Below are 230,686 nucleotides of genomic sequence, written 5' to 3'. Positions count from 1 at the left end.
CGGCTTTAACGGTCAGGGACTCAACCCCAACCTGGCGCTGGCGCTGGGCGGCGTGATTGCCTGCGGCGCGCTCTATACGCTGATTGGCCTGATCGTGATGAAGGTCGGCACCGGCTGGATCGAGCGTCTGATGCCGCCGGTGGTCACGGGCGCGGTGGTGATGGCGATTGGTCTGAACCTGGCGCCAATTGCGGTGCATGGTGTGTCCGGCTCGATGTTTGACAGCTGGATGGCAGTGATGACGGTGCTGTGCATTGGTCTGGTGGCGGTATTCACGCGCGGGATGATCCAGCGCCTGCTGATTCTGGTCGGCCTGATTGTCGCGTGGGCCATCTATGCACTGCTAACCAACGTGATGGGCTTCGGCAAACCGGTGGATTTCAGCGGCCTTGCCAACGCACCGTGGTTTGGCCTGCCGCACACCACCGCACCGATCTTTGATATGCAGGCCATCGTGATGATCGCGCCTGTGGCGATCATTCTGGTGGCGGAAAACCTCGGGCACATTAAAGCCGTGGCGGGCATGACCGGGCGCAATCTCGATCCCTGGATGGGCCGCGCCTTTGTCGGTGACGGTCTGGCAACCATGCTGTCGGGCTCAATCGGCGGCAGCGGTGTCACCACCTACGCGGAAAATATCGGTGTGATGGCGGTGACCAAAGTCTATTCAACTCTGGCCTTTGTGGCCGCCGCGGCGATCGCTTTGGTGCTTGGCTTCTCACCGAAATTTGGCGCGCTAATCCACACCATTCCCGGTCCGGTGATTGGTGGCGCATCGATTGTAGTATTTGGTTTGATTGCGGTGGCAGGCGCACGCATTTGGGTGCAGAACCATGTGGATTTTAATCAGAATGGCAATTTGATCATGGTGGCGACCACGCTGGTGCTGGGCGCCGGTGATTTTGCGCTGAAGATTGGCAGCTTCACCCTTGGCGGCATCGGCACCGCCACCTTTGGTGCCATCATCCTGAACGCGATTTTACAACGTCGCGGCGCCGCGCTGGCGAACGAGGCGGCACGGCAACATCCTTAAGGCTCGAGCGGTGCCTGATCGGGCACCGCTTTCTTGCGGCGTATACGCAGTTCGCTGACGATCACCCCACAAACAATCAGTGCCGCGCCCAGCAGCGCAGCAGCAGGTAGACGCTCGCCCGCCAAACGCCCTACCACGCCCGCCCACACCGGTTCACCGGCGTAAATCACCGTGGCACGCGTCGGTGAAACGCTGCGTTGCGCCCAGTTCATCGTCACCTGAATTAAGGCGCTGGCCGCGCCCAGACCCAACGCGCTCAGCAGCAACGGCGTTGACATGGCAGGAACCAATTCGCCATTCGGGATCATCAGAACAAAGGCGCAGGCCGATGCCACCATCAGCTGAATCAGCGTGACGCGGCGCACATCGACCTGTCCGGCATAACGGCTGATCAGGATGATCTCCGCCGCGATTGCCAGCGTGCTCAGTAAGGTGGCGATTTCACCGGCATTCAGCGTCAAACTGCCATCCTGCGGACCCGCCACCAGCACTAAACCGGTAAACGCCAGCAAAATGCCCAGCCACGCCATCAATCCCGGCGGACGGCGCAGGAATAACCATTGCAGCAGCGGCACCACCGGCACGTAGAGCGCGGTGATAAACGCCGACTGACTGCTGGAAATGGTTTGCATGCCCCAGGTTTGCAGACCGTAGCCGCCGGCAATCGACAGGCCAATCAGCGCGCCGGCTTTGATTTCCAGCCAGGTAACTTGCTTGAGATAACGACGGAAGAAAAAGGCCAGCAGCAGCGATGCCGTAGCAAAACGTAATCCCACAAAAAAGAACGGACCGGAATGGGCCATCGCCCGGTGTACCACCAAAAAAGTGCCACCCCAAACCATGGTAATAAATATGAGCACCAACTCCTGACGCGAAATACGCAGGCTGAGACGAGAAGAAGAAGCGGACATAACGCACCAGAATAATCAGTTGGCGGTCAGTTTGCTCAGAGAGCGGGGAAATTGCAATGCCTGTCACCGCCGGGCGAACCCGGCGGCCGGGGATTAACGGTCAGTCGCGCTATTTCTTGCCGCGGCTGCGTCCCCCTTTTTCACCGGCTACAGACGCGCGCTGTGGGTCGTTTCTAAAATTACCCCCGCTGTTTTTGCCGCCTTTGCGACCCGCTTCTGCGGCCCTTTCACGGTCCTCTGCGAAATTGCCTGATCCTCCACGATGTTCGGCCATCATTTCCTCCACGGATTGAGCATCCAGATTAGGGGCTTATCACGATGCTGCCGTGAAAAGCCTGGCGGCGGATATTCCGCACACCTGATTAAATAATAGACAGCGCAGCGGTGAGATCGGCCTGATATTCACAATTTGAAACAGATAATTCACTCATTTCACTGCGAAAAAGCAAATTTACCGCCGCGTTACAAGCGGTTAGCCGACACTTATTGGCACCTGCTTAACCTCTGTACAGCAGCCTGCGCAGGCTCTTCTATACTTTTGATTACTCACCACCCCAGCAGGATGAAAACCATGGCAAAGATTTTGGTGCTCTATTATTCGATGTACGGACATATTGAAACCATGGCGCAAGCCGTGGCCGACGGTGCAAAGAGCGTGAGCGGCGCGGAAGTTACGATATTGCGCGTGCCGGAAAGCATGGATGCCGAGCGTTTCGCCCAGGTTGGCGGCAAAGTGAACCAAGCCGCGCCTGAAGCGAAACCGGAAGATTTGCCGCAGTACGATGCCATCATCGTTGGCACGCCCACGCGCTTCGGCAACATGGCGGGGCAGATGCGTAACTTCTGGGATCGCACTGGCGGCCTGTGGGCTTCGGGCGCGCTGTACGGCAAAATCGCCAGCGTCTTTGCTTCCACCGGTACCGGCGGCGGCCAGGAGCAGACCATCACTTCCGTCTGGACCACCCTCGCCCATCACGGCATGGTGATTGTTCCCATCGGTTATGGCACTAAAGAACTCTTCGACATCTCCCACGTACGCGGCGGAACGCCCTACGGCGCCACCACGCTGGCGGGCGGAGATGGATCACGTCAACCTTCGGCGGAAGAACTGGATATTGCCCGTTTTCAGGGCCAACACGTCGCCGGACTGGCGGTAAAGCTACAGGGATAAAATCCACAACAGGAGACCTTCATGACAACAGAACAGTCGAAAGAGCATCACGTAGGCGAATGGGCATCACTGCGCCACACTTCACGCGAAATCGCTGAAGCCATTTTTGAGGTAGCCAACTACGACGAACGTTTAGCCGAGCAGATCTGGAGCCAGCAAGGCAGCGATGAAGTGCTGATTCGCGCCTTCAAAAAGACCGACCAGGATGTTCTGACCTGGGACGATAAAACGGTCGAGCGCAAAAACGTTTAAATTGCAGGCGGGCATTGTCCCGCCTTTGTTACCTTTACATCACCAAGGAGCCTTGTATGTCAGCCTATCAAAGTATCAATCCAGCCAATAACCAACTGCTAAAAGCGTGGAACGAGCACGATGATGCCTATGCACAACAGGCGCTGGAAACCGCAGATGCGCTTTATCATTCCGCGTGGAGTAAAGGCGATATCCAACCGCGTCTGCAGGTGCTACACCGTTTAGCCGATTTGATTGACCAACGGGCCGAAGAGCTGGCGACCATCGCCAGTAAAGAGATGGGCAAACTGATTGGCCAGAGCCGTGGTGAAGTAAAAATCTGTTCGCAGATCGCCCGCTACTACGCTGAACATGCCGCGACATTTTTACAGCCGCAACCCTACGCCAGCGATGTGGGCGATGCCTGGCTTGAGTACCATCCGATTGGCGTGATCGTCGCGGTTGAGCCGTGGAACTTCCCTTACTATCAGCTGATGCGCGTGCTGGCGCCAAACCTGGCGCTCGGCAATCCGGTGCTGGCGAAACACGCCAATATCGTGCCGCACTGCGCCGATGTGTTTGAAAAGCTGGTAGAAGAAGCCGGTGCGCCAAAAGGCGCATGGACCAACCTGTTTATCTCCACCGATCAAGTCGCGGATTTGATTGCCGATCCGCGCGTGCAAGGCGTGGCGCTGACGGGTTCCGAACGCGCCGGTAGTGCCGTGGCGGAACAGGCCGGTAAACACTTGAAGAAATCGACGCTGGAGCTGGGCGGTAACGATGTGTTTGTGGTGCTGGACGATGCCGATATCGATGAAGCGGTACGTCAGGGTGCGCAAGCTCGCCTCAGTAACTGCGGCCAGGTCTGTACCGCCGCCAAGCGCTTTATTTTGCATGAGAAAATTGCCGATACGTTTATGGCCAAATTTAGCGCGGCTCTGCAATCGGCCACGCCGGGCGATCCGCTTGATGAGAAAACCACGCTTGGTCCGCTCTCTTCAAAAGATGCGCGCGATCGTTTAGTGAAGCAGGTTGAGGAAGCGGTGCAAAATGGCGCGCGCGTGGAGTTTGGTGGACGCGCCATTGATGGTGTCGGCTGCTATTACCAGCCAACGGTGCTCACCGGTCTGACGCCAGACAATCCTGCTTACTATCAGGAGTTCTTTGGCCCGGTAGCACAGGTGTATGTGGTGGCGGACGATCGTGCCGCTGTGGCACTGGCGAATGATTCAAATTACGGCCTGGGCGGTTCAGTCTGGACCAAAGACATTGCGCGCGGCCGTAAGATGGCATCGCAGATTGAAACCGGCATGGTGTTTATCAATTCGCAGAGCGATACCTCAGCAGAACTGCCGTTTGGTGGCGTGAAACGTTCCGGATACGGACGTGAGTTATCGGATCTGGGGATTAAAGAGTTCGCCAACCAAAAACTGGTGGTCGTCGCCGGTTAACAGGCACAAAAAACCCCGCCGCGGCGGGGTTTTCTTTGAGCAGCAAACTCAGTTACTGGTCGCTGCTTTGGCCGGTTCTTCTGATTTGGCCGGCGTTGCATCGGCTTGCGCTTTCTGCGCCGCTGCCGCATCAGCCTTGGCTTTGTCATCCGCTGCTTTCTGGGCAGTGGCTTTCTCCGCTTTGGCTTTTTCGTCTGCCGCTTTCTGCGCGGCCGCTTTATCCGCCTTCACTTTCTCTTCAGCCGCTTTCGCGTCTGCAGCCTTCTGTGCTGCGGCTTTATCCGCTGCTGCTTTGTCTGCGGCTGCTTTATCCGCAGCAGTCTGATCGGCTTTCTGCTTAGCGTCATCTGCGGCTGGTGCTGCGGCCGCAGGTGCTGGCTGTTCTGCCGCAGCAGGCTGCAGTGGCGTACCTTGCAGAGCGCCATTCAATGCGCCGATGAATTGATCCCAACTGCAGTAGCCGTTGGCATCCGTTTCACAGCCCGCCAGTTGCAGCGTGACGCGCTTCGGTGGATTTTTCAGGCTCAGCACATCGGCATCGCGCAGTTGATCGGCCGTTTGATAGACGTACTCAATTTTCAGCAGATCTTTGTTGTTCTTCACATCGTGCCAGCGTTCGAATACTACCTGGCCGCCAATCGGTGTTTTCTCGTCGTTGCCCGGCAGTTCATAAGGCTTAACCTGCAGTGCGCTGAGTAAGGAGGCGATGTTGGAATCATGACCAACCATCAGCGTCACTTTTGGCGCGTTGGCTTTATCCTGATCGACTAACTGGCTGCGGATGTAATCCACCAGCGGTGCGGCCACTTCGCGCGCCACTTCAGGAGAGGCGAACAGCGCATCCTGATAACCGTTTTTGATCGACGCCAGCTCTTTCCACTGTTCAGGCGTTTTGATCTGGCCCCAGGCAACCTGATCGGCCGGGAAACCTTCGTAATATTGCAGCGTAAACGCATCCACCAGCGAGTTGCCGATTTTCAGCGGACCGCTTACGTTCGGCTCTTTACCGTTATCCGCGCTGAAAGTGTTATCGCCGCTGCTCAAATCACACTGCTTTTTGCCGTTACAGGCCGGGGCAGATTTGTAATCGACGATTTTTTCCAGATGCTGGAAGGCAGGCTTCAGTGCCAGCTTTTCATTGGCGGCGGTCATAGCAGCCAAGGCTTTCTTGTTGAATTCATCGCTGCCGTCGGTGACGACCGGATTGAAGATCGGATCCATGGTGCCCATCGCATCCTGATGCGTGACCGCGATATCACAGCCAGGGAAGGCGCCAGTGATAAAGTACTGCGCGGTCGCCACGGTGCGCTGCAGGCTGTTGGCGTAGACAAAGATGTTGCTGCTGTCCGGGCAAGTCCCGTTCTGGACTAAGCCCTGCTGTGCCAGCCACTGACGGGTATAATTCCCCATGTAGACTTCCAGCACGCCACCTTTGGTGGTGAGCTCACCGCCCGCGACATCCCACTGCGGCCAGCTCTTCCTGGTGGATTGTTCCAGTACGCTGCCATTGTTGGCGAGCGGCGCACGCAGGTTATGACGGCTTAACATCAGCACCTGCTGGAGTTGCATATCTCCATCCGCAGCATAGGCGGACATGCCCATCGGGAGCGCAGCGATGACTGACAACGCGCAAAGACTCAGTTTCTTGATCATTGTGCCTATTCCATAATTCATCAGTGAAACACTCTGGCTTTCAAACGATTAGCCCGCCAAAGAGCGAATTACCGCACAGTGTAACTCAGCTTGCATCGGAAAATCGCCAGATGTTTGCAAAAAACCGTGCATGGAATATAGCAGTTAACGCGCGTGGCGTCGGGGAACGGCAGCAGATGGAAAAGCAACGCGATGTTTTTCGGAATTTATGAACGCAGAAAAGCAAAAAGCCCGCATTTCTGCGGGCTTCTTTAATATGGCGGAGGAACAGAGATTCGAACTCTGGGATGGTTTCCCATCGACGGTTTTCAAGACCGTTGCCTTAAGCCACTCGGCCATCCCTCCGGGGATTTTTTTGTTGCGTCACTCTGCAAGAGTGAATGGCGGAGGAGGAGAGATTCGAACTCTCGGATGGTTTCCCATCGACGGTTTTCAAGACCGTTGCCTTAAGCCACTCGGCCACCCCTCCGCAATGAGGCGCACTATAAACATCCCCCATAACGATGTAAAGCCTGCAATGAATCGTTCGGCTGAAAAACAGCCAAATTCTATTTTTTCGGCGTCAATTTCGCCATTCTGCTCAGCGAAACAGCAATTTATCGCGTAAAGATGGGTAAAACGCCTTTTCTGTCTTTCAGGCGCTGCGTATCCTCGAGCCATATTTGGTGTTTCTCTCTTTAAGGAGCGCATGATGGAAAGAATTTTTAGCTCGTCGCAGCAATCGTTAGTCAGCACCCACAAGGTGCTGCGCAATACTTATCTGTTACTCGGCTTTACGCTGGCCTTCTCGGCCGTCACAGCCACACTCAGCACCGTGTTTGCCTTGCCTTCACCGGGCCTGATTCTGATGCTGGTCGGCTTTTATGGCTTGATGTTCCTGACGCATAAACTGGCTAACAGCCCGGCAGGTATTCTGGCGGCCTTCGCTTTCACCGGCTTCCTCGGTTACTGCCTTGGTCCAATCCTGAGCTCGTTCCTCACTGCAGGCATGGGTGATGTGATCGCTATGGCGCTGGGCGGCACCGCGCTGGTGTTCTTCGGTTGCTCGGCCTACGTATTGACCACGCGCCGCGATATGTCATTCCTGAGTGGCATGATGATGGCCGGCTTTGTCGTGCTGCTGGTGGCGGTGGTTGCTAATATCTTCCTGCAACTGCCTGCGCTGCATCTGGCGATTAGCGCCCTGTTCATCCTTTTCTCTGCCGGTGCCATCCTGTGGGAAACCAGCAACATTATTCACGGTGGTGAAACCAACTACATTCGCGCTACCGTAAGCCTGTACGTTTCGCTGTATAACATTTTTGTTAGCCTGTTAAGCCTGCTGGGCTTCGCTAACCGCGATTAAGCTGCTGCAATAGTTATTACACCCCGCTTCGGCGGGGTTTTTGCTTTTTATGGCCGGGCGAATTTACAATGTGTCGATTAACGCCATGAGGAATGACTGTGAATTTTGCTGGTAAAGAGATTGCCACCGATGCGGAAGGCTATCTGAAAAATAGCGCGGACTGGAGCGAGCCGCTGGCTGCTGCCATCGCGGAGCAAGAAGCGATCGTGATGAGTGACGCGCACTGGGAAGTGGTGCACTTTGTGCGCAACTTTTACCAGGAATTTAATACCTCGCCGGCGGTGCGGTGCGCATGCTGGTGAAAGCCATGGCGCAAAAGTATGGCGAGGAGAAAGGCAACAGCCGCTATCTGTTCCGTCTGTTCCCGGAAGGCCCGGCAAAGCAGGCGACCAAAATTGCCGGATTGCCAAAACCGGCGAAATGCTTGTAATCAGCCGGTGGTGAATCGGGTCGGCATTTCCCTGGGCTGATGCGGCTCCACCAGCACTTTATCCACCCGCGCGCTGCGCGGCCCACCCGCTTTGAGCCAACTGATCAATGCATCGACCTGCTGCGCCTCACCGGACGCCAGCACTTCAACGCTGCCGTCCGCCAGATTGTGCGCATAACCGTTAAGATTCAATTCTCTGGCCTGCGCTTGGGTGTGGTAGCGAAACCCCACGCCCTGCACGATGCCGTGCACCCAAATTTTACAGCATGCGGTAGCCATTGCGTTCTCCCATCACCTTGCGTTGCAATTTGCCGCCATCCGCCGGAAAATGGCGCCTCATTTTTTCAGGTAAGCATAGCAAACTATGACCGTTCGATTGATTCTCACAAAGGGACGTGAAAAATCCCTGCTCCGCCGCCATCCGTGGGTGTTCTCTGGTGCCGTTGCACGTATGGAAGGTAAAGCCCAGTCTGGTGAAACCATTGATATCTGTGACAGCAATGGCAAATGGCTGGCTCGCGCCGCGTATTCTCCGCAATCACAAATTCGCGCACGCGTCTGGAGTTGGCAACAGGATGAGTCAATCGACATCACCTTCTTCGTGCGCCGCTTTAAGCAAGCCCAGCTGTGGCGTGACTGGCTGGCGAAACGTGATGGGCTGGACAGCTATCGTCTGATTGCCGGTGAGTCTGATGGCATGCCGGGCGTAACCATCGATCGCTTCGGCAACTTCCTGGTGATGCAGCTGTTATCTGCGGGTGCTGAGTATCAGCGTCCGGCCATCGTCTCCGCCTTACAGCAGTGTTTCCCGGATTGCGCTATTTACGATCGCTCAGACGTGGCGGTGCGTAAAAAAGAGGGACTGGAGCTGGCGCAAGGGCCGGTTTCGGGTGAACTGCCGCCACCGCTGCTGCCGATTACTGAACACGGCATGAAGCTGCTGGTGGATATTCAGGGCGGTCATAAAACCGGCTATTACCTTGATCAGCGTGACAGCCGTTTTGCCACGCGTGGCTACTCAGATAATGCACGCGTGCTGAACTGCTTCTCTTACACCGGTGGTTTTGCGGTTTCTGCCTTGATGGGCGGCTGTTGTGAAGTGATTAGCGTTGATACTTCGCAAGACGCACTCGACGTGGCGAAACAGAACGTTGAACTCAATGGTCTGGATGTGTCGCGTGCCCAGTTTGTGCGTGACGATGTGTTCAAACTGCTGCGTCGTTATCGCGACAGCGGCGAAAAGTTCGACCTGATCGTCATGGATCCACCGAAATTCGTTGAAAATAAAAATCAGTTGATGGGCGCGTGTCGCGGCTATAAAGATATCAATATGCTGGCCATTCAGCTGTTGAATCCCGGTGGCGTATTGCTGACCTTCTCCTGTTCTGGCCTGATGCCAACCGATTTGTTCCAGAAAATCATCGCTGATGCCGCCGTTGATGCCGGTCGTGATGTACAATTTATAGAGCAGTTCCGTCAGGCAGCCGACCATCCAGTGATCGCCAGCTATCCTGAAGGGCTTTATCTGAAAGGTTTTGCCTGCCGCGTGCTGTGACTTGAAAACGCTGTCCCTGCCTCCATATTGGTTACAGGGCAGTCTTTTGGGAGGTCACAATGATTACGACTAAATTTGGAATTGGACAGCAGGTCCGACATCGTCTCTCCGGGGTGCTCGGCGTTATCGTGGATGTCGATCCGGAGTTTTCGCTTGATGAGCCAGAAGTTGATGATGTCGCTGCCAGCGAAACGCTGCGCGCCGCGCCCTGGTATCATGTGGTGATGGAAGATGAAGAAGGCGATCAGGTGCATACCTATGTCGCTGAAGTTCAGCTGGCGGGGGAAACCTCCTTCGAACATCCCGAACAACCTTCAATGGATGAGCTGGCCGCGTCAATTCGGCAACAGCTGCAGGCACCCAGCCTGAGACATTAATCAAACGGCGACTCAGGTCGCCGTTTCTGTTTTAGTGCCTAATCCCCAGCCGAGGAATTTCAATTTTTGGACAGCGATCCATTATTACGGTCATACCCGCGTCTTGCGCCAGCACCGCCGCCTGCTCATTAATCACGCCCAGCTGTAACCACAGCGTATCCGCTCCAATGGCGATCGCTTCCTGCGCTACGCCCCATGCCGCTTCGGCATTGCGAAACACATCTACCATATCCACTTTTCCGGGTACATCCGCCAGCGTGGCATAGGCGGTTTGACCAAGAAGTTGCTGTCCCGCCAATTTAGGACTCACCGGAATCACCTCGTATCCCTGATCAAGTAAATATTTCATCACGCCATAGCTCGGGCGATCGGGGCGGTCGCTGGCGCCCACTAACGCGATACGTTTGGTTTTAGTCAGCACATCGCGAATCGTTTGATCATTCATCTTTTTTCTCCTGGTTCATTCGCTTAAGTGTAGATGGCATTGCGCATCAGGCTGCAACTGTCGGTCACCAGAACTTTGCGCAGCAGCACGAATAAATATGTAAAAATGTAAATTTACTGCCATAATGTAATACTTTGCTACACATAATCGATTTACCCCCTTCTGCCGGGAGTTGAAATGAAGCTGTCTTTAACTGCTACGGGTTTACTGCTGTTGCTCGTATCAGCCTCATGCCAGGCCATCACTCTCAAGCTCGATCCCGAGATCGAACTGCTGGTGCTGGACGGGCGTAAAATTTCTGGTTCGCTGTTGAAAGGCGCAGGCAGCCTTGAGCTGGATCGTGGGCAGCATCAGTTTCTGTTTCGTGTGGAAAAACCGGGCACTGACGCCGCGCACTTTCAATCCGTGCCGATGATTGTCACTTTCAGCGCTAATGCCCATTCGGTGGCAATTCGCTTGCCTGCGCTCACTAATCGTCGTGAACGTACCACCTTCGACAAAACCCTCAACTTTCAACTGATTGATGAACGCGGCATAGAAATCACCAGCCTGCGCGACCATTTGCCGAAGCCAGGTGATAACGATTTCGAAAAGGCGATGGTGAATTATAATCGTGATGCCCACGCCGCTTCGGTTCCGCGTTTTGCCTTACATTCGCTGAGCGCCAGCGAGGCGCAGTTGAATCTGGATTACGCCTGGCAAGACGTTAGCGATCTTCCCTCTTTACATGGCTGGTTCAAGCGTTTTGATGCCGCCACACGTCTGCGTTTTATTAGCTGGATGAAAACCTTACGCGCAAGTTGATAGTGATGAAACGCCAGGGGTAAACTCCTGCATTAACACATAATGCATGAGAAGAAACAGGAAGCCCTATGGAGCAGACCGTTCGTACCCTTCAGGTTCAGAAACATATCGCCCTCGTTGCACACGATCACTGTAAAGCCTCGCTGCTGGAGTGGGTGCAAACCAACCAAAGCACGCTGCAACAGCATGTGTTGTACGCTACCGGCACCACCGGCAATCTGATTAATCGTCATACCGGATTGGATGTTAACGCCATGCTAAGCGGCCCGATGGGCGGCGATCAGCAAGTGGGTGCGTTGATTTCGGAAGGTAAAATTGATGTGCTGATTTTCTTCTGGGATCCGCTGAATGCGGTGCCGCACGATCCAGATGTCAAAGCGCTGCTGCGCCTCGCCACGGTGTGGAATATCCCGGTGGCCAATAACCGCACCACCGCAGATTTTATTATCCAGTCACCGAAGTTTGCCCAACAGATTGAGATTCAGATTCCAGACTATCAGCGTTATCTCGCCGATCGCCTGAAACCTTAATCATCAGGCCTTACGGCTTTGTGGCACACCTAATTCGCGCAGGTGCTCGACAAATACCGAAGGCCGATCTTTATCGAACATCAGCCACACCTGCTGGCGCGCACGCGTCATCGCCACATACGCCAGCCGTCGCTCCTCCGCATCCGGGAAATCTTCCGGCTGCGGCAGCAAACCCTCTTCCATGATGGATTCCCGCGCTTGTGCCGGGAAACCGTCGCGTCCCTGATGCAGCCCCAATACAACAACAAAATCCGCCTGTTGTCCTTTGCTGGCATGAATCGTCATGAAATCCAGCTTTAACTTTGGCCAGCGCGTTTTAGCTTTATCGAGGATTGCCGGCCGCAAATGGTGGTAACGCGCTAGCAGCAGTACGCGCTCTTCGGGTTTGGCATAACCGCTCAGTTTATCGAACAGCGCTTCCAGTTGATCCTGCGGCAGCAAAGTCACCGATTTTTTATTACCTTTGCACAAGCTGTTCAACGGCTTGCGCAGCTGATGCGGGTTCTGTTGTACAAAGCGATTGGCTATCTCACCAATACGATCGTTAAAGCGATAGGTGGTATCCAGCACGCAGCGATCGCCATCGCCGAAATAGTGATGGAACGCGGTGGTCAAACTCATTTCGGCACCGCTAAAGCGATAGATTGCCTGCCAGTCATCGCCCACCGCGTACAGGCTGGTTCGCTTGTTTTGCTGACGCAGCGCCGTCAGCAGTGCGGCTCGCTGCGGTGAGATGTCCTGAAACTCATCGACCAGAATATGCTTCCACGGGCTGATAAAACGCCCTTTCTCCAGAATGGCAATCGCCTGGTGAATCAGCCCGGAGAAATCGACCGCGCCCTCCTCTTTCAGCGCGCTTTTCCATGCCTTTAACAGTGGCGCCATCAGTTTGACACGCTTGCTGAAATTATCGCGCTGCGCTTCTGCCACATCCGCGATCATTGCCGCCTGCGCGCCGCCGTGCATGCGCATCAAGCCCAGCCAGCGCTCCATGCGCGATGCGATGCGCTGCGCCAGTTTGTCATCTTGCCAAAAGGGACCTTCGGGAATCTCCCACTCCAGCTCATCCTGCAACCACTGACGCCAGCCGCTGGCCTGCGCTTTCTTGCTGTTGCACTGCTCACGCCAGGTCTCTATCAGCAACTGACGCCGCGCCTTGCTGTCGCTTTCCAGCTTGCTGATCACCGGTTGTTTGTTACTGCCTTCGCGGATGATATGCAGCGCCAATGCATGGAAGGTACGCGCCTGAATCGCGCTTTCACCAAGGCGCGTTTGAATACGGTCATTCATCTCTTCTGCCGCCTGACGACCAAACGCCAGCAACAGAATTTGATCCGCTTGCGCCAGCTTGCGTTTTAGTAGCCAACCGGCGCGCGCCACCAGCACCGAGGTTTTGCCACTGCCCGCGCCCGCCAGCACCAGCAGCGCGTCTTCGCCATTCACTACAGCTTCGCATTGCGATGGATTGAGCGGCGTGGTTTCAACGGTGGAGAAGAATTCGTGATAGTCGCTGAGGATCTTACTGGTCCATTGGCGATTGCGTTGGCGGATCGCCGCTTCACCCTGCTCCAGCCATTGCTGGCAGAATTCCCAGCGCTCACGACAGTTATCAAACTCGGCAATACGCGCGAGAGGCAACGGCAAGGCAGAAAACTGGCGTGTAATGCTCTCTTTTACCGCGCTCAGCTCACTGCGTTTCAACCAGCGATCCTGTTGGGTGAAGGCGAGGATTTCCTGCTCCAGCGCGACCAGCACCTCCGCGCTCACCTCGCTCATCTCCTGGCTCCACTGCTGCCAGGCGTGCTGCAAATAGTGGAAAAAGCGCTGCGTTTCCTGCCATTCGGTGCCATGAAGGCGCACCACTTTCTCGTCTGGCAGCAGAAACTCCAGTTCGCCCCATACCATGCCGCGTTTACAGGCAATGTTGAGCAACTGGTTAAACGGGATCAGATATTCATGGCGATCGCCACTGACTTCCACGCCGGCGGCCAGCAAGCGCACCCGATTATAGGGATGCTGTGCCAGACGTTTACCCATTGATGTTGCTTTCAGCTCCATGTCCGCACCGTCATGTGGAATTCGATATCGCGCAGTTTACCTGTCAGACTCTTGACGCTCCAGCCTTAAAACAAGCTAAACTTGGCGCCACATATTGCGGATTGCAAAAGGAAAAACACGTTTATGCGTACCGTACTTAACATTCTTAATTTCATTCTCGGCGGCTTTTTCACTACCCTCAGCTGGCTGTTTGCCACGCTGGTGAGCATCGTGCTGATTTTTACGCTGCCGTTGACGCGTTCCTGCTGGGAAATCACCAAACTGTCTCTGCTGCCCTTTGGCAACGAAGCGGTGCATGTCGATGTGCTGCGTCCCGACAGTAAAAGCCATGTGATGAATACCGGCGGCACCTTCCTTAACATTTTCTGGCTGATACTGTTTGGCTGGTGGTTGTGTCTGGCGCATATCTCGGCCGGTATCGTGCAGTGTCTGACCATCATCGGCATTCCTGTTGGCATCGCCAACTTCAAAATTGCCGCGATTGCGCTGTGGCCGGTTGGCCGTCGCGTGGTCTCCGTAGAAGAAGCGCAGGCCGCGCGTGAAGCCAATGCGCGTCGCCGCTACTGAGGCCGTTCAATGATTCATGACGCCTTGCCAGGCTGGCGACGTTATCTGTTCAACAGCAGCCTGCGCTATTTGCTGCGCATCTTCTTTGCTTTGACCGGATGCGCGGCGGTGCCGTGGTGGCTGCACCAAATCGAGTGGACCATTCCGCTGACGCTGGGCGTGGTCGCCGCGGCGCTGGCGGATCTCGACGATCGCTGGATTGGGCGCGTACGCAATCTGTTGATCACCCTGGTGTGTTTCTGTATTGCTTCGGTGTCGGTGGAACTGCTGTTCCCCCATCCGTGGGCGTTTGCTCTAGGTCTGGCGCTTTCCAGCTGGGGCTTTATTTTGCTCGGTGCGCTGGGACAGCGTTATGCCACCATCGCCTTTGGTGCGCTGCTGATTGCGGTTTATACCATGCTGGGCATCGGCTTGTTCCCGCAGTGGTGGATGCAGCCAGCGCTGCTGTTGATCGGTGCCCTTTGGTACAACTTGCTGACCTTTGTTGGTCATTTGATGTTTCCGGTGCGCCCGGTGCAGGAACAGCTGGCAGGCAGTTTTTCCCAGCTGGCGCGCTATCTTGAAGCCAAAGCAAACCTGTTTGATCCCGATGGCGGCGATCAGGATGACGCTACGCTGGTTGCCACGGCGATGGTCAACAGCCAGTTGGTGGCCCAGCTCAATCTCACTAAAAGCACCATTCAAAGTCGTTTGCGTGGCGACCGCGGTTCACGCAGCACGCGTCGCAGCCTGCACTACTATTTTGTCGCGCAGGATATCCATGAACGCGCCAGCTCCTCGCATCTGCAATATCATTTGCTGCGTGATAACTGGCGTTACAACGAAGTGCTGTTCCGTTTCCAGCGCCTGATGAACATGCAAGCGCGCGCGTGTCGGCAACTGGCGGAGACCATTTTGCTGCGTCAGCCGTGGCATCACGACAGCCATTTTGAACGCACCTTTGAACGGCTGGAAACCGCGCTGCAACGCCTTCAGCAGAACGAGCCGCAGGATCCACACATTCACGCACTGTTCTGGCTGCTGCGTAATCTGCGTGCCATTGATGCGCAACTGGCATCGATTGAGTCAGAGCAGATGCTGGCCGCACCGTCCCCGCAGAGCGATCACCATCTGTCACGGGAAGGGCTCAGCGGCTGGGCGGATATCCGCTTACGCCTGAGTCGCCATCTCAGCCCACAATCGGCCCTGTTCCGCCATGCAGTGCGTATGTCGCTAGTGCTGTGTGTTGGCTACGCCTTTATTCAAATCACCGGCGTCGATCGCGGTTACTGGATCTTGCTGACCAGCCTGTTCGTCTGCCAGCCCAATTACAACGCCACCCGACGACGCCTCGCCTTGCGTATTGGCGGTACCTTAGCCGGCATCGCCATCGGCCTGCCGGTCTTGTGGCTGGTGCCCTCGATTGAAGGTCAGCTGGTGCTGATCGTGCTGAGCGGCGTGCTGTTCTTCGCATTCCGCCAGGTTCAATATGCGCAAGCCACGTTGTTTATCACCTTGCTGGTTCTGCTGTGCTTCAATTTGCTCGGCGAAGGCTTTGAAGTGGCGCTACCGCGCGTGGTGGATACCTTGCTTGGCTGTGGCCTGGCATGGCTAGCCGTGGCATTTGTCTGGCCCGACTGGCGTTTTCGCAAAATCACCGCCGTTGCCGATCGAACGTTGGATGCCAACTGCCGCTATCTGGATGCGATTATGGAGCAATACCATCAAGGCAAGGACAATAGCCTGGCTTATCGCGTGGCACGTCGCGATGCGCATAACGCCGATGCTGAGCTAGCGTCAGTGGTGTCAAACATTAGTGGTGAACTTAAGCTACAACAACCGCTACGTGAGAATGCGTTTCGACTGCTGTGTCTGAACCACTCCTTCCTCAGCTATATCTCGGCGCTGGGAGCGCATCGCGAACAGCTGGCAGATAGTACCTTGCTGACCTTACTAGATGACGCGGTCTGCTTCATAGAAGATGTGCTGCAGATCGATCAGGTTACGGATGCGCAAGCCACAGAGATGCAGCAGGCGCTAATGCAGCGCATGAGCGAGATGAAAAACAGCCCGGATACACGCGCACCATTAGTGATTCAGCAATTAGGATTGTTGGTCGCGCTGCTGCCCGAAATTGCCCGTCTACGCCGCACCCTCGTCAACGATTAAGGCTGCTGATGCTCCGCCGCCGCATGCTGGCGGAGCATTTTTAGATACCAGGCGTAGAGCTCTTGCCTGATGGCGCTGGGTAACGCCGCCTCATGATGTCCTGATATTGCACCTTCCAGCGCCAACAGCGTTTTTAACCCAATGTGCTTATTGACCGCGCGTAGTTTCAGCCAGCTTTGTCGCGATCCTGTTTCACACAGTAACCGCACCGAACTGATCCCCACCTTATGCAGCATCAGCTCCAGTCGCAGGCTTAAATTCGGCAGATCTTTCAATCGCAGCGAGACAAGTCTGGTAGCCGCTTCCTCCTGTGCGGCGCGCAATGAGCTAGCCGATAACTGCAATAATTGTTCGGGGTTTTGCCATAACTGTGTATCTACTTTGAAGTAGCTTAAGGTCACCGGCACGCCACGCTTGCGGTAAATCAGCGGTTCGAGTGAACGCTGTGCGTTATAGACGTGAAGCGCCTCGCTGGCTCGGAGATAAAGCGCATCTTCATTGATATAAGCAAAAATCACCTTCTCAATAGTCAGCGCATACCCCCCAAATTGCGTACGCGATTCAATTTTACCTAATGCCGCCAACTGCGCTTTCGATTGCTCAACTACCGGGTTAAATCTCTTCATAACGCCCCCTTCAATGGATTCCATGCGCGGGAAATTTCCTATAAAAGCTCGCAGATTCATCTGGTTAGAAGATAAAAAAAACGATTTAGCTGTTCAATGAATAAAAGCAGGAGTGCGGGATCTTGTGCAGAAATTGCGAGGCGTTTTCAGAAATTGAGGTTGATCTTTATCCAGGAAGTCATTACTGTACATCCATACAGTTCATTACTGAGTGATTAAATTATGCGTACTCATTTCTCTGGCCCTGCTGATCGTTCACATCGTTTCGCTTCACCTGGCTTAGCGCAACCTTCGCTGGGTGGAATCACTGAACTGCGCTCCAGCGAACAACCTGAAATGATGCAACTTATGCTGCTTCCGGTACTAAAACAGTTGAGCGAGCAATCGCGCTGGCAGCTGTGGCTCACTCCGGCTCATAAGCTAAATCGTAGCTGGATGCAGCAGTCGGGATTGCCGTTAGAAAAGAGTATGCATATCACCGAATCTGAGCGTTTTAACACCGTTGAAAGTATGGTGAAGGCATTACGTACAGGTAACTACAGCGTCGTGCTTGCCTGGATTCCGTACGAATTGAGTGATGAAGAGCGTTTAGAATTGGAACAAGCAGCGGCGGAAGGTGAAGCACTCGGTCTGATTTTGCGTCCACAGGGACGTCAATATGCTCATTCCAGACAACCTAATGCGTCAAAAATTCCCTCAGATTTGTTTCATTAAGTAAATCCAGGAATTTTCTCAGCATTTTTTTTGCAAAAGTTGCATCTAAGCTACTGATTCTTTTCCCGCCAGCTATGACAATGGCTTAGACGCTTTTTTGTTTTCTAAGACCGAAGATTTAGCCATATGTTTTGTTAAAATGTGTGTATAAATCGCTGTTTTTTTGCTGCCCGGCGTCACATCATACTTGTAAGTTTCCAATCTCGTTGTAGACTTTAGCTCGCCAGGGTGCTCAATAACCTCCGTTTTTTCGGTAGAGTCAAAAGCGAGCGTTTAGACCCGGCGAAGGATTAACACAAAGAGCAACCTTTTTGCTCATTGCCTATTTGGATGATAACGAGGCGCAAAAATGAAAAAGACAGCTATCGCAATTGCAGTGGCACTGGCTGGCTTCGCTACCGTAGCGCAGGCCGCACCTAAAGATAACACCTGGTACACCGGTGCTAAACTGGGCTGGTCTCAGTATCACGATACTGGTTACTACGGTAACGGTTATGAGAACAACAACGGTCCAACTCATGAATCTCAGCTGGGTGCTGGTGCATTCCTGGGTTATCAGGCGAACCCGTACCTGGGCTTCGAGCTGGGCTACGACTGGTTGGGCCGTATGCCTAACAAAGGCACCGTGACCAATGGCGCATTCAAAGCACAAGGCGTTCAGCTGGCTGCTAAACTGAGCTACCCAATCACCGAAGACTTCGATGTCTACACCCGTCTGGGTGGAATGGTATGGCGTGCTGACTCTACTCAGACCAACCCAACTACTGGCCGCATCAGCGACCACGACACCGGCGTCTCTCCGCTGGCTGCTGTTGGTGTTGAATACGCACTGACCAAAAACTGGGCAACTCGCCTGGACTACCAGTGGGTTAACAACATCGGTGACGCAGGTACCGTTGGTGCACGTCCAGACAACAGCATGCTGAGCGTAGGCGTTTCTTACCGTTTCGGTCAGGATGAAGATGCAGCGCCAGTTGTAGCTCCGGCTCCAGCTCCAGCGCCAGTTGTTGAAACCAAGCGTTTCACCCTGAAGTCTGACGTTCTGTTCACCTTCAACAAATCTACTCTGAAGCCAGAAGGTCAGCAGGCTCTTGATCAGCTGTACAGCCAGCTGAGCTCAATGGATCCGAAAGACGGCTCTGTTGTAGTACTGGGCTTCACCGATCGCATCGGTTCAGAGCAGTACAACCAGAAACTGTCTGAGAAGCGCGCGCAATCTGTAGTTGATTACCTGGTATCTAAAGGTATCCCTTCTAACAAGATCTCTGCACGCGGTATGGGCGAATCCAACCCAGTTACTGGCAACACCTGTGACAGCGTGAAAGGCCGCAATGCCCTGATCGACTGCCTGGCGCCAGACCGTCGCGTTGAAATCGACGTGAAAGGTATCAAAGACGTTGTAACTCAGCCACAGGCTTAAGTTATCACGCAGTAAAAAACCCCGCTAAGGCGGGGTTTTTTTATGGCTGAATGTAATGAGAACGAAAAGGATTCTACTCTTTTTCCGAGCCACCATTTCCGAGGATCGCCTGCAGATCTTGCTTCAGCGTAGACATCTGGCTGGCGTACTTCTCTTTGCGTTCAGCATCTTCAATTAACTGAACTATGGTTTCTGACAGCGTATTACTGCGACGCTGCGCCAATCCTGCCAGACGCTGCCACACAAGATATTCCAGATCGATCGATTTCTTACGCGTGTGCTGATGCTCAGCATTAAAGTGACGTTTACGACGTGCACGTATCGTCTGCTTGAGACGATTCTCCAAATCTGGATGAATGTGCTGGGCGATCCACTCGTTAACCTCAACCGGGCTGTTTTCCATCGACAACAATGTATCGACCGCAGCTTGCGCCGCACTAAGCTCAAGATGACGGGTGATCAGTTCACCCTCCCGATGCTTTTTCACCAGGTATTTCCACTTCCATCCACTTTCAAGATTTTCGAGTTGCTGGTATTTCATCGGAATCTCATCGTGATCACGTAACAAACTAAGAATAACAGCTTTTTTCCTGGATGCAGCAAGGAAAAACATGTTGCAGCCGTCACAATCCGGGCCGGAACTCCGCCGTGATTAACCAGGTTGATTCCTGTATAATCGCGCTTTTCCTAAATCAGACTAATGCGAATATTTTGACCAGCACTCAAATTACGTGGCAAGCCCTGCAGCCGGATAGCGACCGCTACCAATCCATTTTCTCGAACGTCTCACTGGAAGATTGCGATAGTCTTGCCGCGGTTCAGCCGCGTCTGCTGAATGCGCTGGCGCATTTGCATCATCAAACCCTGGGTTTTCCGCTGCTGCTGTTACGCAGTCAGGAAAACAGCGATTACCTGGCCTGCATCGCCGATGCGGCGCAACGTTTCCAGCCGGATGAGATTTCTCTTTACGGTGGCGACTATCATGTGATGGGCGATACCGTCAGTCTTCTACCGCCAACCGATATCAATCGCCCCTTCACCAGCCAGGGCGGCGTGCATTTCGCCGACTGGATTGAAGCTGAACAGTTGTTCGGTTGCGTACGTCAATATAAAGACCGTGTGCAGCCTGAACCGGGCTTACTGCATCGCGCCAATGGCGGTACGTTGATTCTTGCGGTCAACACTTTACTGGCTCAGCCGCTGCTGTGGCTGCGTTTGCGTAAGTGTATTGAGCAAGGTCGCTTCGATTGGTATTCACAGGATGAGCGTCAACCATTGCCCGTCGCCATTCCCCCGCTACCGTTGCAACTGCGTCTGGTACTGTGTGGCGACCGTGATGCACTGGCCGCCTTCCAGGAAATGGACGTCGAAGTTCATGAGATGGCGCTGTATAGCGAATTCGAAGAGAGCTTACAAATTCTCGACGAAGATGACATGACGTCATGGTGCCAGTGGACGCTAACGCAAGCCGAACAAGCCGGATTAGCGCAGCCTGAAGCCGATTTCTGGCCATTATTGATCACCGAAGCAGCACGCATGACCGGTGATCAAGACACGTTGCCGCTTTGCCCGCGCTGGCTGCGTCGCCAGCTGCAAGAAGCGGCGCTGCATGGCGACTGCATCAATGGCGAAGCATTGAAAGAAGCGCTGGAAGCGCGCCAATGGCGTGAAGGCTTCCTCGCCGATCGCATGCGTGATGAAATCCTGCTTAATCAGATCATGATTGAAACCGAAGGCGAAGTGGTTGGGCAAATCAACGGCCTTTCGGTGGTTGAGTTCCCAGGCCATCCGCGTCCGTGGGGAGAACCTTCACGCATTACCTGTGTGGTACATCCGGGCGATGGCGAGTTCACCGATGTGGAGCGCAAAGCCGAATTAGGTGGCAACATCCATGCGAAAGGCATGATGATTATGCAAGCCTACCTGATTGCCGAGCTGGAGCTGGAGCAACAGCTGCCCTTCTCCGCTTCACTGGTGTTTGAACAATCCTATTCCGAAGTGGATGGCGACAGCGCCTCGCTGGCCGAGCTCTGTGCGTTAATCAGTGCGCTGGCTAATCAGCCGGTTAACCAGCAGATTGCGGTGACCGGCTCAGTTGATCAGTTTGGTAACGTGCAGCCCGTCGGCGGCCTGAACGAAAAAATTGAAGGCTTCTTCCAAATCTGTCATTCACGTGAATTGACCGGCAAGCAAGGTGTCATTTTCCCTGCCAGTAACGCGCGCCATCTCAGTCTGAATCAGGATGTTGTGGAAGCGGTTAAGGCCGGACAATTCCATCTTTGGGCCATTGAGAGCGTAGATGAAGCGTTGCCGCTGCTGACCGGCATTGCCTGGCAGAGTGAAAGCGGCGAATCTCTGCTTAGCACCATTCAGGAACGTATTACCCAGCTGAACCAGCAGGAAGCTCGCCTGCGTCCGTGGCCACTACGTTGGCTCAACTGGTTCAACCACAGCTGATAACATTGCTCAGCGTACAACTGTTCGCTAATATTCGGGCTTCACTAAAAGAAGGCATATTGAGAACATGGTAGATAAACGCGAATCCTATAGTAAAGAAGACCTGATTGCCTCGGGTCGCGGCGAACTGTTTGGCGAAAATGGACCGCCGCTTCCATCCAACAACATGTTGATGATGGACCGCGTGGTCAAAATGACCGAAGACGGCGGTAAATTCGATAAAGGTTTCGTCGAAGCCGAACTGGATATCCGCCCTGACCTGTGGTTCTTTGACTGCCACTTCATTGGCGATCCGGTAATGCCGGGTTGCCTCGGCCTCGATGCGATGTGGCAGCTGGTAGGTTTCTACCTCGGCTGGCTGGGCGCAGAAGGTAAAGGCCGCGCGTTGGGCGTGGGTGAAGTGAAGTTCACTGGACAAGTCCTGCCTACCGCCAAAAAAGTGACCTATAAAATTCACTTCAAACGTGTGATTAACCGTAAACTGGTGATGGGCGTGGCAGATGGCGAAGTCTTCGTTGACGGGAACCTGATTTACTCTGCGACCGATTTGAAAGTGGGTCTGTTCAAAGACACCTCAGCTTTCTAATCCTTCCAAATGAAAACCTCCGCACGCAGCGGAGGTTTCTTCCATAATGTTAGACATCCAGCAGTGCTAGGCCACCGCTGACCTGTCCTCCATGGCTTGACGCCAACCTCCCAACCAGTGAGACCGTGCATCGATCAATTGATAAGGGCATATCTCTTTCGAGCGGCCCGTAATACCGGCTTGGTAGCCTCGTGAATGTGCTCGTTCCAGGCGGTCTCTCTTCTGTCTCTTCATGCCTCGTTTCCCTCATTTCAGGTCTGGTGGAATCTGGGTGGAAAGAAAGAGTGGCGATATAATGTTCAACCACAGTAATGTTCTAACCCGATGCCGAAGAAAGGTCAATGCGCAAAATTCACGCCAATGTCATGTTTTTGACGTTAAAGTGCCATGTAGAATTGTCAGTTGATTGTCTATCTGGCTGATTAGGCAATAAAAAAAGCCCCTGATTTGACTGCGATCACACTACAGTAAATCAAGGACTTAGCATAAGCATCGAACAAATCTTAATTTAGCGAAACGACACTATTTGCGATTTGTTGTGCGGTTTGCTGCCAGCCGAGAGCCAGAGTACGTACCAGCGCATCATAGCCATCTTCGGTTTGCGGCAGCGTCAGATTAAAGCCATGTTTGATTAGGCGTCCTTGATGCTGCAGTAACCATTCGCCACTCACCACCACTTGTCCATCGTAGCGTCCCTGGAAACCGGTAACGTTTACCGACAGCGTATCGTGCGTATCGCCCAGCGGCGCACCGGCAACCAGGCGGCCAGGCAGCGCTTTACTGAGATTACTGATCAACGTTTGCTGCAACTGTTGATCGAGCGGACTGGCCCACAGGTTATTGGCTGCAATCACGTACTTCACATCGCTGGTCTGATAGACCAGGCCGTTGCCCGCCATGTAATCCGGTACCGTCACTTGCTCAACCCAAATCATCGGTTGGCCAGTGCCCGCGGCACTTTCAACGCGCGCCACATTGCTGCCCGCAGGCAGCTGATAATAGGTATTTTCAATGGTGCTGCTGCAGCCTGCCAGCAGCAACAGCGCCCCGATAATTAGCCCTTTTTTCACTGTTTCGCCCTCTTTGGCTGTGGATCCTGGCCCGGCTTGGCCTCAAACACCAGCGCGTTACTTTTGCTATTCAGCGTTTTCAGCACCGGCTGCAGTTCTCGCAGTACCTGATCAAGCCGCTGCATATCGCCCACCAGCTTGCTGTAAGCCGGTGAACCTGGCTGCAGCCCTTTCATGCTGCGGTTCAGTTCGCGCAGGGTTTGCTGCATGTCTGAAGGCAGGGTTTTCATCGCCGGATTCGCCGTGATCTGATTAAGGTTATCCAGCGTTTTCTGCAGCCGCTGCAGGGTGCGCTGGCTCTCTTTCAAGGTACCTGTGGCTTCATTCAGCACTGGATTAAGTGGCAAGCCGTTGATCTTATCCAGCGCCGCCATCAGTTTCTGCTGAATCTGCGCCAGGCCGCCGCTGACGGTTGGAATCACTTCCAGGCCAGCCACCTGATTCGGGCCTTGATACGCCGGTGCGTTATCGTAGAAATCGAGGTCGATAAAAAGCGCGCCAGACAGCAGGTTGCCGGTTTTCAGCGTCGCACGCAGACCGCGTTTTTTGCCATCCTGCAGATGCTGCTCAAGATTGAAATCTCCGCCCAGGCGATTAACAAACCGATCCGGCTCAATGCGAATCAGCACCGGCACACGATAATCCGTATTCAGCGCCTGATTCACGCCCGGAATCATATAAGGCACTTGTGACACCGTACCCAAACGAATGCCGCGGAACTCAACCGGTGCGCCAACCTGCAAGCCGCGAATTGAATCGGTGAAGAACAGCAGGAAATCGGTATGAGCACTGTAGAGCGAATCCTGGATGCTGCGCTGATCGTCGTACAGATGGTATTCCGCCTTGTTCTCCGCCGCCCGGCCCAGCTCAGCGCCGTCCGGCACATCAAAGCTGACGCCGCCGCTGAAGAGCGTAGTGAGCGATCCCATCTCTACGCGCATGCCTGATGCAGACATATCGACAGCAATACCGCTGTCTTTCCAGAAACGCACGTTGGTGGTGATCAGGCGATCGTAAGGCGCCGAGATAAACAGCTGATAAGTCATCATGCGTTTATCGGTATCAAAGTTGCTGGTTTCCACTGAACCTACGCGATAACCGCGGAACAGCACCGGATCGCCCGCATTAAGCTGACCGGCTTTTTTGCTGTCGAGTGTTATGCGAATGCCTTTGGCATCCGGCGGCGCCAGCGGCGGTGCATCCAGCAGTTGATAACGTTCCGGCTTATCGCCCTTCGCGCCCGGCTGCAGCTCGATATAGGCACCGGAAAGCAGTGTGCCCAATCCGGTAATGCCTTCGCGACCAATTTGCGGTTTCACCACCCAAAATGCGCTGTCGCCCTGTAGCAACTTTTCCATGCCCGAATTAAGACGCGCTTTAATTTCTACATGGTGCAAATCGTCGGTCAGAACCGCGCTTTCCACCACACCGACGTTGACGCTGCGGCTCTTAATGGTGGTTTTACCGGCTTCGATGCCTTCCGCATTTTCGGTAATCAGCGTCACTTCCGGGCCCTGATGGCTGAAGTGATAAAAAAGAATCCATCCGCCGATTAACAGCGTGACAATAGGTACAATCCAGACCGGCGACCAGCGTTTAATCTGGTCGACCTTAGCAGTCCCGTGATGGTTGTCCGTCAAGACGCGGCTCCTTACGTTCAGTTTCTCGTTGTCGATCCCACAGCAGGCGCGGATCAAAGGTCATTGCGGCAAACATGGTGAGGATGACCACCATGGCAAACAGCAGCGCGCCCGGCGCAGGATACACGCTCATCAGCCGACCCATCCGCACCAGCGCAGAGAGGACGGCGATTACAAACACATCAATCATTGACCAACGGCCAACGAATTCAACCACCTCATAAACCACGTGCATCTTTTCATCATCGCGCCCACCGCGTCCGCTGCCGTGCCAGCACAGCCAGGCAATCGCCAGCATTTTCAGCGAAGGCACCATGATACTGGCGATGAAGATCACCAGCGCCACCGGCCACGAACCGTCGCTCCATAGCAAAATTACCCCGGCCATAATGTTCGAAGGATATTGCGAACCGAGCGTTTCGGTCACCATGATCGGCATGATATTCGAGGGAATGTAGAGCATCACCGAGGTGATCAGCAGCGCCAGCGTCCATTGCAGACTGTGCTTGCGGCGCGCATGCGCCTTCACACCACAACGCGGGCACGCCAGTTGGTCAGCGGGCAGAATCGCGGTACAACACGGACAGCTACGCAAACCTTGCTTCAGGCCGCTAACACCGGCCAGCGGCGTTTTCGGCAGCGGCGGTAACGGATTGATGCGGTGCCACACCCAACGGCGATCAACACATTGAAAAGCGCGCAATTGCAACACGCAGAACAGACACCACGGCCAAAAACTGCTGCCGAGGCCAATCTCACCATACGCCATCAGCTTAACGAAACTGACCAGCACGCCGGCCATAAAAATTTCCGCCATGCCCCAGCTACGCAGCTGAAACAGCACGCGCGCCAACCCAAGCCGCAGGTTGTGCGGCATGCGGACGTTATTGACCAGCAGAATAATGGTGATCATGCAGAAGGCAGGAATGCCCTGCACAAACAGCAGAAACAGCGTTGCCAGGCTGCGGTAATCTTCGCGATCCATCACCTGGGGGATTTCGAGCAGCGATATCTGGCTGCTCAATCCCGCGACGTGCATATTGATGAAAGGAAACAGATTGGCCAGCACCAGCATGAACAGGGCCGAAAAGGCGTAGCCGGTCGGACGTCGACGCGGCTCCTGCCAGTTGGCTTGCAGCGTGGTGTGACAACGCGGGCAACGCGCACGGCTGCCAACCGGTACAGCGGGCAGCTTTACTGTTAAATCACACTGTGGACAAAGACTCCACTGATGCGCTTGATCCGCTGCACACATGCTGACTCCTTCCGATTACGCGCCGTTTTTCAGTGCTTCCAGCTCTTCCCAGCGTTCGAACGCCACTTCCAGCTCCTGCTCGGTTTGCGCTAACGCATCCAGAACCGGCTGGGTTTTATCGTGTGGCTGGCTGAAGAAATCTGGATGACTCATTTTAGCCTGCAACTCACCGATGCGGGTTTCCAGCTGCTCGAGTTTTTGTGGCAGCTGTTCCAGCTCACGTGCCAGGTTATAGCTTAGCTTGTTGGCCGGACGTTTGGCGGCGTCGCTTTTCTCAGCGGTTTTCACCGGTGTAGCCGGTTTAGCCTGCGAGGCTTTGCCCTGCTTATAGGCTGCGCGCTGCTGCTGAGCATCGTGATAGCCACCGACAAAGGTGCCGATTTCGCCGTTGCCTTCAAAGATCCAGCACTCGGTCACGGTGTTGTCGACGAATTGACGGTCGTGGCTCACCAGCATCACGGTGCCCTGATAACCATCCACCAGCTCTTCCAGCAATTCCAGCGTTTCGACGTCAAGGTCGTTGGTCGGTTCATCAAGAATCAGCAGGTTGCTTGGCTTGAGGAACAGACGCGCCAGCAGCAGGCGGTTACGCTCACCGCCGGACAAGGCGCGCACCGGCGTCATGGCGCGTTTCGGATGGAACAGGAAGTCCTGCAGGTAACCGAGCACGTGGCGCGGTTTGCCGTTAACCATCACTTCCTGTTTACCTTCAGCGAGGTTATCCATTACGGTACGATCCGGATCCAGCTCAGCGCGGTGCTGATCGAAGTAAGCGATTTCCAGCTTGGTACCGCAATGCACGCGGCCGCTGTCGGCTTTCAGCTGATCCAGCATCAAACGCAGCAAGGTGGTTTTACCGCAACCGTTCGGGCCAATCAGGGCGATTTTGTCGCCACGCTGCACCTGAGTAGAGAAGTCTTTCACCAGGGTTTTGCCACCCACGCTGTAATTGACATCTTCCATCTCAAACACGATTTTACCTGAACGTGCCGCTTCGCCGACTTGCATATTGGCTTTGCCCATCACTTCACGACGTGCAGAGCGCTCGTTACGCAGCGCTTTCAAGGCACGTACACGGCCTTCGTTACGCGTGCGGCGCGCTTTGATGCCCTGACGGATCCACACTTCTTCCTGCGCCAGCTTGCGGTCAAACTCGGCGTTCTGCATCTCTTCGACACGCAGCGCTTCTTCTTTGCCGGTCAGGAACAGATCGTAGTTGCCCGGCCAGGAAACCAGCTTGCCGCGATCAAGATCGACAATGCGCGTCGCCATGTTGCGAATAAACGAACGGTCATGCGAAATGAAGATGATGCTGCCAGTGAATGTCTTGAGGAACGTTTCCAGCCAATCAATGGTTTCGATATCAAGGTGGTTGGTCGGTTCGTCGAGCATCAATACGCGCGGGTTGCTCACCAGCGCGCGGCCCAACGCCGCTTTACGCAGCCAGCCGCCAGACAGCGAAGACAACTCGGTATCCGCATCCAGACCAATCTGCTGCAGCACGTCGTTGATGCGGCTATCCAGCTGCCACAGATTCTGATGGTCAAGGATGGTTTGCAAACGACCCATCTCGTTCAGGTTCTTCTCGCTCGGATCTTCCATCACCAGATGGGAAATCGCGTGATAAGCCTTGAGATGCTCCGCCTGCTCGGCCACGCCTTCGGCAACGAAGTCATAAACAGAACCGGTAATGTTGCGTGGCGGATCCTGTTGCAGACGCGCCACCACCAAATCCTGCTCATAAATGATGCGGCCGTCATCCAGCGGCTGTTCGCCGTTGATGATTTTCATCAGCGTCGATTTACCGGCGCCGTTACGGCCAACCAGACAGACGCGTTCGCCCTCTTCGATATGCAGTTCGGTGTTATCCAACAGCGGCGCATCGCTGAACGAGAGGTAAGCGCCATGGATACTGATCAGTGACATAAAACTTATTCCTTACCGGCGTGGCTAACCAGCCAGCAGTTGTGAATTTGACGGTTGCGCGCGAAATCCTGCGACAGCGTTTTTTGGGTAATTTCCTGCGCCTGCAGACCCAGACGTTCTAGGCCGTCGAGATCCATTTTGAAGCCGCGCTTGTTGTTGGAGAACATAATGGTGCCACCGCGACGCAGCAAACGTTTCAGGTTCTGCATCAGCATCATGTGATCGCGCTGCACGTCGAAATCGTCTTCCATGCGCTTAGAGTTAGAGAACGTCGGCGGATCGATAAAGATCAAATCAAACTGTTCGTCACTCTCACGCAACCAGCTCAGGCAATCGGCGTGCATCAGGCGATGATTACGGCCGGTTAAACCGTTAAGGCGCAGGTTGCGCTCGGCCCACTCCAGATAAGTACGCGACATATCCACGGTGGTGGTGGTTTTCGCGCCACCTAAACCGGCGTGTACGCTGGCGGTACCGGTATACGCAAACAGATTGAGGAAATCTTTGCCTGCGCTCATTTTGCCCAGCATCTGGCGCGCGATACGGTGATCGAGGAACAAACCAGTATCCAGATAATCGGTGAGATTCACCAGCAGACGCGCATCAAATTCCTGCACTTCGAAGAAATCGCCCTTCTCGCCCAGCTTTTGATACTGGCTTTTGCCTTTTTGGCGCTCGCGGGTCTTCATTACCAGACGATTGGCCGGGATCTCCAGCACGCTCAGCGTAGCGCTGATCACATCGAACAGACGCTGACGCGCTTTGTTGGCGTCCACGGTTTTCGGCGGCGCATACTCCTGAATCACCACCCAATCAGCGTAACGATCAACCGCTACGTTGTATTCAGGCAGATCGGCGTCATACAGACGATAGCAATCGATATTCGACTGACGCGCCCATTTCTCCAGCTTCTTCAGGTTCTTGCGCAGGCGGTTAGCAAAATCTTCGGCGATCTGCGCGCCGCCTTCTGCGCTGGTCGCAGCCAGCTGATAGTTTTTCTGCACGCACTCCAGCGGGCCATTTTTGGCTTTGAACTGGCGATCGGCACGCAGTTGCAAGCAGCTCAGCAGCTCTGGCGAAGCGCTGAACAGCGACAGATTCCAGCCGCCGAAGTGCTGCTTCATGATGCGGCCCAGCTGGCTGTGCAGCGCAATCAGCGCCGGTTCGCTTTCCAGACGCTCGCCGTACGGCGGATTGCTCAATACCGTGCCGGTAATCTCTTTGCCCGCCAGCGGATTTTTCAGCTTAATCACATCCTGCTGCGCAAAGGTGAACAGCTCGAACACGCCTGCACGACGGGCGTTGGCGCGCGCTGATTCCAGCACGCGGCTGTCATTATCGTAGCCAAAGAAACGGGCGGTCGCAGCGGCGGTGCCCACGCGCGCGCGCTCTTTCGCGGCAGCATGAACTTCCTGCCACGCAGCCTGATTGTGTTTCTTCCAGCGATTGAAGCCCCAATGGGTACGCAGCAGGCCAGGCGCGCGATCGCAGGCGATCAACGCCGCTTCCAGCAGCAGCGTACCGGAACCACACATCGGATCGACCAGCGGCGTGCTGCTCTGCCAGCCGGAACGCATCACGATGGCTGCCGCTAAGGTTTCTTTTAGCGGCGCTGCGCCGGTTTGCTGGCGATAGCCACGCTGATGCAGTGAATCACCGCTTAGATCCAGCGCGATGCTGACGCGATCTTTGTTGAGCCACGCATTGATGCGGATGCCCGGTTGTTCACGATCAACGTTCGGGCGCTCCAGATTCTGGCGGGTAAAACTATCGACGATGGCATCTTTAATGCGCAGCGCACCGAACTGGCTGTTGCGGATCACCTCGTTGGTGCCGCTAAAATGGATGGCAAAACTGGTGTTGCTGTCGAACATCTCGGTCCACGGGATACTTTGCGCACCCACGTAAAGATCGAGATCGCTCCAGACGCCAAATTCTCCCAGCGGCAGCAAAATGCGCGAAGCCAGACGGCTCCACAGCAGGCTTTGGTACATTACATGGTCGTCGGCCTGGAAGTGGACGCCGCCCTGCACCACCTGCAAATCCTGCGCACCCAGCGCGTCTAGCTCACTTTTCAACAGCTCTTCGAGCCCACGCGCCGTACTGGCAAACAGAGAATTCATATCGTCACTTTTTACTCTTGCTTAAATTGCTGCGCATTATAGCGAATCAGCGTGCTATGTCATAAAGTTAGCTTCTTTAAAACTTATGACCCCTTTTTTGGAGTGGTGATGATTACGCTTTCACGCCTTTACATCCATCCCGTTAAATCTATGCGCGGTCTGCAACTGTCACATGCGCAGGTGCTGGAAAGCGGTCTGGGCTTTGATCGCATCTTTATGGTGACCGAACGGGACGGCACGTTCGTGACCGCCCGCCAGTTTCCGGAAATGGTGCGCTTTACTCCGGCGCTGCTGCCGGACGGGCTGTTTCTGCAGGCAGCGGATGGTTCGCAGGCGCTGATCCGCTTCGCTGATTTCACTGCTGAGCAGTCACCCACCGAAGTCTGGGGCAACCATTTCACCGCGCATATTGCACCTGACGCGATCAACAGCTGGTTAAGCACCTTCTTCCCGCGTCCGGTGCAGCTGCGCTGGACCGGCGTGCAACCGACGCGCCGCGTGAAGCGTTTTGATCATGTGCCACTGAGTTTCGCCGACGGTTTTCCTTACCTGCTGGTGAATATGGCCTCGTTGCAGGATCTGCAACAGCGCTGTCCGGCCAGCGTGCGCGTTGAGCAGTTCCGTCCCAATCTGGTGGTGAGCGGCGCGGCCGCCTGGGAAGAAGATAGCTGGAAACGCCTGCAAATTGGCGAGATCACCTTTGAGATGCCGAAGCCGTGCAGCCGCTGCGTGTTTACTACCGTCGGTACCGAAAGCGGCCGTAAACATCCTGATGGCGAACCGCTCTCGACCTTGCAGGGTTTTCGCAGCGGGCAGGATGGCAGCGGCGATATCGATTTCGGCCTGAATTTGATCGCCCTTAATAGCGGCATTATTCGCGTCGGCGATGCGGTGACCATTATCGAGAAGCAAACCCCACGCGCTTACGGTGCGGGCGCCGTGGTCGAAACGCTGGCGCCAGCCGCCAGCAGCCACAGCGCGGTGAGCATCGATTATCAGGGTACGAGCTTTAGCGGCGATAATCAGCAAGTGCTGCTGGAACAGTTGGAAATGCAGGGTTTCCGCATTCCCTACTCGTGCCGCGCCGGGATTTGTGGCAGCTGCAAAGTGACGTTGGTGGCGGGTGAAGTGAAGGCACTGAAGAAAAGCGCGGTGCGCGCGGATGGTACCATCTTAAGCTGCAGCTGTATTCCGGCAGGCGATATCGAACTGGCGTAAGCCGATTACACCGCCCGCGCAAAGTGGGCGGTTTGTTCCTGCTGCTGCGGACGTAGACGATCGTTCATGATCTTAATCGCATCACCCAACTGCATACCTTTACCCGCCACGGTTAACGCGTTTTGCGCTAATAAGCACAGCGCGGCATTCTCACCGCTTTCAACCACAAACAGTTGTGCCTGTTCGCCGCTATCAGCCAGCGTCACCGCCACCATATCGCCCGCAGCGGGCTGCCAGCTGTGCGCGTGATTGGTGAAGTGCCAGCTTTTTGGCATCAGGGGTTTGAGAAAACGACTAGCCACCAGCGCGTTTAACACTAACTCCGCACGCTGATCGCCTTTTAATCCACTCTGACGGCAACGTTCTTCAAAGCTAAAATAGAGCGCGGCGTCATCAACACAAAAACCGCTGACATTAAAGGCATCAGGCGTCAGCATTTTGCGCGAGAAGCGCGAGCGAAATAACATGCCGTCGGCTAAATCCAGCATCATGCGGTCATGATCAGCGTCGAAATACCAACGCCAGTTGTCATCAGGTTTGATTTTCATGATCTGCCCTGTGGTTTATCGCTGCGCTAAACGGCGCTTAATTAAAAAATAAATCTGAGAAAAAGCTGAAAAAGGCATCAGCAGGACAAAATATAAACGAGCCGAAGGGATAAATAAACCCCTCGGCGCAGTAAAGTGGGAAATGTCTTAGAGGTGGGTCACGATATCTTTAATTAAGCCTGGGCCTTTATAAATAAATCCAGAGTATATCTGCACTAATGTTGCACCCGCGGTAATTTTCTCACGCGCAGAAACCAGCGAATCAATACCACCGACGCCGATAATAGGTAAGCGGCCCTGCAGCTCTTGCGCCAGGCGGCGAATCACTTCGGTGCTGCGTGACTGCACCGGACGACCACTTAATCCGCCCATTTCTTCGGCGTATTTAAGGCCGGTCACCAGCGAACGATCAAGCGTGGTATTGGTGGCAATCACACCATCAATATTGTGGCGCACCAAACTGTCGGCAACCTGGATCAATTCTTCTTCAGTCAGATCCGGCGCGATCTTTACCGCCACCGGCACATATTTAAGGTGCCTTTGTTGTAGTTCTTGCTGTTTTAATTTGATGGCAGAAAGAAGATCGTCCAGCGCTTCGCCATATTGCAGCGTGCGTAATCCTGGCGTGTTGGGTGACGAAATATTGATGGCGATATAACCGGCGTGGGCATATACCTTTTCCATGCAGATCAGATAATCGTCTTTGCCTTTCTCGACCGGCGTATCTTTATTTTTGCCAATATTGATGCCGAGAATGCCTTTAAAGCGCGACTTTTTAACGTTGGCAATCAGATGATCAACGCCGAGATTATTAAACCCCATGCGGTTAATAATCCCTTCGGCAGGCACTAAGCGGAACATACGCGGTTTATCATTTCCCGGTTGCGCCAGCGGCGTTACCGTTCCCACTTCGACAAAACCAAAGCCCATCGCGCCGAAGGCATCAATGCACTCGGCATTCTTATCGAGACCGGCCGCTAAGCCGAGCGCGTTCGGGAAGGTTAATCCCATGCAGGTTACCGGACGTGATGGCAGCGACTGGCGAATCAGCCCTTCCAGCGGGGTGCCGCTAATAAAACGCAGTTGTTGAAAGGTGAGTTCGTGCGCACGCTCAGGATCAAGCTTAAACAGCGCTGGCCGGACGATAGGATATAACATGCACTCTCCTCAATGACGGAAACCAGGGAAGTCGGGGTGCACGGGAAAATGTGCGCCAGAATGGTAAGGTGCGCTGGCGCAAAAGTAAATTGTTCTACTGCATCACAATTTGATCGTTATCAGCGTCGTGCAGAATAGCGGCCAAGCTGTTCGCGACACGCCTGCAAGCCACTGTAAATCGTCGGGCAATACCACATTAGCTTCAGACGCGCGCTATGCTGCAACACATTGCGCACCAGCTGATTCACCTGCGGTTGCCAATCCGTTGGGATCACCATGTGATTTTTGCGCATCTGCGCCAGGCAGCTGTGCATCACCGTTTGGTAATAGCTATCCAGCAACGCCGCATCCACCGGCAGTTGCCGATCGCGCAGGAACTGTTCGCTGCTTTCACGCGCAATAAAGTAATTTTTCACATAGGAAAAATCGCGCGTACTTTGCGACAGCGACGTCAGCATAAAGCGTTTGTAGTAGTAGCTTTGGCTGGTGCAATAAATGTTACGCGCCTGCAGATAGAGCGCAAACATGTAAGGCGCATCTTCATGGTTTTGAATCGGCAGAAACTGCAGCGCCAGTTGATCAATCAAGCGACGCGAAATGATGCTGCTCCACACGACGCGATGCGCCGACTGATGCTGCATCAGCGTACGTAAACTGGTGCTGCCGCCGGGCAGCAATCCACTGACATGACGCTGGTGAATGGTTTGATAGTGGCGCTGCGCGGCAGGCACATCAAAAAACATTTTCGCGCCAAAGCAGAACAGATCGATATCTTCATGGCGCGCCTGCACGCGACGGAAGTCGGCGAACAAGTCGGTGGAGACAAAATCATCGGCATCCATGAAGTAAACAAAATCACCGGTTGCGACAGAGAGCCCTTTCATACGCGCGGCGCTGACGCCGCCGCGCTCACCGCTTAGCAGGATTACCTGCGGATGCTGAGCCGCAAACGCCGTGAGCCAGGCTACGCTGCTGTCACTGGAACCATCGTCGATAACAATGATCTGTTCCGGCGGCGATGACTGACGCAGCAATGAACCCATCGCTTCTGGCAGCCAGGGCGCGCAATTCCAGTTCGGTATGATGACCGAAACCGTAGGGATACGGTGAGATGACATCATGCTCATCCTCTTTCCTCAACGTTAAACAACGGAATTCTGAGACGCTTCAACACCACACTGTGCAGCAGACAGCAGACGCCGAGATTGAACGCGCCAATCAAGCCAAGCCACAGCAGGTTGAGCCAGCGATTTTGGTTCCACTCGATCGGCAGCATGGTGCTCAGCCAGGCGACGACGGCAGAAACCGCCCAAATCAGCATCACGTCGCGGGTTAACCAGGTGAAATGAATGCCCGGCGCAAAGCGGCGATGCACCAGCCACGCCCAGCCCACCAGATAGAAGATGTTCTGGCCCAGCCACAGCCAACCGGTGCCCAGTGCGCCGTAGTGAATGGCGCACCAGATGTTGAGCGGCACCAGCAGCACGGCAAAGCAGGTGAAGCCTTTCATGTGCAGCTTGAGGTTGCCGTTGATGTATTGCAGGTGATAGAGCAAACCGCAGATAGCCTGAATGCCGCTGCCTAATGCGTACAGGCTAAGGACAAACGACATCTCATCAACAATCTGACTTTTCTGCGTCCACGCCCACAGCAGCGGGCCGGCGTAACAGGCGATGGTGATACTGAGCGGCGCCATAAAGATCGCCACCGCCTGCGTGGTGTAGCGGTAAAGTTTTAAGGACTCCGCATCGCCCTCTTTGCGGGTTTTCATGCCGGTCATGCGTGGCACGATGGCCTGCATGATCGGGCTACTCAGCAGCAGAATACCGGTCGCGGCGGTCGCCACCACGGTAAATGAACCGTATTCACTTAGCGGCAGCGTCTTGGAGAGCACCAATCGGTCGATTTGCGAAATAAAGGTCCACACCGCGCTGGAAAATGCCGCGCTGAGCGCAAAACGAATAAAGGGTTTCAGCACCTCTTTCAGATCGCCGCGCTTCTCTTTGCGCGCCGCTTTGGGGATCAGCTGGCAGGATTTGTAGATACAGCAGGCCGCTTCGGCAATCGACACCAGCAACTGCCAGACAAAAAACGCCAATACCGCATTAGAGAAGAATTGAATCACCAGCACCGCGCCAAAGGTGCGCAAGGTGGTGATAATCAGGTTGACGCCGTTCAGCCACACCTGATGTTCGAAGCCCACAATCACGCTGCGATACGGACTGGTGCGCCAGCGTATCGCCGCAGTGATCACCATAATCGCCACGGCAATCACCACATCGCCCGCCGGAAGATGACGCGCATCCAGCCAGTGCGTGGCAATCCACGGTGTCGCCAGCCAACCCAACACCACCAGCACAATCGTGGAGAACAGGAAGAATTTGGTCAGCGTGGCAAACAGCGCCGGGAACCAGACAAATTCCGCCTGATTAGCACGATAGCGCGCCGCTTCCCGCATCAAGGTGGTCGAAACACCGGCATCGAGTAATTGCAGCCAGGTTAATAAGATCGAAAAGAAGCCCACTAAACCGTAGGCTTCCATACCTAAGTGTTGAATATAAAGTGGTACAACCAAAATACCTGACAGCGTCAGATAGATTTGACCAACATAGTTGGCAATCGCGTTACGTTTTATAGACATAGGTGTTTTGGCATCTGGGGATTATCTCAGTGGCCTTAAGCGTGACATAAAAGTATTCACGCGCACACCGGAGTTATTCTTAAAATTAACGTTGGTGCTAAGCGCCCAGCTTTTTTCTCATTTTCATCATGGAGAAATAGATGTCAGGTTGTTTCAACATGAGTTTTTCCATTGCACCTTTGGCCGGGAAGTTTTCCGCAAAGTAGGTTAATGCATGGCGGGTATTATCTGAGAATTTATCGGCACCACTTAACTCGTGCTGGACTAATTGTAATAAGCCGCTGCGTAAATAACTTTCCCGATAGCGGTTTCGCTCCGGAATATAGTGTGACAATCGCGTGAGTTTTTCATAATCGGTAATAAATTGCTGATAGGTTAAGCGCGGCGAGGCTTCTACCTGAGTGGTCAGCGACGCTTCACTGGCGTAATCGAGCACCCACGCCGTTTGCGTATGCAGTAATCCGGCCAGCATCACATCCTGAATACGCGTCAGCGGCCCACCCGCGCGGGCCAGTCCAGCACGCAAGATCACCACAAAGCCGCCCTGCTGCCACCAGCGCTGCGCATGCAGTTGCTGAAACAGCTGCAGAGAAGAGTGTAAACCGTTCGCCAGCTCGCGCTTCGCCAGTGAGACCACAAAACAGTTTAGCTCGGGACGCTGGTCACTGAGCTTTGCCACGTCCTGCAGCAGGTTGGCCGGCAAGGCGCTGCGTTCCGCGCTGAACAGCAGGAAATCATCTTCAGCCGGCGTGCTGTGCGGAAAGGTCGGCAGCAATGAAGAGGTGAGATGCGATCCCGCAGCATCGGGTTGCAGCCAGTAACATACCAGCTCCTCTGCAGCGTTAGGCGAGGGTGAGATGCGATTGAAGGTGGCAGGCGCGACCCGCTGCTCAGTTAAATCCTGAGCAAATGAAGAACTACCCATATATATCTCCCTAAAAATAAATTGGTTTGCCGCAACGGCAGTTCACGCCACAAAACGCGGGCGTAAATAAATAAGTGAAATATCGTTATCGTGTTCTAGCGGAAATTAGCTCAACCGATTATAAACAGGCCTGGAATTGTAATTCCAACCGCGATTAGCATTAACATGTAACTTACGAAATTAATTGTTCAGCGCAGCTGCATGAAGTGTGATGTTGATCGGCGAAAATTTGCATGACTTGTAACAAGGGGATTGAATAGTGCGTATTTTATTAACCTTTATTCGCGTTTAGACATAAATTTCGTGAAATAAAAACCACGGTAAATTAGGAAATAAACAACTGTTGCTCAGTTTTATCCGATTCATGAGGGAGTGAATAGTGGAGAATTGTTTATCTTTTTCCATAACTTTCAATATCAAGCACTGCATGCAATCGGTAACTGCGCGGTCTGTATAAATATATTTCTCTGGTTACTACTCTGTTTTACCCATGCATCACGCCCTTTAATCATTAACGTCATTCACTGAGGCCGCAGGATTTATATAACTGCACCCTTGCAGCCTCGCTTTTCAGATTATACCTAAGCGCCTGAAACCTGCGTTTTCATCCCCCTCTTTATATGTCACTGGCTATCCCATTTTGCGACTTAGGATTACCAGATAAATCATTTAAGCCTCGCTGCCTGCTCTGACAGTATTGAACACATCAGTTCTGAATATCAGATAATCAATAACTTTCAGTTATAAGGAGTGACCATGCGGGTTATTACGCTGGCGGGCAGCCCTCGCTTCCCTTCACGCTCTACTGCGCTGCTGAGCCTGTGCCAGCACGCGCTGGAAGCACGCGGTGTCGAAGTTATTCCATGGAATATTCACAACTTCCAGCCTGAAGATTTGCTCTATGCACGCTTCGATTCTCCCGCATTGGCCGCGTTGAAAGCCGATTTGGCGCTGGCGGATGGCGTAATTGTCGCCACGCCTATTTATAAGGCTTCGTTCTCCGGCGCACTGAAAACCCTGCTGGATCTACTGCCCGAGCGCGCGCTGGAACACAAAGTAGTGCTGCCACTGGCCAGCGGCGGCAGCGCTTCACATCTGCTGGCGGTGGACTACGCGCTGAAGCCGGTACTCAACGCGCTAAAGGCGCAGGAAGTGTTGCACGGCGTGTTCGCCACTGACGGCCAGGTTACCGATTACGACCGCCAGCCGCTGCTCGATCCGCTGCTTTCGCAACGCATTGATGAAGCGCTGGATACCTTCTGGCACGCGCTGCATCGTCGCCACCCACCTTACGCACAAGCGGTATAAAGGAAGAGAGATGAAAAGGATATTGACGGGTTTACTCATGCCAGCCGTCGCGGCGCTGCTCACCTTGAGCGTGAGCGCACAGGCCGCCGACGCACCAGAACAGTTGCGCATCGGTTACCAGAAAGGTTCGGTGAGCATGGTATTGGCGAAAACCCACAAGCTGCTGGAGCAGCGCTTCCCGCACACCAATATAAAGTGGGTGGAATTCCCGGCGGGCCCGCAGATGCTCGAGGCGCTTAACGTCGATAGCATCGATTTGGGCAGCACCGGCGACATCCCGCCGCTGTTTGCGCAGGCCGCAGGTGCCGATCTGCTGTATGTCGGCTCGGAGCCACCCAAGCCGCAAGCCGAAGTGATTTTAGTGCCGAAAGACAGCCCGATTCACAGCGTGGCCGAACTGAAAGGCCATAAAGTGGCGTTCCAGAAAGGCTCCAGCTCGCACAACCTGCTGCTGCGTGCGCTGGAACAGGCCGGGCTGAGTTTTAAAGATATCCAGCCAACCTATCTGACGCCTGCCGATGCGCGCGCCGCGTTTCAGCAAGGTGATGTTGATGCCTGGGCAATTTGGGATCCTTATTACTCTGCCGCGCTGCTGCAAGGCAACGTGCGCGTGCTGGCCGACGGCAGCAAACTCAATCAAACCGGCTCCTTCTATTTAGCCACGCGCAAATACACCGAGGCGAACGGCGCCTTTGTGCAGCAGGTCCTGAATACCTTCAGCGAAGCCGATGCGTTAACGCGCAGCCAGCGCGACCAGAGTATCGATCTGCTGGCGAATGCGATGGGCTTACCGAAACCGGTGATTGCCAGCTATCTCGACCATCGTCCACCGACCACCATTACGCCGGTCAGCGCCCATACCGCGCAGGCCCAACAGCAAACGGCCGATCTGTTTTATGCCAATCATCTGATGCCGGTAAAAGTGAATATTGCTGACCGCATCTGGCATCCACAATCCGCCCAGCCTAAAGGAAATTAATCATGAGCGTATCCGTATTTTGGTTTCTCCCGACGCACGGCGATGGTCACTATCTCGGCACCGCGGAAGGTTCGCGCCCGGTTGATCATGGTTATCTGCAACAGATTGCGCAGGCAGCGGATCGCCTTGGCTTCGGCGGCGTGCTGATCCCCACCGGTCGCTCCTGTGAAGATGCCTGGCTGGTGGCGGCGTCATTGATTCCGGTTACGCAGCGTCTGCGTTTCCTCGTCGCACTGCGTCCGGGCGTGATTTCACCGACGCAGGCGGCGCGTCAGGCCGCCACGCTGGATCGTCTGTCGAATGGTCGCGCGCTGTTTAATCTGGTCACCGGCGGCGATCCGGAAGAGTTAGCCGGCGATGGCGTGTTCCTCGATCACCGTGAGCGCTATGAAGAGTCCGCTGAGTTTACCCGCGTCTGGCGGCGGGTGAGCGAAGGCGAAACCGTCGATTACGAAGGCAAGCATGTGAAGGTGCGCGGTGCGCGTCTGATGTTTAAAGCGGTGCAGGAACCGCGTCCGCCGCTGTGGTTTGGCGGATCATCAGATGCCGCGCAGGATCTGGCCGCTGAACAGGTCGATGTCTATCTCACCTGGGGCGAACCGCCGGCGTTAGTTAAAGAGAAGATTGAGCAAGTGCGCGCCAAAGCGGTGGCACAAGGCCGCACCGTGCGCTTCGGGATTCGTCTGCACGTGATTGTGCGCGAAACCAATGAAGAAGCGTGGCAAGCGGCGGATCGCCTGATTGCCCATCTCGACGATGCCACCATTGCCAAAGCGCAGGCCGCGTTTGCGCGCACCGATTCGGTGGGCCAGCAGCGTATGGCCGCACTGCACGGTGGACGTCGCGACAAGCTGGAGATCAGCCCGAATCTGTGGGCCGGTGTCGGCCTGGTGCGCGGCGGCGCAGGCACCGCGTTAGTGGGCGATGGCCCAACCGTGGCGGCGCGCATGCAGGAGTATCAGGATCTCGGCATCGAGACCTTTATTCTCTCCGGCTATCCGCATCTGGAAGAGGCTTATCGCGTAGGTGAGTTGCTGTTCCCGCACCTCGATTTGGCGATTCCGGAAGTGCCGAAGCCGCGCGTGGTGCAAGCGCACGGTGAAGCGGTGGCCAACGATTTCACGCCGCAAAAAGTGTCGCAGAGCTAAAGGAGCAGATGATGGCGAACGTTAAAACCAGGCTGACCAATGCTGTATTGCCGTGGGTGTTGCCGGTGGTGCTGATTGCGCTGTGGCAACTGGCATCGCAAGTGGGTTGGCTGTCGACGCGCATTTTGCCGTCGCCGGAAAACATCCTCATCACCTTCTGGAAGCTGACGGTGAGCGGAGAACTGTGGCAAAACCTGGCGATCAGCAGCTGGCGTGCCGCCATCGGTTTCTCTATTGGTGGCTCGATTGGTTTGATTCTGGGTTTGATTACCGGCACCTCGCGCGTCGGCGAACGCTTGCTGGATACCTCGGTGCAGATGCTGCGTAACGTGCCGCATCTGGCGCTGATTCCGCTGGTGATTTTATGGTTCGGCATCGACGAATCCGCCAAGATTTTCCTCGTGGCGCTGGGCACGCTGTTCCCGATTTACCTGAATACTTATCACGGCATTCGTAATATTGATCGGGGTTTGGTCGAGATGGCGCGCAGCTACGGCTTGTCTGGCTGGAGCCTGTTCATTCAGGTGATTCTGCCTGGTGCGCTGCCTTCGATTATGGTTGGCGTACGTTTTGCCCTTGGCCTGATGTGGCTGACGCTGATTGTCGCCGAAACCATTTCCGCTAACTCTGGCATTGGTTATCTGGCGATGAACGCCCGTGAATTCCTGCAAACCGACGTGGTGGTGGTGGCCATCATTCTCTATGCCCTGCTCGGCAAACTCGCCGACGTCGCGGCACAACTGCTGGAGCGCGTCTGGCTGCGCTGGCATCCGGCCTACCAAGTGAAGGAGAACGCATGAGCAACGCAACCCTAAATCCGGCGCGCTTAAATCGCGGTACGCCGGTTGGTGTGAATGGCGTCAGCAAGCAATATGGCGATCGCACCATCCTGAATAATATCGATCTGCATATTCCCTCTGGGCAGTTCGTCGCCGTGGTCGGCCGTAGCGGCTGCGGGAAAAGTACCTTGCTGCGCCTGCTGGCGGGTCTGGAATCCACCACGCGCGGGGCGTTGCTGGCGGGCAATGCGCCGTTATCCGAGGCACGCGAAGATACGCGTTTGATGTTCCAGGATTCACGCTTACTGCCGTGGAAAAAGGTGATTGATAACGTAGGGCTGGGACTGAAAGGCCGCGAATGGCGCGCCGCCGCGCTGGAAGCGCTCGAAGCGGTGGGATTGGCGGATCGCGCCAATGAATGGCCTGCCGCGTTATCCGGCGGACAGAAACAGCGTGTGGCGTTGGCGCGTGCGCTGATTCACCGCCCAGGTTTGCTGCTGCTCGACGAGCCGCTCGGGGCGCTGGATGCGTTGACGCGTATCGAAATGCAGGGATTGATTGAGTCGCTGTGGCAGCAGCATAACTTCACCGTGCTGCTGGTGACGCACGATGTCAGCGAAGCGGTAGCTATTGCCGATCGCGTATTGTTGATTGAGGAAGGCCAGATTGGCCTGGATTTGATCGTCGATTTACCGCGCCCACGCCGTCGCGGATCGGCACGTCTGGCAGAGCTGGAAGCGGAAGTGCTGGATCGGGTGATGAAGCGCGGCTCGTCAGAGCAGCCGTTGAAGTTTGCGCAGCAGAGTTAATTGAAGACGCGCGATAAATCGCGCCGCTACGGATGTGTGCATTTATTCGTAGCGGCGCAATTTATTGCGCATGGTTTTCTTACGCGTTTAACGCCTTGGTGATTTTCTCATACAGATCGCCCGACAGCTTATCCAGCCCTTGCAACGTTTCCAGCGCTTTACGCATCAGCGCCTGACGATCGGCATCGTAGCGTTTCAGGCGAATCAGCGGCTCAATCATGCGTGCAGCCACTTGCGGGTTGCGCGTGTTGAGATCGGTCAACATCTCCACCAGGAACTGATAACCGCTGCCATCTTTAGCGTGGAACGCCGCGGGATTACCAGACGCGAACGCACCAATCAGTGAACGGATGCGGTTCGGGTTGCCCATGGTGAACGAACGGTGATTCAGCAGCTCACGCACGTTGCTCAGCACGTCCGCCGCTGGGCTGGTGGCTTGCAGCACAAACCATTTATCCATCACCAGACCATCCTGATGCCAGCGCTCATCATAGGCCGCCAGCAGCGTATCGCGACATGGCAGGTTCGCCGCCACCGCGGCAGACAGCGCCGCTAACGCATCGGTCATGTTGTTTGCCTGCTGATATTGCGCCTGCACCAGCTTGTCCGCCTGTGCCGCATCGGCGAAGGCCAGATAACCGAGGCAGACATTTTTCAGCGTGCGCTTGCCAATCTCCGCGTGCTCAATTTTGTATTCGCTGCTTTGGTTGGCCAGATAGAGCGCAAAGAATTCGTCACTCAGCTCTTTAGCCAGCGTACGCACCAGCGCATCGCGCACCGCTGAGATCGCCAGCGGATCGATGACATCAAACAGCTCGGCGATTTCATTCTCAGACGGCAGCGAGAGAATCAACGCTTTCAGCGCCGGATCGCCCTGCTCATCCAGCAGCACCGCGCGGAACGCATCTGCCACATGCAGCGGCAGCGATAGCGGCTGGCCCTGCTGATGACGTGCGACGTTGAGGCGAATGTAGGTTGCCAGCAGGCTTTGCGCCGCATCCCAGCGCGCAAAGTCATTACGCGCGTGGCGCATCAGGAAGGTGAGTTGCGCATCGCTCCATTTGTAGTCGAGCTTCACGGGCGCAGAGAATTCACGCAGCAGCGATGGCACCGGCTGGAAGTAAACGTTATCGAAAATAAAGGTCTGGAACTCTTCGGTGACGTTCAGCACGTGATGCAACGGATGACCGTTATGCTGCAGCGGGATCACCTTGCCTTCGTTATCGTACAGTTCGATATCCAGCGGAATGTGCAGCGGCAGCTTCTCTTTCTGCTCGGCGGTGGCCGGCGTGCGCTGGGTGACGTGCAGCGTGTACTGTTCCAGCTCTGGATTGTAGTCATCGCGCACCGTCAGGATTGGCGTGCCCGCCTGGCTGTACCAGCGGCGGAACTGCGACAGATCGACGTTCGAGGCATCTTCCATCGCCTGCACGAAATCATCGCAGGTGGCGGCGCTGCCATCGTGACGCTCGAAATAGAGTTGCATGCCTTTCTGGAAATTCTCTTCGCCCAGCAAGGTGTGCATCATGCGGATCACTTCTGACCCTTTCTCATACACCGTTAAGGTGTAGAAGTTGTTCATTTCGATCACCTGATCCGGACGGATCGGATGCGCCATTGGGCTGGCGTCTTCCGCGAACTGCGCACCGCGCATCACACGTACGTTATCGATACGGTTCACCGCGCGCGAACCGAGATCGGAGCTGAACTCCTGATCACGGAATACTGTCAGCCCCTCTTTCAGGCTGAGCTGGAACCAGTCGCGGCAGGTCACGCGGTTGCCGGTCCAGTTGTGGAAATATTCGTGACCGATCACCGCTTCAATGCCGAGGTAATCTTTGTCGGTGGCGGTTTCGGCTTTCGCCAGCACATATTTGGAGTTGAAGACGTTAAGGCCTTTGTTCTCCATCGCCCCCATATTGAAGAAATCCACCGCGACGATCATAAAGATGTCGAGGTCGTACTCAAGGTTAAAGCGCTCTTCATCCCACTTCATGCTGGCTTTCAGCGAGGTCATCGCCCAATCAGCACGATCAAGGTTGCCGCGATCGACAAAGATCTCCAGCGCCACATCGCGGCCTGAACGCGTAGTAAAACTATCACGTAATACGTCGAAATCACCCGCCACCAGCGCAAACAGGTAGCACGGTTTCGGGAACGGATCTTGCCACTTCACCCAATGGCGGCCATCTTCATGGCGACCGCTCTCCAGCTTGTTACCGTTGGAGAGTAAATAAGGATAACGCGCGGCATCGGCAATAATGGTGGTGGTGAAGCGCGCCAGCACGTCTGGGCGATCGAGATACCACGTAATATGACGGAAACCTTCGGCTTCACATTGGGTACAGAGCGCATCGCCGGATTGGTATAACCCTTCCAGCGCGGTGTTTTTATCCGGATGAATGTCATTAATGATGGTCAGAGTGAAGTTGTCCGGCAACTGGTTGATGAACAACGCGCCCTCTTCTTCACGGTAATGCGGCCACGGATTGCCATCCACCGCCAGCGATACCAGCGTGAGGTCTTCGCCATCCAGACGCAGTTCCGCATCGGTAGCGCCCAAACGCTTCACCTGACTGACCGCCGTGACACGCGTCGAAGCCGCATCCAGATCAAAAGTCAGGTCGATATCGGTAATGGTGTAGTCCGGCGCACGGTAATCGTGGCGATATTTAATTTGCGGCTGTTGCGTCATGAGTCCTTCTCGCATCGTTAAATCGTTAATATGTTGACCCGTCAAAGTCTAAGCGGGTTGTGCCTCTGTTGCCACGGTCAATGCGTGCGTTCGTTGAAAAGGCTACAATTCATTAACAATGGCACAAATGACCCTCGACCTGCCACCCGCAATTATGGTGTGATCGCGGTCATTACTGTTTTATACTCCTGCGTCTTTATGACTTTGTTGAACACCGGGCTCTGCTCCGCGGAAGAGGATGCTGAAACGCACCATGACTGGACATGCTTCCCCGATTTTGACCACGCTGCTTGATACCGATGCGTATAAGCTTCACATGCAGCAGGCCGTCTATCATCGCTATTATGATGTCCCGGTTACGGCGGAATTTCGCTGCCGTGGCGACGAACTGCTCGGTATTTATGCGGACGAGATCCGCGCACAAATTGAAACCCTGCAAACGCTCGCCCTGAGCGACGATGAGTATCACTACCTCAGCGGGCTGCCTTTCTTCCAACGCGATTACCTTGACTGGCTACGCCAGTTCCGCCTCGATCCCTCACAAGTCAACGTACGTAACAACAACGGCCATCTGACCATTCAGATCAGCGGGCCGTGGCGTGAAGTTATTTTGTGGGAAGTGCCGTTGCTGGCGCTGATCAGTGAAGTGGTGCATCGCCACCGCACGCCGCAGATGGGTGTGGATCAGGCGGTTGCGCACTTGCAGCATAAGCTTACGAATTTCCGTCAGCAGGTCGGCGATTGGGATATGTCGCGCTTCCAGCTAATGGATTTCGGCACCCGCCGCCGTTACTCCAAAGCGGTACAGGAAGCGATCGTCGCTACGCTTAAAGCGGAGTTTCCGTGGCTGGTGGGCACCAGCAACTACGATTTGGCGCGTCGCCTACAGCTTAATCCGGTGGGTACACAAGCGCATGAATGGTTCCAGGCGCACCAGCAAATCAGCCCGGTATTGGCGAACAGCCAACGTGCGGCGCTGCAATCCTGGCTGGATGAGTATGACGATCAGTTAGGTATTGCTTTAACCGACTGCATCACTATGGATGCTTTCCTGCGTGATTTTGGCCCGGGCTTTGCGCATCGTTATCAAGGCCTGCGCCATGACTCCGGCGATCCGCTGGAATGGGGTGAAAAAGCCATTGCGCACTATCAGCGGCTGGATATCGATCCCAAAAGCAAAACGCTGGTGTTCTCGGATAACCTCAATCTGGACAAAGCGCTGGCGCTCTATCGTCACTTCGGCCAACGTGCCAACGTGGTGTTCGGTATCGGAACACGCCTGTCCTGCGATATTCCGGGCGTGACGCCGCTGAATATCGTGATCAAACTGGTGAGCTGCAATGGCAAACCGGTGGCAAAACTCTCCGACAGCCCCGGCAAAACCATTTGCCAGGATAAAGCCTTCGTGCGCGCCTTGCGCAAAGCCTTCGATCTGCCGCTGGTCAAAAGAGCCAGCTGATTCTTATATCAGGGCGCTTGCGCCCTGCTCTCACGCAACAAATCTCCTGTTTACCCGGCAATTTTGCTTGTTTCCTGTGGGCTCGCAAGTAACATAGCAAAACCCTGGAAAAGGGCTTTTATCCACCTTCTTTTATATATAGAGAGAACTTTATGAGCGTTGTGCCTGTAGCGGATGTACTGCACGGCCGTGTCGCGGTTGACAGTGAAGTCACCGTACGTGGTTGGGTGCGTACCCGAAGAGATTCCAAAGCTGGTCTTTCCTTTATCGCCGTTTACGACGGTTCCTGCTTTAATCCCGTTCAGGCCGTCGTCAATAATTCTCTGAATAATTATCAGGATGAAGTGCTGCGTCTGACCACCGGCTGCTCGGTAATCATTACCGGTAAAGTGGTCGAATCGCCAGGCGAAGGCCAGGCTTTCGAGCTGCAGGCGACTAACGTTGAAGTTACTGGCTGGGTTGACGATCCGGATACCTATCCGATGGCGGCGAAACGTCACAGCATCGAATACCTGCGTGAAGTGGCGCATCTACGTCCGCGTACCAACCTTGTAGGCGCTGTGGCGCGCGTGCGTCATACGCTGGCGCAGGCGCTGCATCGCTTCTTCCACGAAAACGGCTATTTCTGGGTTTCTACTCCGCTGATCACCGCTTCGGATACCGAAGGTGCCGGCGAGATGTTCCGCGTTTCGACGCTGGACCTGGAAAACCTGCCGCGCGATCCGCAGGGCAAAATTGATTTCGATAAAGACTTCTTCGGTAAAGAAGCCTTCCTGACCGTATCCGGCCAGCTCAACGCCGAAACTTACGCCTGTGCGCTGTCTAAGGTGTATACCTTTGGTCCCACTTTCCGCGCCGAAAACTCCAACACCAGCCGTCACCTGGCGGAATTCTGGATGCTGGAGCCGGAAGTGGCGTTCGCGACGCTGGATGATGCGGCCGCTTTGGCAGAATCTATGCTGAAGTATGTGTTCCAGGCTGTGCTGAACGAGCGCGCCGACGACATGGCGTTCTTTGCTGAGCGTGTAGACAAGGATGCGGTTGCGCGTCTGGAGCGCTTCGTACAGACCGACTTTGCTCAGGTGGATTACACCGATGCGGTTGAAATCCTGCTGAAAAGCGGCCAGAGCTTCGAGAACCCGGTTTCCTGGGGCGTTGATCTCTCATCCGAACACGAGCGTTATCTCGCAGAGCAGCACTTCAAAGCGCCGGTGGTGGTGAAAAATTACCCGAAAGACATTAAAGCCTTCTATATGCGCATGAACGAAGATGGCAAAACCGTGGCGGCGATGGATGTTCTCGCGCCAGGCATCGGCGAAATCATCGGGGGTTCACAGCGTGAAGAGCGTCTGGATGTGCTGGATGCACGTCTGGCAGAAATGGGCCTCAATAAAGAAGATTATTGGTGGTATCGTGACCTTCGCCGTTACGGCACCGTGCCACATGCCGGCTTTGGATTAGGTTTCGAACGATTAATCGCCTATGTCACCGGCGTACAAAATGTAAGGGATGTTATCCCCTTCCCACGTACTCCTCGCAACGCGAATTTCTAAATTTAGCGATTAATTATAAGTAATTCATATATATAAAGAGGTCGGCCTAGCCGGCCTTTTTTTATTTTTGTAAATTTAGAGTTCTCTCACAAAGTTCCCGAATTCTTACAAATTGTCATACAATTTTTCCTTTTGATACTTAATTGCGAGATTTGAATCATCTTCGGGCTAGAATTAGCAACCCTGTGATGGAAAGATGCGTGCAGACACAGGAGACATCAAACTTCTTTCAAGGTTCTGTAAAGATTTCTTGGCAGCAGTGGCAGATGTCCAAATAACTCCAATGAGGGTAATAAAAAATGATGAAGCGCAACATTCTTGCAGTGGTTATCCCTGCTCTGTTAGCTGCCGGCGCAGCAAACGCAGCAGAAATCTATAATAAAGACGGCAACAAGCTGGACCTGTACGGTAAAGCTGTTGGTCTGCACTATTTCTCGGATGACTCTGGCAGCGACGGCGACCAGACTTATGTTCGCTTCGGCTTCAAGGGTGAAACCCAGATTAATGACCAACTGACCGGTTACGGCCAGTGGGAATACAACGTTCAGGCTAACAACTCTGAAGGTTCTGATGCACAAGACGGCAACAAAACCCGTCTGGGCTTCGCAGGTCTGAAATTTGGCGATGCGGGTTCAATCGATTACGGTCGTAACTACGGCGTTGTATATGACGCAATCGGCTGGACTGACGTTCTGCCAGAATTCGGTGGTGACTCAGGTTACTCAGACAACTTCATGAACGGTCGTAGCACCGGTCTGCTGACCTACCGTAACACCAACTTCTTCGGTCTGGTTGACGGCTGGAACTTCGCAGTACAGTACCAGGGCAAAAACGATCGTTCTGATATCCGCCGTGCAAACGGTGACGGTTATGGCCTGTCAACATCTTACACTTCACCAATCGGTGTTGGTGTAGCTGCAGCGTATAGCAGCAGCGACCGTACTAACCTGCAGTCTGCTGGTTCAGTAGTCGATAGCGATGGTGATGTAGTAGCGACTAACATCGGTGCAGGTAAGCGTGCTGAAAACTGGGCAACCGCTCTGAAATATGACGCAAACAACGTATACCTGGCTGCAATGTACGGTGAAACCCGTAACTCAACGCCAATCTCTGGTGCACAAGCTACCCTGGCTGACGGTACTCAGGCTACCGTTTCTGGCTTCGCTAACAAAGCTCAGAACTTCGAAGTTGTTGCACAATACCAGTTCGACTTCGGTCTGCGTCCGTCCATCGCCTACGTTCAGTCTAAAGGCAAAGACATCGAAGGCGTTGGCGATGCTGACCTGGTTAAATACATCGATGTGGGCGCAACCTACTACTTCAACAAAAACATGGCTACCTATGTTGATTACAAAATCAACCAGTTGAACGATGACAACCCACTGGGTCTGGCTACCGACGACGTAGTAGCTGTTGGTCTGGTTTACCAGTTCTAATCGCCCGATTAGCATTGCGTAATACCTAAAAACGGAGCCCTCGGGCTCCGTTTTGCATTTCAGTGATCGGCTTCGCAATTAGCTTTTCTACTTTTTCTCACCGATATATTTCTTTTTTATATCAGCGGTTGGCAAGCGTGCCGACTGACGTTAACCTGATAGCTCATTTCGCTAAAGTTCACCTAAACGGAACTGACTCATGTTTGAATCGATCTCTGCCGCACCCGCCGATCCTATTCTGGGACTGGCTGACCTTTTTCGTGCCGATGACCGGCCGAATAAAATCAATCTTGGCATTGGTGTTTATAAAGATGAAACCGGTAAAACGCCGGTCCTCACCAGTGTTAAAAAAGCTGAGCAGTATTTGCTGGAAAATGAAACCACCAAGAACTACCTGAGCATTGATGGTCTGGCGGATTTCGCACGATGCACGCAGGAGTTGCTGTTCGGCAAAGAGAGCGCGCTGATTTCTGCGGGTCGCGCATGTACCGCACAAACGCCAGGCGGCACCGGCGCCCTGCGCGTAGCGGCAGATTTTCTGGCAAACCAGACCAGCGTCAAGCGCGTTTGGGTGAGCAACCCAAGCTGGCCGAACCATAACAATGTCTTCAACGCTGCTGGCCTTGAAGTGTGTGATTACGATTATTACGATGCCGCAAGCCACAGCCTGGATTTCGACGCCATGGTGGCATCGCTGCAGGAAGCCAAAGCAGGCGATGTAGTGCTGTTCCACGGCTGCTGCCACAACCCAACTGGCGTTGATCCGTCTGCAGAGCAATGGCAACAGCTGGCGCAACTGTCGCTAGAGAAAGGATGGTTGCCGCTGTTTGATTTCGCCTATCAGGGCTTTGCTCGCGGTCTGGATGAAGATGCGCAAGGGCTGCGTATTTTTGCCGCTTCACATCAGGAACTGATTGTTGCCAGCTCTTACTCGAAGAACTTCGGTTTGTATAATGAGCGTGTAGGTGCATTAACGCTGGTTGCAGCGAGCAGCGACGTGGCCAAAACTGCGTTTAGCCAGGTGAAATACACCATTCGCGCCAACTACTCTAACCCGCCGTCACACGGCGCGGCGGTCGTCGCCACCATCCTCAGCAATGACGCGCTGCGCACCATCTGGATTCAGGAGCTGGCCGATATGCGTCAGCGCATCCAGCGCATGCGTCAGCTGTTTGTGAACACACTGGCGGAGAAAGGCGCTAATCAAGACTTTAGCTTCATCATCAAGCAGAACGGCATGTTCTCATTCAGCGGCCTGACCAAAGATCAGGTAGTGCGTCTGCGTGAGGAGTTTGGCGTGTATGCGGTGAACTCGGGTCGCGTTAACGTGGCAGGCATGACGCCAGACAATATGTCGGCGCTGTGTGAGGCGATTGTCGCAGTTTTATAAATCAGGCGGCAAATAACGACAAATGGGCCAAAAGGGCCCATTTTTTTATTCTTGCAGGAACGGATTGCTGATGCGTTCGCGGCCTAGCGTTGAGATAGGCCCGTGACCCGGTACGAAAGTCACATCATCGCCTAGCGGCAACAGCTTGGTTCTAATCGCATCGATCAGGTCGCTGTGGCTGCCCTGCGGGAAATCGGTGCGTCCAACGCCACCGTTGAAAATCACATCTCCTGAAATCAGAAGACGCCCTAAACGATCGAAGAACACAATATGTCCCGGCGTATGGCCCGGACAAAGCAGCACTTCCAGCGTGACATTGCCAACCTGTACAGTTTCACCCTCTTCCAGCCAGCGATCGGGCGTGAGCGGCGCGCACTCAGGCAAACCGAACATGCGGCTTTGTGTGGGCAGATTATCTAACCAGAAAGCATCGAGCGGATGCGGACCGACAATGGGCACCTGATAATGTGCCGCTAGCTCGGCAGCGGCACCAGCATGATCAAGATGTCCATGCGTGAGCAGGATGTGCGACGGCGTTAAACCACGTTCTGCCAGCACGGCTTTGATGGTTTCCGCATCGCCGCCGGGATCGACCAGTGCGGATTGTTGGGTTTCGTCATCCCATATAACTGAACAGTTTTGGGAAAAAGCCGTAACCGGAATAATTTGGTAGTTCATAGCGCTCCATGACCGACACACGCAGCGCTGCCGGTATCAGGACCAGTGCCTTGCGGGCCCGGTATCTATGTGTACGAAGTTGCTGCGCGGGTAATATCCTACACCACCGGCGCGCATAGATAACGCCGCTTTGCGAACATTGCTCAACGAAATTCCCTCAATGTGGAAATCCATCGCTTGTCCTTTAGTGTGATAGCTTTTTTTCGCCACGCCCGGGCCCGATTCACGCAGCATGGTGTTGGTGGCTAAGGTGCGGTAACCCGAGATCAACTGCACCGGCTTGCGCGTATCCAGCAATGTTTGCAGGCGGTAAAGCTGGTCAAAAAGATGGGGATCGATGGTCTTCACCTGATTGGCGCGGTAATCACGAAAGAAGTGATTTAAGCGGGCTAACTCATCCTTGTCATAACGCTTACCGTTAAAAAACTCTGTTTTAAGGGTTTCACCGGTGTGAAGGTTACTAAGCGTCAATACTCGTGGGCGGGCGGTGGAAAGCGAAGCCAGAGCGGAGCCAGGAAGCAGTGATAATCCTGCTGCTGCGCCTCCAATCAAGAGTAATCGACGACGTTGAGAATCAATATTAGCCATGAAGCGAGGTTACCTAATCTAAAGCGGATAAAATATGTGCGAAAAGTACACAAGGCCGAACATTAACGTCCGCCTAAGACTCAGTCAACCCAGAATATGTTGCAGAAGACCAAAACCAGCTCAAAATCAAATTTTCGAGACTGGTCTTGGTTAAATTCATGTGAAGAGAAAACAGCCAAATCAATTACTAGAGTAACAACTGACCGGCTTTATGCAGTACCTGACTACCGGAACGGGCGGGATTATCATAATTGTAAATATCTGTACGATATTGCGGCTGGCCGTCATCTGCGACCCATGCGGTTAAATAGTAAAGGTTCACAGGAATACGATGGCGAATCGGCACGTAACGGGTATTTCCCTCTTTCAAGGTGTCTGAGATACGGCCGTCGTTCCAGCCCACATCCTGCAACAGCAGATCGGCCAGTTCTGAGGCTTTATTCACGCGCACACAGCCCGAACTGAGCGCACGAATATCGCGCTGGAACAGGTTATGGTTCGGCGTATCGTGCAGATAAATCGCATCCGAACTCGGCATGTTGAATTTGTAGCGACCCAGTGAGTTGGTTGCGCCCGGCGCCTGTCGAATGCGATACGGGAAGCTCGCGGCCGACACCATACGCCAGTCAATCATCGAAGGATCGATCACTTCCGCATCCGCACTCCAGCCCGACAACAGCGTATAACCGTGCTTATACAGATAAGTCGGATCCTGTTTCACCTTCGGCACAATATCCTGGCGCACCAGCGTGGTTGGCACGTTCCACGGTGGATTGAGCACCACATTATTCAGCGCGCTTCGCATCAGCGGCGTTTTGCGGTCAGGACGACCCACAATCACGCGTGATGACAAAATGGTGGCGCCGTTGTTGTAGTAGGTCAGCGAATAGTTGGGAATGTTCACCATGATGCCGTTATGCATATCATCCGGTAGCAGACGCAGGCGCTGGATGTTGAGCGCCAGCAGCGAAGCACGCATCTGCGGCGGCACATTCAGCCATTCACGGGTACGCGGACCAATTGCGCCGTCATCGGCCAATCCCTGCCAGTGCTGGAAGCGTTTAACGCCCTCCACCAGCGCAGCGTCATAGACGTTGGGTCCGGTTGCCGTCGGATTGGCAGCCACATTATTGGCCACTTCAGGCGTCGCCGCGAGAGCCGGAGCCGCATCAATATCATCAAAGTTTGCTGCAGACGGGCTCACCGCCACCGGCTGATTGCTTTGGCTCAACGGAACCGGCGCAGTTGGCACCGCGTCTTCCGCCGGCGTTGGCGTAGTACTATGGCTGGCGGTCAACATGCCGGTGCGTTGCAGAATCTCACGCAGCGCAGGCACATCATTACTGATCTGCCCTGGGCGTAGCGTAACGGTATCACGCAGCTGTGGCCATGGGCGATCGTCGGTGAGTAGCGTTTTCAGCGCATTATGCATCGGCGCATATTGCGGATGCTGCGGTTGCAACGAGACCACAAAAGTCCGGCTGCCGCCGCCGTTCACCGCATTTTGCCATTGATTGATGGCCGCCAGAGATGGCATGGTCAGCTTGTAAGGAACATTGCTGTAGAGCCAGGTTTCGCCCTGTGTCGGCACATTGGCAACAAACTGCAGATAACCAAGCATCGCATCACTGAGCACGATGTCGCGCGCCAGGCCTTTGATGTTCGGATTGGTCAGACGCTCAACCCAGCGGGTGAATTGCGGCTGCACGCCAGAGAGCGCCACTTCCGCCAATTGCTGCTGGAAAGCCTGCACCGCTTGCGGGTCTTGCCACAGCGGAGCCATATCGCGCGACGCATAAATACCGGCTAAACCGGGCAAATAGAAAGGTTGTTCAGTGGCGCTGAACGCCTGCTGAATCTGCTGCTGGCTGGCAGCAACCGACATCGAACTGTGGTGCGTTGAATTGGGTAGCGTGGAGGTGATGGCCGCATGGCTCACAGCCAGCGGCGATAGTACCAGTGACAAACCGAGTGCTACTGCAGCACGACTCATTTTGCTCTTATTGTTTAGCAACATCCCTGCCCCCTTCTCACCAATGACATAGCGCCCTGTGATCGCCATGTACAGCCATACTCATAATGTTGAGTATACGAATAAAAAACGGCATCTGCCTCTCAGTGCAGATGCCGCATACAGATTAAACGTAGTGCTGTTTTTTAACCAGATTAAGCGCTATGAATTCTCATATTCAAGACCGACCTTAGGACTTTGATCCTTGCTCGGTGCAGGATCTGCCGAGAAGCCGCGCAGCCCAACCACATGCACATGTTCGGTGTTATTGAACATTTTACGCACCAGTTTGTAGGTGGTGCCTTTTTCCGGGCTGATGTTCTCTGGCGCCGCGATGATCAGCTGCATCTCCAGACGTTCGCACAGCTCAAACAGTGTGGCGATCGAACGCGCATCAAGACGTGCCGCTTCATCGAGGAACAGCAGACGACACGGCGAAATATCTTTGCCACGCAGACGACGTGATTCCTCTTCCCAGCTCTGTACCACCATCACCAGAATCGACATCCCGGTACCGATCGCTTCACCGGTAGAGAGCGCCCCACTTTCTGCACGCAGCCAGCCGTCAGTGCCACGGTTCACTTCCACTTCCATCTCAAGATAGTTGCGGTAGTCGAGCAGTTCTTCACCGATGGTTTGCGGCGTGCGCTGGCCCATATCGATCTGCGGATTCAGGCGCTGATAAAGTTTCGCCAGCGCTTCCGAGAAGGTTAATCGGTTGCTGGTAAACAGATCCTGATGCTGTTCATGCTCTTCCGACAGCGTATCCAGCAGCGTTGAGTGCGCTTCACGCACGTTCACGTTGAGGCGCACGCTGCGCACCTGACCAAAGCTTACCGCCTGCAACCCCTGGTTCAGCTGGCGAATACGGTTTTGCTCGCGCTGGATGGTTTTACGAATGATGTTCGCCGCACTGCGTGAGCTGATTGCCAGCGTCTGTTCACGCGCCGTCAGCTCTTCGGTCAGACGATTCAGCTCAATCTCCATCTGCTCGATGGCTTCAACCGGATCGTCGGTACGAATGATGTCCTGGCGAATACGTTCGCGCAGATGCTGATACACCGCGATAAAGAACTGAATCTTACGTTCCGGACGTTTCGGATCTTCAGACATACGCAGCACATCGCGCAGATGTTCGTTATCCGCCACCGCCAGACGCAGCGCACCCAGCGCCTTATCCGACATCGAACGCAGCTCATCGCCGCTGAGATAGGCCAGCTCGCGACGATGCAGACGACGCTCAACGCCATTCTCTTTCACCAGACGCAATACCGTGCACCAGCCCGCTTTCGCGCTGACCACCTGCTCCCGAATCTGATGATAATCGCGTTCCAGCTTGCGCAGTTTTTTCTGCAGGCTGTCCATTTCGGCTTCACAGAAGGTGATCTGTTTTTCCAGCTGGTTGCGACGCGCACGGTTGTGGCTTAGCGCGCTATACAGCTCATCACGACGAATGCGCGCCCGCTCTTCTGCACTGGCATCGGCATGCACGCCGATATCCTGCATCTCTTGCTGCAACTCTTTCAGCATGTCGCGTTTGGCATCGTATGAACTTTTTAGCGATGCCAGCACCTGCGAATACTGCGTCAGCTGCGCCTGATGCCCACGCAGACGTTCGCGTGCGCGGCTGCGCTCGCCTTCCGCCTGCTCCAGACGCTGACGCAACTGCTCGTTGAGATCGCTGTTGCCACCCAACATGCCAGCCGAACTTTCATAGCTGAAGTGCGCGCGGCGCTGCACCACTTCGGTCAGCGCAAAGGCTTGCTGACGCGCATCACGCTGCTGCTGCTGTGCCTGCTGATAGTCGCGCTGCAGCTGATCGTGCTGCTGCGGATCGCTTTGCAGAACCGCAATCAGCGGCTCCAGCTTGCTGAGTTTGCTGCCGTGCTGATGCAGGAAGCGCGCGGCTTCCTGTGCTTCTTCAACGCGCTCACGAATCTCCTCACAGCGATCGCCAAGCGTGTCGTCGAGCAGCAGATTTACGCGCGGCAACAGGCGGTTCAGCTGGCTGACGCCCTCTTTTGCCTGTTCAAACTGCGCGCGCTGCTGCTGATTGTCATTTTCATGCTGCGCCAGCGCCCGCTCCAGCTCGCCACGACGGCTGTTAAGCTGACGAATCTGCGCTTCCGGATCTTCATCAAACGCCACCGCTAAATGGCTACCGATGAAGCGGCTGAAGGATTGATGCAGACGCTGGGTTTTCTGTACATCAAACGACAACGTGGCATAACGCTCAGCCAGCTGTTCACGTTCGTTGTTCAGCAACTCAAGCTGGTTTTCACGCGCCGCGCGACCAAACAGCGGCACTTTCGGAAAGCGGGAGTAGCGCCACTGACGCTCAGCCACTTTCACCACCACCGCTTTTTCCAGCTCTTCGACGCTAAATACGCTGTCGTCAAAGGCTTGCGGATCGCCTTCAATCAGATAGAGATCTTCCGGGCACTCGTCTAAACCGTCGAGCAGGTCGCGCACCAGCGACAGATCTGGCACTACGATGGCGTGGCGCGATGGACCGTATAGCGCCGAGAAGTACGGTGCGTCATCCAGCGTAACGTCATCATAAATTTCCGACAGCAGCACGCCGCCAAAACGTTCCGCCAGCTGCGTCAGGCGCGCATCTTCCGCACCGCCAGGTTGGCTCAGACGTTCAATCTGCTGTTCAACTTCGCGCTTACGCGCGGCCAGCTCGTCGCGCTCAACCGTGGTTTCACGCTCGCGCTCCAGCAGTTGCTGCATAAATTCGGTGATTTGCTGGCTGCTGCTCAGCTCCTGACCGGTTTGCTCGCTCAGCTGCGTCAGGATTTCCTGCGCCGCCAGCCAGTGTGGCGCACGCGCGGTCAGCGCAGTGATGCGTTCACGCAGCTGCTCCAGCTCCTGACGCATCAACATGCGGCGTTCACCGGCATCGGCAACGCTGCTATTCAGTTGCTCAATCTGCGCTTCGAGTTCACGCTGCAAGCCGTCCAGCGCATCCGCATCGTATTGCTGGCCCTGACGTTTGCAGAAATCCGCCAGCAAACGCTCAGCATCATGCTGCTCACGCAGACGGGTTTCTAATTCATTGAGGCGCAGACGCAGCGAGGAAAGCTGTTCGGCCTGGTGGCGCTGATTGCCAGCGTCGCGCAGTAATTCGCGCCCCACTTGCCACGCATCCTGACGACTGACGTCACCGGCGATGCTGGTAACTAACGCTAACGCTTGCTCAAACTGGCTGTGTGCCGCTTCGGCGACGCTCAGTTTCTGTTCCAGACGCAGCAGGCGCTCGGTGGCTTCTTCTTCACGCGCCTGGAAGGTTTCCTGCCATTCGGCCGCGTTATCGATAGTTAAATCAGGCAGCTGACACTGCGTACGCGCCTTTTCCAACGCCTGCAAGGCTTGCTGATACTGGATTGCCCGCGTCTGTTGCACGTCGAGAGCCTGCTGGAAATCGGCGAGTTGGCTTTTTAGCTCATCGACTTCCACTTCAGCCGCTTCGGCGCGTGCTTCATTCTCTTCCTGCACTTCGCGCGCTTCGGCAACCACTTCGTTCTGCTCTTCGAGGCGATAGGTCAGCTCTTCCAGATCGGCATCGTAACGCTCGATTTTTTCCTGCTGGCGCATGGCGGTTTGCACCAGATTCAGATGGTCGCTAGCGCCCTGATAATCGCTTTCCAGATCGCTCTCAGCACCGCTGTGCTCGGACAACTCGCGCGCCATTTCAATGTGGCGATACTGCTCAGAAATCAGCTGGTTGCGGCTGGTAAACAGCTCATTACGCAGCTGCAGCGCACCGTCGAGGTGAATGCGGCGCTCGTTGGCGTGGCGCATGTAGTCGGCGGAAACGTAGTTGGTGGCTTCCGAGATCAGATGCTTAAACAGGTCGCGATCGGATTGGGTGACGCGAATCGCTTCCAGCGTCATGCGGTTTTCCCGCAGCGCGGCTTCCATATCCTGGAAGGCTTTACGCACACCGCCGTTTTCTGGCAGCAGGTAATCGCGCAGTGAACGGGTGATAGCGCTGGAGATACCGCCGTACAGCGAAGCTTCAATCAGGCGATAAAACTTACTGCGATCGCTGGCGTTACGCAGACGACGCGGCACCACGCCGAGCTCGAACAGCACCGCATGGTAATCGGTGACCGAGTTGTACTGTTTGAATTGCACGCCTTCCTGCGCTTCCACACGCTCCTTCACTTCCGTCAGCGGCAACACGCGCGCCTGACGGTTATTAAGGATTTCGGTCAGCATATCGGTCGCCTGTGAATCGCTCGGCAAGCCGTGAATACTGAATGGTTTGATATCGACCTTTTTATCGCGTCCCGCCACCTGCTGCAGACGTACACCAACGATCACGCGCTGATGGCGTGAGTTGACCACATCCAGCACCGAATAACAGACGCCGGCGCGTAGCTTGCCGTGCAGGCCTTTATCGCGCGAACCCGATGTCGCACCGGCTTCGGTGGTGTTACGGAAGTGCAGCAAGGTTAAGTCAGGGATCATCGCCGTCACGAAGGCGGCCATGGTGGTGGATTTACCCGCACCGTTACCGCCCGAAAGCGTGGTGACCAGTTCATCAAGATCAAAAGTACGGGCAAAGAAGCCGTTCCAGTTGATCAGCGTTAGCGAACGAAATTTACCGCGTTCAATCATGCTTGTTCATCCTCCGCGTTATCACTCGCGTCGCTTTCAGCGTCAATATCGTTATCTGCTTCATCGTTCTCAGTCGCAGCCGGCGCACTTTCCAGCGTCATCGCTTCACCGTCACGTATCAGGCGCAGCTGCGCTTCACGCGCATCGTCACCGCTGCGCACGTCGGCGCCAAAGCGGAACACTGATTCGGTGATGCGGAATTTGCTGCTGTCGTTGCCCATAAACCACACCATGCCGAGACGGCGCAGGCGACTCAGCGACGCGCGCATTTTTTCCTGCAGCTTGGCGCGGTCAAGATCGGAACCGGTGGAACGCTGATTGACCAGCTTGAGCAGTTTGCTCTCATCGGCCAGCGACAGCAGTTCGTCGTACAGCTCTTGCTGGGTAAAAATCCCCTCATTCGCCAGACGTTCCGGGCTGAGATAGAGATAGCAAAGAATTTTGCCCACCATCATATCCAGCTCGGACAACACCGAGCGCGGAATCAAAGTGGTTGAACGCGGACGCAGATAGAAGAAGCCTTCCGGCGCGCGGATCAGCTCAACGTTGTAGCGCGCGTAAAACTCTTCGAGATATTCCTGGTAATCCATCAGGAAGGCGTGATTATCCAGCTCTTCAATGCCAATGTGGCGACCCGCGCGTAACTGGCTATCGAGCGCCGGGAAAATCGGGTTTGCCAGAGCCAATGCCAGTTTGACTGGCATCACTTGTTCAATATTTGTCGATGACATGTGCCTGCACCTTGGCTCCGTAATCATTAATGGCCTGCCATTGCGCAGGCAGACCGGCTAAATCAGCTTCGGCCACGCCGAGTCGCACCGCTTGATCGATGACGATACGCGCCAGATCAAAGTGGCGCGCGCGCGGATACTGCGACAGATAGTCGCGCATCACCGTGGCCAGATGGAGCGGCTTCTGCTCCTGCTTATAAATCTGCAGCGCCTCTTCGATCATCGCGGCCAGCTGCTCGCGAATCTCATTAAACTCTTCGTATTCCATTTCCGGCGGCAGCTCGCCCATCACCTCGTCATTACGCAGCGTCATCTCTTCATCGCGCATATCGTAAAGACGATCGGCATTGGCGTAGGTCAGCGCCCACGGCTGATCGAAATAGTTTTGCACCGACAGGCGTAAACGCTGCGCAAACACGCGGTTCTTATCCATGTCGATGGCGGTACGAATAAACTTGTGTACGTGGCGGTCGTAGCCGATCCACAGATCGATAGCCTGCTGGCCCCAGCTGATGATGCGATCGAGCTTGTTTTGCAGGTCAAACACCAGCTTATCGACAAAGCCCAGATCCGGGCTGCTCAGCGTCGCATCCTGGATGCGCAGCAGGTTGGCCTGCAGCTTATCGCCCGCCGCCTCCAGCGTATCCTGCAGTTCACGCAGCGTACCGGACGTTTCCGACAGCAACATTTCACAGCTGGAGATCGCCGCGCGCCAGTCTTTGTTAAGCAGATCGGCAATATCGGTTTTCACCGCTTGCTGCTGCTCATCCATCAGACGCTGCGTCATGTCGATGCTATCGAAGATTTCCGCCACCGAATATTTCAGCGGCGCAAACACGTTACGATGCCAGTGGAATTCATCACCGTCCTCTTCGGCGGCATCCGCGGCGCGTTTCAACTCCTGCGCCACAATCGACAGCTGCATCGACAGGCGCAGCGTGGAGAACTCGCGCTGGCGGATGTAATAGTCGGTAATGCCGATGGCGAGTGGCGTCAGGCGATAGATGGCGTGCCCTTCCGTCAGCTCGCTGGTAAAGCGGTTCAGCAAGCGCTGACGCACCATGTCATTGATGGCGTTATTGGCACGGACATGCACAGTTTCGTGGGTTTGTTCGAATGCTTTGCTAACGTGACGAAACGCGTCAATCAGCTCGCCTTCACTCATCTCGCCGTCCATGCGCTCACCGTTTAAGGTGGCGATGGCCAGCAAAAAGGCCAGACGTTCTACCGGCAGCGCAAGCGAAAAATCGTTCTTGCGCGCCCATGCCACCAATTCGGGGACCGTCTGGGAAAATTCGCTCATAGTTGATCCTTCTGGCTGGGTTTGCGCGCGGTCACGTGGATATAGCGCCCTAAGCTTAAAAAGGGCTCCTGGCGACAGAAACGCCGTTCCATCTCAATGATTTCCTCAACGCTCTTCCCTGCGCCGGGTTGCGGCTTCATGTAATCACAGAAGACGCGAATGCCCGCACGCCGTTCAATTTCAAATCCGCAGTTTGTCAGCCAACGCGTCACATCATCCGGATCGCGCGGGAAATCGGGCGACAGCGTGCGCTTTTTACGTTTGCTCATATTGGCGCGCATATAGCCGAAGTTGCCAAGCGTCAGGGTGCGGAAGGTTAAGCCGTGCGCGTTGTAAAACATCAACGACAGCACGCCGCCGGGCTTGAGCGTGTGCCACAGCGCCTGCAGCACCTCTTCCGGATGCGCGACCCATTCCAACACCGCGTGAAACAATACCAGATCAACCTGCGTATCCAAATGTTCGCCCACCTGCTGGGCGCTAATTTGTTTGAATTGCATGTTGTGGCTCACACCCGCGGCAAGCGCATGGGCTTCCGCCAGCTTCAGCATCTCAGCAGAGAGATCGCACAGCACAACCTGATGACCGCGCGCCGCCAGCCCGCTTGAGACTTGTCCCACGCCGCCGCCGGCATCCAGCACCTTCAAGGATCCGGCAGGCAATGTCGGTAACAGAGCTTCCAGTTCGTCCCAGACAATCGCCTGGCGCACTAGCCCTTTGCGCGTGCCATAAATGTTCTGTGAGAATTTGTCCGCCAGATCGTCAAAGTTACGATCCTGCATGATGATGGCTCCGCTTTGCTGCATTCAACTTGTGCTATTTTGTCACAGGCTCAACAAGAATGAACCTTTCATGCCGCAGTAACCGTCTGGCAGCTGTTTTTTTGGACAAAAGAGGCCATATTCGATGTTTTTCGCATTTAAAAAAGTCATTGGCGGGATGTTGCTTCCCTTGCCGCTGCTGTTATTACTGATGGCGGCAGGACTTTTGCTGCTCTGGTTCAGCCGCTGGCAAAAAAGCGGCAAAATCCTCATCTCTTGCAGCTGGCTGCTGCTGCTGATTTTGAGCCTGCAGCCGGTTGCCGATCGCCTGCTGTCACCGCTGGAAAATCATTATCCCACCTGGAACGGTAACGAGCCGGTCGATTATATCGTGGTGCTCGGCGGCGGCTATACCTTCAATCCGAATTGGGCACCGAGTTCCAACTTGATTAATAACAGTCTGCCGCGCGTGGCCGAAGGCGTGCGTCAGTGGCGGCGCTATCCGCAGGCCAAAATGATCTTTACGGGCGCAGCAGCCGGCGAAAACCCACGCAGCAGCGCCAGCGTGGCGGCCGAAGTGGCGGAAAGTCTGGGCGTGCCGCAAGAAGCGATTATTCAGTTGGATCAACCAAGGGATACGATTGGTGAAGCACGCGCGGTGAAACAGACGATTGGCGAACATCCGTTTTTACTGGTGACTTCCGCCAACCATCTGCCGCGTGCCATGCATTTCTTTCAAAGTGCCAGCATGAATCCACTGGCCGCACCGGCAAATCAGTTGGCGGTGACCTCGCCGCTAAACTGGTGGGAACGCGTTATTCCGTCACCGCTGTGGCTGGCACACAGTGAGCGTGCGATCTATGAAACGCTGGGACAAACCTGGCAGAAGCTGCGCGGTGACGATCTCACCTCAACCCAGCCAGGGGAGTAATTGCGCGCGGGCGTGATCGAAGCGCGGACGGTCAAACTGTCCGCTGCTGACCAACGTGTCGACGCAATCCCACAGCTGATACAACCAGCGCCGCCAGAGGAAACCTTCCGCCACGGGCGCGCGCTGCAGATAGTGCTGCAGCAGTGACGCTTCTGCGCCGCTATCCGCCAGGCGCATCAGATCGTATTCGCGCGGTGCCCAGAGAATGTTGCCCGGCTGCATCATGGCAATAAGCTGATCGCTGTGCGCATCTTTTAACATACTGGCTAAGCGCAGGTTGCCGTGCATCAATACGCAGGGATCGTCAAAACCGTTGAACAGACGCGGTAATAGCTGACGGCTGCGAAACAGAATCTGACGATCTTCCAGTGTAAAAAACGGCGGTGACAAATAACCCAGCGTTGACCACAACACATCCACTCGCTGGCGATACCATGCGGGCCAGTTATTCTCCTGCACGCTGTCCACGCTGCCGACTAAGCCATGGCTGTCAATACGATGCCACGCCAGCACGCCTTCGACGATCTGTTCGCACAGCTGTTCCCAGCGCGCTGCGCTGCGGGCCGGAGCTTCCGCAGAAACACCGTTAAAGCGTGCCATCAGCAACATTTCATGTACCGGCTTTTGCTGGCTGAGCACCAGACCAAACACGGCAGGCACGGCGATCAAGCCATCATGGCCGAGCATGGTCAGTTTTTTAGCTTCCAGCGCAGCGCGTCCCTGATGACGAAAATACTTTGCCACCAGCGGCATCGGTTTACCGGCGTTATCGTAAAGCGCATACAGCCGCGTGTGCGCCTGCTCGCTAATGGTTTCGAGACGACTGATGCTTTCACCAAGCACCAACGCGAGTTCTGAACGGAGCTGTTCCATGCAATATCCTCCGACGTCAAAGGGCTGGAATATGCTGGAGGTGATGGCGGCGCAAAGCTTAGCGCCAGATCAAACTTTCAGGCCAGCGAGAGCCGCTGGCCGGTCGGAGATTAACCCTGCATAGCGAGACGAACCCGCTCAAGGTCTTCCGGCGTATCCACCCCAACACTTGGGATAGTTTTTGCCACCGCGACGTGAATCTTTTCACCGTACCACAGCACGCGCAGCTGTTCGAGCAACTCAATGAGCTCCAGCGGGCAAGGTTCCCACGCGATGTAGCGACGGATGAAACCGGCGCGATAGGCGTAGATGCCAATGTGGCGGAGCAGCGTGTCGCCAATCTGCTCGCGCGAACGCGCATAACGCTCGCGATCCCAGGGAATGGTGGCGCGTGAGAAGTAGAGCGCATAACCTTTGGCGTCCATCACCACTTTCACCGCGTTCGGGTTAAAGGCTTCTTCTGCATCGGTGATCGGCACCGCCAGCGTTGCCATCCCGGCTTCAGATTGCGCCAGATTACCTGCTACCTGACGTACAATCTCCGCCGGGATCATCGGCTCGTCGCCCTGCACGTTAACGATGATCGTGTCGTCGGCAAACTGATACTTTTCGATCACTTCGGCCAAACGCTCAGTGCCGGACTGATGATCGACCCGCGTCATGCACACTTCGCCGCCGGCCGCCGTTACCGCCGCTGCCACATCCGGATGATCGGTGGCGACAATCACGCGATCGGCACCCGATTCACGGGCGCGTTCCATAACGTGCAGCACCATCGGTTTACCCTGAATATCCACCAGCGGTTTGCCGGGCAGACGCGTTGAAGCGTAACGCGCAGGAATAATGGCAACAAAACTCATGGATGAATCTCTTCAACAGACAGCGTACGCGCTTCCACTTCCAGCAGCACTGGAATACCGTCACGTACCGGGTAAGCCAGGCCATCCGGTTTACAGATCAGCTCTTGCTGCTCTTTGTTGAAATAGAGTTTTCCGTTGCATACCGGGCAAGCAACGATTTCGAGTAAACGGTGATCCATAATCTTCTCCATTCAGGACCGATTCAGACGGGTAGCATAGCATAATAGCGTGCGCGTGAATGATGCACTCAAGCCGGACAAATGGCAGCTTTATTCACCAATCGACCAGCGAGTTGACCAGGCAGCCAGCAGTTCTGCCGGCGCATTTTCGATAATCACTTGGTTGGCGCCTTGCCACGCGGCGAAGCGATTAATGGCTTTTTGGACGTCATTAAGGAAAGCGTTACTGATGCGTGTGCCCTCTTCCAGCCAGAATGCACGAACCACTAATTGCTGCGCCTGACGCTCCATTTTGGCATCAATGCGCGCTTTCAATAATCCGCGATGCAGGACCGGCAGGACAAAATAACCATATTTGCGCTTTTCCGCAGGCGTATAGCACTCAATGCGGTAATCAAAATTAAACAGCTCCAGCGCGCGACGACGATCCCAAACCACTGGATCAAAGGGTGACAACAGCGCGGTATGTGTGGCAGAGAGTGGCTTTTCCAGCAGCGGCAATAATGCGTGGTGTAACCACATTTCGCCCAGTTGCTCGACCTCAACACGCACAATTTCTCCGCGCGCAGCCGCATCCTCAAGCCATGACTTGAGCGGTGCGCGTTTGAGCCGGTAATAATCGGCTAACCAACTGCCACGGAAAATGCCGAGACTGCATGCGCTGTGACTCAGCATCTGTAACACCGCTTCGTCTTCACTTAACGCATGCTGTTCATCAATCCAGTCCGGCATCACGCGGCTGTGCAGATCGTAAACCCGCTGGAAGTTGCGCCGCTCCACCACCATCAACTGACCCGCACTGAACAAATTCTCCAGATGACGCTTATGCGGCTTCCACGCCCACCAGCCCGGTTTGGTCTGTTTATCATTACTGAAATCGGCTGCTCGCACTGGGCCGTTGACGGAGATGTGTTGCAGTAGGTCAGTGATTTCCTGTTGATGTTCCTCAACCCATCGTTGGTTGTACTTCCAGCCCAGTCGCTGCGGTTCCAGCATGCGGTGGCGCAGCAACGGGTAATCTTCGAAAGGAATAAAACAGGCTTCATGAGCCCAATATTCAAATAATGCGCCCGAGGCCAGCGCCTCTTCCAGCCAGTTGGTCTGATACGCGCCAAGGCGGCTAAACAGCACCAGATAAGGACTGCGTGCCACCACATTGATGGTATCAATTTGCAGCAAAGACATCTGACGCACAGTCGCGTGTATATCAGCAAAGCGCGCACGTCGGCCTAAAGGACGTAACAGTCCCTGAGCAGCCAGATGCAGATGACGAGCAGTTTGCAACGAGAGGGAAGCGACGAGGTTCATAACTCCATTCCCTTTTTGGTGGTTAGCGCGAACGGGCGTCTCGCGCGGTAGTGCAGAGATGGGTGATATCGTCTAACAAGGTTGTCACCGCCGCGCCTTGCAGATGCGCATCAACCGGCAAATACCACCAGTTTGGGCGAGCAAAACTACGGCATTTTACCGCATCTTTTTCCGTCATCAGCAAGCACTGATCTGCCTGAGTCAGACGCCGCAATTCGTCTTCGCTGTAAGCATGGTGATCGGCGAAGGCAATTTCAGCCACTGGCTTGATGCCTTGCTGCTTAAGCGTGTTGAAGAAGCGCGGCGGATGACCTATGCCGGCCATCGCGACAATTTCCGGCAATTGCGCTAACGCCACGCTTGCACCGTTGATCAGGTTGACCGCCAGACCGGGCTGCAATGACATCGCAATTTCGCCCGCCTGCGCATCGCCGCCGTTAACGATCACCGCATTTACGGTGCTAAGTCGTGAGGCGCGTTCACGCATCGGCCCAGCCGGTAACCACCAGCCATTGCCAAAACGACGCATCCCATCCACCACCACGATTTCGCGATCGCGCTGCAGCGCGTAATGCTGCAGGCCATCATCGGTGATAATCACATCCAGATCGTGCGCAGCGAGCAAGCCTTCTACCGCCAGACGCCGCCGTGGCGCAACGGCGACCGGCACTTGCGTGCGTTGAGCGATCAGCACAGGTTCATCGCCGGCCTGCGCCGTGGGCGTTTCAGCGGTAACCAGCAGCGGATAACGTTCAGCTTTTCCGCCGTAACCCCGCGACACCACGCCAGCACGTACTCCACGTTGTTGCAGCGCCTGCACCAACCAAATCACTACAGGCGTTTTACCATTCCCACCTGCGGTGAGGTTCCCCACCACAATCACAGGGCAAGGCGCGCGCCAACTTTTTCGCCAACCGCGCTGGAAGCTGAGGCGAATCAATAGGGTGATCGCCCCATAAAGCAGACTCAGCGGCCATAGCAGCAGCCATAACGGCGAACGCCCGCTCCAGATGCGTTCAATCATTGACCGAACTGCAGTTTGTGAAGCTGCGCATAGGCGCCCTTCTGTTCAAGCAGCACGCTGTGAGTACCGCGTTCGACAATGCGACCATCTTCAACTACGACGATCTCATCGGCTTTCTCAATGGTCGACAGACGGTGCGCAATCACCAGTGAGGTGCGATTTTTCTGCAGCTCATCAAGTGCGGCCTGAATCGCCCGCTCAGATTCGGTATCGAGCGCTGATGTGGCTTCATCGAGAATCAAAATCGGGCAGTCGCGCAGTAACGCACGCGCAATCGCAATACGCTGACGCTGACCACCGGAAAGCAGCACGCCATTCTCACCAATAACGGTATCAAGGCCATTATCCATCTTCTGGATGAAGTCCATTGCATGCGCCATGGTCGCAGCCTGCTCGATTTGCTCGCGCGTGTATTGACCATTACGGGCATAAGAAATGTTGTTGGCGACGGTGTCGTTGAAGAGATGAACGTTCTGGGAAACCAATGCCACTTGATTACGCAGTGAACGCAGGGTGTATTCGCGCAGATCGTGGCCATCCAGCAGAATTTCACCGCTATCAATGTCGTAGAAGCGCGTCAGCAAGCTGGCCATAGTGGATTTACCAGAGCCAGAACGGCCGACCAGTGCAACGGTTTTACCGGCAGGCAGCGACAGGTTGATATCACGCAGCGCAGGAATTTCACGGCCTGGATAGGTAAAGGTCACGTTGCGGAATTCCACATCACCCTTAGCACGATCCATTTCACGCTTGCCGTTATCCACTTCCTGCTCACTGTCAAGAATCGAGAACAGCGTCTGACAAGCCGCCATACCGCGCTGGAACTGTGCATTCACGTTGGTCAGTGACTTGAGCGGACGCATCAGGGCGATCATTGATGAGAAGACCACGGTGATGGTACCGGCTGTCAGCGTTTCCATCACGCTTGGGAAACTGGCGGCATAAAGTACAAATGCCAGTGCCAGCGAGGCAATCAACTGGATTACCGGATCAGAGATTGAAGATGCTGACACCAGTTTCATGCCTTGTTGGCGCATCCTGTTACTGACCTGAGAAAAACGCTTGGCTTCCACTTCCTGGCCACCAAAGATCAGCACTTCTTTATGCCCTTTTAGCATCTGTTCGGCGCTGGTGGTGACCTGTCCCATGGTGTTCTGCATGTTCTTACTGATGCTGCGGAAACGTTTGGAAACAGTACGAATAGCAAAGGAGACGATCGGTGCCAGCACAATGAGAATCAAAGACAGCTGCCAGCTGTAATAGAACATCATGATGAACAGGCCAATGATTGAGGCCCCTTCACGCACCACCGTAACCAGTGCACTGGAAGAGGAAGAGGCCACCTGTTCAGAATCGTAGGTGATGCGTGACAGCAGCGTCCCCGTTGATTGCTGATCAAAGAAGGTTACCGGCATGCCCATCATATGGCCGAACAGGCGGCGACGCATATTCATGACCACGTTGCCGGACACCCATGAGATGCAGTAACTGGAGATATAGCTGGTCACGCCACGTACCAGCATCAGGCCAATTACCACTAGCGGCATCCACAGCATTACGGATCTGTCTGCTTTACCGAAGCCATCATCCAGTAAAGGTTTCAACAGAGAGAGCATCAGGGTATCGCCTGCCGCATTGAGTATCAGCGCCACCGCTGACACATACAGGCCAGCCTTGTGGGGCGCAATCATCGGCCAGAGTCGACGGAATGTCTGCCACGTTGAGAGATCTTTATCTTGATGCATTATTTATTCACGCTGTTTGAAATAGCCGCTCATTCTACCTGGAATCGCGTTTGACGCCAAACCACTGATGGTACCATCGAGGCATTATTTGCTCTCTTAAGCCCTTAATTTGCCAATGACCTTGTCTGATACCCACATGAATCTGACCCGATTGTGCCGTGTCGTACCACATATAGCCTTGCTGACGATAGCGTTGCACCACGGCTGGCGCAGGCATACGCCAGGCGTTATACCGCGCCACCGAAGCAAATGCTGCTTTCCCAGCAACATTACGTAACAGTAATGCGCCTGATGAAGTCCGACTACCATGGTGCGGAACCTGCAAAATTGTCGCGTTCAGAGCCTCTTTTTCCAGCGCGACAATTTTTCTCTCGGCTTCTAACTCAATATCCCCGGTGAGTAACACGCTAAAGAGCCCGTCATCGACTCGCACCACACAGGAATCGTTATTTTGTCCCTGGGTCTGATTCTCCGGCGGCCACAAAGCGGTAAATTGCAATTTGCCCCACTGCCACCGCTGACCACGGAAGCATGGCAGGTGTCCGTCTTCCGCCAGGGCACTACGAATTGCTACCGCTGGATTAACTTTGAGCAATGAGTGTAGCCCACCACGGTGATCAAGATGCTTGTGGCTTAGTATCAAAGAATGGAGGCTTCTACCGTGATACTGCAACCATGGCAGAATGACGCGCGATCCGGCATCATCCTGTTTCCAACCCGGTCCAACGTCATATAACACCACTTCATTGCCCTGTGTAATGGCAATCGCCAGGCCATGCCCCACATCAATCATGTCGATTTGCCAGTCATCACGCTGTGCAGTGCTGCGCCAGAGGATGATTACGAGTATCAGGCTAAAACACGGCATCACACTGCGATAAATCAGCTTGCTGCGCCAGAGAACTAATCCTACCCACAGCAGCACGACAGCAGGTAACGTATCGCTCCATGCCCACCAGCCAGCGGGTAACCACTGCAGCAGGAGCATGACCTGGCTTATGGAAAGATCCGCCAGAGACCATAATCCCGTTGAAATCAGCGGCACTGGCAATAGCATTGCCAGCAATATTAGTGGCACCGTGACAAAAGACACAACCGGCACCGCGATCAGATTTGCTAATAACGCACTCAGGCTTATTCCCTGAAACAGGAAGATTTGTAGTGGAGCCATGAGGATCATCATTCCTAACTGCAGATGTAGCAATTGCAATAACAGCCATCGACGCTTTGCGCGAAAGCGATGTGTTAATGGAAACCATTGATACCAGGTAATCAGCATCGCGACCGCCAGTGCCGACAACCAAAAGCTTTCTGACAGCACAGTTAATGGATCCAGTACCAGCAAAGCGCCGATACATAACGTCCAGACTTGCCAGCCACTGAGCTGCCAACCGGCGCTGCGCATCCCTATCCATAATATGAGCGCGATCATCGCGCGCTGGGCCGGTGCATGACTGCCAGAAACCCACGTGTAAGTCGCTGCGGTCATAACACTAACCAGCAGCGGAAATAAATGACCAATCAAATGACCCGGCAAAATTACCTGGATAGCACGCGCCAACAGCCATCCAACGCTGGCAGCTAATGCAATATGCATTCCCGAGATTGCCATCAAGTGGGCAGTACCTGTTTCCCGCAGCAACTGTCGCTGCTCTTCAGTCATGTTGGTACGTATACCAAACGCTAAAGCCTGCATAATTGCCGGTTGTTTGAGCGTATCGAATGCGGGTAGATGATGATTAATTAAACGCGTCCGCCAGTTGCAAGTTAGCGATTCCACCTGCTGACTGATGATGCGCCCTTGCAGCGGCGTGTGATTAGACAAGGCAAAGCGCCGCAGATCGAACTCGCCTTCATTTAATCTGCCGTGGACGGCACGCAGTCGCAGTTTCATCTGCCAGCGCTGACCGGCACAGTACGGCTGCTCCATCGAATCATTATTGAGCGTGACAAAGAGAGGTGGAAACTGATAACGCTGACCGACACGCAAGATTTGCACGGTTAATTGCTGCTTCTGTTCACGAACTTCAGTCACCCGTACAGTGGCTTCAATTGAGGCGGCAGTCAGATCCCCAATGGCATTGACCATCTGGCGGGCTTCAGTCAATGTCCAGGCCACCATTAAGAGAGCAATCCCTGCAAGCCGTAGCAACGTGATTGGCATCAACCCAAGCGCCACAGCGAATACAACCATGATGACTATTCCGTTGGCTGCGGGTATGTGCGGCAATATGCCCAACGACAATGCCGAGGCAATCATCAATCTGGCCAGAACAATCCAGTTCATATGCATCATTACTCTCCCTCATTGGCGGAAGAGTGTGCCGAGAAAAGCAGGGATTTACTTCATTGAAAAGAGAGTGTGTCGCGATGGATTCCGAGACTTTTGCAGAAATTACATTGATGAGACTTCATTTTGGAAAGCAGGTCTCAATTCCGCATACTTTAAACAAAAAAAAACGACACCCTAAAGTGTCGTTTTTATCGTTCGGTAACGGCTTAGCCGTAGATGTTCGCACGGTCACGCAATTCTTTGCCCGGCTTAAAGTGGGGAACGTATTTACCTTCCAGATCCACTTTGTCGCCCGTTTTCGGGTTACGACCCGTACGCGGTGCACGGTAATGCAAAGAAAAGCTGCCGAATCCCCGGATTTCAATGCGCTCGCCCTGGGCCAACGTAGTGGCCATGTGCTCAAGCATCTCTTTGACCGCATCCTCAACGACTTTCGCCGGAATATGAGTATGCTGGCCAGCAAGTCTCTCAATTAGTTCTGACTTGGTCATGTAACCTCCGGTTAATCCTTATTTGGAAAGGTATGACAGCTTTTACCGAAACCGGACGATTTTCATCGTCCGGTGCCTTAGGTCGATTACTCGCCTTTAGCCGCTTTGAACGCTTCAGCCATCGCGCTAGAGAAGTTGCTGCCTTCATCCTGTTTGGTGTTAACAGTGTTGATAGCTTCTTTCTCATCAGCCTGGTCTTTAGCACGAACAGACAGGCTCACAACGCGGTTCTTACGGTCAACGCCGGTGAATTTAGCTTCAACGTCGTCGCCAACACTCAGAACCAGAGTTGCGTCTTCGATGCGGTCCAGAGAAGCTTCAGAAGCGCGCAGGTAACCCTCTACGCCGTCAGCTAATTCTACTGTAGCACCTTTCGCGTCAACTGCAGTGACTTTACCAGTCACGATAGCGCCTTTCTTGTTGAGGGTGATGTAGTTGTTGAATGGATCTTCAGCCAACTGCTTCACGCCCAGAGAGATGCGCTCGCGCTCTGCATCAACCTGCAGTACAACGGCAGCGATTTCGTCGCCTTTTTTGTACTCACGAACGGCTTCTTCGCCAGTCGCGTTCCAGGAGATGTCAGACAGGTGAACCAGACCGTCGATGCCACCGTCCAGGCCGATGAAGATACCGAAGTCAGTGATTGACTTGATTTTACCTTCAACGCGATCGCCTTTGTTGTGGGTCTCAGCGAACAGCTGCCATGGGTTAGATTTGCACTGCTTCAGACCCAGGGAGATACGACGACGCTCTTCATCGATGTCCAGAACCATTACTTCAACCACATCGCCTACGTTTACAACTTTAGACGGATGGATGTTTTTGTTGGTCCAGTCCATTTCTGAAACGTGTACCAGACCTTCAACGCCTTCTTCGATTTCTACGAAGCAGCCGTAATCAGTCAGGTTGGTTACACGACCAGTCAGGCGGGTGCCTTCTGGATAGCGCTTAGCGATAGCAACCCAAGGATCTTCGCCCAGCTGTTTCAGGCCCAGAGATACACGGGTACGCTCGCGGTCGAACTTCAGCACTTTAACAGTGATTTCGTCGCCCACGTTGACGATTTCGCTCGGATGCTTAACGCGTTTCCAAGCCATATCGGTAATGTGCAGCAGGCCGTCAACGCCGCCCAGATCCACGAATGCACCGTAGTCAGTGAGGTTCTTAACGATACCTTTAACTTCCATGCCTTCCTGCAGGTTTTCCAGCAGCTGATCGCGCTCAGCGCTGTTCTCAGATTCGATAACTGCACGGCGTGAAACCACGACGTTGTTACGTTTCTGATCAAGCTTGATTACTTTGAATTCAAGCTCTTTGCCTTCCAGGTGCAGAGTATCGCGAACCGGACGAACGTCTACCAGTGAACCTGGCAGGAACGCACGAATACCGTTCAGCTCAACTGTGAAGCCACCTTTAACTTTGCCGTTGATAACACCGGTAACAGTTTCAGCGTCTTCGTAAGCTTTTTCCAGCGTGATCCAAGCTTCGTGACGTTTAGCTTTCTCACGGGACAGCAGGGTTTCACCGAAGCCGTCTTCTACTGCGTCCAGCGCAACGTCAACTTCGTCGCCTACCTGGATTTCCAGTTCGCCGGCTGCGTTCTTGAACTGCTCTGCAGGAATTGCAGATTCAGATTTCAGACCCGCATCAACCAGAACTACGTCTTTGTCGATAGAGACAACAACGCCACGAACGATAGAACCCGGACGGGTTTCGATTTCTTTCAGGGACTCTTCAAAGAGTTGAGCAAAAGATTCAGTCATATTGATAATCTTAGGATTCTTCAATTTAACGTCCACCTGACTTCATTGTCGGATGGGGTTGTTTCACATGCCCTGCACCGGGTCCTTGGTACAGGGTTACAGCAATTCGGTTGCCGAAAGATTAAATGCCCAACTTACGCTTAGCATAATCAAGCGCCTTTTCAATCACTTGCTCAATCGACATACTGGTTGAATCCAGTACCAGAGCATCTGTGGCAGGCACTAAAGGGGCGATGGCACGATTACGATCGCGGTCGTCGCGTTCCCTTATCTCGGATAAAAGGCGATCAAAGTTAACATTAAAGCCTTTATCCTGCAACTGTAGCATACGGCGATGCGCACGCTCTTCTGAGCTGGCGTCGAGGAATATTTTCACTGGCGCATCAGGGAAAACCACGGTTCCCATATCGCGTCCATCGGCGATTAAACCGGGCTCTTCGCGGAATGCACGTTGGCGTCGAAGCAATGCCTCACGCACCCGCGGAAAAGCGGCAACGCGCGATGCGGTGTTGCTGACTTCTTGCGTGCGGATTTCACCGGTGACATCTTCACCTTCAAGAACCACCTGCATTTCACCGTCAACCGATAGAAAACGCACATCAAGATGCGCAGCCATCGGTACTAATGCTTCCTCGGACTCAATATCCACCTGATGGTGAAGTGCGGCCAATGCTAAAACGCGATAAATAGCGCCAGAATCCAGTAAGTGCCACTGCAACGACTCCGCCATCGCTTTACATAAAGTCCCTTTACCCGCGCCACTTGGCCCATCGATGGTAATAACCGGGGCGATTGCCGTCATTGTTCTCTCCTGTTGCTGCGTGCTTATTGTCAGCCCTTCCAGGCCGCCTGGATTGCGCGGCATTATACGCTGCCTGCGTCGGGTTAGTTACCCTTTAGCGTAGACAGCGCTAGAAATATAGACAGATTCAGAAGAATTTCCGCCTGATAAGGCCAGAAGAGAGCAAAGAAACCCGGCGCTGTGCACCGGGTTAGACGATCAGGAAGTATGACTGATTTTCGCCAACTGCTGGAAATAGCTCGGGAAGGTTTTCGCAGTGCAGCCTGGATCAAGGATGGTTACCGGCGTATCGGAAAGAGCCACCAGAGCGAAGCACATTGCCATACGGTGATCGTTATAAGTACCGATGTCCGCATGTTGCAACTGAGCCGGGGGTGTAACACGAATAAAGTCGTGTCCTTCTTCTACTTCCGCCCCCACTTTGCGTAACTCAGTCGCCATCGCAGCAAGACGGTCGGTCTCTTTTACGCGCCAGTTATAGATGTTGCGCATCAACGTGGTGCCTTGAGCGAAAAGGGCAGTAGTTGCAATTGTCATTGCCGCATCGGGAATATGGTTCATATCCATATCGATTGCCGTCAGCGATCCGCGTGTGCAAGAGATATAGTCATCTCCCCACTCAATCACTGCGCCCATCTTTTCCAGCACATCAGCAAAACGGATATCGCCCTGCACGCTATTGCGGCCAATACCGGTTACACGTACGGTACCCCCTTTAATGGCAGCGGCAGCGAGGAAATATGATGCAGAAGACGCGTCACCTTCCACCAGATAATCGCCCGGAGACTGGTACTGTTGCTGCCCTTTAACCACAAAACGCTGATAGTCCTGATTATCAACATCCACACCAAAGCAGCGCATCAGGTGCAAGGTGATATCAATGTAAGGCTTAGAAACCAGATCGCCTTTTATGGTGATGATGGTGTCTTGCTGCGCCAGTGGCGCGGTCATTAGCAATGCCGTGAGAAACTGGCTGGATACACTGCCATCGACGCTGACTTCCCCACCAACAAAACCACCATTAAGACGCACTGGCGGGTAATCGGTCTGTTCGAGATAGTCAATCTTTGCTCCGCCCTGACGCAGTGCATCAACCAGATGACCAATCGGACGCTCTTTCATGCGTGGCTCGCCAGTCAGAACGATTGACTGCTCGCCCAAACAGAGCGCGGCAGCCAAAGGTCGCATCGCTGTACCTGCGTTACCGAGAAACAGCTCAAGCGGTTTTTCAGCATGTAAAGGGCCCGCGTTACCTACTACTTCGCATACGGTGCGATCGTCTGAGAGCGTATAGCTGACACCCAGCGCTTTGAGGGCATTCAGCATGTGCTTAACGTCATCGCTATCAAGCAAGTTAGTCAGGCGGGTTGTGCCCTTTGCCAGCGCGGCCAGCAAGAGTGCGCGGTTCGAGACGCTTTTTGAACCCGGTAAGTTTACCGTGCCGTCAACGCGAGCAATCGGTTGTAGAGTCAGGGAGTCCTGCATGTGAAACCAAATCTCCAGAAAATACGAGACCCCATCGAGTGACGGGGTCTGATACCAGACAAGCTGGCATGAAAAAGCAATTAGCCGTGGCGACGTTCGAAGTCGACCATGAACTCAGTGAGCGTTTTAACCCCTTCCAGCGGCATCGCATTGTAGATCGATGCACGCATACCGCCAACCACGCGATGGCCTTTCAACGCGTGCAGCCCAGCCTTGAGAGACTCTTCCAGGAACACTTTGTCCAATGAGGAATCGGCTAACTGGAATGGCACGTTCATACGTGAACGGTTTTCGCTTGCGACATCGTTACGATAAAATGCGCTGTTATCAATCACACCGTAGAGTAAGTCGGCTTTTGCCTGATTCAGCTTGTCCATCTCGGCCACGCCGCCCTTCTCTTTCAGCCATTTGAATACCAGGCCAGAGAGATACCATGCGAAAGTCGGCGGGGTGTTAAACATCGATTCGTTTTCGGCCAGCACCTTGTAATCAAGGATAGAAGGCACATAACGTTGTGCTTTGCCTAGCAGATCTTCGCGCACAACCACTAAGGTTAAGCCCGCCGGGCCAATATTTTTTTGCGCGCCAGCGTAGATCACGCCATAGCGACTCACATCGATTGGACGAGACAGAATAGTAGAAGAGAGATCGGCAACTACGACTTTATCGCCAAAATCCGGCTCTTCATCGATAGCAATACCATCAATCGTTTCGTTCGGGCAGAAATGGACATAAGCCGCATCATCATTCAACTGCCATTCACGCATTGGTAATAAAGCACGCTTACCATCACGCGTAGTTTTGATATCAATGGTATTTGGCGAGCAGAATTTCTCAGCTTCTTTAATTGCGCTGTGAGCCCAGTAACCGCCGTCAATATAATCCGCGGTTTTTGCATCACCCAGCAAGTTGCCGGGAATGGCCGCGAACTGCGCACGCGCACCGCCATGGCAGAATAAAACTTTGTAGTTGGCTGGGATCTTCAGCAGATCGCGAAAATCTTGTTCTGCCGCTTCTGCAACAGCAATAAACTCTTTACTGCGGTGACTGATCTCCATCACCGAGGTGCCTAATCCGTGCCAGTTTGTCAGTTCTTGTTCTGCGCGACGGAGCACTTCTACCGGCAGCATAGCCGGGCCAGAGCTAAAATTATAAACCTGAGTCATTTCCCCTCACCACTGTCATATCGAACGGTTATGAATACCCAACCGGTTTTATCATTGCCTCCAGATGGCTGCAATCATTAATCCGGCAGCGATCACATTTCCAGAGCCAGCTTCACCGCAGCTTATGTCATAAATGCATTAAGCCATGGAATTTTGTGAGGTTGTTCCAGAAAGAAAAATCGGCAAGCGTAATGGCGTAACAACCTTAACCAGTCTGAGATAAATTTGGCTGACTGAATAGCGAAGCACGCATAAAACCCGTATTATTGCGCGCTTTACGCCCACCCCATTGACTTAAGAGAGCGCCACCATGACGCAAACGTTTATCCCCGGAAAAGACGCCGCACTGGAAGATTCCATTGCTCGCTTTCAGCAGAAACTGCAAGACCTTGGTTTCAACATTGAAGAAGCTTCCTGGCTGAATCCGGTGCCACACGTCTGGTCAGTACACATTCGCGATCGCGACTGCCCGCTGTGCTTTACAAATGGCAAAGGTGCTAGCAAAAAAGCCGCTCTGGCTTCAGCGCTGGGCGAATATTTTGAGCGCCTCTCTACTAACTATTTCTTCGCCGATTTCTGGTTGGGTGAATCCATCGCTAATGGTGATTTTGTTCACTATCCGAATGAAAAATGGTTCCCGCTCACTGAGGACGACAGCCTGCCAGAAGGCATTTTGGATGCGCGCCTGCGCAAGTTCTATGATCCTGATGAGAGCCTGGGTGCTTCTGAGCTGATTGATCTGCAATCCGGCAATGACGAGCGTGGAATTTGTGGCCTGCCATTTACCCGTCAATCTGACCAGCAAACAGTGTATATCCCGATGAACATCATCGGTAATCTGTACGTTTCGAATGGTATGTCTGCCGGTAACACCGCGAACGAAGCGCGTGTACAGGGTCTTTCTGAAGTGTTTGAGCGTCATATTAAGAATCGCATCATCGCCGAATCCATCAGCCTGCCAGAAATTCCAGCAGAGGTGATGCAGCGTTATCCTGGCGTAATTGAAGCAATTGAACGTCTGGAAGCAGAAGGTTTCCCAATCTTCTCATACGATGCGTCACTCGGCGGCAAATACCCGGTTATCTGCGTTGTGCTGTTCAATCCAGCAAATGGTACCTGCTTCGCTTCGTTTGGCGCACATCCGGACTTTGGCGTCGCACTTGAGCGAACCGTTACTGAACTGCTGCAGGGCCGTGGTCTGAAAGATCTCGACGTGTTCACACCGCCGACGTTCGATGATGAAGAGGTAGCGGAACACGCTAACCTGGAAACGCATTTCATCGATTCAAGCGGCCTGATTTCATGGGATATGTTTAAAGACGATGCCGATTATCCTTTCGTCGACTGGAGCTTTGCGGGTACCACTCATGAAGAGTTTGATACGCTAATGGCGATCTTCCGTGCGGAAGATAAAGAAGTCTATATCGCTGACTATGAACATCTGAGTGTTTACGCTTGCCGCATTATCGTGCCGGGCATGTCTGATATTTATCCAGCAGAAGATCTGCTGCTGGCAAATAACAGCATGGGCGCACCACTGCGCAAAACCCTGCTGGCGCTGCCAGACAGCCAATGGGAACCCGAAGCCTATCTCGAGCTGATTGTGCAACTGGATGAGGAAGGTCATGATGACTTTACTCGCGTGCGCGAGCTGCTGGGTCTGGCATCAGGCAAAGATAATGGCTGGTACACGCTACGTATTGGCGAGCTGAAAGCCCTGCTGGCGCTGGCCGGCGGCGACCTGGATCAGGCTCTGATCTGGACTGAATGGACGATGGAGTTTAATCAGTCCATCTTTAGTGAAGAGCGCGCAAACTACTACCGCTGTCTGCAAACCTTGCTGCTGCTGGCAATGGAAGAGGAACGCGATCCGCTACAATATCATCGCGCCTTTATTCGTATGTACGGCCAGGCTGCTGTTGAGGCTGCTTCAGCGGCAATCAGTGGCGAAGCGCCCTTCTATGGATTGCAAGCGGTCGATCTGGATCTGAAAGCTTTCCCTGCGCATCAATCATTACTCGCTGCCTATGAAAAGCTGCAGACAGCTAAACGTCGTTATTGGTCACAAAAATAGTCTTAACGCTTAAATTTCCATTTATTGAAATTAGGGTATTGGTCAATGGCACTGAAAAAAATCAGTGCCATTTTTTTATATTGATCATACAAAGAGATTTAAGTGCATTATTAAATAACAATTCAGCTTTAATCGTTAATGATATTTAACAAAATCTAGTCTTGCCGCAGCCACCTTCAACTTATTTTGCATAAATTAAAAATTATTTATTACAATAAATTCAATAATTTAAGCAGCACTCAGCCGCATTTACGCTTCGCTTATCAGCGACCTTCCGGTCAAATATGATCCACATCAATTTCTGACCTATACTCCTTTGTTAATATCTTTACAGGCAATTTTTGGAGAGCGTTAGTGTGAAAGCTGACAACCCTTTTAATTCATTATTACCGGCGGCAATGGCGAAAGTTGCAGAAGAAGCCGGCATATATAAAGCTACTAAACGTCCTTTAACCACCTTCTTCCTTGCCATCACTGCTGGCGTATTTATCTCAATCGCATTTGTCTTCTATATCACTGCGACCACCGGAAGTGGAGCAATGCCCTACGGCATAGCAAAACTGATCGGCGGTATCTGTTTCTCGCTCGGTTTAATGTTAGTCGTGGTGTGCGGTGCTGACCTGTTCACCTCAACTGTTTTGATCGTGGTGGCAAAAGCCAGCGGCCGTATCACTTGGCTGCAACTCGGTCGACACTGGTTGACGGTCTATATCGGTAACCTGTTTGGTGCGCTGTTCTTTGTCGCGCTGATCTGGTTAGCCGGTGAACACATGGTGGCGAATGGTGCCTGGGGTTTGAATGTCCTGCAAACCGCTGACCATAAAATGCATCACACCTTTATTGAAGCAGTGAGTCTCGGCACGCTCGCCAACCTGATGGTTTGCCTGGCGGTATGGATGAGTTATTCCGGCCGCAGTCTGATGGACAAAATGTTTGCGATGATCCTACCGGTGGCGATGTTTGTTGCCTGCGGTTTTGAACATAGTATTGCCAACATGTTCCTTATCCCGATGGCCATCGTTATCCGTGATTTTTCCAGCCCGGAATTCTGGCAAATGGCTGGTGCAAGCGCAGCACAGTTCCCATCACTAAGCGTTAGTGACTTTATTGTTAACAACCTGATTCCCGTGACCATCGGCAACATTATTGGCGGCGGATTATTAGTCGGTTTGACCTACTGGGTAATCTATCTGCGTGGCGATGAGCCGGTGCATTAATGAATTGGTACGGGCGTGCTGAGTCAGCGCGCCATACGTCAAAGTCTCCCTAAATAAGGCAGGTATATCATGTCCGAACTGAATGAAAAAATGGCGTCAGCCTGGGAAGGATTTAGCGCCGGCGAATGGCAGAACAGCGTCAACGTCCGTGACTTTATCCAGAAAAACTACACACCGTATGAAGGCGACGAATCCTTCCTCGCTGGCGCGACGCCGGCCACAACTAAGCTGTGGGACAGCGTACTTGAAGGCATCAAAATCGAGAACCGCACCCACGCGCCGGTAGATTTTGACACCGATCTGGCTTCAACCATCACCTCTCACGATGCCGGCTACATCAGCAAATCGCTGGAAAAAATCGTTGGTCTGCAAACTGAAGCACCTTTGAAACGTGCCATCATCCCGTTTGGCGGCATCAAAATGGTTGAGGGTTCTTGCAAGGTTTATGGCCGCGAACTTGATCCCGCGCTGAAAAAAGTCTTCACTGATTACCGCAAAACCCATAACCAGGGCGTGTTCGATGTTTACACCCCTGACATCATGCGCTGCCGTAAATCAGGCGTGTTGACGGGTTTACCGGATGCCTATGGCCGCGGTCGTATCATCGGTGACTATCGCCGCGTTGCGCTGTACGGCATCGATTTTCTGATGAAAGACAAAGTTGCGCAGTTCAATTCTCTGCAGAGCGATATGGAGAATGGCGTTGACCTCGAAGCCACCATTCGCCTGCGTGAAGAGATCTCTGAACAGCACCGCGCACTGGGTCAGATCAAAGAGATGGCTGCGAAGTATGGTTCAGATATCTCGCTGCCCGCTACCAATGCTCAAGAAGCCGTTCAGTGGACTTACTATGGCTATCTCGCGGCGGTGAAATCTCAGAACGGTGCGGCAATGTCCTTTGGTCGCGTATCCACCTTCCTTGATGTGTATATCGAGCGCGATATTCAGGCCGGAAAACTGACTGAAGAAGAAGCACAGGAACTGATTGACCATCTGGTGATGAAACTGCGTATGGTGCGCTTCCTGCGTACGCCTGAATACGATGAGCTGTTCTCCGGTGACCCAATCTGGGCAACAGAATCACTGGCGGGTATGGGCGTCGATGGTCGTACTCTGGTGACTAAAAGCACCTTCCGTTTCCTGAATACGCTTTACACCATGGGGCCATCTCCGGAGCCAAATATGACCATCCTGTGGTCAGAAAAACTGCCGGTTAACTTTAAGAAATACGCCGCAAAAGTGTCTATCGATACATCCTCATTGCAGTATGAGAATGATGACCTGATGCGTCCTGACTTCGACAACGATGACTATGCTATCGCCTGCTGCGTTAGCCCAATGATTGTCGGTAAGCAGATGCAGTTCTTCGGTGCGCGTGCCAACCTGGCAAAAACCCTGCTGTACGCAATCAACGGTGGCGTTGATGAAAAACTGAAAATGCAGGTGGGTCCGAAAGAAGCACCAATCACTGACGAGATTCTTGATTACGACATCGTGATGGAGCGCCTGGATCACTTCATGGATTGGCTGGCTAAGCAGTACGTCACCTCGCTGAATATCATTCACTACATGCACGATAAGTACAGCTACGAAGCTTCACTGATGGCGCTGCACGATCGTGACGTTTATCGCACCATGGCCTGTGGTATCGCGGGTCTGTCTGTTGCGGCTGACTCACTTTCTGCCATCAAATACGCCAAAGTGAAAACCATCCGTGATGAAGATGGTCTCGCAGTAGACTTTGAAATTGAAGGCGAATATCCGCAGTTTGGTAACAACGACTCTCGCGTTGATGACATGGCGTGCGATTTGGTTGAACGTTTCATGAAGAAAATTCAGAAACTGCAAACCTACCGTAACGCGGTGCCAACGCAGTCAGTGCTGACCATCACTTCTAACGTGGTTTACGGTAAGAAAACCGGTAATACGCCAGACGGACGTCGTGCGGGTGCGCCATTCGGTCCGGGTGCTAACCCAATGCACGGCCGTGATCAGAAAGGTGCGGTGGCTTCACTGACCTCCGTCGCGAAACTGCCCTTTGCTTACGCGAAAGACGGCATCTCTTATACTTTCTCCATCGTGCCAAATGCGCTGGGTAAAGATGATAACGTGCGTAAAACCAATCTTGCTGGCCTGATGGATGGATATTTCCACCATGAAGCCAATATTGAGGGCGGTCAGCATCTGAACGTTAACGTGATGAACCGTGAGATGTTGCTGGATGCGATGGAACATCCTGAGAAGTATCCGCAGCTGACCATTCGCGTATCCGGTTATGCTGTGCGCTTCAACTCGCTCACCAAAGAGCAGCAGAAAGATGTAATTACCCGTACGTTCACTCAGTCGCTGTAATCGTAGTTCACTGAGATTGAAAGGCTCCTGCGGGAGCCTTTTCTTCACAAGTCCGTTTTGCCAGTTTGCTGGTGCTGGCGACCTGGCAAAATCGACTTTCACTTTTAGAGCACAACATAGATTGTGCTGCCTGATATTCAGGCCCACCTGGAGAACTCATCGCAATGTCAACCATCGGTCGTATCCACTCCTTTGAATCCTGCGGCACCGTTGACGGCCCAGGCATCCGCTTCATTACCTTTTTTCAGGGCTGCCTCATGCGCTGCTTGTATTGCCATAACCGCGATACATGGGACACGCATGGCGGTAAAGAAGTTACCGTTGAAGAGTTGATGAAGGATGCGCTCTCATATCGTCACTTTATGAATGCATCTGGCGGTGGCGTGACGGCGTCGGGTGGCGAAGCGATCTTACAAGCGGAGTTCGTGCGTGACTGGTTCCGCGCTTGCCAGGCAGAAGGCATTCATACCTGTCTCGACACTAACGGCTTTGTTCGTCGCTACGATCCGGTGATCGATGAATTGCTTGATGCCACTGATTTGGTAATGCTCGATTTAAAACAGATTAACGATGATGTGCATCAGATTCTGGTGGGCGTTTCCAATCATCGTACGCTGGACTTTGCGCGCTATCTGCAGAAGAGAGGCAAACGCACCTGGATCCGCTTTGTAGTGGTGCCTGGCTACTCCGATGATGATGACTCCGTTCATCGCTTGGGTGAGTTTACCAAAGATATGGATAACATAGAGAAGATCGAATTGCTGCCTTACCACGAGTTAGGCAAACACAAATGGATCGCCATGGGCGAAGAGTACAAGCTGGATGGTGTTAAGCCGCCGAGCAAGGAAACCATGGAGCGAGTGAAGAATATCCTCGCCAGCTACGGCCATGAAGTGATGTATTAACCGCAAACAAAAGGGGAACCACCGGCTCCCCTTTTTACTATTTCATGGGAATGCGTTAAGCATGTGCGACAGGAGTAGCCTGATGATCGGCTTTGCGCAGTAACATCACCAGATAAACCAGTGCAACTGCAGCAATCATCACAAACAGCAGGCGGTCAGAGTAATTCTGCATCAGCATTGACGTCATTCCCGGCCCCACCAAACTGCCCACGGTATAGCTAAACAGTAACGCCTGATTCATTGCCACTAACTCATGATGCGCGACGGTTTCGCACGCCCAGGACATCGCCACCGGATAAAGTGTAAAACCCGCAAGACCCAGCACAAACAGCGCTGGCGCCATCGCAGTATCACCTAACATAGCAATCGCACCCAGGATAACCACAAACACTTGCACACGCAGCACCATCAGGCGACCAAAGCGATCGGCTAAACGTCCTACCGGCCACTGACCGACAATGCCGGAGCTGACCAGTAACGCCATCCAGTAACCGACGTTTGCATCACTCATGCCCTGATGTGACAGATACAACGGCATCAAGCCATAAAGTGAGCCGAGAACGATACCGGAAATAATGCAGCCATTGATGCCGAGACGAGAACTACGACGACGCAACATAACCCAAAGGCGCCCCGTTGAAGCTTCTTCTGTCGCAGCGCTGGTATTGACATGCACAAACACTACCGGCAATACCGCACAGATAATCAGTGCAGTCACCCATGGAATCACGTGGAGCAGCTCGGTCGACACGCGGCTCACCAGCAACTGGCCTGCAACAGTGCCGAGGTAATAGATGATCATATAAGCCGCCAGCAACTGACCGCGATTACGCACGGTACCGCTGCATAACAAGGCACTCTCAACTACCACCCAAATCAGTGCACAACCGACACCTGCGGTAAAGCGCAGTAATGTCCAGCTATAGAAACCATCCAGTATCACCATGCCCATAGTCGCTACGGCAAAAAGCACGCTGGCGAGGTAAAAACAGCGATTAAAACCATAACGAGTAATCAACCAGCCCGCGAGCAAGGTGCCCAGCAAGTTACCGGTGTAATACGATGAGCTAGCCATTCCAACTTGCCAGGTTGGCAATTGATCATGGGTAAGCCAGAGCGGTACCAGCGTATTAAGTACAGCGATAGACACCGTCATGAGCATTAAGCCGCAAAGCAGCAAAACGACGGGGCGCGACCAGGTTGACATAGGGAATAAAACCAAAAGAAATGACGATAATTGCGCGCAGTTTGCCATCCGCTATCTTAAAGTCAATGTGCAAAAATTCGTCGCCGCACGATTTGCTGCGGAACAATTTATTTTTTTTATCTTCAGAGGGTTAGAAGCATGATGAGGGGTACAAGTCTGGCATCTATCTATTTGAATTTACGATTTTTAATGGTTAATAGTCATTTCTTGTCGATAACGTTTATTTCTTATTAATTCCGACTAAAAAATAATTATTTTGCCGCTTAAGAAACAAAAAACCCGGCATTGCCGGGCTTATATAATTGCGCGTTGATTAGCCAACGAATTCCAGTCCGCCCATATAAGGACGCAGTACTTCTGGCACTTCAATGCGGCCATCTGCTTGCTGATAGTTTTCAAGCACAGCCACCAGAGTACGACCCACTGCCAGACCAGAACCGTTCAGCGTGTGCACCAAACGCGGTTTCTTGTCGGTTTTGCTACGGCAGCGCGCCTGCATACGACGAGCCTGGAAATCACCCATGTTGGAGCAAGAGGAGATTTCACGATAGGTGTCCTGTGCTGGCAGCCAAACTTCCAGGTCGTAAGTCTTGGAAGAGCCAAAGCCCATATCGCCGGTGCAAAGCAGCACTTTACGGTATGGCAGATTGAGCAACTGAAGCACTTTCTCTGCATGGCCCACCAACTCTTCCAGTGCATCCATGGAGGTTTCAGGCGCCACAATCTGCACCATTTCCACTTTATCGAACTGGTGCATACGGATTAAACCACGCGTATCGCGCCCGTACGAACCGGCTTCAGAACGGAAGCATGGCGTGTGCGCAGCAAGTTTGAGCGGCAAAGATTCTTCTTCAACGATCTCATCACGCACCAGATTGGTCAGCGGCACTTCAGCGGTAGGGATCAGCGCATAGTTGCTGCTACCCGCTTCTTCGCCCAGCGGCTTAGTATGGAACAAATCTTCACCAAACTTCGGCAGCTGTCCGGTGCCATACAACGTTTCCTGATTCACCAGATACGGAACATAGGTTTCAAGATAACCGTGCTGCTGCGTATGCAGATCAAGCATAAACTGGCTAAGCGCACGGTGCAGACGCGCAATCTGGCCCTGCATCACAATGAAACGTGAACCCGTCAGTTTCACTGCGGCGGCAAAGTCCAGACCTTTGGCGGCTTCACCCAGCTCAACATGATCTTTCACCGGGAAATCGAACTGGCGCGGCTGGCCCCAGCGGCTGACTTCCTGGTTCTCGCTGTCATCTTTACCCAACGGGACTTCGTCAACCGGGAGGTTTGGCAATGCGAGGGCAAAGTCACGAATTTCGTTCTGCAGGGCATCCAGTTCTGCTTTAGCCGCATCCAGGCGTTCGCCCAGCGCGTTCACTTCCTGACGCAGCGGCTCGATGTCTTCCCCACGTGCTTTGGCCTGACCGATGGATTTGGATCGGGAATTACGCTCAGCCTGCAGATTTTCAGTTTCTACCTGCAAGACTTTACGACGCTCTTCAAGCGAACGTAAGGTTTCCACATCCAGTTTAAATCCTCGGCGTGCCAGTTTTTCTGCGACTGCGTCTGGCTCGTTACGCAGCAGGTTGGGATCGAGCATGCTAATCCTGTGTAATAAAAGGTTGATTGAACGAATGGCGGGACTTGCATCCCTATGGAATGCAATGAAATCCTTGCTCACCTTACCGTAAGGTGTTTATCAGCGGTAGCGTTTTATCGGGCTATTTTGATCCTGCTCAGCCAGCCAGGCGAGTTTTTCGCCAATTTTCCCTTCGAGCCCGCGATTAGTCGGTTGATAGTAGCGCGTCTGCGCCATTTCAGGCGGGAAATAGACTTCGCCAGCGGCATAGGCGTTAGTCTCGTCGTGCGCATAACGATACTCTTTGCCCAGCCCCATCTCTTTCATCAATTTGGTTGGGGCGTTGCGTAAATGTTCCGGCACATCGTAGTCAGGAAATTCGCGCGCATCGCGCATCGCGGCTTTGAAAGCGGTGTAAACGGCATTACTTTTGGGTGCACTAGCAAGGTAAACAATCGCCTGCGCAATCGCCCTTTCGCCTTCGGCTGGACCGACGCGCGTAAAGCAATCCCAGGCCGCTAGCGCAACCTGCATGCCGCGCGGATCGGCGTTACCCACATCTTCCGAGGCGATAGCCAGCAAACGGCGTGCGACATACAGCGGATCGCCGCCGGCGGTGATGATTCTTGCATACCAGTAAAGTGCCGCATCAGGTGCTGAACCGCGAACAGACTTGTGCAGAGCGGAGATCAGATCGTAGAAACGATCGCCTTTGTTATCAAAACGCGCCGCTCTTTCACCGGAAACTTCGTTGAGTAATTGTGGCGTTAATTCACGCTGGCCTTCGGCATTGCTTTCAGCCATATCCGCCATCATTTCCAGCGTATTCAATGCCCGACGCGCATCACCGTTAACCAGTTCCGCTATCATACGGCGCGTATTATCCGGCAGCACAATATCGCTTTTGCCATAACCGCGTTCGTCATCCTGCATCGCCTGCAGCAGAACCTGTTCAATATCAGCAGTGGTAAGAGACTTGAGTAAATATACGCGGGCACGGGATAGCAGCGCGGAATTGAGTTCAAACGAGGGATTTTCAGTGGTGGCACCAATAAACGTAATGGTGCCATCTTCAATATGCGGCAGGAAAGCATCCTGCTGACTTTTGTTAAAGCGATGGACTTCGTCGACAAACAGGATGGTGCGTCGACCCACCTGACGATTTTGTCGGGCACGCTCGATCGCTTCACGAATCTCTTTCACGCCAGAAGTGACAGCAGAAATGCGCTCAACATCAGCTTTACCGTAATGGGCGATAATCTCGGCTAATGTCGTTTTACCTGTCCCAGGCGGTCCCCACAAAATCATCGAATGCAGATGCCCGGCCTCAATGGCGCGCGGCAGCGGTTTACCGGGCGCCAGCAAATGCTGTTGCCCAATGTAGTGTTGCAGCGTCGCCGGCCGCATACGCGCGGCCAGCGGCTGAAACTCATTCGATGGAGCGAAATCCAGAGACAGGTTACTCACCGTGACCTCACTGACGTTGATCGTCCACCGTTACCCCTTTTGGCGGCGTAAAGGTGAATTTGTCTGGGCTAATAGCGCCGTTGTTTTGGCTCTTCAGCTGATAATCGCTGTGCTGACCATCTTGCTCAATCGCGCTGAACTTATTGATGGTGCCAGACGATGTCACATTGATGGTGAACTGCTTGAGGTTGCCATCACTGCTCTTTGGCGTTAGCTCGAAGTTATCGCCCTGCTGCTTGATGTTGTACTGTTTCCAGTCGCTTGGCTGATTACGCGCAATCAGCATAAACGGCGTATTACTGGCTGCATTTTGCAACAGGCTAACGCTGGCTTGTTCAACGAAGGGATTGTAGAACCACAGATTTTTGCCATCAGAAATAATTACGCTTTCATCCGGCGCGGTCATGTGCCAGTTAAACAAGCTTGGGCGCTTCACCCACAGCTCGCCTTCACCATCCTGCACGTTGGCACCGCTGCCATCGGTCACTTTCTGACTGAAGCTGGCATGGAAGCTGTTCACTTTATTAAGACGCTGTTGCAGATCGCTGGACGCATCCGCCAATACTGATGCGGAAACAAAACTGGCCAACAGGCCACAGGCAATAACGCGTAATTTCATCTGATTCGATTCCTTATTCATTGTTTCCCGACACTTACAGCATTAAACGTAGTTGCCATCCTATCTCTTCGACAGGAGAAAAAGCCGAAAGCTCCCGAAGATATGGGGATCGACCAACAGATAAACAATGGGCCAGTGTTAACTGGCCCATAAGCAGACAACTGCACGCGATAAATTACATCTCGTGTGGCGGCGGCGAAAGCACTTCGCGGTTGCCGTTATGTCCCGGTTCAGAAACGATGCCCTGCGCTTCCATCTGCTCGATGATACGTGCGGCACGGTTATATCCGATACGGAACTGGCGTTGAACCCCAGAAATGGAGGCACGACGTTTTTCCACTACGAAAGAGACCGCCTGATCAAACAGCGGATCCAGCTCTTCATCGCCCATCATTCCGCCAGCTGCGCTCTCACTCTCTTCACCAGCAGTAATGCTTTCGATGTATTGCGGACGACCGCGTGCTTTCCAGTCCTGAACCACCGCATGCACTTCCTGATCGCGCACGAATGCACCATGCACACGTACAGGCATTGAGGAGTTTGGCGGCATGTACAGCATGTCACCCATCCCCAGCAGCGATTCTGCACCGCCCTGATCGAGGATGGTACGAGAGTCGATCTTGCTGGAAACGGTGAAGGCGATACGCGTCGGGATGTTGGCTTTGATCAGGCCGGTAATCACATCAACCGACGGACGCTGTGTCGCCAGCACCAAGTGAATACCCGCCGCTCGCGCTTTCTGTGCCAGACGAGCAATCAACTCTTCGACTTTCTTACCGACCGCCATCATCAGATCGGCAAATTCATCGACCAGCACCACGATATAAGGCAGTTTTTCCAGCACCGGCGGTGTGGTGTCCATGCTATCGCCCGGTTTCCAGAACGGATCCGGAATCGGTCGACCCATCGCGGCAGCCTGCTCAATCTTCTCGTTATAGCCGGCCAGATTACGCACGCCCAGCGCAGACATCAGTTTATAGCGACGCTCCATTTCACCAACACTCCAGCGCAGCGCATTGGCCGCATCTTTCATGTCTGTAACCACTTCGGTCAGCAAGTGAGGGATGCCTTCGTAGACTGACAGCTCGAGCATTTTCGGGTCGATCATGATAAAGCGCACTTCTTCCGGCGTGGCTTTATACAGCATGCTAATGATCATGGTGTTAACGCCCACTGATTTACCGGAACCGGTGGTACCGGCAACCAGCAAGTGCGGCATTTTCGCCAAATCAGCCACCACCGGCTGGCCAGCAATGTCTTTACCCAACACCACTGCAAGCGGTGACGGGTTTTCACGAAATTTAGGGCAATCCAGTACTTCGCGCAGATAAACGGTTTGACGATGTTTATTTGGCAGTTCAAGCCCGACGTAAGGCTTGCCTGGAATCACTTCCACCACGCGCACGGCAACCGCAGACAGAGAACGCGCCAGGTCACGCGACAAGTTAGAAATACGGGAAGCTTTAACGCCTGGCGCTAAATCGAGCTCGAAGCGGGTAATGACCGGACCAGGTGAAATACCTACAACCTCCGCCTTCACTCGATAATCAGCCAGGCGTGCTTCAACCAGCCGCGCGGTTTGCTCCAGCGCAAACATATCCACCGGCTCTTCTTCTGCCGGTGGTGACGTGAGCAGATCCAGCGTGGGCAGCGGCGTAGAAGGTTTTTCCAGCGGCTGTTCATGGCGAACCAGGAACGGATGGAACAAGCTGTCCTGCACCGGCGCAGCAGGTTTCACTGGTGCAGGCGGCGCAGAATAAGCTTCCTGTTCCGGCGACGACCATGGGCTGGATTCAGCACTCAACGACGGCATTGCCGCTGGCTCCGGCGCAGCAGGTTGTTGCCACGGCGCGGGCTCTTCCGGCTCTGGCGATGCAGAAATAGTGAACAGTGGCTCGCTCGGGCTATCGTCGACCAAATCTTTCATTGGTGAAAAATCAAAAGCAGACGACGTATCCAGATTAAATACCGGTGCTTCCTTCACTTCAGGTTCGGTATAGCGTTGCTGCTGCTGATCGGCGAACTGGCGTGCAAGTTGAGCCTGCTGCAATGCATCCTCATCATCAGGCTCAGACGCTTCCTGCCAGCTTTCACCGTAACGATTCTGCTGCTGCGACGCGAAGGCTTCACGCAACTGCGCCTCTTGCAGCTCAACATCCTGTTCCTGTGGAGGAACGCTGTAAGACGCAGTGACTTCTGGCTGTTGCTGCTCAGCATCTTTAGCCTGCTCTTCCGCCATACGCTGCGAAGGCAACTTAATGCCGTACGAAGCTAACTCACGTCGTGTTGGCAACTTAACTTTGTTTGGACGCGGCAACTCTGGACCAATGCCCTGCTTCACCTGCGGGTTATAATCACGCTCGGGTACGATATCGAAGGCAGGTGAATAAGCAGCAGGTGATGTCGCTGCTTTGACTGCTCCAGCGGCAAGTGAAGCGGCGGCGAGACTGTTTAAAGGTGCAGAAGATGAAGCGGCATCCTGCCAGTTGCCCATGCTCGGGCCCTCATCATCATCAGCCGGCGAAAACGGTGAAGGTGCTGCTTCACCTGGCATCTCGAAACGATAGAGCGGAGCAGAAGGCTGCGCGATTGGTTGTTGCGCTGCAGCAACAGGCTGAGGAGCCGGAGTCGACTGAGCCGTGGCTTCGGCAACGCGTGGCATTGCGTCGGGTTCGGCAGATGCGGCTGGAGCAGGCTGCATAGCAGCTGGAGTTTGCTGTGCAGCTGGAGTTTGCTGTGCAGCTGGAGTTTGCTGTGCAGCTTGCGTAGTAACCGCAATTGCAGCGGCAGTTGCCGCACTCGCCTTCGCCAGCAGCGGATCGTCGCCCAACTCCGCAGCAACCGGTTCGCTCACCTTGCGCGGTTTAGCTAACAAGACATCATCGTCGTCATTAACGGACTGTGCAGCATGCATCGGAGGCGACACCTCATCAGCAAGCTCTTCGTCGTCGTATTCTTCTTCCTGCCAGGGTTCGTCATGTCGTGAACGGTTGCTGGCAAAGGTCAGAACACCCATCACCACGCCGCCGATCTTCTCGGCAATCGTCAGCCATGACCATCCGGTGTAAAGCGTGATGCCGGCAGCCCAGACGCACAGCAGCGTCAAGGTGCCGCCAGCCGAACTGAACCACGGCGCCATCGCATTGCTGACCAGGCTGCCGATTACGCCGCCGGAAGCAAAATACCAGATGTCATCTACGTTGAGCGCCGCCAGACCACAGGTCGTTACCACCAAGGCCAGCACGCCAATCAGGCGTAAACCAACGGCAAAGTAGTCGATGTAATCCTGACGATCGCGTTGGCGGAAGGTGATCCAACACAGACCAATAATGACGGGAGGAATGGCGTAGGCCATCACGCCAAAGATGAACAATAGCGTATCGGCCAGCCATGCGCCGACGCTACCACCCAGATTATGGATAGGTTCGTGCCATGCGGTTTGTGACCAGCTTGGATCTGACGGGTTAAAACTAACCAGCGACACCATCAAATAGATGGCGAACAAGGCCACAAGAATGAGCAACGCTTCCAGCAGACGACGTCCACTGCTCAGCGGTTGTAACGAAACATCTTTATCTTCTGTATATTCCTGGCTCAAGAGAACTCTCCAGGTGCCTGTAAATTAAGAAGGCAACAACGTCGGGCATGCCCGACGCTGGTCCTGTATGAATTCACAGGAGTGTACCGAAATCCTGCAAGCTTTGCACCTGCCCTGCACTACCGGGTTTTGATCACCAGACGATTGCTCTGTTTGACCTCTTCCATCACCACGTAAGTTCGGGTGTCGTTTACGCCCGGCAGACGCAGCAAGGTCTCACCCAGCAATTTACGATAAGCGGACATATCCGGTACGCGGGTTTTCAGCAGGTAGTCAAAATCACCGGAAACGAGGTGACATTCTTGAGTTTCCTCAAGTTTTTGAACGGCGGCGTTAAATTGTTCAAACACATCTGGCGCACCACGATTCAGAGTAATCTCAACGAAAACCAGCAGTGAAGCATCCAGATAATGCGGGTTGAGCTGCGCGGTGTAGCCCAGAATGAAGCCTTGACGCTCGAGGCGGCGCACGCGCTCAAGACATGGAGTTGGCGATAATCCAACACGTTTGGAAAGCTCGACATTAGAAATTCGACCGTCTTTCTGCAGTTCATTCAGAATATTTCTGTCGATACGATCTAAATCTTTTCCGGGGCGTTTCTTATTGTCTACCATTATTATTGTCTCTCTTAATTCCTTCCCTTTACCTGCCACACCCTGAAAACGCTCATTGTTCAGGGCCTTACTGAAGTGAAGACCATAAGCCTGTGCAGTAACGCGTCCATCCGTATGACGCATGTTGTCTGTCCACATCATGCGTCACTACCAATGTCAGGCTGAGTTTATTCGGCTAAAAAGCCCAAAACAGAAATGAAATTCTGTTTTGAATCGCTAAATATTCTCTGCTTCTCCCAATGTTTTCGCAAAAGCGCAGGCGATTGTCAAAGTAAAACATCCAAATTCAGTACAAGATGCCAGATAGAGTTCTGGGTTGCTGTTTTTAAATGAGAATTTTTATGCTGCTGCACCACTAATTGCCGAGCATTGCCCCCTTTTGGCGCAACGCGCGTGCAAAACTTGCACTCATCGTCTACGCCGCTCGCAGTGATTGTTAACAAAATTGCTGGAGCCTTTTTTTGCGGCGTTAATTTCCCTACAATCAAAAACTATGTTGTCAGAAAAAAATTGAGGAACGCATGAGTACGGCCAAACACAGTAAGCTGCTCATTCTGGGCTCCGGCCCTGCCGGTTATACTGCTGCGGTATATGCAGCGCGCGCTAACCTGAATCCGGTGTTAATTACCGGACTGGAGAAAGGAGGTCAGCTCACCACCACCACCGAAGTGGAGAACTGGCCAGGCGATGCAAACGATCTGACCGGTCCAGCGTTGATGGAGCGCATGCAGGAGCATGCCGAGAAATTCAACACCGAGATCATTTTTGACCACATTCATACCGTCGATTTGCAGAACCGTCCGTTCCGTCTGGTCGGCGACAGCGGTGAATACACTGCTGATGCGTTGATCATCGCCACTGGCGCATCGGCACGTTATCTCGGATTGCCATCAGAAGAAGCGTTCAAAGGCAAAGGCGTCTCTGCTTGTGCGACCTGCGACGGCTTCTTCTACCGCAATCAGAAAGTTGCCGTCATTGGTGGCGGTAACACTGCCGTTGAAGAAGCGCTTTATCTGGCTAACATTGCTGCAGAAGTGCATCTGATTCACCGTCGCGACAGTTTCCGCGCTGAGAAAATCCTTATTGACCGTCTGATGGAAAAAGTGCGCAATGGCAACATCGTGCTGCACACCGACCGCACGCTGGATGAAGTGGTTGGCGATCAAATGGGCGTGACGGGCTTGAAACTGCTGTCTACCAAAGGTGAAGCGGCTGAATCACTGGACGTCGCTGGTTTGTTTGTCGCCATCGGCCACAGTCCAAATACCGCAATTTTTGATGGTCAGCTGGATTTGGAAAATGGCTACATCAAAGTGCAGTCTGGTCTGCACGGCAACGCCACGCAAACCAGCATCCCAGGCGTGTTCGCTGCCGGCGATGTGATGGATCATATTTATCGCCAGGCAATTACCTCTGCCGGTACCGGCTGTATGGCGGCGTTGGATGCGGAACGCTTCCTCGATGGACTGGTTAAAAACGATAAGTAAGTTGTTAATAACCTGATCATAATCGCTAAAAGGCGGCCAGTTTTGGTCGCCTTTTTTGTTACCTGCGTGCTACAGTTCACGCGCCCGATATTGCTGGGTTTTCATCCGGGATTTACATCTCTTTTGAGTTACCAAACGGCATCGCATGAACAAATCACGGCAACAAGAACTTCTCCGCTGGCTCCGTCAGCAACGTCATCACGGTGCGCGCAACTTACGTGCGGCTTCGCTGCTGGGTTTTGCTGGCGCATTGGTCATTATCGCCCAAGCCTGGTTACTGGCTTCGCTGCTGCAAAATCTGCTTGTCGCACAGCAACCGCGCGCATCACTGCTCACCGATTTTCTGTTGCTGCTGCTGTGCTTTGTTTTGCGCGCCGGATTGCATTACGCCCGCGAAATGGCAGGACATCGCGCCGGCGTTGCCATTCGCCGTGCGCTGCGTCAGCAGGTTCTGGATCGACTCAATGTGCTCGGTCCCGCCTGGATTCAAGGTAAGCCAGCAGGCAGTTGGGCTACGCTGCTGCTCGAACAAATCGAAGAGATGCAGGAATACTACGCGCGGTATCTGCCTCAGATGTCGCTGGCACTCTTTATTCCGTTAGCCATATTGATCGCCATTTTTCCAATTAACTGGGCGGCGGGATTGATTCTGCTGGTCACCGCGCCACTGATTCCCCTATTTATGGCGATGGTTGGCATGGGCGCTGCAGATGCCAATCGCCGCAACTTTGTTGCTCTCGCCCGGCTAAGTGGTGATTTTTACGATCGTCTGCGTGGACGTGAAACGCTGCGCCTGTTCTATCGCGCTGCGGCAGAGCAAGAAGCAATTGCCGCCAGCACCACCGATTTTCGGCAACGCACTATGGAAGTGTTGCGCCTGGCGTTTCTCTCATCTGCCGTGCTGGAATTTTTTGCCTCACTGGCGATTGCTGTCGTCGCGGTCTATTTCGGTTTCTCTTATCTCGGCGAACTGAATTTTGGTCATTACAGCACCGGTGTAACGCTGTTTGCTGGTTTCCTGGCACTTATTCTGGCGCCTGAATTTTTCCAGCCGTTGCGCGACTTAGGCACCTTTTATCACGCCAAAGCGCAAGCGATTGGCGGAGCTGATGCGCTGGACCAGTTTCTACGCGAAAGTCCCGATCCACACGAAGAGCACGCTTCTCGCGAGCTTTCTCTCACTACACCGCTGCATATTCAGGCTCAGAATTTGGTGGTCATGACTGCTGGCGGTGAAGCGCTCTCTCAATCGCTCAATTTCACTCTCGATACTGGTAGTCGTGTGGCGCTGGTAGGACAAAGCGGTGCAGGCAAAACCGCGCTGATGAACGTCTTGCTGGGTTTCCTGCCTTATCAAGGTTCACTGCAGGTTAATGGGCAGGAGCTGCGTGATATCAACCGCGATAGCTGGCAACAATATATTGCCTGGGTTGGCCAAAATCCGCATTTACCCGCGCAAACGCTACGCGAAAACCTGCTGCTTAATAGCCCCATTAATGACGCGACGCTCATGTCGGTTCTGCAGCGCGCGGGCGTTGACGAGTTTTTAGATCGTCTGCCAAACGGATTAGATACTCTTTTAGGCGATGGCGGCGTGGGGCTTTCCGTCGGTCAGGCGCAGCGTATTGCCGTGGCGCGTGCGCTGCTTAAACCGGCACAACTGCTATTGCTTGATGAGCCCGGTTCTGGGCTGGATAGCCAAAGTGAGCAACATGTTATCCGCGCACTGCAGCAGGCGGCCACCCAGCAAACCACGCTAATGATCACGCATCAACTCAACGAGCTCGCTAGCTGGGATGAAGTGTGGGTGATGCAGGCCGGGCAACTGGTGCAACAAGGTCCCTGGCAGCAGCTGATTGAACAAGATGGACCTTTGCGTGAAATGGCGCAGCATCGTCGGAAGGAGATCGCATAATGAATAATTTATTGCCTTTCCTGCGTCTGTTTAGCCGTCATCCATGGCGTTTGGGACTTGGCATCATTCTCGCCATTATCACTTTGCTTGCCAGTATCGGATTGCTGACTTTATCCGGCTGGTTCCTTGCCGCCTCTTCGCTGGCGGGCGTAGCGGGACTTTATACGTTCAACTATATGTTGCCCGCTGCCGGCGTGCGAGGCGCGGCGATCACGCGCACGGCTGCACGTTATTTTGAGCGCCTCGTGAGCCACGATGCCACCTTCCGCGTGCTGCAACATTTGCGCGTATTCACCTTCAGCAAAGTCATCGCCCTATCGCCGGAACAGCTGGCTCGTTTTCGTCATGGCGAATTGCTCAACCGTTTTGTCAGCGACGTGGATACACTCGATCATCTTTACCTGCGTGTGATCTCGCCGTTAATCGGTGCAGCGGTGGTAATTGTGGTGGTCACCTGCGGTTTGGCGCTGCTGGATGTACCGTTAGCTTTGCTGCTCGGCGGTATGATGCTTTTGACGCTGCTGCTCATGCCGCCGCTGTTCTGGCGGCTTGGCACCTCAGCCGGACACCAAATCGCCCAGCATCAGGCCAGTTGGCGCGTGCAGTTGACGCACTGGATTACTGGCCTGTCTGAGCTGAAAATTTATGGTGCAGCACAACAGTGGCGCGACCAACTTGATAGCGATGAACAGAAGTGGCAACAGGCGCAACGCAGACAACATTGCCTGCAGGCACTGGCGCAAAGTCTGTTGCTGGTCATCAGCGGCGCGACGGTTACGCTGTTGCTATGGATTTCCGCGAATGGCGTGGGTGGAAACAGTTCGCCGGGCGCATTGATCGCGCTGTTTGTGTTCTGCGGACTGGCGGCGTTTGAAGCGCTGGCCCCGGTTGCCGGAGCGTTTCTGCCGCTGTCGCAGGTGACCAGCGCCGCTAAGCGGGTACAGGAAATCATTGAACAGCCCGCCGCGATCCGTTTTCCCAGCGCAAAAATCAGTAGCCCATCAGGTATCAGCCTGAAAATGGAAAACATCCGCTTCAGCTATCCGCAGCGCCCCGAACCGGTGTTGCAGCATTTTTCCCTATCGTTAAATGCAGGTGAGCATTTGGCGCTGCTCGGTCCAACCGGCTGCGGCAAATCCAGTCTGCTGGCGCTGATTACCCGCGGTTGGGAAGCGCAGCAAGGTTCAATTAGCCTCAACGATAGCGATCTCGCCGCCTGGGATGAAGCTTCGTTGCGTCGCCGCATTAGCGTGGTAACACAGCGCGTGCATCTGTTCAGCCAAACGCTGCGCGACAATCTCCTGCTGGCAAAACCCGATGCCAGCGATGAGCAACTGGTTGATACGTTGAACAAGGTGGGTCTGGCCCATCTCGCCGAACACAGCGAAGGATTGAATGCGTGGATGGGCGACGGCGGTCGACCGTTGTCCGGCGGCGAACTGCGTCGTCTGGCGATAGCACGCGCCCTGCTGCATGATGGCGATTTGTGGCTGCTGGATGAACCCACCGAAGGTTTGGATGCCAACACCGAGCAGCAAATTCTGGCGTTATTGCAACACGTCACCCGCGGCAAGACGCTGATTATGGTGACGCATCGCTTAAGTGGTTTAGACGCCATGGACCGCATTTGCGTTATGGATCAGGGACAAATTATCGAATCCGGTTCGCACGCCGAATTAATCTCAAAAGCAGGCCGCTACTGGCGTTTCCATCAGCGCTTTACGCTATAGTCTTAGCCAACAGCCCTGAGTGTGATTGATGCAATGAGACTGATACAGCTTTCACGAGATTCATTAAATTTCCCACCACCGGAAATGGCGCTGCGCGAGCCCAATGGATTATTGGCGATGGGCGGCGATCTCTCCCCTGCCCGCCTGATGAATGCTTATCAGCGAGGCATTTTTCCGTGGTTTTCTCCTGGCGATCCGATTCTCTGGTGGTCGCCGGATCCCCGCGCGGTCATGCTGCCAGAATCTTTCCATCTCAGCCGCAGTATGGCGCGCTTCCATAAGCGCTCACCGTATCGCGTCACCATGAATCATGCGTTTCCGCAGGTGCTGGAAGGCTGCGCCAGCGGCCGTCAGGAAGGGACATGGATCACTTTCGAAGTGAAACGTGCGTGGTTGCGGTTGTACGAACTGGGCCATGCACATTCGATTGAAGTCTGGTGCGAGCAGCAACTGGTCGGCGGGATGTATGGCCTGGCGCTGGGGCAAATTTTTTGCGGTGAATCGATGTTCAGCCGTCAGGAAAATGCCTCGAAAACCGCGCTCTGGGTGTTCGCACAACATTTTCTGGCGCATCAGGGCCGGCTGATTGATTGTCAGGTGCTGAATCCGCATACCGCGTCCCTCGGTGCGGTGGAAATTCCTCGCGTTGATTATCTGCAGTACGTGCAAACGCTGGCGTGGCAACCGGTTTCCGAGAGTTGCTGGCACACACAAACCCTTTTTTGACATCGGTCACCGATGTTTTGCACACAATTCCCGACAAAAGTGATACAATAAGCGAGTTTGGTATGTCGTCCGCGCTTCGCTGTGGCGAGCCGGAATTGCCAGGTTGGGAATCTCACACATTTCCCGAAGCTGTTTTGATTGTGCAACTGATGCCGATTGCTACAGATTCTTAGCCCGCTAATCCCCCGCAGACGTCAAAAAACACCCTAATTTATCCGTACTGCACGCGCAACGGCGCGACGCACGGCGAAGCGTTGGCAAAATCATCAACGGTTCTTTACATAAATCATGGAATTCGGCATTATCTTGCCGGTTCAACAGTTTGGTAGTACACCCAGAGGATTCGATGGCCAAAGAAGACAATATTGAAATGCAAGGTACCGTACTGGATACGTTACCGAACACCATGTTCCGCGTAGAGCTTGAAAACGGGCACGTGGTTACCGCTCATATCTCCGGTAAAATGCGCAAAAACTATATCCGCATCCTGACGGGCGACAAAGTGACTGTCGAGTTGACCCCGTACGACCTGAGCAAAGGCCGCATTGTCTTCCGTAGTCGCTAAGTAGATATTTCTATCTCGCGCTGATGGCACAAACTTAGCGCAAAAAAAAGGCCGGATTCGCATCCGGCCTTTTTCATATCTGCAAAACGCTTAGTGTACTGTACCTTCGGTTTTACGTTTTTCCGCACTCAGGAAGTGGTATGTAAGCTGGTTTTTATCTTTATCCAGCGCTACTGATACCGATCCACCATCAACCAGCGAACCAAACAGCAGTTCATTCGCCAACGGTTTCTTCAGATTTTCCTGTACGGCACGTGCCATCGGACGCGCACCCATCGCTTTATCGTAGCCTTTATCAGCCAGCCAATCGCGCGCATCATCGCTCACTTCCAGCGATACGCCCTTCGCATCCAGCTGAGCCTGCAACTCGACGATAAACTTATCCACTACCTGATGAATCACTTCCTGAGACAGGTGACGGAACCAGATAATGTTGTCGAGACGGTTACGGAACTCTGGGGTGAAGATCTTTTTGATCTCTTCCATTGCGTCTGTGCTGTTGTCCTGATGAATCAGGCCAATCGACTTACGTTCAGTCTCACGCACACCGGCGTTGGTGGTCATCACCAGCACCACATTGCGGAAATCTGCTTTACGGCCGTTGTTATCGGTCAGCATACCGTTGTCCATTACCTGCAGCAGCAAGTTGAAGACATCCGGGTGCGCTTTCTCGATCTCATCCAGCAGCACCACAGCGTGCGGATGTTTAATTACCGCATCCGTCAGCAAACCGCCCTGATCGAAGCCAACGTAGCCCGGAGGCGCACCAATCAAACGGCTGACGGTGTGACGTTCCATATACTCGGACATATCAAAACGCAGCAGCTCGATACCCAGCGCTTTTGCCAATTGGACGGTAACCTCTGTTTTACCGACACCGGTTGGGCCCGCAAACAGGAAGGAACCGACCGGTTTACGATCCTGGCCCAAACCTGCACGGCTCATTTTGATCGCTTCAGTCAGTGCTTCAATCGCATTATCCTGACCAAACACCAGCATCTTCAGACGATCGCCGAGATTTTTCAGCGTATCACGATCGGTTTGTGACACGCTCTGCTCAGGAATACGCGCAATACGTGCCACCACCGTTTCAATATCCGAAACGTTAACGGTTTTCTTACGCTTGCTGACGGGCACCAGACGCGCACGCGCACCGGCTTCGTCAATCACGTCAATCGCTTTATCCGGCAGATGACGATCGTTGATGTACTTCACCGCCAGCTCCACCGCCGCACGCACCGCTTTGGCGGTATAACGCACGTCATGGTGCGCTTCGTACTTCGGTTTCAAGCCGTTAAGAATTTGCACGGTCTCTTCCACAGAAGGCTCGGTGATATCGATCTTCTGGAAACGACGCGCCAGCGCACGATCCTTCTCAAAAATGTTGCTGAATTCCTGATAGGTCGTTGAACCCATCACGCGAATTTTGCCGCTGGAGAGCAACGGTTTGATCAGGTTCGCCGCATCCACCTGGCCACCCGATGCCGCACCGGCACCGATAATGGTATGAATTTCATCAATAAACAGGATGCTGTTACTGTCCTGCTCCAGCTGTTTCAGCAGCGCTTTGAAGCGTTTTTCAAAATCACCACGGTATTTGGTACCCGCCAGCAGCGAACCGATGTCGAGTGAATAGATGGTGCACTCTTTCATCACTTCCGGTACGTCGCCCTGCACAATGCGCCAGGCAAGCCCTTCGGCAATCGCGGTTTTACCCACGCCCGATTCCCCCACCAGCAGCGGGTTATTCTTACGACGACGGCATAACACCTAACAGTACGTTCCAGCTCTTTATCGCGGCCGATCAGCGGATCGATTCCGCCGACACGAGCAAGCTGATTAAGATTGGTGGTGAAGTTTTCCATACGATCCTCCCCGCCTGCTTGCTCTTCGTTAACCGGATTCTCCGCATTGTTCTGCGGCTGGCCGGGTTCGTCTTTACGCGTACCATGGGAGATGAAGTTCACCACATCGAGACGGCTCACTTCGTGTTTGCGCAGCAGATAAGCCGCTTGCGACTCCTGCTCGCTGAAAATCGCGACCAGCACGTTCGCGCCTGCGACTTCACTGCGACCGGAGGACTGGACGTGGAATACCGCGCGCTGCAGCACACGCTGGAAGCTGAGCGTAGGTTGGGTATCGCGCTCCTCTTCACTGGCAGGCAGCACCGGCGTGGTTTGTTCGATGAAGGCTTCGAGTTCCTGACGCAGAGCCACGATATCCACCGAACAGGCTTCCAGTGCCTCTCTGGCCGACGGGTTACTGAGCAATGCCAGCAACAGATGCTCGACGGTCATAAACTCATGACGGTGCTCGCGCGCTCTGGCGAAAGCCATATTTAAACTGAGTTCCAGTTCTTGATTGAGCATTTGGCACCTCCCCCAATTATCGCTCTGACAACCTATCTCCTATATGGAGATGGCTTCAGGCTTTTTCTAGCGTACACAGCAACGGATGTTCATTATCTCGCGCGTAGTTGTTCACCTGGGCTACTTTGGTCTCCGCCACTTCTGCAGTGAATACACCACAGATTGCTTTTCCATGGTAGTGAACTTTCAACATCAGCTGCGTTGCACGTTCAATATCATAAGAAAAGAACTTTTGCAGAACGTCAATAACAAATTCCATAGGTGTATAATCGTCATTATTCAGAATGACTTTATACATTGAAGGCGGCTTTAACCCTTCGCGTACTTTATCTTCGGCTAGATGTTCAAAATTAAGCCAGTCGTTTGTGTTTGCCATAATGTTCCGTCGAAATTCTGCGTTACGGTTGTGCACATCTCTGCGCCCATTCCTAAAGTTTAACATGCCTGTCAAGCCGGTTTTCAGTTGATAAAAACTGGCCCTAAAAGCACATGCGCGACCTGTATCACAAAATTTGCAATAGCGTTAACTGCCTCAAATTTTGATGAATTTATCCCCGTCCGCCAGGGCCGTTTGCTTGACGGTAAGGTCCGTTTCTCTACATTCTACTAACACAAGCTGATTGAGTTTTAAACAAACTCGACTCACAGCTTCGATGACCTCACCTACTTATCAAAATGTCTTGCGAGGGAAGTAAAAGCATGGAGACGGGTACAGTAAAATGGTTCAATAACGCCAAAGGCTTCGGGTTTATCTGTCCGATTAGCGGCGGCGACGATATCTTCGCACACTACTCCACGATTCAGATGGAGGGATACAGAACGCTGAAAGCTGGCCAGCAGGTTCAGTTTGATGTCCATGAAGGACCAAAAGGCAATCATGCCAGCCTGATCGTGCCCTGTGAAGCCACGCAAGCCGCGGTCGCTTAACGCGCATGCTGTTTCACGTATTCTGACCACTCCCGAAAAAAAATGCCAGCCGCAGACGCTGGCATTTTTATTTGGCGCATCTCACCCTTTCCTCAATCCGCCCGGCCGCGAGCCAACCACATCACGCGCGCAAACAGCTGATCCAGCAACGGCGGAATCGCCTGTGGCCCGCGTTCAGCCGCAGCCATCGCGACGGCAATCGCCAGCTCAGGTTTCGAGCTGTGCTGAATGGCTTTACTAATAATACGCCGCGTGTTCATCGGCGCGTTTAACGGCAGATGCGCCGTCTGGTAATAAATATCGCTGAAACCCTGCTTATAGAGAAAATGTTCAATATCCGGTGCCGGAAACTGCGTGAGATGATCGCTTTCCCGTGCCGCCGACGGCAGCTGGCTGCGGGCAGTCGCCGCATATTTGCTGCCCGCCTGGTCGCCGTCGGTCAGCACATGCCAGGCGATGCCCATGCGTTGGGCGAACTTCAGCAGCGGTTTCAAGCCCGATTGCGCAAACTCAATGACTTTCACTCCTTCCGCCGCGAAGTGATAGCCACGCTGCCGCGCCAGTTCATTGATAATCCACACTTCGGTCTCGCCTTCCACCAGCAGCCAGCAGCGGGCAAACAGCGCCGAAGGACGATTCACGCGGATGTGGAAACCGATACGGCGACTCTCTTCAGCGCTTAAACCTTCTGGCCCAATGCGCCATGCCGCCACCCGCGCGGGTTCACGCACCAGCCGACACATATTTTCCAGCGGCACCTGCGATAGCAGTTCACCCGAGTTGGTGGTGGCGATTTTTTGTAGCGGCATCAGTTCCAGTAAATTCCACGCCACCGACAGCATAATGGGATGCAGCCGCGTCTCCGGATCTTCCACCAGCAGCAGCGGATGCGCACCCGCCGGCAGCGGCTCGTTGCCGTGCGCCTGAATCAACAGCGAGAACATGCGCAGCAGAATCACCTGACGACTGCGTGATTCAGTGCCGGCAATCAGGTGATTAAGTTTATCCAGCGATCGCCAGCCTTCGCTGCCATCGCGAACTTCCGGTGCCACGCGCGGCGCGCTGCTGCCTGACTGCTGCACCAGAAAATAGTGTTCCAGCAGCTGCTGCATAGTATGCAATCCCTGACGCAGCAGATCGTCGCTGAGCGTTTGCGGACGCACCACCAAATCGCGCGTCAGCTTTTCCACTTCCTGCGCCAATGCCGTCAGCGTCGTCGCGCGCCGCTCCGCATCGCTGTCAGCATGGCGGTTACGACGGCCAAAACGCGCATCGCGTAAACGCAATACCGGATAATAAGCGCGCAGATGTGCCAACGCTGCGTCAGTGCCTGCCGCTGGCAACACATCGTTATGCTGATCGATGAAACGCCAGCTGGTTTTTACACCCTGATCCTGACGTTTAGCACGCGTGCTGAAACGGATATAGCGGCCATGCTCATCGTGCTGCCAGAAAGGCTGAAACAACGCACTCTCATCATCGCTCTGGGCACGAAAACGAAATACCAGCTGCAACTGGCGCATGCGGGCATCAATATCGCCGGGCGGGAAGTGAAAGTCGTGTTCGGTAAACTGATAAGGCTCGGCGGCGGGCGCCAGCAACAGCGTCAATGCATCGAGCAGGCTCGATTTACCCCAGGCATTTTCCCCAATCAATACATTGGTGTTGGTCAACGGCAATGACAGCCGATTAATACCGCGAAAACCGTGAATATCGATATGTTCCAGAATCATCATACATTCCATCTGCTACTTTGCCTGAGCATGGTCCGCCACGCTGCGTTGGTCAAGTCAGCGCCAGGGGAAAAGGTTTACACTTCAACCGTTTTTCGCTAGCGTGGCAGCCCGCAAATCATGGATAGAAACCTCACATGTACGGATTGATTATCATCCTTTTGCCGCTGATTTTCGGCTATCTGCTGCCGCTGCGCCACACCACGCTTTTACAGGCGGTTGCCCGCACGCTGAGCGCGCTGGTCTACATCATTCTGTTCTTTATGGGCACCAGCCTGGCATTTCTCGATAACCTGAGCAGCAATTTGCTGGCCATTTTCCACATCGCGCTGGTGAGCATGCTGAGCATTCTTGCCTGCTCGCTACTGGCGCTGTGGCTGCTGGAGCGACGCTGGCCTTGGCGTCATCAGCACAAGCCACAAGCGCTGCCGTCGCGTCTGCATATGGCGCTGGAGTCGCTCAAGCTGTGCGGTTCGGTGCTGGCGGGCTTTCTGCTCGGTTTGAGTCAATGGGCGCCGCTGCGTCACGCCTCGACCATCAGTGAATACGCCTTGATGCTGATGCTATTGCTGGTCGGTATTCAGCTGCGCAGCAGCGGCATGACGCTACGTCAAATCACCATCAACCGGCGCGGCATGCTGGTGGCGCTGGTATCGCTGTGCAGCGCGCTGGTGGGCGGCGTAATGGCCGCGCTGCTGCTGGATCTGCCGATCAAAACCGGCCTGGCGTTAGCCAGCGGTTTCGGCTGGTATTCGCTCTCCGGCATTCTGATGAGCGAATCGTTCGGCCCGGTGATAGGCAGCGCCGCCTTCTTCAACGACCTGCTGCGTGAGCTGATCACCATTATGCTGATTCCGCTGCTGATCACGCGTCAACGCAGCATGACGCTGGGCTTGAGCGGCGCGACCTCGATGGATTTCACGCTGCCAATCCTGCAACGCACCGGCGGCATGGAGATCGTGCCCGCTGCGATTGTGCACGGTTTTATTATGAGTTTGCTGGCGCCAATCCTTATCGCCCTGTTCTCGGCATAACGCATTTTTTCACGCCTGCACGCCAGCTTCATCGTCTACGCTTTCTGACTGACACGTTTTCGCCATCGGCATGGATGGCTCAACACCAGAAAGGAGCATAACGATGAAGCAAACTGTGGCGGCAATGCTGGCAAAAACTTTGGAAAACGCCGGCGTGAAACGCATTTGGGGCGTCACCGGTGACTCTCTCAACGGGCTGAGCGACAGCCTGAATCGCATGGGCACCATCGAATGGATGCCGACGCGCCATGAAGAAGTGGCAGCCTTCGCGGCCGGCGCTGAAGCACAAATCAGCGGTGAATTGGCGGTATGCGCCGGTTCCTGTGGACCGGGCAACCTGCATCTCATCAACGGCTTGTTTGATTGCCACCGCAATCACGTTCCGGTTTTGGCCATCGCCGCCCACATTCCTTCCAGCGAAATTGGCAGCGGCTATTTTCAGGAAACCCACCCGCAAGAATTATTCCGCGAATGCAGCCACTATTGCGAGCTGGTTTCCAATCCGGAGCAGCTGCCGCAGGTGCTGGGCATTGCGATGCGTAAAGCGATTCTCAATCGTGGCGTATCAGTGATTGTGATCCCCGGCGACGTGGCATTGCAGCCGGCCCCGGAAAGCGCACGCAGCGAATGGTATCCGCCGCAGTTGCCGCACGTGGTGCCAACCGCCAGCGAAGTGGCCGCCTTAGCTGAAACGTTGAATGCAGCGAAAAATATCACCCTGCTGTGCGGCAGCGGTTGCGCTGGCGCGCATGACGAAGTGGTGAAGCTGGCAGAAACGCTAAAAGCGCCGATTGTGCACGCGATGCGCGGTAAAGAGCACATCGAATACGATAACCCTTACGATGTCGGCATGACCGGATTGATTGGCTTCTCCTCTGGTTTCCACGCCATGATGAATGCCGATACCTTAGTGCTGCTGGGGACGCAATTCCCCTACCGCGCCTTCTATCCGGCCGATGCCAAAATCATTCAGATCGACATCAATCCGGGCAGCCTTGGCTCACACAGCCATGTGGATATGGCGCTGGTGGGTGACATCAAAACCACCTTGCATGCGCTGCAGCCGCAGCTCACCAGCAAAACCGATCGTCAGCATTTGGACAAAGCGCTGGAGCATTATGTCGATGCGCGCAAAGGGCTGGACGAACTGGCCACCGCTAACGATAAGCTGGCGATTCACCCGCAATATCTGGCCCAGCAAATCAGCGAATACGCCGATGACGACGCCATCTTTACCTGCGACGTCGGCACGCCAACCGTGTGGGCAGCGCGCTATCTGAAGATGAACGGCAAACGTCGTTTGATCGGCTCGTTCAATCACGGTTCGATGGCCAACGCCATGCCGCAGGCGTTGGGCGCGCAGTCGCTGGACAAGCAGCGTCAGGTGGTGGCGCTGTGTGGCGACGGCGGTTTTAGCATGTTGATGGGCGATTTCATTTCGGTGGCGCAGCTCAAGCTGCCGGTGAAACTGGTGATCTTCAATAACAGCGTGCTGGGCTTTGTGGCGATGGAGATGAAAGCCGGTGGCTATCTGACCGACGGCACCGACCTCGAAAACCCGGATTTCGCCGCCATCGCCGCCGCCTGCGGCATCAAAGGCATTCGCGTCGAGAAAGCCTCCGATCTTAACGGCGCGCTGCAGGAAGCCTTTGCGCACGATGGCCCGGTGTTGCTTGACGTGCTTACCGCCAAAGAAGAGTTGTCGATGCCGCCGCAGATTAAAGCCGAGCAGGCCAAAGGTTTCAGCCTCTACATGATGCGTGCCATTCTGAATGGACGCGGTGATGAGATCGTGGAGCTGGCGAAAACCAACTGGCTAAGGTAAAACAATTCAGGCCAAACATGATGATAACGCGGGCGCTTCGCCCGCTTTTTTATTTCAGGAGAGCGACGTGATCGATCTACGCAGTGATACCGTAACCCGCCCGAGTGCTGCCATGCTCGATGCCATGATGGCAGCCGAAACCGGCGATGATGTCTACCGCGATGACCCCACCGTACACGCACTGGAAGTCGAAGCCGCACGCTTGAGCGGCAAAGCCGCCGCCCTGTTCTTCCCCACCGGCACGCAAGCTAATCTGGTAGCGCTGCTGTGTCACTGCCAGCGCGGCGATGAATATATCGTCGGTCAGCAGGCGCACAACTACAAATATGAAGCCGGCGGCGCAGCGGTGCTCGGCAGCATTCAGCCACAGCCAATTCTGCATGCGGAAGATGGTTCCCTGCCGCTGGCGGAAGTGGCCGCCGCCATCAAACCCGACGATTTCCACTTCGCCCGCACCCGTCTGTTGAGCCTGGAAAACACCCATCACGGTAAAGTGCTGCCGCTGAGCTATCTGGAGCAAGCGTGGACTCTCACCCGCGAGCATAAGCTGGCGCTGCACATTGATGGCGCACGTATTTTTAACGCCGTGGTGGCACAGAATGTGGAGCTGGAAGCGATTGCGCGTTACTGCGACACCTTAACCATCTGCCTGTCAAAAGGCCTCGGCACGCCGATTGGTTCGCTGCTGTGTGGCGATGAAGCCTACATTGAGCAAGCGCGTCGCTGGCGCAAAATGACCGGCGGCGGCATGCGCCAGTCGGGCATTCTGGCCGCGGCGGGGCTGTATGCGTTGAAGCACAATGTCGCGCGTCTCAAAGACGACCACGATAATGCGGCATGGTTAGGCGAGCAGCTCAGCGCCATCGGTGTTGAAGTGCTCAATCAGCACACCAACATGCTGTTTGTGAAGGTGCCATCAGAGAAAGTTGACGCGCTGAAAAGCTGGATGCAGTCGGGCGATGTGCTAATCAGCGTTGGGCCCGTAACGCGTATTGTCACGCATCTGGATGTCAGCCGTCAGGATCTGCAACGGTTGGTGGCGCACTGGCAGGCATTCCTGCAGCAGTAAACAAACGGTCGCCATTTATGGCAACCAATGCCGCGTATCACTGCGCCGCGCCGTACTTCGCTAATAACGCGCGGGCGATCGCCAGGGTTTCTGCATCGGCGATGCCGCGATAATCACGCGGGCGGAAATGCATTTGAAACGCCGCAATCAGCTTGCGCTGCATCTGCGGCGTGGTCGCCGCCGCCACGTCGTAGCCATAGCGCTGCAGCGCATCCAGCAGTTCTGCCTGATCCACGCCTTCATCCGCCGCGCGTCCGTTAAGATAGCGCTGCACCGTTGCCTGCTCGGGCCAAGCGCCTAAACCGTGCTCTGCCAGCTGCTGCCAGGGAAACAGCGGACCGGGATCCTGCTTACGCTGCGGCGCGATATCGCTGTGCCCGACCACATTTTCCGGCGCGATGCCGTAGCGCTGAGTGATATCTTTGACCAGCGCCATCAGCGCGCTGATCTGCTGCGGCGTAAAGGGCTGCCACTGCAAACCCGTTAAGGTTCGACGATAACCACTGTTGACGATTTCAATACCAACCGAAGTGTCATTAATGCGCGTTGCGCCGCGCCAGAAACTCGGGCCTGCGTGCCACGCGAGTTGGCTTTCCGGCACCAATTGCCACACCACGCCCTTGCCGTTTTTATGCGGCGGATGCTGCGGAATCAGGTAGTGCGCGCTAACTTCCCGATCGGTTAGCGTCGCCAGCGAAGTGGAGAAATCCTCAGCGGTGTAGTGAATCACCACCACTTTAATTCGCGGCCGCGCGCCCTGCGCCGGATGCGCGATATCAACCCAGTAACCATGGCGCGCTTCAATCGATGACTGACAAGCGCTGAGTAACAGCGCCATCGCCAGCAGGACAACCACGCGCATTAGCGAATAATCACGGCGGTGCCGGTGACGCTCACCATCAACATGCTGCCCTCTTTGCCGACAGTTTCGTAGTCGATATCGATGCCCACCACCGCGTTGGCGCCGAGCGCTTTCGCCTGCTCTTCCAGCTCTTTAAAGGCGATCTGGCGCGCTTTGCGTAACTCTTTTTCGTAGGCGCCAGAGCGGCCACCGACGATATCGCGGATACCGGCGAAGAAATCGCGGAAAATATTGGCGCCGAGAATCGCTTCACCGGCGACCACGCCGCAATATTCACTGATGCTGTGTCCTTCCAACGTGGGCGTTGTAGAAAATTTCATGGTGTTCTCCTTTTCTGAATCAGCTCGTAGCGCTTAAAAGCAAGGCTATACTCTATGCTAAAAATGGCGCTTTGCCAGTGAACAATAAGGAAATCGAGATGAGAAACAATGCCTTTGCGCTGCTTATTCCCGCAGCGTTGCTGCTAAGTGCTTGTACCACCGTTGAGCCAGTGATTAAGGATAATGGCCCGCGCACCGCTGCCTGCGTTGACGGGGGTCCGGACGGCGTGGCGCAACAGTTCTACGATTTACGCGTCAGCCAGCCGACGCAAGGTTTGCCAGACAGCAACACGCTGGCGAAATATCGCCCTTACCTGAGCGATCGCCTGTATCAAAAGCTGCTGAGTGCCAGCAGCCAGAATCCGAAACCAGCGGCGTGGACCCGCGGCGATCTCTTTTCCAGCCTGGCGCAAGGCCCAACTTCAGCGGACGTGGCCAGCGCATCCACCATTCCTAACCGCGACGCGCGCAATATTCCGCTGCGGGTTGAGCTGAGCCGCGACAGCAAAACCTGGCAAGATGAAGTGCTGATGATCCACGAAGGCACCTGCTGGGTGGTTGATGATGTGCGTTATGTCGGCCAGGTGCCCCACGCTGGCGGCGGTTCGCTGACGCAGCTGCTGGAAGCGAAAAAGTAACCGTTCACTTTTCCCGCCGTTAATACCATTGATTAGCGCGCCGTATCCTTGCGGCGCTTTTTGTTGATATTTTGTGAACAAAATAGGGCTTGCCAGCCCTCATCCACCTTGAGTTGCGCGATTTTGTGCTACGCTTTGGAGGTTTCACTGCTCTTTAATAAATATTAACCCACCACAATTGCATAACTATTCTGGTGACGTTAAAATCCGCGACACTAATTACTATTCATTTTTTGCGCATGAGTATTCAACTAAACGCCATAAACTGTTTTTACGGTACCCATCAGGCCCTGTTCGATATCAACCTGGCTTGTCCGCAGGGTGAAACGCTGGTGTTGCTCGGCCCGAGTGGCGCGGGTAAAAGTTCGCTCCTGCGCGTCCTCAACTTGCTGGAGCAACCACGCTCCGGCAGCCTGCAGATTGCCGGCAACCAGTTTGATTTCACCAAAGCCCCTTCCGACAGCGCGATTCGCGAGCTGCGGCAGAACGTGGGCATGGTATTCCAGCAATATAATCTGTGGCCGCACCTGAGCGTGCTGCAAAACCTGATTGAAGCGCCGTGCCGCGTGCTCGGCCTCAGCAAGGACGCCGCGCGTGCGCGTGCTGAAAAGCTGCTGGACCGTCTGCGCCTGACGCCTTACGCCGATCGCTTCCCGCTGCATCTTTCCGGCGGCCAGCAGCAGCGCGTAGCGATTGCCCGTGCGCTGATGATGGAGCCGCAGGTGCTGCTGTTTGATGAACCGACCGCTGCGCTCGATCCCGAAATAACCGCCCAGATCGTCAGCATTATTCGTGAGCTGGCACAGACCAACATCACACAAGTGATCGTGACGCACGAAGTGGAAGTGGCGCGTAAAACCGCCAGCCGCGTGGTGTATATGGAAAACGGTCACATTGTTGAGCAAGGCGATGCCAGCCACTTTACACAGCCGCAAACCGACGCGTTTGCTAATTATCTTTCGCATTAAGTCAGGATGCTTCTAATGAAAAAAGTTGTAATTGCTGCCCTCCTTGCTGGCCTGAGCCTGAGCGCTTCAGCGGCACAGACATTGCGTTTTGCTACCGAGGCTTCTTATCCTCCGTTTGAATTCGTCGACTCTGATAACAAAATTCAGGGCTTTGATGTCGATCTGGCTAACGCGCTGTGTAAAGAGATGGATGCGACCTGCACCTTCACTAATCAGGCGTTCGATAGCCTGATCCCCAGCCTGAAGTTCCGTCGTTTTGACGCGGTAATGGCAGGCATGGACATCACGCCAGATCGTGAGAAGCAAGTGCTGTTCTCCAAGCCGTACTACGACAACTCGGCCATCTTCATCGCGCAGAAAGGCAAAATGGCTGACGTGGCCGCGCTGAAAGGCAAACGTGTAGGCGTGCAGAACGGCACCACGCACCAGAAATACCTCTCTGACAAACACAGCGACATCACCGTTGTGCCTTACGACAGCTACCAGAACGCGGTGCTGGATCTGAAAAATGGTCGTATCGATGCGGTATTCGGTGACACGGCGGTAGTGAACGAGTGGCTGAAGCAGAATGCCAACCTCGCGCCGCTGGGTGAGAAAGTGACGGACAAAGATTACTTCGGTACCGGTTTGGGTATTGCTGTGCGTCAGGGCAACAGCGAGCTGCAGGGCAAGTTCAATGCGGCGCTGGAGAAGATCAAAGCTGACGGCACCTACAAAACCATCTACAGCAAATGGTTCCAGCAGTAATTTCTGATGAATGAAATGATTCCACTCGCAAGCGCCGCCGGTATGACCGTCGGCCTTGCCGTTTGTGCACTGATCGCCGGCCTTGTGCTGGCGATGATTTTTGCTGGCTGGGAATCGCTGCGCTGGAAACCACTGGCGTGGCTCGGTACCGCGCTGGTCACACTGATTCGCGGCCTGCCGGAAATTCTGGTGGTGCTGTTTATCTATTTCGGCGCCTCACAGCTGCTGCTAACGCTCTCCGATGGCTTCCACATCAATCTCGGCCTGTTCGCTATTCCGGTGCAGGTGCAAATTGAAAACTTCGACGTCAGTCCCTTCCTGTGTGGTGTGATTGCGCTGGCGATGCTCTATTCCGCCTATGCATCACAAACCCTGCGCGGCGCGCTGAAAGCGGTGCCGGTGGGTCAATGGGAATCGGGCCAGGCGCTGGGGATGAAGAAGTCGGCGATTTTCCTGCGCCTGATCATGCCGCAGATGTGGCGTCACGCGCTGCCCGGTTTGGGTAACCAATGGCTGGTGCTGCTGAAGGATACTGCGCTGGTATCGCTGATCAGCGTGAATGATCTGATGCTGCAAACCAAAAGTATCGCTACGCGCACGCAAGAGCCGTTTACCTGGTATCTGGTGGCGGCGGCGATCTATCTGATTATCACGCTGTTCAGTCAGTTCGTGCTGCGCCGCATTGAATTGCGCACCACGCGTTTCGAGCGAGGGGCTTAAGCATGCTGGATTACTTACCCGAGCTGCTGAAAGGGCTACACACCAGCCTGACGCTGACCGTGGCATCGCTGATTGCGGCATTGGTGCTCTCTGTACTTTGCACCATCGTGCTGGCGCTCAAAGTGCCGGTGCTCAATTGGCTAGTGAAAGGCTATATCACGCTGTTCACCGGCACGCCGCTGCTGGTGCAGATCTTCCTGATCTATTACGGTCCCGGCCAGTTCCCCAGCATCCAAAACATTCCTTGGTTGTGGCATCTGCTGTCGCAGCCGTGGCTGTGTGCGCTGCTGGCGCTGTCGCTCAATAGTGCGGCTTATACCACGCAGCTGTTTTACGGTGCGGTGCGCGCCATTCCGTCCGGTCAATGGCAATCCTGCGCGGCGCTCGGCATGAACCGCAAAGATACGCTGCGCATTCTGCTGCCGTACGCCTTCAAGCGCGCCTTGTCGTCCTACTCCAACGAAGTGGTGCTGGTATTTAAAAGTACCTCGCTGGCCTACACCATTACGTTGATGGAAGTAATGGGCCACGGACAACTGCTGTATGGCCGCACTTACGATATCTCGGTATACGCTGCCGCTGGCCTGATCTATCTGGTGGTTAACGGCTTGCTGACGCTGATGATGCGTCTGGTCGAGAAGCGTGCGCTGGCATTTGAGCGTCGTAACTGATTTATTCCCTGCGGGCGCACTAAAAAAGCGCCCGCTGTTCGTTTAAATTAATAAGCAAAAATATTGCATATAAATTCATTAACTGGCATCGTGTAACCCGTTCCGTCTCTGGCATGGTTTACAGGAGTTACATAATGAAAAAATGGATCGTTGCTGCTGCGCTGGCAACTCTGGCAATGAATGCTTATGCGGCGGAAAAAATCCGCTTCGCCTCTTCCGCCACTTATCCCCCGTTCGAATCCCTTGATCACGACAACCAAATCGTGGGCTTCGATATCGATCTGGCAAAAGCACTGTGTCAGCAGATGAAAGCGGATTGCACCTTCACCAACAACGCCTTCGATAGCCTGATTCCGTCGCTGAAATTCCGTCGCTATGACGCAGTGATTTCCGGCATGGATATCACCGCCGATCGCAGCAAGCAGGTCGATTTCACCCAACCTTACTACGCTAACTCGGCGATTGTGATTGCGCATAAAGGCCAGTTCACCGACTTCAGCCAGCTGAAAGGCAAACGTGTTGGCGTTGAGAACGGCACCACACATCAGAAATACCTGCTGGAGAAACATCCGGAGGTGATTGCGGTGGCGTATGACAGCTATCAGAACGCGATTCTCGACCTGAAAAACGGTCGCCTGAACGGCGTGTTTGGTGATACGGCGGTGGTGAATCAGTGGCTCAAGGCCAATGACGATCTTAGCGCGGTAGGCGAGCACATCACCGATACCGACTTCTTTGGCACCGGTTTAGGTATAGCGGTACGCAAAGGCAATGAGCCGCTGCTGAACGAGCTGAACAGCGCGTTAGTGGCATTGAAGGCCAACGGCACTTGGCAGCAAATCAATCAGAAGTGGTTCCCGGAATAAGCATTATGGGATGGCGGAGCGTGCTGCCTGCCAGGTTCTGCACGTCCTCCGTGCAGGTGAACGTTACGCCGTCCCACCCTTCTTGCTCAGCAAGCACAGCACTTCAAAATGCGCGGTATGCGGGAACATGTCGAACAGCTGTACGCGGCTCACGTCATAATTGGCCAGACGCGCGATATCCTGCGCCATGCTGCTGGGATTGCAGCTGGAATAGAGAAGGTAATCCGGCGCCATCTCACTGAGATAAGCACACAACTCTGCGCCAATACCGCGACGTGGCGGATTCACTAATACCAGCTGCGGCACCGCTTCCCGTGAAGTGGCGAACTGCGTGGAATCCAGCGCGGCAAAACTCACTTTTTCTAATCCCAGCTGCTGCGCCGACTGCTGCGCACAGGTGATGGCTTCAGCATTGATTTCGATGCCGGTCAGCTGCATTTCGGGCGTTGCGCAGTGCAGGCCAAATCCCCCGACGCCACAAAACAGATCCCACATGCTGCTCACCGGTAACTGCGCGACCCAATCGCGCGCGGTGGCATAGAGATCGGCTGCAACCTGTGGGTTGGTCTGGAAGAAGCTTTGCGGGCGAATATAGAGCGGCACCTGATTAAAGCGCTCCGCCAGCGCCTGATCCGGCGTCAGCGCAATCTCTTCGTCGCCTTCAAGAATCGCCATATGCACCGGCTGAATATTGGCGGAAATCACCTTCAGCTGCGGCAGCTGCTGTTGCAGCCACGGCAAGGCGTCGCGCAGCTGCTGCAGCTTGCTGGTGGAACGCAGCACAAAACGCAGCATCATGCCGCCCTGCGTACTCTCCGTCAGCAGCAGAAATTTCAGCTCACCGCGTTTACGCGCCACGTTGTAGGGCGTTAAACCGGCGCGGGCGATAAAAGGTTTGAGCTGCGCGAACACCGCACTGAAGCTGTCGGGATAGAGCGGGCAAGCGCAGAGATCGACCGGTTCACCGTCGCGCGCCACCATGCCTAAAATCGGCCGCTCTACGCTCCCGCTGACTACCATTTTGGCCTTATTGCGAAACCCTTGCTGCGCGGATTGCACCGGCGGCAGCCATTCGCCCACCGGCTTTTCAGCCAGCAGTTGTTCAAGTAGCGACTGCTTATCGTTGAGCTGTTGCGGATAGGGTTTTTCCAGCCACTGACACGAACGACAGCGACCGGCATCATAAAGCGCGCAATGCATGCAAATGCCTGTATTCAAAATCGGGAGAAAAAATGGGGGGCGATTGTATCACCGGCGCCGGAAAAAAGCGCGACTGCTGGCGGGCACAAACAGCAGCCCTAATACCAACACATCCGGGAGCTTTTGCAGCAGCGTGTGATGAATGATCTGCGCATTACTTTCACCAGGAATGCTAAAAATTTCCGGGTAGATCCAGCCCACTGATGCCATCAACATGTAGATCAGCACAATGATTTGCGTCGCGACATAGCCCCAGCGCCCACGATTGTTACCGCGCATCAAAATAAAGGCGCAGCGCAGTTCAAACAGGAAGATCAGCTGGCTAGCGATAAAGATCAGGGTGGAATCCCAGGCTTGCGCGCTGCGATGCACGAAGTTGGCGAGTTCGTCGTAACCCAGTTCGTTGGCCAGCATCAACACGCTGAGGCAACGCGTAATGATGATAGCGCTGCCCGCCACCATCACGGGCACCGGTGTAGCGTTAATCATTGAACCGTGTTTCAGGGTTTCCGACATGGTGTCGCTCCGTAACCATAATAAAACGGGCCGATAAAATCAGCCCGTTCTTATAGTGACAAATGTTACGGCTTTCAGCCACGTTTTGCTTTCTGAATATCGCGTAAACGCTGCTTTTCTTCGTGCGCCATAAAGCGCCAGGCGATAAAACCAACTAAACCGACGACAAACAGAATCAGCGAGGCTAAAGCGTTGATCTCCGGATTGACGCCACGACGCACGGTGGCGAAAATCGCCATCGGCAAGGTGGTCGCGCCTGGGCCGGTCACGAAGCTGGCAATCACTAAATCGTCCAGCGACAAGGTAAACGCCAGCAGCCAGCCGGTAACGATCGCCGGCGCGATCATCGGTACGGTGATCACAAAGAACACTTTCACCGGCGTTGCGCCGAGATCCATCGCCGCCTCTTCAATTGAGCGATCCAGTTCACGCAGACGCGAATTGATCACCACCGCCACGTAAGCAGTACAGAAGGTCACGTGCGCCAGCCAGATGGTCAGCATGCCGCGATCGCTCGGCCAGCCAAGAGTATTGCCCATCGCCACAAACAGCAGCAGCAAGGACAAACCGGTGATCACATCAGGCATCACCAGCGGCGCCGTCAGCATAAAGGCGAAGCCGTTGTGTCCACGGAAGCGGCCAAAGCGCACAATCACCACCGCCGCCATGGTGCCGAGCACCACCGCCATGGTGGCTGAGAGCGCGGCGATGGTCAGGCTGAGTCCCACCGCATCCAGCATCGCCTGATCCTGGAACAATACGTTGTACCAGTGGAACGAGAAGCTCTCCCATACCGTGACCAGCGGCGAACTGTTGAAGGAATAAACCACCAGCAGCAGCATCGGCGCGTAGAGGAACATAAAGCACAGCAGCAGAATCACAGTGCGCCACGGAGAGCGAATAGTTGGTAACTGGCTCATTCTTTCTCTCCCACTTCACGGTTCTGATGTTTGTGGAACCAGATAATCGGCAATATCAGAATCAAGAGGATGATCACCGCCAGCGCGGACGCTACCGGCCAGTCACGGTTGTTAAAGAACTCCTGCCACAAAATACGCCCAATCATGATGCTGTCCGGACCGCCGAGCAGTTCCGGAATCACGTACTCGCCGACCGCCGGAATAAACACCAGCATCGAACCGGCAATAATCCCGCCTTTGGTCAGCGGCACAATCACGCTGAAAAAGGTCTTCAGCGGACGTGCACCGAGATCCAGCGAGGCTTCCACCAGCGAATAATCAATACGCGTCAGCGCGGTATAAATTGGCAGCACCATAAACGGCAGATAGCAGTAAACGATCCCGATATACACCGCCGTGTTGGTGTAGAGGATCACCAGCGGATGATCGATAAAGCCGAGCCACATCAGGAAGCGGTTGAGAATGCCGTTGTTGTTGAGCAGGCCCATCCACGCGTAAACGCGCACCAGGAACGAGGTCCACGATGGCAGGATCACCAGCAGCAGCAAAATAGTGCGCATTGACGGTTTGCTGTGCGCCACCGCCCACGCCAGCGGATATCCGATCATCAGGCAGATAATGGTGGAGATGCCCGCCACTTTCAGCGATGTCAGGTACGCATCGGCATACAGCGGATCGTCAGTCAGCGTGAAGTAATTACCGAGATTGAGTACCAGATTGAGCTGACCATCGGCCCAGGTGACCAAATCGGTGTACGGCGGAATAGCGCGCGCAATATCGGCAAAGCTGATCTTCAGCACGATCAGGAACGGCAGCAGGAACAGCAGGATCAGCCACAGATACGGCATGGCAATCACCAGCTTGCGGCCGTGCTGCATCTTGATGCGCGTCGCCCAGCGCTGCAGCGGCGTGCCCACCACTTCGGGCTCGCTGCGTTGAGAAATCTGGCTCATATCGCCCCCTTAAACCGTCAGAACCACACAGCTGTCGGCGTCCCAGCAGAGACGCACTTCATCGCCCCACGTTGGCGCGCCTTTGCGGTAGCGATGGGCGTTTTGCAACTGTGCGCTGATCATCTGGCCGCTGCGCAGGCGCACGTGATAAATCGACAGGTCGCCGAGATAGGCGATATGCACCACTTCACCTACGGCAAAGTTACAGCCATCGGCAGGCACCTCTTCGCACAGCATCACTTTTTCCGGACGCAGCGCCACATGGACCGGCACGTTATCGACGACAGAAACATCGGTCTGCACTTTCAGCGGATGCACTAAGCCCGGCGCATCAATGATCAGCGCGTCTTCACCGCGTTCGCGCAGCAAGCCTTCGAACACGTTCACCGAACCGATGAACTCGGCGCTGTAGCGGCTGGTGGGATGCTCGTAGATCTCTTCCGGCTCACCAATCTGCACGAATTTACCGCGGTTCATGATGGCGATGCGGCCCGCCATGGTCATCGCTTCTTCCTGATCGTGCGTCACCATCACGCAGGTGGCACCGACACGCTCGAGAATATCGACCACTTCGTGCTGCATGCGGTCACGCAGCTTTTTATCCAGTGCGCCCATTGGCTCGTCGAGCAGCAGCAGTTTTGGCCGCTTCGCCAGGCTACGCGCCAGCGCCACACGCTGACGCTGACCGCCAGAGAGCTGATGCGGCTTACGCTTCGCGAACTCCTGCATATGCACCAGCGACAGCATCTCTTCAACGCGGCTGCTGATTTCGCCTTTCGGCAGTTTGTCCTGCTTCAGACCAAAGGCGATGTTCTGCTCCACCGTCATGTGCGGGAACAGTGCGTAGGACTGGAACATCATGTTGATCGGGCGCTGATACGGCGGAACATGGGAGAGATCCTGCCCATCCAGCACAATCTGGCCGCTGGTGGGCGGTTCGAATCCCGCCAGCATGCGCAGCAAGGTTGATTTACCACAGCCGGATGCGCCCAGCAGCGCAAAAATCTCACCTTTGTAAATGGTCAGACTGACATCATCCACGGCGTGCTGGCCGTCAAACGATTTAGTCAGGTTGCGAATTTCCAGCAGCGGCGTCATCGCCTTAGCCGTTTTATTTGGGGGGCGGGGAATCGCGTCGTTCACTAACATTTCTCCGGCGCTAAAATCGCGCGGCACAGCCAGCCGCTAAAAATGGCACAACAGAGGCCATTACTGCGCCTCTGCTGTCGTCTTCAGGCAATAATCGTTCAGAACGAATTACTTACCACTTTTTACTTTAGTCCATGCACGGGTGCGCACACGATCCAGTTTCGGATCCTGGACCTTGAGCACAAACAGTTTGGCCATGGCATCCGGCGTTGGGAAAATGCCCGGATTGTTGCGCACGTCCGCATTGATCAACGGCAGCGAGGCTTTGTTACCGTTGGCGTAGTTCATGTTGTTGGAAACGTCAGCGATGACTTTGGGATCCATCATGTAATTAAGGAATTGGTAGGCGCCTTCCACATTTTTCGCGTCTTTTGGAATCGCGAACATGTCAAAGAATGCCAGTGCGCCCTGCTTTGGTACGATATAGCCGACATGCACGCCGTTGTTGGCTTTGTCCGCACGATCTTTCGCCTGCAGAATATCGCCCGACCAGCCAATCGCTACGCAGATGTTGCCGTTCGCCAGGTCGTTGATGTACTGCGACGAGTGGAAGTAACGGATGTTCGGACGCAGTTTCAGCAGCAAATCAGTCGCTGCGCCAGAGTAATCTTTCGCGTCAGAGCTGTTAGGATCTTTGCCAAGGTAGTTCAGCACAGTAGCGAAAATCTCTTCCGGCGCATCAAGGAAGGAAACCCCGCAGCCTTTCAGTTTTTCCAGGTTTTCCGGTTTCAGCACCAAATCCCAGCTATCCAGCGGCACATCTTTGCCCAGTGCGGCTTTTACTTTATCGACGTTATAGCCGATGCCGGTGGTGCCCCACAGATAAGGAATCGCAAATTTGTTACCCGGATCGTGCTGCTCCAGTTTCTTCATCAGTTCGGGATCAAGGTTTTTGTAGTTTGGCAGCTTGCTCTTATCCAGCTCCTGGAATACGCCGGATTGCAGCTGACGCGCGAGGAAGCTGGACGACGGCACCACCACGTCGTAGCCGGTACTGCCCGCCATTAATTTGCCTTCCAACACTTCGTTAGAATCAAAGACGTCATACACCACTTTATCGCCGGTCTGCTTTTCGAAGTTCGGCACGGTATCCGCCGCGATATAATCGGACCAGTTATACACATGTACCGTACTGCCTTCGGCCTGCACACCGCCGGCCGCAGCCATCAATGCACCAGCAACCACACCTGACAACCATTTTTGACGTTGGTTGAACATGTTTTACTTCCTCCTGAGCGGGTCATCACAACGCTGCATACACGGCGATCCGGACGTTGCGTTTTCTGTTAAATCACAGGCACACAATGAATCAATATTCAGCGGGAGTTTAATAGCAAAAACCTATACCTGCGCTGAGGTTGCACGTCTCAAGCAGCCCCGCAAGAATAGCCCCCCCGCACCACCTTCACCAGATCCCAGCTTAAAAAACGCCTTTTTGCGATGAGTTATGCATGTTTCTGCTATGGGGTTTGGCACTAGTGGCATAAAGCACGACTAATATCTGGCAATAAAGGGCAAAGTGCAGAATAAAAAGTGGTGGGGCAAAAATGAAAACTGCCGCAAAAAGCGGCAGTTAGCGAGGCGGGGAACTCAGTGCAGCATCGCGTGGCTGCTGGAGCTCGGCTGTCGCTCCTCTTCTTCTTCAACCACCAGCAGGTGGTTAGCAAAGGCTTCCATGATTACCATAGAAACGCCCTCTTCACTCTGCTTCATAAAGTGTGAGAACTGCCCGAAGGTTAATCCGGCGCTGGTACTGATCGACTGGCAGACAATCAGCTTCGGCAGATTGTCGTCCTGAATATCAACAAAGGCTTTAATCGTTAGCGAACTGGCATTGATCTGCGAGAGATCGCCCACCAGCGGAATCAGCGCCGTCGGTTTTACTTCTGCCAGCGCGGAGAAGAGGATAACGTTATCCACCAGGTCAATTTTTGCATCAAACACCCCGTCAAAATTCTGCATGTGCGGCAGGTGCAGTGCCTGACAGGCATCGCATTCGAACCAGGTGATATTTTGTTGATCCAGCCAGCGACGCAGTACGTCAATGTCCGGAACGACCAGTGAATCCATCGTAATATCCTGTGGGGTGAAGAAATAAGCGCCTTAGCTTACGGAAAAACCGATCTGGATGCCACGAAAACCGCTGAAAAGCGCCGGTTAGCCGCCGGTTTTAGGACGATAGCCGGGGCAAGCGTGCTGCTCAATCCACGTGATCATCATGGTGGCGATATCTAAACCGGTAACGCCCTCAATCCCTTCCAGTCCCGGTGAGGCGTTTACCTCCATAACCAGCGGACCACGTTGGGCGCGCAGGATATCCACACCGGCCACTTCCAGCCCCAGCGTGCAGGCGGCTTTCACCGCGATTTTGCGCTCCTGTTCAGTGATCTCCACCGCACGCGCTTTGCCGCCGCGATGCAGATTGGAGCGAAAATCGCCCTCTTTCGCCTCGCGCTCAATCGCTGCCACCACTTCATTGCCAATCACCAGGCAGCGAATATCGCGTCCTTGCGCTTCCTTGATGAACTCCTGCACCAGAATATGGGCATTGAGGCCACGAAAAGCGTCAATCACGCTCTCCGCTGCCTGCCGCGTTTCCGCCAGCACCACACCGATGCCCTGTGTGCCCTCCACCAGTTTCACCACCAGCGGCGCACCGCCCACCATCGCGATCAAATCATCAGTATCATCCGGCGAAGAAGCAAAACCGGTGATCGGCATATCAATGCCCTCACGCGCCAGCAGCTGCAGCGAACGCAGTTTGTCGCGCGCGCGGGTAATCGCCACCGATTCATTGAGGGGGTAGCTGCCGCGCACCTCAAACTGGCGCAGCACCGCAGTGCCATAAAAAGTGGTAGCGGTGCCAATGCGCGGGATCACCGCATCAAAATGCCCCAGCGCCTCGCCGCGGTAGTGCACTGCGGGCGAATCGGAATTGATGTTCATGTAGCAGGAGAGCGGATCGATCATCTGCACTTGATGGCCACGCTCCTCCGCGGCGTCGCGCAGACGCTTACACGAATAGATCGATCCATCGCGAGTGAGAATGGCCATTTTCATTAAAGAGTTCCTTGTGCTTAGCGCGTCGCCCAGCCCTGCTGATGCAGGTAATCCAGTATGAAGGGACGCGTTTCTTTGATAATCAGACGCTGAATCAGCTGACTCCAGGTTTCGGAACGCTGGTTGCTATCACGCTGCTGATAATAGGCGGTAATTTGCTCATCGTATTGCGCCAACAGATTTTTATCGACTGCATGATAGCGGTTTTCATGTACCAGCATCGCGTGCGGCATGCGGGGTTTAACATCGGGTGTATCAGCCGGATGACCGATGCAGAAGCCGAACAGCGGCAGCACAAACTTCGGCAGTTCAAGCAGCTCGGTCACTTCAGCGATGCTGTTGCGAATCCCGCCAATAAATACGCCGCCAAGGCCCAGCGATTCCGCCGCCACCATGGCATTTTGCGCCATTAGCGCGGTATCAACGCAACCGAGCAGCAGCTGTTCAGCACGCCCCAGTTGCGCATCCGGGCAGATCTGTTGATGACGATTGAAATCCGCGCAGAACACCCAAAACTCCGCCGCTGCGCTGACCCAAGGCTGGCCGCCGGTCAGCTGGACCAGCTGCTCGCGCTTAGCGGGATCGGTGATACGAATAATTGAGGAGCACTGTAAAAAGCTGGAGGTCGAAGCCGCTTGTGCCGCTGCAATGATGGCGCTGCGTTGCGCCTCGTCAATGCCCTGTTCGGTAAAAGCGCGAATGGAACGGTGGCTGCACAGTAAATCGATAGTCGGCGTCATAAATTCTCTCCGGTGGTTACTTCTTTTTGTTGGAATGATTGAACAATTGCGGGGCCATCGCCTTCGCCGTGCGCCACATCATCATCCATGCGGCAGGCAGCATCAGCGCGATACCAAGAAAAAACAGCAGCGTCGCCAGCGGCTTTTTGGCGATGAAATCAGGTGCGCTCACCCAATCGTTGGTAAGCAACAAGGCGCCAATCACGGCAAGCACGCCGAGCACTTCGAGTAGCAACACGGGTTTGGGTAATGTGGCGAGATTACGCATGCGATGGTTCCTTGATTGTTCTTTCAGCGTTAGCCGCATTTTACCCAATGTATAGGCGGTAAGTATTAGAGTAACAGGTATATTCTTCTTCCTTTAAGCAGGATGGGCGGGCATGATGTGACGCATTATTCACGCTGTGATGTGATTCTAGTCACAAAACAGCAGCGGAAGGAGAGAAGCAATGATTGCAGTGATTTTTGGCCGTTCTAGCTGCCCTTACTGCGTACGTGCGAAAGAGTTGGCGGCTAAGCTGACCAGCGAGCGCGACGACTTTAACTATCAATACGTGGATATTCAGGCCACCGGCATTACTAAAGCCGATCTGGAAGCCCGTGCCGGCAAGCCGGTTACGACCGTGCCGCAGATTTTCCTCGACGATCAGCACATTGGTGGCTACACCGAATTCGCTGCCTGGACCAAAGAAAACCTGGGTATCGAAGCCTAAGAGAACGGGCCTGCGGGCCCGTTTTTGCAGGTGCTATTCGGCTCGCATCGCCAGCATAATCCGCAGCAAGCGCACCAGCAGCGCACCACAGCCCGCCCAAAACAGCGCACTCAAACTCCAGGCCACAATCAACAAGCCGCTGTGCGTCATTGGCACCGCCAGCATCAACCACATCATACCCAGCAGCGTACCGCCTAGCGCGACCCACAAGGTGCTGATAAGCGGACTTTCCGGCTGCAGTAGCGCCATCAAACATCCCGGCAGTAAAAACAGCAGTAATTCTGGCTGTCCGCGTACGGCTTGTTCACTGGCGGCGGCCCAGAAATGATGTGCATAAATAAACACCAGCGTATAAAGCATCACGCCCAGAATGGATGCTGGCCAGCGATTATTGCGCTGCAACATAATTATCCTCAACTTTGACGTTAACAATTATGAAACTTTTACTGCCCTGATGCGCACGACTGGAAATAAAAAGAAACAGCTGGAGGCGAAAGGAATGAAAACTGCCGATAGCTGAGGGTGTTAATTATGATTAGAATGACGCCGCTTTAGATTTCGGCTTGAACGCTTTTGTTGCAAGAACCTTAACGTTCGGCACAAGATAGCGAAAAAAGTCCCTCTCATCAACTGGTTACAGGTTAAGAAGAAGTTAAACCGTGAACATTAACGTCGCAGAATTGTTAAGCGGAAATGACGTTCTGTTATTATTTGTCGTTTTAGCTCTCGGACTCTGCTTAGGTAAATTACGCCTCGGTTCGATCCAACTCGGTAATTCCATTGGAGTCCTGGTTGTTTCGTTGATTTTAGGTCAACAGCATTTCGCCATTAATACTGACGCATTAAGTCTTGGCTTTATGTTGTTTATTTTTTGTGTTGGCGTGGAAGCCGGGCCTAACTTTTTCTCGATATTTTTCCGCGACGGTAAAAACTACTTCTTTCTGGCGATTGTCATGGTTGTCAGCGCGCTGTTAATCGCCCTGACGCTCGGCAAAGTATTCGGCTGGGATATTGGTTTAACCGCGGGCATGTTGGCCGGTTCAATGACCTCAACGCCGGTGCTGGTGGGTGCTGGCGATACGTTGCGGCAAAGCATCAGCGACAGCCATCAGCTCACCTTGATGCAGGACAACCTCAGCCTCGGATATGCCCTCACCTATCTGGTAGGTTTAGTCAGCCTGATTTTTGGCGCCCGCTATCTGCCGCGCCTGCAGCATCAGGATCTGCCGACTTGCGCGCAGCAAATCGCGCGCGAGCGCGGCCTCGACGCTGATAGCCAGCGCAAAGTGTTTCTACCGGTGATCCGCGCGTATCGCGTGGGTCCGGAACTGGTGGAGTGGAGCGGCGGTAAAAACCTGCGCGAGCTGGGCATTCATCGCCAGACCGGCTGCTACATCGAGCGTTTGCGCCGTAACGGTATTCTCGCCAGCCCGGACGGTGACGCGATGCTGCAGCTGGGCGACGATATCTCGCTGGTGGGCTATCCCGATGCGCACGCGCGTCTTGATCCCAGTTTCCGTAACGGCAAAGAGGTGTTCGACCGTGACCTGCTGGATATGCGCATCGTCACCGAAGAGATTGTGGTGAAAAATCACAACGCGGTGAACAAGCGCCTGAGTCATCTCAAACTGACCGATCACGGCTGCTTCCTCAACCGGGTGATTCGCAGCCAAATCGAAATGCCGATCGATGACAGCATTATGCTAAACAAAGGCGATGTGCTGCAGGTAAGCGGCGAAGCGCGTCGCGTGAAAAGCCTGGCCGATCGCATTGGCTTTATCGCCATTCACAGCCAAATCACCGATCTGCTGGCCTTCTGCGCCTTCTTTATCGTCGGCTTGATGGTCGGGATGATCACCTTCCAGTTCAGCAATTTCAGCTTCGGCATCGGTAACGCCGCTGGATTGTTGTTCGCAGGCATCATGCTGGGCTTTATGCGCGCTAACCATCCTACATTTGGCTACATCCCGCAGGGTGCGCTGACGATGGTGAAAGAGTTTGGCCTGATGGTGTTTATGGCGGGCGTAGGTCTGAGCGCGGGCAGCGGCTTGCAGCACGGATTCGGCAGCGCCGGCGCGTTGATGCTGCTAAGTGGCTTGCTGGTGAGTTTGCTGCCGGTGGTGATTTGCTATCTGTTCGGCGCTTACGTGCTGCGTATGAACCGCGCGCTGCTGTTTGGTGCCATCATGGGCGCGCGCACCTGTGCGCCAGCGATGGAGATCATCAGCGATACCGCGCGCAGCAGCATCCCAGCCTTGGGCTATGCAGGAACATATGCGATCGCGAATGTTTTGCTGACGCTGGCCGGTACCCTGATCGTGATAATCTGGCCGCTTTTGCCTTTATAAAAATATTTTTGCGCTGTCCAGAACTTTCTTCTGGGGTCGCAGTCTGAATAAGTGCCACTGCTTTTCTTTGAAATCCCCAAATTGTGGAGCCCGCCGGTCACTGACTTGCGGGTTTTTTTATGGCTGCCATTCTGCCGCTTAAGGTTCTCCTCAAATAAAGATTCCATCCTGCCACTCTGATGTCGATTTTTTAAATCTTCATGCAACTTTCATCAAAGTTAAACACTCCAACAACCCGCGATAAGATTAAGAGCGCGACTATTTATTACTGGTTCGGACGCTTCTAGGCTATCAGCTTTATTTTGCAGACAATTTTGCTCTGCTGTTTTTCGGGTAAACAAGACGAGGACAAGGAATCGTGATGGAAGCATTGAACCACACGCTCTTTTTATGGATTAACGCTACAGAGGATTCACCGCAGTGGCTGATCACTCTGGCGACTTTTATCGCCAAAGATGTGATCGCCATCGTACCACTGCTGATTGTGGCGCTGTGGCTGTGGGGACCGCGCGATCAGGTGCAGTCTCAACGCGAGCTGGTGCTAAAAACCGGCATGGCGCTGCTGTATGCGCTGAGCATTTCGTGGTGCGTCGGCCAGTTGCTGCCGCATCCGCGTCCGTTCGCTATTGGTTTTGGCCATCAGTTACTGTCACACCGACCTGATGATTCCTATCCGAGCGATCACGGCACCACCATTTTCACCTTTGCGCTGGCATTTATCTTCTGGCATCGCCTTTGGTCAGGTGTGGTGTTGCTGGTGATAGGCAGCGCCATCGCCTGGTCACGCGTCTATCTTGGCGTGCACTGGCCGCTGGATATGCTGGGCGGATTCCTGGTTGGCTTGCTGGGTTGTCTGGCGTCGCACATGGCGTGGCAGCTGTATGGCGAACGCATGCTGGCGTTTACGCATCAGGTGTATCGCGCGCTGTTCGCCATGCCGATTAAGAAAGGGTGGATTCGTGAGTAAGCGATGGGGTCGCCATTAATGACGAGCCTGTAAAAAACGGTGCGCATCAAGCGCACCGTTTTTGTCTCAACTAAACCACTTCCCGAACCAGCCGTGGAATTTCATCATGATGAAATCCCAAATGCGGCCAACAAAGCCACCTTCCGGCACCGCTTCCATCGTCACCAGCGGACGTTGCTCAATGGTTTTGCCATCCAGCTGGAAATCGATAGTGCCCACCACCTGATTCTTCTCCAGCGGCGCTTCCAGCTGCGGTGAATTCAGGGTAAAGCTGGCCTTGAGGTTTTTCATCTGCCCTTTTGGTACGGTGATCGCGGCGTCTTTTGCGACGCCAAGATTGACCTGGCTGCGATCGCCAAACCAAACGCGCTGCTGCGCAAACGGTTTATCGGCCTTAATCGGCGTCACGGTTTCATAGAAGCGGAAGCCCCACGTCAGCAACTTCTCACTTTCGCGGAAACGCGTGGCATCGGTCGCCGCACCGAGCACCACGGAAATCAGCCGCATATCGCCTTCGGTTGCCGACGCCACCAGATTGTTACCCGCGCCGGAGGTGTGACCGGTTTTAATGCCATCCACCTTGAGATTGGTGCTCCACAGCAGACGGTTGCGGTTCATCTGCTTAATCTTATTGAAGGTGAACTCTTTTTCGCTGTTGATCGCATACTCTTCCGGTACATCGCTAATCAGGCGCTGGCCGATAATCGCCATATCACGCGCGGTGCTGTACTGCCCTTCGGCGTCCAGGCCGTGTACCGTCATAAAGTGGGTGTTTTGCAGGCCAAAGGCCTTGACGTAGTTGTTCATCAACCCGATAAACGAATCCTGGCTGCCCGCGACATAATCAGCCAGCGCGATACAGGCATCGTTGCCGGATTGAATCACCACACCTTTATTCAGCTCAGAGACCGGAATGCGATCGCCGGGCTTAAGGAACATTAGCGATGAGCCGCGCAGCTTGGGATTGCCGGTTGCCCACGCATCCTGGCCGATGGTAACCATGTCATCGTTGTGAATCTTGCCCGATTTCAGCGCCTGGCCGACCACATAGCTGGTCATCATTTTGGTCAAACTGGCGGGATCGAGGCGTTGATCGGCATTAGATTCCGCCAACACTTTGCCGCTGTTGTAATCCATTAAAATCCAGGCTTTGGCGTCAATTTGCGGTGCCGCAGGTGCCTGTTCAGCCAGGGTGGCTGCGGGGATAAAGAGTAACAGAAGTGAAGACGCAGCCAACGGCCGCCAGACAGAAGCGAAGGTGTTTTTTCTCATGAGCGTGACCAGATTGTCCTTGTTAAATCTCGGTTTTCTTGCAGGCAAGACATGTCTTGCCCCACGCTAACGGTTCAGGCCAGCGAAAAAAACCGCTCAATCGTAAAGTTTTATAGAGTTTATTAGAGTAACCCTGGCACCAACCGCGCAGCGCCGCCACTTTTGCCCATCTGACTTCCGAAAAAATTTGCGTGTAATTCCGATTTTTCGCAGAACGGTTAAGCCAGTCACAAATTTCCGCTAACCTGAACTCAGTCAGCCTGAGGAGAGCCGCGATGGACTTAGCCATTTTCGATTTGGACGAAACCCTGATTTGTGAAGACAGCACCAGCCTCTGGCTGCGCTGGTTGGTTTCACAGGGCTTTGCCCCCGAAGAGATCATCCAGCAGGAGAAAATCCTGATGGAGCAATATCACACCGGTACGTTATCCATTGAAGAGTATATGAACACCACGCTGGCGCCACTCGCCGGCATGGCAACGATGACCGTTGAAGGCTGGGTACGCCGCTTTATCCATCGCGACATCATGCCGCGCGTGTTCCCTGCCGCCCGCGAGCGTATTGCGTGGCACCAGCAGCGCGGCGACACGGTAATGATCATCACCGCCAGCGGCGATCATCTTGCGGTGCCCATCGCCGAACGCCTTGGTGTACACGGCGCGCTGGCGATTGGCGTGGAAGTGGTGGATGAACGCTACAGCGGACAAACCTACGGCACCATGACCTATCGTGAAGGTAAAGTGACACGCCTCAGTGACTGGAAAGCGTTACAGCAAGATCAACGCTTTGAACGCACCTGGGCTTACAGCGATTCGATGAATGATTTACCGCTGCTGGCACATGCCGATCATGCGTGGGTGGTCAATCCCAATCCGCTGCTGCTGCAGGAAGCACAACAGCGCGGATGGGAAGTGTGTAACTGGGCTCGCTAATTTAACCGCGTGGGGCGCTGGCTGTGTCTGGCAGCCCCACTTTCAGCAGCTTGCCGTTGGATTCATCGGTTAGCACGTACAGATAACCATCCGGGCCTTGACGCACATCTCGAATACGTTCGCCACGATTTTCCAGCAATCTCTGCTCCTCCACCACTTTCTCGCCGTTGACCTGCAAGCGAATCAAACTCTTCTCTTTCAGCGCACCAATAAACAGGGAATTTTTCCACTGCGGGAAACGCGCGCTGTTGTAGAACGCCATGCCGCTGATGGCCGGCGAGACTTTCCAGAGATGCAGCGGTTGCTCAGTGCCTTCCACTTCACTGCCCTTTGCTTCCGGCACTTTCTGCCCGCTGTAATCAATGCCGTGCGTCGCCAGCGGCCAGCCGTAATTCTTGCCTTTCTCGGGGATGTTGACCTCATCACCACCGCGCGGGCCGTGTTCGCTTTCCCACATTTGCTGCGTCCACGGATTGAGCGCCAGCCCTTGCGGATTGCGCATGCCGTAGGACCAGATTTCCGCGCGCGCGCCTTGACGATCAACAAACGGATTGTCCGGCGGGATTTCACCGTCTTTGGTCAGACGCACGATTTTACCGGAGAGCTTATCCAGCTGTTGCGCGCTGCTGCTGGCGAAGTTGTCACCAAAGGCGATATAGAGAAAGCCCTGGCGATCAAACGCCAGTCGCGTGCCGATATTGGCGCCGCCCGACAGCTTCGGCGTTTGCTCCAGCACCACTTTAAAGTCACTCAGCTGACGGTTGTCATCGCTCAGGCGACCATAACCCACCACGCCACCAGCCCGACCGCTGGCATCGGCGGTGGTGTAGCTGAGCCACACGCGGCGGCTTTCGGCGAAGTCCGGTGCCAGCACCACATCCAGCAAGCCACCCTGACGATTCGCCCACACCTTCGGCACCCCGTCGATCGGTGGCGACAAGCCTTTACCCGGCTGCCAGCTGCGCAGCTGGCCGGATCGTTCAGTGATTAACAGCGTTTGATTATCGGGTAGAAAAGCCACGGACCACGGATGGTCGAGCTTGTCCTGAAGCACCTGAACCTGCACATCGGCAGCGAATAACGGTAAGGACGTGCTTAAAGCGCCAAACAGCAGCGCGGCGGGCAGTAAACGCATGGCATTCTCCTTTATCGCAGTCTGCCGTAAAGCGTAGTCAGCGCGTGACAAAGGATGTGCAGGATTTACAAAACATTAAGCCCGGCACGCCGCCGGGCGAGAATTTACTGTGCGGGGAAGGTCAGCGCATCGCGTACCATCTCGTCGATGCCCGGACGCAGATCGTTGAGTGTGATTGGCGCACTGTTGCGAGGATAACCACCTGCAATGCAGGTGGTTAGGCGGAATTACTCGAAGCAGGTTTCCGGGTTTTCCGACAGCGAAATAAAGGATTCACCGCCTTTGGTCAGGGCAATGATTCCGCCACTCTCAATATCATAAACCCATCCATGCAGGCGAATTTTGCCTTTACGCAGCGCTACCGCTACGGAAGGGTGTGTTTTGATATTGTTCAGCTGCGCAATCACGTTCTCTTTCACCATTTCGTTGAGACGCTTCTCAACGGAATCGTAGTTACGCTCTTCCACCACCGCTTTCGCCGCGTTGGCGTAGTGCAACCAGTGATCGACCGCGGGCATGGTTTCGAGATCGGCATTGGAAGCAATGGCGTTCATGGCACCGCAGTTAGAGTGACCACAAATAATAATTTCGGTCACGCCCAAAGCGACAACCGCGTACTCAATGGTTGCGGACACGCCGCCCGGCTCTGGACCAAACGGTGGCACGATATTACCGGCGTTTCGGATCACGAACAGCTGACCCGGCTCCGACTGCGTCACCAGCTCTGGCACCAGACGGCTGTCTGAGCAGGAGATAAACAGGGCTTTGGGATTTTGGTTGGATGCCAAACTTTTGAAAAGATCCTTCCTTTCAGGGAACACATTCTGTTGAAAATTCAGAAAACCTTTGACGATCTCTTGCATATGTCTGCTCTCACATTATCCACTTCTGCCCTGGCAGTGAGGATTCACTATCAGTGCGATTTGAAATTTTCAGTGAAGATAACAACTTACCTTCACCGACCCAACATTTAAGCAAAAGGCGCCAGCTTACACAACTCGGATCGCCACAGAGGGCCATTGCGCCAGCGAGTGAGCCGCACCGCCAACAGAGTTAAGCACAATCATCATGCATTAGTTACCCCATAAGGAGATTCTTACACAGCCTATACATTTTCCCCGGCAACCTCTGTACAATCGCCCCCCTATCCACACTAATTATGATGAATTTTTATCCTTATGAGCCATGTCAAAAATCCACCGCGCGTGGGGTTCGTCTCCCTCGGCTGTCCGAAAAACCTCGTCGACTCTGAACGCATCCTGACGGAGCTGCGTACTGAAGGCTATGACGTGGTGCCACGCTACGATGATGCGGAGATCGTCATCGTTAACACCTGTGGATTTATTGACAGCGCCGTACAGGAATCTCTGGAAGCGATTGGTGAAGCGCTGAACGAGAACGGCAAAGTGATCGTCACCGGTTGCCTCGGTGCCAAAGTGGATCAGATCCGCGAAGTGCATCCGAAAGTGCTGGAGATCACTGGCCCGCACAGCTACGAGCAGGTGCTGTCGCATGTGCACACTTATGTGCCGAAACCAGAACACAATCCGTTCCTGAGTTTAGTGCCAGAGCAAGGTGTCAAACTGACGCCGCGTCATTACGCTTACCTGAAAATTTCCGAAGGCTGCAACCATCGCTGCACCTTCTGCATCATTCCATCAATGCGTGGCGATCTTGATAGCCGCCCAATCGGTTCGGTGCTCGACGAAGCTAAACGTCTGGTCGAAGCGGGCGTGAAAGAGCTGCTGGTAATCTCACAAGACACCTCCGCTTACGGCGTGGATGTTAAACATCGCACCGGTTTCTGGAACGGATCGCCGGTGAAAACCAGCATGGTGAGCCTGTGCGAGCAGTTAGCCAAACTCGGCGTGTGGGTGCGTCTGCACTACGTTTATCCTTATCCGCATGTGGATGATGTGATCCCGCTGATGGCCGAAGGCAAGATTCTGCCGTACCTCGATATTCCGCTGCAGCACGCCAGCCCGCGCATCCTCAAGCTGATGAAGCGTCCCGGCGCGGTAGAGCGCACGCTGGAGCGCATTAAGCGCTGGCGTGAAATCTGTCCGGAGCTGACGCTGCGTTCAACCTTTATCGTCGGTTTCCCCGGTGAAACCGAAGAAGATTTCCAGATGCTGCTCGACTTCCTGCAGGAAGCGCGCCTCGATCGCGTTGGCTGCTTCCAGTACAGCCCGGTAGATGGCGCAACTGCTAACCAGCTGCCGGATCAGGTACCGGACGACGTGAAGCAGGATCGTTTTGATCGCTTCATGCAGCTGCAGCAGAAGATCTCCAGCGAACGTCTGCAGGAGAAAATCGGCCGCGAAGTGCTGGTGCTGATTGATGAAGTGGACGAAGAAGGCGCGGTGGGACGCAGCATGGCTGACGCCCCGGAAATCGATGGCGCGGTTTATCTGAACGGCGATCGTCAGGTGAAAGTCGGCGACGTGGTCCGCGTTAAAGTGGAACACGCCGATGAATACGATCTGTGGGGCACGCGCGTTTAACCATACTTCTGCTGGTGCGCACGCTTGCGCGCCAGATAGTCAGTATCCGCGCGCAGTCTATCCCAGCACGCTTTGAAAACGGCCGCCGCAGCGGCCTTCTCTTTTTCTGTGGTACGCGGCAGTTCGTTGCCCGCCTCGTCATATTTACGCCCGCCCTGATGATTACTGTAGCGGCGTGCACGCGTATAACCCATCTGAATATATTTGCGCGCCATGTCCATGCCGACAAAATCGTCCTGCGCGCGATATGCCTCAAATAGCTGCATAATCTGCTGTGAAGATTCTTTTGCCAGCTCGACGGTGCGAAAACGCCAGTGCGGCAGAATCTCACTTTTATAGGGCTCGACCATCAGCACGCCCTGCTCGCCGCGCCCCACCTGATACAGCTCTGGCTGCTGGCGAAAATTGATGTGCTTGAAATCCTGCTCGTAGTTAAACGCTTTCATCTGTTTTTCCCGCCTCTCATCATCCCGTGACGTAATTATTTCCTGCTGGCACTTAAGCGATTTGCTTTTATACCGATAACCTGGATATCAGCCTACTTCCTCAGAGACGCACCTATGTTTAAACGAATGAAAATTGTGACAGCCATCATGATGATATTGGTGGTTTTCACCGCGATGCAGGCGATTTCCGGCTCGCTGTTTTTATCATCACTGATTACCGGACAGCATAATTTCACCACCAGTAATCAGCTGTCACATCAGCAGCGTGAGCTGGCCGACGGTTGGCAAACGCTGGTGAAAACGCGCGTGATCATTAACCGCGTCGCCATTCGTATCCTGAAAAAACAGACGGATGAAGCGTCCGTCGCCGCCATCAACAAATTGCTGATCAGCGCAGGTGCGTCACTGGATGAAGCAAAGCAACATTATGACCTCTACCAGAGCATGCCGCGCATTGCCGGACAAAGCGCTGATTCAGCCAGTGTAGTCGACGCTAAATTTGCTGCCTTCGCAGAATTGCTGAAACAGTCCGCAGCGTTCCTGAAAGCCAATGATTACGCCGCCTATGGCAACCTTGACGCCCAGCAGGCGCAGGACGATCTGGAAGTCGCGTACAAGCAATGGCGCGAGCACAACGTGCAGCTGCTGGCCGAGCGCAATGCGGAATATGATAATAACTATCAGCACATGCTGGTGTTGGTCGCCGTGATGGCGATAGTTGTGGTGCTGTTGCTGGCTGCGGTGTGGATTCTGGTGCGTCGCATCCTGCTGGCACCGATGAAGCAGGTACAGCAGCAGATGGAGCGCTTCGCCGACGGCGATCTCTCCGCCCGTTTGCAGGTGGAAGGCCGCAGTGAAATGGCATCGATTGCCGCCAGCCTCAACCATATGCAGCAGTCGCTGCTCAGCACCATTAACAATGTGCGTGATAGCGCGGATGCGATTTTTGGCAGCGCCAGCGAGATTGCCACCGGCAATAACGATCTCTCTTCACGCACCGAGCAACAAGCGGCATCGCTGGAAGAGACCGCCGCCAGCATGGAACAGCTGACCGCCACGGTGAAACAGAACGCCGATAACGCACGTCAGGCCACGCAGCTGGCGAAAACCGCCTCGGAAACCGCCGACAAAGGCGGCAATGTGGTGAATGGCGTGGTGAAAACCATGCGCGATATCGCCGACAGCTCGAAGAAAATCGCCGATATCACCAGCGTGATTGATGGCATCGCCTTCCAGACCAATATCCTCGCGCTCAATGCGGCGGTGGAAGCGGCGCGCGCCGGTGAACAGGGCCGTGGTTTTGCCGTGGTTGCGGGTGAAGTGCGCAATCTGGCACAGCGCAGCGCTCAGGCGGCGAAAGAGATCAAACTGCTGATTGAGAATTCCGTGCAGCGTGTCAACACCGGTTCGCAGCAGGTGAGCAGCGCCGGTGAAACCATGCAGGAAATCGTCAGCGCTGTTACCCGCGTCACCGATATCATGGGCGAGATTGCTTCAGCGTCCGATGAGCAGAGCCGCGGCATCGACCAGATTGGTCAGGCGGTGAACGAGATGGATCGCGTCACGCAGCAGAACGCCACGCTGGTGCAGGAATCGGCTAACGCCTCAGCGTCGCTGGAGCAGCAGGCCAGCAGCCTCTCTTCTGCGGTGGCCCGCTTCAAAACCGGCACGCGCCAGGCGACTGCAACGGTGGCGAAAGTGGTGAAACCGGTGATAACACCAACCCGCGCGCAGCCTGCCGCCGCGCACAGTAATGACAATTGGGAAACGTTCTAAGACCGGAGTAGTGCGGTTATTAAAGAGGTCGCCATAAATGGCGACCGGACCCACCATCAGGTCTTCAATTTGGGATCCAGCGCATCACGCAAACCATCACCCAGCAGGTTAAACGCCAACACGGTGAGGAAAATCGCCAGGCTCGGGAAGATGGCGACATGCGGCGCAATTACCATATCGGCGCGCGCTTCATTGAGCATCGCGCCCCACTCCGGCGTGGGCGGCTGCGCGCCGAGGCCGAGAAAGGACAAACTCGCCGCCGTGATAATCGAGGTACCGATACGCATGGTGAAATAGACCACAATCGACGACACCGTGCCGGGCAGGATGTGACGCATAATTATGGTCCAGTCCGACGCGCCAATACTGCGTGCCGACTCAATATAGGTTTGATGTTTCAGCACCAGCGTATTGCCGCGCACCAAACGGGCAAACGCCGGAATGCTGAAGATCGCCACCGCGACAATCACGTTGCTCATGCCGCTGCCCATAATCGCCACCACCGCAATCGCCAGCAGAATGCCGGGGAAAGCGAACAGCACATCGCAGATACGCATGGTGATGCGATCCCACCAGCCTTCGTAATAGCCCGCCAGCAGACCTAAAACGGTGCCGATCAGCGCGCCGATCGCCACCGAGAAGAAACCGGCGATCAGCGAGATACGCGTGCCCACCAGCACACGGCTGAAGATATCGCGCCCCAACGAGTCAACGCCAAACCAGTGCATCAGCGACGGCCCTTCGTTTAGCCGGTCGTAATCGAAATAGTTTTCCGCATCAAACGGCGCAATCAGCGGCGCGATAAACGCCACCACGATTAGCAGCAGCACAAACAGTCCGGCCAGCAGCGCCACATGCTGACTGCGAAAGCGTCGCCAGAATTCGCGCCACGGCGTGCGTACCCGGTTTTCCGTGATAGTCGGCAGGGTTTTCAATGCCGCGGCTCGTCGCCAGTTCTTCAATTGCAACTCCTTACTTGTAGCGAATTGCCGGGTTGATTGCCGCGTACAGCACATCGACAATCAGGTTAATCAGGATGAACTCCAGCGAGAACAGCAGCACTTCGGCCTGAATCACCGGGTAATCGCGCATCTCGACCGAATCCACCAGCAAGCGGCCCAGGCCGGGCCAGTTGAACACCACCTCCACCACAATCGAGCCGCCGAGCAGGAAGCCAAACTGCAGGCCCATCATGGTGACCACCGGGATCATCGCGTTGCGCAGGCCGTGTTTCACCACCACCAGCGATTCGCGCACCCCTTTGGCGCGCGCGGTGCGCATGTAATCTTCCTGCATCACCTCCACGAACGACGCGCGGGTGAAGCGCGCCATCACCGCCGCCACCGCTGCACCCAAGGTGATCGATGGCAAAATGTAGTGTTTCCAGCTATCCGCGCCAACGGTCGGCAACCAGCCGAGCTCGACGGAAAACACCTGCATCAGCAGCATGCCGAGCGCAAACGCCGGGAACGAGATGCCCGACACCGCCAGCGTCATGCCGATGCGATCCGGCCAGCGATTGCGCCACACCGCCGAGGTGATGCCAATCGCCATACCGAATATCACCGCCCACACCATGCTGCTGAGTGTCAGCCACAGCGTCGGGAAAAAGCGCGCGGCAATTTCGTCAATCACCGGACGTTTCGAGACCAGCGAATGGCCGAAATCGCCCTGCACCGCATTGATCATAAAGTGCCAGAACTGCTTGATCAGCGGCTGATCGAGGCCGAGATCCTGACGCACCAGCGCCACCACCGAGGCATCCGCTTCCGGGCCGGCAATCAGGCGCGCCGGATCGCCCGGCAGCAAATGGACGAACAGGAACACCAGCACTGCCACAATCAGCAGCGTGGGAATCAGTCCCAGTAATCGTTTGAGAAAATAGTTGAGCATGCGAAGTCCTGCGCAGCATCGGCCAGCCCGCTAAGGCTGGCCGCGTCTGTTACTTCAGATCGGCCTCATCAAAATTGAATGAGGTATCGGGCATGACATAAAAACCGCTGAGGTTTTTATTGTTGGCTGACAGCAGTTGTTCCACCACCAGCGGGATCCACGGATGATCGTTCCAGATGCGATCCTGCGCGTCTTTGTACAGCTTAGCTTTCTGGTCGCGATCGGTGGTTTTCAGCGCATCGGCGAGATCTTTATCCACCTGCGGATTGCTGTAGAAGGCGGTGTTGAAGATTGCTGGCGGCCATGAAGTGGTGGCGAACAGCGGCGTCAGCGCCCAATCAGCTTCACCGGTCGAGGCGGACCAGCCGGTGTAGAACATGCGTACACCGCTCTCTTTCTGCCCTTTGCTCTCCACTTCCGCGGCACGCTGACCGGCATCCATCGCCGTCACTTTCACCTTCACGCCCACCTGCGCCAGCTGCTGCTGGGTGAATTGCAGCACTTTCTGCGCGGTGCTGTGGTTATGCGATGACCACAACGTGGTTTCGAAACCGTTCGGGAAGCCCGCTTCTTTCAGCAGTTCGCGCGCTTTGGCCGGATCATATTTGATTGCCGGATAGCTCTGCGCAAAGTCGATGCTCGGCGGCACGATGCCGGTGGCTGGCGTGGCGTAACCGGCAAAGGCGACTTTTGCCAGTGCCTGACGGTTGATGGCGTACTCCAGCGCTTCACGCACTTTCGGGTTATCAAACGGCTTTTGCGTCACGTTGAGGCTGATGTAGCGCTGCATGATTGACGGCGTGGTGACCACATCGAGCTTGCTGTTGCCTTCCAGCAGTTTGGCCTGCTCGAACGGCACTGGGAAAGCAAAGCTCGCTTCGCCAGTTTGCAGCATCGCCGCGCGGGTGTTGTTATCCACCACCGGACGCCAGGTAATGCTATCCAGCTTCGGATAGCCTTTTTTCCAGTAGCCGTCCCACTTCTTCACTTTCACGAAGTCGGTCTGGTTCCAGGTATCAAAGGCAAACGGGCCGGTTCCTACCGGATGGAAGCCGATCTCTTTGCCATATTTCTTCAGCGCGGTCGGGGAAATCATCACCGCCGCCGGATGCGCGAGATTATTAATGAAGGCCGAGAACGGCTGCTTCAGGGTGATTTTCACTGTGCTCGGATCGACCACTTCGGTGGTGGCGATATATTTGAACAGGTTATAGCGTTTGAGATGGTTATCCGGATTGCTGGCGCGATCGAGGTTCACCTTCACCGCTTCGGCATTAAAGTCAGTGCCATCCTGGAATTTCACGCCGGCGCGCAGCTTAATGGTGTAGGTCAGGCCGTCGCTGCTCGCCTGATAACTTTCCGCCAGCACGTTGGTCAGCTTCATGTCTTTATCGAAGCCGAACAAGCCCTGATAGAAGGACTTCGCCACCGCCTGCGACAGCGTATCGTTAGCGTCATACGGATCGAGCGTGGTAAAAGTCGAGGCCACCGCAATCACCGCATCTTTCGCCGCCCACGCGGGCAGCGCCAGCGCCGAACTCAACAAACCGGCAGTGATAACCCCTTTTCGCATAATATGGTGCATCGTTATCGTTCTCCTGTAATCCCTGTCATGCGCGACATCCAAAGATGTGCGGTTGTTTGCTGCTCAGGCGCCGCTAATTGCGTGCCGGGCGACAAAATGGCCCGGTGCCACTTCCAGTAAAGGCGCCACTTCTGGCTCATCGCCCAGCGGGCGAATCGGGCTGGGGATCTCATCCACCATCAGCGCCCGCTCACGATGCCGATGGGCCGGATCGGCCACCGGCACCGCGGCCATCAGTTTTTTTGTGTAGGGATGGCGCGGCTGCTCAAATACCGCCTGACGCGGCCCCATTTCCACAATTTGTCCGAGATACATCACCGCCACGCGATGGCTGATGCGTTCCACCACCGCCATATCGTGCGAGATAAATAAGAAAGCGATACCAAATTCACGCTGTAAATCGAGCATCAGGTTGATGATTTGCGCCTGAATCGACACATCCAGCGCCGACACCGATTCATCGGCGATCACCACTTTGGGATTGAGCGCCAGCGCGCGCGCAATGCAGATGCGCTGGCGCTGGCCGCCGGAAAATTCGTGCGGATAACGCTGCGCATGTTCCGGCAGCAGGCCGACACGCTCCAGCAGCCAGGCAACGCGCTTCTCTGCCTGACGACGATCCAGCGTTTTGTGCACCAGCAGCGGTTCCATGATCGAAAAACCCACGGTCAAACGCGGATCGAGCGAGGCGTAAGGATCCTGGAAGATAAACTGGATATCGCGACGCAGCGACGCCAGCGCATTGCCCTGCAGCGCATCGATGCGTTGGCCGTCAAAAGTAATGGTACCGCCCTGGCTGGCTACCAGCCGCAGCAGCGAACGCCCGGTAGTGGATTTTCCGCAGCCGGATTCCCCCACCAGCGCCAGCGTTTCACCGGCATGGAGATCGAAACTGACTTTCTCGACCGCGTGCACGCGGCGTTTAACGCGATTGAGTAAACCGCCGCGAATATCAAAGCGCGTGACTAAATCGCGCACCTGCAAAATCGGCGGTCGATCGTGACGCACCGTGTCCTGCGGTGCGGCCAGTTCTTCACGTCCGTTGCTATGCAATAAGGGAAATTTAGCCGGTAGCGGCTGGCCGTGCATCGCCCCCAGTTTGGGCACCGCCGCCAGCAACGCGCGGGTATAGGGCTGCTGCGGGTCGGCAAACAGCTGCTGCACCGACGCGCGCTCTACCACATCGCCGCGATACATCACCTGCACGCGATCGGCCATCTCCGCCACTACGCCCATATCATGGGTGATGAAAATCACCCCCATCTGCATCTCTTTTTGCAGCACGCGGATCAACTGCAGAATTTGCGCCTGAATAGTGACGTCGAGTGCGGTGGTAGGTTCGTCGGCAATCAGCAGCGCCGGTTTGCACGACAGCGCCATGGCAATCATTACGCGCTGTCGCATGCCGCCCGAGAGTTGATGCGGATAGCGTGATAACACATTTTGCGCTTCGGGAATGCGCACCAGATCGAGCATGCGCCGCGCTTCCGCCAGCGCCTGCTGGTGACTTTTTCCCTGATGCAGACGGATGGATTCCGCAATCTGCTCGCCAACGGTAAACACCGGGTTGAGCGAGGTCATCGGCTCCTGAAAGATCATCGCCATATCGGCGCCGCGCACTTTGCGCATCTGACCGTTCGACGCGCGCATCACATCCAGCACCTCGCCATTGCGACGCCGCAGCTGGATATCTCCGCTCACTTCGCCGCCGGCCTGCTGAATCAAGCGCATCAGCGCCAGCGAGGTGACGGATTTGCCCGAGCCCGATTCGCCCACCAGCGCCAGAGTTTCACCGCGATGCAGGTCGAGCGACAGGTTGCGTACCGCTTCGGTAATGCGCCCTTCATGCTCAAAGCGCACGTTAAGATCGCGCACCGCCAGAACCTGCTCCGGCGCAAACTGCAGCTGTTGGTCCGTCATGCCTGCTCCTTAGCTGTCGCGGTAAATCGCTACCTCAACATCACCATTCACATAGGCGAATCCGCGATACATGCCTTCGCTGTTAAACGGCAGCGCCACATTGCCTGCGGCGTCAATGGCAATCAGCCCGCCGCTGCCTTCCAGCTCCTGCACTTTGTCATGAATGACGTTGGCGGTGGCCTGTTGCAGCGAGCGTCCGGCGTAATGCATCTGCGCCGCCACGTCGTAAGCGGCGAGCGTGCGGATAAACACTTCGCCGGTACCGGTACAGGAGACCGCTACGGTGTCGTTGCTGGCGTAGCAGCCTGCGCCGACTAAAGGCGAATCGCCCACGCGACCGGCCTGTTTGTTGGTCATGCCGCCGGTTGAGGTGGCGGCCGCCAGATTACCCTGAAGATCGAGCGCGACCGCACCGACGGTGCCGAATTTGCGATCCGGGTCCAGCGGATCGTCGCTGTGACTGTTTGCTTCGCCATCGTGATCCAGCACCATCTGCTGGCTGTGCAGCGCGCGCTGCAGCTGCTCCCAGCGCTCCGGCGTGGAGAAGAAATCGGCGTCGACCGGCGCTAAACCTTGCTCAGCGGCGAAAGCTTCTGCGCCCGCACCGATAAACAGTACGTGCGGGCTATTCTCCAGCACCTTACGCGCCGCCAGAATCGGATTGCGGATGTGGCTGACGCCCGCGACCGCGCCGACGTCCAGCGTGCGGCCATCCATAATGCTGGCATCGAGTTCATGCGTGCCCTGATGAGTGAACACCGCGCCCTTGCCCGCGTTAAACAGCGGACACTCTTCCAGCAGGCGTACGGCTTCGGTAACGGCATCTAACGCGCTGCCGCCCGCCGCAAGAATTTGCTGGCCTGCGGTAACGATTGCGGTGAGTTGCTGACGATAGTGCTGCTCTTTTTCGGCGCTCATTGCCGCACGCGTAATCGCGCCTGCACCGCCGTGAATTGCGATAACTGCTTTAGCCATAACCGGTACCCTGTTAAGGAATCAGAACCAAAAACACTGATTTAGAATGGTTTTCATCTTTTTTTGGCAATTTTCGACTATAGAAAGGCACCCTCATCTTGTAAAGCAGAAACTGCCTGCGCGGTCATAACCTTTTATTGTGGATTATGCTTTTTTGGTTGTGATGTGCTTAGCGGATGCGCACCTGTAAAACAGGAAAACCATTTTTACCATTCGCACATTCCGTAGCGGCGCGATTTATCGCGCGATAAATTGCGCCGCCACGAAATGTGCAGTGATTGAGTAAAGTGCACTCTCGCTTAACGGCCACGCATTACCCATAATAGACCGCATCTGAAATTAACCAGACAGAGATGGACATGGAACCTTTTACCGCAGGATTAATCTCCCTCGAAGACGCGCAGCAAAAGATGCTGCAACAGTTGACGCCGATTAGCGATTCGATCAACGTCTCGCTGTTTGAGGCCGCCGGACGTATCACCGCCAGGCCGATCAACTCGCCGCTCGATGTGCCCTCGTTTGATAACTCGGCGATGGATGGTTACGCGCTGCGTCTGGCCGACATCGCACCCGATCGCGTGTTCCCGGTGGCCGGTAAAGCCTTCGCCGGTGCGCCGTTTAACGGTGCGTGGCCCGCGGGCAGCGTGATCCGCATCATGACCGGCGCGCCAATTCCCGCCGGTTGTGATGCCGTGGTGATGCAGGAGCAAACGGAGCAACGCGACGGCGGCATTGTCATTACCGCGCCGGTGCAGGCTGCGCAAAATATTCGTCGCATCGGTGAAGACATTCAGGCGGGCAAACAGGTGCTGGACGCCGGAGTGCGCCTTGGTGCGGCCGAACTGCCGCTGCTGGCGTCGCTGGGGATTGCTGAAGTCAGCGTGCTGCGCAAACTGCGCGTGGCAATCTTCTCCACCGGCGATGAACTGCAGGCGGTCGGCCAGCCGCTGGCGGAAGGTCAGATTTACGATACCAACCGCTTTACCGTGGCGTTAATGCTTAACAAGCTGGGCTGCGAAGTGATCGATCTCGGTGTGATTGCTGACGATCAGGCGGCGCTGCGTACCGCCTTTACCGAAGCCGATCGCCAGGCCGATGTGGTGATCAGCACCGGCGGCGTGTCGGTTGGCGAAGCCGATTTCACCCGTGCGATACTGGAAGAGCTCGGCGCTATTACCTTCTGGAAACTGGCGATCAAACCGGGCAAACCCTTTGCTTTTGGTCGCCTGGCCAACAGCTGGTTCTGCGGTTTACCGGGCAATCCGGTTTCTGCGGCGGTAACCTTCTATCAATTGGTCCAGCCGCTGCTGGCCACCTTAACCGGTCAAACCACGCGCATCATGCCGCTACGCCAACGTGCGCGCGCCACCCAGCGTTTGAAGAAATCGCCGGGTCGTCTCGACTTCCAGCGTGCGATTCTCAGCCGCGGTGACGATGGCGTGCTGGAAGTGCGCAGCACCGGTGCGCAAGGTTCGCACGTGTTCAGCTCGTTCGCATTGGCCAACTGCTTTGTGGTGCTGGAGCGCGATCGCGGCGATGTGGAACCGGGCGAATGGGTGGAGATCGAAGCCTTTAATAGCCTGCTGGAGGGCTAATGAGCGTTGAGTTGAGCGATGAAGAGATGCTGCGCTATAACCGTCAGATTGTCCTGCGCGGTTTTGATTTTGATGGACAGGAAAAGCTAAAGGCGGCACAGGTGTTGGTGATCGGCCTCGGCGGACTCGGCTGTGCGGCGGCGCCCTATCTGGCATCGGCGGGTGTGGGACATCTCACGTTGCTCGATTTCGATAGCGTTAGCCTCAGTAATCTCCAGCGCCAGATCCTGCACAGTGATGCGAAAATTGGCGTAGCGAAAGTCGCCTCGGCGCAGCAGCAATTGGCGGCAATTAATCCGCATTGCCAGCTGGAGCCGATTGATGCGCAGCTGGATGACGCGCAGCTCAGCACATTAATTGCGCGCCATGATGCGGTGGTGGATTGCACCGATAACGTCGATACCCGCGAGCAGATCAACCGCCTCTGTTTTCAGCACAAGGTGCCGCTGATTTCCGGCGCAGCGATTCGCATGGAAGGCCAGCTCAGCGTGTTTACCTGGCAGCCCGGCGAGCCGTGTTATCGCTGCATCAGCCGTTTGTTTGGCGATCAGGTGTTAAGTTGCGTGGAAGCTGGCGTGATGGCGCCGCTGGTTGGCGTAGTTGGTGCAATGCAGGCGATGGAAACCTTAAAAGTGCTAACGGCGTTCGGTCAACCCGCTAGCGCACGCTTATTGATGTACGACGCGATGAGCGCGGAGTTCCGCAGCATGAAGGTGGCGCAGGACGCGCATTGTGAAGTGTGTGGTGAACAAGGTCGCCATGAATGACGACCTTGCGCGAGGTATAACGCTGGCAGCTGACGTGCATAAAGGCGTGTGTGCCGGGCCCGGAGTAAAGCGTCCGCCGCCGGGATGCGGCGGCCGAGGTTACAGGGAAATATTTACACCGTCGTTACGCAGCGACCCGGCATTTTCGCCTGATCGGCGCCGAAACCTCACAAGTCTTAAACAATGCCCTGACTGCGCAGGTAATCTTCGTAATTACCCGTGAAGTCGATAATACGATCGGCTTTCATCTCCATCACGCGGGTAGCCAGCGAGCTAACAAACTCACGGTCGTGCGAGACGAAAATCAGGGTGCCTTCGTACATCTCCAGCGCCATGTTGAGCGACTCGATCGATTCCATATCAAGGTGGTTAGTCGGTTCATCCATGATCAGAATGTTCGGCTTCTGCATCATCAGCTTGCCAAACAGCATGCGGCCCTTCTCACCACCGGACAGCACCTTAGCGGGCTTGTTGATCTCGTCGTGACCAAACAGCAGACGACCAAGAATACTGCGCACCGCCTGCTCGTCATCGCCTTCCTGCTTCCACTGGCTCATCCAGTCGAATACCGTCAGATCGTCAGCGAAGTCTTCCGCGTGATCCTGGCCGTAATAACCAATGCGCGCATTCTCAGACCATTTCACTGTGCCGCTATCCGGCGTATGTTCCCCGACCAGCGTTTTCAGCAGCGTAGTTTTACCGATACCGTTGGCACCGAGAATCGCCAATTTCTCGCCGACTTCTAACATCAGGTTGAGTTTATTAAACAGCGGACCGTTATCAAAACCTTTGGTCAGCGCTTCAACTTCCAGCGCATTACGGAACAGCTTCTTATCCTGATCAAAACGGATAAACGGGTTTTGACGGCTGGAGGCTTTAACTTCTTCCAGCTTAATTTTATCAATCTGTTTGGCACGCGAAGTCGCCTGACGCGATTTAGAGGCGTTGGCGCTAAAACGGCTAACAAACGATTGCAGATCGGCAATTTGCGCTTTCTTCTTGGCGTTATCCGATAATAAACGTTCGCGTGACTGGGTAGCCGCGGTCATATATTCGTCATAATTACCCGGATAAACGCGCAGTTCACCGTAATCCAGATCCGCCATATGCGTGCACACCATATTCAGGAAGTGACGGTCATGCGAAATGATGATCATGGTGCTGTTACGTTCGTTGAGCACTTGCTCCAACCAACGAATGGTATCGATATCCAGGTTGTTGGTCGGTTCATCGAGCAACAAAATATCAGGATTGGCAAATAATGCCTGCGCTAAAAGGACACGCAATTTCCAGCCCGGCGCAATTTCGCTCATCGGACCGTAATGCTGCTCCACAGGAATGCCAACGCCCAGTAATAATTCACCGGCACGTGATTCTGAACTGTAACCGTCCATCTCGCCGTATTCGACTTCAAGGTCGGCCACTTTATAGCCTTCCTCTTCGCTCATTTCTGGCAATGCATATATACGGTCACGCTCTTGCTTCACTGCCCACAATTCATTGTGGCCCATGATCACGGTGTCCAGCACACTATATTGCTCGAAGGCAAATTGGTCCTGACGTAACTTACCGATACGCTCATTTGGGTCGAGGGAAACATTTCCACCCGTTGGCGCCAAATCGCCGCCCAGTATTTTCATAAAGGTAGATTTACCGCTGCCGTTCGCACCGATTAAACCGTAACGATTACCGCCGCCAAATTTAACGGAGATATTTTCGAACAGCGGCTTACTGCCGAACTGCATGGTGATATTGCTGGAAACTAACACGGCATTGACCTTTGTTACGCAGTGGAGGAAAAAACAGCGGGCATTATGCCAGAAGCGGGCACCCGGACGCCACCTCTGCGCCAGAGGCAGACGTTACGTTGGGCTAAAGGTGTTGTTGCTCATAAAGAAATAAAAACAACAAAAAAGCCGGGGGTATTTGCCCCCGGCTCCCACTTACAAGGATTGTGCGGATTATTTGATCAGGAAAGTGTCGAGGCTTTTACCTGAATCCAGCGCTTTTTTAATCGCTGCTGGTGTACGGCCCTGACCGGTCCACGATTTTACTTCACCGTTTTCGTCGGTGTAGGAATATTTTGCCGGGCGTGGTGCACGCTTAGCGCGTTTTTTACCAACTTCCAGAGCGCCCAGTAATTCGTTCGGGTCAATACCATCAGCCAGCAGCATTTCGCGATATTTAGACAGCTTCTCTTCTTTTTCGCGGTTCTGCGCTTCTTCAGCGTTTACTTCGTCACGACGTTCAGTCACGACAACCGTTAATTTTTCCAGAATTTCTTCCAGATCGCTCAATGGCAGTTCACGAGCCTGTGCACGTAATGTGCGAATGTTGTTCAGAACTTTAAATGCGTCACTCATCACAATGTCCTTGCTTAAGGGGGTTAAATAAACTGTAGTGGCAAGATTACCTAATTCAAATAAAAAAATAAATTAATTTTATTGCCCGGATTAATCTGAAGTTGCTTACATATTTCTTACGCTAGGGTTTAAAACGCGGATAACCGCTTTAATTAACCCTGAATTAACAAGCGTAATGTGTTCCATATGTAGCAACTGGAATCGATTTCAAAGCAATATTCCCAGGTAATAAACAATCATTTAGCGGCTATTACGCGCTGCAGCATTAGTGAGCATAATGGTAAGCAAGGATTAATGGTGTAACGTAAAACCTGTTTTCATCACGGATTATTATATTGCCCGGGATGAGAGAAGAATCTCATTTTTTCATATCGTGCCGATAAAAAAAGCCGGTGTTTAACCGGCTGCTAAGGGAAATTAATGCACTTCCGTTGCGGGACCAAACACAGAATAGTCCGGCAAATTGACGTTTTGATAAGGTTCCCAGCCACCGCCCAGCGCTTTATATAACGCCACTAAATCAAGTGCACTTTGCATCCGCGCCTGTGTCGATTGCGCTTTAGCTTGCGCCAGTTGTCGCTGCGCATCTAATACATCGAGGAAGGTGGAAATACCCTGACGATAACTGTCGCTGGCCAAATCAAATGCACGCTGCAGTGCGCCGGTGGTTTCATCCAGCGCTATAACCTGCTGCTGATCGGCGCGATAACTGACCAACGCGTTCTCCACATCCTGCAGCGCAGTTAATACCGTTTGCCGATAATCGAGCGCCGCGCTGGCTTGCTGCGCGCGCGCCAGTTTTACGCTGGAGACTAAACGGCCGCCCTGAAAAATTGGAATCGACAGCGACGGACCAACGCTAAAGAAGTGGCTGCTCCAGTCATCCAGATAGCTGGCATCGGTATTTCGCACGCCCAGTTGCCCAGTGAGCGACAAGCTGGGGAACAGCTCGGCAACGGATACGCCAATATTCGCGGTCTGCGCATGCAGCGTGGCTTCAGCCTGACGAATATCCGGACGTCGCCGCGCCAGCGTGGACGGAATGCCCACTGGCACCAATTTCGGCAAATCAGGCAGCGGTTTTTTGTTCATCAGTTCGTTATCCAGTGCGCCCGGTGTTTTACCCAGCAGCACCGCCAAACCGTTCATCGCCTGTAACTGCTGCGCCTGATATTGCGGCAGCTGCGCATTCAGCGAGGCTAATTGCGCGCGCGCATTTTCCACATCCGTGGTCGGCGCTAAGCCGTTTTGCTGCTGGCTTTTTGTCAGTTCCCAGGTTTGCTGCGCGACCTCAATTTGCTGCTGCAAGGTCGCCAACACCGCCTGCGAACCGCGCAATTGCAGATAGGCGCGCGCCACTTCGGCTTCCAGCGAGACCAGCGCATCGTTGCGTTGTTCTATGGCCGCCTGCTGCTGCGCATCCGCAGCTTCCATCTGGCGGCGTACTTTGCCCCACAGATCCAGCTCCCAGCTGGCGTCAAAGCTGCCCTGATAAAGGGTGACAGAATGGTCTAAACCGTTCAGCTGGCTGGCGACATCGCTATCAACCTGGTCATAAACGCCGTTGGATTTCAGCAAGCCTTTTAAACCGAGCTGCTGACGGGTCACTTTTGCCGAGCCGTTAAGCGAAGGGAATAACCCACCGCGCGCCTGCGCCAGCTGCTCACGCGCCCCGGCAATACGCAGCACCGATTGTTGCAGCGTTAAGTTGCCGGCAATAGCGCGCTCAATCAGGCTATCAAGCTGCGGATCGTTAAAGCTTTTCCACCACAGCGGATTGGTTGCTGCCGCCAGCGGCTTAGACGCTTGCTGTGAAGGTAAATCATGGTAACCGCCAGGTGTGTGCGCCTGCGGCGGCTGATAATCAGGTCCTACGGCGCATCCGGCCAGCAACAGTGACAGCGCCAGCAACGTCAGTGACGGCGTAGAGCGCGAAAACTTACTCATTTTAATGTGCTCCTGCACTGCCTTCGCTCTTGATCGGCGAAAGCAACCAACAAAATGGAATCAATAGCAAAGCCACGATACTCAGGCCCGTAAATACGTCGATGTACGCCAGAATGCGGGCCTGCGCGATCATCTCCTGGTAGAGCTGCCCGCTCGCCAGCACCAGCGGATCGCCCACTGCGGTAGTGAAATTACGGATCGAATCAGCCCAATGCTGCAGCGTGAGATTGTAAGGCTCATTGAGCGGCGACATGTTGTGCACCATGTTGGCCGATCGTGTCTGCATGCGTTCGGTAATGCCCGCCGTCGACAGCGAAATTCCGATCGAACCCGCGACGTTACGGAACATGGTGAACAGCGCCGACGCATCGGCGTTTAATCGCTGCGGCACGGTGATGAACGCAATGGTGGTCAGCGGCACAAACAGGAAGCCAAGGCCAATCGACTGCGCGCTGCGCATTAACACCAGCGTGGTGAAGTCAACGTTGGGCGTAAGCCGGGTGGAATAGAAGAAGGCGCTGGCAAGGCAGGTGAAGCCGAACGCGATGATGTAGCGCGTTTGCACAATCGGCATCAGCTTCAGCACGATGGGTATCGTTAGCACAATCAATATTGCGCCGGGCGACAGCACCAGCCCCGACCAAGTTGCGGTGTAACCGAGATCCTGCTGCGCCAGTTGGGGAAGTACCACCGAACTGCCGTACAAAATCATCGCCATGCCCGCCATCAGCAAGCCCGCCACCCAGAAGTTACGATCCTTCATTACGCTAAGATCGACCACCGGTTTGCGTGCATACAGCAGCCAATAAATGGCGCCGATAATGCCGATTACCGCCAGCATGGCAAACAGGCGAATGAAGTGCGAGGCAAACCAATCTTCATCTTCGCCACGATCGAGGAATACCTGCAAACAGCCAAGTCCCAGCGTGATCAGGCTGATGCCAATGTAGTCGATCTTCAGGCGGCCTTTATCCCACTTGCGCTCCCACGGCGGATCTTCCAACAGCTGATAAATTGCCATCACCGTCAAAATACCGACTGGAATATTAATGAAGAACACCCAGCGCCAGCTGTAGTTGTCGGTGATCCAGCCGCCGAGCGTCGGACCAATCACCGGCGCGACGATAATCGCTATCGACGATAGACCAAAGGCTTTGCCGCGATCTTCCGCTTTGAAGTAATCGAGCAGCACCGATTGCTGTACCGGCTGCAATCCGCCGCCAAAAAAGCCCTGCAGGATGCGGAACAGAATGATCTGCCACAGCTCCGTCGCGATGCCGCACAGGAAGGAGCAGATGGTGAACATCACGATGCAAATCAGGAAGAACTGCTTGCGGCCAAACAGGCGGCTGAAGAACGCCGAAATGGGCAACACGATGCCGTTCGCCACCAGATAAGAGGTTAAAACCCAGGTCGATTCGTCGTAGCTGGAGGAGAGCGAACCGGCAATGTGTGGCAGCGCGACGTTGACGATGGTGGTGTCGAGGATCTCCATAAACACCGCCAGCGTCACCGTAATGGCGACCAGCCACGGATTGCTGGCCGGACGCCAGCTTTCGCTCGCACTCATTCCACTGTGACCTTCGGCTCAACCGACAAGCCCAGCGGCAGCGGATGATTGGGATCCAATCCTTTATCGATAACGATTTTCACCGGCACGCGCTGCACGATTTTCACGTAGTTGCCGGTGGCGTTTTCCGCCGGGAAGGTGGAGAAGCGGGAACCGGATCCCATCTGCACGCTATCAACATGCCCTTCCAGCTTCATATCCGGCCAGGCATCAACACTGATTTCCACTTTATTACCCGGCTTCATGCGCGCCAGCTGTGACTCTTTGAAATTGGCATTAATCCAGATTTCAGGCGAAACCAGCGAGAACAGCGCGCTGCCAGCCTGCACCAGTGTGCCGAGTTGCACGTTACGCTTGGTGACAAAGCCATCGTAAGGTGCGCGAACCTGGGTATAAGAGAGATTCAATTCGGCGGTGTTGAGCTGCGCCTGCGCCTGCTCAACCTGCTGCTCACGCGCTTCCACATTGGTTTCCTGCTGGCGGATTTGCAGCTTCACCTGAGAAGCCACTTCAACCTGCGCCTTAGCGCTTTGCAGTTGCGCTTCAGCCGAACGCAATTGCGCGGCGGCGGTATCAATATTGCGCTGTGAAGTGGCACGGGGATCAACACCGCGCTGGCGACGATAATCGGCCTGGGCGTTGAGCAAATTGGCCTGCGCTTTGGCCTGATCGGCGAGAGCTTGATCGCGCTGTGCCGGATACTGCACGCGGGACAAGGCTAACTGCGCCTGCGCCTGATGCAGCTGCGCCTGGGCCAGACCAAGCTGGGCTTTAGCCTGATCGCGCTGCGCTTCACTGTCGCGCGCATCGATCTCCACCAGCAAATCGCCCTGCTTCACGCGCTGGTTATCGCGCACCAGCAGCTTGACCACATATCCGGCCGCTTTCGGCGCGATGGTCACCGCATTGCCTTCGGTAAAGGCATCATCCGTGCTTTCGATATTGCGCGTGGTGAGCCAAAACCATAATCCCACCACGATCATAATCACCACCACAATGGCGAGAAAAATCAGTGGCTTCTTTCCAGGACGTTTACGTTCTGGTTCGTTGTTATCTTGATGGGTATTGGCGGTTTTTTGCGGATCCTGCTGATCGCGTTCAGACGGTTGATTCTGGTTTTCCATAATTTTTCATCGTAGGCAGTTGTCCCGATTCCCGGGCAAAAACGGTCAACATAACCTTAGATGGGAAATTGACAAATGCCAATGCAACTTTACATAAGCCGACATTGGCACGGTGCTAACGCATGAGGTGTAACAGCAGCCATCCGCCTAACATCGACCAGGCCAGCATCGGGATAGAAAACAAGTGGAAACGCCACCAAACGCGCGCGTCCTGCGCCATCCGCAAGGCAATCAGGTTGGCGAGCGAACCCGGCAATAAGCCAAATCCGCCGATATTCACCGCCCACGCCAGCACCTCCGACGGTGGCACTTTCTGCAAAAGCAGAATGGTGGCGGGAACGTTACTAATGAATTGCGACAAGCCAATCGCCAGCAAATAGATTCCGCCCTCGCCTAGCTGACCAATAGCGGCAAAGTGCGGCTGCAGCCAGGACAAATGCATCAACAGGAAGACATCGATAAACATCGCCACGAACACCAGCAGCAAACTCCAGTCGATGCTGATCAACACGCTGCGCGCCATGATCAGGAAACAGGCCGCCACCAGCAGCAGCGCCCAGCCGGTCATTTTCAGCTCGAGCGCGACGATAAATACGATATACAGCAGCACGCTAATCGTGAACAACGGTTTGCGCCACGCCTGAGTTTCACTCTGCTCATGCTTTTGGATCGCGCGCGCCGGGAAACTCCACCAGGTTAACGCCATCAGCGAAAGCAGTAAAAATGCCGCCAGCGGCGCCATCTGCGCAATGAAACCGGGCACGCTAAGCGTGCCGTGACTCCACAGCAGAATGTTTTGCGGGTTACCAACCGGCGTCAGTAAGGAACCCGCGTTCACTGCCAACGCTTCGAAAATGATCAGGCGCGAAATGGGCAGCCGCGAGAATTTACGCAGCGTCAGCGTCAGCGGCACCAGAATAAACAGCGCAACATCGTTGGTGAGAAAAGTTGAGAGCAACGCGGCGGCGCACACCATGAATAACGCCAATGCGCGTTCATGCTGGAAACGCTGAATCAGACGTGCGCCGAGCACATCAAAATAGCCGCTGTTTTCCAGCCCTTTGGTCAGCATCAGTAAGCCGGTGAGCGTCATGATGGTATGCCAGTCCACAGCGGAAGGCAGTTGCGACCAGCGGAAATTCGCCAGCGGCAACATGATCACACCCAACAGCAACAACAAATGCAAAATACGATCGCGCATAAAAGAACGAAGCAGATTGGGCATGATGGCGGAAGGCCTTGTAGTTAGCGATTCTCGTAGAATTTCTGGAACACGGCCAAAGTTTCATCACTAACGTGATGCTCCAGGCCTTCTGAATCACGGCGCGCGGTTTCCGGGCTAACGCCCAGCGCCAACAGGAAAGTTTCAACAATATGATGGCGGACGCGGCTCGCTTCAGCCAGCTTCTCGCCTTCGGCGGTGAGGAATACACCGCGATACGGCACTTGCTCAACCAAACCGGTGGTGCCAAGACGCTTTAACATTTTCGCCACGGTCGGCTGGGAAACGCCCAAACGGGCAGCCATATCCACCTGACGCGCTTCGCCAAATTCACGAATCAAATCAGAGATTAATTCAACGTAGTCATCGATCAGCTCACGACGATGCGCCTCGCGCACCTGACGAAATCCTTCGACATGCTCCTCTATCTCTTTTAGCGGGCCCTGGGGCATGTTGGTGGCGATTTTTGCACGACGACTCATCTAACTTCCTCTTTATTATCTGCCGCACTTTACCTGCGGTGCGGGCTGGCTGCGCCCATTGTAAACCAGGCACAAATAAGCACAAATTTTTCCTAAATAGTGTTGGCTAAAGAGTATAGCCAGTGCTATCTTTGTTGATAATGTAAGCGAATAGCTTATAAAGGCTACAAAGAAATGTCGTCATTCACTCGGGAGGTGAACATGACTACCATGAAAAACTGCCTCGACTGTGGCAAATGTTTCCAGGCTGAACAAAGCAAACCGGCTTTTGAGCTGAAATCGCTGCTGTGCCTGTTGACCCGCTCGCCGTTTGCGCTGCGCTTGATGCTGATTGAAAAGCTCACCGGCAAACAGCTGGTTGAACGTCCGTGCCCAAAACTGATCTGGCGCGGCTAATGTTCCCGACGCATACAAATTCCAATAAAGCCCGCTCATGTAGCGGGCTTTGTGTTTCTGGCGGCAGGTAAATCGTTAATCGCGCCCATAAAAAAACGGTCCCGAAGGACCGTTTATTGTGCAACTGGTCTAAGCAAGAACTTAGAAGCTGTAACCTACGCCAGCAATCCAGGTGCCAACGTCAACGTTGCGGATACGGCTCTGCTCGTAACCCACGTCAACAGCGATGTTTTCGATTGGGTTGAACTGCATGCCCGCACCGTAAGAGAAACCGTAGTCGCTTGAATCAGACTTAGAACGTACTGAATTGTCGTTCTGCTGGTATTTACCGTAACCCACACCAACAACACCGTAGATGCTCGCCCAGTCGTTCAGACGGTAAGCAGGACCACCGGTGATGCCGTAGTACTGAGCTTTGTTATAAGCGCCAGCATCAGTACGATCTTTTTCGGTATAGGTGAAAGAACCGATCCAACCCAGTGGGTTAGTACCGTCTTCGTAACGATATTTCAGGTTGAAGCCGTTTGCTTTGTTAGCAACGCCTTGATAATCGCTCTGAGCGTAACCACCGGTAACGGTGCTTTGTGCCATGGCAGAACCTGCAGAAACTGCAAGTACACAAGCCAATGCTGAAAGACATGCAATTTTTTTCATAACCACCTCAAATGTGAATATACTTCTCTCCTGACAACGCTCTAAATATAACAAAAAACAGCAAGAAACTCTGCCCGCATTTTGTTGTCTAACAGATTGTTTGGTGTAACAGAAAGTTAATGAAGTTTCCTATGTCATTCATTTTACTTATAAAAAGCATCATATTCCTGCAACATAAATAACGATCACAAAAAATGCCTTTAAGTAAATTCCTAAACTAACCTGACGTTTCTTTACGGAAATGGCACTAAAAATGGCCAAATTCTGACCTGCCAGCGCGTTTTATTTCCCCGATTCGCGTCTCCTTATTTGCCTGAGATTCCATTACACTGAGCGCTTGTTGCTCTGCTGTTAATAAATAAAAGGAATGGATTACAGGATGTCTGCGCCTCTGACGACCAAAAATATGGCCCCAGTGTTGTTCCCTGTTGCTGTGCTGCTGATTGCCATGCTCTCACTACAGGGCGGCGCTTCACTGGCAAAATCGATGTTTTCCACCGTTGGCGCCACTGGCATTACCGCGCTGCGTCTTGGTCTTGGCACCCTGATTCTCTGCATTATCTTTAAACCCTGGCGTTTGCGCTTCACGCGCGAGCAGCGCAAACCGCTGCTGATGTACGGTTTAGCGCTGGGCTGCATGAACTATCTCTTCTATTTAGCGATTCGCACCGTGCCGCTGGGCGTTGCCGTCGGATTGGAGTTTTTGGGTCCGCTGACTTTGGCGTTGATCGGCGCGCGTCGTCCGCTTGATTTTCTTTGGGTGTTGCTGGCGGTGGCGGGTTTGTGGTTCCTGTTGCCCATCGGTGAAGGGATGAGTCATATCGATCCGCTCGGTGCGTTGCTGGCGGTAGGTGCGGGTGCCTGCTGGGCGGTGTATATCCTTGCAGGACAGCGTGCCGGCGCGGAGCATGGTCCGGCGACGGTGGCGATGGGTTCGCTAATTGCCTCGGTGATTTTTGTGCCGCTCGGCCTGACCTTTGCCGCGCCGGGCATCTGGCATTGGGAAGTATTGCCGCTGGCACTGCTTATCGCCCTGCTCTCCAGCGCCATTCCCTATTCTTTAGAGATGATGGCGCTGACACGACTGCCAGCACGCATTTTTGGTACCTTAATGAGTCTGGAACCGGCGATGGCGGCGTTATCAGGCATATTATTCCTGGGCGAGCTATTGACGCTGAAGCAGTGGATTGCGCTGCTGGCGATCATCATCGCCTCGGCTGGTTCAACGCTCACCATGAAACAAAAAAGCGCAAAAATAAGCGAAGTCGACATTACGCATCCGCAATAAATATTCAATAATTCAGCCTGCTGCGCGGCAGGCTAAATATAGAAGCATTCTCATTATCATTTTTAACGCGGTATTAAGATTTTTCCGTTATTATTTTGCAACACGTTTAATAAATAATTAACATGCCTCACAAGCATCTGTTTTAACTGAAATAATCATCAAGATGCACAATCCCTGAGCAATGTTAAGGTTTATCTATTCCTGTCATTGATTTAATCAACCCTGCAAGTTAAAAAACTGCTGCTATACTTATTTCCGTGCTTGATTAGGACAACCATCAATAAGAGGACATTAATGATGAGTACCGCAAAACTGGTTAAAACTAAATCGTCTGATCTGATTTACACCCGTAATGACGTCGCTGACAGCGATAAAAAAGCGACCATCGAGGTGCTCAACCGTCTGGTAGTGGAGTTTATTGACCTGTCGCTGATCACCAAGCAGGCGCACTGGAACATGCGTGGCGCCAACTTTATTGGCGTACATGAGATGCTGGATGGTTTCCGTACCGCCATTACCGATCATCAGGACACTATCGCTGAACGTGTAGTTCAGTTAGGCGGCGTGGCGCTGGGTACCACTCAGATCGTTAACGATAAAACACCACTGAAAAGCTATCCGTTGAACATTCATAGCGTGCAGGATCACCTGAAAGCGCTGGCCGATCGCTATGCGATTGTGGCGAATGACACGCGTAAAGCTATCACTGAAGTCAGCGATGAAGATACCGCTGACATCTTCACTGCGGCATCGCGCGATCTGGATAAATTCCTGTGGTTTATCGAATCGAATATTGAATAAATTTCAGTGTTATAACGAAGGCGGGTTATCCCGCCTTTTTTTACGTCTGTAACATTGTGGTGCTTTTTTTGACGTTGTTAACATTTCCTTAATCCCTTCTTTCGCTCTCCCCGCCCTTGGTGCACACTGTGCCTGCACCACAACAGCACCACGCACCAAAATGAAGCACCAATAAGGTGCAAAACTTTTCTTCTGCGCAAAATCGTGTCAGCAAGTGCTTAAAACTACTGATTTCGAGCAAAATGAAAAGTTGGCATAATTTTTTCATATGATAGGCCGTACATCGGGCCACCAGGCCTGAGGGGTAATAAGGAAAAAAATGATGAAGTCATTGATTAAAGTCTCCGTGGCCGCGCTGGCGCTGGCCTTCTCGCTTTCCTCCACCGCAGCAGACAAAAAACTGATCGTCGCAACTGACACCGCATTTGTTCCCTTTGAGTTCAAACAAGGCGATAAATACGTCGGTTTTGACATCGATCTGTGGGATGCCATCGCGAAAGAACTGAAACTCGATTACGCCTTCAAGCCAATGGATTTCAGCGGCATCATTCCTGCGCTGCAAACCAAAAATATTGACCTGGCGCTGGCGGGTATCACCATCACCGAAGAACGTAAAAAAGCCATCGAGTTCTCTGACGGCTACTACAAAAGCGGCCTGCTGGTGATGGTGCGCGAGAATGAAAAAGACGTTAAAAGCATTGACGATCTGAACGGCAAAGTGGTGGCGGTGAAGAGCGGCACCGGTTCGGTGGATTACGCTAAAGCGCACATCAAGTCTAAAGACCTGCGCCAGTTCCCTAACATCGACAACGCGTACATGGAGTTAGGCACTAACCGTGCTGACGCCGTACTGCACGATACGCCGAACATCCTGTACTTTATCAACACCGCCGGTAAAGGCCGCTTCAAAGCGTTAGGCGAGTCAATTGAAGCGCAGCAGTATGGCATCGCGTTCCCGAAAGGCAGCGACGACCTGCGTGAAAAAGTGAACGGCGCCCTGAAAACTCTGCGCGACAACGGCACTTACAACACCATCTATAAAAAATGGTTCGGTACTGAACCAAAATAATTGCGGCCTGAGCCGATTTTTCCAGCAGGGAGCCTGACACTCCCTGCTTTTTACATTTCCACGCAACAGATTTTGGAGTCACACCATGGAGTTTGACTGGAGCGTCATTTGGCCTGCCCTGCCGATTTTAATCGAAGGCGCCAAAATGACCCTGCTGATCTCGGTCCTCGGCCTGGTCGGCGGTTTAATTATCGGTTTAGTTGCCGGTTTTGCCCGCGCCTACGGCGGCTGGATCACCAACAACATCGCCTTAGTCTTCATCGAACTGATTCGCGGTACGCCAATCGTGGTTCAGGTGATGTTTATCTACTTCGCCCTGCCGATGGCTTTCCCGGATCTGCGTATCGATCCGTTCAGCGCGGCGGTGGTCACCATCATGATCAACTCCGGCGCTTATATCGCGGAAATCACGCGCGGTGCGGTACTGTCGATTAATAAAGGCTTCCGTGAAGCGGGTCTGGCGCTGGGTCTGTCGCGCCGCGAGACCCTGCGTTATGTGATCATGCCGCTGGCCCTGCGCCGTATGCTGCCACCGCTGGGTAATCAGTGGATTGTCAGCATCAAAGATACGTCGCTGTTTATCGTGATTGGCGTGGCCGAACTGACGCGTCAGGGTCAGGAGATCATTGCCGGTAACTTCCGCGCGCTGGAGATCTGGAGCGCCGTTGCCATTATCTATTTGGTTATTACGTTGGTGTTGAGCTTTGTGCTGCGCCGTATTGAGAAAAGGATGAAAATTCTGTGATTGAATTTAAAAACGTCTCGAAGAATTTCGGCCAGACTCAGGTTCTGCACAACATCAACCTGAAGATTAATCAAGGCGAAGTAGTGGTGATTATCGGGCCGTCCGGTTCCGGTAAATCCACACTGCTGCGCTGCATCAACAAGCTGGAAGAGATCACCACCGGCGAGCTGGTTGTCGATGGCATGAAGGTCAATGATCCGAAAGTGGATGAGCGACTGATTCGTCAGGAAGCGGGCATGGTGTTCCAGCAGTTCCATCTGTTCCCACAGATGAGCGCGCTGGATAACGTCGCCTTTGGTCCGATTCGCGTGCGTGGTACGAAGAAAGAGGAAGCGCATAAGCTGGCGCGTGAGCTGCTGGGTAAAGTGGGCCTCGCCGAGCGTGCACACCACTTCCCGTCTGAGCTTTCCGGTGGTCAGCAGCAGCGCGTGGCGATTGCGCGTGCGTTGGCGGTGAAACCGAAGATGATGCTGTTTGATGAGCCAACCTCAGCGCTGGATCCCGAGCTGCGTCACGAAGTACTGAAAGTGATGCAGGATCTGGCGGAAGAAGGCATGACGATGGTCATCGTGACGCACGAAGTCGGTTTCGCCCAAAAAGTGGCTTCGCGTCTGATCTTTATCGACAAAGGCACCATCGCAGAAGATGGCAACCCGGACGATCTGATCACCAACCCGCCGAGCGACCGTCTGCGCGAGTTCCTGCAGCACGTATCCTAAGCTCTGCCATTAAACCGTCGCCCATTTTCGGCGGCGGTTTTTTACATGCACAATTTGTAGCGGCGCGATAAATCGCGCCACTACGGCAGGTACCACGATTCAATTTTCCTTTTCAAAATCTTCACCTTCCATCACTGACTATACTTCTCTCTTGTGCCGCTGCGCGAAGCTAAAGGAGAAAAGCGATGTCGTCTGCCAGCCCACCATGGCGTTCAGCCGTGTGGTTACTCTTCAGTTTGTTCACTCTGTTTCTCATTCCCCCGGCGCAGGCCGTTAATCTGCCGCAGGCGGCCGTCGCAGCACAGCAGCCGCAAACCCCGGCAGCGGATGATAAAGCCCAAGGCGAACCCAGCTTAGACGAGAAAAAAGCCGCCTATGCCGCGCTGGCGAATATTCTGGATAACAACGCCTCGCGTCAGGAGCTGATCGATCAGTTACGTCAGGCTGCCAACAGCCAATCCACCAGCGACCAACCGGTGCTGGCGCCGCCGCAGGCCAATCAGGACGATCTCACGGTACTGGAGAGCGTCACCAGCGTAACGCGTGAATACGGCGGCGCGGTGGCCGCGCAGTTTGTGCAACTGCATGACAACATCACCAATGCGCCACACAAATCCTTTAACCAGCAAACCTTCTTCAACGCGCTGAAATACTTCGCTGCGCTCTCCGCCGCGGTGTTTGCATTTTACTGGCTGACACGCCGCCTAATGTGGCCGGTGTGGCGCCGCATGGGCCGCTGGGGACGCGATCAAAACCTTGAGCGCACCAAGTGGCTGCACTTGCCCGCCACTATCTTGATGGCCTTTGTGCTCGATATTGTGCTGCTAGCGCTGACGCTGTTTGTCGGTCAGATCATCAGCGACAACTATCACAACAACAACCGCACCATCGCCTATCAGCAAGGCCTTTTCCTTAACGCTTTCGCGCTGATTGAGTTCTTTAAAGCGGTGCTGCGGCTGATATTCTGCCCGCGTTTCCCTACGCTGCGCTTCTTCCACTTAACCGATGCGCGCGCCAGCTACTGGAACACACGTCTGAGCTGGCTAAGCGGCATCATCGGTTACGGTTTACTGGTGGTGGTGCCGATTGTCTCCAATCAGGTGAATATTCAGGTGGCGGCGCTGGTCAACATGCTGATTATGGGGATCATGACCGGCTGGGCGCTGTGGCTGATTTTCCGCAACAAAAGCAACATGCATCATGAACTGTCGCGTCTTGCCGATCGCAGCTTGAGCTTCTTTGCGCTGTTCATCCGCGCCTTTGGCATGGTGTGGCACTGGCTGGCCAGCGCCTACTTTATCGCGCTGTTCCTGTTCTCGATCTTCAATCCCGGCGACAGCCTGAAGTTTATGATGTCCGCCACGGTGCGCAGCCTGGCGATCGTGGTTATCGCCGCGCTGATTTCCGGCATGCTGACGCGCTGGATTGGCAAAACCGTCACGCTGTCGCCCGACATGCGCCGCAACTATCCCGAGCTGCAAAAGCGCGTTAACGATTGGGTGAAAGCGCTGCTGAAACTGGCGCGCGTGGTCACGGTGTTTGCCACGCTGTTGCTGCTGCTCAACGCATGGAATCTGTTTGATCTCTGGCACTGGCTCACGCTTGGCGCCGGCCAAAAAATGGTGGATGTGCTGATTCGTATCGTGATCATTGTGCTGCTGTCGGCAGTCGGCTGGACGCTGCTGGCAAGCCTGATCGAAAGTCGCCTCGCCTCAGATTCGCACGGCCGCCCCATGCCGAGCGCACGCACCCGCACGCTGCTGACGCTGTTTCGTAACGCGCTGGCGGTCGTAATAAGCACCATCACCATTATGATTTTACTGTCGGAAGTGGGCGTCAATATTGCGCCGCTGCTGGCCGGTGCCGGTGCGCTCGGTCTGGCGGTGTCGTTCGGTTCGCAAACGCTGGTGAAGGACATCATCACCGGCATCTTTATCCAGTTTGAGAACGGCATGAACACCGGTGATCTAGTCACCATTGGCCCGATCACCGGTACGGTGGAGCGCATGTCGATTCGCTCGGTGGGCGTGCGTCAGGATACCGGTGCGTATCACATTATTCCGTGGTCATCGATCACCACCTTCGCCAACTTTGTGCGCGGCATCGGCTCGTTCGTGGCGAACTACGATGTGGATCGCAGTGAAGATACCGAACGCGTTAACCAAACGCTGCAGGGCGCGGTGAAAGAGCTGCTGGAGAACCCGGAGATTCGCGGCATGGTGATTGGCGAGCCGAGTTTTGCCGGATTAGTGGGATTAACCAACCAATCCTTTACCGTGCGCGTGTCATTCACCACCCAGCCGCTGAAGCAGTGGACGGTACGTTTTGCGCTGGATGATAAGGTGAAGAAGCATTTTGATGCGGCCGGCATTAAAGCGCCGCATCAAACGGTAGCAGTGATGCAAACCGGCAGCGATATTACCACCGCTGCCAGCTTACCGGCGTTGCCGCCGGCGCAATGAGGTTAGCGTTTCAGCCGTTTGGCGCGCGTCGCCGGCGGCTGGAACGTCCAGGCGATAAAGCGGCTCTGCTTCTGCCCTTGCGCCATCTCGATGATGCGCACTTCGTAAGCATCGAGATCGCGCAGTTGGTCGCGCAGCGCCGGTAAATTCTCTTTGCGCGAGACCAGCGAGGTGAACCAAATAATGGCGTCTGAGTGCGTCACGCTTTCAGCGATCATTTGACCAACGAACTTGCGCTCGCCGCCGTCACACCACAATTCGTTGTGATGGCCACCAAAATTAAGCGGCGCATTTTTGCCTAAGCCAAGGTTGCGCGTTTTGCGCTGACCCACGCTGGCCGCCTCTTCCGCAGATGAATGGAAAGGCGGATTGCACAGCACCGCATGATAGCGTTCATTCTTATGCACCACGCCGGCGAAAATCGCCGAGGCCTCTTTTTGCCGACGCAGACGCACGCCGCGCTGCAAGCCCGGATTACTCGCCACAACCTGCCCGGCCACGGTAATCGCTTCGGCGGTGATATCGGTGCCGGTGAAGCGCCAGCCATATTCGGCGTTGCCAATCAGCGGATAGATGCAGTTCGCGCCGCAGCCGATATCCATTACATCCAGATCGCGTGGAACCACGCAGCCGTTGTCGCTCGCCAGCAGATCGGCCAGCGCATGAACGTAATCGGCACGGCCCGGCACCGGCGGCGTCAGATAACCTGCAGGTAGCTGCCAGTTGAGGTTATAGAACAGCTTCAGCAGCGCCTGATTCAGCAGCATCACCGCTTCAGGATCGGCGAAATCCACCGACAACTCGCCGTAGCCGTTGGGACGCACTTTCACCGCCAGCGGCGGATGGGCTGCGGTCAGAGCAGCAAAATCATAACGGCCCTGGTGGCGGTTACGCGGATGGAAAGGTGACGTGGCGGCTGGCTTGTTCATAGTTTCTCCGGAAAATAGCGCGGGCGTAAGATACTCTGGCTAGCGGCATCGCACAATGCGCTTAATCGAATTCACCGTATTAGATGAGATTAGTGCACCACACTCAGGTTCTCTTATAAGGATGGTTATGACTCGTCAGCGTTACTCTTATCAGCCCCGCGCGGGACACGGTTTGCCGCACGATCCGTTGAACGCCATCGTCGGCCCTCGCCCAATCGGTTGGGTCAGCTCGCAAAGCGCCCGCGGCGTACGCAATTTAGCGCCCTACAGCTTCTTTAACTGCTTTAACTATCATCCGCCGATTATTGGTTTTGCCAGCAGCGGCTGGAAAGACAGCGTACAAAATATCTCAGAGACCAAAGAGTTTGTCTGGAATCTGGCCACGCGTCCGCTGGCCGAGGCGATGAATGAGAGCTCCGCATCGGTGCCGTCAGAACAGGATGAGTTTGCGCTGGCGGGATTAACGCCGCTTGCAGCGTCACACGTCAATGTCAGCATGGTGGCGGAAAGCCCGGTGAATTTTGAGTGCAAGTTGACGCAGTTGATTCAGTTGCAGGATGCCCAGGGCCAGCCGATTGATAGCTGGCTGGTGCTGGGCGAAGCGGTCGCCATTCATATTGATGAAGCCCTGCTGGAAGAGGGTATTTATCAAACGGCCAAAGCGCAGCCGATCCTGCGTGCCGGAGGCCCGTCGGCCTATTACGGCATCAGCGAAGAACTGCGTTTCGATTTGGTACGGCCGGACGCTCGCCGCTGATCCTTGGTCAGGTCGCCGTAAATGGCGACCATGTTACAAACCGCTCTTCAACACCTCTACCGCCCGCGCGATCTCCGGTGCCAGCCACCGGTCTTCCTGCCAGTTGGCAACCACCGCGCGCAAGCGTCGCAATGCCTGCGCCGTTCCCTGCGCCAGCTGCTCTTCGCCGTGGAAATCCAGCGCCTGCGCCGCCAGCAGATACTCGATCGCCAGAATCTGCCACACGTTGCCCACCAGCTTCAGCAGCTTCAGCGCCGCGCCGGTGCCGAGGCTGAGATGATCCTCCTGCAAACCCGAGGTCACATAGTTATCCAGCACCGCCGGCTGCGCCAGCTGGCGATTCTCCGCACAGAGTGACGCCGCCACATACTGCGCAATCATCATGCCGGAGTTAACGCCCGGCTGCGCAACCAGAAACGCCGGTAAGCCGCTCACCAGCGGATTGACTAAACGATCAAGCCGCCGCTCAGCGATGCTGCCGATTTCCGCCATGGCAATTGCCAGCAGATCCGCCGCCATCGCCACCGATTCGCCGTGCGGGTTAGCCTGCGACACTACGCGCCAGTTATCCGCCGTGCCGAGCACCAGCGGATTATCGGTGCAGGCATTGAGTTCGGTTTCAATCTGGCGCGCCGCGTGATCGAACTGATCGCGGCTGGCACCATGTACATGCGGCATGGATCGCAGGCTGAGCGCATCCTGAGTGCGAATGCCAACGCTGGTCGTCAGCAGCGGGCTATCACTCAGCAATGCGCGTAAGCGCTGACCGCTCAGCTGCATGCCCGGACTGGCTTTCAGCGCGATCACTTCGGCATCAAAGGCCACCCGCTGTCCACGCAGCGCCTCAAAACTCATCGCACCGGTGACATCGGCCCAATCCAGCAAACGCGCCGCATCATCCAGCGCCAGGCAGGACAAGCCGGTCATGCACGGCGTGCCGTTGACCAGGCTCAAACCCTCTTTGGCCCCCGGACGATAAGGCTGTAATCCCGCCAGCGTTAACGCCTGCGCCGCGGGCATGATCTGGTTTTGATACTCCACGTCGCCGACACCAATCAGCGCCAGGCCGATATGCGCCATATGACTGAGGTAGCCGACCGAACCCTGCGACGGCACCTGCGGCGTAATCTGCTGATTGAGCAGCGCCAGCAGATGCTGCACCAGCGCTACCGACACGCCCGATTTGCCGTGGCTGTAATTGGCAATCGCCGCGCACAGAATGGCGCGCGCCTGCTCACGCGTCAGTAGCGGCCCCACGCCACAGGCGTGGCTTAGCAGCGTATTGCGCGACAGCTGGCTGAGCTGATCTTCCGGCAGCGTGATGTTGCACAGCGCGCCGAGGCCGGTATTGATGCCGTAAGCGATCTGGCCGCTGGCGACAATCTCATCGACAATCGCGCGCCCCTGCGCAATGCGCTGCCAGGCGCTGACGCTCAAACTGAGTTCCGCGTTGTGCCGCGCCACCTGCACCAGCTCTTGCCAGGTTAATGGGCTGTCGCCCCATACAATGGTCATGCTGGCTGCTCCGCGCCGTGATGGCTGGAGATAAACTGCTTAAAGCGCTGCGATCCCTGGGCGCCAAACATCTCTTCCGGCGCGCCCTGACAATCAATGGTGCCCTGATGCATAAACACCACGCGGTTGGAGACGTTGCGCGCAAAGCCCATTTCGTGCGTCACCACCAGCATGGTGCGCCCCTCTTCCGCCAGGCTGCGCATCACTTTCAGCACTTCGCCCACCAGTTCTGGATCGAGCGCCGAAGTCGGTTCATCAAACAGCATCACTTCCGGATCCATCGCCAGCGCGCGGGCAATCGCCACGCGCTGCTGCTGGCCGCCCGAGAGTTGCGCCGGGTAGAAATCTTTGCGATTGAGTAAGCCAACGCGATCCAGCAGTTGCTCCGCCTGGGCGATGCAGCTTTTCTTGTCGCGCTTCAGCACATAGTGCGGCCCTTCAATGACGTTTTGCAGCACCGTCATGTGCGACCAAAGATTAAAGCTCTGGAACACCATGCCAAGGCGTGAACGCAAACGCTCAATCTGTTTCGGATTGGCCGCCAGCTGATGGCCGCGCGCATGGCGTTTCATCTCAATGGTTTCGCCGCCGACACTCACCACGCCAGCATCCGGCGTTTCCAGCAGGTTGATGCAGCGCAGCAAGGTACTTTTGCCCGAGCCGCTGGCGCCAAGAATCGAGATGACATCGCCTTGATGCGCCTGTAGCGAAATGCCTTTCAGAACTTCCATCGCGCCAAAGGATTTATGGATATCAGTGGCGGATAAGGTAACGGGTGATGTGGAATGCATATTACTCTCCGGCAAGCGGTTTAACGGCGGGCATCGGCTTTTTTGCGACACGATGCGCCGGGGTCAGACGGCGCTCTAACAGCGCGTATAGCTGGACGATAATAAAGTTGAGGATCAGGTAGATCGCCGCCGCACAGACAAACACCTCCATGGTGCGATAGGTACGCTGAATGATCTGCTGCGCCACGCCAGTCACGTCCCACACGGTGACGAGGCTGGCGAGTGCGGTGGACTTCACCAGCAAAATCGCTTCGGTGGAGTACGCCGGCAGCGCATAGCGCAGCATGATCGGCGCGATAATGCGGCGCAGCAGCAGCCAGCGTGACATGCCGCAGGCGAGACCGGCTTCCACTTGTCCGGCCGGCACGGCGAGCAGCGCTCCACGCAAAATCTCAGCGGTGTAGGCTGCCGTACAGAGTGACAGCGCCAGTACCGCGCAGATAAATGGCTCGCGCAGGAACGGCCAGACGAAGCTGTGGCGGATAACGCCAAACTGGCCAAGACCGTAATAGATGAGAAACAGCTGAATCATCAGCGGCGAGCCGCGAAACACCAGAATGTAGCCGCGTGCGAAGCCGCTCAGCACCCGCCAGCGGCTCATGCGCAGTGACAAAATGCCAATCGCCAATATGCCGCCGCAGAGAAAGGCGCTGATAAACAGGCCAAGCGTCACCGGCAGCGCGGCGCTCAGCTTGAGGAAGGTATCCGAGAGAAAAGCGAAGTCGATCATGCTGCTGCTCCTTAATGCTGCGCCGCAGTGCGACTTTGCCACGCGCGTCCGAGGCGCGACTCTGCCCGACGAAACGCATGATTAGACACCAGCGTCAGCACCAGATAACAGGCAGCGCCAACCAGATAAAACGTGAAGTAATCGCGCGTGGATCCCGCCGCAACCTGGCTGGCGCGCATCAGCTCGACGATGCCGGTGACCGACACCAGCGCCGAGTCTTTCAGGCTCATCTGCCACACGTTCGACATGCCCGGCAGCGCGTAACGCACCACCTGCGGCAGCAGAATGCGTTGCGCAATGCGCCAGCGTGGCATGCCAATCGCCACCGCCGCTTCCACTTCGCCTTTGGCTAGCGCCAGACGCGCCGCGCGATACACTTCACCCTGATACGAACCCGAGATGAGCCCGATGGCCAGCGCCCCAATCAGGAACGGCGGCGCTTCGATAAAGCCATCTGCGCCGAACATCTGCCCAACCAGCGTAATCAGGCCGGATCCACCAAAATAGAACAGGTAGATCACCAGCAGTTCCGGGATGCCGCGAAACACCACCGAATAGCCTTCACCCAACCAGCGCAGCCAGCGCTGAGGCGATAATTTGGCGGCCGCCACACCGGAACCGACCACCGCACCAATCATCAGCGCCACCAGCGACAGCAGCAGCGTGGTGCAGGCGGCGCTCAGGATCAGGCGGCCCCAACCATCAGCACCAAAACTCAGCAGGCTCATCATCTTTCACCTCACTTACGGAGTTACGTCAGTTTTAAACCACTTCTCACTGAGCTTTTTCACCGTGCCGTCAGCCAGCGCGGCATGGATCGCTTCATCGAGCCTGGCTTTCAGATCGTTATCCGCCATGCGTACGCCCATCGCTTCGCCCTCGCCCCAAATTGGACCGCCGAGCTGTGGGCCGCTGAAGACCAGATTGTTGTTCTCTTTGCGCGCCAGCATCGATTGCGCAAAGGTCACGTCATCGAACACCGCATCGATACGACCGGATTGCAGATCGAGCATCGCATCCGCCGAAGAGGTGTATTCGCGTACCTCGGTATCGCCTTTGAAGTACTTGTCGATAAAGGGCGTGTAAACCGTGCCGGAGGCGATACCAATGGTTTTGCCCTTCAGCGCCGCTTTCAGTGGGGCAATTGCCGCGTTGATCGCTTTCTCATCGTCATGCAGCTTGATGATGTTGTGATCGGCCGGCAGCAGCGGGCTATCTTTGGTGGTGATAAAGGTGGCGGGCGTTGAAGCGTATGGCGTGGTGAAGTTAACCACTTTTTTACGATCTGGCGTGATGACAATCGCATCCATGATCACGTCATATTTACCGGCGTTGAGGCCGGCGATCATGCCGTCCCAGTTCTGCACCACCAGCTTGCACTGAATGCCCATGCGCTTGCACAGGTCTTCCATCAGTTCCGGTTCAAAGCCGCCCAACTTGCCGCCCGGCAGCGTCAGGTTCCAGGGTTCATAGCTGCCTTCGGTAGCGATGGTGATCGATTTCCACTCTTTCGCCTGGACGGCAATGCCGCTGATCATCAGGCTGGCAAACAGGGTCGTGAGGCAAAAACGGCGAATCGGGGCGCGGTGCGTCATGCGGCTTCTCCTGGCTATTAATCGAATTTGGCAGTCTCTGCTTATGCAATATTTGCAGATGACCTTTCATGTATATACAAGTTAGCGTGCGGCAGATCATTGTCGGCATAAGCTTTTTGTGAGCCAGCCAGTATAAAAATTCATAATCGCTGCGCGGTCTTTACTTGTACATACAACCTAGCAAGCACTATGCCAAATCGGCAAAGCCGCAAATTCAGGGAGATGGTCACGCGATGGACGTAATATTGCACCGCGAGGAGGCAAGGTGTGCATTGTGGTGGTGCAGGAACATGAATCGTAGCGGCGCGATTAATCGCGCGTATGAATGGCGACCACATTGCCAATCTGAATAACGTGCAATAAATTGCGCCGCTACGAATAGGTGCGGGGATTTAGTTCGATTTACCGGCGTCTAGAAACGCCTGCATCAGCGGTTTCAGTACCTTCTGCAGCTGCGCTGCGCGATCCTGCTGCCAGGCAAACGGCGGGGTTTCATCCATATAATTGAGCTGCGCCAGCTCCAGCTGCACCGCCTGCACGCCTTGCTCCGGCTGGCCGTAGGCGCGGGTAATATAGCCGCCTTTAAAGCGTCCGTTCGCGATCCAGCTGTAATCATTTTGCGCATGACACACCTGTTTGATCGCGTTGATCACCGCCGTTGAACAGCTGGCGCCATCATTGGTACCGATGTTGAGATCCGGTAAACGCCCCTCAAACAGACGTGGGATCACCGAGGCGATCGAGTGCGCATCAAACAGCAGCGCGTAACCATGTTCAGCTTTCAGGCGTGCCAGCTCCTGCTGCAGCTGTTGATGATAAGGCTGCCAAATCGTGTCCAGATAACCCTGGCGTACCTCGGCGCTCGGCGTTTTACCCGGTGCAAAGGTGGGGCTGCCGTCGAACAAGGTTTCCGGATACAAGCCGGTGGTCGCCGTGGTGTAGAGCGGCTGATTATCCGCCGGCCGATTAAGGTCAATAACAAAACGTGAATAGTGACCAATTAACACGCTGGCGCCGAGATCGCGCACAAAATCGTACAGCAGCGGCAAGTGCCAATCGGTATCCGGCAGGCCGCGCGCTGCGTCGCTCAGGCCGGCGTCCACTTCCGGCGTTAATTGCGTGCCAGCGTGCGGAATGCTGACCAGCAGCGGAATCTTACCGGCGGTGAAATGAAAAGGTGTCATTGCGCTTCTCCACGATAAATAACCTGGCACGGCAATTCGCCGCCCAGCCAGTAAACCAGCTCAGCCGGACGCGCCAGCGGCCAGTGAACAAAATTCGCCACCTTGCCCGCTTCCAGCGAACCGTGCGAGTGCTGTAATCCCAGCGCTTTGGCGCCCCACAAGGTCACACCCGCTAACGCCTCTTCCGGCGTCAAACCAAACAGCGTGCAGCCCATGTTCAACATCAGTCGCAGCGAAAGCGCCGGTGAGGTGCCCGGATTGGCATCGCTGGCCAGCGCCATTGGTACGCCGTGTTCACGGAACAGTGCAACCGGCGGACGCTGGGTTTCACGCAACAGATAAAACGCGCCCGGCAGCAACACCGCCACGGTGCCGTGCTGCGCCATCGCTTGCGCATCCGCTGCGGTGGCGTACTCCAGATGATCGGCGGAGAGCGCACCGTAACTGGCCGCCAGCGCCGCGCCGCCCAGCGCCGAAAGCTGCTCGGCGTGCAGTTTCACCGGCATGCCCAATGCTTTGGCGGCATCAAAGACCGTGCGAACTTGCTCAGGAGAAAAGGCCAAATGCTCGCAAAACGCATCCACCGCATCCGCCAACCCTTCTGCTTTCACCTGCGGTAACAGCCGCTGGCAGATGATATCGATCCAGCCTTGCGGATTGTCTTTAAACTCCGGCGGGAAACCGTGCGCGGCTAAGCAAGTGGCCTGCACATCGGCAGGCACCGTTTCCGCCAACTCACGAATGGCGCGCAGCATGGTCAGTTCGCTGGTCTCATCGAGGCCGTAACCGGATTTGATCTCTACCGTGGTGACGCCTTCCGCCAGCAGACGATCCAGCCGCCAGCGCGCACTTGCCACCAGCTCTTGCTGCGAGGCCGCGCGGGTGGCGCGCACCGTGGAGAGAATGCCGCCGCCCTGTGCAGCGATTTCTGCATAGCTCACACCATTAAGACGCTGCTCAAACTCCTGGCTGCGATCGCCGCCAAACACCAGATGCGTATGGCAATCCACCAGACCGGGCGTGATGATGCCGCCGGAAAATTGGTGCTGTTCGCGCGCGGCAAAAGCCGGGCATTCACTGCGTGGCCCCACCCAAATCAGTTTTCCCTGATCGACCGCCAGCGCGCCGTCGGCAATCAGATTGTAGTGCCCGTCACGCATCGTAACGATGTCGGCCCCCAGCCACAGGCTGTCGATCTGCTCTGTTTCTGCCATCCCACTCCCCTTCGCGTTCGGCGATTTACACTGCGCTTCAAAGTATGTATATGTATATACAACTTTCCGCCATGCAGGATCAACCATGACAACCTATTTTGCCCCACGCGCACTGCTGGCCGACGGCTGGCATGAGCGCGTGCTGATGACCACCAACGCAGCCGGACAGATCACCCAACTCGCGCCCAACAGCGAGCCCGGCGATGCCACGCGTCTTGCCGGACCGGTGATTCCGGCGATAGCGAATCTGCATTCACACGCCTTCCAGCGCGCGATGGCGGGATTGGCTGAAGTGGCGGGCGATCCGCAGGACAGCTTCTGGACATGGCGCGATCTGATGTATCGCATGGTGCAGCGCCTGTCGCCCGAGCAGGTTGGCGCTATCGCCACGCATCTCTACATCGACATGCTAAAAGGCGGCTACAGCCAGGTGGCGGAATTCCACTATTTGCACCACGATGCGCACGGCAAACCCTACGCCGATGATGCCATGCAGCTGGCACTGATGGCGGCAGCGGAGACCGCCGGCATCGGCCAAACCTTGCTGCCGGTGCTCTACAGCTACAGCGGTTTTGGTTCGCAGCCGGCCAGCGATGGCCAGCGCCGTTTCATTCAGCAAACCGACGCCTATCTGCAACAGCAGCAGCGCGTGGCGAGCTGGAGCGCGGATAAGCCGCTGCTTAATCATGGCATCTGCTTCCATTCGCTGCGCGCGGTAAATGAAGCGCAGATGCACGAAGTATTAGCCGCCTGCCCGCAGGATGTGCCGGTGCACATTCACGTCGCCGAGCAGGAGAAAGAGGTTAACGACAGCCTGGCGTGGAGCGGTGAGCGTCCGGTGGCGTGGCTGCTCAATCGCTTCGCGGTCGATCAGCGCTGGTGCTTGATTCACGCCACTCATCTTGATGACGACGAAATTCAGCGCATGGCGGCAAGCGGCGCGGTGGCGGGATTGTGTCCGACCACGGAAGCCAACCTCGGCGACGGCATTTTCCCAGCGGTGGAGTACATCGCGCGCGGCGGCCGCTGGGGCATTGGCTCCGACAGCCACGTGTCGCTTAGCGCATTGGAAGAGCTGCGCTGGCTGGAGTACGGCCAGCGACTGCGCGATCGTCGTCGCAACCGCATCATCTTGCCCAATCAACCTTCCGTAGGCGATCTGCTGTGGCAGCAAGCCGCACAGGGCGGCGCGCAGGCGTGTGGTTTGCCGGCGGGTGAACTGGCGATAGGCAAACGTGGCGACTGGCTGGTGCTGGCAGAAGACGCGTTCCTCAGCAGCGTTAGCAGCACAGCGCTGTTGAACCGCTGGCTGTTTGGCGGCCAGCGCGAACAGATCCGCGACGTGTTTGTGGCGGGCAAGCAGGTAATCAGCGAAGGCCATCATGCGGCAGAAGAGCGTGCAGCAGCGAACTTTGCCGGGGCGATGAGGGCATTACAATGAGCACCCGTTTTGCCTACGACCAGCTTCCGGTAAGCCGCTGGCGCAACGGCGGCGGTGAAACACGAGAAATCGTCAGCTATCCGCCGGGCGACGCGCAGTTTGCCTGGCGCGCCAGCATCGCTACCATCTCCGCCGACGGGCCGTTTTCGCCCTTCCCAGGCATCGACCGCGTGATTACCTTACTTCACGGCGACAGCGTTTTACTTGAGAGTGAACAGGCTCAGCAGCGCTTAACCCCGCTGCAGCCGTGGGCGTTTCCCGGTGAATGGGCGATTGAAGCTAAAATTTCTGGCAGCTGTCAGGATTTCAATATCATGACGCGGCGCGACAGCTGGCGTTCTGCGATAAGCATCGCCCAGGAAACGGTCAGCAGTGAAAACGGCGTGGCGTGGGTATTGGCGGGCACATGGCAAACTGATGCTGAAGAAACGCTGGCGGTGGATCAGGGGATATGGTGGATGGATGAAAAGCTACAGCTGGCACCACAAACGTCGGATGCCAGACTGTTATTTGTCACACTTAGCCGTGACCTCTAAAGCGCCCCAGCAACTTATAGCGCGATCCCGGATACAACAGTCGCGCGTAGGTCACAATCTTGTTGTCGCTCCACGTCTGACGACGAATCAGCAGGCACGGCTCATGTTCATCCAGCGCCAGATGCTTACGCTGGCGCAGATCCGGCAGCACCGCTTCCACAATATGCTCACCGGCGGTCAGCGGCGCAACGCGCATCAAATAGGTGTACGGCGTCAGCTGATGATAATCCTGGCTGAGATAATCCGGTGCCACCAGCGGATTGACCAAGCGATCCTCCAGCTGTACCGGCAGATCGTTTTCGTAATGCACAATCAGCGAATGGAACAGCGTTTGCCCGGTGGATAACCCCAGCACCGCCGCCTGTTCCGGATCGGCCTTCATCTGCCCAATCGACAAAATCTTGCAGCTGTGACGATGGCCGCGCTGCGCGATCTCATCGGCGATGTTGTGCACTTCCAGCATCGCAGTGTAGCCCTTCATCTCCGCGACAAAGGTGCCCACGCCCTGCATGCGCACCAGAAAACCCTCGCCGGTGAGTTCACGCAGCGCGCGGTTAATGGTCATACGACTGACGCCCAGCTCGTTCACCAGTTCACTTTCAGACGGCACGCGCTGGTTGGCTTTCCAGTGACCTTCGCGGATTTGGCTTACGATCGCCTGCTTCACCCGCTGGTAAATCGGCGCAGGCTCATCGCCCATCGCCGCGGCCAGCTGTGCTACTGCTGTTTGCTCCGCCATTTCCTGTTCCTTTAAAGAATAATGCCCAAAGTTTACTGTCTCAGCCCGTAAATGTATATACATCTAATTGTGCAAGGCGCCCAGCATTGGTGCAGCTTTCGCCCTGCTCCGGTGCAATCACGCTGCGTTTACACCGCATAACGCGCATTGCGTCGTATTTCACAGAACAAGAACAATCTGGCATAGCGCTTGCTACTTGTATAGACAAGATTAGACACTTATGCTTCACTCATCGCAATCCACGGCAAATCGGACAGCCACATCGCAAAATATCGGCGTCCCATTAATGCCAGATCACTTGTATAGACAGGAGTAGACTATGTCAGGTTCGGTTCAGGAAATTCGCCTCGTTCCCGGTGAAGTGGACCTCGCTACCTTGCGCACCATCTATCAAAGCAAGGTAACGCTCACGTTGGCCGATGATGCGCGCGCAGCGATTGCGCGTGCCCATGAAACCGTCGATGCCATCGTCGCATCCGGCAACGTGGTGTACGGCATCAACACCGGTTTCGGCAAGCTGGCGCAGACGCAGATCCCTTCGGCGCGGCTGGCCGAGCTGCAGCGCAATCTGGTGCTGTCGCACAGCGTTGGCCTCGGCGATTTGCTGCCGGACAATGTGGCGCGTCTGGTGGTCGCGACCAAAATTATCAGCCTGGCGCGCGGTCACTCTGGCGTGCGTATCGAACTGATTGAAGCGCTGCTGGCGCTGTTCAACGCCGGTGTAATGCCGTGCATTCCGGAGAAAGGTTCGGTGGGCGCGTCGGGCGATCTGGCCCCGCTGGCGCATCTTTCCCTGATGCTGCTGGGCGAAGGTCAGGTACGCGTCGATGGCGAGTTAATCCCCGCGACCGCAGGCTTAGCGCGCGTTGGCCTGCAGCCGATTGTGCTGGGCCCCAAAGAAGGTCTGGCGCTGCTCAATGGCACGCAGGTTTCGAATGCGCTGGCGCTGCGCGGGCTGTTCGAAGCGGAAAACCTGTTCGCGGCGGGCCTGATGGCCGGTGCGCTGTCGCTGGAAGCGATTAAAGGCTCAGTGAAACCTTACGATGCGCGGATCCACGAAGCGCGCGGCCAGGTGGGACAGATCAACGTTGCCGCTGCCGTCTCCTCTTTATTAGCTGGCAGTGAAATCCTCGGCTCACACACCCACTGCGGCCGCGTGCAGGATCCCTACTCGATTCGCTGCGTGCCACAGGTGATGGGCGCCTGCCTCGATAACCTGTCGCACGCCGCGCGCGTGTTGCAGATTGAAGCCAACGCCGCCTCCGATAATCCGCTGGTGTTCAGCGACAGTGGCGATGTGATTTCCGGCGGTAACTTCCACGCCGAGCCGGTGGCCTTCGCCGCTGATATTCTGGCGCTGGCGATTGCCGAAATCGGCGCGATCTCCGAGCGCCGTCTGGCGCTGCTGCTGGATACCGGCCTTTCCGGTTTACCGCCGTTCCTCGTCAATGATGGCGGCGTTAACTCCGGCTTTATGATTGCGCAGGTCACTGCTGCAGCGCTGGCGTCTGAGAACAAATCGCTGGCGCATCCGGGCAGCGTTGACAGCCTGCCAACCTCCGCTAACCAGGAAGATCACGTCTCGATGGCGACCTACGCGGCCCGCCGCCTCGGCAGCATGTGCTTCAACACCGCCGCTGTGGTCGGCATTGAGGCGATGGCTGCGGCACAAGGCATTGATTTCCACCGTCCGCTGCAGAGTTCGCCGACGCTGGAGCAAGAGATGAGCCGCATTCGCGAGAAGGTGGCCTTCCTCGATCACGACCGTTTACTGGCGCCGGATATCGAATCCATGCGTCTGTGGGCCAGCGCACCTGCATGGCCTGAATCTCTTACCGCGCTGCTGCCAAGCCAGCGTAAGACTGTTAATTAAGGAATCGATGATGAGCGAAACTTTGACTCAGGCTGTAGCCCGTGAAATCCGTGCGCCGCGCGGTGATGAATTGCACTGCGCCAACTGGTTGATTGAAGCGGCTTACCGCATGATCCAGAACAACCTCGATCCTGACGTGGCAGAACGCCCGGAAGATCTGGTGGTGTACGGCGGCATCGGTAAAGCCGCGCGTAACTGGGAGTGCTTTGAGCAGATCCTGCGTTCGCTGCGCGCCCTGCAGCCGGAAGAGACGCTGCTCATCCAGTCCGGTAAACCGGTGGGCGTGTTCCGTACGCATGCCGATGCGCCGCGCGTGCTGCTGGCTAACTCGAATCTGGTGCCGCATTGGGCCAACTGGGATCACTTCCACGAACTGGATCAAAAAGGCCTGATGATGTACGGCCAGATGACCGCCGGTTCGTGGATCTACATCGGTGCGCAGGGCATCGTGCAAGGTACCTTCGAAACCTTCGCTGAAGCGGGTCGTCAGCATTACGACAGCAATCTCAGCGGCCGCTGGATCCTCACCGCCGGTTTAGGCGGCATGGGCGGCGCACAACCGCTGGCGGGTGTGTTGGCCGGTGCCAGCGTGTTGGCGATTGAGTGCCAGGAATCTCGTATCGATTTCCGTATCCGCACCCGCTACGTCGACCACAAAGCCTATACGCTGGACGAAGCACTGGCGCTGATTGATCAGGCCAACAAAGAGAAGCGTGCCATTTCTGTTGGTCTGCTGGGCAACGCCGCTGAAATCGTGCCGGAGCTGGTGAAACGTGCCAAAGCGGGCGGCATGAAGCCGGACATCGTCACCGATCAGACCTCAGCACACGATCCGATTAACGGTTATCTGCCGGTCGGCTGGGATCTGGCGCGCTGGGAAGCCGAGCGTGTCAGCAACCCGAAAGCGGTGGAGAAAGCCGCGCGCGCCTCAATGGCGGTACATGTGCAGGCGATGCTGGATTTCCATCACATGGGCGTGCCGACCGTGGATTACGGCAATAACATCCGTCAGGTGGCGCTGGATGAGGGCGTGAAAAATGCCTTCGATTTCCCGGGTTTTGTGCCGGCCTATATTCGTCCGCTGTTCTGCGAAGGCAAAGGCCCGTTCCGCTGGGTGGCGCTGTCAGGTGATGCGGAAGATATCTACAAAACCGATGCCAAGCTGAAAGAGCTGTTCCCGGATCACCAGAATCTGCACCGCTGGCTCGACATGGCGCAGGAGCGTATCGCCTTCCAGGGCTTACCGGCGCGTATCTGCTGGCTGGGTCTCGGCGAGCGCCACAAAGCGGCGCTGGCGTTCAACGAAATGGTGCGTAACGGCGAGCTGAAAGCGCCGATCGTCATCGGTCGCGACCATCTGGATTGCGGTTCCGTGGCGTCACCGAACCGTGAAACCGAAGCGATGAAAGACGGCTCGGATGCGGTATCCGATTGGCCGCTGCTCAATGCCCTGCTGAACACCGCCGGCGGCGCGACCTGGGTGAGTCTGCACCATGGCGGCGGCGTCGGCATGGGCTTCTCGCAGCACTCCGGCGTGGTGATTGTGTGTGACGGCAGTAAAGAAGCCGATGCGCGTCTGGGCCGCGTGCTGTGGAACGATCCGGCCACCGGCGTAATGCGTCACGCGGATGCCGGTTACGAATTAGCGCAAAGCTGCGCGCAGGAGCACGGTCTCAACCTGCCGATGCAGAAATAACGTTCAACCCGCGCACGCCGATCAATCCCCTCTCCCGCCTGCGGGAGAGGGTTAGGGTGAGGGACAGCGCGCACCTTTCAATATTGTGCAGCATTCCCCTGATCCCAGCCTTCTCCCGCAAGCGGGAGAAGGCGCTTACCAGCCCGTTCGCTATATTCCATTCCGCTATACCCTATAGCCAAATTATTCCGTTCCGCGATAGACGCCGCCATACGCTTGCCACTACAGTAAATACATTATTTTGCAGCTCACGCTGCTAATGGAGAGCCTTACCTTATGAGCCTGCCTGCTGCACTGCTGGAAAACGCCCTCAACTGGCGTCGTCAGTTACACCAACATCCTGAGCTGGGTTACCAGGAGCAGCAGACCAGCGAGCTCGTCGCACAGGTCCTCACCGAGTCCGGATTACAGGTGTTTCGTGGCTTAGCGGGCACCGGCGTAATCGGCACCTTAGAGAACGGTCCCGGACCGGTTATTGGTCTGCGCGCCGATATGGATGCGCTGCCGATCACCGAAAAAGGCGCGCCGCAGTGGAAGTCGCAAACAGCCGGCGTTATGCATGCCTGCGGTCACGATGGTCACACTTCGATTCTGCTGGCGGCGGCTTGTCAACTGGCGGCTACGCGTAACTTCAGCGGTACTATTCATTTCATCTTCCAGCCCGCCGAAGAGAATCTCGGTGGCGCGCGCAAGATGGTGGAAGAAGGCCTGTTCCAGCGCTTCCCGATGGATGCGGTTTACGCCATGCACAACTGGCCGGGCATGCCGGTGGGCACGCTGGCGGTGAATCCGGATGCGATGATGGCGTCACTCGACTCGTTCGAAATTACGCTGCACGGTAAAAGCTGCCATGCGGCGATGCCGGAAAGCGGGGCCGATCCCATGGTGGTTGCTGCCGAGCTGATTCTGGCGCTGCAAACCATTCCGTCGCGTCGTCTGTCGCCACTGGCTTCGGCGGTGGTGAGCGTGACGCAGATTCACGGCGGCGAAGCGATTAACGTCATTCCTGAGCAGATTGTGTTGCGCGGCACGGTGCGATGTTTGCAGACCGACGTGCGCAATCGCGTGCGCGGTCTGATTGAGGATTTTGTCACGACGTTGCCGCGCCCGTTTGGCGTCAGCGGGGAGATTCACTGGTATCCCGGTTATCCGGTCACCGCCAACCATGCAGATCAAGCCGAACAGGTACGTGCGGTGGCGGTTGATGTGCTTGGCGAGGCGCAGGTTCACTGGCAGGTGAACCCTTCAATGGCTTCGGAAGATTTTGCCTGCATGCTGCAAGCCTGCCCCGGCGCCTATTTCTGGCTGGGTGCCGATGGCGCAACGCCGTCCGCACCGCTGCATAACGCCAATTACGACTTTAATGATGAACTGCTGCCGATTGGTATTACCTTCTGGCAGCAGTTGGTAGAGCGCGTGCTGGCGAAAGCGTGAGGGCGGTCGCCAGGAATGGCGGATGCTTGCTCGTGCCGTCGCGGCGCAATTTATTGCGCAATCGCTGGATGGCGACATTGCCGCCATTGAACAGCGCGATTAATCGCGCCGCTACAGCTTGTGTGCGCTGTAAATGAGGCGCTTAATTCAATGGCTTTATTCTTCACATCCCCGCCAACTTTAACTTCACTTCTGCATCCGCCAGGCTAGCCGATTCACCGGTCGCCATCAAACAACACGCCAGCTGCAAACGCAGCGCCTGCGGCACCGCGCGTTCCCCGGCTAATACCTGATTGATCCACGCGGCGGTGTCCTGTGCGCTTTTGCTTTCCGGCAGTTCCACACTGACTTCCGGCTGGCGCTCAACCCACACTTCCGCTTCTGCACCCGCGCCACGAATGTAGTTAATCGCCGGGCAGCGCTGCGGATTGGCATACACCTCGCCTTCGGTACCGTTGAGCAGAATCGCCGGTGCATCGATATCCTGGAAGAATTTCCCCACGCGCGGCACATATTCCGGATGCGAGACGCTGGCCAGGCGCAGCGCAGCACGTTCGGCAAACGGCGTCGCCAGTTTCGCCAGCGTATGCGCGCTGTTACGCACGCCCATGCGCCAGCGCAGCGACAGCTGCTGCGCCATTGGCGCACACAGATGGTCGATGGTGATAAACGCCAGTTCGCCGTTATCCAGTTTCGCCTGCGCCTGTGCGGCGGAGGTGACAGGCGCGATGTCCAGCGCTGCCAGCACCGCTTCGGTGGTGATGCGCGTAGGATCGTCGCTGACGCCGTGCAGCAGCACCGGGAAGCCCAGCTTCACCAGCAGCAGCGCCAGCAGCGGCGTCAGATTGCCCTGACGGCGCGCGCCGTTGTAGCTGGGAATGACAATCGGCATCGGACGGTTAGCGGGTGCCTGCAACGGCATCATCTGCTGCTGCATCGCGTGATAAAAACCGCGCATCTCCTCTTCGCCTTCGCCCTTAATGCGCAGCGCAATCAGCACGCCACCCAGCTCCAGCTCCGGCACGTCACCGGCCAGCATCGCGCTGTAGAGAGCCTGCGCGGTGGCGAAATCGATATCGCGCGCGTGATTTTTACCGCGCCCAATCTCTTTAATAATTTTATTCAGTTCCATCAGGCATTCCCGCTTCCAGGGCGCGCCGCCGTGCGGCTGCCAAAAATTGATCGTTAGATTTTCTTACTGCGACGTTTTTTCGTCTTGTCACTGCTGGCTTCCGGCATCGGCGGTTGCTCAATCGGGAACACCGGTAGCGCGGCCAGCAGTCGGCTGCCATAGGCTTTGTTGAGCAGGCGGCGATCGTAAATCACGATTTCGCCAAAGCAGCTGTGGCTGCGAATCAAACGTCCTACCTGCTGAATCAAGGTAAAGGAGGCGCTCGGCAAGCTCTGCACTTCGAACGGATAGCGTTTCAGGCTCTTCAGCCATTCGCCCTCGGTCAAAATTACCGGACTGTCCACCGGTGGAAAAGCGATTTTATGGATATGCACCTGCGACAGCAGATCGCCTTTCAAATCCAACCCTTCGGCGAACGATTGCAGCCCGACCAGAATACTGACTTTACCGGCTTCGACGCGTTCCCGATGCAGCGCCACCAGGCGCGAACGCGGCTGATCGCCCTGCACCAGCATCGACAGGCGCAGATCAGGAATATGTGCGACAAACTGCTGCATCGCGCGGCCGCTGGCGAACAGCACCAGCACCCCTTTGTGCTTCTCTTCGGCGATCTGCTGGCGGAAAAAGCGCGCCATCTCGGCAATGTGCTCCGCTTCCTGCGCCATCTGCGGCTCAAACTGCATCTGCGGAATCACCAGCTTGCCCTGGTCGATATGGTTAAACGGTGAATCCAGTGCCACAAAGCGGTCGCCGGCTTTCTCACTTAGGCCGGACATTTCCTGCAAACGGTTGAAGCTGTTGAGCGAGCGCAAAGTGGCTGACGTCACCACCACATGCGGGATTTTGCGCCACAGGATTTTTTCCAGCTGATCGCTCACGCGTATGCCCGCGCAGTGGAACAGCAGATGCGCCTGGCCTTCTCGGATCTCACGCGTAATCCACTTCGACACCGGCGCATTGGAAGCTTTCTCCATCGCCGCCAGCCGCCACAGTTTGCTGATCGACTCGAACCAGCCGAAGTGGCGATTGAGCTGAATGATAGCTTTATGCAGCCGCATGATATCGGCTTTCCCGGTTTGCTCGCCCAACTCGTTGAGCAGGCCTTCGCTTAAGCCGCGCAGCGCGTCACTCAGCTTGAACAGCCGCGCGCACAGGCTCAGCAGCTCTTCCGGCAATTCACCCAGTACAAAGCGGAACTCGCCCGGCTGATTATGGCCCGGCAGCAGCGGATTGAGCGCATCGCATAGGGTCTGCAGCAGCTCGCGCATTTCATCGCAGTGACCTTTCAGGCGCTCCGGGTTGGTGAGCGGCGGCGGCGATTTTGGGCGGAACTGCGCCATGATGGTTTCCACCAGCCGCACAAACAGATCGAGCTGCAAACTGCTCCAGCCGGGCGTGATCTCCGCGCTCATCTCCAGCGCATCGCGCGCCACTTCTGGCAGATGATGGCCTTCGTCCAGCACCAGCATCAGGTTTTTCGCCGGTGGCAGCACCGATTCATTCTCCATCGCCGCCATCACCAGCGCATGGTTGGCGACCACCACATCCGCCTGCTCAATTTCGCGGCGCGCGACAAAGAACGGGCATTCGCGATACCAGCGACAGTGATGCCCGAGGCAGTTGGCTTTGTCGGTGGACAGGCGTTGCCACAAGCTGTCCTCAATGTTGACATCGGTGTGATCGCGCAAGCCATCCCAGCGGTAGCTGCTGAGCTGCTTCTCTAGCTTGGCGCAGAATTTCTGCTCCTCTTTCGAGCCGGTGACCGCCTCTTCATCCAGATAGAGCAGCAAATCGCCCTGCTGATCTTCGGTCGCCGCCAGCGCCGCAAGGTTGCGCGGACAAACATAGCGTCCACGGCCAAAGGCGGCGGTAAAAGTGAGATCGGGGATGATTTTCTTCAGCAGCGGCAGATCCTTGCTGAAGATCTGGTCCTGCAACGCCACGTTGGCGGTGCTGATCACCAGCCGCTTCTCCTCGGCGCGGCTCACCGCAATGCCGGGAATCAAATAAGAGAGAGTTTTGCCGACGCCGGTGGGCGCTTCAATCGCCAGATGACGACCTTCGTCACCGGCCAGACTTTTCGCCACTTCGGCAATCATCTGGCGCTGCGGCGCGCGCGGGATAAAGTCAGGAACCTGCTGCTGCAGCGCCTTATACCATTGCGCAATCTGGCTTTTTATCGCTGCTGTCAGGGCCATTTTCGTTACTGTTTGCTGAATTGGCCTGTATTTTTACACAGTATTGGCGCAGCGTCAGCTTTCGCTGCTATTTTTTCGCGCTGGATTCAGAATTTCACGCATCGCGCGGATTAAGGTTTCACGCGCGCGCCCACGACGGAACGCAAAAGAGAAAGGCGCGCGGAAGTGGAAATGGTGCGGCAGCAGGCGACGCAGCGTGCCCTGCAGTTCCCCGCTGCGCGCGTAGTGTTCGGGCAAATAGCCAATGAAGCGGCCAGAGAGAATCAACGTCAGCTGCGCTTCGATGCTCTCCACCGACGCATTGCTCTGGCGGAAGCCGCACTTGTTCAGCTCCTGCTGATTCCAGTAACGCCGCGTCACCATGCCGGTTTGCTGCACGGTGCGCACATCCGGATGACCCTCAGCCAGCGGATGTTGCGGGCTGCAATAGAGCCAATGCTGTTCTTCGTAAAGCGGAATGGTCACCAGATTGCTGGCGCGCAGCGGAAAGTGCCCAATCGCCAAATCGAGCCGATCCTCCAGCAACTGCTGCTGCAACTCATTGGGATCGCGCACGCTCAGATTAAAGAATACCGCCGGAAAGCGCTGGTTAAAGCGGGCGATAGCGGCAGGCAGATCCAGCGTGCTATCGGTGACGGTGGCGTCCACCACGCCAAGCGAGAAAGTGCCGCCCTGCGCGCTTTTCAGCGTCTCTACCTGCTCCTGCCAACCCGCCAGCGTCGCCAGCATCTCCTGACTGTAGCGATAGAACTGCTCGCCTTTGCTGGTCAGGGTAAAGCCGCCGCGCCCGCGCTGACAGAGGATAAAACCGAGCTGGCTCTCGAGCTCGCTCATGTAGGCGCTGATGGCCGGCGTGGTCATGTTCAGCGCCTGCTGCGCGCGCGAATAGCCCTGATTTTCCACCACGCTGGCGAACACCTGCAGCAGTTTAAGATTGGGAAGCGTCTGCACCGATTTTCCTTCAGAGATTGCTGACTAAAGTTAAGTAATCTCTGAAGTGATTATCGGCTGTCAAGGATTTTTCCGGCGCGCGGGCTGGGTAATGATGGGTTTCACCTGACTGAAGGAGTGCGTGATGACCGATTTCCCCCAGCCGCAAGGCGGCAACGAAATGCCCCGTTTCGCCGGACGCGGCACCATGATGCGTTTACCCGCCGCTGAATCACCAGCCGATTTGGATGTGGCGTTCGTCGGCATTCCGCTGGATATCGGCACCTCGCAGCGCAGCGGTACGCGCTATGGCCCACGCGCCATCCGCGCCGATTCAGTCATGATCCGACCCTACAACATGGCCACCGGCGCCGCGCCCTTTGATTCGCTGCGCGTCGGCGATCTCGGTGATGTGCCGATCAACACTTACAGCCTGCTGAAATCAGTCGATATCATTGAAAACTATTATACCGAGCTGAATAACTGGCCGATTATCCCGTTAACGCTGGGCGGCGATCACACGCTGACGCTGCCGATTTTGCGCGCGCTGGCGAAGAAGCATGGGCCGATGGGGCTGATTCACATTGATGCCCACACCGACACTAACGACGAGATGTTTGGCGAGAAGATCGCGCATGGCACCACGTTCCGCCGCGCGGTGGAAGAGGGCCTGCTCGACTGCCAGCGCGTGGTGCAAATCGGGCAACGTGCGCAAGGTTACGCCGCCGATGATTTTCAGTGGGGCGTCGATCAGGGCTTCCATCTGGTGCGCGCCGAGCAGTGCTGGTATCGCTCCATGACGCCGCTGATGGCCGAGGTGCGCGCGCGTATCGGCGACGGCCCGGTGTATCTCTCTTACGACATCGACAGTTTCGATCCCGCGTGGGCACCCGGCACCGGCACGCCGGAAGTGGGCGGTTTAACCTCGATGCAAGGGCTGGAGATCGTGCGCGGCTGTCGTGGACTCAATCTGGTGGGCGGCGATCTGGTGGAAGTCTCGCCGCCGTACGACATCAGCGGTATGACCTCGCAGCTGGCGGCCAATATCCTTTATGAGATGCTGTGCGTGTTGCCCGGCGTCCGTTACACAGAGAACAAGTGATGACACAACAGAATCTGATTTTCCCGGCGCGCGTACTGCGCGGTGCGGGCGTGATCAACCAATTAGGCGCGATCTGCGCCGGACTGGGCCAGCGTGCGCTGCTGATTGGCGGCCATCAGGCGTTGCAGGCGGTAGAAGCGCAGGTTCACGCGCAGATGCTGGCGGCCAACGTCACGCTGCTGGCGCAGGAGTGGTTTGGCGGTGAAACCTCGATCAATCAGATCAACCGTCTGGCGGCGATGGCCAGCGAGCTGCACGCTGAGGTGCTGATTGGCGTGGGCGGCGGTAAATCGCTGGATACGGTGAAAGCGGTAGGCGCACAGATTGGCGTGCCGGTGATCACGCTGCCCACCATCGCCGCCACCTGTTCCGCGGTGACGCCGCTGAGTATTCGCTATGACGATAACGGCAATTTCTTCGACATCTTCCCGCTGCCGCAGGCACCGGCGGCGGTGATCATTGACAGCGAGCTGCTGGCTAAAGCGCCCGCCCGCTGGCTGGCCGCCGGGCTGGGCGATACGCTGGCGAAGTGGTACGAGTTCCGCGCGGTCAGCGCACGTCATCCGGCACGCGAGGGCAATGCGCTCTCGTCACTGGCGCACAGCCAGATCTGTTATGACGTGATTGGTGAACATGGACCGGCAGCCTATGCCGCAGTGCTGCGTGGTGAGAGCAGCGCGTCGCTCGATCAGGTGCTGGATGCGATCTTCACCTGGGCAGGATTAACCTCGCTAATGAGCAATGGCGCACACGCGGCGGCTTCGCATGCGATTTATGAAGGCTTTACCTTCTGCGATAAAACCCGCGAGTTTGGGCACGGCTTGCTGGTCGGCTTTGGCAATCTCTGTTTGCTGGCGCTGGAGAACCGCACCGATGAGGAAGTGCTGGATGAGATGCGCCTGGCGCGCGATTGCGGCGTGCCGCTGACGCTGAGCGAGATTGCCGCGCTGGATGAAAGTGAGCTGGCACTGATTGTGCGCGAATCGGTGCATGCGCCGGATATGGAGAACATGGCCGAAGCAGTGACCGAAGCGCGCTTGCTGGCAGCGATAGCGCGGATTGAGGGGTTAGCGGGCAGGGTTTAGTTTGTGCTCGCTGTGGCTTGAATGTGCTCGCTGTGGTTTGAATGTGCTCGCTGTCCCCCTCCTCGGTCCTCCCCCATAAATGGGGGAGGAAGATGCTGCCACATATTCGTTCTGAAGCTGCATGTGGCAGCGTCTCCTTCCCCCATTTATGGGGGAAGGCCGGGATGGGGGACAGCGAGCACACGCCAAAAGGGGAAAATCACCCAATCCCCAACAACCCCACCACTTCCCGCACATCCGCCACTTCATCCAGCTCCAGACACACCGCCTCGAGCCGTTCGACCTGCTCCAGCGGCAATACGCGCGCGGCCAAACTGCGGTATTTCGCCAGCAAGGCATCCAGCGTGAGCGGATTGGTTGGCGCGCCTGACGGCACCGGCACATGCTGCTGCCACTGCGCGCCCTGCCCGGTTTCCAGCCGCACCCACGGCTCGTCGTCGCGGCTCTGCTGCTCATCGATCACCAGCTCAATACGTGCCAGCAACGCTTCCACATCGGGATGCAGGCGTTTGGCGTCGTCATAACTGGCCAGCTCCGCCGAGCCGTACAGCGCGCGCGCCGCCAGCGCATACGGCAGGCTCATCTGCGCCGCCGCCAGGCTGTGTAACTCGCGTCCGCCGCACATCTCCAGCAGGAACGGATTAACGCCCACCACGATGCGCGCAATCTGCTCTACCCGCACATCATGCTGTTGCAGCAGGATTCCCAGCGCATCAATAGCCGCGTGGGTGCCACGGCACGAAGCGTAGGGTTTGATTGAGCAGCGCGCCAGTTTCCATACCTCACCGAGATCGGCCGTCAAGGCCTGCGGCTGCTGGGTTTCCGCCGCTAAGGTTTGCAGGAAGCCGCCCCAGCGCGGTTCAAACACCGCTGAAGGGCCGTTGATACCGCTTTGTGCCAGCAGCGCGGCCTGCACGCCGCCTTCTGCTGCGCGCGCGGCATGCAGTTTTTTGGTGTGCGATCCGTCGTGAATAAAGCCCCACAAACCGCCGCTGAAGCTGGCGGCAATGCCCAGCGCAGACGCACACTGCGCGCGGTCGAGCTGCAGCAGCGAACACACCGCCGCCACCGCACCAAACACCCCGCAGCTGGCGGTAGAGTGCCAGCCTGCGCCGTTGTGCGCCGAGTAACCGCCGCAGGCTTCTAACACGCGGCGGCCGACGTCATAGCCGATCACCATCGCCACCAGCAGCGCTTGCCCGTCCACCGGCTGCGTCGCCAGCGGCAAAGCCGCCAGCAGCGCCGGGATCACCACCGCACCGGAGTGATCGCAGCCGCCGGTATCGTCGAGTTCATACATGTGCGCCGCCACACCGTTCAGCCACGCCGCCTGACGCGGACTGGCCTGCTGCGCGCTACCCCAAATCTGCGCCTGTTCGCGGCCACCTTCGGCCTGCACCAGCGCCAGACACTCGCGCCAGATCGGGCTGTCGCAGCCCGCCAGCGAAGCACCGAGCGTATCGAGCAGATGGCGTTTCGCCTGCTCCACCAGCGGTTCAGGCAGTTGTGCAAAACGCGTCCCGGCGATAAAGGCCGCCAGTTGATCAAGCGAGTTCGCCATGCGCACCTCCAGTGATGCGGGTAAACACCTCCGCCGGATGGCAGACATCGTTATCCGGCTGCGTCTGCCAGTGCGCCGCCGCCTGCTCAGCGGTGGCAATCCACACATTGTGCTGTTGCAGCATGTCGAGCAGCGCCCGCAGCAGGCCAATACGTCCGGCGGTGCCGATGATTTCCGGATGCAGGCGCAGCAAGTAGCACAGGCCAAAGCGGTGGAAGCCGTGGAAATCCTGCGTCATATTCGCCAGGGTTTCGCCATACGGCGCGATGCGCGATTGTCCCGGCGGAATAGCCGGGCTGAGGTTAAAGGCGAAGTACGGCTCATCTTCCAGCGTGTAGTGCATCGGCAATTCCACCAAACGCGTACCGGGATGGAAATACGGCATATCGTCGCCGCGCCAGCTCGATGACCATTGAATGCCGCGTGCGATCAACGCCTGCGCCAGTCCCGGTTTCCACTGCCCGGCGGGCGTGCGGAACCCCGTGATTTTGCGTCCGGTTATCTGCGCCAGCTTGTCGCAGCCGCGCGTCACGCTGGCGATCTGCTGCTCCAGCGTCAACAGCGAGAAATCTTCGTGGCTATCGCCGCTGCAGGCGATTTCATGGCCGCCGGTCACGATGCGCTGCACCAGTTCCGGCTGCTGTTCGGCGACAATCGCGGGCATACACCAGCTGGCTTTGAGCTGCTTTTCTGCCAGCAGCGCCAGCAGGCGATCGACGCCGCGCAGTGTGCCGTAGCGCCACACCGACAGCGTTTTATCGCGCCCCGCCACTGCCGGAGCCTGAGTGAGAATGCCGTGAATATCGTTGAAATCGATGGTGAGGATCGCCGCCGACTGGAAACCCAGCGGCCAGCGTGAAGGTTCAGTCATGCTGTTGCTCCTGCAAATACCACTGCGCCACCGCGTCGCAGCGCGCAAACCAAACGTCATCGCGCGCCGTCATATGTGCAAACAGCTGTTCCAGCAGCAGCAAGCGTCCCGGCTGGCCGGAGATTTTCGGGTGGAACAGCGTGGTGAGGCACAAGCCTTCATCCATCGCGCCATCGAACTCGCGCTGCCAGTTATCACGCGTGTGCGCATAGCTGGCGATGCGGTCGCCGCCTTTGGGGAAGTCGGGCTGGCGCGTGTAGGCCAGCGAGGCGTAATCATCCATCTCCCACTTACCGGGGATCTCCACCAGCGGCGTATGGCCCGCCACCGGAATGCTGTAGGGGCGATCGTCGCCGCGCATGCTGCTGGAGTAGATCACGCCCGCGTCACGCAGGATTTGTGGCGTTTCCGCATGCCAGTCGCCCGACGGCGTACGAAAACCGCAGGCGGTGATGCCCAGATGCTGGTGAAAGACTTCAGCGGATTTCGCCATGACTGCGCGCTGTTCATCCGGTGAAATCGCCCAAAAGGATTCGTGGCGATAGCCGTGATAGGCCACTTCGTGGCCCTGTTCGATAATCGCCTGACACTGCTGCGGCCACTGCTCCACCACCCACGCCGGCACAAAGAAGGTGGCGGGAAGGTGGAAGGCGCGCAGCAGGTCAAGCAGACGCCCGAGCGCGCGGTACGGCCCGTAAGCCCCAAAGGTAAAATATTCTGGCGTTGACCACAGGCTGCCATTCAGCATGGCATCGCCGGTGGGACCGTCGAGGTCAAACGCCAGCGCCATACAGCCGCGTTTACCCTGCGGCCAGCGCACTGCGCCCGGTTGTTGCATCTGCGCGCTCCTTAGCCCTGGTTGACGGTCGCCTTCGCCACGCCGTTGTCTGCCAGACCCCATTTGCCGAGGATTTTCTGGTAAGAGCCATCAGCAATCATCGCGTCGATCGCCGCCTGAATCGCGGTGGTCAGCTCGCCCGCATCTTTACCAATCGCCATGCCGGTGTACTGGAAGGAGAAGGCTTTATCCAGCGCCTTATATTTGCCCTTTTCCAGATCCATGATGTACGGCAGCGTTTCACTGCCCTGCACCACGCCATCCAGACGGTTCTGACGCAGCTGGGTGCGCGCATCGGCGGTGCCTTCAGCACCTACCACAATGATCGCCGGCTTACCGGCCGCTTCACAGTGCGCTTTTGACCAGTTGGCAATCTCCTGCGGGAAGGTGGTGCGACGGCTGGTACCGACTTTCTTACCGCACAGATCCATCGCGCTGTTGATGTCGCTGCGCGCGGATTGGGTGTAGAACTGCGGGCCGGTTTTGAAGTAATCGATAAAGTTCACCACCTGCTGACGCTCTTTGGTGTCCGTCATGCCAGACATCACCAGATCGACGCGCCTGGTCACCACCGCGTTCACCATCTGTTCGAAGGCGATCTCCTGCCAGTTGATCTTCACGCCGAGTTTTTCACCAATCGCCTGGCCGAGGTCGTAATCCACGCCGGTCAGCTGGTTGGTCGCCGGATCTTTAAAATCCATTGGCGGATAGTTCGGCATGATCGCTACCGTCAGCCCTTTCTCTTTGATCGCCGCGGGTACGGCGATGTCTGCCCAGGCAGAGGATTGCAGCAATACGGCGGCACTGATGGCACTCAATAACAGCTTTTTCATATTCACCCCGGTAATGTTTAAAGAAGAATCGCGTTAATAAAGTTTTTCATCCGTGGATTTTGCGGGTTCAGCAGAATGTCTTCCGGTGCGCCCTGCTCGATAATCCGTCCCTCGTCCATAAACACCACCTGATTGGCCACCTCACGGGCAAAGCCCATTTCGTGGGTGACCACCAGCATGGTGGTGCCCTCTTTTGCCAGCTGACGCATCACCGCCAGCACTTCGCCCACCATCTCCGGATCCAGCGCCGAGGTGGGTTCGTCAAACAGCATCAGTTTGGGTTTCATCGCCAGCGCACGAGCAATCGCCACGCGCTGCTGCTGGCCGCCGGAGAGCGACTGCGGATAGTCGTGCGCTTTGTGCGCCAGACCAACGCGATCGAGCAGCGCCATCGCCTCTTCGCTGGCTTCGCGCCTTGGGCGCAGCAGCACGCGACACGGCCCTTCGATGATGTTCTCCAGCGCGGTTTTGTGTGGGAACAGGTTAAAACGCTGGAATACCATGCCGGTTTGCAGGCGCTGGCGCGCAATCTGCTTGTCGCTTAGCGCATGCAGCTTGTTACCGGCGATGCGATAGCCCGCCAGCTCGTTGTCGACCCAAATTCCGCCTTTATCGACCTTCTCCAGCTGGTTAATGCAGCGCAAAAAGGTGCTTTTGCCGGAACCGGATGGGCCGAGGATGCACATCACCTCGCCGTAGTTCACTTCGAGGCTGACATCCTTCAGGGCGTGGAACTGGTCGAAATATTTGTTCACCTTAACGGCGCGCACGATGTTTCTCATGTTGGGCTCCTGATTACTGACGCTGACGATGGCCGCGTGAGAAATAACGTTCCAGTCGGCTCTGTCCAAACGACAACACCGTGACCACAATCAGGTACCAAATGCCTGCCACGAACAGTAGTTCCATGACGCGCGCGTTGGCGAAGTAGATGGTTTGCGTGTTGTAGAGCAGTTCGGAGTACTGAATCATGCTGGCGAGGCTGGTGGTTTTGATCATGCTAATAAATTCGTTGCCGACCGGCGGCAGAATCACGCGCATCGCCTGCGGCAGAATGATGCGCTGCAGCGCCTGCAGACGCGGCATGCCGATGGCTTTCGCCGCTTCGTATTGCCCGGTATCCACCGACAGCAGGCCCGCGCGCACCACTTCCGAGGTGTACGCGCCCTGATTGATGCTCAAACCGAGCAGCGCGGCGAGAAACGGCGTCATGATGGTGACGGTTTGCACGCTGAACACGCCGGGAATGCTGATGGTGGGAAACACCAGCGCGAGGTTAAACCACAGCAGCAGCTGCAGAATCAGCGGCGTGCCGCGAAAAATCCACGCGTAGCCCACGGCGATGTAGTGCAGCACCGGATTCGGCGACATGTACATGATGGCGGTGATGACGCCAAACAGTACGCCGAACCCCATCGCCAGCACCGACATGATCAGCGTGTTGACCACGCCGTTAAGAATCGCCTGGGCGGTAAAGAACTGGCCGACAAACGACCATTCGATATTGCCGTGCGCAAAGGCGTTTACCAGCAGCGCCAGCAGCAGCAGAATCACCGCCGACGCGGTGATACGGCCGTAGTAACGGCGCGGCACCACTTGGTAACGATCGAGATCGTAATGCGTCTGCTCGCGGCTGTTGTTCAAACCCGGCTCAATCGGCGTTGATTGCGACATAAGTTCTCCTCAGGCGCGTGGGCCAGCGTAATCGTCGGTCCAGCGCTGCTGGTCCTGCATCAGGGTTTGCAGACGTGCCAGCTGCTCACGTACGCGTGCCGGTGCGGTACCGCCGTAGCCGCTACGAGCCGCCAGCGCGGCTTCCAGCGTCAGCGCACTGCGCACCTCCGGCGTTAAGCGGACATCCACCGCCTGCAGTTGCGCATCGCTGAGATCCGACAGACCGCAGTTTTCGCGCTCGCACAGCTGCACCAGCTGGCCGGTGATCTCATGCGCCTCGCGGAACGGCACACCGCGCATCGCCAGCCAGTCGGCCACTTCGGTCGCCAGCGTGAAGCCGTCCGGTGCCTGCTGGCGCATCACGTCGGTGTTGAATTTCAGCGTCGCCATCATGCCTGCCATCGCCGGTAGCACCAGCAGCAGCGTATCCACCGCATCAATCACGTTGCGTTTGTCGTCGCTGAGATCGCGGTTGTAGGAGAGCGGCATCGCTTTCATGGTGGTGAGCAGCGCCATCAGATTGCCGACCAGGCGGCCAGCGCGGCCGCGCGTCAGTTCGGCGATGTCCGGGTTTTTCTTCTGCGGCATGATGGAGCTGCCGGTGGCGTAGCTGTCATGCAGCTCGACCCAGCGGAACTGGCGCGATGCCCACATGCACACTTCTTCGCACAGGCGTGACAGGTTGATGCCGATCATGCTGGTTACAAACAGGAATTCAGCGGCATAGTCGCGGCTGGCAACGGCATCAATGGAGTTTTCGCACGGCGCGAGATAGGAAAGATCGGCGGCGGCCTGCTCCGGCTGGCGCGCAATGGCGGAACCGGCCATCGCAGCGGCACCGAGCGGACAGCGTGCGCTGCGGCGATCCCAATCCTGCATACGTTCAATATCGCGGGCAAAGGATTGCGCGTGAGCCAAAAGTTGATGACCAAAAACAATCGGCTGCGCCTGCTGCAGATGCGTGAAACCAGGCGCGACGCTTTCGGTGTGCTGTGCCGCCTGCTCGACCAGCGCCTGCTGCAAGGCCAGCAACGCGCTCACCACCTTGCGACCGTTGTCGCGCAGGTAAAGACGCAGGTCGTTAACGGTTTGATCGTTACGCGAACGCCCGGCGCGCAGCTTGCCGCCCAGCGGACCTAAACGCTCGGTCAGCGCGCGTTCGATAAAGGTGTGCACATCTTCGTCGGCGGCAATCGGATGCAGCTGATCGGCGCGATAATCGGCGTCTAACGCGTCAATGGCCGCCAGCATGGTGCTGAGCTCTTCGGCGCTCAGCAGCTCGCCGCGCGCCAGTTCACGGGCATGCGCCCGGCAGCCCGCCAGATCGTAAGGTGCCAATGCAAAGTAATAATCCGGGCTACGAGACAGCGCGGTTAAACTCGCCGCCGGTGCCGCTTTAAAACGCGCGCCCCATAACAGTTCGGCATTATCAGACATGCTATTTCCCCTTACAGATAATCATCAGCGATATGAAAAAGATATGGATGAGCCAGTTGAAATAATAAAAACTTATTTTATGGCTACACTGGTAAATAGGGCCTATTTCAGGTTCACTGTACTTTCACCGCAATTATTCCGGAGTTGAATAGCAAAAATGGAAAGTAAAGTTTCCCAGTCCGGAAACAATGCAAATAATCGCAGCGATAATGCGGTTCTGGCACTGAGTAATATCGATTTAAAATTACTGCGGGTATTTAAATGCGTGGTAGAAGCGGGCGGATTAACTGCTGCCAGCCACGAATTGAATATTGGTCTGGCGGCGATCAGTAAACAGGTTTCCGATCTGGAAATTCGTCTCGGCATGACGTTATGCAGCCGCGGACGCGAAGGTTTTGAGCTGACGCAGTACGGCATCAACGTCTACCAGGCCACGCTGGAGCTGTTCGTCTCGCTGAATCTGTTTCGCGAGCGGCTGCACAACAGCCGCAACGAACTGCTGGGCGACATTGCCATTTGCGTGGTGGATAACACCATCTCCGACCCGCAATCTCCGGTCACCGCAGCGGTGCAACAGCTGCACCAGAAAGCGCCAAAGGTACAAATTCGACTGCAAACCGCGCAATTAGATGATATTGAGCGCGGCATCAGTGAAGGCCGTTTTCATTGTGGTATTGCACCGGTTTATGAAATGAAAAGTGATTTTGATTACTTCCCGCTTTATAAGGAATATTCAAAATTATATTGCTCTATGTCACATCCTTTATATTCTGGATCGTGCGATAAAAATATATCGCTGGACATATTACGTGAGCAGAAAATTATTAATCATTTATATGTGACGCCGCGCGACGATCGTCGCATCATTCCCTTACAGGACAGCGGCGTGCAGGCGGTTCAGGTTGAATCTGTCGCCATGCTGATTTTAACCGGCCATTTTATTGGTTATTTACCGGAACATTATGCCGCCGCGTTTATTGCGCGTGGGCAGCTGTGTGAGTTGGGTGATGATTCGACTCGCCGTGAAAACCCGTTTTGTTTGATGATGAAGAAGGGCCGCAAAATAAACCCGATTATCCGGCTGTTTATGCAGGCGCTGGGGATTGGCGAGGCGGAAGGACCGCACTGAGTTGGTGCATTTTGGAATTGTGCTTGCTGTGCCTGGTCTGTGCTCGCTGTGCCTGGTCTGTGCTCGCTGTCCCCCATCCCGGCCTTCCCCCGCAAGCGGGGGAAGGAGACGCTGCCACATGCAGCTTCAACACTGACATATGGCAGCATCTTCCTCCCCCATTTATGGGGGAGGACCGAGGAGGGGGACAGCGAGCACAATCACAATCACATTCACAATCACCCCAACACCTTATACATCACCGTAGTCGAATCCAGCACACCTTCGGTTGACTCGGCATACAGCGGAATCGACCCAGCAATCTGCCAATCCATCGACAAATACAATGTGGTTGCCACGTCGCCGCTGCGCGTATCCAGCACCAGCAGGGTTTTCCCCTGCTGTGCCGCCAGCTGTTCCGCCTGCTGCATCAGGCGGCGCGCGATGCCCTGACGTCTGGCGCGGGGATGCACCAGCAGCTTACTGATCTCCGCCCGATGGCGACCGTTCGGCATTGCGCTGAATCCCACCATCACCGTCGCCACAATCACGCCCTGCTGATACGCCACCAGCAACTGATTGTCGCCGCTCGCCAGGCTGTAAATTTTGTCCTGCCAGAAGCGCTCAATGGCCGCGCGATCGTCTGCATCAATAAAGCCCACGCTGGCGCCATCGGCGACGCAGCCCTGCAGCACATCACATAATGCCGCCAGCAGCGGCTGCGCCTGGGTGGCGCTGAGAGGTTCGATGTCAATCATGGTTTGCATACCACCAAAATGTAGCGCGCGCCGCCTTCGGCATGGGCGGCAAACGCGGATTTGCCGGTGAGATGAAAGCGCAGACAGTCGCCTGCCTGCAGCGTCCAGTGCTGATCGTTCATGCTGATGGTCAGCTCGCCTGATTGCAGCCAGATGTGCTGCTCCAGTCCCTGAATCGGCGGCGCATCGTAATCAATGCGCGCGCCAGGACGCAGCACACCTTCCACCACTTCCGCTTTAAAGTGGCTGGCGGGCGGTGATACGTTGCGGCGCTGGAAGCCGCTGGCGTCATCGCGCCATACCGGCTGTTGCGCCGCTTTCAGCAGCAGCGCGGCCTCCTCTTCCACCTCGCTCAGCAGGCGCGACATGGTCAAGCCGTAGGCCACGCAAAGGCGGTTAAGCAAAGCGGCTGTGGGGCTCGTTTCGGCGCGTTCAATGCGCGACAATGACGCCCGACTGATGCCGGTCGCCATCGCCAATTCATCTAATGACCAACCGCGTTGTACGCGTAATTCAGCCAGTCGCGCCGCCAGTCGATCGTCGGTATCCGAAGCAGACATCTTCACCTCTCATATACGGGAAATAAATCTCACATATGAGATATGACCTTAAATAAATAAAGCGGTCAAGTTGTACAATTAAAAAATCATTGTACAACCCAGTCGTGGGGGTTAAGGTGTTGTTATGCAGGTCAGAATTTTTGAGGACTTTATGGCCTTATACAGTATCGGGGATGTGGCCGAACGCTGTGGAATCAACCCGGTAACGCTTCGCGCCTGGCAGCGACGTTACGGTCTGTTAAAACCCCAGCGTACCGAAGGTGGTCATCGGCAGTTTGATGATGAAGATGTTCAGCGTATCGAAGAGATAAAACGCTGGATAGAGAGCGGCGTGCCCGTTGGCAAAGTGAAAGCGTTGCTGGAAGGCGCGACGGTCAATGTGGATGACGGTTGGTCGGCGCTGCAGGAAGAGTTGATGAGCGTACTGCGCCACGTTCGCCCGGCGAAATTGCGCGTTAAAATTGCCAATATTGGCCGGGAACATCCGGTGGATGCGTTAATCGATCACGTGTTCGTGCCGGTTCGCCAGCGTCTTGGTTTAGATCAGAACACCGCGCGCACCATGTGCAGTCTGCTTGATGGCGCGCTGATTGATTATGTGGCGTTTTGTCTGGCCTGTGGACGTAAAAAAGCCGGTAAAGATGCCTTGATGCTGGGTTGGGCGGTGGAAGATCGTACCCGCATCTGGCTGGAAGCCTGGCGTTTGTCACAGCAAGGCTGGCGCATGGATGTGCTGGCGGAGCCGCTGGACATGCCGCGCCCTGAGTTATTCCCCGGACAAAACCTGTTTATCTGGACCGGCAAAAAGCCGACGCGTCGTCAGGTCGAGCAGTTTGAACACTGGCAGGCGCAGGGTTTTGCCATTCACCTGCACGATCCCGCATAAGTAAAATCGCACACACGGCCTTTGCCTGGCGTGGTGTGCGCGTTATCATGCCGCCCTAAATTTCTTTTCTCAGGTCTCCTCATGAACTGGAATAAACTCCTTATCGGTTCCCTGTTTGCCATCATGGCGCTTGGCGGCATGGGCGGCATGATGCTGGTCGGCTACAGCCTCATTGTGCATACCCACTAAGTTTGCGCTGCACGCGCTCTAGCAGGCGATCGCAAATCAACGCCAGCAGCGCCACCAGCAGCGCGCCCTGAATCACATAGGCGGTGTTAAAGCCGCTAAGACCGATTATCACCGGCGATCCCAGACTCTCCGCGCCCACCGTAGAGGCGATAGTTGCCGTGCCGATGTTGATCATCACCGAGGTTCGCACGCCCGCCATGATCACCGGTGCCGCCAGCGCCAGCTCAATCTGCCACAAGCGTCGCCACGGCCCCATGCCGAGGCCGACCGCGATTTCACGATTGCTGGCCGGTACGCTATCTAAACCTGCCAGCGTGCCCTGCAAAATCGGCAGCAAGCCGTAGATAAACAGCGCCATCACCGCGGGCGTGGCACCAAACCCCATCACTGGCACCGCAATCGCTAACACCGCAACCGGCGGAAAGGTTTGCCCGGCCGCCGCCACGGTTTCCAGCAGCGGACGAAAGGCGCGCCCGGCGTGACGTGTAGCAAACACCGCACAGCCAACGCCGACCAGCAACGCCAGCAGGCTGCCGCTGACCACCAACGCCAGATGCGCCAGCGCCAGCCGCCAGAAACTCTCCTGCTGATACAGCGGACGCTCGAGCTGTGGAAACCAGTGAGCAAACAGCGGACCGCTGTGCGGCAAGCCCCACAGCAGCAGCAGAAAGGCCGCCAGCAGCCAGTAGAGCGGATCGCGTAACAGCCGCATCAGCTCGCCTCCCGCTGGCGCAGCAGATCGCTGAAGTGCAGCACGCCCAGCGGCTGTTGCTGCTGATCGATCACCGGCAATTTATCGGTACGGCGCGCAATAAATTGCGACAGCGCTTCACGCAGCGTCAGCGATTCGGCAATCGGTTCGGCGTCCAGCCATTCACCGCGTCGCGCCGCGCTGCCCGCACGTCCCAGCGCCAGCAAACGCACGCCGAGCTCGCTGCGACCAAAGAACTCGCGGGCAAAGTCGTTCACCGGCTGCGTCAGCAGATCGATTGGCCTGCCCTGCTGCACGATTTCGCCGCCGTCCATCAGCACCAGCTGATCGGCCAGCGTCAGCGCTTCGTCGATGTCGTGCGTCACCAGCACCACGGTGCGACCGGACATTTTCTGAATGCGCAGCATCTCGTGTTGCAGCGCCAGACGGTTAACCGGATCGAGCGCACCGAAAGGTTCATCCATCAGCAGCAACTCGGGATCGGCCGCCAGCGCACGCGCCACGCCGACGCGCTGCTGCTGTCCGCCCGACAGCTGATGCGGCATGCGCGTCGCCAGATGGCTGTCGAGATTGAGCAGCACCAGCAGCTCCTCGACGCGTTGTTTGATCTTCGCCTGCGGCCAACCGAGCAGCGAGGGCACGGTGCCGATGTTCTTCGCTACGTTCCAGTGCGGAAACAGGCCAATCGACTGAATGGCATAACCGATGCGGCGGCGCAACGCGCGCGCATCCATGGTTTCGATGGCTTCTCCGGCAAAACGGATTTCGCCGCTGTCGTGCTCCACCAGCCGGTTGATCATCTTCAGCGTGGTCGATTTGCCCGAACCTGAGGTGCCAATCAGCACGGTAAAACTGCCCTTCTCAATCTTCAGCGACAGGTTACGTATCGCCTCTTTGCCAGCGAACACTTTGCTCACCTGGTGAAATTCAATCATGACGTCTCTCCAGCAGTGCCGACAGTAAACGCAGCAGCGCATCAAAAATCACCGCCAGCGCCACCACCGGAATCACGCCCAGCAGCACCAGATCCAGCGCGCTGCTCAGCAATCCCTGAAAAACAATGGCGCCGAATCCGCCCGCCCCAATCAGCGCCGCGACCACCGCCAGGCCCACGGTTTGCACCACTACCACGCGCAGCCCGGAGAGCCACACCGGCAGCGCCAGCGGCAGTTCGGCGTGCCAGAACTGTTGCCACGCGCTCATGCCCATGCCGCGCGCGGTTTCACGCACTTCCTGCGGCACCTGCTGCAAACCGGCCACCACGCTGCGCACCAGCGGCAGCAGCGCGTAGAGCACCAGCGCAATCAAGGCCGGTGCAATACCGATGCCGCTGATGCCCCAACGGGCCAGCAGCGGAAAATGCGCCACCAATCCCGCCAGCGGCGCAATCAGTAAACCGAACAGCGCCACCGACGGCACCGTTTGAATCAGGTTAAGCACGCTAAATGCGGCATTCTGCCAGCGCGGACGCCGCGCAATCGCCAGCCCGAGCGGCAATCCGATGATTACCGTCGGCAGCAGCGTGCCGCCCAGCAGCCACAAATGCTGCGTGAAGGCCGCATCAAACACCGCCGTGCGGTTGGCGTACTCTTTCAAAAGCGAGAGACGATCAAGATGACCGCTGAGTAACAGCGCCAACGGCAGCAGCCAGATTTGCAGGTTGAGCACAATGCGCCACGGGGTACTGCGAGTGATTTGCCGGACCGCTTCCGCCGCCAGCAGCAGCGCCAGCGCCGCCGCACACCACAAGCCGCTGCCAAACGCGGTGCGCGCCAGCGGGCTCCCGCTGTTCGCCAGTTGCGTGGCCTGTTGTCCGGCCAGCCAGATGAGTAAGGCCAGCAGCACTTCCGCCGCCAGCAGCACCGATATCGCGTGAATGCGGCGCGGCGGCCACCACAAGCTCTGCCACAGCCACAGCAACGGGATGAACAGCAGTATGCTGTTGGTCACCTGCCATAACGTCAGCGGCTGGCCAGAGACCAGCCGATTGGCGGCAAAGCTCAATAGCGGCAAGGCAAACAGCGCCAGCGTGATAAGCGCGATTAACACCAGCAGCACCGGCTGCTGGCGCGGTCGGAATAACAACGACGACACTGCTTACAGCAACTTATTGGTCTGTAGCCACTGTTTCGCGACCTGGCTGGCATCCTGACCATCCACCGCGATCTGCGCATTCAGCTGCTGCAGGGTTTTCTCATCCAGCTTGCTGAAGACCGGCTGCAGCCAATTGCCGATGTCCGGATATTGTTTGAGCACGCTTTCGCGGATCACCGGCGCAGGGGCATAAATCGGCTGCACGCCTTTCGGATCGCTCAGCGTCTGCAGGCCCAGCGCCGCTACCGGACCGTCGGTGCCGTACGCCATCGCCGCGTTCACGCCAGAGGTTTGCTGCGCCGCCGCTTTGATGGTCACGGCGGTGTCGCCACCGGCCAGCGACAGCAGCTGCGCCTGCTCCAGTTTGAAGTTGTAAGCTTTTTCAAACGCCGGTAAGGCATCGCTGCGTTCGATAAATTCCGCCGAGGCAGCCAGTTTGAAAGTGCCGCCTTTTTTCAGGTAAGCGCTGAGATCGTCCAGCGTGTTGAGGTTGTTCTTCTGCGCCACGTCGCCGCGCACCGCAATCGTCCAGGTATTGTTAGCTGGCGCGGGCGTCAGCCATACCAGATGATTTTTCTCGGCGTCGAGTTTTTTCACCTTCTCGTAGCCCTGCTGGGCGTTCTTCCACGCCGTGTCTTTCTCATCGTTGAAGAAAAATGCGCCGTTGCCGGTGTATTCCGGGTAGATATCCAGCTCACCGGCGGTGATCGCGCCGCGCACCACTTGCGTGGTACCGAGCTGGATTTTATTGACGGTTTTTACCCCATGTTTGTCCAGCACCTGCAGAATAATGTTGCCGAGCAGCGAGCCTTCGGTATCAATTTTGGAACCAACTTTCACCGGATCCGCCGCCTGCGCTGCACCCATGCTCATTGCCAATGCCATCATTCCCAATAAACCCTGCTTTATCATCCCGCTTCCCTCATTTGTTTTCATTGTGTGACTATCAAGCGTAGCCTGGCGAAAGGGGATAGGCGCGGTCAAGCGGCTTACTTCGTGCTTTTTTTGCTATCAATTACCTATCGGTTATAACCAAAACGCAGCACATATAACCAATTGGAATTTTCGATGTTAAGACGGCGGCTTATGCTCACAGTCCCACTCATTACAATAAATTACAAAACATCATGACCGACTTAGCTTCTCCGGCGCACGTCGCGCAGGCAGGGAATGTCCCCACCGGTGAGACCAAATGGATCCGCAGCGCGGCCGATGTCTCCGGGCTGGTGAACAACAGCAACGAATCACGCAGCAACGCGCGCATCGTCATCGCGATTGCGCTGGGCGGCGTGTTCCTTGACGCCTATGATCTCGGCGCATTGGCGTTTGGCATCAAAGACGTGACGCGTGAGTTCCAGCTGACGCCCGCAGGCACCGGCATGGTGGCATCGGCGATTACTTTCGGCGCGATTGTCGGGGCGCTGATTGGCGGCTACCTCACCGACAAAATCGGTCGCTATCGCGTGTTTATGGCCGACATGTTTTTCTTCGTGGTGGCAGCGTTAGCCTGTGCGTTCGCGCCAAACGAGTATGTGCTGGCCGGCGCGCGCTTTGTGATGGGACTGGGCGTCGGGATCGACTTACCGGTGGCGATGGCGTTTCTCGCCGAGTTTTCGAAGCTGCGCGGGCAAGGCAATAAGGCCGCCAGCGTGGCGATGTGGTGTCCGACATGGTACGCGGCGATCAGTATTTCCTACCTGCTGGTCCTGCTGCTGTATGCGGTGTTGCCCGAAAGCCACACCGATTGGCTGTGGCGTTTGATTCTGGGTTTTGGTGCGGTGCCTGCGCTGCTGATCATCGCTATTCGCAGCCGTTACATGAGTGAGTCGCCGATTTGGGCAGCCAATCAGGGCAACCTCACAGGCGCGGCGGAGATTCTGCGCAACTCTTACAACATCAACGCGCAGGTGGCGGATGACGCCGATCTGACGCCGCAGAAAGCGGTACGGAAAGCCAGCTGGCGCAACTACGGCGCGCTGCTGCAGGGCGTCTATCGTCGTCGTACCATTCTGGCAACCGTCACCTCCATCGCCTCGTCGTTTGCCTATAACGCGGTGGCGTTTGGCCTGCCGGTGATTATCTCCAGCTTCTTTGCGCAATCGATGCTGACCACCATTCTGGTGTCGCTGGCGCTGAATCTGCTGTTTGCTTTTGTCGGCGGCTTGCTGGCGGTGAGGCTGGTGCCGCGTCTCGGCGCGTGGAAGATGTCGGTGGCCGGTTACGCCTGTCAGTGCGTGGCGCTGCTGGGACTGGCGTTGATTGGTCGTCCGGAAGGCGGCGAACAGGCGGCGGTGGCGATTGCCATGCTGGCGCTGTTCCTGTTTGGTCAGGGCTTTGGTCCCGGCTCGCACACCATGACATTTGCCTCGCTAAGCTATCCGGCTTCGCTGCGCGGCGTGGGCGTCGGCTTCAACCAGACGCTGATGCGCGGCAGTTCCACCGTGTCGCTGTTCGCCTTCCCGCTGCTGGTGGCGGCGTTTGGTACCGGTGTGTTCTGGGTGATTTTCCTTGCGCCGCTGATTGGCTTACTGGCGCTGCTGACGATTCGCTGGGAGCCGTCGGGTTACGACGTGGATGCGGAAGATTTTCAGTGATGGATTAACAGAGGTCGCCATAAATGGCGACCTTCGTCTTTAAGCCGTCAGGCGAAACTCGCCCAGCGTGTTGGGAATGCGCGGGAAGGTATGCAAAAACCACGGCGTGAACTGCGCCGGATTCTCCTGCATCTCCTGCTGAATCTGCGCAATCGAGCGATAGCACCATGCATCCGCCTCTTCCGGGTTGAGGACCGGCTGCTCATCGCTGATGGCGAAGAACACGTGGCCATATTCATGCTCGGTTAAGCCGTTACTCAGCGGCAGGTTGTAGCTCAGCTCAAACACCGGCGTTAACGCAACATTCATGCCCATCTCTTCACGCAAACGGCGCTCGGCGGCATCGCGCGTGGATTCCTGCGGATAGGGATGACTGCAGCAGGTGTTACTCCACAATCCACCACAGTGATATTTAGTGCTGGCACGGCGTTGCAGCAGCACTTCATGGCGCGAATTGAACACGTAAACCGTCACCGCGCGATGCAGCAATCCTTTTTCATGCACTTCCAGCTTTTCCATTTTGCCGATAGGGCGATCGAGGTGGTCAACGAGAATAACTTCAATGGCGGGCATGACAACTCCTTCGGAAAATTCGCAGCTATTGTACACAACCTCCAAAGGGTTGATGGAGGAAATAGCGCACATTCCGTGCGTTAACGTGGGCACATTAAAGCGTAGCAGCCTGCGGAGAATTCAGCATAAAAAAGCGGGGAATGGCGTTAATAGAGAAGATGTGTGCGGTGTGTGAGAAGGCCGCCATGCATGGCGACCTTCTCCACAAAACTTACAGCTTAAAGCTTTGCACCACCTGCTCCAGCTGCACGCTTTGCTGCTGCATCGACTGCGCGGCGGCTGAAACCTGCTCGACCAGCGCGGCGTTCTGCTGAGTGCTGCCGTCCAGCTGGGTAATCGCCACGTTAACCTGATCGATGCCCATGCTCTGCTCGCGGCTCGCTGACATGATTTCGCTCATCAGCGTGGTCACGCTGCTGACGCCCTGCATCAGCTCATCCATGGTTTGCCCGGCCTGCTCCACCAGTTGGCTGCCGGTATCAATATTCGCTACCGACTCCTCAATCAGCTTCTTAATTTCACGCGCCGAGTTAGCCGAGCGCTGTGCCAGGTTGCGCACTTCTGATGCCACCACGGCAAAACCGCGCCCCTGTTCACCGGCGCGCGCCGCCTCTACCGCGGCGTTCAGCGCCAGGATGTTTGTCTGGAAGGCGATGCTGTCGATGACACTGATGATATCAACCACTTTGCGCGAAGAGTGATTAATCGCGCCCATGGTGGTGACCACCTGACGCACCACTTCGGTGCCGCGTGCCGCAACCTGCGACGCGCCATCCGCCAGCTGATTCGCATGCGTGGCGTTATCGGCGTTCTGACGTACCGTGCCGGTCAGCTCTTCCATCGATGCTGCCGTTTCAACAATCGAACTGGCCTGCGATTCGGTACGCGCCGAGAGATCGGCGTTGCCGCTGGCGATTTCACGCGAAGCCGCTGTAATCGCCAGCGCGCTGTCGCCCACCTGACGCATCAGGCCTTGCAGATAGGCGATGAATTGGTTGAAGCTCTGCGCCACGGCGTTGAATTCCGGGCTATTACTGGCGGGCAGACGCTGCGTCAAATCGGCACCGCCGGTCGATAAGGCTTCAATGTTGCTGTTCAGCACCGCGAGGCGTTTCATCATGGCGCGCACAAAGCCCAGCAGCACCAACAGCAGGATCACCGCCAGCGGAATCTGCACCAGACCCAGACGCGTCAACATGCTGTGAGTTTGCGCATCCAGCAAGCTCGACGGCACATCGCTGGCGAGATACCACGGGCTACCGGCAATCGCCTGCACAAACAGCGTGTGTTCGCCATCTTCACCTGCAAAGGTGGTTTGCGCGGGCTGGCTGCCCGCCTGCGCCAGCAGACCTTTTAACGCGGACGCCATCGGCAGCTGGGTATCGGCGAGGTTTTCCAGCTTCGGCGCACCATCCACCAGCGCGGCGTTACCGACCACTTTGCCGTCGGCTTCAACGATCAGTACGCGGCCCTGAATCGCCTCACCCATCTGTTTTGCCAGTTGGTTGAAGAAGCCGAGCGTCACGTCGATGGTCGCTACGCCCCATACGGTGCCATCGCGATAGATCGCCATCGCGCAGTTGGTACGTGGCTGCGGGCTGGCAGCATCCTGATAGGCTTTTGCCCATGCGCACTGGCCCTTCGGCGCGCTCAAACCATCTTTGTACCAGGATTGCTCCCAGTATTTGTCGGCGGCGTCCGAGTTCCAGTAAGTGTTGACCTGCAGCTGGTTACTGGCGTTGCGCGCAAAGAACGAACTGTCTTTCTCTTTGGCCGGATCGCGACGGTTCGGTAACGGCCAGATGCCACCGCCGAACACGTTACTGTCCTGATATTGGTTAACTAAGGCGGGCAGCAAGGTATCAATGGCTGCGCTGTCCATCACGCCTGCGGCTTCGGTAATGGCGCGCTGCTGTGCCTGTACGCGGTTCATCTGCTCGACGATGCGTCCGGCCAGGCCGTCCACTTCGTAACGCACCAGACGACTTTCATTTTCGGAGAGTTGCGGAGCGATAAACTGATTAATTACCAGCACGGTAACCAGCATCAGACCGGCAAAAAAGGCGACCAGCGTCGCGGTGAAACGGGATTGTGTTGTTTTGAACATTATGTGTGCCCTTACCCTGGTTGGCGAGTTGCCTGATCGAGGTTAACGGCGTGTTAATGGGGAACTTGAGGTGAGCACGATCACAAAGCAGTGAAATAGTTGATTTGGGTGATAATTTAAAATCGTAGGGTCGGCATCGATGCCGACCTGATTTACGGAGCGGGAGTTTCAACCACTTCCTGGCGCGGCCGGAACACATGATTATTGCCGTCCGCCAGCAAACGTTGCAGCAGCTGCTGCCCACCGCGATCGTCAGCCTGCGCAAACTGGCGTTCGGCTTCGGTAATTGGCGTGGACCACAGCAGATTCACGCGGTCGCCATCGCGTTTCGGCAGGCGGAATTGCGCCGCTTCGGGAGCGAGATCGTTGGCCAGCAGGAAGCTTTCAAAGCCAACCGGCGCCACTTCCGACGCCAGCGTATGCCCTTCGCCAATCCAGGTCAGGCGCGCCCACGGCAGATGGGCAAACTCAGCCAGCGCGCTCGCCATCTGCACCGCATTGGCTTCGGTCATCACTTCACCGTCCACCGCCATCGCCAGCTCGACGCGGCGATACTGCGGCGCCAGCTCGTCAAACAGGTGATCCACCTGCGGCATCGGACGGATCCCCATGCCAAGCGTCAGGAAATACCAAACGCCATTGTGCAAGTGCTGCGAAATCGCCATTGGCGGCCAGTTGCCTTGATCGATGGAGTAATATTTTACCGATTCGCCAAACTGCGCCTGATAACACTGCATCAGCTCGCGCTGCACCACATCCCACAAGTGTCCGTCGTGCCAGTCACGCCAGAAGTGACGCTGCTGTTCAGCGCGCGCGTAATAATCGTTGGTGGAGGCCGATCCCAGCGGTGCGGTCAGGCGATTCTCTTTGATGCAGGCAGCAGAAAAACTCACCTGCTTATCCTGATACAGGCTCCAGCCGGGGATCACCGCCAGCAGTTGACCGTAATACCACAGCGCGGCGCCGTCGTCGCTGGGCTCCCACAGCACCTGTAATCCGGCGGGATCGAGCATCGGCTCGGCTTCCAGCGTGCGGCAATACTCGGCACTGAGCAGCGGCGCAATGCCCTGCTCCATCGCTTCACGATCTTCCTGCGCGGGCGCAGGCAGCAGGTTACGCAGCCAGCAGCCGCGCACCGCGTATTGGCTGCGAAACAGGTCATTCGGCCAGATATAAAAATAGGCCGTACGCGCATCCTGCTCGACGATCGCGGTTAGTGTGTGTTGCTGATTCGGCACCTCAGCAATCAGAGGTTGGTGGGTCATAACGCCTCGATATTACCTGGAGGAATCCATTTTCCCCGAGAATAGAGCAGGATCGGCACTCGTGCCATGTGACACAAGGGTAAAACTCTCAAAGTGCCAGAGGGGAAAGATGAGTGCGGCTTATCAATTGCCGCTTAACACGCTGACAAGCTTCAGATTAATTTGCGATTCTTTTACCATTTCGCGTGATATGGTTTGCGCATTCACCTCTTTGGAGCTGCCATCATGGTGCTGCAAAACCTCGATCTGAACCTGCGTGACGTGGTTATTTTCGCGATGTTGGTGTGGCTGTTTATCCGTTATACATGGGTGATGACGTCGCTGACGCTATTGCTGAGCGGCGTGGCGTTGCTGGTGTTATTACCGCTTGATATCTATTACAGCCTGCTGCCGCTGGCGCTGATGGGACTCGGACTTGGCATGTTGCTGCACCATTATCAGCAACGTCAGCTGGCACTAAAACGTGAAGCGCGCACACCGCGCACCTACACGCAGAAAGAGGATGAGCTGCATTTGTAACGCTTAGCGGCCCATGCGCTGCATGGCGCGGGTATAAGCGCCGCGCTGAATCGACCAGCGCAGCAGCCCGGCAATCACCGCCATTTCCCGATCCACACGCCACTGCGTTAGCGGCCCAACTGGCTGCTGAATCTGCTGTTGTGCCCAGTCAGGCAACAATCCCATTCCCGCTTTCAGCATCACGCGCATTGCCGGTCTCGCCTGCCAGCTGGGTGCAGGCGCGTTAATCAGCAACTGCATCACCTCCAGCGTGCGCGCATCACAGAGCAACTCGGGCCGCATCAGTTGTAGATACGCCTCAACCGCCTGCACGCTTTTCGGCACCCGCTGTGCGCCAAGCGCCTCGGCAACTAATGCCGCTTCCTGATAGTAACGATCCTGATCGGCCAGGCTGAGCTGCGGATTTTTGTAGCGCAGATGCGCCGCCAGAAAACGGCTGGTTTCCGCGACGTGTACCCAGGTGAGCAGATGCGGATCGCTGGCGGCATACGGCTTGCCCGCGTTATCGACGCCGGTGACGCGTAGGTGAATCCGTTTGACGCGGTCGATGAGGATGTTGGCATCGGCGGTGTTACCGAAGGTGGTGACGGCGATAAACTGGCTGGTGCGACGCAGGCGGCCCATCATGTCCTGCCGGAAATTGGAGTGATCCCACACGCCCGCCAGCGCTGCCGGATGCAGCATCTGCAGCATTAAGGCGCTGATACCGCCGCACAGCATCGAGGGGAAGTCGCCATAGACGCGCCAGATTACGTGGTCCGGGCCAAATAAGCCTGGATCGCCAGGCGGTTGCGAGATGTCGAATTCGTTGAGTGACAGGCCGTTGAGGCGGAAGACTTGCTGTTGGATGCGTTCGCGGATGTTCATGGGTTTGTGCGCTCATTGGCCTGGTCGGCATGATGCCGACCCTACAAATCACCGAAGCATAACATGTAGGGTCAGCATTCATGCTGACCGAGCGAAAGAGCGCAACAATCTTACTTACAGATAATCAAACTGCGCATCCTGCGTGCGTACCGAATCCAGTCCAATCATCACGTTGATTTTGCCTGGCTCGGCAACCTGCTGCATCTTCTGGTTCCAGAATTTCAGCGCATCAACGTCGATCTTAAACTTCACGGTCTGCGATTCACCGGCTTTCAGCATGATGCGCTGGAAGCCGCGCAGCTCCTGCACCGGACGGCTAATGCTGGCGACCGGATCGTTGAGATAGAGCTGCACCACGGTTGCACCATCGCGTTTACCGCTATTGGTCACGGTCACTGACGCTTCCACCGAGCCGTTACGCGGCATAGTGCGTGACGACATCTTCACCGGCGACACCGTGAAGGTGGTGTAGCTCAGGCCGTAACCAAACGGATAAAGCGGACCGTTCACCGCATCGTAGTAGTGCGAGGTGTACTTGTTCGGCTTGGCGAAGTTGTAGGGACGACCGGTTGGCAAGTGGTTGTAGTAAATCGGAATCTGTCCCACCGAACGTGGGAAGGAGACCGGCAGCTTGCCCGACGGGTTGTAATCGCCGAACAGCACATCGGCGATCGCGTTACCGCCTTCGGTGCCGCTAAACCAGGTTTCCAGCATCGCATCGGCTTGCTGATCTTCCTTCACCACCGTCAGCGGACGGCCGTTCATCAGCACGATCACCAGCGGTTTGCCGGTGGCCTTCAGTGCGGCCAGCAGCTTCTGCTGACTTTCCGGGATCACCAAATCGCTGCGGCTGGAGGCTTCATGCGCCATGCCCTGCGCTTCACCCACGGCAGCCACCACCACATCAGCTTTTTTCGCCTGCGCTACCGCTTCGTCAATCAGCTCCTGGGGTGAACGCTTGTCCACGCTGACCGCCTGCTCATACAGATTGAGGAAGTCCTGAATGCCTTTGTTGTCGGTGATGTTAGCGCCTTTGGCGTACAGCACCGTGCCTTTGCCCGCCATCGCATTGCGCACGCCTTGCAGCAGCGGAATCGACTGTTTCGCCACGCCGGCGGCCGACCAGCTGCCCATGATGTCGCGCTGGCTATCCGCTAGCGGACCCACCAACGCAATGGTGGCGTCTTTCTTCAGCGGCAGCGTTTCGCGCCAGTTTTTCAGCAGCACAATGCTTTTACGCGCCACGTCACGCGCTTCGGCGCGATGCAAACGGCTTTCCGCATTGGTGTCCTGCGGATCACTCTCTTTCGGCCCTAAATGACTGTAAGGATCGTTAAACAAGCCCATGTCATATTTGACGTTCAGCACATGGCGCGCGGCATCGTCCACTTCCGCCATGCTCACCGCGCCGCTCTTCACCAGGCCCGGCAGATATTTGCTGTAGTACTCGTCGCTCATGCTCATGTCGATGCCTGATTTCATCGCAATGCGCACCGCATCCTGTGGATCTCTGGCCACGCCGTGTTTAATCAGTTCTTTAATCGCACCGTGATCGCTAATGGTGATGCCTTTGAACTTCCAGTCGCCGCGCAGGATGTCTTTCAGCAGCCAACTGTCTGCTGTGGCCGGTGTGCCATTCAATGAGTTAAGCGCCACCATTACGCCACCGCTGCCCGCATCCAATGAGGCTTTATACGGCGGCAGATAATCCTGGAACAGGCGCTGCGGGCTCATGTCGACGGTGTTGTAATCTCGTCCGCCTTCCACTGCGCCATAGGCCGCGAAGTGCTTCACGCTGGTCATGATCGAGTAGCGATCCGCCGCGCTTTTGCCCTGCATGGCTTTCACCATGCTGCTGCCCATTTGCGCGCTGAGGAAGGTGTCTTCACCAAAGCCTTCCGAGCCGCGTCCCCAACGGGGTTCGCGGGACACATCAACCATCGGCGCCCACGTCATGTTGAGGCCGTCATCCGCGGCTTCATAAGCAGAGACGCGTCCCACCTCGGCGATGGCATCCAGATCCCAGCTTGCCGCCAGGCCAAGTGGAATCGGGAAAATGGTGCGCTGACCGTGCACCACGTCATAGGCGAAGAACAGCGGAATTTTCAGGCGGCTGAGCTGCATCACCTGATCCTGCATGGCGCGGATATCCTGACGCGTCACGGTGTTAAAAATTGCCCCGACCTGACCGTGCTGAATCATGTCGCGAATCGCCGATTTTGGCGTATCCGGTCCTACGCTGATCAAACGCATCTGCCCGATTTTTTCATCAAGGGTCATTTTGCTGAGCAGCTGATTCACAAAGGCGTCGCGCGCCTGTTCAGTCATCGGATGTGGGCCAAACAGATCGTCCGCGAAAGCGGGTTGCATGGCTAAGGAGACAGCGAGGCTAACAGAGTAAATCCATTTCATCAGGTCGGGTTCTCTTAAGTGACTGCGCAATATCGAAATAACCGGGGCAGTTTGCCACAAGATGAGGATAGCAGGTAGCCGCCATGTCACACCGCGCTCCTGTCGCTGGCGCATGCTACAGTAAAAGCGCCATGTTAAAGACAAGGATAGGCCAATGAATAACAACACTTCGCACCCTACTCTGCTCGCCGAACTGCGTCGTCTGGTCGGATCGTCGAACCTGTTAACCGACGCGGAACAGACCGCGCGCTACCGTAAAGGTTTTCGCTCGGGCGAAGGCGAAGCGCTGGCGGTGATTTTCCCCGGTTCGCTGCTTGAGCTGTGGCGTGCGTTGCAGGCGCTGGTGAGCGCCGATGCGATCATTTTGATGCAGGCCGCCAACACCGGCCTGACCGAAGGTTCCACGCCAAACGGCAACGATTACGATCGTCCAGTGGTGGTCATCAGCACCTTGCGTCTGGATAAGTTGCAGCTGATCGACAACGGCAAACAGATCCTCGCCTTCCCCGGCAGCACGCTGTATCAGCTGGAAAAAGCGCTGAAGCCGCTTGGCCGCGAGCCGCATTCGGTGATCGGTTCCTCCTGCATTGGCGCCTCGGTGATGGGCGGGATTTGTAATAACTCGGGTGGATCGCTGATCAAACGCGGTCCGGCCTACAGCGAAATGGCGCTGTTTGCGCAGATTGATGCCAGCGGCAAACTCAAGCTGGTGAACCATCTCGGCATCGATCTCGGCCATTCGCCGGAAGAGATGTTGGGTCGGCTGGATGACGATCGCTGGCAGCAGAGCGATGTGCGCTGGGATGAACGCCACGCCTCGGATCATGAATACGCCGAACGCGTGCGCGATATCCATGCAGAGACGCCAGCGCGCTTCAACGCCGATGAGCGTCGCCTGTTTGAAGCCTCCGGCTGCGCCGGTAAGCTGGCGGTGTTTGCCGTGCGTCTGGATACTTTCCCCACCGAACCGCAGCAGCAGGTGTTCTACATCGGCACTAATAATCCGGCGGAACTGGGCGATATTCGCCGCCATATACTGGCGGAATTTACCCATCTGCCGGTGGCGGGCGAATATATGCACCGCGACATTTTCGACATCGCCGAGGTGTACGGCAAAGATACTTTCGTGATGATTGATAAACTCGGCACCGACAAAATGCCGCTGTTTTTCACCCTGAAAGGCCGCGTGGATGCCTGGCTGGGCAAGCTGAACTGGGTGAAACCGCATCTCACCGATCGTTTATTGCAGCGCGTCAGCAGCTGGCTACCGGCGCATCTGCCTAAACGCCTGAAGCAGTATCGCGACAAATATGAGCATCACCTGATGCTGAAGATGTCCGGCGACGGCGTCGCCGAAGCGCAGGCCTATCTGACCGAATATTTCCGCGAAGGCGGCGGCGCGTTCTTCGCCTGTGACGCCAAAGAGGGCGCGCACGCGTTCCTGCATCGCTTTGCCGCCGCCGGAGCTGCGGTGCGCTATCACGCGGTGCATGCCGATGAAGTGGAAGACATTCTGGCGCTGGATATCGCGCTGCGTCGTAATGATGAAGCGTGGTTTGAACGCCTGCCGGCCGAGTTCGATAACGATCTGAGCCATCGTCTCTACTACGGCCACTTCTTCTGCCACGTCTTCCATCAGGATTACATCGTGAAAAAAGGCGTGGATGCGCATGCGTTAAAAGAGAAGATGCTGGCGATTTTAGCCGCGCGCGGCGCCGAGTATCCGGCCGAGCATAACGTGGGCCATCTGTATCAGGCGAAACCGCAGCTGCAGGCGTTTTATCAGCAGCTCGATCCCACCAACAGTTTTAATCCAGGAATTGGGAAAACCAGTAAGCAGAAGGGTTGGGCGGTCATAAAATAAACAACGATGTGGCCGTGTGTTAGGCCCCATCTTTTCCGATCCGTAGCGGCGCAATTAATTGCGTTGTTTTGACCTTTTCATCGCAGTCAAATTGCGCGATAAATCGCGCCGCTACAGTGGTGCAATCACGTCATTATGGCAACGGATCGCTTTGCTGATCTTGTGCTGCGGCCACGGCGCGGCGCTCGATGATCATGGTCTGCGGCGTCGATAGCATAATGCCCTCTTTGCGCAGACGCGTCAGAATATCGAACAGCAGATCGCTCTTGGCACCGGAAATCTGGCGTTGGCCGGCAACGTTGCCGGTGACGCTCAACACGATACCCGCTGGCGTCAAATCTTTGAACGACACGGACGGCTCCGGCGTCTCCAGAATACGTTCGTTCTCCTGATACACTTCCAGCAGAATTTCACGCACCCGCACCGGATCGATATCCAGCGGGAACGTCAGCAAGATGGTGACCACGCCCTGCGCATTACCCATGGTGGCGTTACGCACGTTCTGAGAAATAAACTGCGAGTTCGGCACAATCACCGTTGATTTGTCGCCGAGCTGAATTTCGGTGGCGCGCACGTTAATACGACGGATATCCCCTTCAATGCCGCTGATGCTCACCAGATCGCCCACTTTCACCGGACGCTCGGTCAACAGAATCAGGCCGGAAATAAAGTTCTTCACAATCTCCTGTAAGCCGAAACCGATACCGACCGACAAGGCGCTCACAATCCACGCCAGTTTGTTCCACTGCAGGCCCATAATCGACAGCGTCAGCAGGATAATCAGCACGTAACCGATATTGCTAAACAGCGTCACCAGCGACACGCGCATGCCGACGTCCATGGTGGTTTTGGGCAGGAAATCTTTATCCAGCCAGCGACGCACCGAACGCAGCACGTAAATGCCCACCACCAGACAGAGAATCGCGTTCACCATGTGTGCCGGCACAATGTTCAGCGACTCCAGCCCTTTGCCGCCCCAGAACTCAATCACCTTCTGGATCAGCTCAATCGGCGTTGATGAGGCAAAGGTGCCGTTCAGCAGTGCCAGCGCCAGAATGGCAATCAGCACGGTTTTACCCAGCGCGCTGAGCAGCGTCGCCGCCTGTTGCAGGTAACGCTCATCAATATTCAGCGTGGTTTGCAGGCGCTTGCCGGTGGCATTGCTGGTGGAGAACAGGCTTTCGCAGCCGTCATTCACCAGATGGCTGAGGAAGTAGAACGAACCAAACAAAATGCCGCACCAAATCACTTCATAGCTCAGGAAGCGCGCCAGCGTGACGTAACCGATGATCAGTGAAATCAGGATGCCGAGCGCCGTCAGCATCAGCGCCAGCTGCACCAATCCCACCAACGTTGAACGCGCTTCAGGCTGCTGACCTTCCTGCACCATGCGGCGGCGTACGCGGTTGATGCGCATGCCGATCGCCAGTCCGGTACTGCCAATCAGCAGCGCGGTCAAGCCGTTAGCAAAAATGGTGGTATTCAGGCTGGTGCCGACGCTGTAGTTGAAGGCTTCCACCGTCTGGAAAATAAACACCAGCGCCGCAGTGAACGGCGGGAACGGCTTCAGGGCTTGCGCGACTTCGTTGGAGATGGCCGGCAAACGCCAGCTTGGGCGACGTGTGGAGAGGAACGCGCGGCCTAAACCGGCAATCAAGCCGCAATAGACGCTGAGCTGCACCAGCCGATCAACAAAATCCTGCACATCACCCGAGACTTCATCACGGCGCGTAAAGGCCAGCGCGATGAAGTTAAAGGTGATCACCACCGCGGCCAGCGTGGTGAGCGCGGTGGTGGCGGCGAGGAAGCTGCGACGTAAGCGCCCTTCCGGCATTTTATGAATGCTGACCCAGGCAAAGAACTCTTCGCTGTAGCGACGGCCCAGCGTCATCACCAGCATCGCGGCAAACAGCCAGGCCACGGTGCCGAAACGCCAGCCAGATTCCCACGACAGCGCGGCGGTGTCCTGCAATTCAGTAATGAACTCGCTGATCTTCTCGCCATCAAGATCCTGACTGCTAACCAGCGGCGCCCAGAAGCGCGGGCCAAGGATACTGCCAGAGTTCAGCGCCAGCTGGCTTTTCAGCTGGTCACGACGCAGGTTGACGATCTGCGATGACAGCACCAGCGCACCGTTTTTGATGCCATCGGCTTGTTTGATCTGATCGTCCAGCTTGGCTTTCTGGCTCTCCAACGCCGCACGTTTGCGCGTCACTTCAGGCGTCTCTTTCACGCCGCTGTCGGCTTTCGGTGCCGGGCCAAGAACCGCCAATTGCGCATCCAATTGCTGGCCCTGCGGGATCAACGCCTGGCCGAGGGTTTCGGCATTACCGGAAAGCTCCAGCGCCATCTCATTAAGCTGGTTGAGCTGGCTTTCATTGGTATCGCCCGAGACCTGGCCTTTAATTTTGTCGAGAATTTTCTGCATCTTAGGCAGCTCGACCGAGGCATTCACCTTGGGTGCGGCGTCCTCTGCCTGATCGTTGGGCGGCGTATCTGCGGCCACGCTCAGCGTGGGAGCTAACAGCACAAGCAGCAGTAAAAACGGGGTAAACAGATGACGAAACTTGAACATATGAATGAGATTCCAGCGTAATAACAGCCGATAAACGCAAGTGCGATCGTGAATGGCGGCTAGTTTAAGACGTTGCCGACACTGAAACTATAGGAATGAAGGTGTAAAACTTTGGCGCTAACGATAAGCGTTTTTGCAGATGAGCTTAACAACACAACGCACAATCTGTAGCGGCGTAATCTATTGCGCATCCTGCAGAATCTGCAATGGGCAATAGATTGCGCCGCTACGGTATGTGCGTGCTTTAAATCCAGTTATTCATTATTCGCGGTCAAACCTGACTTCTGCTTCTTATACGCCAGCGCAGCGGCCGGAACCGGTGCGGCTTTGCCGGTTTCCAGCCAGTCGCGCAGGCGGTTGGCATCGGCGAAATGGGTATATTTACCAAAGGCATCCAGCACCACCAGCGCCACCGGACGGTTGTTGATCACCGTGCGCATCACCAGACAGTGCCCGGCTTCATCGGTATAACCGGTTTTGGTCAGCTGGATGCGCCAGTCGTTTTTGTACACCAGATGATTGGTGTTACGGAACGGCAGCGCGTAGCTCGGATGTTTGAATACGGCGGTGTCTTCTTTGGTGGTGCTCAGTTCGCCAATGAGCGGGTACTGTCGCGTGGCTTTCAACAGCTTGACCAGATCTTCCGCGCTGGAAACGTTCTGAATCGACAGGCCCGTCGGCTCGACATAGCGCGTGTGCGTCATGCCAAGTGAGCGTGCTTTGGCGTTCATGGCGCGAATAAACGCATCGTAACCGCCCGGATAGTGATGCGCCAGGCTGGCGGCAGCGCGGTTTTCTGAGGACATCAGCGCCAGTAGCAGCATGTTGCGGCGGCTGATTTCGCTGTTCAGTTTGACGCGGGAGAACACGCCGCGCATCTCAGCAGTATGGCTGATATCCACCGACAGCATTTCATCCATCGGCAGTTTGGCATCCAACACCACCATCGCCGTCATCACTTTGGTGAGTGAGGCGATCGGACGTACGCGGTTAGGATGGCTGGAAAACAGCACTTTGTTGTTTTCCAGATCGACAATCATGGCACTGCCGGAGGCGATTTGCGGTTGGGCAATCGGCGCCAGGTTTGCGAGTGCCGCCGGCGCAGCGAGCGCGGGCGTTATAGCGGCTGGCGCGGCGACAAACAGCGCCAGCGACAGCAAGGAAATACGCATTTTTGCAGACATCGTGTCAAAAAAATCCGGTCAGGAGTTTTGCGCTGTGTTGAGACACAGGCCGCCCGCAACAATCCAGACGGGATGCGGGCTGGCAGCAGTATCATACGCACTTACCTGAGAAATTTCTTATTGAGATTGTTTCCGGGCGTTAAAAAGGTCGCCATGAATGACGTGATGCTCGTCAATTAAGATATGAAAATCCCTGATTAACGAAAGCACAGCTTGTAGCGGCGCAATTCATTGCGCGATAAATCGCGCCGCTACGGAAGGTGCGGTGATTTGATACGGCGCTTACCTGATCGGCACTACGCCTTAGATGCCGACCAGGCTTTCCTCAGAACAACCGTGGCCCGTAACCCCACAGAACCACCGTCAGCGCCAGCAGCACTTCAAACACCAGCACACCAATCGCCAATGTCGATCCGGAGAAGCGCAAGCTCTCATCACGGTCGATGCTCAGGAACACCGGGATGCCGACGTAAAGCAGATAACCGGTGTAAACCAGCGCCATCGCGCCCACCAGCACGCACAGCCACACCAGCGGATAGAGCGCCACCAGCCCGCTGAGGAACAGCGGCGTGGCCACATACCCGGCAAACACCGTACAGCGCTGCAAGCTGGGACGCTGCGGATAGTTACGCGCCATCCAGTGGATCACGCGGCCCATTACCGCCACGCCGCCGAGGATAATCAGATAGAACAGAATGCCGAGACCGATACCGGTCAGTAGATTGAGTTGTACGAACTGCCCTTCGCCCAGATTCCAGCCCAGCTGCGTGGTACCGATAAAGGCGCAGATCACCGGGATCGCCGCCATTAGCAGAACATGATGGGTGTAATGGTGCGAAACGCTCTCATTTTCCTGTTTAATATCGCGCATTTCCTGACCTGGATGCGCCAGTAAACCCCAGACATGATTCATACATTTACTCCTTTGCTGCGATGGGCTGCCCTTACAGCCAACGGCCTGATCAACGGAGGCAGCGTTAGCTCAAGTATAATCGTCGTCGCCGTTTTTGCGGGGCGCCACACAAATTAAGCCGCTGGTATACACTAATAGCGATTTCACACTTTGCAGGGAGGATAATTTGCATCTCGATATCAATGGATTAATCACCCAATACGGTTATCTGGCGCTGCTGATTGGTTGTATTGCCGAAGGGGAAACGTTCACGTTGTTAGGCGGTGTGGCGGCGCATGAAGGCTTATTGCACTTCAGCGGCGTGGTGCTGGCGGCGATGATCGGCGGCATTATTGGCGATCAGCTGCTGTTCTGGCTGGGACGCCGTTATGGCACGCGCATTTTGCGCCGTTTCAGTAAACATCAGGAAACAATTGGTAAGGCTAAGCGGCTAATTCAAAAACACCCGAGCCTGTTCGTGATTGGCGTGCGCTTTATGTACGGCTTCCGCATTGTCGGGCCGATCATTATTGGCACCAGCCGCCTCAAGCCGCTGCGTTTCTTCATTCTGAACGTGATTGGTGCGGCGCTGTGGGCGCTGATCTTTGTCTCGCTTGGCTACTTTGCCGGACAGATTGTCGCGCCGTGGCTGCACAAGATCGATCAGCACCTCAAGCCGCTGTTGTGGCTGGCGGCGGCGGTGATTTTTGGCATCGTCTTGCGTTACATCATTCGCCACTGGAATCACCGCCGCGCCGGTTGATTACGAGTGGTACCCCTTAAACTGCGGATTGGCCAACATAAAACCACCGTCGACAATAAACGATTGTCCGGTGGTATAAGTTGCCCACTCCGAACAGAGCCACGCCACTAAACTCGCCACTTCACGCGTATCGCCGGGACGCCCAATCGGGATTTCCGGCATACGTCGTCCTTGCTGGTCATCTTTCATATCGTTCATCGCCGTGGCAATTGCGCCCGGTGCGACCGCGTTCACCAGAATATGGTGCGGTAAAAGACTCAACGCCATCGATTTGGTCAAGCCGCCGAGCGCATGTTTGGCAGCGGTATAGGCGGTGGCATCCGGCAGCGGCGTGTGTTCATGCACCGACGTAATGTTGATGATGCGTCCGCCGTCGCCCTGATCAACCATATGGCGCGCGGCAATCTGCCCGCAAAGAAACGCGCCATCGACATCCACGTTGAACACTTTGCGCCAATCCTCAAAGGTGACATCGAGAAAGTCGGCTTTGGTCATCACGCCGGCATTACACACCAATACGTCAATGCGCCCCAGCGAGTTGATCAGCTGCGTCAGTTGCTGAGCGCCGGCTTGCGGATCGGAGAGATCTACCTGCCGCACCTGCGCCTGCTGTCCACGACTTTCCACCATGCGCGCGGTTTCCTGGGCGCCCTCTTCATCCGAACTCCAGGTGATGCCCAGCGTATAACCCGCTTCAGCCAGCATCACCGCACAGCTGCGGCCAATGCCTGAACTGGATCCGGTAACCACAGCGACTTTCTGTTTTCCTAAGCTCATAACATTCTCCTGATTGAGGGTGTCTTTACAGTATAGAAGTTATCCTTCTGTGCCTCGGGGCCGCCGAATCTGCCGTTTCGTCTATAGTTAACAATTACCTACGGCAAAGGGGGCACGATGAGCGAGATTAAACGCAGAATAGACGACCATGGCGTGATTGGTGATTTACGCACCTGCGCACTGATTGCTAACGATGGCACCATCGATTATCTCTGCTGGCCGGCGCTCGATAGCCCGTCGGTTTTCGCCGCGCTACTGGACAGCGATGAGGCCGGCCTGTTCTCACTCGCGCCGGACTGGAAAAATGCCCGCCAGCAACAGCTCTATTTACCGGATACCAATATTCTGCAAACCCGCTGGCTGGATGACGCGGGCGTGGCAGAGATCACCGATTACATGCCGATCTGCGATGAGCAGAGCAAAGTGCCGCGTATCGTGCGCCGCGTAAAGATGGTACGCGGCACCGCCACCTTTCATCTGCTGTGTGCGCCACGCCACGACTACGCGCGTGCCGAAACCACCACCGAACTGCGGCCCGGCGGTATCGCCTTCCTTGCGTCGGGGCAACCGGCGTTGCGCCTCAGCGCTTCGGTGGTGATGACGCGCGAGAATCACAGCGCGGTGGCGGAATTCACTCTGAAAGCCGGGGAAACCGCTGAGTTTGTCTTTGGTAACGATGACGATCCTAACGTGGCCACCATCGCCACCGAGCACTGTTTCCACGACACGCTGGAGTACTGGCGACGCTGGAGCAGCCACAGTTCCTACCGCGGCCGCTGGCAGGAGATGGTGACGCGTTCAGCGCTGGCGCTGAAGTTACTCACTTCGCATCAGCACGGTTCCATCGCCGCCGCCGCTACTTTCGGCTTACCCGAAGAGTTGGGCGGCGAGCGCAACTGGGATTATCGCGCCTCGTGGATCCGCGATGCCTCATTCAGCATGTACGCGCTGATGCGCCTCGGCTACACCGAAGAAGCGCGCGACTTTACCAAATGGGTCGGCCGCTGCGTCGAGCACAGCCACGACGACACGCCGCATCTGCAAGTGATGTATCGCCTCGACAGCGGCACCGAGCTGCACGAAACCGAGTTGCTCAATCTTTCCGGCTACGCCAATTCACGTCCGGTGCGCATCGGCAATGATGCCTGGCGCCAGACGCAGCTCGATATTTACGGCGAGTTGATGGATGCCATCTACCTCGCCAATAAATATGGCGAGGCAATTTCGCATCGCGGCTGGAAGTACGTCTCCGATATGATCGATTACGTCTGCGTGAACTGGAATCAGCCCGATGCCGGGATCTGGGAGATGCGCGGCGAGCCGGAACATTTCCTGCATTCACGCCTGATGTGTTGGGTCGCGCTCGATCGCGCACTGCGCCTTGGCCTGAAACGTTCGCTGCCGATGCCGTACGACCGCTGGGATAAGGTGCGCAGCGAGATCCGCGACGATATCTGGCAGAACTTCTGGAACCCGGAGCTGGGCCATTTCACCGCGACGCGCGGCGGTAATTTCCTGGATGCTTCGATGCTGCTGATGCCGCTGGTGCGCTTTGTCAGCTCCACCGATCCCGACTGGATTTCGACGCTGGACGCGATTAAAACGCATCTGGTGAGCGACGGTTTAGTCCGACGCTATAACATTCACGAGACGCCTGCCGATGCTTTAACCGGCGGAGAAGGATCTTTCGGTGCCTGCTCATTCTGGTATGTGGAGTGTCTGGCGCGAGCGGGTCGCGTACATGAGGCGCATTTTGAGTTTGAAAAGCTGCTGAGTTACGCCAATCCGCTTGGTTTGTACGCCGAAGAGTTCACTTCACACGGCGAAGCGTTGGGTAACATGCCGCAGGCGTTGACGCATCTGGCGTTAATCAGTGCCGCTTTTTTCCTCAATCGCAAACTGAGTAATGAAGTGACGCTGTGGCAGCCGTGAAAATTCACATTTTGGGCTGCGGATCGACGGGAATTGTAGGGTAAAGACAAGGAATTGCGTAAAGTATATGCAGCCAGTAAAAATCCTGATTTCCATCAATGCGCCAATGCACATATAATGCGCAGCGGGTCATACTGACCACGATGGATTCGACACACTGACAAGCCTGAAACATGGCCATAACGACTTGAAAAACATGAAAATGAGCATTCGCGCGTTCGCTTCACTCGCCCTCGCACTGGCGGCGTTCAGCCAGTCGGCATTTGCAGTAGTCTATCCGCTGCCGCCGGCTAACAGCCGTCTGATCGGCGAAAACATTGAAATCACTGTCCCTGATGACAGCAAACTTCCGCTGGAAGCCTTTGCTGCACAGTATCAGATGGGCCTCAGCAATATGCTGGAAGCCAATCCGGGCGTTGACGTTTATCTGCCAAAAGCTGGCACTAAAATGATCATCCCACAGCAGCTGATTCTGCCTGACGCGCCGCGTGAAGGCATCGTGATCAACAGCGCTGAGATGCGTCTTTACTACTACCCGAAAGGCACCAAGACCGTGGTCGTGCTGCCAATCGGTATCGGCGAGCTGGGTAAAGATACGCCGGTCAACTGGACGACCAAGGTTGAACGTAAGAAAGATGGCCCAACCTGGACGCCAACCAAAGCGATGCACGCAGAATATGCGGCACGCGGCGAGAGCATTCCTGCGGTGTTCCCGGCGGGTCCGGATAACCCGATGGGCCTGCACGCGCTCTATATCGGCCGCCTGTATGCGATTCACGGCACTAACGCCAACTTCGGTATCGGCCTGCGCGTAAGCCACGGCTGTGTGCGTCTGCGTGCTGACGACATCAAATGGCTGTTCGACAACGTGCCAGTTGGCACCCGCGTACAGTTCATCGATCAGCCGGTGAAAGCCACCGTTGAGCCAGATGGTTCGCGCTACGTGGAAGTACACAATCCGCTATCGACCACCGAAGAGCAGTTCAATTCACGCGAAGTGGTGCCGATCAACCTGACTTCCGCTGTGACCAAAGTGATTGCCGATGCCAGCACCAACCAGGATGCGGTCAACAACGCTATCCAGGCGCGTAACGGTATGCCGATCAAAATCAACGGTCCAACTGGCGAAGTGCAGCCAGCACCGGTGCCGGTTCAGGAGTCTTCTGACGCATTGCCGAAAGAAGAGCCAATGACGCCGCAAGGTATCAACGGCGCAGCGCCAGCAGCGCAGCCGGCCACCAGCCTGTAATCGCGAGTTAAGACGCGCAATAAATTGCGCCGCTACAGATACATGCACCTACCGTAGCGGCGCGATTCATCGCGCAACGTCAATCAATCACGCGGTCGTCGAAACGCCAGCCAACCCGCCACCAGGGTAAACGCCAGTACTACTAACACCAGCAGCAAAAAGCCGTGCGGATTATTCGCCAGCGGAATCCCGCCGACGTTCATGCCAAAAAATCCCGCCACGATATTGATCGGCAGCGCCAGCACGGTGATCACCGTCAGCAAAAACAGCGTGCGGTTGCTCTGCTCCATCAATCGTGCGGCAATCTCTTCCTGCAGCAAACGAATCCGCTCCATCAAACTCGCCAAATCATTCAGCGCCACGCTGAACTCTTCGGTGAAAATTCGCAGCTCGCCCAGGGGTTCACGCTTTAGCCATTTGGGCGGACGATTCAGCAAGCGGAACAGCGCCGCCGGTTCCGGTGCCAGCAAACGCTGCACGCGCAGCAGCATACGACGCAGTTGTCCCAGCTCGCGGCGATTGGTTTTGATCGCCGCACTCAGCAAGCGCTCTTCAATCGCATCCACCGCCTGACTGGAACGCCGCACCACTTGCTCCAGCTGCGCTTCCTGCTCGCCAAGCAGCCACAGCAGCATCGCATCCGGCTCGGCGAACTTCAGTTCATTCATCTGCTGATGCATGCGTTCGATCATGCCAACCGGGCGAAAACGCGCGGTGACCACCACACGCGGGCAGCACCACATCCACAACGTGGCGTTCTGCGTGCTGCGCTCCTCTTTACTGAAGGTGACGTCATTGAGTACCGCCAGCAGCGCATCATTTTGCTGGGCTAAACGGGTGCGCGGCGAAGCAGAATGTATCTCGTCGAAAAAATCGTGGTCTACGCCAAAGTGGTCCTGAACCCAGCGTTCAGCACGCGCGTGATTAAGGTTGATGTGCAGCCAGATAAAGGTCGACTCCGGCAGCTGCTGCTGCGCCAGCTGGGCCGCTTCGCGTGCATTGAGCCGCTGTGGCAGCGACGCGGGCGTAAAAAGATAACCATGAATCAGTCCGGCGACGTCGTTATTGAAGTCCGGCAGCGAGGCGAGCGGTAGTACGGGCTGGAGCATTAGCAGGTCATTCCCGAGCGGTCAGATCCACAGCGTGCGACAGGGATGTTGCAGCAAGATGACACCGGGCGTGCGCCATCATCATTCTGTCATACAAACCACGTATCACACTGCCATTAACGGGTGCCGTTCGAGCATCGTGATTTAACACTGAGGTGTTTTATGGCTGAAAACAGTTTACCTGCATCGACCTCCTCGTCCCACAGCGGACGCCCGAACCTTAACCGCGGCAACGGCCCTGCCTCACGCCTGATCTTCGTGCTGTTGCTGATTGCTGGCCTGCTGTATGCCGGCATCAACCTGTTTAATGACGTTGAAGAGACCGGCGCGCCGGTCACCAGCTACACACCGTTCCTGCTGCTCGGCGTGGCGCTGATCATTGCGCTCGGCTTTGAATTTGTGAACGGCTTCCACGATACCGCCAACGCCGTCGCCACGGTGATCTACACCCATTCGCTGTCGCCGGGCGTGGCGGTGATGTGGTCCGGTTTCTGTAACTTTTTGGGCGTGCTGCTCTCCAGCGGCGTGGTGGCGTTCGGCATCATCTCGCTGCTGCCGGTGGAGTTAATTCTGCAAGCGGGCAGCGGCCACGGCTTTGCCATGGTCTATGCGCTGCTGTTCTCGGCGATTATCTGGAACCTCGGCACTTGGTATTTTGGTTTACCGGCCTCCTCTTCGCATACGCTGATCGGTTCGATTATCGGCGTTGGCGTGGCGAACGCCTTGCTGCATGGCCGCAGCGGCACCAGCGGCGTGGATTGGGATCAGGCAATTAAAGTCGGGTATGCGCTGCTGCTGTCGCCGATTGTCGGCTTCGTCTGCGCCGCACTGCTGCTGCTGGCGATGAAAGCCTTTATCCGCAATCGCCAGCTGTATGAAGCGCCGAAGGGCAACCAGCCGCCGCCGGTGTGGATTCGCGGCTTGCTGATCCTCACCTGCACCGGCGTCTCTTTCGCGCACGGCTCGAATGACGGGCAGAAAGGCATGGGCCTAATCATGCTGATTCTGGTCGGCACCATGCCGATTGCCTACGCGTTGAACCGCTCGCTGCCGCCGGAGCAGATTCCGCGCGTCGCCGCCTTAACTCAGGTGACGGAACAGCAACTGCTGACGCTGCAACCGGCGCCCGCCGCCATGCCCGCGCCGCGCGAGGTGCTGACCGAATTCGTGCGCACCAGCCAGACTCGTCCACAGGTGTTGCCGGCGCTCGGCATGATGCTGGGCGATATCGGCGACCAGATTCGTCGCTACGGCGCAGTGGAGAATATCCCGGCGCAGGCGGTGACCAACACGCGAAACGACATGTATCTGGCCTCCGAAACCATTAAGCATCTGCAAAGCGCCAAAGTAGCGCTGCCGGAAGAGACCGCGCGCAACCTGGCGGCGGTGAAGAAAGAGCTGGATGCCGCCACGCGCTTTATCCCGATGTGGGTGAAAGTGGTGGTGGCGATAGCGCTGGGTCTCGGCACCCTGGTTGGCTGGCGTCGCATTGTGGTGACGGTGGGCGAACGCATCGGCAAAACCCATCTGACCTACGCGCAAGGTGCCAGCGCTGAGCTGGTAGCGATGGCGACCATCGGCGCGGCCGACGCGTTTGGCCTGCCGGTTTCTACTACCCATGTGCTCTCTTCCGGCGTCGCCGGTACGATGGCCGCCAACCGTTCAGGTCTGCAACTCGCCACCATCCGCAATCTGGCGATGGCGTGGGTGCTGACGCTGCCGGTGTCCGTGTTACTTTCGGGGTTGCTTTACGCCCTGTTTATCCACTTTTAACTGCGGTAAACAACGGCGGCGCACGGGGGTTTGCCGATGAAGCGTTATTCGCTCAGCGCTTGCGCGGCCGTCTGCCGGCCGTGTTGCTGGTGCAGACGCAGCGTGATAGCAAACGCGCCCAGCACCATCAGCGCCGCCGCCAGATAGACCGATTGCATGCCCCAATGCCCAATCAGCAAGCCCGCCACCGGACCGGTTAATCCCAGTCCTAAATCAAGAAACGCCGAATAGGTGCCGAGTGCCGAACCCTGATCCTGCTGCTGTACGCGCTTCACCGCTTCCACACCTAGCGCGGGGAACACCAGCGAGAAACCGCCGCCGGTGAGGAACGCGCCCAAATCCACCAGCCAGATGCTGTCGGCCTGCCAAATCAGCAGCAGTCCGGCACACTCCAGCACAAATGACACCAGCGACACTTTCAGGCCACCGAAACGCGTGATGTAGCGACCAAAACCGAGGCGCACAATCACAAAGCCGAGGCTGAACAGCGTCAGCGCGAACGCCGCACCGCTCCAGTCGCGGCTGGCGAAATAGAGCGTGATAAAGGTGGAAATTACGCCGAAACCGATGGTGCCAAAGCCAAGCGCCAGCCCAAACATCCACACGCGGCTGACCACGCGATGAAACGGAATGCGCACGCCGGCGGAGACGCTGACACCCGCTTTGCGACTCGCCATCCAGAATCCGGCAACGCCCATGATCGCCACCAAACCAGCAAAGCCGCTGATGCCAAACCACTGATTCAGCAGCACGCCGAGCGGTGCACCAATCGCCATGGCGAAATAGGTGGCTACGCCGTTCCACGAGATCACCCGCGCGGTTTGCAGCGGACCGACAATGTTCATGCCCCACAGCGTCGATCCGGTGCTACTGAAGCTTTCACCTACGCCGAGGAACAAGCGCCCCGCCGCCAGCAGCGCCAGGCTCAGCAGCGGCATGTCGCTGCACAGCGCGGCAAAAATCGATAACACGCCGCTCATGCCGCAGAACACCAATCCCATCATCACCACGCGCTTCGGACCAAAGCGATCCGCCAGACGACCGGAGTGCGGGCGGCTTAATAGCGTAGCGAAATATTGCAGGCTGATGATTAATCCGGCGATGAACGAGCTGAATCCAAGCTGGTTATGCACGAATCCCGGCAGCACCGCGAGCGGCAAACCCACCGAGAGGTAGCAAAAGAAGGTGAAAACAATGACGGAGAGAATACGTTTATTTAACTGAGCGTTACTCAGTACAGCGGCGTCAGACATGGAAAGTGGCGTCGGGAACGGTGATGAAAATGGACAATAACTATAACCTTAGCCTGCTAAGAGATCGCGACTTTTTTAGTTATAAAGTACTAACAGATTGGAGGAAATAATGAGCACACATCCGGTCTTTCATATGGCGCAATAAATCGCGCTGCTACAAAATGTGCGTATTGGTGATTATGCGATGATACGTGTTGCATGTCGGTCAATTGCGTCAGCAATATCGGCGGAAACGCGCAAGGTGCGCACTTCGCTGAACAAGCCGTCGGCTTGGTGATACGCCTTGCGCAGGTAGCCAAGCCACTGCTTGATGCGCGCCACGTGATACATGCCGGTATCGCCCTGCTTTTCCAGCTGAGTGTACTTCAGCAACAAGGCAACCACGTCGGGCCACGCCATCGGCGCTTCGTTGTACTTCACCACGCGCGCCAGATTCGGCACGTTGAGCGCGCCGCGCCCTATCATCACCGCATCGCAGCCGGTAATGCGCATGCAATCCTGCGCGTCCTGCCAGTTCCAGATCTCACCGTTGGCGATCACCGGAATGCGCAGACGCTGGCGGATTTCGCCAATCGCCTGCCAGTTAATGCTTTCGGCGCGATAACCATCTTCTTTAGTACGACCGTGCACCACCAGCTCGCTGGCACCGGCTTGCTGCACCGCATCGGCAATCTCAAAACGACGATCGCCAGAATCCCAGCCCAACCGCACTTTCACCGTCACCGGCAGATGATCCGGCACCGCTTCACGCATCGCTTTCGCGCCGCGATAGATCAGTTCGGGATCTTTCAGCAAGGTGGCACCGCCGCCGCTGCCGTTGACCAGCTTCGACGGACAGCCGCAGTTGAGATCAACGCCCCAGGAACCAAGTTCCACCGCGCGTGCGGCGTTCTCGGCCAGCCACTCGGGGTATTGCCCGAGCAGCTGCATGCGAACGCGCGTGCCTGACGGCGTGCGGCTGTGGTTATGCAGCTCAGGACACAAACGATAGAAGGATTTTACCGGCAGCAGCTGATCGACCACGCGCAAAAACTCGGTCACGCACAAGTCATAATCATTCACCCCGGAGAGCAGCTCACGCACCAGCGAATCAAGCACGCCCTCCATCGGCGCCAGCAACACCCTCATGACGTTAGGCGTTCCCGGTTTTCTTTGGCGCCGGACGACGACGACCGCTGTTGGCGGCTGGCGCAGCCTGGCTTGCGCCCTGCGCTGGACGACGCGCGGAACGCGCTTCACCCTGCGGACGTGGCGCATTGCCGCTATGCGGGCGAGAAACGTTGCCGCCCTGACCGCGACCCTGGCCTTGACCACGTCCACCTTGACCGCGACCGCCGCCCTGCTGCTGACGACCGTTCTGGATTGGCTCGGCTTTGATGCTGGGATCGACTTCAAAACCAGGCAGCTCGATGCGCGGGATTTCACGCTTCAGCAGACGCTCAATGTCACGCAGCAGTTTGTGTTCATCAACACACACCAGCGACAGTGCCGCGCCGGTAGCAGCCGCACGGCCGGTACGACCGATACGGTGCACGTAATCTTCCGCCACGTTTGGCAGCTCGTAGTTCACCACGTGTGGCAGCTCTTCGATATCCAGACCACGCGCCGCGATGTCGGTCGCGACCAGCACGCGAATGCCGCCGGATTTGAAGTCAGCCAATGCACGGGTACGCGCGCCCTGGCTCTTGTTGCCGTGGATCGCGGCGGCGGTAATGCCGTCTTTGTTCAGCTGCTCAGCCAGATGATTGGCGCCGTGTTTGGTACGGGTGAACACCAGCACTTGCTGCCAGTTATCACGACCAATCATCAGCGACAGCAGTTCCCGCTTGCGCTTCTTATCCACGAAATGCACTTGCTGTGAAACTTGCTCAGAGGCGGTGTTACGACGCGCAACTTCAACCTGTTCTGGGTTGGTAAGCAGTTTTTCCGCCAGCGTTTTGATCTCGTCAGAGAAGGTGGCAGAGAACAGCAGGTTCTGACGCTTAGCAGGCAGACGCGCCAGCACGCGACGGATGTCGTGGATGAAGCCCATATCGAGCATACGATCCGCTTCATCCAGCACGAGGATTTCAACCTGTGACAGATCAACCGCGTTCTGGTGCGCCAGATCGAGCAGACGGCCCGGTGTCGCCACCAGCACGTCAACGCCGCCGCGCAGTTTCATCATCTGCGGGTTGATGCTCACGCCGCCAAATACCACCAGCGAACGGATATCGAGATATTGGCTGTACTCACGCACGTTCTCGCCAACCTGAGCCGCCAGTTCGCGGGTCGGGGTCAGGATCAACGCACGCACCGGGCGGCGGCCACGCGCCGTGGACGGTTTTGCAGTCAGACGCTGCAGCAACGGCAGCGTAAAGCCGGCGGTTTTACCGGTGCCGGTTTGGGCGCTCGCCAGCAGGTCACGACCAGCCAGCACCACAGGAATGGCCTGACGCTGAATCGGCGTCGGCTCTTGGTAGCCTTGTTCTGCTACCGCACGCAAAATATCGGCACTTAAGCCGAGAGAGTCAAATGACATGCAGGTGTATTACTCCGAACCGTCCTGACCGCCGTAGGCGATGTAGTTTTCAGGAGGGATATGACGCAAGCGCGGGGCTCACGTGTGAAAAGGGCACAAACTACCATGCGTAAGGGCGCGAGTTTAGCAGCTTTCCGCGCAGACAGCATCCATAAAAAAAGGAGCCGCATTGGGCTCCTTTTTGTCAGGTCCGCAGGGTTGCGGTCCCTAATCGATCAACTGCGCTTCTTCTCGATGCGCTGAACCGGCTCTTTCGCCAGCAGTGAAACCAGCGCCGGTCCCACCAACATCACCACGCCGAGGAGACCAATCAGCAGGTTGTTATGGATAAAGCGGGAGATCAGGAACAGCGTTAACATCGCTGCGCCAAAGTAGTAAGTGGTGGTCACCTCTTCGAGGGAATCACCCATTCTACGTAAACGGGCACTACGCTGCATGACCAGCATGGTAATGAATACCACCGCATAAGCTGCCACCAGGGTACTGCTCACTTCAACCAGCGCCCTATGTTTCCAGCCCCAAACCAGTGCGGCAATCACCAGCAGGTGCATTACAATGTGCAAACAAGTTTGTCCGGTAACAATCTGAACACGATTAGACCATTTCATTCTCTTCTCCTGGCAGACCCAACAGGTCGCCCAAGTGTATCTGGCTGGAGGCCAGACGAACGTCCTCAATGTAAAGCAAATTTCGGATTACGCCCTAATTTTCTGCCCTTAACACCATCCATTTGTGACAAAGACTACACTTTGTGCTGTTGATGATGAAAAGGAGCGCGTCGAAGTATGCCACAAAATACGCAAGGATTTTCATTTAAAGTCCTGACGATCAATACCCACAAGGGTTTCACCAGCTTTAATCGCCGCTTTATCCTGCCGGAATTGCGTGACGCTGTTCGCGCCACGTCGGCGGATATCGTCTTCCTGCAAGAGGTAATGGGTACCCACGCCATCCATTCGCTGCACATTGAAAACTGGCCGGAAACCTCCCATTACGAATTTCTGGCCGATACCATGTGGAACGATTTTGCCTATGGCCGCAACGCGGTTTATCCCGAGGGACATCACGGGAACGCGATATTGTCACGCTTTCCCATCGTTGAATATGAAAACCGCGATATTTCCGTCGCCGGAAGTGAAAAACGCGGCATGTTGCACTGCCAAATCCGCCTGCCGGATCGGGCGGAACCGCTGCATGTGTTCTGCGTACATCTCGGTCTGAAGGAGAAACATCGCCAGGCGCAGATGAAGATGATGTGCGACTTTATCGATACGCTGCCGCCCGATGCGCCTTTGGTGGTGGCCGGTGATTTTAATGACTGGCAGGTCAGCGCCAATCGCTTTCTCAAACGCGCGGTGGGCTTAGAGGAAGTGTTCAGCATCAAAACCGGCCGCCCTGCCCGCACCTTCCCGGCGCGTTTTCCGCTGTTACGGCTAGATCGTATCTACATCCGCAACGCTACGGTGAGTAAGCCGTGGGCGCTGCCGGTAAAACCCTGGTCTCACCTGTCCGATCATGCGCCGTTAGCGGTGGAGATTTTCCTATGAGTTTCAATTGGCGCGACGGTAATCAGCTCCGTCTGTTAGAAAATGGTGACCAGTTTTTCCCGCGCGTATCAGGCGCGATCCAACGCGCCGAGCGCACGCTACTGCTGGAAACCTTCATCCTGTTTGAGGACGAAGTCGGCAACGATCTGCACGAACAGCTGCTCAAGGCGGCGCAGCGCGGGGTCAAAGTCGAGGTGATGGTCGATGGCTACGGCTCGCCAGACCTCTCCGACCGATTTGTGGATAGCCTGACGGCCGCGGGCGTGCGCTTTATCTATTACGATCCGCGTCCGCTAGTGCTCGGCATGCGCACCAATGTGTTTCGTCGCCTGCACCGCAAGATTGTGGTGATCGATGAACAGATCGCCTTTGTCGGCGGCATCAACTTCTCCGCTGAACATAACATCGATTTCGGTGCAGAGGCCAAACAGGATTATGCCGTGGAGGTGAAAGGCCCGGTGGTGCTGGATATTGCCCAATACGTGCAGCAACAAATGGGCAGCGAACAGCACACGCGGCGCTGGTGGGGTGCGCGTTCCCATCGCCCGGCGGTCAACGCCATGCCCGGTGAAGCGCAGGTGTTGTTTGTCTACCGCGATAACGACGAACACCGCGACGACATCGAACAGCACTATCTCGCCATGCTGCGCAAGGCACAGAAGGATGTGATTATTGCCAACGCCTACTTCTTCCCCGGCTATCGTCTGCTGCGCGAAATGCGCAGCGCGGCACAGCGCGGCGTGCGCGTCAGGCTGATTGTGCAGGGCGAGCCCGATATGCCGATCGTCAAAGTCGGTGCCGAGTTGCTGTACAACTATCTGGTCGATGGCGGTGTGGAAGTGTATGAATATTGCCGCCGCCCGCTGCACGGCAAAATTGCGGTGCAGGATCAGCAGTGGTCCACCGTCGGCTCCAGCAACCTCGATCCGCTGAGTTTATCTCTCAATCTGGAAGCCAATTTGATGGTGCACGATCGCGCTTTCAACCAGACGCTGCGCGACAATCTGGAACTGCTGATTCAGCAGGACTGCGTGCGCGTGGAGGATGACAAGCTGCCGCCGCGCAACTGGTGGCAGCTCACCAAGGGCGTAATTGTGTTCCACTTTTTACGTCACTTCCCGGCTATTGCCGGATGGTTGCCTGCGCACACGCCACACTTGTCGCAAGTTGCTCCCCCCGTACAACCCGAAATGGAAACTCAGGATCGGGTTGAAGCCGATAATTCAGGAGCAAAATCCTAATGTCGAAAAAGAATCCGCGCTGGCAACTGGCGAAGAAAATCCTCACCTGGCTGTTTTTTATTGCGGTGATTGTGCTGCTGGTGGTGTATGCGCGCAAGGTGAACTGGGAAGACGTCTATACGGTGATCGTCGGTTATAACCGCTATGTGGTGCTAAGCGCTGCTGCACTGGTGGTGGTGAGTTATCTGACCTATGGCTTGTACGACCTGATTGGACGAGCCTACTGCGGCCATAAGCTGGCGAAGCGCCAGGTGATGCTGGTATCGTTTATCTGTTATGCCTTCAACCTGACGCTCAGCACCTGGGTTGGCGGCGTGGCGATGCGCTATCGGCTCTACTCACGACTGGGTTTGCCGGGCAACACCATTACGCGCATTTTCTCGCTGAGCATCGCCACCAACTGGCTCGGCTATATTCTGCTGGCCGGCGTGGTGTTTGCGGCGGGCATGGTGCCGATTCCCTCCGGTTGGTTCATTGGTGAAACCACGCTGCGCATCATTGGCGCGGTGCTGCTGGTGATGGTGGCGGTCTATTTGTGGGCTTGCGCCTTCGCGAAGAAGCGCCGCTGGACGGTTAAAGGCCAGCATCTGCAGCTGCCTTCGCTGCGCATGGCGCTGTTCCAGTTTGCGGTCTCCTGCGCCAACTGGATGGTGATGGGCATGATTATCTGGCTGCTGCTGGCGCGTCAGGTGGATTATCCGATTGTGTTAGGCGTGTTGCTGATCAGCAGTATCGCCGGTGTGATCATTCACATCCCGGCCGGGATTGGCGTGCTGGAAGCGGTATTTTTGGCGCTGCTCAGTGGGCAACACGCCTCGCACGGCACCATTATTGCAGCGCTGCTGGCTTACCGCGTGCTCTATTTTATTCTGCCGCTGTTGGTGGCGCTGGTGCTCTATTTGTGGCTGGAGAGCCGCGCGAAGCATTTACGGCAGAAGAATGAGCAGAAGATGGAGAAATCGGTATCGCGGTGAGTTTGTGCGGAGTTCCCCTCTCCCGCAGGCGGGAAAGGGGACAGTCTGGTGCGTGGTTTAGCGGCGGTTGCCGAAGATGCGCAGCAGCATCAGGAACAGGTTGATGAAGTCGAGATACAGCGTCAACGCACCCATGATTGAGGCGCGACGCAGGTTCTCTTTGTCATTGACGTTGATATTCTCGCCAATCGCCTTCAGCCTCTGCGTGTCATAGGCGGTTAAGCCAACAAACACCACCACGCCGATATAGGTAATCGCCCACATCAGCGCCGGACTTTTCAGCCAGAAGTTCACCAGTGACGCCAGCAAAATACCGATCAGCGCCATAAACAGCAGGCTGCCAAAACGGCTCAGGTCGCGCTTAGTGGTGTAACCGTAGAAGCTCATGGCACCGAACATCCCGGCCGTCACGAAGAAGGTGCTGGCGATGGATGAGTAGGTGTAAACGAGGAAAATACTCGCCATGGTTAATCCGGTTAGCGCCGAATAGAGCATAAACAGTGCGGTGGCGACCGCGCCGCTCAGGCGATGCACCATGCCAGACAACACAAACACCAGCGCTAACTGCGCGATGATCAAACCGAAGAAAGTGATGCGGTTAGCAAACACCAGTTCCATTACTGCAGGTGTGCGGGCAGCAAACCACGAAACAAACGCGGTCAGCAGCAAGCCGCAGGTCATCCAACCATATACCTGCGCCATGTAGGTCTGCAGCGAGGTGGATGCCTGCTGCACGATTGAATCATTACGTGGATATCGATCCATGAAGCGCCTCATTAGCGGTTACGTTAACAAACTCTGTAAGTGTGGAGTGTACACCCGTTTGCGTCAACGGCGCGTCAAGCACTGTTGATAGCGGCCATTTACGCGCTGAGCAAACCACGCGGTGGTGAGATTGCGGGTGATTTTCGGGCTCTCCAGCTTGATGCCCGGCAGCATTTCGCGCGGCAGACGTTTTCCGGCCATCTTATCGGCGAGGATAAAGGTCTGCTTCCACAGCGTGCTGTTAGCAAAATCTTCGCTGTCGCCCTTCTCCAGATCGCGGCGGATTTCGCGATTGCTCATATCCAGCTGCTTGCTCAGGCTGCGCACCGCCAGTTCGGTGGAGCCGGCCTGCTCGCTGCCATACATAATCAAGTCGCCATCCAGTGCCAGCTTGATGCCGCTGGCGCGCGCAATGGCCGCCTGAAATGCGGCGTTGCGGCTGGCGTACCAACCGGCGTTGAAGTCGGCAAAGCGATACAGCGGCTGGCTGTAATCGGCCGGGTAGCCAAGCAGATGCAGCGTGCCGAAGTAGATACCACCGCGACGAGTGAAGACTTCACGACGAATCGAGCCGTCAACCGCATACGGATAGCCTTTGGCGTGCGCTTCCGCAAACGCAATGCTGACCTGCATCGGCCCGCCGGTATGAATTGGGTTGAGGTTGCCGAACAGCTTCTGCCCCATCGGCACCATATCGATGAAATCATCAAAAATGGCGCTCAGCTCTTTCTCGCTGCGTACCTTATCCAGACGCGCGGCATAGCTTTCGCCATTCGGTGATTTGATCAGCAGTGCGGTGCGCACCAGAAATGCCGGCACATGCACTTTGGCAGCGCGGCGATCAATCTCGCCCCAGGCGATTTTCGGTAAGCCCGGCACCACCGCATCGGCGCTGAAGTTAGACTCCTGATCGGTGACGGCAATCACCGCGCAGAGGTTGCTGACGCTGGCGTCAATTTGCTGCACGCGGAACGCGGTATAGATGTCGTCGGCCCAGGCGGATTTCTGTTTCACGTCGCTGGGCAACAAATGCTGGATTTGGCTTTTTACATCGGCGGGCTGACGCGCGGGCGCCTGCGGCTCTTTTTTCGTGCTACAACCGGCCAGCACCAGCGCAGCCAGCAAAGCTGCGCCTTTCATCATCTTGCTCGTGTTCATCCTGCTCCCTGACGCCAACAAAAACCGTACCTTAACGTTTTCAGTGGCCTGCCGCTATCGGAGCCGGAGGATTTTGCGCGCTAGCTCCAGCGCTCAGCGGCCTGATGATCGCTGTCGCGGGCATCAACCCAGCGATCGCCTGCGGCGGTGGCTTCACGCTTCCAGAACGGCGCGCGGGTTTTCAGGTAATCCATGATGAACTCGGTTGCGGCGAATGCGCTGCCGCGATGCGCGCTGCTGACGCCCACAAACACGATCTCATCGCCGGGAAACAGTTCGCCAACGCGATGGATCACCGTAACCTGCTGCAGCGCCCAGCGCTGACGCGCGTCTTCCACGATCTCCGCCAGCGCTTTTTCCGTCATGCCGGGATAGTGCTCCAGCGTCAAGGCCGCCACGCTGGCACCGAGATTGTGATTGCGCACTTTGCCGGTGAAGGTGACGACCGCGCCATCGCTGTCATGGGCGGCCAGTTTTTCGTACTCTTCGCCGACGTTGAACGGCTCTGAACCCACACGAATCCGCGTTTCCATCATCAGCCTCCGGTGACCGGCGGGAAAAAGGCCACTTCATCACCCGCACGCAGCGGATGACTCATCGGCACCAGCGTTTGGTTTACCGCCGCCAGCAGCTTGCCGGATTCCAGCGCCAGCGCCCAGCGATCGCCCTTCTCCGCTAACGCCGCGCGCAGCGTGGCGACATCGGCGTAGTCAGGCTGCAAATCCAGTGAAGCGGTGCCGGTTAATTCCCGCACCTGAGCAAAAAACAGCACCTTAATCATGGCTCACCGCCTTGAAGTCGCCGGATTTGCCGCCGCTTTTAGTCAGCAAACGCAGCTGGTCGATGACGATGTCTTTTTGCACCGCTTTGCACATGTCATAGATGGTCAGCGCTGCAACGGACGCCGCCGTCAACGCTTCCATCTCAACGCCGGTTTTGCCGGTGAGACGACAGAGTGAGGTGACGCGCACGCGATTATGCTGCGGTTCCGCCAGCAAGGTAACCTCCACTTTGCTCAGCATCAGCGGATGACAGAGCGGAATCAGTTCCCAGGTGCGTTTTGCCGCCTGAATACCGGCGATGCGCGCGGTGGCGAACACGTCACCTTTGTGATGGCTGCCGTCAATAATCATCTGCAGCGTTTCGGCGCTCATCAGCA

Annotated in this window: 202 protein-coding genes, 2 tRNA genes and 2 pseudogenes (2 of these 206 only partly in view); 82 read left to right on the top strand and 124 right to left on the bottom strand. The window is 55.7% G+C overall.

Annotated elements, in window-relative coordinates:
* On the top strand, window positions 1-1,033 hold the 3' portion of the coding sequence (gene rutG / locus P6287_RS07155; protein ID WP_110865877.1) for a pyrimidine utilization transport protein G. Its footprint begins 293 nt before the window's first position; the window shows 1,033 of its 1,326 coding nt (coding positions 294-1,326); its start codon lies off the left edge, out of view; the stop codon is at window positions 1,031-1,033.
* Here the strand turns inward: rutG and P6287_RS07150 are convergent.
* Together P6287_RS07150 and P6287_RS07145 are read right to left on the bottom strand one after the other, a co-directional pair.
* Window positions 1,030-1,944 (bottom strand): DMT family transporter, encoded by a 915-nt coding sequence (locus tag P6287_RS07150; protein ID WP_217547026.1) that lies wholly within the window; start codon window positions 1,942-1,944, stop codon window positions 1,030-1,032. The two genes, rutG and P6287_RS07150, sit on opposite strands and share 4 nt — an antisense overlap.
* Before the next feature lie 109 nt (window positions 1,945-2,053).
* Window positions 2,054-2,218: a general stress protein gene (locus P6287_RS07145; RefSeq protein WP_061717065.1), complete on the bottom strand. Its 165-nt coding sequence runs from the start codon at window positions 2,216-2,218 to the stop codon at window positions 2,054-2,056.
* A 297-nt stretch (window positions 2,219-2,515) separates the two neighbouring features.
* On the opposite strand from P6287_RS07145, the gene wrbA reads away from it, so the two are divergent.
* The 3 genes from wrbA to P6287_RS07130 are packed head-to-tail and all read left to right on the top strand — an operon-like array spanning window position 2,516 to window position 4,797.
* Window positions 2,516-3,115, top strand: coding sequence for an NAD(P)H:quinone oxidoreductase (gene wrbA, locus P6287_RS07140; RefSeq protein ID WP_222181764.1), 600 nt, complete (start codon window positions 2,516-2,518; stop codon window positions 3,113-3,115).
* Window positions 3,116-3,136: 21 nt separating this feature from the next.
* Window positions 3,137-3,367 (top strand): YccJ family protein, encoded by a 231-nt coding sequence (locus P6287_RS07135; RefSeq protein WP_007887329.1) that lies wholly within the window; start codon window positions 3,137-3,139, stop codon window positions 3,365-3,367.
* Between the two features lie 56 nt (window positions 3,368-3,423).
* Window positions 3,424-4,797, top strand: coding sequence for an NAD-dependent succinate-semialdehyde dehydrogenase (locus P6287_RS07130; RefSeq protein WP_101760910.1), 1,374 nt, complete (start codon window positions 3,424-3,426; stop codon window positions 4,795-4,797).
* Between the two features lie 48 nt (window positions 4,798-4,845).
* On the opposite strand, the gene agp is transcribed toward P6287_RS07130, so the two are convergent.
* The 3 genes from agp to P6287_RS07115 all read right to left on the bottom strand — a co-directional run bounded on the left by agp (window position 4,846) and on the right by P6287_RS07115 (window position 6,919).
* Window positions 4,846-6,450: a bifunctional glucose-1-phosphatase/inositol phosphatase gene (agp, locus tag P6287_RS07125; protein ID WP_277974717.1), complete on the bottom strand. Its 1,605-nt coding sequence runs from the start codon at window positions 6,448-6,450 to the stop codon at window positions 4,846-4,848.
* A gap of 257 nt (window positions 6,451-6,707) precedes the next feature.
* A tRNA-Ser gene (locus tag P6287_RS07120) sits at window positions 6,708-6,795 on the bottom strand.
* 36 nt (window positions 6,796-6,831) lie between these two features.
* A tRNA-Ser gene (locus P6287_RS07115) sits at window positions 6,832-6,919 on the bottom strand.
* Window positions 6,920-7,141: 222 nt separating this feature from the next.
* Here P6287_RS07115 and yccA point away from each other — a divergent pair.
* Both yccA and tusE read left to right on the top strand, forming a co-directional pair.
* Window positions 7,142-7,795, top strand: coding sequence for an FtsH protease modulator YccA (gene yccA, locus P6287_RS07110; protein WP_007887332.1), 654 nt, complete (start codon window positions 7,142-7,144; stop codon window positions 7,793-7,795).
* 92 nt (window positions 7,796-7,887) lie between these two features.
* Window positions 7,888-8,225 (top strand): annotated as a pseudogene (gene tusE, locus P6287_RS07105) (sulfurtransferase TusE).
* Here the strand turns inward: tusE and yccX are convergent.
* Window positions 8,226-8,504 carry an acylphosphatase gene (yccX, locus tag P6287_RS07100; protein ID WP_192413821.1) on the bottom strand — a complete coding sequence of 93 codons (279 nt, stop codon included), beginning with the start codon at window positions 8,502-8,504 and terminating at the stop codon, window positions 8,226-8,228.
* An 85-nt stretch (window positions 8,505-8,589) separates the two neighbouring features.
* On the opposite strand from yccX, the gene rlmI reads away from it, so the two are divergent.
* Window positions 8,590-9,780: a 23S rRNA (cytosine(1962)-C(5))-methyltransferase RlmI gene (gene rlmI, locus P6287_RS07095; RefSeq protein ID WP_192413823.1), complete on the top strand. Its 1,191-nt coding sequence runs from the start codon at window positions 8,590-8,592 to the stop codon at window positions 9,778-9,780.
* A 59-nt stretch (window positions 9,781-9,839) separates the two neighbouring features.
* A complete protein-coding gene (gene hspQ / locus P6287_RS07090; protein ID WP_008101422.1) occupies window positions 9,840-10,157 on the top strand; it encodes a heat shock protein HspQ in 318 nt (105 codons plus the stop codon).
* Between the two features lie 31 nt (window positions 10,158-10,188).
* Here the strand turns inward: hspQ and P6287_RS07085 are convergent, their stop codons facing one another.
* Window positions 10,189-10,602, bottom strand: a complete 414-nt coding sequence (locus P6287_RS07085; RefSeq protein WP_101760915.1) for a CoA-binding protein — start codon at window positions 10,600-10,602, stop codon at window positions 10,189-10,191.
* Between the two features lie 177 nt (window positions 10,603-10,779).
* On the opposite strand from P6287_RS07085, the gene P6287_RS07080 reads away from it, so the two are divergent.
* Both P6287_RS07080 and P6287_RS07075 read left to right on the top strand, forming a co-directional pair.
* Window positions 10,780-11,406, top strand: coding sequence for a DUF2057 family protein (locus P6287_RS07080; protein WP_192234368.1), 627 nt, complete (start codon window positions 10,780-10,782; stop codon window positions 11,404-11,406).
* Between the two features lie 68 nt (window positions 11,407-11,474).
* A complete protein-coding gene (locus P6287_RS07075) occupies window positions 11,475-11,936 on the top strand; it encodes a methylglyoxal synthase (RefSeq protein WP_277974716.1) in 462 nt (153 codons plus the stop codon).
* A gap of 3 nt (window positions 11,937-11,939) precedes the next feature.
* Here the strand turns inward: P6287_RS07075 and helD are convergent, their stop codons facing one another.
* Window positions 11,940-13,994: a DNA helicase IV gene (helD, locus tag P6287_RS07070; RefSeq protein WP_277974715.1), complete on the bottom strand. Its 2,055-nt coding sequence runs from the start codon at window positions 13,992-13,994 to the stop codon at window positions 11,940-11,942.
* A gap of 123 nt (window positions 13,995-14,117) precedes the next feature.
* Between helD and P6287_RS07065 the strand changes: the two genes are divergently transcribed.
* Together P6287_RS07065 and yccS are read left to right on the top strand one after the other, a co-directional pair.
* Window positions 14,118-14,561 carry a YccF domain-containing protein gene (locus tag P6287_RS07065; RefSeq protein ID WP_008101434.1) on the top strand — a complete coding sequence of 148 codons (444 nt, stop codon included), beginning with the start codon at window positions 14,118-14,120 and terminating at the stop codon, window positions 14,559-14,561.
* Between the two features lie 9 nt (window positions 14,562-14,570).
* Window positions 14,571-16,709, top strand: coding sequence for a YccS family putative transporter (gene yccS, locus P6287_RS07060; protein WP_277974714.1), 2,139 nt, complete (start codon window positions 14,571-14,573; stop codon window positions 16,707-16,709).
* Here yccS and P6287_RS07055 read toward each other — a convergent pair.
* On the bottom strand, window positions 16,706-17,335 hold the full coding sequence (locus tag P6287_RS07055) for a TfoX/Sxy family DNA transformation protein (protein WP_277974914.1): 630 nt from the start codon (window positions 17,333-17,335) through the stop codon (window positions 16,706-16,708). The genes yccS and P6287_RS07055 overlap by 4 nt on opposite strands.
* 222 nt (window positions 17,336-17,557) lie before the next feature.
* On the opposite strand from P6287_RS07055, the gene sulA reads away from it, so the two are divergent.
* Window positions 17,558-18,049 (top strand): SOS-induced cell division inhibitor SulA, encoded by a 492-nt coding sequence (gene sulA / locus P6287_RS07050; protein ID WP_101760921.1) that lies wholly within the window; start codon window positions 17,558-17,560, stop codon window positions 18,047-18,049.
* 349 nt (window positions 18,050-18,398) lie between these two features.
* Window positions 18,399-19,469 carry a porin OmpA gene (gene ompA / locus P6287_RS07045; protein ID WP_101760922.1) on the top strand — a complete coding sequence of 357 codons (1,071 nt, stop codon included), beginning with the start codon at window positions 18,399-18,401 and terminating at the stop codon, window positions 19,467-19,469.
* Window positions 19,470-19,542: 73 nt separating this feature from the next.
* Here ompA and matP read toward each other — a convergent pair whose 3' ends face one another.
* Window positions 19,543-20,010 carry a macrodomain Ter protein MatP gene (gene matP / locus P6287_RS07040; RefSeq protein WP_008101445.1) on the bottom strand — a complete coding sequence of 156 codons (468 nt, stop codon included), beginning with the start codon at window positions 20,008-20,010 and terminating at the stop codon, window positions 19,543-19,545.
* Window positions 20,011-20,063: 53 nt separating this feature from the next.
* Between matP and P6287_RS07035 the strand changes: the two genes are divergently transcribed.
* Together P6287_RS07035 and fabA are read left to right on the top strand one after the other, a co-directional pair.
* Complete coding sequence (locus tag P6287_RS07035) at window positions 20,064-21,926, top strand: Lon protease family protein (protein WP_277974713.1); 1,863 nt, start codon at window positions 20,064-20,066, stop codon at window positions 21,924-21,926.
* A gap of 67 nt (window positions 21,927-21,993) precedes the next feature.
* A complete protein-coding gene (gene fabA, locus P6287_RS07030; RefSeq protein WP_101760924.1) occupies window positions 21,994-22,512 on the top strand; it encodes a bifunctional 3-hydroxydecanoyl-ACP dehydratase/trans-2-decenoyl-ACP isomerase in 519 nt (172 codons plus the stop codon).
* A 66-nt stretch (window positions 22,513-22,578) separates the two neighbouring features.
* On the opposite strand, the gene rmf is transcribed toward fabA, so the two are convergent.
* From rmf to rlmKL, 6 genes are all read right to left on the bottom strand, one after another.
* Window positions 22,579-22,746: a ribosome modulation factor gene (rmf, locus tag P6287_RS07025; protein ID WP_071531634.1), complete on the bottom strand. Its 168-nt coding sequence runs from the start codon at window positions 22,744-22,746 to the stop codon at window positions 22,579-22,581.
* A 269-nt stretch (window positions 22,747-23,015) separates the two neighbouring features.
* The gene (gene pqiC, locus P6287_RS07020) at window positions 23,016-23,582 is read right to left on the bottom strand and encodes a membrane integrity-associated transporter subunit PqiC (RefSeq protein ID WP_101760925.1); all 567 of its coding nucleotides are present in this window, start codon (window positions 23,580-23,582) and stop codon (window positions 23,016-23,018) included.
* Entirely contained in the window at window positions 23,579-25,222 is a 1,644-nt protein-coding gene (gene pqiB / locus P6287_RS07015; RefSeq protein WP_192413831.1) for an intermembrane transport protein PqiB, read from the bottom strand. Before pqiB ends, pqiC begins: the two co-directional genes overlap by 4 nt.
* On the bottom strand, window positions 25,194-26,477 hold the full coding sequence (gene pqiA / locus P6287_RS07010) for a membrane integrity-associated transporter subunit PqiA (RefSeq protein WP_110865866.1): 1,284 nt from the start codon (window positions 26,475-26,477) through the stop codon (window positions 25,194-25,196). The genes pqiB and pqiA overlap by 29 nt, the downstream gene beginning before the upstream one ends.
* Before the next feature lie 15 nt (window positions 26,478-26,492).
* The gene (locus P6287_RS07005; RefSeq protein WP_137385513.1) at window positions 26,493-28,403 is read right to left on the bottom strand and encodes an ABC transporter ATP-binding protein; all 1,911 of its coding nucleotides are present in this window, start codon (window positions 28,401-28,403) and stop codon (window positions 26,493-26,495) included.
* A gap of 5 nt (window positions 28,404-28,408) precedes the next feature.
* Window positions 28,409-30,526 (bottom strand): bifunctional 23S rRNA (guanine(2069)-N(7))-methyltransferase RlmK/23S rRNA (guanine(2445)-N(2))-methyltransferase RlmL, encoded by a 2,118-nt coding sequence (gene rlmKL, locus P6287_RS07000; RefSeq protein ID WP_210080563.1) that lies wholly within the window; start codon window positions 30,524-30,526, stop codon window positions 28,409-28,411.
* A 108-nt stretch (window positions 30,527-30,634) separates the two neighbouring features.
* Between rlmKL and P6287_RS06995 the strand changes: the two genes are divergently transcribed.
* Complete coding sequence (locus tag P6287_RS06995) at window positions 30,635-31,744, top strand: YcbX family protein (RefSeq protein WP_277974712.1); 1,110 nt, start codon at window positions 30,635-30,637, stop codon at window positions 31,742-31,744.
* A 5-nt stretch (window positions 31,745-31,749) separates the two neighbouring features.
* On the opposite strand, the gene P6287_RS06990 is transcribed toward P6287_RS06995, so the two are convergent.
* From P6287_RS06990 to P6287_RS06970, 5 genes are all read right to left on the bottom strand, one after another.
* On the bottom strand, window positions 31,750-32,292 hold the full coding sequence (locus tag P6287_RS06990) for a cell division protein ZapC (RefSeq protein ID WP_101760931.1): 543 nt from the start codon (window positions 32,290-32,292) through the stop codon (window positions 31,750-31,752).
* Window positions 32,293-32,439: 147 nt separating this feature from the next.
* The gene (gene pyrD / locus P6287_RS06985; RefSeq protein ID WP_192234385.1) at window positions 32,440-33,450 is read right to left on the bottom strand and encodes a quinone-dependent dihydroorotate dehydrogenase; all 1,011 of its coding nucleotides are present in this window, start codon (window positions 33,448-33,450) and stop codon (window positions 32,440-32,442) included.
* Window positions 33,451-33,569: 119 nt separating this feature from the next.
* The gene (locus P6287_RS06980; protein WP_225614528.1) at window positions 33,570-34,571 is read right to left on the bottom strand and encodes a glycosyltransferase; all 1,002 of its coding nucleotides are present in this window, start codon (window positions 34,569-34,571) and stop codon (window positions 33,570-33,572) included.
* A gap of 2 nt (window positions 34,572-34,573) precedes the next feature.
* Window positions 34,574-36,091, bottom strand: a complete 1,518-nt coding sequence (locus P6287_RS06975; protein ID WP_277974711.1) for an oligosaccharide flippase family protein — start codon at window positions 36,089-36,091, stop codon at window positions 34,574-34,576.
* A 97-nt stretch (window positions 36,092-36,188) separates the two neighbouring features.
* Window positions 36,189-37,016, bottom strand: coding sequence for a hypothetical protein (locus P6287_RS06970; protein WP_192413842.1), 828 nt, complete (start codon window positions 37,014-37,016; stop codon window positions 36,189-36,191).
* Between the two features lie 756 nt (window positions 37,017-37,772).
* Between P6287_RS06970 and ssuE the strand changes: the two genes are divergently transcribed.
* Genes ssuE through ssuB form a run of 5 tightly spaced genes read left to right on the top strand, consistent with a single transcriptional unit; the run spans window position 37,773 to window position 42,039 of the window.
* On the top strand, window positions 37,773-38,324 hold the full coding sequence (ssuE, locus tag P6287_RS06965) for an NADPH-dependent FMN reductase (RefSeq protein ID WP_101760936.1): 552 nt from the start codon (window positions 37,773-37,775) through the stop codon (window positions 38,322-38,324).
* Window positions 38,325-38,334: 10 nt separating this feature from the next.
* The gene (locus P6287_RS06960) at window positions 38,335-39,303 is read left to right on the top strand and encodes a sulfonate ABC transporter substrate-binding protein (RefSeq protein WP_137385505.1); all 969 of its coding nucleotides are present in this window, start codon (window positions 38,335-38,337) and stop codon (window positions 39,301-39,303) included.
* Between the two features lie 2 nt (window positions 39,304-39,305).
* Window positions 39,306-40,451, top strand: coding sequence for an FMNH2-dependent alkanesulfonate monooxygenase (ssuD, locus tag P6287_RS06955; RefSeq protein ID WP_192413844.1), 1,146 nt, complete (start codon window positions 39,306-39,308; stop codon window positions 40,449-40,451).
* 11 nt (window positions 40,452-40,462) lie between these two features.
* Window positions 40,463-41,251 carry an aliphatic sulfonate ABC transporter permease SsuC gene (gene ssuC / locus P6287_RS06950; protein ID WP_101760938.1) on the top strand — a complete coding sequence of 263 codons (789 nt, stop codon included), beginning with the start codon at window positions 40,463-40,465 and terminating at the stop codon, window positions 41,249-41,251.
* Window positions 41,248-42,039: an aliphatic sulfonates ABC transporter ATP-binding protein gene (ssuB, locus tag P6287_RS06945; RefSeq protein ID WP_101760939.1), complete on the top strand. Its 792-nt coding sequence runs from the start codon at window positions 41,248-41,250 to the stop codon at window positions 42,037-42,039. The genes ssuC and ssuB overlap by 4 nt, the downstream gene beginning before the upstream one ends.
* Window positions 42,040-42,118: 79 nt before the next feature.
* On the opposite strand, the gene pepN is transcribed toward ssuB, so the two are convergent.
* Entirely contained in the window at window positions 42,119-44,734 is a 2,616-nt protein-coding gene (gene pepN / locus P6287_RS06940) for an aminopeptidase N (protein ID WP_277974710.1), read from the bottom strand.
* Between the two features lie 253 nt (window positions 44,735-44,987).
* Here pepN and pncB point away from each other — a divergent pair, with 253 nt between their 5' ends.
* The 4 genes from pncB (at window position 44,988) to P6287_RS06920 (ending at window position 50,572) form a co-directional block, all read left to right on the top strand.
* The gene (pncB, locus tag P6287_RS06935; RefSeq protein WP_217547552.1) at window positions 44,988-46,193 is read left to right on the top strand and encodes a nicotinate phosphoribosyltransferase; all 1,206 of its coding nucleotides are present in this window, start codon (window positions 44,988-44,990) and stop codon (window positions 46,191-46,193) included.
* A 152-nt stretch (window positions 46,194-46,345) separates the two neighbouring features.
* Window positions 46,346-47,746 (top strand): asparagine--tRNA ligase, encoded by a 1,401-nt coding sequence (gene asnS / locus P6287_RS06930; protein ID WP_101760942.1) that lies wholly within the window; start codon window positions 46,346-46,348, stop codon window positions 47,744-47,746.
* 299 nt (window positions 47,747-48,045) lie between these two features.
* Window positions 48,046-49,182, top strand: a complete 1,137-nt coding sequence (gene ompF, locus P6287_RS06925) for a porin OmpF (RefSeq protein ID WP_277974709.1) — start codon at window positions 48,046-48,048, stop codon at window positions 49,180-49,182.
* Window positions 49,183-49,381: 199 nt separating this feature from the next.
* The gene (locus P6287_RS06920; RefSeq protein WP_192413848.1) at window positions 49,382-50,572 is read left to right on the top strand and encodes an amino acid aminotransferase; all 1,191 of its coding nucleotides are present in this window, start codon (window positions 49,382-49,384) and stop codon (window positions 50,570-50,572) included.
* Between the two features lie 45 nt (window positions 50,573-50,617).
* On the opposite strand, the gene P6287_RS06915 is transcribed toward P6287_RS06920, so the two are convergent.
* The 7 genes from P6287_RS06915 to cmoM form a co-directional block, all read right to left on the bottom strand.
* Window positions 50,618-51,250, bottom strand: coding sequence for an MBL fold metallo-hydrolase (locus P6287_RS06915; protein ID WP_277974708.1), 633 nt, complete (start codon window positions 51,248-51,250; stop codon window positions 50,618-50,620).
* A 36-nt stretch (window positions 51,251-51,286) separates the two neighbouring features.
* On the bottom strand, window positions 51,287-51,838 hold the full coding sequence (locus P6287_RS06910; protein ID WP_101760946.1) for a YcbK family protein: 552 nt from the start codon (window positions 51,836-51,838) through the stop codon (window positions 51,287-51,289).
* 187 nt (window positions 51,839-52,025) lie between these two features.
* The gene (gene ldtD, locus P6287_RS06905; RefSeq protein ID WP_277974707.1) at window positions 52,026-53,855 is read right to left on the bottom strand and encodes a L,D-transpeptidase; all 1,830 of its coding nucleotides are present in this window, start codon (window positions 53,853-53,855) and stop codon (window positions 52,026-52,028) included.
* A gap of 156 nt (window positions 53,856-54,011) precedes the next feature.
* Window positions 54,012-58,478: a chromosome partition protein MukB gene (gene mukB / locus P6287_RS06900; RefSeq protein WP_192234401.1), complete on the bottom strand. Its 4,467-nt coding sequence runs from the start codon at window positions 58,476-58,478 to the stop codon at window positions 54,012-54,014.
* Window positions 58,475-59,209 (bottom strand): chromosome partition protein MukE, encoded by a 735-nt coding sequence (mukE, locus tag P6287_RS06895; RefSeq protein ID WP_101760949.1) that lies wholly within the window; start codon window positions 59,207-59,209, stop codon window positions 58,475-58,477. The genes mukB and mukE overlap by 4 nt, the downstream gene beginning before the upstream one ends.
* Complete coding sequence (gene mukF, locus P6287_RS06890; RefSeq protein ID WP_192413854.1) at window positions 59,190-60,512, bottom strand: chromosome partition protein MukF; 1,323 nt, start codon at window positions 60,510-60,512, stop codon at window positions 59,190-59,192. The genes mukE and mukF overlap by 20 nt, the downstream gene beginning before the upstream one ends.
* Entirely contained in the window at window positions 60,509-61,294 is a 786-nt protein-coding gene (gene cmoM / locus P6287_RS06885; protein WP_277974706.1) for a tRNA uridine 5-oxyacetic acid(34) methyltransferase CmoM, read from the bottom strand. Before cmoM ends, mukF begins: the two co-directional genes overlap by 4 nt.
* A 124-nt stretch (window positions 61,295-61,418) precedes the next feature.
* Between cmoM and elyC the strand changes: the two genes are divergently transcribed.
* Window positions 61,419-62,204 carry an envelope biogenesis factor ElyC gene (elyC, locus tag P6287_RS06880; RefSeq protein WP_277974705.1) on the top strand — a complete coding sequence of 262 codons (786 nt, stop codon included), beginning with the start codon at window positions 61,419-61,421 and terminating at the stop codon, window positions 62,202-62,204.
* Here the strand turns inward: elyC and P6287_RS06875 are convergent.
* The 12 genes from P6287_RS06875 to serC form a co-directional block, all read right to left on the bottom strand.
* Window positions 62,184-63,077 carry a YcbJ family phosphotransferase gene (locus tag P6287_RS06875; RefSeq protein ID WP_101760952.1) on the bottom strand — a complete coding sequence of 298 codons (894 nt, stop codon included), beginning with the start codon at window positions 63,075-63,077 and terminating at the stop codon, window positions 62,184-62,186. The two genes, elyC and P6287_RS06875, sit on opposite strands and share 21 nt — an antisense overlap.
* A gap of 110 nt (window positions 63,078-63,187) precedes the next feature.
* Window positions 63,188-63,937 carry a 3-deoxy-manno-octulosonate cytidylyltransferase gene (kdsB, locus tag P6287_RS06870; RefSeq protein WP_192413858.1) on the bottom strand — a complete coding sequence of 250 codons (750 nt, stop codon included), beginning with the start codon at window positions 63,935-63,937 and terminating at the stop codon, window positions 63,188-63,190.
* A complete protein-coding gene (locus P6287_RS06865) occupies window positions 63,934-64,116 on the bottom strand; it encodes a Trm112 family protein (protein ID WP_007887424.1) in 183 nt (60 codons plus the stop codon). Before P6287_RS06865 ends, kdsB begins: the two co-directional genes overlap by 4 nt.
* Window positions 64,117-64,206: 90 nt before the next feature.
* Window positions 64,207-65,424: a winged helix-turn-helix domain-containing protein gene (locus tag P6287_RS06860; protein ID WP_192234409.1), complete on the bottom strand. Its 1,218-nt coding sequence runs from the start codon at window positions 65,422-65,424 to the stop codon at window positions 64,207-64,209.
* A gap of 22 nt (window positions 65,425-65,446) precedes the next feature.
* A complete protein-coding gene (lpxK, locus tag P6287_RS06855) occupies window positions 65,447-66,448 on the bottom strand; it encodes a tetraacyldisaccharide 4'-kinase (protein ID WP_101760955.1) in 1,002 nt (333 codons plus the stop codon).
* Window positions 66,445-68,193, bottom strand: a complete 1,749-nt coding sequence (msbA, locus tag P6287_RS06850) for a lipid A ABC transporter ATP-binding protein/permease MsbA (protein ID WP_101760956.1) — start codon at window positions 68,191-68,193, stop codon at window positions 66,445-66,447. The genes lpxK and msbA overlap by 4 nt, the downstream gene beginning before the upstream one ends.
* Window positions 68,194-68,227: 34 nt before the next feature.
* Window positions 68,228-70,486 (bottom strand): DNA internalization-related competence protein ComEC/Rec2, encoded by a 2,259-nt coding sequence (locus tag P6287_RS06845; RefSeq protein WP_277974913.1) that lies wholly within the window; start codon window positions 70,484-70,486, stop codon window positions 68,228-68,230.
* A gap of 206 nt (window positions 70,487-70,692) precedes the next feature.
* Complete coding sequence (gene ihfB, locus P6287_RS06840; protein WP_003849360.1) at window positions 70,693-70,977, bottom strand: integration host factor subunit beta; 285 nt, start codon at window positions 70,975-70,977, stop codon at window positions 70,693-70,695.
* Between the two features lie 86 nt (window positions 70,978-71,063).
* Complete coding sequence (gene rpsA, locus P6287_RS06835) at window positions 71,064-72,740, bottom strand: 30S ribosomal protein S1 (protein ID WP_052025984.1); 1,677 nt, start codon at window positions 72,738-72,740, stop codon at window positions 71,064-71,066.
* Window positions 72,741-72,861: 121 nt separating this feature from the next.
* Window positions 72,862-73,542, bottom strand: a complete 681-nt coding sequence (cmk, locus tag P6287_RS06830; RefSeq protein ID WP_222210655.1) for a (d)CMP kinase — start codon at window positions 73,540-73,542, stop codon at window positions 72,862-72,864.
* Window positions 73,543-73,740: 198 nt separating this feature from the next.
* Entirely contained in the window at window positions 73,741-75,027 is a 1,287-nt protein-coding gene (aroA, locus tag P6287_RS06825; RefSeq protein WP_277974704.1) for a 3-phosphoshikimate 1-carboxyvinyltransferase, read from the bottom strand.
* Between the two features lie 80 nt (window positions 75,028-75,107).
* Window positions 75,108-76,193, bottom strand: coding sequence for a 3-phosphoserine/phosphohydroxythreonine transaminase (gene serC / locus P6287_RS06820; RefSeq protein WP_101760959.1), 1,086 nt, complete (start codon window positions 76,191-76,193; stop codon window positions 75,108-75,110).
* 310 nt (window positions 76,194-76,503) lie between these two features.
* On the opposite strand from serC, the gene ycaO reads away from it, so the two are divergent.
* From ycaO to pflA, 4 genes are all read left to right on the top strand, one after another.
* Window positions 76,504-78,267 (top strand): 30S ribosomal protein S12 methylthiotransferase accessory factor YcaO, encoded by a 1,764-nt coding sequence (gene ycaO, locus P6287_RS06815; RefSeq protein ID WP_192413868.1) that lies wholly within the window; start codon window positions 76,504-76,506, stop codon window positions 78,265-78,267.
* Between the two features lie 356 nt (window positions 78,268-78,623).
* Window positions 78,624-79,484 carry a formate transporter FocA gene (focA, locus tag P6287_RS06810; protein ID WP_101760961.1) on the top strand — a complete coding sequence of 287 codons (861 nt, stop codon included), beginning with the start codon at window positions 78,624-78,626 and terminating at the stop codon, window positions 79,482-79,484.
* A 69-nt stretch (window positions 79,485-79,553) separates the two neighbouring features.
* Window positions 79,554-81,836, top strand: a complete 2,283-nt coding sequence (gene pflB, locus P6287_RS06805) for a formate C-acetyltransferase (protein WP_101760962.1) — start codon at window positions 79,554-79,556, stop codon at window positions 81,834-81,836.
* A 164-nt stretch (window positions 81,837-82,000) separates the two neighbouring features.
* Window positions 82,001-82,741, top strand: a complete 741-nt coding sequence (gene pflA, locus P6287_RS06800; protein ID WP_101760963.1) for a pyruvate formate lyase 1-activating protein — start codon at window positions 82,001-82,003, stop codon at window positions 82,739-82,741.
* Window positions 82,742-82,796: 55 nt separating this feature from the next.
* Here pflA and P6287_RS06795 read toward each other — a convergent pair whose 3' ends face one another.
* Window positions 82,797-83,948 (bottom strand): MFS transporter, encoded by a 1,152-nt coding sequence (locus tag P6287_RS06795; protein ID WP_101760964.1) that lies wholly within the window; start codon window positions 83,946-83,948, stop codon window positions 82,797-82,799.
* On the opposite strand from P6287_RS06795, the gene P6287_RS06790 reads away from it, so the two are divergent.
* Window positions 83,896-84,090, top strand: a complete 195-nt coding sequence (locus P6287_RS06790) for a hypothetical protein (RefSeq protein WP_277974957.1) — start codon at window positions 83,896-83,898, stop codon at window positions 84,088-84,090. The genes P6287_RS06795 and P6287_RS06790 overlap by 53 nt on opposite strands.
* A 171-nt stretch (window positions 84,091-84,261) precedes the next feature.
* Here P6287_RS06790 and serS read toward each other — a convergent pair whose 3' ends face one another.
* From serS to lrp, 5 genes are all read right to left on the bottom strand, one after another.
* Window positions 84,262-85,554 (bottom strand): serine--tRNA ligase, encoded by a 1,293-nt coding sequence (gene serS, locus P6287_RS06785; RefSeq protein ID WP_101760965.1) that lies wholly within the window; start codon window positions 85,552-85,554, stop codon window positions 84,262-84,264.
* A gap of 99 nt (window positions 85,555-85,653) precedes the next feature.
* A complete protein-coding gene (locus tag P6287_RS06780) occupies window positions 85,654-87,000 on the bottom strand; it encodes a replication-associated recombination protein A (protein ID WP_110865839.1) in 1,347 nt (448 codons plus the stop codon).
* 7 nt (window positions 87,001-87,007) lie between these two features.
* Complete coding sequence (lolA, locus tag P6287_RS06775) at window positions 87,008-87,619, bottom strand: outer membrane lipoprotein chaperone LolA (protein WP_008102417.1); 612 nt, start codon at window positions 87,617-87,619, stop codon at window positions 87,008-87,010.
* A gap of 175 nt (window positions 87,620-87,794) precedes the next feature.
* Complete coding sequence (locus tag P6287_RS06770; RefSeq protein ID WP_277974703.1) at window positions 87,795-91,217, bottom strand: DNA translocase FtsK 4TM domain-containing protein; 3,423 nt, start codon at window positions 91,215-91,217, stop codon at window positions 87,795-87,797.
* A gap of 119 nt (window positions 91,218-91,336) precedes the next feature.
* Window positions 91,337-91,831, bottom strand: a complete 495-nt coding sequence (lrp, locus tag P6287_RS06765; RefSeq protein WP_006118610.1) for a leucine-responsive transcriptional regulator Lrp — start codon at window positions 91,829-91,831, stop codon at window positions 91,337-91,339.
* A 521-nt stretch (window positions 91,832-92,352) separates the two neighbouring features.
* On the opposite strand from lrp, the gene trxB reads away from it, so the two are divergent.
* From trxB to infA, 5 genes are all read left to right on the top strand, one after another.
* Window positions 92,353-93,318, top strand: coding sequence for a thioredoxin-disulfide reductase (trxB, locus tag P6287_RS06760; RefSeq protein ID WP_061717155.1), 966 nt, complete (start codon window positions 92,353-92,355; stop codon window positions 93,316-93,318).
* Window positions 93,319-93,463: 145 nt separating this feature from the next.
* Window positions 93,464-95,233, top strand: a complete 1,770-nt coding sequence (cydD, locus tag P6287_RS06755) for a cysteine/glutathione ABC transporter permease/ATP-binding protein CydD (RefSeq protein WP_277974702.1) — start codon at window positions 93,464-93,466, stop codon at window positions 95,231-95,233.
* A complete protein-coding gene (cydC, locus tag P6287_RS06750; protein ID WP_277974701.1) occupies window positions 95,233-96,963 on the top strand; it encodes a cysteine/glutathione ABC transporter ATP-binding protein/permease CydC in 1,731 nt (576 codons plus the stop codon). The genes cydD and cydC overlap by 1 nt, the downstream gene beginning before the upstream one ends.
* Window positions 96,964-96,996: 33 nt before the next feature.
* Window positions 96,997-97,689, top strand: a complete 693-nt coding sequence (aat, locus tag P6287_RS06745) for a leucyl/phenylalanyl-tRNA--protein transferase (RefSeq protein ID WP_101760971.1) — start codon at window positions 96,997-96,999, stop codon at window positions 97,687-97,689.
* Between the two features lie 346 nt (window positions 97,690-98,035).
* The gene (gene infA / locus P6287_RS06740; RefSeq protein WP_002211347.1) at window positions 98,036-98,254 is read left to right on the top strand and encodes a translation initiation factor IF-1; all 219 of its coding nucleotides are present in this window, start codon (window positions 98,036-98,038) and stop codon (window positions 98,252-98,254) included.
* A gap of 90 nt (window positions 98,255-98,344) precedes the next feature.
* Here the strand turns inward: infA and clpA are convergent.
* A pseudogene (clpA, locus tag P6287_RS06735) lies at window positions 98,345-100,623 on the bottom strand (ATP-dependent Clp protease ATP-binding subunit ClpA).
* A gap of 55 nt (window positions 100,624-100,678) precedes the next feature.
* Window positions 100,679-100,999 carry an ATP-dependent Clp protease adapter ClpS gene (gene clpS / locus P6287_RS06730; RefSeq protein WP_007887621.1) on the bottom strand — a complete coding sequence of 107 codons (321 nt, stop codon included), beginning with the start codon at window positions 100,997-100,999 and terminating at the stop codon, window positions 100,679-100,681.
* A 323-nt stretch (window positions 101,000-101,322) separates the two neighbouring features.
* On the opposite strand from clpS, the gene cspD reads away from it, so the two are divergent.
* Window positions 101,323-101,550, top strand: a complete 228-nt coding sequence (gene cspD, locus P6287_RS06725; protein ID WP_007887624.1) for a cold shock-like protein CspD — start codon at window positions 101,323-101,325, stop codon at window positions 101,548-101,550.
* Window positions 101,551-101,642: 92 nt separating this feature from the next.
* Here cspD and P6287_RS06720 read toward each other — a convergent pair whose 3' ends face one another.
* Window positions 101,643-103,283 carry an ATP-dependent endonuclease gene (locus P6287_RS06720; protein ID WP_277974912.1) on the bottom strand — a complete coding sequence of 547 codons (1,641 nt, stop codon included), beginning with the start codon at window positions 103,281-103,283 and terminating at the stop codon, window positions 101,643-101,645.
* 137 nt (window positions 103,284-103,420) lie between these two features.
* Between P6287_RS06720 and P6287_RS06715 the strand changes: the two genes are divergently transcribed.
* The 3 genes from P6287_RS06715 to ltaE all read left to right on the top strand — a co-directional run bounded on the left by P6287_RS06715 (window position 103,421) and on the right by ltaE (window position 107,211).
* The gene (locus P6287_RS06715; RefSeq protein WP_101760973.1) at window positions 103,421-104,317 is read left to right on the top strand and encodes a lysine exporter LysO family protein; all 897 of its coding nucleotides are present in this window, start codon (window positions 103,421-103,423) and stop codon (window positions 104,315-104,317) included.
* Between the two features lie 103 nt (window positions 104,318-104,420).
* Window positions 104,421-106,142 (top strand): ubiquinone-dependent pyruvate dehydrogenase, encoded by a 1,722-nt coding sequence (poxB, locus tag P6287_RS06710; RefSeq protein ID WP_277974700.1) that lies wholly within the window; start codon window positions 104,421-104,423, stop codon window positions 106,140-106,142.
* 67 nt (window positions 106,143-106,209) lie between these two features.
* Complete coding sequence (ltaE, locus tag P6287_RS06705; RefSeq protein ID WP_277974699.1) at window positions 106,210-107,211, top strand: low-specificity L-threonine aldolase; 1,002 nt, start codon at window positions 106,210-106,212, stop codon at window positions 107,209-107,211.
* A 37-nt stretch (window positions 107,212-107,248) separates the two neighbouring features.
* Here the strand turns inward: ltaE and P6287_RS06700 are convergent, their stop codons facing one another.
* On the bottom strand, window positions 107,249-108,073 hold the full coding sequence (locus tag P6287_RS06700) for an N-acetylmuramoyl-L-alanine amidase (protein ID WP_277974698.1): 825 nt from the start codon (window positions 108,071-108,073) through the stop codon (window positions 107,249-107,251).
* Window positions 108,073-108,393 (bottom strand): heavy metal-binding domain-containing protein, encoded by a 321-nt coding sequence (locus P6287_RS06695; protein ID WP_007887640.1) that lies wholly within the window; start codon window positions 108,391-108,393, stop codon window positions 108,073-108,075. Before P6287_RS06695 ends, P6287_RS06700 begins: the two co-directional genes overlap by 1 nt.
* Before the next feature lie 98 nt (window positions 108,394-108,491).
* Between P6287_RS06695 and P6287_RS06690 the strand changes: the two genes are divergently transcribed.
* From P6287_RS06690 to artJ (P6287_RS06665), 6 genes are all read left to right on the top strand, one after another.
* Window positions 108,492-109,031 (top strand): lipoprotein, encoded by a 540-nt coding sequence (locus P6287_RS06690; protein WP_217547102.1) that lies wholly within the window; start codon window positions 108,492-108,494, stop codon window positions 109,029-109,031.
* Window positions 109,032-109,270: 239 nt separating this feature from the next.
* On the top strand, window positions 109,271-109,999 hold the full coding sequence (gene artP / locus P6287_RS06685) for an arginine ABC transporter ATP-binding protein ArtP (protein WP_101760978.1): 729 nt from the start codon (window positions 109,271-109,273) through the stop codon (window positions 109,997-109,999).
* A gap of 15 nt (window positions 110,000-110,014) precedes the next feature.
* The gene (gene artJ, locus P6287_RS06680) at window positions 110,015-110,746 is read left to right on the top strand and encodes an arginine ABC transporter substrate-binding protein (RefSeq protein ID WP_008102446.1); all 732 of its coding nucleotides are present in this window, start codon (window positions 110,015-110,017) and stop codon (window positions 110,744-110,746) included.
* 6 nt (window positions 110,747-110,752) lie between these two features.
* On the top strand, window positions 110,753-111,466 hold the full coding sequence (gene artQ / locus P6287_RS06675) for an arginine ABC transporter permease ArtQ (RefSeq protein ID WP_110865829.1): 714 nt from the start codon (window positions 110,753-110,755) through the stop codon (window positions 111,464-111,466).
* Window positions 111,467-111,468: 2 nt separating this feature from the next.
* Window positions 111,469-112,137 (top strand): arginine ABC transporter permease ArtM, encoded by a 669-nt coding sequence (artM, locus tag P6287_RS06670; protein ID WP_008102451.1) that lies wholly within the window; start codon window positions 111,469-111,471, stop codon window positions 112,135-112,137.
* Between the two features lie 134 nt (window positions 112,138-112,271).
* Window positions 112,272-113,003: an arginine ABC transporter substrate-binding protein gene (artJ, locus tag P6287_RS06665; RefSeq protein WP_097094391.1), complete on the top strand. Its 732-nt coding sequence runs from the start codon at window positions 112,272-112,274 to the stop codon at window positions 113,001-113,003.
* Window positions 113,004-113,066: 63 nt separating this feature from the next.
* On the opposite strand, the gene rlmC is transcribed toward artJ (P6287_RS06665), so the two are convergent.
* From rlmC to P6287_RS06615, 10 genes are all read right to left on the bottom strand, one after another.
* Window positions 113,067-114,203: a 23S rRNA (uracil(747)-C(5))-methyltransferase RlmC gene (rlmC, locus tag P6287_RS06660; protein ID WP_277974697.1), complete on the bottom strand. Its 1,137-nt coding sequence runs from the start codon at window positions 114,201-114,203 to the stop codon at window positions 113,067-113,069.
* Between the two features lie 48 nt (window positions 114,204-114,251).
* On the bottom strand, window positions 114,252-114,719 hold the full coding sequence (locus tag P6287_RS06655) for a YbjO family protein (protein WP_101760982.1): 468 nt from the start codon (window positions 114,717-114,719) through the stop codon (window positions 114,252-114,254).
* Between the two features lie 74 nt (window positions 114,720-114,793).
* The gene (gene potI, locus P6287_RS06650; protein WP_101760983.1) at window positions 114,794-115,639 is read right to left on the bottom strand and encodes a putrescine ABC transporter permease PotI; all 846 of its coding nucleotides are present in this window, start codon (window positions 115,637-115,639) and stop codon (window positions 114,794-114,796) included.
* Window positions 115,636-116,592 carry a putrescine ABC transporter permease PotH gene (potH, locus tag P6287_RS06645; protein ID WP_192413896.1) on the bottom strand — a complete coding sequence of 319 codons (957 nt, stop codon included), beginning with the start codon at window positions 116,590-116,592 and terminating at the stop codon, window positions 115,636-115,638. The genes potI and potH overlap by 4 nt, the downstream gene beginning before the upstream one ends.
* 9 nt (window positions 116,593-116,601) lie before the next feature.
* Complete coding sequence (potG, locus tag P6287_RS06640) at window positions 116,602-117,735, bottom strand: putrescine ABC transporter ATP-binding subunit PotG (RefSeq protein ID WP_158238594.1); 1,134 nt, start codon at window positions 117,733-117,735, stop codon at window positions 116,602-116,604.
* A 114-nt stretch (window positions 117,736-117,849) separates the two neighbouring features.
* Entirely contained in the window at window positions 117,850-118,959 is a 1,110-nt protein-coding gene (gene potF / locus P6287_RS06635; protein ID WP_192413898.1) for a spermidine/putrescine ABC transporter substrate-binding protein PotF, read from the bottom strand.
* Window positions 118,960-119,331: 372 nt separating this feature from the next.
* Window positions 119,332-119,811, bottom strand: a complete 480-nt coding sequence (locus tag P6287_RS06630; protein ID WP_008102469.1) for a YbjN domain-containing protein — start codon at window positions 119,809-119,811, stop codon at window positions 119,332-119,334.
* A gap of 87 nt (window positions 119,812-119,898) precedes the next feature.
* Window positions 119,899-120,801, bottom strand: a complete 903-nt coding sequence (rimK, locus tag P6287_RS06625; protein ID WP_101760987.1) for a 30S ribosomal protein S6--L-glutamate ligase — start codon at window positions 120,799-120,801, stop codon at window positions 119,899-119,901.
* Window positions 120,802-120,818: 17 nt separating this feature from the next.
* On the bottom strand, window positions 120,819-121,541 hold the full coding sequence (nfsA, locus tag P6287_RS06620; protein ID WP_101760988.1) for an oxygen-insensitive NADPH nitroreductase: 723 nt from the start codon (window positions 121,539-121,541) through the stop codon (window positions 120,819-120,821).
* A 16-nt stretch (window positions 121,542-121,557) separates the two neighbouring features.
* The gene (locus P6287_RS06615; protein WP_101760989.1) at window positions 121,558-121,809 is read right to left on the bottom strand and encodes a DUF1418 family protein; all 252 of its coding nucleotides are present in this window, start codon (window positions 121,807-121,809) and stop codon (window positions 121,558-121,560) included.
* Between the two features lie 181 nt (window positions 121,810-121,990).
* Between P6287_RS06615 and P6287_RS06610 the strand changes: the two genes are divergently transcribed.
* Entirely contained in the window at window positions 121,991-122,254 is a 264-nt protein-coding gene (locus P6287_RS06610; protein ID WP_007887673.1) for a GrxA family glutaredoxin, read from the top strand.
* A 33-nt stretch (window positions 122,255-122,287) separates the two neighbouring features.
* Here the strand turns inward: P6287_RS06610 and ybjM are convergent, their stop codons facing one another.
* Window positions 122,288-122,659, bottom strand: coding sequence for an inner membrane protein YbjM (gene ybjM, locus P6287_RS06605; RefSeq protein ID WP_008102476.1), 372 nt, complete (start codon window positions 122,657-122,659; stop codon window positions 122,288-122,290).
* Window positions 122,660-122,913: 254 nt separating this feature from the next.
* Between ybjM and P6287_RS06600 the strand changes: the two genes are divergently transcribed.
* Window positions 122,914-124,602, top strand: a complete 1,689-nt coding sequence (locus P6287_RS06600; protein ID WP_277974696.1) for an aspartate:alanine antiporter — start codon at window positions 122,914-122,916, stop codon at window positions 124,600-124,602.
* 361 nt (window positions 124,603-124,963) lie between these two features.
* A complete protein-coding gene (gene ybjG / locus P6287_RS06595) occupies window positions 124,964-125,569 on the top strand; it encodes an undecaprenyl-diphosphate phosphatase (RefSeq protein WP_101760992.1) in 606 nt (201 codons plus the stop codon).
* A 66-nt stretch (window positions 125,570-125,635) separates the two neighbouring features.
* Here ybjG and P6287_RS06590 read toward each other — a convergent pair whose 3' ends face one another.
* Window positions 125,636-126,841, bottom strand: a complete 1,206-nt coding sequence (locus P6287_RS06590; protein ID WP_101760993.1) for a serine hydrolase — start codon at window positions 126,839-126,841, stop codon at window positions 125,636-125,638.
* Window positions 126,842-127,116: 275 nt separating this feature from the next.
* On the opposite strand from P6287_RS06590, the gene P6287_RS06585 reads away from it, so the two are divergent.
* Window positions 127,117-127,773 carry an HAD family hydrolase gene (locus P6287_RS06585; protein ID WP_101760994.1) on the top strand — a complete coding sequence of 219 codons (657 nt, stop codon included), beginning with the start codon at window positions 127,117-127,119 and terminating at the stop codon, window positions 127,771-127,773.
* 1 nt (window position 127,774) lies between these two features.
* On the opposite strand, the gene P6287_RS06580 is transcribed toward P6287_RS06585, so the two are convergent.
* Together P6287_RS06580 and P6287_RS06575 are read right to left on the bottom strand one after the other, a co-directional pair.
* Window positions 127,775-128,908: a PQQ-dependent sugar dehydrogenase gene (locus P6287_RS06580; protein WP_277974695.1), complete on the bottom strand. Its 1,134-nt coding sequence runs from the start codon at window positions 128,906-128,908 to the stop codon at window positions 127,775-127,777.
* Window positions 128,909-129,135: 227 nt separating this feature from the next.
* Entirely contained in the window at window positions 129,136-129,771 is a 636-nt protein-coding gene (locus P6287_RS06575) for a carbonic anhydrase (RefSeq protein WP_101760997.1), read from the bottom strand.
* A gap of 315 nt (window positions 129,772-130,086) precedes the next feature.
* On the opposite strand from P6287_RS06575, the gene rimO reads away from it, so the two are divergent.
* The gene (gene rimO / locus P6287_RS06570) at window positions 130,087-131,412 is read left to right on the top strand and encodes a 30S ribosomal protein S12 methylthiotransferase RimO (protein ID WP_101760998.1); all 1,326 of its coding nucleotides are present in this window, start codon (window positions 130,087-130,089) and stop codon (window positions 131,410-131,412) included.
* On the opposite strand, the gene P6287_RS06565 is transcribed toward rimO, so the two are convergent.
* Entirely contained in the window at window positions 131,409-131,858 is a 450-nt protein-coding gene (locus tag P6287_RS06565) for a DUF4385 domain-containing protein (RefSeq protein ID WP_277974694.1), read from the bottom strand. The two genes, rimO and P6287_RS06565, sit on opposite strands and share 4 nt — an antisense overlap.
* Window positions 131,859-131,972: 114 nt before the next feature.
* Here P6287_RS06565 and P6287_RS06560 point away from each other — a divergent pair, with 114 nt between their 5' ends.
* A complete protein-coding gene (locus tag P6287_RS06560; protein ID WP_277974693.1) occupies window positions 131,973-133,634 on the top strand; it encodes a methyl-accepting chemotaxis protein in 1,662 nt (553 codons plus the stop codon).
* A 56-nt stretch (window positions 133,635-133,690) separates the two neighbouring features.
* Here the strand turns inward: P6287_RS06560 and gsiD are convergent, their stop codons facing one another.
* The 5 genes from gsiD to P6287_RS06535 form a co-directional block, all read right to left on the bottom strand.
* On the bottom strand, window positions 133,691-134,596 hold the full coding sequence (gsiD, locus tag P6287_RS06555) for a glutathione ABC transporter permease GsiD (protein ID WP_277974692.1): 906 nt from the start codon (window positions 134,594-134,596) through the stop codon (window positions 133,691-133,693).
* 10 nt (window positions 134,597-134,606) lie between these two features.
* Window positions 134,607-135,527, bottom strand: coding sequence for a glutathione ABC transporter permease GsiC (gene gsiC, locus P6287_RS06550; RefSeq protein ID WP_061717203.1), 921 nt, complete (start codon window positions 135,525-135,527; stop codon window positions 134,607-134,609).
* Window positions 135,528-135,576: 49 nt separating this feature from the next.
* Window positions 135,577-137,112, bottom strand: a complete 1,536-nt coding sequence (gene gsiB / locus P6287_RS06545; RefSeq protein WP_192413917.1) for a glutathione ABC transporter substrate-binding protein GsiB — start codon at window positions 137,110-137,112, stop codon at window positions 135,577-135,579.
* 63 nt (window positions 137,113-137,175) lie between these two features.
* Window positions 137,176-139,032, bottom strand: coding sequence for a glutathione ABC transporter ATP-binding protein GsiA (gsiA, locus tag P6287_RS06540; protein WP_217547131.1), 1,857 nt, complete (start codon window positions 139,030-139,032; stop codon window positions 137,176-137,178).
* Between the two features lie 9 nt (window positions 139,033-139,041).
* Window positions 139,042-140,007, bottom strand: coding sequence for an isoaspartyl peptidase/L-asparaginase (locus P6287_RS06535; RefSeq protein WP_101761004.1), 966 nt, complete (start codon window positions 140,005-140,007; stop codon window positions 139,042-139,044).
* A 359-nt stretch (window positions 140,008-140,366) separates the two neighbouring features.
* Here P6287_RS06535 and moeA point away from each other — a divergent pair, with 359 nt between their 5' ends.
* Together moeA and moeB are read left to right on the top strand one after the other, a co-directional pair.
* A complete protein-coding gene (gene moeA / locus P6287_RS06530; RefSeq protein WP_277974691.1) occupies window positions 140,367-141,602 on the top strand; it encodes a molybdopterin molybdotransferase MoeA in 1,236 nt (411 codons plus the stop codon).
* Window positions 141,602-142,369, top strand: a complete 768-nt coding sequence (moeB, locus tag P6287_RS06525) for a molybdopterin-synthase adenylyltransferase MoeB (RefSeq protein WP_101761006.1) — start codon at window positions 141,602-141,604, stop codon at window positions 142,367-142,369. The genes moeA and moeB overlap by 1 nt, the downstream gene beginning before the upstream one ends.
* A gap of 176 nt (window positions 142,370-142,545) precedes the next feature.
* Here the strand turns inward: moeB and P6287_RS06520 are convergent, their stop codons facing one another.
* From P6287_RS06520 to mntR, 7 genes are all read right to left on the bottom strand, one after another.
* A complete protein-coding gene (locus P6287_RS06520; protein WP_064741202.1) occupies window positions 142,546-144,138 on the bottom strand; it encodes an ABC-F family ATPase in 1,593 nt (530 codons plus the stop codon).
* 192 nt (window positions 144,139-144,330) lie between these two features.
* Window positions 144,331-144,732: an H-NS family nucleoid-associated regulatory protein gene (locus P6287_RS06515; protein WP_101761007.1), complete on the bottom strand. Its 402-nt coding sequence runs from the start codon at window positions 144,730-144,732 to the stop codon at window positions 144,331-144,333.
* Window positions 144,733-145,149: 417 nt separating this feature from the next.
* Window positions 145,150-146,679, bottom strand: a complete 1,530-nt coding sequence (locus tag P6287_RS06510; RefSeq protein WP_101761008.1) for an efflux transporter outer membrane subunit — start codon at window positions 146,677-146,679, stop codon at window positions 145,150-145,152.
* A 1-nt stretch (window position 146,680) separates the two neighbouring features.
* Complete coding sequence (locus tag P6287_RS06505) at window positions 146,681-148,249, bottom strand: DHA2 family efflux MFS transporter permease subunit (RefSeq protein WP_101761009.1); 1,569 nt, start codon at window positions 148,247-148,249, stop codon at window positions 146,681-146,683.
* Window positions 148,246-149,373, bottom strand: coding sequence for an HlyD family secretion protein (locus P6287_RS06500; protein ID WP_176970930.1), 1,128 nt, complete (start codon window positions 149,371-149,373; stop codon window positions 148,246-148,248). The genes P6287_RS06505 and P6287_RS06500 overlap by 4 nt, the downstream gene beginning before the upstream one ends.
* 115 nt (window positions 149,374-149,488) lie before the next feature.
* Window positions 149,489-150,598, bottom strand: coding sequence for an SLC13 family permease (locus P6287_RS06495; protein WP_137385455.1), 1,110 nt, complete (start codon window positions 150,596-150,598; stop codon window positions 149,489-149,491).
* Window positions 150,599-150,618: 20 nt separating this feature from the next.
* A complete protein-coding gene (mntR, locus tag P6287_RS06490; protein ID WP_101761012.1) occupies window positions 150,619-151,077 on the bottom strand; it encodes a manganese-binding transcriptional regulator MntR in 459 nt (152 codons plus the stop codon).
* Between the two features lie 201 nt (window positions 151,078-151,278).
* Here mntR and P6287_RS06485 point away from each other — a divergent pair, with 201 nt between their 5' ends.
* Complete coding sequence (locus P6287_RS06485) at window positions 151,279-151,473, top strand: hypothetical protein (RefSeq protein ID WP_101761013.1); 195 nt, start codon at window positions 151,279-151,281, stop codon at window positions 151,471-151,473.
* Window positions 151,474-151,614: 141 nt separating this feature from the next.
* Here P6287_RS06485 and ompX read toward each other — a convergent pair whose 3' ends face one another.
* Window positions 151,615-152,127 carry an outer membrane protein OmpX gene (gene ompX, locus P6287_RS06480; protein WP_101761014.1) on the bottom strand — a complete coding sequence of 171 codons (513 nt, stop codon included), beginning with the start codon at window positions 152,125-152,127 and terminating at the stop codon, window positions 151,615-151,617.
* Between the two features lie 379 nt (window positions 152,128-152,506).
* Here ompX and rhtA point away from each other — a divergent pair, with 379 nt between their 5' ends.
* The 6 genes from rhtA (at window position 152,507) to ybiO (ending at window position 159,211) form a co-directional block, all read left to right on the top strand.
* Window positions 152,507-153,415: a threonine/homoserine exporter RhtA gene (gene rhtA / locus P6287_RS06475; RefSeq protein WP_110865811.1), complete on the top strand. Its 909-nt coding sequence runs from the start codon at window positions 152,507-152,509 to the stop codon at window positions 153,413-153,415.
* Between the two features lie 297 nt (window positions 153,416-153,712).
* On the top strand, window positions 153,713-154,216 hold the full coding sequence (dps, locus tag P6287_RS06470) for a DNA starvation/stationary phase protection protein Dps (protein ID WP_036620516.1): 504 nt from the start codon (window positions 153,713-153,715) through the stop codon (window positions 154,214-154,216).
* Window positions 154,217-154,538: 322 nt separating this feature from the next.
* Window positions 154,539-155,285, top strand: coding sequence for a glutamine ABC transporter substrate-binding protein GlnH (gene glnH / locus P6287_RS06465; protein WP_277974911.1), 747 nt, complete (start codon window positions 154,539-154,541; stop codon window positions 155,283-155,285).
* Window positions 155,286-155,370: 85 nt separating this feature from the next.
* Entirely contained in the window at window positions 155,371-156,030 is a 660-nt protein-coding gene (glnP, locus tag P6287_RS06460) for a glutamine ABC transporter permease GlnP (RefSeq protein WP_007887744.1), read from the top strand.
* Entirely contained in the window at window positions 156,027-156,749 is a 723-nt protein-coding gene (glnQ, locus tag P6287_RS06455) for a glutamine ABC transporter ATP-binding protein GlnQ (RefSeq protein ID WP_110865810.1), read from the top strand. Before glnP ends, glnQ begins: the two co-directional genes overlap by 4 nt.
* 185 nt (window positions 156,750-156,934) lie before the next feature.
* Entirely contained in the window at window positions 156,935-159,211 is a 2,277-nt protein-coding gene (gene ybiO, locus P6287_RS06450; protein WP_277974690.1) for a mechanosensitive channel protein, read from the top strand.
* A 2-nt stretch (window positions 159,212-159,213) separates the two neighbouring features.
* Here the strand turns inward: ybiO and rlmF are convergent, their stop codons facing one another.
* Window positions 159,214-160,140: a 23S rRNA (adenine(1618)-N(6))-methyltransferase RlmF gene (gene rlmF / locus P6287_RS06445; RefSeq protein ID WP_277974689.1), complete on the bottom strand. Its 927-nt coding sequence runs from the start codon at window positions 160,138-160,140 to the stop codon at window positions 159,214-159,216.
* A gap of 127 nt (window positions 160,141-160,267) precedes the next feature.
* On the opposite strand from rlmF, the gene P6287_RS06440 reads away from it, so the two are divergent.
* On the top strand, window positions 160,268-160,897 hold the full coding sequence (locus P6287_RS06440) for a flavin reductase family protein (RefSeq protein ID WP_110865807.1): 630 nt from the start codon (window positions 160,268-160,270) through the stop codon (window positions 160,895-160,897).
* A 33-nt stretch (window positions 160,898-160,930) separates the two neighbouring features.
* On the opposite strand, the gene hutH (P6287_RS06435) is transcribed toward P6287_RS06440, so the two are convergent.
* From hutH (P6287_RS06435) to hutI, 7 genes are all read right to left on the bottom strand, one after another.
* A complete protein-coding gene (hutH, locus tag P6287_RS06435; protein WP_277974688.1) occupies window positions 160,931-162,412 on the bottom strand; it encodes a histidine ammonia-lyase in 1,482 nt (493 codons plus the stop codon).
* Entirely contained in the window at window positions 162,409-163,203 is a 795-nt protein-coding gene (locus P6287_RS06430; protein WP_101761021.1) for an ATP-binding cassette domain-containing protein, read from the bottom strand. Before P6287_RS06430 ends, hutH (P6287_RS06435) begins: the two co-directional genes overlap by 4 nt.
* 1 nt (window position 163,204) lies before the next feature.
* The gene (locus P6287_RS06425; protein WP_101761022.1) at window positions 163,205-163,933 is read right to left on the bottom strand and encodes an ABC transporter permease subunit; all 729 of its coding nucleotides are present in this window, start codon (window positions 163,931-163,933) and stop codon (window positions 163,205-163,207) included.
* An 11-nt stretch (window positions 163,934-163,944) separates the two neighbouring features.
* Window positions 163,945-164,664: an ABC transporter permease subunit gene (locus P6287_RS06420; RefSeq protein ID WP_101761023.1), complete on the bottom strand. Its 720-nt coding sequence runs from the start codon at window positions 164,662-164,664 to the stop codon at window positions 163,945-163,947.
* 12 nt (window positions 164,665-164,676) lie between these two features.
* Window positions 164,677-165,528, bottom strand: coding sequence for a transporter substrate-binding domain-containing protein (locus tag P6287_RS06415; protein WP_192413936.1), 852 nt, complete (start codon window positions 165,526-165,528; stop codon window positions 164,677-164,679).
* A gap of 392 nt (window positions 165,529-165,920) precedes the next feature.
* Window positions 165,921-166,712 (bottom strand): N-formylglutamate deformylase, encoded by a 792-nt coding sequence (hutG, locus tag P6287_RS06410; RefSeq protein ID WP_192413937.1) that lies wholly within the window; start codon window positions 166,710-166,712, stop codon window positions 165,921-165,923.
* Window positions 166,709-167,926, bottom strand: a complete 1,218-nt coding sequence (hutI, locus tag P6287_RS06405; protein ID WP_277974687.1) for an imidazolonepropionase — start codon at window positions 167,924-167,926, stop codon at window positions 166,709-166,711. Before hutI ends, hutG begins: the two co-directional genes overlap by 4 nt.
* Before the next feature lie 85 nt (window positions 167,927-168,011).
* Here hutI and P6287_RS06400 point away from each other — a divergent pair, with 85 nt between their 5' ends.
* Both P6287_RS06400 and P6287_RS06395 read left to right on the top strand, forming a co-directional pair.
* A complete protein-coding gene (locus P6287_RS06400) occupies window positions 168,012-169,367 on the top strand; it encodes a formimidoylglutamate deiminase (RefSeq protein ID WP_277974686.1) in 1,356 nt (451 codons plus the stop codon).
* Window positions 169,364-169,903, top strand: coding sequence for a HutD family protein (locus P6287_RS06395; protein ID WP_277974685.1), 540 nt, complete (start codon window positions 169,364-169,366; stop codon window positions 169,901-169,903). Before P6287_RS06400 ends, P6287_RS06395 begins: the two co-directional genes overlap by 4 nt.
* Here the strand turns inward: P6287_RS06395 and hutC are convergent.
* On the bottom strand, window positions 169,887-170,642 hold the full coding sequence (gene hutC, locus P6287_RS06390) for a histidine utilization repressor (RefSeq protein WP_277974684.1): 756 nt from the start codon (window positions 170,640-170,642) through the stop codon (window positions 169,887-169,889). The genes P6287_RS06395 and hutC overlap by 17 nt on opposite strands.
* A 319-nt stretch (window positions 170,643-170,961) precedes the next feature.
* On the opposite strand from hutC, the gene hutH (P6287_RS06385) reads away from it, so the two are divergent.
* The 3 genes from hutH (P6287_RS06385) (at window position 170,962) to P6287_RS06375 (ending at window position 175,645) form a co-directional block, all read left to right on the top strand.
* Window positions 170,962-172,515, top strand: coding sequence for a histidine ammonia-lyase (hutH, locus tag P6287_RS06385; protein ID WP_277974683.1), 1,554 nt, complete (start codon window positions 170,962-170,964; stop codon window positions 172,513-172,515).
* A gap of 10 nt (window positions 172,516-172,525) precedes the next feature.
* Window positions 172,526-174,211, top strand: coding sequence for a urocanate hydratase (gene hutU, locus P6287_RS06380; protein WP_277974910.1), 1,686 nt, complete (start codon window positions 172,526-172,528; stop codon window positions 174,209-174,211).
* A gap of 276 nt (window positions 174,212-174,487) precedes the next feature.
* Complete coding sequence (locus P6287_RS06375) at window positions 174,488-175,645, top strand: M20 aminoacylase family protein (protein WP_277974682.1); 1,158 nt, start codon at window positions 174,488-174,490, stop codon at window positions 175,643-175,645.
* Window positions 175,646-175,808: 163 nt separating this feature from the next.
* Here P6287_RS06375 and ybiB read toward each other — a convergent pair whose 3' ends face one another.
* The 3 genes from ybiB to P6287_RS06360 are packed head-to-tail and all read right to left on the bottom strand — an operon-like array spanning window position 175,809 to window position 179,926.
* The gene (gene ybiB, locus P6287_RS06370; RefSeq protein ID WP_277974681.1) at window positions 175,809-176,777 is read right to left on the bottom strand and encodes a DNA-binding protein YbiB; all 969 of its coding nucleotides are present in this window, start codon (window positions 176,775-176,777) and stop codon (window positions 175,809-175,811) included.
* Window positions 176,778-176,830: 53 nt separating this feature from the next.
* Window positions 176,831-178,975 carry an ATP-dependent DNA helicase DinG gene (dinG, locus tag P6287_RS06365; RefSeq protein ID WP_277974680.1) on the bottom strand — a complete coding sequence of 715 codons (2,145 nt, stop codon included), beginning with the start codon at window positions 178,973-178,975 and terminating at the stop codon, window positions 176,831-176,833.
* A gap of 54 nt (window positions 178,976-179,029) precedes the next feature.
* Window positions 179,030-179,926 (bottom strand): LysR family transcriptional regulator, encoded by an 897-nt coding sequence (locus P6287_RS06360; RefSeq protein WP_277974679.1) that lies wholly within the window; start codon window positions 179,924-179,926, stop codon window positions 179,030-179,032.
* A 121-nt stretch (window positions 179,927-180,047) separates the two neighbouring features.
* Between P6287_RS06360 and speB the strand changes: the two genes are divergently transcribed.
* Both speB and P6287_RS06350 read left to right on the top strand, forming a co-directional pair.
* Complete coding sequence (gene speB, locus P6287_RS06355; RefSeq protein WP_277974678.1) at window positions 180,048-181,007, top strand: agmatinase; 960 nt, start codon at window positions 180,048-180,050, stop codon at window positions 181,005-181,007.
* Entirely contained in the window at window positions 181,007-182,092 is a 1,086-nt protein-coding gene (locus tag P6287_RS06350) for an iron-containing alcohol dehydrogenase family protein (protein WP_277974677.1), read from the top strand. Before speB ends, P6287_RS06350 begins: the two co-directional genes overlap by 1 nt.
* 199 nt (window positions 182,093-182,291) lie before the next feature.
* On the opposite strand, the gene P6287_RS06345 is transcribed toward P6287_RS06350, so the two are convergent.
* Genes P6287_RS06345 through argH form a run of 7 tightly spaced genes read right to left on the bottom strand, consistent with a single transcriptional unit; the run spans window position 182,292 to window position 189,306 of the window.
* Window positions 182,292-183,653 carry an MmgE/PrpD family protein gene (locus P6287_RS06345; protein WP_192413946.1) on the bottom strand — a complete coding sequence of 454 codons (1,362 nt, stop codon included), beginning with the start codon at window positions 183,651-183,653 and terminating at the stop codon, window positions 182,292-182,294.
* Entirely contained in the window at window positions 183,637-184,524 is an 888-nt protein-coding gene (locus P6287_RS06340) for a polysaccharide deacetylase (protein WP_277974676.1), read from the bottom strand. The genes P6287_RS06345 and P6287_RS06340 overlap by 17 nt, the downstream gene beginning before the upstream one ends.
* On the bottom strand, window positions 184,517-185,362 hold the full coding sequence (locus P6287_RS06335; RefSeq protein WP_101763139.1) for a polysaccharide deacetylase: 846 nt from the start codon (window positions 185,360-185,362) through the stop codon (window positions 184,517-184,519). The genes P6287_RS06340 and P6287_RS06335 overlap by 8 nt, the downstream gene beginning before the upstream one ends.
* Before the next feature lie 11 nt (window positions 185,363-185,373).
* A complete protein-coding gene (locus tag P6287_RS06330; RefSeq protein WP_137385435.1) occupies window positions 185,374-186,195 on the bottom strand; it encodes an ABC transporter substrate-binding protein in 822 nt (273 codons plus the stop codon).
* A 17-nt stretch (window positions 186,196-186,212) separates the two neighbouring features.
* Window positions 186,213-186,977 carry an amino acid ABC transporter ATP-binding protein gene (locus P6287_RS06325; RefSeq protein WP_008102604.1) on the bottom strand — a complete coding sequence of 255 codons (765 nt, stop codon included), beginning with the start codon at window positions 186,975-186,977 and terminating at the stop codon, window positions 186,213-186,215.
* Window positions 186,978-186,990: 13 nt separating this feature from the next.
* Window positions 186,991-187,869 carry an amino acid ABC transporter permease gene (locus P6287_RS06320; RefSeq protein WP_277974675.1) on the bottom strand — a complete coding sequence of 293 codons (879 nt, stop codon included), beginning with the start codon at window positions 187,867-187,869 and terminating at the stop codon, window positions 186,991-186,993.
* A 9-nt stretch (window positions 187,870-187,878) separates the two neighbouring features.
* On the bottom strand, window positions 187,879-189,306 hold the full coding sequence (argH, locus tag P6287_RS06315; protein ID WP_192413951.1) for an argininosuccinate lyase: 1,428 nt from the start codon (window positions 189,304-189,306) through the stop codon (window positions 187,879-187,881).
* 157 nt (window positions 189,307-189,463) lie between these two features.
* Here argH and P6287_RS06310 point away from each other — a divergent pair, with 157 nt between their 5' ends.
* Window positions 189,464-190,435: a LysR family transcriptional regulator gene (locus tag P6287_RS06310; protein WP_192236582.1), complete on the top strand. Its 972-nt coding sequence runs from the start codon at window positions 189,464-189,466 to the stop codon at window positions 190,433-190,435.
* A gap of 218 nt (window positions 190,436-190,653) precedes the next feature.
* Here P6287_RS06310 and P6287_RS06305 read toward each other — a convergent pair whose 3' ends face one another.
* Both P6287_RS06305 and P6287_RS06300 read right to left on the bottom strand, forming a co-directional pair.
* Window positions 190,654-191,172, bottom strand: a complete 519-nt coding sequence (locus P6287_RS06305; protein ID WP_277974674.1) for a GNAT family N-acetyltransferase — start codon at window positions 191,170-191,172, stop codon at window positions 190,654-190,656.
* Window positions 191,169-191,732, bottom strand: coding sequence for an XRE family transcriptional regulator (locus P6287_RS06300; protein WP_277974673.1), 564 nt, complete (start codon window positions 191,730-191,732; stop codon window positions 191,169-191,171). Before P6287_RS06300 ends, P6287_RS06305 begins: the two co-directional genes overlap by 4 nt.
* 151 nt (window positions 191,733-191,883) lie before the next feature.
* Between P6287_RS06300 and P6287_RS06295 the strand changes: the two genes are divergently transcribed.
* Window positions 191,884-192,618, top strand: coding sequence for a MerR family transcriptional regulator (locus tag P6287_RS06295; protein WP_101763312.1), 735 nt, complete (start codon window positions 191,884-191,886; stop codon window positions 192,616-192,618).
* A gap of 169 nt (window positions 192,619-192,787) precedes the next feature.
* On the opposite strand, the gene P6287_RS06290 is transcribed toward P6287_RS06295, so the two are convergent.
* The 4 genes from P6287_RS06290 to P6287_RS06275 are packed head-to-tail and all read right to left on the bottom strand — an operon-like array spanning window position 192,788 to window position 196,525.
* Window positions 192,788-193,519, bottom strand: a complete 732-nt coding sequence (locus P6287_RS06290) for an ABC transporter permease (RefSeq protein WP_277974672.1) — start codon at window positions 193,517-193,519, stop codon at window positions 192,788-192,790.
* A complete protein-coding gene (locus P6287_RS06285; protein WP_277974671.1) occupies window positions 193,519-194,454 on the bottom strand; it encodes an ABC transporter ATP-binding protein in 936 nt (311 codons plus the stop codon). Before P6287_RS06285 ends, P6287_RS06290 begins: the two co-directional genes overlap by 1 nt.
* Window positions 194,447-195,613 (bottom strand): ABC transporter permease, encoded by a 1,167-nt coding sequence (locus tag P6287_RS06280; RefSeq protein ID WP_101763147.1) that lies wholly within the window; start codon window positions 195,611-195,613, stop codon window positions 194,447-194,449. Before P6287_RS06280 ends, P6287_RS06285 begins: the two co-directional genes overlap by 8 nt.
* 3 nt (window positions 195,614-195,616) lie before the next feature.
* Window positions 195,617-196,525: an ABC transporter substrate-binding protein gene (locus P6287_RS06275; RefSeq protein WP_101763148.1), complete on the bottom strand. Its 909-nt coding sequence runs from the start codon at window positions 196,523-196,525 to the stop codon at window positions 195,617-195,619.
* 215 nt (window positions 196,526-196,740) lie between these two features.
* On the opposite strand from P6287_RS06275, the gene P6287_RS06270 reads away from it, so the two are divergent.
* Window positions 196,741-198,207 (top strand): MFS transporter, encoded by a 1,467-nt coding sequence (locus P6287_RS06270; RefSeq protein WP_277974670.1) that lies wholly within the window; start codon window positions 196,741-196,743, stop codon window positions 198,205-198,207.
* 39 nt (window positions 198,208-198,246) lie between these two features.
* On the opposite strand, the gene idi is transcribed toward P6287_RS06270, so the two are convergent.
* The 3 genes from idi to P6287_RS06255 form a co-directional block, all read right to left on the bottom strand.
* A complete protein-coding gene (idi, locus tag P6287_RS06265; protein WP_101763150.1) occupies window positions 198,247-198,780 on the bottom strand; it encodes an isopentenyl-diphosphate Delta-isomerase in 534 nt (177 codons plus the stop codon).
* 211 nt (window positions 198,781-198,991) lie between these two features.
* On the bottom strand, window positions 198,992-200,887 hold the full coding sequence (locus P6287_RS06260) for a methyl-accepting chemotaxis protein (protein ID WP_192236589.1): 1,896 nt from the start codon (window positions 200,885-200,887) through the stop codon (window positions 198,992-198,994).
* Between the two features lie 152 nt (window positions 200,888-201,039).
* Window positions 201,040-202,152: a suppressor of fused domain protein gene (locus P6287_RS06255; RefSeq protein WP_008102641.1), complete on the bottom strand. Its 1,113-nt coding sequence runs from the start codon at window positions 202,150-202,152 to the stop codon at window positions 201,040-201,042.
* 225 nt (window positions 202,153-202,377) lie between these two features.
* Between P6287_RS06255 and P6287_RS06250 the strand changes: the two genes are divergently transcribed.
* Entirely contained in the window at window positions 202,378-202,671 is a 294-nt protein-coding gene (locus P6287_RS06250; RefSeq protein WP_277974669.1) for a hypothetical protein, read from the top strand.
* 3 nt (window positions 202,672-202,674) lie between these two features.
* On the opposite strand, the gene P6287_RS06245 is transcribed toward P6287_RS06250, so the two are convergent.
* The gene (locus tag P6287_RS06245; RefSeq protein ID WP_277974668.1) at window positions 202,675-203,538 is read right to left on the bottom strand and encodes an oxygenase MpaB family protein; all 864 of its coding nucleotides are present in this window, start codon (window positions 203,536-203,538) and stop codon (window positions 202,675-202,677) included.
* A 114-nt stretch (window positions 203,539-203,652) separates the two neighbouring features.
* Window positions 203,653-205,950 (bottom strand): beta-glucosidase BglX, encoded by a 2,298-nt coding sequence (gene bglX / locus P6287_RS06240; protein ID WP_277974667.1) that lies wholly within the window; start codon window positions 205,948-205,950, stop codon window positions 203,653-203,655.
* Between the two features lie 154 nt (window positions 205,951-206,104).
* Between bglX and dld the strand changes: the two genes are divergently transcribed.
* Window positions 206,105-207,814: a D-lactate dehydrogenase gene (gene dld / locus P6287_RS06235; protein ID WP_277974666.1), complete on the top strand. Its 1,710-nt coding sequence runs from the start codon at window positions 206,105-206,107 to the stop codon at window positions 207,812-207,814.
* 133 nt (window positions 207,815-207,947) lie between these two features.
* Here dld and P6287_RS06230 read toward each other — a convergent pair whose 3' ends face one another.
* The 3 genes from P6287_RS06230 to P6287_RS06220 all read right to left on the bottom strand — a co-directional run bounded on the left by P6287_RS06230 (window position 207,948) and on the right by P6287_RS06220 (window position 212,486).
* Window positions 207,948-210,389: a DUF3772 domain-containing protein gene (locus P6287_RS06230; protein WP_101763157.1), complete on the bottom strand. Its 2,442-nt coding sequence runs from the start codon at window positions 210,387-210,389 to the stop codon at window positions 207,948-207,950.
* Window positions 210,390-210,643: 254 nt separating this feature from the next.
* Complete coding sequence (gene pbpG / locus P6287_RS06225; RefSeq protein WP_137385419.1) at window positions 210,644-211,573, bottom strand: D-alanyl-D-alanine endopeptidase; 930 nt, start codon at window positions 211,571-211,573, stop codon at window positions 210,644-210,646.
* 325 nt (window positions 211,574-211,898) lie between these two features.
* Window positions 211,899-212,486: a Yip1 family protein gene (locus tag P6287_RS06220; RefSeq protein ID WP_101763159.1), complete on the bottom strand. Its 588-nt coding sequence runs from the start codon at window positions 212,484-212,486 to the stop codon at window positions 211,899-211,901.
* Between the two features lie 166 nt (window positions 212,487-212,652).
* Between P6287_RS06220 and P6287_RS06215 the strand changes: the two genes are divergently transcribed.
* Complete coding sequence (locus P6287_RS06215; protein ID WP_110865775.1) at window positions 212,653-213,228, top strand: DedA family protein; 576 nt, start codon at window positions 212,653-212,655, stop codon at window positions 213,226-213,228.
* Here P6287_RS06215 and P6287_RS06210 read toward each other — a convergent pair whose 3' ends face one another.
* On the bottom strand, window positions 213,229-214,005 hold the full coding sequence (locus P6287_RS06210) for an SDR family oxidoreductase (RefSeq protein ID WP_110865774.1): 777 nt from the start codon (window positions 214,003-214,005) through the stop codon (window positions 213,229-213,231).
* A gap of 117 nt (window positions 214,006-214,122) precedes the next feature.
* Between P6287_RS06210 and P6287_RS06205 the strand changes: the two genes are divergently transcribed.
* Together P6287_RS06205 and P6287_RS06200 are read left to right on the top strand one after the other, a co-directional pair.
* Window positions 214,123-215,937, top strand: a complete 1,815-nt coding sequence (locus tag P6287_RS06205; protein ID WP_101763162.1) for a glycoside hydrolase family 15 protein — start codon at window positions 214,123-214,125, stop codon at window positions 215,935-215,937.
* A gap of 196 nt (window positions 215,938-216,133) precedes the next feature.
* On the top strand, window positions 216,134-217,186 hold the full coding sequence (locus P6287_RS06200) for a L,D-transpeptidase family protein (protein WP_110865773.1): 1,053 nt from the start codon (window positions 216,134-216,136) through the stop codon (window positions 217,184-217,186).
* Between the two features lie 83 nt (window positions 217,187-217,269).
* Here P6287_RS06200 and P6287_RS06195 read toward each other — a convergent pair whose 3' ends face one another.
* On the bottom strand, window positions 217,270-218,295 hold the full coding sequence (locus P6287_RS06195; protein WP_217547195.1) for a transporter: 1,026 nt from the start codon (window positions 218,293-218,295) through the stop codon (window positions 217,270-217,272).
* A gap of 162 nt (window positions 218,296-218,457) precedes the next feature.
* Between P6287_RS06195 and P6287_RS06190 the strand changes: the two genes are divergently transcribed.
* A complete protein-coding gene (locus tag P6287_RS06190; protein WP_137385416.1) occupies window positions 218,458-220,068 on the top strand; it encodes an inorganic phosphate transporter in 1,611 nt (536 codons plus the stop codon).
* Window positions 220,069-220,112: 44 nt separating this feature from the next.
* On the opposite strand, the gene P6287_RS06185 is transcribed toward P6287_RS06190, so the two are convergent.
* The 4 genes from P6287_RS06185 to P6287_RS06170 form a co-directional block, all read right to left on the bottom strand.
* The gene (locus P6287_RS06185; RefSeq protein WP_277974665.1) at window positions 220,113-221,321 is read right to left on the bottom strand and encodes an MFS transporter; all 1,209 of its coding nucleotides are present in this window, start codon (window positions 221,319-221,321) and stop codon (window positions 220,113-220,115) included.
* A 177-nt stretch (window positions 221,322-221,498) separates the two neighbouring features.
* A complete protein-coding gene (gene dusC, locus P6287_RS06180) occupies window positions 221,499-222,449 on the bottom strand; it encodes a tRNA dihydrouridine(16) synthase DusC (protein WP_137385415.1) in 951 nt (316 codons plus the stop codon).
* Between the two features lie 4 nt (window positions 222,450-222,453).
* Window positions 222,454-223,842, bottom strand: coding sequence for an ATP-dependent RNA helicase RhlE (gene rhlE / locus P6287_RS06175; RefSeq protein ID WP_008102680.1), 1,389 nt, complete (start codon window positions 223,840-223,842; stop codon window positions 222,454-222,456).
* A gap of 215 nt (window positions 223,843-224,057) precedes the next feature.
* Window positions 224,058-224,450, bottom strand: coding sequence for a YbhQ family protein (locus P6287_RS06170; RefSeq protein WP_277974664.1), 393 nt, complete (start codon window positions 224,448-224,450; stop codon window positions 224,058-224,060).
* Window positions 224,451-224,627: 177 nt separating this feature from the next.
* Between P6287_RS06170 and P6287_RS06165 the strand changes: the two genes are divergently transcribed.
* The 3 genes from P6287_RS06165 to P6287_RS06155 are packed head-to-tail and all read left to right on the top strand — an operon-like array spanning window position 224,628 to window position 227,604.
* Window positions 224,628-225,389: an endonuclease/exonuclease/phosphatase family protein gene (locus P6287_RS06165; RefSeq protein WP_101763169.1), complete on the top strand. Its 762-nt coding sequence runs from the start codon at window positions 224,628-224,630 to the stop codon at window positions 225,387-225,389.
* Complete coding sequence (gene clsB / locus P6287_RS06160; protein ID WP_137385413.1) at window positions 225,386-226,630, top strand: cardiolipin synthase ClsB; 1,245 nt, start codon at window positions 225,386-225,388, stop codon at window positions 226,628-226,630. Before P6287_RS06165 ends, clsB begins: the two co-directional genes overlap by 4 nt.
* Window positions 226,630-227,604, top strand: coding sequence for a lysylphosphatidylglycerol synthase domain-containing protein (locus P6287_RS06155; protein ID WP_101763171.1), 975 nt, complete (start codon window positions 226,630-226,632; stop codon window positions 227,602-227,604). Before clsB ends, P6287_RS06155 begins: the two co-directional genes overlap by 1 nt.
* Window positions 227,605-227,661: 57 nt before the next feature.
* Here P6287_RS06155 and P6287_RS06150 read toward each other — a convergent pair whose 3' ends face one another.
* The 5 genes from P6287_RS06150 to moaC form a co-directional block, all read right to left on the bottom strand.
* Window positions 227,662-228,369 carry a Bax inhibitor-1/YccA family protein gene (locus tag P6287_RS06150; RefSeq protein WP_101763172.1) on the bottom strand — a complete coding sequence of 236 codons (708 nt, stop codon included), beginning with the start codon at window positions 228,367-228,369 and terminating at the stop codon, window positions 227,662-227,664.
* 63 nt (window positions 228,370-228,432) lie between these two features.
* A complete protein-coding gene (locus P6287_RS06145; RefSeq protein WP_277974663.1) occupies window positions 228,433-229,527 on the bottom strand; it encodes a DUF1615 domain-containing protein in 1,095 nt (364 codons plus the stop codon).
* Window positions 229,528-229,607: 80 nt separating this feature from the next.
* Window positions 229,608-230,063: a molybdopterin synthase catalytic subunit MoaE gene (gene moaE / locus P6287_RS06140; protein WP_222210715.1), complete on the bottom strand. Its 456-nt coding sequence runs from the start codon at window positions 230,061-230,063 to the stop codon at window positions 229,608-229,610.
* Window positions 230,063-230,308, bottom strand: coding sequence for a molybdopterin synthase sulfur carrier subunit (moaD, locus tag P6287_RS06135; protein ID WP_101763175.1), 246 nt, complete (start codon window positions 230,306-230,308; stop codon window positions 230,063-230,065). The genes moaE and moaD overlap by 1 nt, the downstream gene beginning before the upstream one ends.
* A protein-coding gene (gene moaC / locus P6287_RS06130) for a cyclic pyranopterin monophosphate synthase MoaC (RefSeq protein WP_110865768.1) crosses the window boundary here: on the bottom strand, window positions 230,301-230,686 show its 3' portion. 100 nt of this gene lie beyond the right edge of the window; the window shows 386 of its 486 coding nt (coding positions 101-486); the start codon falls outside the window, past its right edge; the stop codon is at window positions 230,301-230,303. Before moaC ends, moaD begins: the two co-directional genes overlap by 8 nt.

It is taken from the genome of Pantoea sp. X85, assembly GCF_029623675.1.
Taxonomy (GTDB): Bacteria; Pseudomonadota; Gammaproteobacteria; order Enterobacterales; family Enterobacteriaceae; genus Pantoea; species Pantoea leporis.
Note: the sequence above shows the minus strand (reverse complement) of the source record. Positions and strands in the feature narration are given on the sequence as shown.

Bases quoted from the DNA above. Each gene is read 5' to 3' on its own strand.
- moeB (WP_101761006.1), top strand. From the start codon at position 141,602: ATGAGCGTTGAGTTGAGCGATGAAGAGATGCTGCGCTATAACCGTCAG.
- P6287_RS07055 (WP_277974914.1), bottom strand. From the start codon at position 17,335: ATGAAGAGATTTAACCCGGTAGTTGAGCAATCGAAAGCGCAGTTGGCG.
- P6287_RS06975 (WP_277974711.1), bottom strand. From the start codon at position 36,091: ATGTCTATAAAACGTAACGCGATTGCCAACTATGTTGGTCAAATCTAT.
- ompA (WP_101760922.1), top strand. From the start codon at position 18,399: ATGAAAAAGACAGCTATCGCAATTGCAGTGGCACTGGCTGGCTTCGCT.
- rlmI (WP_192413823.1), top strand. From the start codon at position 8,590: ATGACCGTTCGATTGATTCTCACAAAGGGACGTGAAAAATCCCTGCTC.
- P6287_RS06330 (WP_137385435.1), bottom strand. From the start codon at position 186,195: ATGAAAAAGCTGTTATTGAGTGCCATCAGTGCCGCCGTATTGCTGCAA.
- artJ (WP_097094391.1), top strand. From the start codon at position 112,272: ATGAAAAAATGGATCGTTGCTGCTGCGCTGGCAACTCTGGCAATGAAT.
- P6287_RS06395 (WP_277974685.1), top strand. From the start codon at position 169,364: ATGAGCACCCGTTTTGCCTACGACCAGCTTCCGGTAAGCCGCTGGCGC.
- infA (WP_002211347.1), top strand. From the start codon at position 98,036: ATGGCCAAAGAAGACAATATTGAAATGCAAGGTACCGTACTGGATACG.
- P6287_RS06260 (WP_192236589.1), bottom strand. From the start codon at position 200,887: ATGTTCAAAACAACACAATCCCGTTTCACCGCGACGCTGGTCGCCTTT.
- P6287_RS07035 (WP_277974713.1), top strand. From the start codon at position 20,064: ATGCAGCAAGGAAAAACATGTTGCAGCCGTCACAATCCGGGCCGGAAC.
- ompF (WP_277974709.1), top strand. From the start codon at position 48,046: ATGATGAAGCGCAACATTCTTGCAGTGGTTATCCCTGCTCTGTTAGCT.
- pbpG (WP_137385419.1), bottom strand. From the start codon at position 211,573: ATGTCTGCAAAAATGCGTATTTCCTTGCTGTCGCTGGCGCTGTTTGTC.
- mukE (WP_101760949.1), bottom strand. From the start codon at position 59,209: ATGTCATCGACAAATATTGAACAAGTGATGCCAGTCAAACTGGCATTG.
- P6287_RS06190 (WP_137385416.1), top strand. From the start codon at position 218,458: ATGGCTGAAAACAGTTTACCTGCATCGACCTCCTCGTCCCACAGCGGA.
- P6287_RS06245 (WP_277974668.1), bottom strand. From the start codon at position 203,538: ATGAACATCCGCGAACGCATCCAACAGCAAGTCTTCCGCCTCAACGGC.
- nfsA (WP_101760988.1), bottom strand. From the start codon at position 121,541: ATGACGCCGACTATCGATTTACTGTGCAGCCACCGTTCCATTCGCGCT.
- P6287_RS06505 (WP_101761009.1), bottom strand. From the start codon at position 148,249: ATGAGTGCGAGCGAAAGCTGGCGTCCGGCCAGCAATCCGTGGCTGGTC.
- ssuD (WP_192413844.1), top strand. From the start codon at position 39,306: ATGAGCGTATCCGTATTTTGGTTTCTCCCGACGCACGGCGATGGTCAC.
- P6287_RS07130 (WP_101760910.1), top strand. From the start codon at position 3,424: ATGTCAGCCTATCAAAGTATCAATCCAGCCAATAACCAACTGCTAAAA.
- rmf (WP_071531634.1), bottom strand. From the start codon at position 22,746: ATGAAGAGACAGAAGAGAGACCGCCTGGAACGAGCACATTCACGAGGC.
- yccX (WP_192413821.1), bottom strand. From the start codon at position 8,504: ATGGCTACCGCATGCTGTAAAATTTGGGTGCACGGCATCGTGCAGGGC.
- elyC (WP_277974705.1), top strand. From the start codon at position 61,419: ATGTTTTTCGCATTTAAAAAAGTCATTGGCGGGATGTTGCTTCCCTTG.
- P6287_RS06270 (WP_277974670.1), top strand. From the start codon at position 196,741: ATGACCGACTTAGCTTCTCCGGCGCACGTCGCGCAGGCAGGGAATGTC.
- P6287_RS06195 (WP_217547195.1), bottom strand. From the start codon at position 218,295: ATGCTCCAGCCCGTACTACCGCTCGCCTCGCTGCCGGACTTCAATAAC.
- P6287_RS06960 (WP_137385505.1), top strand. From the start codon at position 38,335: ATGAAAAGGATATTGACGGGTTTACTCATGCCAGCCGTCGCGGCGCTG.
- msbA (WP_101760956.1), bottom strand. From the start codon at position 68,193: ATGCATCAAGATAAAGATCTCTCAACGTGGCAGACATTCCGTCGACTC.
- P6287_RS06440 (WP_110865807.1), top strand. From the start codon at position 160,268: ATGACTCGTCAGCGTTACTCTTATCAGCCCCGCGCGGGACACGGTTTG.
- moeA (WP_277974691.1), top strand. From the start codon at position 140,367: ATGGAACCTTTTACCGCAGGATTAATCTCCCTCGAAGACGCGCAGCAA.
- P6287_RS06335 (WP_101763139.1), bottom strand. From the start codon at position 185,362: ATGCAACAACCGGGCGCAGTGCGCTGGCCGCAGGGTAAACGCGGCTGT.
- rimK (WP_101760987.1), bottom strand. From the start codon at position 120,801: ATGAAAATGGCCATTCTCACTCGCGATGGATCGATCTATTCGTGTAAG.
- hutH (WP_277974688.1), bottom strand. From the start codon at position 162,412: ATGACCATTGTATGGGGCGACAGCCCATTAACCTGGCAAGAGCTGGTG.
- P6287_RS06630 (WP_008102469.1), bottom strand. From the start codon at position 119,811: ATGGATTCACTGGTCGTTCCGGACATTGACGTACTGCGTCGCTGGCTG.
- P6287_RS06210 (WP_110865774.1), bottom strand. From the start codon at position 214,005: ATGAGCTTAGGAAAACAGAAAGTCGCTGTGGTTACCGGATCCAGTTCA.
- P6287_RS06580 (WP_277974695.1), bottom strand. From the start codon at position 128,908: ATGCGTTTACTGCCCGCCGCGCTGCTGTTTGGCGCTTTAAGCACGTCC.
- rlmF (WP_277974689.1), bottom strand. From the start codon at position 160,140: ATGAACAAGCCAGCCGCCACGTCACCTTTCCATCCGCGTAACCGCCAC.
- pepN (WP_277974710.1), bottom strand. From the start codon at position 44,734: ATGACGCAACAGCCGCAAATTAAATATCGCCACGATTACCGTGCGCCG.
- pflA (WP_101760963.1), top strand. From the start codon at position 82,001: ATGTCAACCATCGGTCGTATCCACTCCTTTGAATCCTGCGGCACCGTT.
- glnH (WP_277974911.1), top strand. From the start codon at position 154,539: ATGAAGTCATTGATTAAAGTCTCCGTGGCCGCGCTGGCGCTGGCCTTC.
- P6287_RS06495 (WP_137385455.1), bottom strand. From the start codon at position 150,598: ATGCCCAATCTGCTTCGTTCTTTTATGCGCGATCGTATTTTGCATTTG.
- glnP (WP_007887744.1), top strand. From the start codon at position 155,371: ATGGAGTTTGACTGGAGCGTCATTTGGCCTGCCCTGCCGATTTTAATC.
- dinG (WP_277974680.1), bottom strand. From the start codon at position 178,975: ATGGCCCTGACAGCAGCGATAAAAAGCCAGATTGCGCAATGGTATAAG.
- fabA (WP_101760924.1), top strand. From the start codon at position 21,994: ATGGTAGATAAACGCGAATCCTATAGTAAAGAAGACCTGATTGCCTCG.
- P6287_RS06155 (WP_101763171.1), top strand. From the start codon at position 226,630: ATGTCGAAAAAGAATCCGCGCTGGCAACTGGCGAAGAAAATCCTCACC.
- ssuC (WP_101760938.1), top strand. From the start codon at position 40,463: ATGGCGAACGTTAAAACCAGGCTGACCAATGCTGTATTGCCGTGGGTG.
- argH (WP_192413951.1), bottom strand. From the start codon at position 189,306: ATGTCTGATAATGCCGAACTGTTATGGGGCGCGCGTTTTAAAGCGGCA.
- kdsB (WP_192413858.1), bottom strand. From the start codon at position 63,937: ATGAGTTTTGTTGCCATTATTCCTGCGCGTTACGCTTCAACGCGTCTG.
- P6287_RS06690 (WP_217547102.1), top strand. From the start codon at position 108,492: ATGAGAAACAATGCCTTTGCGCTGCTTATTCCCGCAGCGTTGCTGCTA.
- P6287_RS06290 (WP_277974672.1), bottom strand. From the start codon at position 193,519: ATGCGGCTGTTACGCGATCCGCTCTACTGGCTGCTGGCGGCCTTTCTG.
- P6287_RS06875 (WP_101760952.1), bottom strand. From the start codon at position 63,077: ATGGAACAGCTCCGTTCAGAACTCGCGTTGGTGCTTGGTGAAAGCATC.
- P6287_RS06310 (WP_192236582.1), top strand. From the start codon at position 189,464: ATGGAAAGTAAAGTTTCCCAGTCCGGAAACAATGCAAATAATCGCAGC.
- P6287_RS06790 (WP_277974957.1), top strand. From the start codon at position 83,896: ATGAGCATTAAGCCGCAAAGCAGCAAAACGACGGGGCGCGACCAGGTT.
- yccA (WP_007887332.1), top strand. From the start codon at position 7,142: ATGGAAAGAATTTTTAGCTCGTCGCAGCAATCGTTAGTCAGCACCCAC.
- potI (WP_101760983.1), bottom strand. From the start codon at position 115,639: ATGAGCCAGTTACCAACTATTCGCTCTCCGTGGCGCACTGTGATTCTG.
- poxB (WP_277974700.1), top strand. From the start codon at position 104,421: ATGAAGCAAACTGTGGCGGCAATGCTGGCAAAAACTTTGGAAAACGCC.
- helD (WP_277974715.1), bottom strand. From the start codon at position 13,994: ATGGAGCTGAAAGCAACATCAATGGGTAAACGTCTGGCACAGCATCCC.
- mukB (WP_192234401.1), bottom strand. From the start codon at position 58,478: ATGATTGAACGCGGTAAATTTCGTTCGCTAACGCTGATCAACTGGAAC.
- P6287_RS06230 (WP_101763157.1), bottom strand. From the start codon at position 210,389: ATGTTCAAGTTTCGTCATCTGTTTACCCCGTTTTTACTGCTGCTTGTG.
- bglX (WP_277974667.1), bottom strand. From the start codon at position 205,950: ATGAAATGGATTTACTCTGTTAGCCTCGCTGTCTCCTTAGCCATGCAA.
- P6287_RS06250 (WP_277974669.1), top strand. From the start codon at position 202,378: ATGGTGCTGCAAAACCTCGATCTGAACCTGCGTGACGTGGTTATTTTC.
- wrbA (WP_222181764.1), top strand. From the start codon at position 2,516: ATGGCAAAGATTTTGGTGCTCTATTATTCGATGTACGGACATATTGAA.
- ycaO (WP_192413868.1), top strand. From the start codon at position 76,504: ATGACGCAAACGTTTATCCCCGGAAAAGACGCCGCACTGGAAGATTCC.
- gsiA (WP_217547131.1), bottom strand. From the start codon at position 139,032: ATGACGGACCAACAGCTGCAGTTTGCGCCGGAGCAGGTTCTGGCGGTG.
- ybjG (WP_101760992.1), top strand. From the start codon at position 124,964: ATGGAAGCATTGAACCACACGCTCTTTTTATGGATTAACGCTACAGAG.
- P6287_RS06185 (WP_277974665.1), bottom strand. From the start codon at position 221,321: ATGTCTGACGCCGCTGTACTGAGTAACGCTCAGTTAAATAAACGTATT.
- artQ (WP_110865829.1), top strand. From the start codon at position 110,753: ATGAATGAAATGATTCCACTCGCAAGCGCCGCCGGTATGACCGTCGGC.
- P6287_RS06425 (WP_101761022.1), bottom strand. From the start codon at position 163,933: ATGATCGACTTCGCTTTTCTCTCGGATACCTTCCTCAAGCTGAGCGCC.
- P6287_RS06990 (WP_101760931.1), bottom strand. From the start codon at position 32,292: ATGAAAATCAAACCTGATGACAACTGGCGTTGGTATTTCGACGCTGAT.
- pflB (WP_101760962.1), top strand. From the start codon at position 79,554: ATGTCCGAACTGAATGAAAAAATGGCGTCAGCCTGGGAAGGATTTAGC.
- ssuE (WP_101760936.1), top strand. From the start codon at position 37,773: ATGCGGGTTATTACGCTGGCGGGCAGCCCTCGCTTCCCTTCACGCTCT.
- ybjM (WP_008102476.1), bottom strand. From the start codon at position 122,659: ATGTTGCAGCGCAATAATCGCTGGCCAGCATCCATTCTGGGCGTGATG.
- ldtD (WP_277974707.1), bottom strand. From the start codon at position 53,855: ATGTTGCTAAACAATAAGAGCAAAATGAGTCGTGCTGCAGTAGCACTC.
- P6287_RS06565 (WP_277974694.1), bottom strand. From the start codon at position 131,858: ATGAAAGCGTTTAACTACGAGCAGGATTTCAAGCACATCAATTTTCGC.
- P6287_RS06150 (WP_101763172.1), bottom strand. From the start codon at position 228,369: ATGGATCGATATCCACGTAATGATTCAATCGTGCAGCAGGCATCCACC.
- cydD (WP_277974702.1), top strand. From the start codon at position 93,464: ATGAACAAATCACGGCAACAAGAACTTCTCCGCTGGCTCCGTCAGCAA.
- cmoM (WP_277974706.1), bottom strand. From the start codon at position 61,294: ATGCAGGATCGTAACTTTGACGATCTGGCGGACAAATTCTCACAGAAC.
- P6287_RS06415 (WP_192413936.1), bottom strand. From the start codon at position 165,528: ATGACGCACCGCGCCCCGATTCGCCGTTTTTGCCTCACGACCCTGTTT.
- ybiB (WP_277974681.1), bottom strand. From the start codon at position 176,777: ATGGAACTGAATAAAATTATTAAAGAGATTGGGCGCGGTAAAAATCAC.
- P6287_RS06345 (WP_192413946.1), bottom strand. From the start codon at position 183,653: ATGGCGAACTCGCTTGATCAACTGGCGGCCTTTATCGCCGGGACGCGT.
- clsB (WP_137385413.1), top strand. From the start codon at position 225,386: ATGAGTTTCAATTGGCGCGACGGTAATCAGCTCCGTCTGTTAGAAAAT.
- P6287_RS06700 (WP_277974698.1), bottom strand. From the start codon at position 108,073: ATGCGCGTGGTTGTCCTGCTGGCGATGGCGCTGTTACTCAGCGCTTGT.
- P6287_RS06590 (WP_101760993.1), bottom strand. From the start codon at position 126,841: ATGAGAAAAAACACCTTCGCTTCTGTCTGGCGGCCGTTGGCTGCGTCT.
- P6287_RS06970 (WP_192413842.1), bottom strand. From the start codon at position 37,016: ATGGGTAGTTCTTCATTTGCTCAGGATTTAACTGAGCAGCGGGTCGCG.
- P6287_RS06610 (WP_007887673.1), top strand. From the start codon at position 121,991: ATGATTGCAGTGATTTTTGGCCGTTCTAGCTGCCCTTACTGCGTACGT.
- gsiB (WP_192413917.1), bottom strand. From the start codon at position 137,112: ATGCACCATATTATGCGAAAAGGGGTTATCACTGCCGGTTTGTTGAGT.
- P6287_RS07005 (WP_137385513.1), bottom strand. From the start codon at position 28,403: ATGTCACTGATCAGTATCCATGGCGCTTACCTCTCGTTCAGCGATGCG.
- P6287_RS06170 (WP_277974664.1), bottom strand. From the start codon at position 224,450: ATGAAATGGTCTAATCGTGTTCAGATTGTTACCGGACAAACTTGTTTG.
- aroA (WP_277974704.1), bottom strand. From the start codon at position 75,027: ATGCAGGACTCCCTGACTCTACAACCGATTGCTCGCGTTGACGGCACG.
- potF (WP_192413898.1), bottom strand. From the start codon at position 118,959: ATGTTCAACCAACGTCAAAAATGGTTGTCAGGTGTGGTTGCTGGTGCA.
- P6287_RS06860 (WP_192234409.1), bottom strand. From the start codon at position 65,424: ATGAACCTCGTCGCTTCCCTCTCGTTGCAAACTGCTCGTCATCTGCAT.
- P6287_RS06915 (WP_277974708.1), bottom strand. From the start codon at position 51,250: ATGAACTACCAAATTATTCCGGTTACGGCTTTTTCCCAAAACTGTTCA.
- cspD (WP_007887624.1), top strand. From the start codon at position 101,323: ATGGAGACGGGTACAGTAAAATGGTTCAATAACGCCAAAGGCTTCGGG.
- P6287_RS06400 (WP_277974686.1), top strand. From the start codon at position 168,012: ATGACAACCTATTTTGCCCCACGCGCACTGCTGGCCGACGGCTGGCAT.
- cmk (WP_222210655.1), bottom strand. From the start codon at position 73,542: ATGACGGCAATCGCCCCGGTTATTACCATCGATGGGCCAAGTGGCGCG.
- moaD (WP_101763175.1), bottom strand. From the start codon at position 230,308: ATGATTAAGGTGCTGTTTTTTGCTCAGGTGCGGGAATTAACCGGCACC.
- mukF (WP_192413854.1), bottom strand. From the start codon at position 60,512: ATGAGCGAATTTTCCCAGACGGTCCCCGAATTGGTGGCATGGGCGCGC.
- P6287_RS06305 (WP_277974674.1), bottom strand. From the start codon at position 191,172: ATGATTGACATCGAACCTCTCAGCGCCACCCAGGCGCAGCCGCTGCTG.
- P6287_RS06575 (WP_101760997.1), bottom strand. From the start codon at position 129,771: ATGCAAGAGATCGTCAAAGGTTTTCTGAATTTTCAACAGAATGTGTTC.
- dps (WP_036620516.1), top strand. From the start codon at position 153,713: ATGAGTACCGCAAAACTGGTTAAAACTAAATCGTCTGATCTGATTTAC.
- P6287_RS06560 (WP_277974693.1), top strand. From the start codon at position 131,973: ATGTTTAAACGAATGAAAATTGTGACAGCCATCATGATGATATTGGTG.
- P6287_RS06720 (WP_277974912.1), bottom strand. From the start codon at position 103,283: ATGATTCTGGAACATATCGATATTCACGGTTTTCGCGGTATTAATCGG.
- asnS (WP_101760942.1), top strand. From the start codon at position 46,346: ATGAGCGTTGTGCCTGTAGCGGATGTACTGCACGGCCGTGTCGCGGTT.
- dld (WP_277974666.1), top strand. From the start codon at position 206,105: ATGAATAACAACACTTCGCACCCTACTCTGCTCGCCGAACTGCGTCGT.
- P6287_RS06980 (WP_225614528.1), bottom strand. From the start codon at position 34,571: ATGATGTCATCTCACCGTATCCCTACGGTTTCGGTCATCATACCGAAC.
- P6287_RS06320 (WP_277974675.1), bottom strand. From the start codon at position 187,869: ATGTCGCAATCAACGCCGATTGAGCCGGGTTTGAACAACAGCCGCGAG.
- P6287_RS06920 (WP_192413848.1), top strand. From the start codon at position 49,382: ATGTTTGAATCGATCTCTGCCGCACCCGCCGATCCTATTCTGGGACTG.
- P6287_RS06865 (WP_007887424.1), bottom strand. From the start codon at position 64,116: ATGGATCACCGTTTACTCGAAATCGTTGCTTGCCCGGTATGCAACGGA.
- yccS (WP_277974714.1), top strand. From the start codon at position 14,571: ATGATTCATGACGCCTTGCCAGGCTGGCGACGTTATCTGTTCAACAGC.
- P6287_RS07150 (WP_217547026.1), bottom strand. From the start codon at position 1,944: ATGTCCGCTTCTTCTTCTCGTCTCAGCCTGCGTATTTCGCGTCAGGAG.
- P6287_RS06205 (WP_101763162.1), top strand. From the start codon at position 214,123: ATGAGCGAGATTAAACGCAGAATAGACGACCATGGCGTGATTGGTGAT.
- P6287_RS06615 (WP_101760989.1), bottom strand. From the start codon at position 121,809: ATGCGTAATCTCGCCACATTACCCAAACCCGTGTTGCTACTCGAAGTG.
- P6287_RS06655 (WP_101760982.1), bottom strand. From the start codon at position 114,719: ATGTCGGAAACCCTGAAACACGGTTCAATGATTAACGCTACACCGGTG.
- P6287_RS06220 (WP_101763159.1), bottom strand. From the start codon at position 212,486: ATGAATCATGTCTGGGGTTTACTGGCGCATCCAGGTCAGGAAATGCGC.
- P6287_RS07080 (WP_192234368.1), top strand. From the start codon at position 10,780: ATGAAGCTGTCTTTAACTGCTACGGGTTTACTGCTGTTGCTCGTATCA.
- lrp (WP_006118610.1), bottom strand. From the start codon at position 91,831: ATGGTAGACAATAAGAAACGCCCCGGAAAAGATTTAGATCGTATCGAC.
- hutC (WP_277974684.1), bottom strand. From the start codon at position 170,642: ATGGCGGAGCAAACAGCAGTAGCACAGCTGGCCGCGGCGATGGGCGAT.
- ssuB (WP_101760939.1), top strand. From the start codon at position 41,248: ATGAGCAACGCAACCCTAAATCCGGCGCGCTTAAATCGCGGTACGCCG.
- P6287_RS06715 (WP_101760973.1), top strand. From the start codon at position 103,421: ATGTACGGATTGATTATCATCCTTTTGCCGCTGATTTTCGGCTATCTG.
- P6287_RS06325 (WP_008102604.1), bottom strand. From the start codon at position 186,977: ATGAGAAACATCGTGCGCGCCGTTAAGGTGAACAAATATTTCGACCAG.
- P6287_RS06340 (WP_277974676.1), bottom strand. From the start codon at position 184,524: ATGACTGAACCTTCACGCTGGCCGCTGGGTTTCCAGTCGGCGGCGATC.
- lpxK (WP_101760955.1), bottom strand. From the start codon at position 66,448: ATGATTGAACGCATCTGGAGCGGGCGTTCGCCGTTATGGCTGCTGCTA.
- pncB (WP_217547552.1), top strand. From the start codon at position 44,988: ATGACTGGACATGCTTCCCCGATTTTGACCACGCTGCTTGATACCGAT.
- aat (WP_101760971.1), top strand. From the start codon at position 96,997: ATGAGACTGATACAGCTTTCACGAGATTCATTAAATTTCCCACCACCG.
- pqiA (WP_110865866.1), bottom strand. From the start codon at position 26,477: ATGTGTGCAGCGGATCAAGCGCATCAGTGGAGTCTTTGTCCACAGTGT.
- P6287_RS07085 (WP_101760915.1), bottom strand. From the start codon at position 10,602: ATGAATGATCAAACGATTCGCGATGTGCTGACTAAAACCAAACGTATC.
- P6287_RS06510 (WP_101761008.1), bottom strand. From the start codon at position 146,679: ATGAGTAAGTTTTCGCGCTCTACGCCGTCACTGACGTTGCTGGCGCTG.
- P6287_RS06200 (WP_110865773.1), top strand. From the start codon at position 216,134: ATGAAAATGAGCATTCGCGCGTTCGCTTCACTCGCCCTCGCACTGGCG.
- clpS (WP_007887621.1), bottom strand. From the start codon at position 100,999: ATGGCAAACACAAACGACTGGCTTAATTTTGAACATCTAGCCGAAGAT.
- idi (WP_101763150.1), bottom strand. From the start codon at position 198,780: ATGCCCGCCATTGAAGTTATTCTCGTTGACCACCTCGATCGCCCTATC.
- hutU (WP_277974910.1), top strand. From the start codon at position 172,526: ATGAGCGAAACTTTGACTCAGGCTGTAGCCCGTGAAATCCGTGCGCCG.
- rhlE (WP_008102680.1), bottom strand. From the start codon at position 223,842: ATGTCATTTGACTCTCTCGGCTTAAGTGCCGATATTTTGCGTGCGGTA.
- artP (WP_101760978.1), top strand. From the start codon at position 109,271: ATGAGTATTCAACTAAACGCCATAAACTGTTTTTACGGTACCCATCAG.
- rlmKL (WP_210080563.1), bottom strand. From the start codon at position 30,526: ATGAATTCTCTGTTTGCCAGTACGGCGCGTGGGCTCGAAGAGCTGTTG.
- hutH (WP_277974683.1), top strand. From the start codon at position 170,962: ATGTCAGGTTCGGTTCAGGAAATTCGCCTCGTTCCCGGTGAAGTGGAC.
- dusC (WP_137385415.1), bottom strand. From the start codon at position 222,449: ATGAGGGTGTTGCTGGCGCCGATGGAGGGCGTGCTTGATTCGCTGGTG.
- P6287_RS06295 (WP_101763312.1), top strand. From the start codon at position 191,884: ATGGCCTTATACAGTATCGGGGATGTGGCCGAACGCTGTGGAATCAAC.
- rpsA (WP_052025984.1), bottom strand. From the start codon at position 72,740: ATGACTGAATCTTTTGCTCAACTCTTTGAAGAGTCCCTGAAAGAAATC.
- mntR (WP_101761012.1), bottom strand. From the start codon at position 151,077: ATGAGTCGTCGTGCAAAAATCGCCACCAACATGCCCCAGGGCCCGCTA.
- ompX (WP_101761014.1), bottom strand. From the start codon at position 152,127: ATGAAAAAAATTGCATGTCTTTCAGCATTGGCTTGTGTACTTGCAGTT.
- hspQ (WP_008101422.1), top strand. From the start codon at position 9,840: ATGATTACGACTAAATTTGGAATTGGACAGCAGGTCCGACATCGTCTC.
- P6287_RS06585 (WP_101760994.1), top strand. From the start codon at position 127,117: ATGGACTTAGCCATTTTCGATTTGGACGAAACCCTGATTTGTGAAGAC.
- pyrD (WP_192234385.1), bottom strand. From the start codon at position 33,450: ATGTTATATCCTATCGTCCGGCCAGCGCTGTTTAAGCTTGATCCTGAG.
- P6287_RS06535 (WP_101761004.1), bottom strand. From the start codon at position 140,007: ATGGCTAAAGCAGTTATCGCAATTCACGGCGGTGCAGGCGCGATTACG.
- P6287_RS06485 (WP_101761013.1), top strand. From the start codon at position 151,279: ATGACTACCATGAAAAACTGCCTCGACTGTGGCAAATGTTTCCAGGCT.
- P6287_RS06515 (WP_101761007.1), bottom strand. From the start codon at position 144,732: ATGAGTGACGCATTTAAAGTTCTGAACAACATTCGCACATTACGTGCA.
- cydC (WP_277974701.1), top strand. From the start codon at position 95,233: ATGAATAATTTATTGCCTTTCCTGCGTCTGTTTAGCCGTCATCCATGG.
- P6287_RS06255 (WP_008102641.1), bottom strand. From the start codon at position 202,152: ATGACCCACCAACCTCTGATTGCTGAGGTGCCGAATCAGCAACACACA.
- P6287_RS07145 (WP_061717065.1), bottom strand. From the start codon at position 2,218: ATGGCCGAACATCGTGGAGGATCAGGCAATTTCGCAGAGGACCGTGAA.
- P6287_RS06695 (WP_007887640.1), bottom strand. From the start codon at position 108,393: ATGAAATTTTCTACAACGCCCACGTTGGAAGGACACAGCATCAGTGAA.
- P6287_RS06910 (WP_101760946.1), bottom strand. From the start codon at position 51,838: ATGGCTAATATTGATTCTCAACGTCGTCGATTACTCTTGATTGGAGGC.
- potH (WP_192413896.1), bottom strand. From the start codon at position 116,592: ATGAGCCAGATTTCTCAACGCAGCGAGCCCGAAGTGGTGGGCACGCCG.
- P6287_RS07075 (WP_277974716.1), top strand. From the start codon at position 11,475: ATGGAGCAGACCGTTCGTACCCTTCAGGTTCAGAAACATATCGCCCTC.
- P6287_RS06375 (WP_277974682.1), top strand. From the start codon at position 174,488: ATGAGCCTGCCTGCTGCACTGCTGGAAAACGCCCTCAACTGGCGTCGT.
- hutI (WP_277974687.1), bottom strand. From the start codon at position 167,926: ATGGCAGAAACAGAGCAGATCGACAGCCTGTGGCTGGGGGCCGACATC.
- serS (WP_101760965.1), bottom strand. From the start codon at position 85,554: ATGCTCGATCCCAACCTGCTGCGTAACGAGCCAGACGCAGTCGCAGAA.
- P6287_RS06275 (WP_101763148.1), bottom strand. From the start codon at position 196,525: ATGATAAAGCAGGGTTTATTGGGAATGATGGCATTGGCAATGAGCATG.
- artM (WP_008102451.1), top strand. From the start codon at position 111,469: ATGCTGGATTACTTACCCGAGCTGCTGAAAGGGCTACACACCAGCCTG.
- rhtA (WP_110865811.1), top strand. From the start codon at position 152,507: ATGTCTGCGCCTCTGACGACCAAAAATATGGCCCCAGTGTTGTTCCCT.
- P6287_RS06995 (WP_277974712.1), top strand. From the start codon at position 30,635: ATGATTACGCTTTCACGCCTTTACATCCATCCCGTTAAATCTATGCGC.
- P6287_RS06845 (WP_277974913.1), bottom strand. From the start codon at position 70,486: ATGCATATGAACTGGATTGTTCTGGCCAGATTGATGATTGCCTCGGCA.
- rimO (WP_101760998.1), top strand. From the start codon at position 130,087: ATGAGCCATGTCAAAAATCCACCGCGCGTGGGGTTCGTCTCCCTCGGC.
- P6287_RS06430 (WP_101761021.1), bottom strand. From the start codon at position 163,203: ATGCATTCCACATCACCCGTTACCTTATCCGCCACTGATATCCATAAA.
- P6287_RS06795 (WP_101760964.1), bottom strand. From the start codon at position 83,948: ATGTCAACCTGGTCGCGCCCCGTCGTTTTGCTGCTTTGCGGCTTAATG.
- hutG (WP_192413937.1), bottom strand. From the start codon at position 166,712: ATGACACCTTTTCATTTCACCGCCGGTAAGATTCCGCTGCTGGTCAGC.
- P6287_RS06300 (WP_277974673.1), bottom strand. From the start codon at position 191,732: ATGTCTGCTTCGGATACCGACGATCGACTGGCGGCGCGACTGGCTGAA.
- sulA (WP_101760921.1), top strand. From the start codon at position 17,558: ATGCGTACTCATTTCTCTGGCCCTGCTGATCGTTCACATCGTTTCGCT.
- moaE (WP_222210715.1), bottom strand. From the start codon at position 230,063: ATGATGGAAACGCGGATTCGTGTGGGTTCAGAGCCGTTCAACGTCGGC.
- P6287_RS07065 (WP_008101434.1), top strand. From the start codon at position 14,118: ATGCGTACCGTACTTAACATTCTTAATTTCATTCTCGGCGGCTTTTTC.
- P6287_RS06145 (WP_277974663.1), bottom strand. From the start codon at position 229,527: ATGAACACGAGCAAGATGATGAAAGGCGCAGCTTTGCTGGCTGCGCTG.
- serC (WP_101760959.1), bottom strand. From the start codon at position 76,193: ATGACTCAGGTTTATAATTTTAGCTCTGGCCCGGCTATGCTGCCGGTA.
- artJ (WP_008102446.1), top strand. From the start codon at position 110,015: ATGAAAAAAGTTGTAATTGCTGCCCTCCTTGCTGGCCTGAGCCTGAGC.
- P6287_RS06165 (WP_101763169.1), top strand. From the start codon at position 224,628: ATGCCACAAAATACGCAAGGATTTTCATTTAAAGTCCTGACGATCAAT.
- agp (WP_277974717.1), bottom strand. From the start codon at position 6,450: ATGATCAAGAAACTGAGTCTTTGCGCGTTGTCAGTCATCGCTGCGCTC.
- ihfB (WP_003849360.1), bottom strand. From the start codon at position 70,977: ATGACCAAGTCAGAACTAATTGAGAGACTTGCTGGCCAGCATACTCAT.
- trxB (WP_061717155.1), top strand. From the start codon at position 92,353: ATGAGTACGGCCAAACACAGTAAGCTGCTCATTCTGGGCTCCGGCCCT.
- P6287_RS06285 (WP_277974671.1), bottom strand. From the start codon at position 194,454: ATGATTGAATTTCACCAGGTGAGCAAAGTGTTCGCTGGCAAAGAGGCG.
- rlmC (WP_277974697.1), bottom strand. From the start codon at position 114,203: ATGCATTGCGCGCTTTATGATGCCGGTCGCTGTCGTTCGTGTCAGTGG.
- P6287_RS06420 (WP_101761023.1), bottom strand. From the start codon at position 164,664: ATGATGAGCCTGCTGAGTTTTGGTGCTGATGGTTGGGGCCGCCTGATC.
- lolA (WP_008102417.1), bottom strand. From the start codon at position 87,619: ATGAAATTACGCGTTATTGCCTGTGGCCTGTTGGCCAGTTTTGTTTCC.
- P6287_RS07135 (WP_007887329.1), top strand. From the start codon at position 3,137: ATGACAACAGAACAGTCGAAAGAGCATCACGTAGGCGAATGGGCATCA.
- ybiO (WP_277974690.1), top strand. From the start codon at position 156,935: ATGTCGTCTGCCAGCCCACCATGGCGTTCAGCCGTGTGGTTACTCTTC.
- gsiC (WP_061717203.1), bottom strand. From the start codon at position 135,527: ATGCTCAACTATTTTCTCAAACGATTACTGGGACTGATTCCCACGCTG.
- P6287_RS06500 (WP_176970930.1), bottom strand. From the start codon at position 149,373: ATGGAAAACCAGAATCAACCGTCTGAACGCGATCAGCAGGATCCGCAA.
- matP (WP_008101445.1), bottom strand. From the start codon at position 20,010: ATGAAATACCAGCAACTCGAAAATCTTGAAAGTGGATGGAAGTGGAAA.
- P6287_RS06350 (WP_277974677.1), top strand. From the start codon at position 181,007: ATGACACAACAGAATCTGATTTTCCCGGCGCGCGTACTGCGCGGTGCG.